The organism is Flavobacterium sp. N502536, from assembly GCF_025947345.1.
Lineage (GTDB): Bacteria > Bacteroidota > Bacteroidia > Flavobacteriales > Flavobacteriaceae > Flavobacterium.
Window position 1 is genome coordinate 1,038,085 of record NZ_CP110011.1, and the last position, 230,686, is coordinate 1,268,770.

Below are 230,686 nucleotides of genomic sequence, written 5' to 3' on the forward strand. Positions count from 1 at the left end.
AACGCATTAGAGCCGGCAATTTTTTTCTTAAAATCAGAATAGGCAAATCCAGCATTCTCTTAGATGCATTCTGATTGTTTTTATCTACAAAACCTACAATTTTAAATCGCGAAGGAGTTTCAAACTTCAGTGCATTAGCAACCGAAATTGCATTGGCATCTGTTCCATAAATTACTGTGCGAATTAACTTTGTGGTTGTTTTTTCAGAGAAATAAAGTTCGAATGTTTGCTTAACAATCACCCTATATAAAAACAACCCACAAAACGACAATACTAAATTGATAAAAAGAGCCGTATTTAAAAATGCTTTATGCCCTGTATATAATTCAAAAACTAAATTGAAAAATAAGAAAAACACTAAAACTGACATTTGCGAAAACAGCAATTTTATAGCATCAATATAAGAGGAGTGTCTAATAATACCCGAATAAGTTCTAAACAACCAAAAGAAAAATATATTGGTAACAATTAAACTCGAAACAAAGAAAAACTGATGAGAAGTAACGATATAACCCAGTGCTGTACCTTCAAACAGCATATAGGTAAAAGTAAACGAGAAAATCAGTACCATTATATCTATGGCAACAATAATCCATCTCGGCAAGTAACTAAGGTTATTAATACTCGCTCGTAAATTCCTAGGTGAGAATAAATTAAGCAATAAAGAAGCTATTTTGGTTTGTTTATCTGTATCCAATTTGGTTTCGTTTAATTTTATAAACTTTATATAGCTTACAAAAATACAAATTAAAGGTTTTAAAAAATTATTTTCAGTAGTAATTTAGACTTTAACACCTCTTTTCTTTTGTTTTAATAATTCTATCAAATAAGACCCGTATCCAGATTTGACCAGAGGCTTTGCAAGTTCCTCCAATTCGGCATCATTTAAGAATCCTTGTCGCCATGCAACCTCTTCTATACAGCCAACCTTAAGCCCCTGTCTGTCCTCCAAAACCTGAACAAATTGTCCTGCCTGCATTAAACTATTAAAAGTTCCTGTATCCAACCAGGCTGTTCCTCTACTTAAGATACCTACTTTTAAAGAGTCCCTGTCCAAATAAACCTTATTTACATCCGTAATTTCATACTCTCCACGAGCACTTGGAGCAATATTCTTAGCAATTTCTACAACTGAATTATCATAAAAATACAAACCAGGAACTGCGTAATTTGATTTAGGCTCTATTGGTTTTTCTTCAATAGAAATTGCATTTAAGTCATTATCAAATTCAACAACACCATAACGTTCCGGATCAGAAACATGATAAGCAAATACAACACCTCCTTTAGGTTTTGTATTCGACTTCAAAAGATCTTGCATATTAGAGCCGAAAAAGATATTATCTCCTAGTATTAAGGCAACATCATCTTTACCTATAAATTCTTCTCCAATAACAAAAGCCTGCGCTAATCCATTTGGGATCGCTTGTTCAGCATAGCTAAACTTACAACCTAAACTTGATCCATCACCTAATAATTTTTTAAAATTAGGCAAATCATGCGGTGTCGATATAATTAAGATTTCATTGATTCCTGACATCATCAGGGTAGATAATGGATAATAAATCATTGGTTTGTCATAAACAGGCATCATCTGCTTACTCATTGCCAATGTTAATGGATGTAATCTTGTGCCGGAGCCTCCTGCTAAAATAATTCCTTTCATAAATCTTGATTTTAGATTTTAGATTTTAGATTTTAGATTTCATTTAGCTGAAATACTATATATCAAATCTTTAAACCAAATTTATATAAATATCTTTTTTAAACTTTGTTTATAATTAGGAATTTCTAAATTGTAAAGAGTTTTTATTTTTTTCTTATCTAATAATGAAAATTTCGGGCGTTTTGCAGGAGTTAGATAGGAAGAGGATGAAATCCCACCAACATTACAATTATACCCCCCTAATTCTTTTATACTCAACGCAAATTCATACCAACTTACTTCGTCTTCATTTGAATAATTGTAAATTCCAGGAATCCAATCAGACGATTCTAAAATAACCATCATTGCTTGGGCTAAATCAGCAGCATATGTTGGTGAACCAATTTGATCATTTACAACATTTATTGTATCTCTTTCTTGCATCAATCTTTGCATCGTTTTGACAAAATTATTCCCAAACTTACTATACACCCAAGAGGTTCGTATAATAATTGAATCTGGATTCTCTCTTAAGCACGCAATTTCTCCGGCTAATTTGCTCTCTCCATAAACATTTATAGGATTTGTTTTTGCCTCTTCATTTAAAGCAGAAGAAGAAGACCCATCAAATACATAATCTGTTGAAATATGGATTAGTTTTACATTATTCTCGAACGTATATTTTGCAATTAATTCTACAGCTAGATTATTTATCGTAAAAGCCAGTTCTCTTTCAGTTTCTGCTTTATCAACTGCTGTATAAGCGCCGCAATTAAAAATAATATTAGGCTTAATTTCATTTAGCTGATCATTAAGCAACTCCAAATTATCTAATGTGATTTTTGTCCGATCTGCAAAAATCCATTCAAATTCCGGATAAGATACTGACAGAACTGAAAGTTCAGATCCTAGTTGTCCATTTGCTCCTGTAACAAGTATTTTTCTCATTAAAATAGGCTATTACAATTCTCTATAAAAGGAAGAATCTGGTCTTTCTCAGAAACAATAGCTTCTTTTAGATTTATTCCCCAATCAATATTTAAAGAAGGATCATCAAATCTAATTCCGCCTTCAGAGACTTTATCATAAAACTGATCACATTTATACATTACGGAAGCCGTTTCGCTAATAACCGAAAAACCATGTGCAAAACCTTGCGGCACTAATAATTGCTTCTTATTTTCGGCCGACAGTAAAACACTAAATGATTTTCCATATGTGGGAGAATCTCTTCTTAAATCTACTGCTACATCAACAATTTCTCCTTCTAAAACGCGAACTAATTTGGTTTGCGAAAAAGGAGGGTTCTGGTAATGCAAGCCACGTAATGTTCCTTTTTTTGAAAATGATTGATTATCCTGAACGAAATCGATATTTATTCCTAAGTCTGCAAATTTTGCTTTACTGTAAGATTCAAAAAAGTAACCTCTTTCATCTCCAAAAACAGTTGGCTCAATAATTAATAAATCCTCTATAAAAGTTTTTTCTGATTTCATCTAATAAACAATAATACTTTAAACTTTATTTAAAAAACACATCTAAAACATTCTTAATTCTTAATCTATCGTCGTCACTCAAATTAGATCCCGAAGGTAAACATAATCCTTTTTCAAATAAATTCTCTGCAATATTATTTCCATAATACGGATATTTCAAAAATATGGGTTGCAAATGCATCGGTTTCCATAAAGCGCGGGATTCAATACCTGCATTTTTAAAAGCCAATCTTAAAGCCTCATTGCCTTTCTCCTTATCGTCAGTTTCGATTAGGATTGTAGTTAACCAATAATTAGAAAAATAATCTTTGTTTGGTTCTTGAAAAACGGTTACCTCATCTATCTCTTGAAATATATCTTTATAAAAATTGTGTACTTTTCTGCGTAAAACGATATTTTCTTCTAGAACTTCCATTTGCCCGCAACCAATACCGGCACATATATTACTCATTCTGTAATTATATCCTATTTCACTGTGTTGGTAATGTGATGTGTCATCCCTGGATTGAGTAGCATAAAAAATAGCCCGTTGTTTTAATTTCTCAGAAACGGTCACGAGTACGCCACCGCCAGAAGTCGTAATTATTTTATTACCATTAAAAGAAAAAATTCCAAAATCGCCAAATGTTCCACATTTTTTTCCTTTATAACTGCTCCCTAAGGCTTCTGCACTATCTTCAATTATCGGAATTCCGTAATTTCTAGCAATTGCATGAATCTCATCTATTTTATAAGGCATTCCATATAAATGGACTGTAATAATGGCTTTAGGCTTTTTACCCTTTAAAATTCTGTCTTTAATTGCGATTTCAAGAGAATCCGGACAAATATTCCATGTGTCTAATTCACTATCCACAAAGACGGGATTGCTCCTTGATACAATATTGGATTTGCGGAGGCAGAAAATGTCATACTTTGACAAATTACTTCGTCACCAGTTTTTACTCCCAACAAAATCAATGCTAAATGAATAGCTGCAGTACCCGAATTTAAAGCGCTTATAAAAACACTATTACCCAAATAATTTTCTAACTTATTCTCAAATTCATCGACATTAGGCCCTCCAGAAGTAATCCAGGAGTCTTTGAGTGCTTTTTGAATATAATTTTCTTCAAATCCGCTTTGCTTTGGTAATGATAAAAAAATTTTTTTTTTATTCATTTATCTTCCAATAGTCTGAATCATACCGAACATCATCATCACATACCTTTGTCAGTGGCAAAGTCGAAAATGAAATCAATTTAGCATCTTTTTCCAATGATTCTATTGCATTCGCATATCCCGCCGGTATATGAACAATTTTGCTATCCGTATCTGAAACCAATACGGTTTCAACAAGTAAATCTTTTGAAGGAAATTCCCAATTATCAATTTTTACAAAATGAATTTTAAATGATCCTCTAATACAATAAAAGTTTTTAGCGTCTAATTTATGTCCCTGCCAGGCACGAATAGGATTTTCTTCTGAATTACTAATAATGTAAAACCGTTCAATACCATCAAAATCAAAATCATTTACATAAGAAATAGTACCTCTTTTATCTGAAAAGATATTACCTTGAATTGTTTTGGGTGTCATAAATTTTATCTTATTTTATTATGTAACAGGTAAAATTTACCTGAATAAATGAGCAGTAGGGGAATAATAACAATACCAAATAATGTAATATCCTGAACTTTCTGATATAAAAAAATAACTACGATTGAGACACTCATCTGAACTATAGCATAATATAATGAAACTAATCTATGGGGAATTTTGTACTCATTACTTAACACTTGATACAAATGTAAACGGTGAGCTTCAAAAATATTTTGCTTTAAATACAAACGATGTATAATTGTACAAATGCTATCAACTCCATAAACAGCCAAAAATAATAGCCAAATGAGCGAGTTTGTTCTTAATATAAGTTGTAAAACCAAATAAATTATCCAAAAAGCTATAGCTATACTTCCTACATCTCCAGCAAAACATTTTGCTTTTTTTCTATAATTAAAAAATAAGAAAACCAAGCTGGCAATTATAGGATACTTTATAAAATCATTATTACTAAACAATTGAATGTTATTATTCACATAAAGCAAAGATCCCATTACCACAAAAGTGTATAAACCTGTTATGCCATTAATACCATCCATAAAATTATAGGCATTAATTAATCCTATTGCAAGAATATAAGTAATCATGATACCCCATAAAGGGAATAAAGAAAATAACCCTAGATTAAAGAATATCAATGTAATGGCAATAAAATGCACAGCAATTCTAATCTTGTTAGATAAGTTTTGTATATCATCCCAAAAACTAACTAAACTAACCAAAGTTATTCCTGCGAAGAAAAAATAATTCGTTTGTGAATTCTGAACAAAATACAAAAATGCTGAGAACCAAAAAATAATACCACCACCTCTCAAGGTAATTTCTGTATGGGAGCTTCTTTCGTTGGGTTTATCAATAATGTTAAATCGGTTAGCTACTTTAAAATAAAGCAGCATTATAATCATTAAAAGGATTCCTACTATTGTATAATTCATATAATTTGTTGTTATCAAAATCGACCGAAAATGCGTAATCATTTTCGTACATATTCAATCTTTATTATCGTAGTTGATATTAATTAGTTTCAAGAACTACGAAAAATAATATCTTTCCGTTCGTTTAATTTTAATTTGAACTAATAACTTATTAAAATCGTGCTCATAAAAAAATTAATAATAAATAATCATAAAAGGTTAACTGAATTTAATTTAATTAGACTGCATTTAATTTATATTCTTTGCATTATTGCAATTTTCATTTAGGAATGACCATAAAATATTTTTATAAGGTATAAATTTGGGCATATTAATATTCTGTCGGTCAAAATCTTTTTTTAATCCAACTAAAAAAGCACTAAAATAAAGAGCATAGAAAAATAAAAAAATAATACTTCTTTTACGCCCGCTTTCAAGAAAAATTAACTTTGTCAAAACTATGATCTCAAAGATTCTGAAGTATGTAGCAATCCTGGTTGAGTCAGAGTTTTTAGAGCATAGATTGACAAAAACAATAGAAAAGCAATATATGATCAATAAGTGTTTATCATAAAACCTTTTTTCTTTAACATATTGAAAATAAAATAAAATAAAAATCCCCTCCAGATTTATAATAATTAATTTTATTAATTCAACTTGTTGCTCTTTATTTGAAAAATAATAGAGATATCTGTTATTTTCAAATAGTATTCTAAAAATCTGAATAAAATCAAATCTGGATAAAATAAAGGAACCTATGATTAATCCAAGTAAATGTGTTGTTTTGAATTTGTCATAAAACTTAAAAACAAAAAGAAAAACAAAAAAAGGAATTAGACAACTTCGATGAATAGATACACCTAAGAACATTAATAAAAAATAAAATAAATATCTTTTATTAATTAAATAATAGAATGCATAAAAGCTAACTGCTACAGCAAAAGATTGTCTAACTAAACTAAATGACGTAAGATACAAACTTGGAATCAGGACATAAAATAATAATGCGATACTAGAATTTGCTGTATAATTCTTTATTCCTAAAATAACAAAGTAACAAGTAAAAAAAGAAAAAAAGAAAAAAAGATGAGAAGGACTGAGACCAAGCCATCTAAACAAGTTCATAATAGCAACAAATCCGAATTCAAAATCAGAATCGCGAGTTTTCTGAAAATACCAAGAAACATAACTATTATAGTCAACGCCTATTTTTTCTCTAAATCCCGCTACTAAAATAAGTACTGTGAACGTCAAATATTCAAATATTTTTATCTTCCATTGATAAAAATATTGTATCAACAATAGGAATGTAATAAGTAAGAGAAATGCAATATAAAAAATCACAATTTAAAGCTTAAAAATTATATTTGAAATGAATACTAAAATCAGTTTCAGTTTTTAACCTTCTCATTTATCTCTTCTTAATACTCTTCTATAAGGTATGAAAATTTACTAAAAAAGCTTTTCTCTCTTAAGATAATCCAAAACTGGTTCGGGATCCCAATTTAATAATGCTCTTGCTTTTGAATCATTAAAAGTTAAGTCTGATATTATTTTTTCTACCTTCAACGAAGTAATTGGAGATCTATCTCCTAAAAAATCTCCTATTTTCCAATAAACTTGGCTAAACTCAATGGCAAGTTAAAAGATTTTTTTCCCAATATCGCTAAACTTAATTGATTAAAACTAGGATTAGCTCCATCTGTAAGATTATAAATTCCGCCTACAGCAGCAACAGTTGGTATAAATTTAGCCACATCACGAGCTAAAACCATACTTTTTTTTGCTTTCCCTCCATTTATGTTAAAATAATACCCTAACTCGATTGCTTTTATCATAGCCCCTAAATTACCTGGCGGGTTCTTTCCTACTAATAATGGCAATCTCAAAATAGTGCATTTAACATCATTATCCAGGCACCATTTCTCAACTAATTTCTCGGCTTTAATTTTACTAATGCCGTAAGGATCTTTGGCTAGTAGTGAGTGTCCCTCAAGAATATCACTCCCTGTTTCTTGTCCATATACAGAAACTGAACTTATAAAAACAAATTGTTTAGGCAACTCTGATACTTCTAAACTTTTAAGTAAGTTTTCTGTCCCTGTAACATTTACTTCATGAAAAGCCCTTATTTCTCTTTCAGTTTTAGGCAAAGAATGAGCTTTGCCTGCTGAATGAATTACCAAATCAAAAGATTCCGTAAATTTAATTATTCCCTCCTCTAATACAGCCTTATAATTTCCTGATTTACGAGATAGCTCAATAATTTGATGCTCATTTTTAATTGTTTCAAGAATAATCTTACCCAGAAACCCAGTAGATCCAGTTAGTAATACTTTCATTTTTAAGTTTTATTTTAATCCGGAAATTTTATTCAAATCATTTAACATACTTAAAAAAAGATTTACTCAGTGCAATTATTAAATAATACAAAGTTTGTAATACTGAAAGATTTTCATTCTTACGATAAATTGCATAATACCATTTAATAACTTTAAATTTATTCGAGGAAACTGAGGATTTTCTAACGCGGTATTTAGCGAGAACATGCCCCACATTTTTGGCTATATATCCTTTTTTTAGTATACTTAACCAAAAAGCATAATCTTCATGTCCTTGCTTTGTAAAATAGATCTTGCTTAGTTTTTCGCTATCAAAAACCACTGTTAAACAAGCTATTACATTTCCCTTTAATAACTCTTTATAACTAACCTGATTTGGTGCAATTATGAATCTTTCATCAGACTGTCCTTCTTCATTTATTTTTTCATAATCGGAAAAAACAATACCTACTTTTTGATCATTAAATAATGGAATCTGCAATTGGAGTTTATTAGAATTCCATAAATCATCACTATCCAAGAAAGCTATAAATCTACCGGAAGCCATTTCTATACCAATATTTCTGGGAATAGTGGGTGACCCTGATGGCGAGCTTGTCTTAAAATATTTTATTCTATCATCATGCTTAGCAAAATCTTCAATTATAGATTTGGAATTATCTGTTGAACAATCATCAACAATTAACATTTCCCAGTTATTATATGTTTGAGCTAATACTGATTGGATTGTTTCCGCGATAAAACTTTCGGAATTATATAAAGGAGTTATAATTGATACTTTATGGCTCTGCATAAGAAAAGATATGAAAATATGCTAAAAAAATAATAATGTATTAAGAGGCTAAAAAACTTTCGAACTTATTATATCCAAATTCAGCTGAAAAATTACTTAAATAATAATTACGAGATCTCAAATTAAATTTTCACTGTCTAAATTCTCTATACAGCTAATGAATTCTTCTGATTGGTTACAAACATAACCCGCCCAAATTTCTCGATGTTTTCTATACCTGCAAATGCTTCCTGTGTCCCTACAATGGTCTTTCCGTACATTAAGGCTTCAATAGTTTTAGTTTTCATCCCTGATCCTAATCTTACAGGTTTATAACAAAACTAGCCCCTTCATAATAGGGTCCCAAATCATCTACAAAACCATGAATTTCTAAATTTGAATTTCCTGCATGCTGTTCAAGTAACACCTCCATTCCAGTACCTATTACTACTAATTTTGACTTAACAAAAGGTAATAATCTTTAATGTACCAATTTACAGCATCAATATTGCAAAAAATGAGCTCCCTACAAATAAGTGATAACCATCTTTGATTTCTAGCTGACTAAAGCTTTTAATTTATCTGCAATTGTTATTGGAATAGTAAGATCTGCATTTCTTCCATAAATTGATTTTAACAAATTACTATCAATATCGGTAAGACAAATAATTTTATTTGCATACTTTATTATCTTTTCTTCATTCCTTTTGGCATAACCAACCATCAGGTTATTTAAAAAACCATCTACTAAAACCTTATCTTTATAATACTTAACCTCAACATTATGAAAAAAGGCAATTATTTCAACATTAAAACTTTTTAAAAGACTTGCAAAGCCACCAAGTAATGAGTGATCAATAAATATATAAGAAACATCATTTGATAGTATTGCTTCCTTAATACTATTATAAACCTTATGAGAGTACCCCCAAGATTGCCAAGCAGAATATTAAAAAATTTGTGAAAAATTTTTTATCTGACAAATAAAATTCAATAATTTTTCCGTCGCTCATTTTCTTCATATTTCAATATTTCGCCCATCTTGAAACAACTGCTCCGCCATCTACCGAATTTAATGTTCTTCCGATATAAATAATATTTTTTTTTCAATTTATTCTGCAACATATTTAAAATCCTATTTAAAAAAATATTGAAATCCGGCTCAAGCAAGTTTATTTTTGAAGTAATTCTCATTACTGTTATTATTCAAATTATCAATAATTTGAATTAACTCTTCTATGTTTGAAAAAAAAGGATCATAATTAAAAAACTCAGTAAACGATTCTAACATGTCAATTCGAGAAACTGCACAGGGTTATTATTAGCAATACACTCTAATAAGACTCCACTAACTCTGTATCTAAAACTTTCAGGATAAGCTAAGAGTATAATATTAGACTTCAGAAATAAATAATCATAAGCTTTCTGACTTAAATAACCATTAATTGCAATAATATTTGGCTTGTTTTTTAGCACATCATTTTTATAAACAAATAATATGCTCTCATCTTCAAGATATTTGATAAAATTACTAGATTCTATTAGTTCATTTATAAAAGCTTTATCAGAACTACTCTCAGAAGGAGAGAATATTATTTTTTATATTTTTTAAATTCTTCTATTATATAAAAATGTGAATCTTCTTTTATTTCATCATTAAATAATTTTGAGCCAGGGAGACCGTGCGGCAACATATGTATGTCATAATTCCCCTTTGCGGATAAATATTTTTTGTTTTTTCATCAAGAACAATTAACGAATTGGCTCTTAAAACCCGATTTAAAAAGAAAAATTTAGCTTTGCTTTCATACGAGTTACTTACGTTTATATGATTAATTAAATAGCTTTTAGTTATACCAGAAAATGCAAAAGATATCTCTTCAAAGCTTGAAAAAATTACAAAATCATACTTTTTAAAGTTAACAAACATTTTTATGAGGAACAATCCATATAAATAAGCAATCCTATTAATTAATTTACCATAATCTTTTTTAAATAAAGCTTTAGGGATTGAATATATAACTTTCGATTTATCAATATCTAATTTATCCTCATAGTCTTTAACAAAAATGAATTCCAAATCATATCCGGCTTTCGCTAAGCTTTTAATATATATATTATTAAAATTAACATGACCATTTTGCAATAAAGGATCAATGTATAAAACTCTATTGTGCTTGTTCATTTTTGGGTTTTAAATAAAATTCTGAACTAAAAAGAAGTAACATCGCAATAATACCAAATTGAACATTATAATAAAATGTAAATGCTAACCATGGTATCGCCGCATATGCCATGAAGTTATGTTTGATCATTTTTGCATATTTAATAGTCAGCCTAAAAATCAAAAAAAGTCCGACTAAGCCATTTGCCAATGGTATACTTGAAAATGAATCATGAACACCACCATATTTATTGTTACTTATCTCTACTGCTTTGTAAGCATTTACCAAATCTAAACCAGACAGTAATTTGAAATCATCTGAAAAATAGGAGCCATATCCTTTACCAAAGAGTAAATAAACTGGATTACTAAAAAGTTCATTAAAAATACTCATGACCTCAATGATTCGTACTCGTGGTGATTCAGGAATTAAATAAATCCCATCAAATCCCTGGAAAACATTTATTAATAATGTAACATTCTCTAATTTATATAAAAATAAATTATACTCCGAATCTTCAATGTATGAAGCAAACTTAATAACTACAAATATTAAAATTGGAATCATTGCAAAACGAAGTGCACGTTTTCGCTTAGCGATATTTATACCGGTTGTATGTTTATTAAAAGCTGTCAATAAAAACATTATTAAAACAACCCCCATAAATATGATCCCTTTTCCTCCCATTCCTCCATCCATTAGAAAAAAACCGGTTAATAAGAACGAAAATAAAGGCAAAAAATAATTTTTTAAATGATAGTATGCAAATATTAAAGCCATACTAAAATAAACCGCTTCTATAATTATTGACACATCGTCTGTTCCGTATTGAGATGAAAATCCTAGTATGTAAACAATTAATGCGGCTATTGGTGCCGCGATCATCACCTCTAACAACATCTTATATAATTTACCAACAAATGAATAAAAAGGCATTCTAATTAAAACAAATGCAGTAAAAAATAACGTTAAAATATAAGAAGTATATAATACAAAATACTCAATATAATATCCTAAAAATATTAAGCCAAACATTCCAAGCAGAATTCCGGATACTCCAATAAATATTATAGTTTTATAAAGCGAATAGAAAACAGAATTGATTGGAACCTGAACCTTTAATCGTAATGTTCGTATAAAAAAACTAAACATGATTAGATGATAAATGCCAATGGGCCCAATAAGTTTTAATTTGGAATAATTGAAAAGTCCATAATGACTATCTTCAGGATTAGTTATCTGTGAAAATGGTATAGCGAGACATGTTATTGTAAAAACGATATGAAAAAAAAATGCTTTCTCCGTATTCCCTCTAGAAATAAAATAAACTACAGCTATTATTTCAGGAAAAGATACTAAAATACCTGTTATTTTTTCATGCGTCAATGAATTCCCAATAATTAATAGTATATACAAAAATACATTTCTATACGAAAATTCACTCATGAGTTAATTTTAAAATTCTTTTCTAGAACTGTTAACACTTCATCGTGCTTCACATTCTGAAAAACTTTTACAGGTAGCATTTTAAATTTATACTTGATTTTTTGCACAATAAACCCTGCTATTTTTTTGCAAAGCTCTATTCCAAAGACCAAATAATTTAAAGGATTATATCTACAATATTTCAAAATGTAATTTAAAATTTTAGGCTCTAAGAATGGTTCGTACACCAACATTGCAGCATACAATGCAATTAAATTTAATTTCTTATTAATGCCATAGGCTTTTAAAACTTCACTTGTTGTTTGAGGATAAATTGTCTTTTCAGACCATATTCTTGGAATAAGTGGATTCCAATTATTCTTAATTTCTGGTCTAAGAAATGGCAACTTATCTACATCTCCAAAATGTTTTTTTAATGCTGTCCAACCTCCGCCACTATTTTTTGAAGCACCAAAAATACTTACTGGATAATTTAAATGATAATATTCTTCAATATTTATAGCTAAAGATACTGCAAAATCAATATCTGGGCAAGATCCCACTATATATCTACCTATTCTAGATTGTAATTTATCAAGTTCAGATCTTAATACTATTCCATGATAAAATCGAGGTAGCATGTCATAGGCCATAGCCCCTTTTGATAGGGTTTTATTTAGCTCAAACATTGGGTCAAGCTTCGTAAACTCAAGCTTTTCGTATGCATCTGGCAGCCAGAGATTACACGATTTATGATAGTAATTTTCCTTTGAAATATTACAGACTCCCACCAGTACGAGCCGGGATTATATATTAAACATTTTATAGATCTATTATCTACTATATCAACAATTTCAAGTATATCCGGGCAGATAAAATCATCATCTCCAATAAAAACTAGATATTTACCTACTGAATTAATTATAGCTAATTCTGTATTATCAGCAATAGGAATAGATTCTTTATTATAAAAATATTTTATTTGTTGATTATTTTTTTTAGAAAGATATTGTAAACAAAGTTCGTTATTATCGGAGTTATCTTGTACAATTACTTCGTAAGTATATTCTTTACTTAAATTATCTACAATTGAATCTAAAACAGGTAAAAGGGTTGAATACCTATTTTAGTAGGTATAATTATAGAAAGTAAAATTTTATGCTTCTCCATTATTTATTAATTGTCTTGTATTTATCTTATATTCTGGATTCATTTTATTGAAGACCATTAGGTTCACGGCTAAAGAAATAAGCCCAATAATTGTAGAATACAAAAACACAAAATATCCTTTTTGCAAATTGATTGTTAAAATATAACCTATAGTACCAACTAAGACTGTTACTAATAAGGGAATTACTGTACCATTTATTAACCATCTCCTAAACTCATTTTTAAAAATTTGGAAATTATAAAATACCCCAAATAAAAGTAAGCAAACACATTCATTATAAGCCATGTATAAGTAGCGCCGATTAACCCGTATTGCTTAACAAAAAAGATTAGGGCCGGAATTATACAAATTACTGCCACGATACCTAACGTCACATTTGTCCTTGTATGACCATTTGCGATTGCAAGATAATATGGCATATACTGAAAAGATAAGAATACCGAACCAACTAAAAGTACTTTTGCAACATTTTCAATTTTACTAGCAATGATAATATCATGGGTCCAAATAAAAAGAAAATCTTTAGTAAAAAGAAACAATAACATCCCTCCTGTAGTTGCTAAAGTTGATAATATAAAAGTATTTACATGAAATAGCTTTGTAATTTTATCTTTTTCAATATTTTCAGTATATTTCACCATTCTTGGTAATATAGCCACTGCAATAGGGGTAATTATTAATTCCGGTATTTGTGAAAGAATACCAGCAAGAGCATAATAACCAAATTCTTTTAATGATAATAATTTACTTATCACTAATTTATCAATTTGAGTGTTAAGAGAAGATATTATAGCCATTAACATCATTCCTCCGGCAAAACGTCCAACAGTTTTTAAAACATTCTTGTCAAACTTATACCTTAAATTAGTCTTAATATATTTCCATAAGTTAAATCTTGCAATAAAAAAAAAGATAATATTTATTGAAACCTGCCATATAAAAAAAGTCAATAAGGTAGGGTAAAAATAAAGAGGTATAAGGACAACTCCTGAACGGAAGAAACTACTCGCAACTTGAATTCCATTAGATAAAACTTGTTTCTCTAATCCAAGTAAACCACTAATTTGTAAAGTGGTAAATAGCTGAAAAGCAATACTCACTCCCATTAAACTTACGTATGTAGATAAATCGCTACTAGAAAGAATTTGGGAATTCAACCAATTCTCTGCAATAAGATTTGAAAAGCAAAAAACAAAAAGTATTATAAATAAACAAATGGCCATATACACCTTTTCAATTGTAAAAAGCATATTCCCAATATATTGTTTATCCTCATTTCTCGCAATTTCTCTATTAAGGGTCGCTGATAGTCCCCCATCTGCAAAATACATGATTGTTAAAATTACTGTATAGAAATTAATTACAGCATAAGACTCAATCCCTAATAATTTTATATAAAATGGAATAAAAACAAAGACAGATATAATTCCCCAAACTTTACCAACATAATTGGCTATTATGTTTTTAAACATATTTTAATATATAAACTTCTTTAATAATTAATAGCTTTCAATACAAAAACTACTGAATTGAATATCCACCATCAATTACGAAACTTTGCCCTGTAATCCACCTTGAATTTTTAGATATGAGAAATAAAATAGTAGGTACTACATCTTCAACTTCACCAAAACCTAATGGATGCATATTTTCAATTTCCTTAATTTGATCGTCATTTATTTGACTGAACAGCTTTTTAGTCATCGGAGTATTAATAATTCCAGGTAAAACTGCATTAATTCTTATTTTTCTCTTTGCAAATTCTAAAGCTCCTGATTTAACAACTCCTAATACCGCTGCCTTCGTTGCACAATACCCAATTTTCCCAGGTTGTCCTAATATCCCCATTACTGATGACAAAAAAACAATACCCGCACCATCATTACAGTATTTCTTTTTTGTGAAATGTCTTAATAATTCAATTCCCGAAAAAACATTTACATCAAATATATTTCTAACCTTACTTGTAGAATATAAAGACAAAGGAAGTGTTTCTTCAACTCCGGCACAGTGTACTAATGCATCAAATTTTTGATTTTCTAAATTAAATTTTGAAAACAACTCATCAATTTGGTCTACTTGATTAAAGTCAAAGTTAAAGTTGAAAATCTGCGACTTATAATTTTGTATAAAAAAATCTATTTTTGAAAAATCTCTTCCAATAGCATATACTGTATGTCCATCTGCAATCAACTGCTTTAATGTTTCGAAACCGATACCAGAAGTTGCTCCTGTTAGTAGTATAATCATTTTTTCAAACCCTATTTCTAGTTAAATTTATCTAAGCCAATTCTTTCCATTAAAGAATTTACTGTTGTTATACTTTCTATATCATCTGAATTCAAAGTCACAGAAAATTCTTCATTTACTAAACCAATTAAAACCATTGCCGTCATAGAATCCCAGTCATCTAAGTCTTTAATATTGGTTTCACCATTTATTTCTGTTTCAAGTTCTAAATCTTCTTCTAATCTTAAAAAAAAATGCTTTTTATTCATCGTATATATTGTTACAAATTACTATCTATTGTTATTAAACCTCCTGCCCAAGATAATCCTACACCAAAGCCAACAATTGCTATATTTTGATTTTTGAATTCCGAATCCTCTGAATACTTTTTGAGTGCAATTGGTATTGTACAGGAAACTGTATTTCCTCCATCCTCCAAATTTACATAAAATCTTTCACTGTCAATTTTGAGTCTTTTACGCATAAAATTTAACATAAATGAATTTGCTTGATGAAAAACAAATTGATTTACATCATTGATTTCTTTTTTATTTTTTGCCAAAACTTCTTTAGTGAAACCAGGAATAACTTCACTTGTAAAGTTAAAAACTTCGGGGCCGTTCATATACAAATGATTGTCCGTGTAAATATTATTTGAACCATAGTTAATTTCTTTTGCTTCATTATTAAATGGAGCATTACTACATCCATTTTTCACAATTAACTTGTCATATCCCGAACCATCTGTTCCAAATAAGAATTCTCCAATATGTTCTACATCTGAAAAAGAAATCAATGTTGCAGTAGCTGCATCTCCAAAAATAGCTCTGTTTGAACGATCATCTGGATGCAGATATTTAGAATATGTTTCAGCTGTAACCAGTAAAATATTCTTTGCTTGACCTGAATTTATTAATCCTTTTGCCATACTAACTCCATAAACATACCCAGAACAACCTAAATTAAAATCAAGGGCACCAATATCTTTTCTTAAACCTAAATGATTTTGTAAAACACAGGCTGTGGTTGGCAAAAAATATTCCGGACTTTGAGTACAGTATAAAATATAATCAATTTCATTCTTATCTATTTTTTCAAACAATTTTTCACAAGCATTTTTTGCCAGATCAAATGCAGTTTCATTTTCAGCAACCCAATACCTATTTATTATCCCAACTTTATCCTCAAATTTTCCAAAATCATAATCTGGAAATTGATTACTTAAATCAGTATTAGTGATCTTTTGTTTAGGAAAAACATATTCTATATTCTTTATTACTGCCCCCATTTTTTTAGTTAAGTTCTTACTATAAGTAGATATTTATTATGACAAAAAGTAAAAAATTTATTTAGAATTAGGGATGAATCTTGCTTTGTTATTGTACAAAAACTTATAAATTGCTCTCTCGGATATCGAATTAGTTTTATTAAATGTTTTATCAAATAAATAAAAAATACTCTGAGATAAATCAAGTGACTTAGTTTCTGATTTTGTAAAAATTACATTTTGATCTTCTTTCAAATTAAAAAGAATCAATTCACTTTTGTCTACTTCTAATGTAAAAATTTCCTCATTTAGCTCAACAAACTCATACAACCATAATTTTAGCATCTCAAACTTTTCATCTATCGTCTTTGGAAGGTAAAATTTAACATGCTCCATAATCTTTGCCGGACTCCCCGAATATGCTTTATCTGGCAATGTATCTTTTGTAATTACAGAATTAATTAAAGCTGTACTTCTTTTTCCAAGAACAATTCCTGAACCAACAACACAACTGCCTACCAACCAAACATCATCATTTATGATTGTTTTTCTCTTAGCATAAAGTATACATCCTTCAATTTGTTCACCACTTGCAACGTGTGTCCAAATTTGAGAATACATACCCACTCTTACGCCATTTCCAATTTCCAGTCCTCCCGCACCATCTAAAATTGTATTTTGTCCAAACCAGCAATTATGTCCAATTCTCATTGAATCTTCTGGCATAATTAGCATATCATTATGAAAAACATTCCAATCTCCAACGATAAATTCACCATGAATAAAAATTCTTGTGTTATCATTTATAATATTATTGTCTCCAATAATTGCAACTGTATCAGGATTATTTCCCAAAATTTCGATTACAACGTTTTTACCAATTCTATTATGTTCTCCAAAAACAACATTTGGATGTATTTTTGCCGTGCTATCTATTTGATTTGTACCCATTTATAATAATTTATTTTCAAACCACCAACCAGAAGGTATTGCTAAAAAGCGATTCATAAATTCATTTACTCCTTTTAAACTGTCTTTATTATTAAAAACCGAATATACATTATTATTAATATGAACTCCAGTAGCATAGAACCCATTATCCTTAAAATAATTAATGGCTACTTCTTTATTCTCACATAAAATACCATATACCCAGTAATTTGGTATGGCATTTTCAACCAACTTTAGAGAATAAAAATTCTCCATATTCATAATTTTTTGATCCCAAACAAGTGCATTCTTTTTCTGCCGTGCTAACAAATCTTCAATATCATCCATCTGTTTGGCACCCAAAAATGAATTTAATTCACTCATTAACCCGCCATAACCTTCTAAGCTAATGTCACATTTAGGATTAATTTCTCCATTATCAGTTCTAAAAATTGCTCTGTCAATTCCGTAGTCTCTAATCAATAAAGCTTTTTCATAAAGCTCTTTATCTTTAAAAACAATTGCACCACCGTCTATAGTGTTAGGTAATCTAACCGTTTGAAAAGAAAATACAGTTATATCTGTTCCCAGATTTCCTATTTTTTTTCCTTTATACTCAGATCCAAATGCTTCAATACCATCATCAATTACAGGGATACCAAAAGAATTTCCAATCGCATTTATTTCATCTATATTTCCTAAATAACCGCAGAAATGATTATGAAAAATAGCCTTAGTTTTATTTGTAATCTTAGCTTTCAAATCATCCGGACACATACTTCCCGTTTCTGGGTTAATATCAACCCAAACAACTTTCAAGCCTTTAACTGCAAATGGCTGATTAGATGCTAAGCAACTTACAGGACTAGCAATAACTTCATCACCTTTATTTAACCCTAATGTTGAAAGTACAATTAACATTGCTATATTGTATGAACTTACAGAAAGTATGTACTCAGATCCTATAAATTTTCTTAATTCCGATTCAAATTGTTTTCCATACTTTCCATATCCTAGTTGTCCAGAATAAAGTATACTACTAACTTCTGAATCAATTTTATCTGGCATGTATGGTTTATAAATTGGGATCATTACCAACCTTGTTTTATTAAACTAATCATCTTATCTAAATCTTCCTTAGTAACCCACCAACCACATGGTATATGAACCATCTTGCTATAAAACAAATTCAAATTTGGTAACTCTACCGGTAGTCATTTAAAAAATCATGCAAATCATTTCGTTTATGAAGTTCAGATGCCATTATTCCGTTTTCAGACATCATTTTTACAAATCTATCACGATTTTCTACCTTTAAAGTATACAACCAATACGAAGGCTCTGTGTCTTCATAATAGTTTATCAGTTCAACTCCATTTATATCTTTTAGCTTCTCATCTAGATACTTCCCATTATCAATATACTTTTGGACTAAATTTTCTATGTTTTGCAATTGAACCAGTCCAACAGTTGCATTTACATTATTCATATGATATTTATATCCTTGAAAAGTAATATTATTATCCAAACGGGTCAATTTTTTATCCAAACCAAACCATCTGATAATTTTACCTTTTCATATAAGCTATTATCTAATATTTGTAAGGCTCCACCATCAATAGTCGTCAAATGTTTGATTGCCTGAAAAGAATATACTGTAAACGGGAAGTGGTTTCCAGTTTTCTTTCCATTAAATTTAGCGCCTAATGCATGAGCTGCATCTTCGATAACAGGTATATTGTGTTTTTCTGACAATTCCTGAATTCTTTTTACATCAACAGGAATTCCAGCATAATCAACGACAATGATTGCTTTTGTTTTTGGATTTATTACTTTCTCAATTGAATCTGCGGAAATATTGCCTGTGTTATAATCAACATCTGCCCATCTTACCTTTGCACCAACCATTTTGATTGCCACATTGGTTGGTTCTGCAGTTAAAGCTGTACTTATAACTTCATCGCCTTCTTGCACCCCAGCTAAAATCAACGCTATATGTAGGGCTGCTGTTCCAGAATTTAAAGATAGACAATGGCCTCCTCCAATATATTCTTCAAATTTTCTTTCAAACTCCTCTACTGCTTCTCCTTGAGCAACATAACCACTATATAAAACTTCTTCAAGTTTTGGCATTAATACATCACGAGGAGGAATACTTGTTTTTACTAATGGTAACATAAATAAATTATTGATTGTAAGATGCTAATTCTTCTTGAACATAGTCTAAAGTTAATAGCAATTTTTTTAACTCTTCAACATTTAATCTTTGTGTATTATCAGAATTATACTCCGTATCTACAAGCTTTGGTCCGTCTTCCTGAACATATTTAGTGTAATTTAAATCTCTAAAATCTGCGGGAATTCTATAAAACTCTCCTAGATCATCTGCCTTTGCCATTTCTTCTTTTGCACAGAGCGTTTCATACATTTTTTCAGAATGGCGTTCCCCAATGATTTTGATCTCATTATCAGCATTAAACAATTCTTTTAATGCTTGTGCCAAATCTTCTATTGTAGCTGCTGGAGATTTCTGAACGAAGATATCACCTGGATTTCCATTTGTAAAAGCAAACATAACCAACTCTACAGAATCATCCAACGACATCATAAATCTTGTCATCTTTGGGTTTGTAATAGTCAACGCTTTACCTTCTTTTATTTGTTTAACAAACAAAGGAATTATAGATCCTCGAGAACACATAACATTTCCATATCGAGTTGCGGTATAAATCGCATCCACATTCTTAACCCTAGAATCTCTAGCCTTCGAGACAGCTAATTTCTCCATAAATGCCTTAGAGATTCCCATTGCATTTATTGGATAAACAGCTTTATCTGTGCTAAGTACAACTACTCGCTCAACATTATTTCTTGCTGCAGCTTCTAATACATTTTCCGCTCCTAATATATTAGTCTGAACAGCTTGCATAGGATAAAATTCACAAGAAGGTACTTGTTTTAACGCTGCTGCATGAAAAACGAAATTCACACCATTCATAGCAGCATTTATACTATCGAAATCACGAATGTCACCAATAACAAAATTTAATTTATCATTTTTATATTCGATACGCATATCTTCTTGCTTTTTCTCATCACGTGAAAATATTCTAATTTCTTTTAAATCTGAATTTAAAAAACCTCTTAACATTGCATTTCCAAAAGAACCAGTGCCTCCTGTTATTAATAAAATTTTATCTTTAAACATTTACTTTATATTTTAAATTTTAAAAACTTATAGTATTCTTAAATATAGTTATTGTACAATCTTTTTACAATCAAAAAAAGCAATATAAAGAAGGTACCTAGAAAGGCTCCAAAAAAAATACCTTTTACTTTTCCGAACTTTTCTACACTTAAAGGTAAAATTGGTCCATCAATTATCTGAATTAATGGTGTTTCTTTTCGTAATGTTACTTTAGCTAGTTCGGATTGTTTTACCAATTCAGTTAATATAGCTGTATTTGCCTGAACATCGACTTGCCTACGGGCTGAAGGAGCACGTCTAACATTAAGAGCCGGATTCAAATTAAAAGTATTATCATTGGCGACAGCTACACCCGTTATAGCACCATTTAACTCTCTGCGAATCGAATCCGTCTGTCTTTCTAAAATTTCCATGTTTGTACGAGCTTTTTTGCTTTTAGTATCAACATAAAACTTACCGACTTCTTTTGCAAGTGCATTACAAAAGTATAAAGAGAACATTTCATTTATTGAAGCTACTTCCATAGTTATAATAGCTACTTTCTTATCTTTTTGTGCTACTGTTAAGGAGTTTTTAGATAAGTTCTGGTAAATTACACCTAAAATACTGTCCTGTGTTCTAACAAAAGATTTACGATCTGAATTTGGCAAGAATCGAATTGCTGACAGTTTTGGATTTTTTTTCCATTTTTCTCTCCATTCGTTATTCTCAATATACATCTCAGCTAATGAAATAGTTTTACCATTTACAGTAACAGGAGACAGCAGCGTTTTTTCGACCATTGATCTAGATTTAAACAACTCTGTTAAATTTGAACCTGTAAACATACTTCCTCCTGTACTTCCCAAATCCAATCCAAGGGAACTTGCCAGTCCAAGTGCACTTCCTAAGCCTCCTCCAGATTTTTCATCTTCTATAGCAAATGACAATGTAGCAGTATAAACAGGCTTTTTTATGAAGGAATAAGTTAACCCTCCGATTATTCCAATAGTTACTCCCAATACAATCATTTTCCATTGCTTAAGGAGATAAGAATACCACTCCTTTAGCTTTTCAATTAATTCTTTAAACGACACTTCATCGTTCTCCATAGGTAAATTATCCATTTAATCTTTATTTAAAAGCAGTAACAATTAACAACGCTAAACTAGAAATCACACTTCCAATTCCAACCCATTCTCCTGCGGTCATTTTTTTAGTTTGCGGTTTTTCAGGAACTACTATTTGCGAATCAGGTTCAACTCTAGGATATGATCTAAAAAACAAAAACGATCCGGTAACTGAAGCTTTACCATTTGGATAAATTATATAAGCTTTTTTCTTCCATCCTTTACTATCCACTCCTCCAACAGAATTAATGTAATATTTAAATCCTTTCCCTTTTCTATATGGAATCTCTGATGTCAGTAGTACATTTCCAGTCACTTTCACTCCTTCATTATACACCGCAACTTCAATTTCATCACCAGGAAACAAAGTAACGTTCGAATAATGATTTTTGTCTTTTACAATCTTTTCCCAGTTTACAGGAATCGTAGCAAATTTTAATTCGTCTCTAAGTTTTTTAGATAATTTAGAATTAAGAGTATCTTTCTTTTTTAAATCAAACTCCCCTTGTTTGGATTTCACTGCTTCTTCTTCTGTTGTTAATTTTTTATCCAGATTTAGGTTTACACTTTCCAATTGCTCTATTTGTGCCTCTTTTATTGGTCTTTTTATTTTCATCCCATCCAAGTTAGCAATTGAAGTCAACCCACCAGCTCTCATAACTACATTATAAACAGTTTCTTTTTTATTTGCCAAAACATATTTACCCGGATAAGTAACAGCTCCGCTTACCTTCACCATTTCTGGCTTTTCATAAACCGCCATTTTTCGGATATTAACAACATCAAAAGGTTTTAATACAAAGTTCTTAATCTGCTCGTTATTATCCGCAGTTATTTCAAGTTCAACCAATTCTATTCTCTTCGGATCAGCGTCATCAATTACATCAGACTTTACCATTCTGGCAATTTCAACTCTTTTTGATGCCGATCCAGTTAAACCACCAACTTGAACCACTAAATCATTTAAGGTTAGATTTTCAAAATACTCATACTCCCCCGGATTTTTAACTTCCCCATCAATTGTTACTTTATATTCTTCTCTAAATTCCAAAATAGAATATACCGTAACGATATCTTCTCTTTTAAGCCCTATATCTGCATTCAAATCACCAGATAAAGCAGCACTTAAATCTACATTAACAATCTCTGTTGTTAGATCTGTTTTTAATCGAATAATCCTTGCTCTTTTGGTATAAGCATCTTCTTTAAGACCTTCAGCCCTAGTAATAAGATCTGAAACTCTCATTCCCTCACTAAAAGAATAATAATCTGGTCTAAAAACTGCACCTTCAATTTTAATTCGATTTTCAAATCGATTTAAAATTTTTGTTACTTTAAACACATCTCCCGACTGTGGAGCATAGGATCCATACTCGCTTTCATTGATATCATGAACCTTAAACTCTTTACCAGTTTTTTGCAGTACATTCACTGAAGCGGTATAAGCAAACTCATTAAACCCCGATGCAAAATTTAAAAGATCAGAAAACTTCTCGCCTTTTTTCATTTCGAAAATCCCGGGTCTTTTGACTTCTCCCTCGACTATTACTCTTTGTGTGTAAGCAGGAATTCTAATAACATCATTATCTCTTAAACTAACATTATCAGATTGATCTCCTTTTACTAAAAACTTATAAATATCAACGTTTTTATAAACCTTGTTGTTTCGAATCAATTCTATATTTCTGTAACTGCCATTCTTACCAGGTCCACCGGCTAAATGTAATGCGTTATAAACAGAGGCTAAAGATGATATAGAATAATTACCTGGCTGTTTTCCGCCTACAATGGTTACTTTAATTGTTCTAATATCGCTTAAGCTGACACTAACCTGAGATTGTCCCGACCTAACTGTAGTATAAACTCTTGCAATTGCAGCTTTTATTTTTTGTGAAGCAGCTTCAATTGACATTCCTGCAACGCTAATTTGACCAACATTCTGAATGGTAATTTTACCTTCGAAATTTACCGGAACTGTATCATCGAATTGCTGAATACCATATATACTAATTTCTAATTTATCACCTGGCCCCAAAACGTAATTTACGGGAGTTGCCATTTTCAAATCCGGTTCAAAATTCAAAGTCGGATTGTCAAACAACTCAGATCCGAAAATCAAAGCGTTTAACGAATCTTTTATTTTTTCATTTTTGATCTTCTCTTGTTTTCTTCCAAACTCAGAGTCTTTATCAACTTCATTTAATTTATCGTCTTTCTTTTTATCCTTATCATTTTTTTTCTTGTCTGCATCTTTACCGTTTTTTTTCTCGTACTCCGTAATTCGAGTTCTTAATTTATCAAATTCTGCCTGGCTCATACCTTTCGACAAAGCCATTGATTGAACATCATTAATTGTCGCATTATTACTTTTTAATTGAGAAACTATTTTACCTATTTCGTCATCTGATAGGTAGTCAACTTTTACGGTACTCAAGTCTTTAGACTTTATAATATCCTGTGCATTTGCATTAAAAGACGTTAATAGAATAAAAAACAAGGTCAGAACATAGATTATTTTTTTCATATTGAATTATAGTTTAACCAAAATTTGGTTTAAAAAATACTTATTTTATTTACGAATATTGTTTTTGATAATAAGCTTTGTACGAACCAGAAGTTACATTCTGCAACCATTCTTCATTATCTAAATACCAATTAATTGTTTTTTCCAACCCTTCTTCAAAGGTAACAGATGGTTTCCATCCTAATTCTTTATTAATTTTTGAAGCATCAATGGCATAACGCAAATCATGTCCGGGTCTGTCTTTCACGTAAGTAATCAATTCTTGCGAAGTTCCTTCATTTCTACCCAATTTCTGATCCATAATTTGACATAGTAGCTTAACCAAATCTATGTTCTTCCATTCGTTAAAACCTCCAATGTTGTAGGTTTCATGATTTTTACCTTTATGAAAAACTAAATCTATTGCGATGGCATGGTCTTCAACAAAAAGCCAATCACGTGTATAATTACCATCTCCATAAACAGGTAGTGGCTTATTATTTATGATGTTATTTATAAAAAGAGGAATTAATTTTTCAGGAAAATGATACGATCCGTAATTATTAGAACAATTCGTTAAAACGTAAGGCAAGCCATAAGTTTCTCCATAAGCTCTTACGAAATGATCAGAACTCGCTTTAGAAGCTGAATAGGGAGAATTAGGATCGTATGCTGTTGTTTCTGTAAAAAGCCCCTCTGCTCCAAGTGAGCCATAAACTTCATCAGTACTGATATGATAAAACCGCTTACCTTCAAAATTATTCTTCCACTGATTCTTTGCGGCGTTTAGTAAATTCATTGTTCCAATCACATTTGTTTTCACAAAGGCTAATGGATCTTCAATAGAGCGATCAACATGTGACTCAGCTGCCAAATGTAAAACGCCATCAAAATTATGAACTGAAAACAGTTCATTTATAAAAGTTTCATCTACGATATCACCTTTTACAAATGTATAATTAGATTGATTTTCGATATCCTTTATATTTTCTAAATTCCCTGCATAAGTCAAAGCATCCAAATTGAATATTTGATATTCAGGATATTTATTAACAAAGTGTCTAACGACATGTGATCCTATAAAACCAGCTCCGCCTGTTATCAGAATTTTTTTCATTACATTTAATTTAATAAATCTGAATTTTGTCTTTCTAATTCACTATATATATCTTTAACATCTTGAGAATTCTCTTTTTGCAAAATTAGATTTGCGTTATCTGTATGTACAAAGATCGTATTTTTTAATCCTAAAAATGTTGTATAACTATCACATCCTATGACCATATTACCATTTGTATCTACTGGATGTCCGTTTGAAACCAAATATTCATAAACAGATTCAAAAGAACCCAAATCTGACCATGAAAAAGCGGCAGGAACCACTTTAATTTTTTTGCTTCGCTCCATTACAGCATAATCAATACTAATTGATGGAATCTCTAATGACAAATCTAAATCTAAAAAACCATCTTTACTTGCTTCCCAAACTTCTTTTGCTTTTTCGTAAACATCTGGTTGAAATTGTTTCAGTTCATCTAGAAGAACACTAGCTTTAAAACAAAACATTCCACTGTTCCATAAAAAATTTCCTTTGGCAATAAACTCTTTTGCTGTAGTTTCATTTGGTTTTTCTCTAAATGAGATTACTTTATCCCCTTTCGATTCTATATACCCATATCCTGTTTCAGGTTTTGTTGGGATAATCCCGAATGTCACAATAAAACCATCTTTAGCCTTTAAAACTGCTTCTTGAATGGCATTATTATAATCCTCCATCTTATCAATAATATGATCCGAGGGAGTCACAATAAGTATATCATCAGGATTTGATGCAAATGCAGCAAAAGCAATTGCAGCAGCAGTATTTCGGGGTGTAGCTTCAACTATATTAATATACGATGTTTGGGTTTTGTCCATAACTTTACCACTTAAATGGTAGTTATCAACATTTCCCACAACCATTACTCTATTTGCTAAATGACTATTACGTTCAACTGTCATTTCAAATAAAGATTTATTTTCAAATATCTCTAAATATTGTTTTGGCTGGCTTTTTCTCGACAATGGCCATAATCTACTACCAATACCACCGGTCAAAATAACATGTACAATTGAATTGTTTGTTTGCATATTTTTAAAATAAAAAAAAATTAATCGCTTATAGTCTATTATCAGCTAACGTACCTAAGACTCCTTTTACATCGTATAATAAACTATTTTCTTTTTGCAATTCTGAAAATTCCAATTTCAAAAATTCTTTATGTGCTACTCCAAGTACAATAGCATCAAATTTTTCTTTTGGAACAGAATTAATAGTTTCTAATTTATATTCTTTTCTAACTTCTTCTATATTAGCTAACGGATCGTATAATGTAACAGCGATTCCGTATTCTTTTAACGCTTTGATTACATCAACAATTTTTGTATTTCTAACGTCCGGGCAGTTTTCTTTAAATGTAATTCCAAGCATCAGAAGATTTGCTCCATTAACTGAAATTCCTTTTTTAATCATCAATTTTACTACCTGAGAAGCGACATACTCCCCCATGCTGTCATTCAAACGTCGTCCTGCCAAAATTATTTCAGGATGATACCCAAATTCCTGAGCCCTTTGTGCTAAATAATATGGATCTACACCAATACAGTGGCCTCCAACCAATCCTGGTTTGAAAGGTAAAAAGTTCCATTTTGTAGCAGCAGCATCTAATACTTCCTGCGTATCGATATTCATTAAATTGAATATCTTAGCTAGTTCATTTACAAAAGCTATATTAATATCCCGTTGAGAATTCTCTATAACTTTTGCAGCCTCAGCTACTTTTATTGAAGGTGCCAAATGTGTTCCGGCAGTAATTACAGATTTATAAAGTGTATCCACTTTTATTCCAATCTCTGGAGTTGATCCTGAAGTTACTTTTAAGATCTTCTCAACAGTATGCTCTTTATCTCCCGGGTTTATTCTTTCAGGAGAATATCCTGCAAAAAAGTCCTTATTGAATGTCAATCCTGAAAATTTTTCTAGAACTGGTACACACTGCTCTTCAGTAACCCCTGGATATACTGTAGATTCATAAATTACAACATCTCCCTTTTTTAATATCTTACCAACTGACTCACTCGATTTGTATAAAGGAGTTAAATCTGGGCGATTATTTTTATCGACCGGAGTTGGAACAGTTATCACAAAGTAGTTGCAATCTGCTATATCATTAAGTGAAGTAGTGCAATATAAGCCTATCTGAGAATTAGAATTATCCACCAAAACTTTCTGTAAAGTCTCGTCATCTACTTCTAGTGTAGTATCTGTACCCGATTTTAGAGAAGAAACTCGCTCTTCATTTATATCAAAACCAACAACTGCATATTTAGTAGCAAATAATCTGGCTAAAGGTAAACCAACATAACCTAGGCCGATAACAGCTATTTTTATGTTTCCATCCAACATGTATTCTTTTTTATCCACTTCAGTCATTTCAATTCACGGCTTCGCCCTTCTGAGTCACAAAATTTTTGACACAGATACCCTAAAATCATTTTCGGCAAATATAGTATATTAACTCAATTTAATCAATACGGCTTCCCGTAATACTTAAAAATATAGACTATTAAAAAAAAACAGCTCAATAACCCACTCTCAATCAGTATGCAAAAAATCACATTATAAAAAAAACAGAGAAATAAAATCTTAAACTAAAGAATTTCACCCTCTGTTTTAACTGAAATCGCTAAACTATAACTAAATTATTTGTATTTTATTTTAAGAACACAGCCCAAAGATTCTAAAACCAATATATAATGTGTATTTGAAACCTCCTGAACAATCGCTTCCTGATTACTAAAAACTCCTGCTTCTATTTTTATCCGATCTCCGGCCTGAATTGAAGTTACTGATATATCACTTATATTTGGAGCCTTAAGACTTGCTTTTATGCTATTAATTTCTTCATCACGAACAATTGCAGGTTTACCCAGCCAAAACAAATAGCGCACTACTCCTGCTATCTGAAAAACAGAATTACGATCAATATCTTTCAATTGAACAAATACGTATGAATTGAAAAGAGGAACTTCAATTTTCTTCTTTCTGTCTGACCATTCTTTCACCTGAGTGATTAGTGGACAATAACATTCAATACCTATTTGACTCAGTCTATCCGCAACTTTCTTCTCCCATTTAGGCTTTGTATAAACAACATACCAATTCATAATTTCCTTTTACAATGAATAAAATTTCCAACACCGTCTTTCTTCTTTTATATCAAATTTTACTTCAATACCAATCCCAATTAGGAACCTATCCCATTATAAATAAAACCAATTGACTCCAGTTCTTTCGCGTTTAAGATATTTCTTCCATCAAAAAGGAAAGCCGGCTTATGCATTGAATCATATATTCTTTGCCAGTCGTAAGTGGTAAACTCATCCCATTCTGTCAAAATAGCTATTGCGTGAGCATCTTTACAAGCTTCATAAGCATTATCAAACGTTACAACTCTGGCTTTATTCTCTTCGATTGACCTTGTTTCCAAATAATTTAAATCGTTCTGTATTTTGTTTCCGGAAACTTTAGGATCATAAACTGCGATACTTGCCTGTTCATTAATCAAATCATCAGCCACATAAATTGCTGCAGATTCTCTGGTATCATTTGTATCTTTTTTGAATGCCCAGCCCAGAAAGGTAATCTTTTTATCTGCAACCGTATTGTATAGCGTCTGAACAATTTTATTCGAAAATCTTTTCTTCTGATGATCATTCATTATAATCACCTGCTCCCAATAATCGGCAACCTCGTTCAAACCATACGATTTTGCTATATATACCAAATTGAGAATATCTTTTTGAAAACAAGAACCTCCAAAACCAACTGATGCCTTCAAGAATTTAGGTCCTATTCTGCTATCCATTCCAATAGCACGAGCAACCTCATTAACATCAGCACCTGTTTTTTCACACAATTCAGACATTGCATTTATGGACGAAATACGTTGTGCTAAAAAAGCATTCGCTGTTAATTTAGACAATTCTGACGACCAAACATTGGTGGTTAAGATTTTATCCTTGCTTACCCAGTTTGCATAAACATCAACTAAAGCATTTATCGCCACTTCGCCTTCCGGTGTTGTATCACCTCCGATCAGGATTCGGTCAGGATTTAATAAATCCGTAACAGCGGTTCCTTCGGCCAGAAATTCCGGATTTGATAAAATCTGAAACTGCACTCCATTTCCGGTATTATCCAAAATACTTTTTATTGCTTCGGCAGTACGCACTGGCAAAGTCGATTTCTCAACAACAATTTTATTCTGTTTCGCTACTTTTGCGATTTGTCTGGCACACAATTCAATATACTTTAAATCGGCAGCCATACCTTTCCCTTTTCCGTAGGTTTTAGTTGGGGTATTTACAGAAATAAAGATTACCTGAGCCTCGTCAATCGCCTTTTCTACTTCTGTTGAAAAGAAAAGATTCCTCCCTCTGGCCTCTGCTACTATTTCCGAAAGTCCCGGTTCGTAAATCGGAATATTATTCGTATCAGGATCATTCCAGTCTTTAATTCTTTGCTCGTTCAAATCGACAACAGTCACTTGAATATGTGGACATTTTTGAGCAATTACTGCCATTGTTGGACCTCCAACATAACCTGCACCAATGCAACAAATCTTTGTAATTTTCATTTACTTTACTATTATCTTGATCCTTGTTTTTATTTTAAATTATTCCAATACCAGCTTACAGCCTCTTTTAAACCTTCTTGTAAGGAGTATTTTGGATCATACCCCAATACAGTCCTCGCTTTATCGATACTTGCTAATGAATGCGGAATATCTCCTGCCCGATTAGGTCCGTAAACAATTTCTACCTCTCCAATTTTTGAATCGAACTCACTCAAATATTCTTTTAAATATCCAATCAAATCATTTAAAGAATTTCGATCACCAAAGGCTGTATTGTAAACCGTATTAATTGCAGCAGGATCCTGGCTTGTCATTGCCAATTCGTTCATCTGAATTACATTATCGATATAAGTAAAATCACGAGAATAATTTCCATCACCATTAATCACTGGACTTTCATATTTCATGAGTTGCATCACAAACTTCGGAATTACCGCTGCATAGGCTCCATTAGGATCTTGCTTTCTTCCGAAAACATTAAAATACCGCAATCCGATAGTTTCCAATCCATAGGTTCTACTAAAAATCTCAGCATATAATTCATTTACATACTTTGTGATGGCATACGGAGACAGGGGGTTCCCTATAACTTCTTCTACCTTTGGTAATCCTTGAGAATCTCCATAGGTTGATGAACTTGCTGCATATATAAATCTTTTAACTTTTGCATCACGAGCAGCAACCAACATATTTAAAAAGCCGGAGACATTTACATCATTTGTTGTAACAGGATCATTGATTGATCTCGGAACAGAACCTAAAGCAGCCTGATGCAAAACATAATCGACTCCTTCAACTGCCAAAACACAATCAGCACTATTTCGAATATCACCTTCAATTAATTTAAAATTAGAGTTCGAAATAAAATTCTTTAAATTATGGTGATGCCCCGTTGAAAAATTATCCAGACAAATTACTTTATGACCAAGTCCTAAAAAATACTCAGACAAATTCGATCCAATAAATCCTGCGCCGCCAGTAATCAAAATTGTATATTGTTTTGATGTATCCATTTATTTCGAATTATTTTTTATTGAATTTCTTCAAAATACTGCTCCACAAACTTACTTTCACTTCCTCATCATGGTAACCATTTGCATAAGCACCATAACCATATCCATAAGCGGCACCGTATTTTGCCTTATTCTCATAGCCATTTAAAACGATGCTGGCATTATTCAACTCACCTCTTTTAACCCTGGTATTCAGCAAGGTAATCATGTCCTTTTTGGTATAATTCTGTCTTACTATATACAGCGTTACATCTGCAAATTGTGCCAATTCTAATGCATCCGAAACTAACCCAACCGGAGGCGTATCCAAAATAATATAATCATACTTTTGCTTCAGTTCCAGAATTAATTCCCTCATCGCATCACTCAGAATAAGCTCTGAAGGATTTGGCGGAATTGGCCCTGAAAGTATAACGTCAAGATTGGGAATCTGCGTCTGGTTTGTAATTTCACTTAAACTATTTTGTTTAATGAGGTAATTCACAACACCTATTTGATTCTTCAAATTAAACTCATCTGCCAATCTGGGTTTTCTCAAATCCAAACCAAGAATTACGGTTTTCTTTTCACTTAAAGCAAATACTGTCGCGATATTGATCGAACAAAAAGTCTTCCCTTCACCACTTATAGACGAGGTAATCATTAACGTTTTTGAACCGCTTACCTGTTGCTTTTTATACAAAAATTGCAAAGAAGAACGAATCGCTCTAAATGCTTCAGATAATGCCGATTTTGGCTTGTCAAATACAGCCAGATTCAATGAGTCTTTGTTTACACCAATGATTCCAATTAATGGTATTTGCGTCAATTTACTAACGTCTTCGGTATTTTGAATCGAGTTATTCACAAAGAAAATTCCAAAAACGAATAACAACGGAAGTAGTGTACCCAGAAACAAGGCCAATACATAATTCACAGAAGTTTTAGGACCGATTAATCCGCCTCCAATATCTTTCGCAGGATCAATAAAATGAATGTCTGACAAATTGGATGCTTTTACAATCTCAGCTTCATTTCTTTTTTTCAGAAACTCCGTATAAATATTGTCGCTTAGGTCATATTTTCGTTGAATCTTCAACAATTCCTGTTGTTCTTCCGGAAGTTTTTTTACAGTACTTTCTGCCTGACCTATTTTCGCATTTACCATAGCTAAATCGGTCAGTAATGATCCTTTTGCAGAAGCTATATTTTCTAATAAAACACTTTTTATAGCCTGCATTTGACTGTCAAAATCCTTGAAAATCTTATCGCTTTTTACCGCATAAGCCATTTCTGATCTTTGTGTAGAAAGCGCAATAAGTTTCGACACATTCACAACAACATTTGGATCTTCAATCCCTGCTACTGTAGGAGCTGGCAATCTTGAATAATCGTTGCTATTATTTAAATACGATTTTAAAGAATTATAATAAGCAATTTTTCTTGTGACCTGATCTTTTTCAACATCAAAATCCATTATTTTATCCGAAACCTTAGCACCTCCACCTTCAATTTCGTAAATATTTTTATCTTTTCTGAACGATTTCAGCTCATTACCTGTTTGCTTCAATTGCGTTTCCATAGCAATAAGAGTACTATCGATAAATCGAATGGTATTTGTCGCAAACTGATTTTTCCCATCAAGCTGAATTTTGATTAACATCTTTACTGTCGAATTCAAATACTCAACCATTCTGGCTTTGTTCGTCCCCTGCATTCCAAGGGTCAGGATCGAACCTCCTTTCTCGTCAGAGTCAACACTTACTCCTCTATAGCGCGATACTGTTCCGTCAAAATCATTAAATCGGACAAAATACTCGTTTCCGGTATATAAACCCGGGTTGTCATTTATCTGTAAATTCCAATTTAAAAAAGGAAGCACAACCGGTTCCCCCGTTTTACATCTTCTTACATATTCTTTGGGCTGAATCGCAGTATTGCTATACGTTTTAGTGGAGTAATTAATTAAGGATGCCGAGTTAGTTTCAAACGGAATTCGGATCTCATACACATTTGGGCTTAAAAACTTAATTCCAATTAAGGTATTAGCGAGCTGTGCTTTTGTTTTGTCAATTTTTATATAAAAAGGAACCGCACCGTAAGCATCAACTAAATTGTATTTTCCCTGAACAAGATAATCAATATAAAACTGTAATTTATCCACAACCAACTCGTTGTGTGATCTCGATTGTATCACAGTTGTGATTCCGTTTACCTGATCTGAAACACCACCCCAATTAAAAACTAAACTTGTATTGGAGGTAAAAAAAGGATTTCGTTCTTCCTTAATCGAAACCATAGTCTGCATTCCGTAAATTTTTTCTTTACGAATGTTTACCTGATAGGCGATAGCAAAAGCTATTATCAGACTGACTAAAAACAATTTCCAATAACTGGCTATTTTCAGCAAGAATCCCTTAAAATCAAAATTTGAATGATTTTCAAAAATGGAAAAATCTTTTATATCTAACATCTTTTGAATTTAATTTTAGTTTTTAAGCAACAAATATACCGTTGTCGCCAAAGACAAAACCGTAATAATTGTAGTAATCGATTCTATCCCTGTTTTTCCTGTTCCCCAAGATTTTTGCTTAACCGGTTTCACATAAATATAATCGTTAGGCTGTAAATAAAAATAAGGTGATTTCATTACATTTATATCCGTCAGATCTATATCCTGCATCTGAACACCTGTTGGCGTTTGACGAATTACAGTTACTGCTTTTCTATTACCTGTAATGGAGATATCTCCAGCATTTGCAATAGCTTCCATAATATTTACATGTTCCTGAAACAGCGTTTTAGTCCCGGTACTGCCTACTTCTCCATTTATCGTATATCTAAAACCGGCCAATTTCACCGTAACAAAAATATTGGCTTCACTTTTAAAATATTCTTCGAGTAGTTTTTTTTCAATTCGAACACGAATCTCTTCAAGGGTATACCCAATAACATTAATTTCTCCTAAAACCGGCATTCTGATATTACCATGATCGTCAACCGTAAATCCATTAAAATACAACCCTGATTCCGATTTTCCTGCTCCCGAAGTAGCACTATCCGTAGTATTAAAAATCGAAACTAACTTAGGATCTATTGCTTTTATATCAATACTCAAAACATCGTTTACCTGTAACCTGTAAGGCTTAGACTCCACAGCAGCAATATTATTCTGTTCTCCGGAGTTATTTTTATCCTGTAAATAAACCATATCTTTAACCGGAATACAAGATGTAAATAGTATGCTAATCAATAGCAGGATATAAAAGCCGTTTTTTGTCATTAGTGAAATTTTATCGCAAATATAGCTTTTCCTTTAATCTTCAGAAAATCTAAGCGTTATTTGGGTTTATTTAATTGTTTTTGAAAGTTTTTTCGAATGGAACCCGATGTAAAATACTTCGGCCAAGGGTAATTTCATCAGCATATTCCAATTCATCTCCCACCGAAATCCCTCTTGCAATTGTAGAAATTATGATTTCTGATTCCGCAATTTGTTTATAAATATAGAAATTAGTCGTATCGCCTTCCATTGTTGAGCTCAGCGCAAAGATGATCTCTACAACTTTTCCGGCTTTGACTTTTTCAACCAGACTTGAAATGTTCAACTGACTGGGACCAACTCCTTCAATTGGAGAAATTTTACCTCCCAGCACATGATAAATTCCTTTGTACTGACCTGTATTTTCAATCGCCATAACGTCACGAATATCCTCGACCACACAGATCGTTTGGTGATTACGTGATAAATTGGCACAAATTTCACAGACTTTTGTATCTGAAATATTATGACAATTTTCGCAAAATTTAATATTCTCACGCATATTCAATAGCGCCTGAGATAAAAAACCGGTCTGTTCTTTGGGCTGTTTTAACAAATGCAGCACTAATCGCAATGCCGTACGTTTGCCAATTCCAGGCAACTGAGACATTTCGCTAACTGCTTTTTCTATTAATTTTGATGAAAATTCCATGACGACAAAAGTAATACATTAATATTTCTTTTCAGATCCGATTGAAATTGAGTTTCCCTATTTTTTCGAGCTCAAAAACAAACGAATTAGTACTGATTTGTAGCCAATAAAACCAAAGTACAGGCTACTTCTGCCTTAATATTATTCAGTTCTAACAATTGATAAAATTCAGGATTTTCTGAACCTGGATTAAAAACAACTCTTTTAGGCTGTGCTTCTATAATGTAATTGTAATAATCACGCTGACGAGCAGGATTCAAATACAAAGTTACAGTGTCTATATTTTTCACAGGGATTGTTTTCGTATGTATCTTCACACCGGCAACTTCACCGGTATTCTGACCAATTGCCAAAACAGTATGTCCTTTTTCAACTAACATATTTATAGCTCTAAAAGCGTAACGTTCCGGTTTTGTAGTAGCACCAAGAACAAGGGTTTTCTTATTTTTCATTATTTTTAAATATACTGCAAAAGTAATCAAAAAGAATGAGCTTATTTCTAGCTTATCGATTTAGAATTAACTGCAATAAAAAACAATATCCGTGTACGATTTTATCCTGAAGTTTCAAAAAATGTCTATTTTTACGGCACTAACCCAAACACTATGGATTTATTCATTTATTTATTTGCCGCTCTCTTTTCCGTTTTAAACCCAATCGGAACAGTCCCCATTTTTGTGGGCTTAACACAACATGATTCTCAAAAAGAACGTTCCCGAATTTCTCTTTGGACCGCGATAAATGTTGGAATCATTTTATTGGTTTCTTATTTTATCGGTCAGTATGTTTTGACTTTTTTCGGAATTAGCATTGATGCTTTAAGAATTGCCGGCGGAATTGTAATTGTAAATTCTGGTTTTTCTTTACTTTCAGGAAAATTCAATAAAAAACGAGGAATCAATAAAAAAATTGAAACTGATGCACAACAAAGAAACGACATCGCTTTAACACCTTTGGCAATACCAATGCTTGCCGGCCCGGGATCGATGTCTTTGTTAATTGCTTTTTACCAGGAACATCACGGAATAAACGAAATTATAATTTCATGCTCAGCTATCCTGGCAATTGCATTTACTATTTTTGCCATTTTAAAAAGTGCACATTATTTAGCAAGAATACTTGGTGCTTCCGGAATTGTAGCCATATCCCGAATTGTTGGCTTTATCGTAATTTCAATTGGAATTCAATACATCGTTAGCTCTATCATCAATATCGTTAAAGGAAACCTGATGTAAGATCTCTTTATAGTAACAAACAAAAAGGGGATAAAACATACGTTTTATCCCCTTTTTCTATACTTAAGAATGTTATTTAACTTCTTGGCAAAAACACTTCAGCCATCATACATCTGGCACTTCCACCCCCGCAAGCCTCAATAGTATCTAAACTTGAACTTAAAATTTCAGCATGATTTTCTAATTGTGCAATTTGTTTTGGCGTCAGACTCTGATGTGCAGATGCACTCATTACGATATACCTCTTATCATTTGTCCCACGAACTTCAAGCATGTTACCGGCAAAATTATTGACCTGTGCTTCTGTAATCAAAATAACTTCTTTTTTATCTGCTTTCAGATTTTCCAGAACCATTTTACGTTCTTTTTTATCATCGATACAATCGGCACAAATAACAGCAAAAGTTTCACCCAAACACATCATTACATTCGTATGGTAAATCAGTTTACGTTCTCCGTCAACAGTTTGAAAAGCCTCAAAAATAACAGGAGCATAATCAAAATCTTCACAGAATTCAATAAACAGCTCTTCATCAGCACGTGGAGACAAAGCACAATATGCTTTTCCATTTGCACGATCTAACAGTAAACTTCCAGTTCCCTCTAAGAAAAAACCATCTTCTTCTGCCGATGTATAATCGACTATGTTAGCAATTTCAAAACCTTTCTCTTCAAGTGTATCCAGAATATCTTCACGACGTTCCTGACGACGGTTTTCTGCAAACATTGGATACAAAGCTACATCTCCATTTTCATGAAATGAAATCCAGTTATTTGGAAAAATACTGTCCGGCGTATCTGTTTCCAGCGTATCCTCAACAACAGTAACATCTACTCCAACTGCTCTAAGCTTCTCAACAAAGGCATCAAATTCCTGTTGTGCTTTTGCATTTACCGTACTTGGTAAAAGTCCGTCCAATACCTTTTGGTAATAATTATTCACTGCCGTTTGCTCATTCATTCTGAAAGCAACTGGCCGAATCATTACAATTGCATTTGTGGTTTGTTTCATTTTATATGTTTTTTTGGTTTCAAGTTTCAGGTTTCATGTTAATGGAACGTGAAACCTGAAACCTGAAACTTTTTTAGTCTCTTATTAATGGTAAAGTGGAACATCTCAACAATCCCTCCTGCTTTGCAATTTCTGCATATGGAATTTCTTCAACGATAAAACCATTAGCGCGCAGCCAATTGTTCAAACGGGTGAAGTTTTTCTCAGAAACCACTACATTTTCGTCAATCGAAAATACATTTGAGAACATATTATACATCTCATTTCTTTCGATATGAAATAAATTTTCTATTCCAAAAAGGTTTACCAAATACAAATAATCGGCTTCTTCACGGAAACCTCTTTTATAAATAATCCCTTTATCTTTTCCAACAGGTTGAAAACAACAGTCGAGGTGTAAAGCATTGTCACGAGCTTCCAATTTAGACTTCACCAAATCAAATTCTTTGACAATTTTATTCGGAAACGTTTTTTTTATAAAATCTACACCCTGCATATTTGTTCTTGCTGTAATGTAATCTTTATAATCACTTCCCTTATAAGTTCCAATAAAAACATGATCGTTCCACAGCATAACATCTCCTCCTTCAATATGAACTTCCTCTGGCGGACGAACTACTTTTAAAGGATCCATCTGATCGATTACGTATTGAATGGCATCCAACTCACGTTCTCTGTCCGGCAGAATATTTGACTTCACAAAAGTATCATCTATCACAAAACCTATATCTCTCGCAAAAATCTGATTGTAATTTTCAATCATTTCAGGACGATATACTTTTACATCATATTTTTGAAAAATAGCATTAAAAGCATCCATTTCGGCAACCATATCTTTTTCGATAGGATAAGTACCCGCTTTAATATGTTCCAACGATTTAGGATCATAAGCTTCCTCTAAAGTTGGAGTTGGCCCATTATGAACTGCAGAACCCAAAACTACTGCCCGCAGCCTTGACGTTTCGTTCTTTATATTTAATTGCAACATAACTATATTGTATTTTGAGCAAAGATAAAAAAAGCTTCACAGTTAAGTGAAGCTTTAATTTTTTTTATTTGTTTGACTTAAACTCTCTCAACGGGTGTCCAGTGTAAATTTGTCTTGGTCGGCCAATTGGCTCCTTGTTCTCACGCATTTCTTTCCATTGCGCGATCCATCCTGGTAATCTTCCGATAGCAAACATTACAGTAAACATATCTGTTGGGATTCCTAATGCTCTGTAAATAATTCCAGAGTAGAAGTCAACATTTGGATATAAATTTCTTGATTTGAAGTACTCATCTTCAAGAGCTGCTGCCTCTAATTTTTTAGCAATTTCCAAAATCGGATCTTCAACACCTAAAGTATCCATTACTTCTTTAGCGGCTTTTTTGATGATTTTTGCTCTTGGATCGAAGCTTTTGTAAACTCTATGACCAAATCCCATTAAACGGAAAGGATCGTTTTTATCTTTTGCTTTTGCTAAGAATTTTTCAGTATCTCCACCGTCTTTGTTGATTTCTTCCAACATTTCAAGCACTGCCTGATTTGCACCTCCGTGTAGAGGTCCCCAAAGTGCAGAAACTCCAGCAGAAATAGAAGCAAATAAACCAGCATGAGATGAACCAACCATTCTTACTGTTGAAGTAGAACAGTTTTGCTCGTGATCTGCATGAAGAATAAATAATTTATCTAATGCATCAATTACAATTGGATTTGCTGAGTAAGGTCCTGTAGGCAATTTAAACATTAATTGCATGAAGTTTTCAACGTAACCGGTTGTATTGTCATAATAATTCAACGGATACCCCATAGATTTTCTGTAGGTCCATGTTGCAATTACAAGAAATTTACCCATTGTTTTACAAATGGCTTCGTACATTTCTTTTTCATTTTCAACATTTACTGCCTTTGGATTAAATGCCGTTAAAGCACTCGTCAAAGCAGATAAAACACCCATTGGATGAGCTGTTTTTGGGAAACCATCAATGATATTTTTCATTTCTTCGTTTACCAAAGTATGTTTTTTAATACCATTTTCAAACTGCTCCAATTCCTGAGCTGTTGGTAATTCTCCAAAAATTAACAGATAAGACACCTCTAAGAAGCTTGCTTTTTCAGCAACATCTTCAATTGAATATCCTCTGTAACGTAAAATACCTAATTCTCCGTCTAAGAATGTGATTTCACTCTTACAAGAACCTGAGTTTTTATATCCAGGGTCTAAAGTAATAATACCAGTTAAATCACGTAATTTGTTAATATCGATAGCTGATTCATTTTCACTCCCCGTGATTACCGGAAGTTCAATTTTTTGACCATCTACTTCTAATGTAGCTATTTTTGACATAATATATCGGAAATAAATCTTTAAAATAATAATTTATCAAATCTAAGGAATTTAAGACTAATTAAAAAAAGAATCCTGCTATGAATTTGTTAAAACTCCAAAAAAAAACCATCCGTCGAGGCGGATGGTTTAAATTTCATATATAACTCTTACAATTACTTAATCTTAAAAGCATTTAGACCAGGAAAATAAGCTGTACTTCCTAACTCTTCTTCGATTCTTAGCAATTGATTGTATTTTGCCATACGGTCAGAACGAGAAGCAGAACCTGTTTTAATTTGCCCACAGTTTAAAGCAACCGCTAAGTCAGCAATCGTATTATCTTCTGTTTCTCCTGAACGGTGTGACATTACTGAAGTGTACCCTGCATTTTTAGCCATATTTACAGCTGCAATTGTTTCAGTTAAAGTACCAATTTGATTTACTTTTACTAAAATTGAATTAGCAATACCTTTTTCAATTCCTGTAGACAAACGAGCTACATTCGTTACAAATAAATCATCACCTACTAACTGAACTTTATTTCCAATTTTTTCAGTCAAATATTTCCATCCATCCCAGTCATCTTCATACATACCATCTTCGATAGAGATAATTGGATATTTAGCAGCCAATTCCGCTAAATAATCAGCCTGCTCTTCAGAAGTTCTGATTTTTCCGGTTTCACCTTCAAATTTAGTGTAATCGTATTTTCCGTTTACATAAAATTCAGAAGCAGCACAGTCAAGAGCAATCATAATTTCATCACCGAAAGTGTATCCAGCTTTTTCAACCGCTAATTTGATCGTATCTAAAGCATCTTCAGTACCTCCGGCTAAGTTTGGCGCAAAACCACCTTCGTCACCTACAGCTGTACTTAAACCTCTATCGTGTAATACTTTTTTCAAGCTGTGGAAGATTTCAGTTCCCATTTGCATAGCGTGTGTAAAAGACGTTGCTTTTACAGGGAAAATCATAAATTCCTGAAATGCGATAGGCGCATCTGAGTGTGAACCACCATTGATGATGTTCATCATTGGTACTGGTAACGTATTGGCAGAAACACCACCAACGTATCTGTATAATGGCAAACCTAATTCGTTAGCAGCAGCTTTAGCAGCAGCCAAAGAAACTCCTAAAATAGCGTTAGCTCCTAATTTAGATTTGTTAGGAGTACCATCTAAATCAATCATTAACTGGTCGATTGTATTTTGTTCGAAAACAGAAGTACCCACTAGCTCTTCAGCAATAACAGTATTTACATTGTTCACTGCATTCAAAACTCCTTTTCCAAGATAAGCTTTACCTCCGTCACGTAATTCAACAGCTTCATGCTCTCCGGTTGACGCTCCAGATGGAACGGCAGCTCTACCTAAAACACCATTTTCAGTTACTACATCAACTTCAATAGTAGGATTACCTCTTGAATCAAGAATTTGCCTTGCGTGAACTTTAATTATAATACTCATTATTTTTATTTTTTTATTAATAAATTATATTTTTTTTTCGAAATTATAAAAATATTTAATAGTAAAAACGTATTCTAACTAATAAACCTCTTTATTTATTAACTACATCGTTTTAGCAGTAACTTCTTTTATATTCTCGACAAACTGATCGAACAAATACGACGAATCGTGTGGTCCAGGACTTGCTTCCGGATGGTATTGTACTGAAAAACAATTCTTATTCTTCATGCGCATACCTGCAACTGTTTGATCGTTTAAATGCAAATGTGTAATTTCTAACTCCGGTGATTGTCTAACTGCTCTTTATTTACAGCAAAACCATGGTTTTGTGAAGTTATTTCACCTTTACCTGTAATTAAGTTTTTCACCGGGTGATTGATTCCACGGTGACCGTTAAACATCTTATAGGTCTGAACTCCATTTGCCAAAGCAATTACCTGATGTCCTAAACAGATTCCGAACAAAGGTTTATCATTGGCCAGGATTTCTTTTGCTACTTCTATTGCACCAAAAAGCGGATCCGGATCTCCGGGACCGTTGGATAAGAAGTAACCATCCGGATTAAACTCGGATAGATCTTTATACGTTGAATTGTATGGAAACACTTTAATGTAACAATCTCTCTTCGCCAGATTTCTCAAGATATTTTTCTTGATCCCAAGATCTAAGGCAGATATTTTATAAGTCGCATTTTCATCTCCAAAAAAATAAGGCTCAGTAGTTGAAACTTTTGATGCCAACTCTAAACCTTCCATGTCTGGCACATTGGCCAATTCTTTCTTCAGGTCTTCAATCGAAGTCCCGTCTGTACAGATAACAGCATTCATTGCCCCATTGTCACGAATATAACTTACAAGTGCTCTGGTATCAACATCAGAAATACAAATTAAGTTTTGCTTCTTAAAGTAATCTTCCAGGCTTCCTGAAGCATCTTCTCTGGAATAATTAAAGCTAAAATTTTTACAAACCAAACCGGCTATTTTGATGCTGTCTGATTCAATTTCAGAATCATTAACACCGTAATTTCCAATATGAGTATTCGTCGCAACCATTATTTGGCCAAAATAAGAAGGATCTGTAAAAATCTCCTGATACCCGGTCATTCCCGTATTAAAACAAACTTCACCAAAAGTCTTACCGCTAATTCCGATAGATTTTCCGTGAAAAATAGTCCCATCACTAAGTAATAAAATGGCGCTTTGTCGTGTCGTGTATTTCATTCTTTAATTTGTATTGTTTTTTTTAACTGTTTCATGAAACTCCTTTGCGGATTTCCATGTGTAATTAGATATTTTGCAAATTTACTTCTTTAAAAGAGTGCTTCCAAGATTTTTTAAAAATTTCATCTCTAAAAATAAAACCGAGATACTGAAATAAGTTAAATTTTGATTTCACTCAAAAAAAATCAAAAAAAAAGGATAAACTAAAAATTAGTTTATCCTTGATTTCTATAGAATCATTACTTTCATAATTATTCAGAAGCTTCAGTAGTCGTTTCTGATTCAGCAGCAGGAGCTTCAGGAGTACCTTCCGCTTTTTTAGCTTTACCACCACGACGGCTTTTTGCTTTTTTAACTTCTTTTTTACCTCCATTGTAAAGTTCATTGAAATCTACAAGTTCGATCATTGCCATATCAGCATTATCTCCCAAACGATTTCCAACTTTAATGATACGAGTGTATCCACCTGGACGGTCTCCAACTTTAGCAGCTACGTCTCTGAACAAGTCAGTTACCGCATATTTACTACGTAAGTAAGCAAAAACAATACGACGGTTGTGAGTCGTATCTTCTTTTGATTTTGTGATTAAAGGCTCAACGAATTGTTTAAGCGCTTTAGCTTTAGCAACAGTAGTGTTAATACGTTTGTGCTCGATAAGAGAACAAGCCATATTAGCCAACATAGCTTTTCTATGTCCAGTCTGTCTGCTTAAGTGATTGAATTTTTTTCCGTGTCTCATTGCTATTTTAAATTTAATCCCGCAAGCGGGATTGAATTATTCTTTATCTAATTTGTATTTAGCTAAATCCATTCCGAAAGTTAAATTCTTCACTGCAACAAGTTCGTCAAGTTCAGTTAAAGATTTTTTACCAAAATTACGGAATTTCATTAGATCATTTTTATTGAACGATACTAAATCACCAAGTGTATCAACTTCAGCCGCTTTCAAGCAATTTAATGCTCTCACAGATAAATCCATATCAACAAGCTTAGTTTTAAGCAATTGTCTCATATGCAATGACTCTTCATCATACGATTCTGTTTGTGCAATTTCGTCAGCCTCGAGTGTAATTCTTTCGTCAGAAAATAACATGAAGTGGTGAATTAAAACTTTAGCAGCTTCAGTAAGGGCATCTTTTGGATTAATAGATCCATCAGTTTTAATTTCAAAAACTAATTTTTCGTAATCTGTTTTTTGCTCTACACGGAAGTTTTCAATCGCATATTTTACATTTTTTACCGGGGTAAAAATAGAGTCTGTAAAAATAGTACCAATTGCAGCGTTCTGTTTTTTGTTCTCCTCAGCAGGAACATATCCTCTACCTTTTTCGATTGTTAAATCGAAGTTCAATTTGATTTTAGAATCTAAGTTACAGATAACAAGGTCTGGATTCAAAACTTGAAAACCTGAAATAAATTTTTGAAAATCACCTGCTGTTAATTGATCTTTACCAGAAACAGAAATTGTAACTGCTTCATTATCGATATCTTCGATTTGACGTTTGAAACGTACTTGTTTTAGATTAAGGATAATTTCGGTAACATCTTCAACAACACCTGAAATAGTAGAAAACTCATGATCTACACCTTCGATACGAACAGATGTAATTGCATAACCTTCTAATGCTGAAAGCAAAACTCTTCTAAGTGCATTACCAACTGTCAATCCATAACCAGGTTCTAAAGGTCTAAATTCGAATTTACCTTCAAAATCGGTTGAATCGATCATGATAACTTTATCGGGCTTTTGAAAATTAAATATTGCCATAAATTTCGACTAAGTCAATTATTATTTGTTGTACAACTCTACGATTAATTGTTCTTTAATGTTTTCTGGAATTTGAAGTCTCGCAGGTACAGAAACGAAAGTTCCTTCTTTAAGATCATTGTTCCAAGTAATCCATTCATAAACATGACTTGAATTTGATAAAGAACGTTCGATAGCTTCTAAAGATTTAGATTTTTCACGAACTGCAACTTTATCACCAGGTTTAAGGTGGTAAGAAGCGATATTTACAACTTCACCATTTACAGTAACGTGTCTGTGAGAAACTAATTGTCTAGCACCTCTTCTAGAAGGAGCAATACCCATTCTAAAAACAACGTTATCTAATCTTGCTTCGCATAATTGTAAAAGAACTTCACCAGTAACACCTTTAGTAGCTGATGCTTTTTTGAATAAATTTCTGAATTGTTTTTCTAAAATTCCGTAAGAATATTTAGCTTTTTGCTTTTCCATTAACTGAACAGCGTACTCAGATTTTTTACCTCTTTTTTTAGCCATCCCGTGTTGTCCAGGTGGGTAATTTCTTTTTTCGAAAGATTTATCATCTCCGAAGATTGCCTCGCCAAATTTACGAGCAATTCTAGTTTTTGGACCAGTATATCTTGCCATTTCTAAAAAATTAATTTAAGGTAGAGATTATGAATTCAGGTCAAATCCTTCGATAATCTATGCTCTACCTTGTTTATACTATTGAATAAATAAAATTAAACTCTACGTCTTTTTGGAGGACGACATCCGTTGTGAGGCATTGGAGTAACATCGATAATCTCTGTAACTTCAATTCCACCGTTATGAATAGAACGGATAGCAGACTCACGTCCGTTTCCTGGTCCTTTTACATAAACTTTTACTTTTTTAAGTCCTGCCTCAAGAGCTACTTTACTACAATCTTCTGCTGCCATTTGAGCTGCATACGGAGTGTTCTTTTTAGAACCTCTGAAACCCATTTTACCAGCTGAAGACCAAGAAATAACTTCACCTTTCTTGTTAGTCAAAGAAATGATAATGTTGTTGAAAGTGGCAGAAATATGAGCTTCACCCGTTGATTCAACGATAACTTTACGTTTTTTTGCAGTTGCTTTAGCCATATTACTTATTATTTAGTTGCTTTTTTCTTGTTAGCAACAGTTTTTCTTTTACCTTTTCTTGTTCTAGAGTTGTTTTTAGTTCTTTGCCCTCTTAACGGAAGACCAGATCTATGACGGATACCTCTGTAACAACCAATATCCATTAAACGTTTGATGTTCAAAGAAACTTCAGAACGTAATTCTCCTTCAATTTTGAATGCTCCAACAGCCTCACGAATTGCTCCGATCTCGTCGTCATTCCAATCTTGAACTTTTTTGTCTTGGCTAACTTGAGCTTTTTCTAAAATCTCAATAGCTCTACTTCTCCCTAATCCGAAGATGTAGGTTAGTGCTATAACACCTCTTTTATTTTTTGGGATATCTACCCCTGCTATTCTTGCCATAATTATCCTTGTCTTTGTTTAAATCTAGGATTCTTTTTGTTTATTACGTACAATCTCCCTTTTCTACGCACGATAATGCACTCGGCACTTCTCTTTTTTACTGATGCTCTAACTTTCATAGTGAATATCCTTTAATATCGATAAGTAATTCTTGCTTTTGACAAATCATAAGGACTCATTTCCAGTTTCACTTTATCACCAGGTAATAACTTGATGTAATGCATACGCATTTTACCAGAAATATGAGCAATTACGATATGTCCATTTTCTAACTCTACACGGAACATCGCATTTGATAATGCTTCGATGATTGATCCGTCTTGTTCTATTGCTGATTGTTTTGCCATAAATATATTAAGCTACCGCTTTTCTATTTTTACCAGTCTTCATTAAACCATCATAATGCTTGTTTAACAAGTATGAATTGATTTGTTGAATAGTATCTATTGCAACTCCAACCATAATTATTAATGAGGTACCTCCAAAAAACATTGCCCAAGATTGTTGTACATCCATAATACTTACAACAATAGCTGGGAACACAGCAATCAAAGCAAGGAATAAAGATCCTGGGAAAGTTATTAAAGACATCACTTTGTCAAGGAAGTCTGAAGTTTCAGCTCCTGGACGAACTCCAGGAATAAAACCACCACTTCTTTTTAAATCATCGGCCATTTTGTTAGTAGGAACAGTGATTGCAGTATAAAAGAATGTAAATACAATAATTAAAGTTGCAAATACAAAGTTGTACCAAAATCCGAACATATTACTAAACGCACCAACAATAGATTGTGATGTGTCTGATTTAGACAATCCAGCTACAGCTGCAGGAATAAACATAATTGCCTGAGCAAAGATGATTGGCATAACCCCAGAAGCATTAAGCTTAAGAGGAATCCATTGTCTATTACCACCAGCTAAATCCTGCTCGTAATCTCCAGTTGTTGTACGACGAGCGTACTGAACCGGGATTCTGCGTACTGCCATTGTAAGCAATACACAAGAAATGATTACTAATAACCACACAATAATCTCAATAACTAACAACATTGGACCTCCATTGTTATTGGTAACTCTGGTTGTAAATTCTTGTATAAAAGCTTGCGGTAAGCGCGCTAAGATACCAACCATAATCAATAATGAAATTCCATTTCCAATACCTTTATCTGTAATTTTTTCTCCAAGCCACATAGCAAAAATTGTACCTGTAACTAAGATAATAACTGATGAGAACAAAAATTCAGGTGAATTAAAGCCCAGTAAGAATGCACTACCAGGCAATGTTCTATACAAATTATAGATATAAGTTGGACCTTGAACCAGTGTAATAGCTATAGTCAACCAACGAGTGATTTGATTAATCTTTTTTCTACCACTCTCTCCATCGTTCTGAAGTTTTTGTAAATAAGGAATCGCAATTCCCATCAACTGAACAACAATAGATGCAGAAATATAAGGCATAATACCTAAAGCAAAAACTGAAGCTTTAGAGAAAGCACCTCCTGTAAACATGTCCAGGATAGATCCCAGACCATTTTTAGTTTGTCCCGCTAAACCTGTTAACTGAGTTGCGTCAATTCCAGGAAGCGTAACATGTGCACCAAAACGATATACTAAAAGCAATCCTAAAGTAATTAAGATTCTATTTTTCAGTTCTTCGATTTTCCAAACATTACTTATTGATTCAATAAATTTCTTCATCTTAATAGATAAGTTATATAGTTACAGCTTCTCCACCAGCAGCTTCGATAGCAGCTTTTGCAGTAGCGGTAAATTTGTGGGCAGTTACTTTTAATTTTGCTTTCAATTCTCCTCTACCTAAAATCTTAACGATTTCATTTTTGGTAGCCAGACGATTTGCTACGAAATCTGTCATAGAAACAGAATCAGTAATCACACCATTGTCTACTAATAATTGAAGCGTATCTAAATTAACACCTTCGTATTCTTTACGATTGATGTTTGTGAAACCAAACTTAGGCACACGTCTTTGAAGTGGCATTTGCCCTCCTTCAAAACCAATCTTTTTAGAATATCCAGAACGAGATTTTGCTCCTTTGTGACCTCTTGCAGAAGTACCACCTTTTCCAGAACCTTCTCCTCTACCTAATCTTTTATTTTGATTGTGTGTTGACCCTTCAGCTGGTTGTAAGTTACTTAAATTCATAACAGTATTTGTTATTTAGCTTCTTCGACAGAAACTAAGTGTTTAACTTTGTTTATCATCCCAAGGATTGCAGGATTTGAATCATGCTCTACAACTTGTCCCATTTTACGTAGACCTAAAGCTTCCAAACCTCTTTTTTGAGAAAGAGGGCAGTTGATTTTGCTTCTTACTTGTTTTACTAATAATTTAGCCATAATTTCCTTGAATTAACCTTTAAAAACTTTTTCTAAAGAAACACCTCTTTGTTTTGCAACAGTATGAGCGCTTCTCATTTGTAATAAAGCATCAAAAGTTGCTTTTACCACGTTATGAGGATTTGATGATCCTTGAGATTTAGATAATACATCGTGAATACCTACTGATTCAAGAACTGAACGAACAGCTCCACCAGCAATAACTCCTGTACCATGAGAAGCAGGAATTAAGAATACACGTGCACCACCAAATTTACCTTTTTGTTCGTGAGGAACAGATTGTCCGTTCAAAGGAATTTTTACTAAATTTTTCTTAGCATCTTCTACTGCTTTCGCAATTGCTTCAGAAACGTCTTTAGATTTTCCTAATCCATGACCAACTACTCCGTTTTCATCACCTACAACTACAATAGCAGAAAAACCGAAAGCTCTACCACCTTTTGTAACCTTAGTAACACGATTAACACTTACCAGACGATCTTTAAGTTCAAGACCACTTGGTTTTACCAATTCTACATTTTTGTATTTAGACATAATATATTAGAATTTAAGTCCAGCCGCTCTTGCGCCTTCTGCTAATGATTTAATACGACCGTGGTATAAATATCCACCTCTGTCAAAAGTGATGGTATCAATCCCGGCTTTTAACGCTTTCTCTGCAACTAGTTTTCCAACAGCAGCAGCTACTTCAACGTTAGTACCTTTTCCTATTTCTTTTTCTCTTGAAGATGCAGCTAATAAAGTAACTCCGTTTACGTCATCAATAAGTTGAGCGTAAATTTCTTTGTTGCTTCTAAATACAGATAGTCTTGGGTTAGTAGCAGTACCACTAATCGATTTTCTAATTCTGAATCTAATTCTCTGTCTTCTATCAGATTTTGTTAATGACATAATCTTATTTTTTAAGCTGATTTACCTGCTTTTCTTCTTAATACTTCACCCACAAATTTAACACCTTTTCCTTTGTATGGCTCAGGCTTACGGAAACCTCTGATTTTCGCAGCTACCTGACCTAAAAGTTGTTTATCAAACGATGTTAATTTTACGATAGGGTTCTTTCCTTTTTCAGATATTGTTTCTAGAGCTACTTCTGGAGCAATTTCTAAAACAATATTGTGAGAATATCCAAGAGCTAAATCTAACTTTTGACCTTGGTTTGAAGCTCTATAACCAACTCCAACTAATTCAAGTTCTTTTGTAAAACCTTCAGCCACACCAATAATCATGTTGTTGATTAATGATCTGTACAATCCGTGTTTTGCTCTTTGGTCTTTATGATCAGACGATCTTTCAACTTGTACTTGATCGCCTTCAACTGTTACAGTTACGTCCGAAAACTCCTGAGTTAGTTGACCTTTTTTTCCTTTTACTGTAATAATACCGTCTTTAACTTCAACAGTTACACCAGCAGGGATTACAATTGGGCTTTTACCTATTCTTGACATCTTATCTAGTGTTTAAAATTAGTATACGTAACAAATTACTTCACCACCTACATTTAATTGTTTCGCTTGTTTTCCAGTCATAAGACCTTTTGAAGTTGAAACAATTGCAATTCCTAATCCGTTAAGGATTCTTGGTAATTTGGCAGCACCTGCGTACTTACGTAAACCAGGTTTACTAATTCTTTGGATATCTTTAATTACAGGCTCTTTAGTATCTTTATCATACTTCAAAGCAATTTTGATTGAACCCTGAACAGAGTTGTCTTCAAATTTGTAACTTAAGATATAACCTTGATCAAATAAGATCTTAGTTATTTCTTTTTTTAGATTAGAAGCTGGAATTTCGACAACTTTGTGGTTTGCAGCCACAGCGTTACGAACTCTAGTCAAATAATCTGCAATAGGATCTGTATACATATGTATTTGATTGCGATTATGGTTTTCGGGAGACACCCGTCTCCCGAACCTTTAATCAATTAAAATTATTTTTCGGTTTGCAAAAGTAATAACTTATTGCGAGATTACCAAGAAGCCTTTTTTACTCCAGGGATTAATCCATTATTTGCCATCTCACGGAAAGTTACACGTGAAATACCAAATTGACGAATATAACCTCTTGGTCTACCTGTTAATTTACAACGGTTGTGTAAACGAACTGGTGAAGCATTTTTAGGTAATCTTTGTAAGCCTTCATAATCTCCAGCTTCTAATAAAGCTTTTCTTTTTTCAGCGTACTTAGCTACCGTTTTCTCTCTTTTCACCTCACGGGCTTTCATTGATTCTTTAGCCATGTCTTAATTCTTTTTAAAAGGTAAACCTAATTCAGCCAATAACGACTTTGCTTCTTTGTCTGTTTTTGCAGTAGTAACAAAAGTAATATCCATTCCTGAAATTTTGTTTACTTTGTCAATATCAATTTCAGGGAAAATGATTTGCTCTAAAACTCCAAGATTGTAATTACCTCTTCCGTCGAAACCAGTAGCTTTGATACCACTAAAATCTCTAACGCGTGGTAAAGCAGAAGTAATAAGTCTGTCTAAAAACTCATACATTCTCTCTCCACGTAAAGTAACTTTTGCTCCAATAGGCATCCCTTTTCTCAATTTGAAAGACGCAACGTCTTTCTTTGAAATTGTAGATACTGCTTTTTGTCCAGTGATCTTTGTTAACTCATCAACTGCATAGTCAATAAGTTTTTTATCAGATACAGCTGCACCAACTCCACGGCTCAAAACGATTTTTTCAAGTTTAGGAACTTGCATTACGTTTGTATATCCGAATTCTTCTTTAAGAGCAGAGATTACTCTACTCTTATATTCTTCTTTTAGTCTAGGTGTATATGCCATTACTATAGTACTTGATTAGATTTTTTTGAAAATCTTACTTTCTTATCTCCTTCTACTCTAATACCAACTCTAGTTGTTTCCTTAGTTTTAGGATCAATTAGTGAAATGTTAGATATTTGTATAGAAGCTTCTTTCTTAACGATACCACCTTGAGGGTTTTTAGCACTTGGTTTTGTATGTTTTGAAACCATGTTTACACCTTCAACTATCGCTTTATTTTTCTCACGGTAAACACGTAAAACTTTACCTTCAGCACCTTTATGGTCTCCAGCAATAACTCTTACGATATCTCCTGATTTTATTTTTAGCTTTATCATCTTAAAACGAATTAAAGCACTTCTGGTGCTAATGATACAATTTTCATGAATTGTTTTTCACGAAGTTCTCTTGCTACCGGACCAAAAACACGTGTTCCTCTCATTTCCCCTGCAGCGTTCAAAAGAACACATGCATTATCATCGAAACGGATATAAGAACCATCAGCTCTTCTCACTTCTTTTTTGGTACGTACAACAACTGCAGTTGAAACAGCTCCTTTTTTAACGTTACCGTTAGGAGTTGCATCTTTAATAGATACTACAATCTTGTCACCAACAGAGGCATACCTTCTTTTGGTACCTCCTAAAACACGGATAGTTAAAACTTCTTTTGCTCCCGTGTTATCTGCTACTTTTAGTCTTGATTCCTGTTGTACCATAATTATTTAGCTCTTTCTAAGATTTCAACTAATCTCCAACATTTTGTTTTACTTAAAGGACGCGTTTCGCTAATTCTTACAGTATCTCCAATGTTACAGTCGTTTGTTTCGTCGTGTGCAACGTATTTCTTTGTTTTCAACACGAACTTACCGTATAATGGGTGTTTTACTTTTCTTACTTCAGCAATAACAATAGACTTATCCATTTTATTTGAAGTAACAACACCTATTCTTTCTTTTCTTAAATTTCTTTTTTCTTCCATCTTTCAGCAGAATACAATTATTGTAACTCTCTTTTAGTTAACTCTGTAGCCAATCTTGCAACTGTTCTTCTTACACTTCTAATTTGAAGTGGGTTCTCAATTGGAGAAATAGCGTGAGCCATTTTTAGGTCAGCATATATTTTCTTAGTTTGACTAAGTTTTTCTTGCAACTCCGCTGCAGAAAGATCTTTTATTTCTGATTGTTTCATAATATAAATTTAATTATGCTTCGAAATCTCTAGCAACGACGAATTTAGTTTTTACTGGAAGCTTTTGAGCTGCAAGACGTAACGCCTCTTTTGCAACTGATAAAGGAACTCCTCCAACTTCAAACATAATTCTTCCGGGTTTAACAACGGCAGCCCAATATTCAACGGCACCTTTACCTTTACCCATACGTACCTCAAGAGGCTTCTTAGTAATTGGTTTGTCTGGAAATATTTTGATCCATAATTGTCCTTCTCTCTTCATGAAACGAGTTGCAGCGATACGCGCAGCTTCGATTTGACGAGAGGTTAAGAACATTCCATCTTCATGTACAGATTTAATACCAAACATTCCATTAGAAAGTTCATGCCCTCTTTGAGAGTTACCTTTCATTTTACCTTTTTGTACCTTACGGTATTTTGTTCTTTTAGGCTGTAACATTTTTCTTTAGTTTAAAAATTTACTTTCTTTTACGAGCGTCTGGTTTTCCACCTTTATTAAAGTTAGATTTACCTCTAGGGGCATCTCCACCTTTACCACCACCAGTTCCAGATTGTTTTTTATCCATTCCTGCAAGCGGAGAAAGATCTCTCTTTCCATAAACTTCACCTTTCATGATCCATACTTTGATACCCATTCTACCGTAAGTAGTGTGAGCTTCAGCCAAAGCATAATCAATATCAGCTCTGAAAGTTGATAGAGGAATTCTACCTTCTTTGAAACCTTCTGAACGCGCCATCTCAGCACCATTCAAACGACCAGAAATCAAAACTTTGATACCTTCAGCGTTCATACGCATAGAAGCAGCAATAGCCATTTTGATTGCACGTCTGTAAGAAATACGGCTTTCGATTTGACGAGCGATGCTTGTCGCCACAAGATAAGCATCTAACTCAGGTCTTTTAATTTCAAAGATGTTGATTTGAACCTCTTTGTCAGTAACTTTCTTAAGTTCTTCTTTCAACTTGTCTACCTCTTGTCCACCTTTTCCGATAATGATACCAGGTCTAGCAGTAGTGATAGTAACGGTTACAAGTTTCAAAGTTCTCTCGATGATTACTTTAGATACACTAGCTTTTGATAAACGAGCGTGGATATACTTTCTGATTTTGTGATCTTCGGCTAATTTATCACCGTAATCATTTCCACCATACCAGTTTGAGTCCCACCCTCTGATGATACCAAGTCTATTTCCAATTGGATTTGTCTTTTGTCCCATGCTGCTTAAGAATTGCTTTGTGTGTTATTGATAGCTCCAAGCACGATTGTTACGTGATTAGAACGTTTTCTTATTCTGTGTGCACGACCTTGTGGAGCTGGACGAAGTCTTTTCAACATCATTCCACCATCTACTCTGATCTCTTTAACAAATAATCCAGCCTCTTCTAAATTACCTTCACTATTTTTTTGCTCCCAGTTGTTGATTGCAGATAATAATAGTTTTTCTAGTTTTCTTGAAGCTTCTTTAGAACTGAATCTTAAGATGTTAAGTGCTCTTTCTACCTTCTGACCTCTTACCAAGTCCGCTACTAAGCGCATTTTTCTAGGTGAAGTAGGGCAGTTATTCAATTTTGCGAAAGCAATAGACTTATTAGCCTCTTTTCTCGCATCTGCTGTTTCTCTTTTACGAACTCCCATTGCTTCTTATTTTTTACCTTTATTTTTTGCTCCAGCATGACCTCTAAAAGATCTAGTTGGTGAAAACTCTCCTAATTTGTGACCTACCATGTTTTCTGTTACGTAAACTGGTACAAATTGACGACCGTTATGAACTGCGATTGTTTGTCCAACAAAGTCTGGAGTAATCATGGAAGCTCTAGACCAAGTCTTTACTACTCCATTTTTTCCGCTTTCAATGTTTTCTTGAACTTTCTTGTCTAACTTATAATGAACGAAAGGTCCTTTTTTTAATGAACGTGCCATATCTTATTATTTCTTTCTACGTTCTACGATATACTTGTTACTCGGGTTTTTCTTAGAACGAGTTCTATAACCTTTTGCTGGTATTCCATTTCTTGAACGTGGATGTCCACCAGAAGAACGTCCTTCTCCACCACCCATTGGGTGATCAACAGGGTTCATTGCAACAGGTCTTGTTCTAGGTCTTCTTCCTAACCATCTTGTTCTACCAGCTTTTCCTGACACAACTAATTGGTGGTCTGAATTAGAAACAGCTCCAATTGTAGCCGAACAAGTTAACAAGATCAATCTTGTTTCACCAGAAGGCATTTTAATTGTAGCATATTTTCCATCTCTTGCCATTAACTGAGCAAATGTTCCAGCTGAACGAGCGATTACCGCACCTTGACCTGGACGTAACTCAATACAAGAGATTACAGTTCCCAAAGGAATTCTGCTTAAAGGCAATGTATTACCAATTTCAGGTTGAGATTCTGGACCAGAAACTAATTTCTGACCAACTTTCAATCCGTTTTGAGCAATAATATAAGTTTTCTCACCATCAGCATAAGCTAATAAAGCGATAAATGCAGTACGATTTGGATCGTATTCGATTGATTTCACAGTAGCCGGAATTCCGTCTTTAGTTCTTTTGAAATCAATAATACGATATCTCTGCTTGTGACCACCACCCGTATAACGCATGGTCATCTTTCCTTGACTATTTCTACCTCCAGAGTTTTTTATCGGCGCTATCAAAGAGCGTTCCGGCTTATCAGTTGTAATGGCGTCATAACCATTCACAACTCTAAATCGCTGACCTGGGGTAATAGGTTTTAATTTTCTTACTGACATTTTTCTATCTTAGATATTGTTGTAAAAATCAATTGTTTCTCCTTCTTGTACTTGTACAATTGCTTTTTTAATTGCATTTGTCTTTCCACTGATTAAACCACTTTTAGTGTATTTTGTAGTTCTATCCGGTCTTACGTTCATCGTGTTAACTGAAACGATAGTTACTCCATAAGCAGCTTCAACAGCTTTCTTAATTTGAACTTTGTTTGCTTTTTTGTCAACAACGAATCCGAAGCGGTTTAAAACTTCACTTTCTTTGGTTACTTTTTCCGTTACTATAGGTCTAATTATGATACTCATATTCCTATTATTTACTTAAATTTTCTTCAATTAACTCCAAAGAACCTTCTAAAAGCACTAAATTGTTAGTGTTCAAAATAGCGTAAGTGCTTAATTCTGAGCTAGTTACGACATTAGAAGCCTTTAAATTGCGTGACGACAAATATACATTTTTATTCGACTCACCCAACACAAATAAGGATTTTTTATTCTCTAACCCTAAAGCTTTCAAAACGTTAATGAAATTTTTAGTGTTTGGCGCTTCAAAATTAAAGTCTTCAAGAACGATGATATTCGACTCTTTTGCTTTGATTGAGAAAGCTGATTTTCTTGCCAATCTTTTCAAGCTTTTATTCAATTTGAATGAATAACTTCTTGGTCTTGGTCCGAAAATTGTTCCACCACCTTTAAACAATGGATTTTTGATACTTCCCGCACGAGCTGTACCAGTTCCTTTTTGTTTTTTAATCTTACGTGTACTTCCTGTCACTTCAGCTCTTTCTTTAGCTTTGTGAGTACCTTGTCTTTGATTAGCAAGATATTGCTTAACATCAAGGTATACAGCGTGATTGTTTGGTTCAATTGCGAATACTGAATCAGAAAGTTGAACTTTTCTTCCAGTATCTTTTCCGTTGAAATCTAATACTTTTACTTCCATTACTTCTGAATGATTACATAAGAGTTTTTATGTCCAGGAACACATCCTTTAATAACAAGTAGGTTCTTTTCAGCCACTACTTTTAAAACTCTAAGGTTTTGAACTTTTACATTGTCTCCTCCCATTCTTCCAGCCATACGCATTCCTTTGAATACTCTAGATGGATAAGAAGATGCTCCTACAGAACCTGGCGCTCTTAAACGGTTGTGTTGACCGTGAGTTGCTTGTCCAACACCACCAAAACCGTGACGTTTAACAACCCCTTGAAAACCTTTACCTTTAGATACACCTTGTACATCTACAAATTCTCCTTCAGCAAAAATAGAAACATCAATAAGATCCCCTAATTTTTGTTCAGTTGCAAAATCTTGAAATTCAACGACTTTTTTCTTAGCAACAGTTCCAGCTTTTTTAAAGTGACCTAAAGCCGCTTTAGTGGAATGTTTCTCGTTTTTGTCATCGAAACCAAGTTGCAACGCTTCGTACCCGTCAACACCTTTGGTTCTGACTTGGGTAACAACACACGGCCCAGCCTCGATTACTGTACAAGGAATGTTTTTCCCGTTTTCGTCGAAAATACTAGTCATGCCGATTTTTTTACCAATTAACCCAGACATAAATATTAATTATTAATTACTAAAATTCCCTTCAATTTGAAAATAACAGAAATTTCCAAACAGGGAGTGCAAAAGTAGATATTAAAATTGAATATACCAAACAGTTAGAAAAATTAAATCGCTCATAATCAAAATCCAAGCTTCAAAATAACAGCCGGCACAACTTTTCCGATCTCAAAATTTGAAGCATTTTTTTTAATCTTTACACAATTTACACTTAACAATTACATAATAAAACAGAAATAAAAAACTTTCGCACCCCCTTAAAACAAAGGACTTTACACCAACTTACCAGTCCCTTAAAATCATCGAATATTAAAAAAATACCCGACTCAAAATCTCCTTCCAAAAACAAAAAAAAGCGAGACATTTCTGTCTCGCTTTTCATATAAAAAAATATAAAAAAATTATACTTTTATCTCTACTTCAACTCCACTTGGCAATTCAAGTTTCATTAATGCATCAATAGTTTTAGATGAAGATGAATAAATATCAATCAATCTCTTGTATGACATTACTTCAAATTGCTCTCTCGCTTTTTTGTTAACGTGCGGAGAACGCAATACAGTGAAAAGTTTTTTGTGAGTTGGTAACGGAATTGGACCTGTTACAACTGCTCCAGTAGTTTTTACTGTTTTTACGATCTTTTCAGCAGATTTATCTACCAACATGTGATCGTAAGATTTTAGTTTTATTCTGATTTTTTGACTCATTTTCTTAAGAATTAAGCGTTACCTTTTGCTTTTTTAATTACAGCTTCTGAAATATTAGAAGGTGTTTCTGCATAGTGAGAAAACTCCATTGTTGAAGTTGCTCTACCAGATGATAATGTTCTTAATGTTGTTACATAACCAAACATTTCTGATAAAGGCACATCAGCTTTAATAGTTTTAGCACCGTTTCTGTCACCCATGTCATTCACCTGACCTCTACGACGGTTGATATCACCAACGATATCTCCCATGTTTTCTTCAGGAGTAATAACTTCCATTTTCATGATTGGCTCCAAAATAATAGCACCAGCAGCTTTAGCTACTTCTCTATAACCCATTCTAGCAGCTAACTCAAAAGAAAGCGCATCAGAATCGACAGGGTGGAAAGATCCGTCCGTCAAAGTTACTTTTAAACTATCTACTTGATAACCAGCCAATGGACCAGTTTTCATAGCTTCACGGAAACCTTTTTCTACAGAAGGGATATATTCCTTAGGAACGTTACCACCTTTTACTGCATTAATAAACTGTAATCCTACAGGAACTTTACCATCCACTTCTTCAGCTGGCTCAAGTGTAAATACGATATCACCGAATTTACCACGACCTCCTGATTGTTTCTTGTAAGTCTCTCTGTGTGTTGCAGTTCTTGTAAACGCTTCTTTGTATTCAACTTGAGGCTCACCTTGGTTCACTTCAACTTTAAATTCACGTTTCATACGATCTACTAAGATATCTAAGTGAAGCTCACCCATACCTGAGATAATAGTTTGCCCTGAAGCCTCATCTGTTCTAACTGTAAATGTTGGATCCTCTTCAGCTAATTTAGCCAAAGCCATACCCATCTTATCAACGTCAGCTTTAGTTTTAGGTTCAATTGCAATACCAATTACCGGTGCAGGGAATTTCATAGACTCAAGAATGATTGGGTGTTTTTCATCACACAATGTATCTCCAGTTTTAATATCTTTAAATCCAACAGCAGCTCCAATATCTCCAGCCTCAATATATTCGATTGGATTTTGTTTGTTAGCGTGCATTTGGTAGATACGAGAGATTCTTTCTTTACTTCCTGAACGAGTGTTCAAAACATAAGAACCAGCATCTAAACGTCCAGAATAAGCACGGAAGAAAGCTAAACGACCTACGAATGGGTCAGTAGCAATTTTAAATGCCAAAGCAGCGAACGGCTCTTTTACGTCTGGACGACGTAAGATTTTAGTTTGATCTTCTTCTAATAATTCAGCATCATCAGGGTGAATTCCTTCGATACCTTCCTTATCCATTGGAGAAGGTAAATATTTACAAACTGCATCTAACATGAATTGAACTCCTTTGTTTTTGAAAGAAGAACCAGCGATCATCGGGATGATAGCCATATCCATAGTAGCAGCTCTTAAAGCGTTGTTGATTTCTTCCTCAGTAATAGAGTTCTCATCTTCCATGAATTTCTCTAAAAGGTTTTCATCGTAATCAGCAACCGCTTCAATAAGAATAGATCTGTATTCTTTAACCTCTGCAACCATATCAGCAGGAATTTCAACAATATCAAAAGTCGCCCCTTGAGTTGCATCATGCCAAATGATAGCTTGGTTTTTTACTAAATCTACAACACCTTTGAAATCATTTTCTTCACCAATTGGCAAAGTGATCGCAACAGCATTTGATTTCAACATATCACGAACCTGTTGACAAACTCCTAAGAAGTTAGATCCTTGACGGTCCATTTTGTTAACAAATCCCATACGTGGAACTCTGTACTGATCAGCAAGTCTCCAGTTAGTTTCTGACTGAGGCTCAACACCATCAACAGCACTAAATAAGAAAACTAATCCATCAAGTACACGTAAAGAACGGTTTACCTCTACAGTAAAGTCAACGTGTCCAGGAGTATCAATAATATTAAAGTGGTATGGCAATGATTCAGGCAAAAGTTTTCCTTGCTCAGTTGGAAAATTCCACTCACAAGTTGTTGCAGCTGAAGTAATTGTAATACCTCTTTCTTGCTCTTGAGCCATCCAGTCCATTGTTGCAGCACCATCGTGTACTTCACCAATTTTATGTGACTTTCCAGTATAAAAAAGGATACGCTCAGTTGTTGTTGTTTTACCAGCATCAATGTGAGCAGCAATTCCGATATTTCTTGTATATTTTAAATCTCTAGCCATTTCTTACGAATTAAAATCTAAAGTGAGAGAAAGCTTTATTAGCTTCTGCCATCTTGTGAGTATCCATTCTTTTCTTAACCGCAGCACCTTCTTCTTTAGCAGCAGCTAAACATTCTGACGCTAAACGTTGTGCCATAGATTTTTCATTTCTTCTTCTAGAATAAAGTATTAACCACTTCATTGCCATAGAAATTTTTCTGTCTGGTCTAATTTGCATTGGAATTTGAAATGTAGCTCCACCAACTCTACGACTACGTACTTCTACGTGAGGCATAACGTTTGTTAACGCATCTTTCCAAATTTCTAATGAAGATTTTTCTGAATCTTGCTTTTTAGACTCAATGATGTCAATTGCATCATAAAATACTTTGAAAGCTGTAGATTTCTTACCGTCCCACATTAAGTTGTTCACAAAACGTGTTACCAATTGGTCATTAAACCTCGGGTCTGGTAAAAGTGGTCTTTTCTTTGCCGCTCTTTTTCTCATGTCTTTTTCTTAAAAGTTTTTAAATTACTTTTTTGCTTCTTTTGGGCGTTTAGCACCGTACTTAGATCTTCTTTGCGTTCTTCCTGCAACTCCTGACGTGTCAAGCGCTCCACGAACGATATGATATCTAACACCTGGTAAATCTTTTACCCTTCCACCTCTAACTAATACTATCGAGTGCTCTTGTAAATTGTGTCCTTCTCCAGGGATGTAAGCATTCACCTCATTACCATTTGTCAAACGTACACGCGCAACTTTACGCATTGCAGAGTTTGGTTTTTTTGGTGTAGTAGTGTAAACACGCGTACAAACCCCTCTTCTTTGAGGACAAGAATCTAAAGCAACCGATTTACTCTTCTTAGTTATCTGAGTTCTTCCTGTTCTTACTAATTGTTGAATTGTTGGCATAATTAATACTAAAAATTTATTATGTATATTAAATTCCCGCTTTTTACGGGGTTGCAAATGTATAAAATATTTTTCACTATACAAACGTTAATCCATTAATTTTCAATAAGATTATTTAAGCTTATGATTTTACAAACAAACAATAGATATTTGCAATACTTTTAATAAATGAAACAATTGCTTTTGAAACCGCTTTTATCCCTCCTATTTTTCATTGTCAGCATTTCTTTCTATGCTCAAGATCTTCATTTACAAATTAAAGGATCCAATCCAGCCGAAACACAAATTATTGATTCACTAAGTTACTCCGGAAATCACGCTAACCTAAAATCACTATTTGACGAAGTTAAAAATATTTCTGAGAAGCTATCCAAAAAAGGTTATCTGGACCATCAAATAATGGAGACAAAAAAAATAAACGACAGCACTTTCACCTCCACAATCAACTTAAAAAACAAAATAAAAGAGGTACATATATATATAGGAGCAAATCGCAGTTTTTTTGACGACGCAAAAATCAAAAACGACACCTTAATTATTCCGTATAGAGAATTAGAAAATTATCTAAATCAAAAAACATTAGAGGCAGAAAAAGCAGGTTTTGCGCTCAACAAAATAAAACTTGAAGACCTACAGAAAAAGAATTCCATAATTTACGCAAGCTTAAATTTTAAATCCGAAAAAAAACGCACTGTAAATTCCATTATTCTAACCCAAACCGACAACTCCAAACGAGATTATTTCCCAAAAGGACACCTCAAACAACTCAACAAAAAATACCTAAACAAAACTTTCAATCAGGAAACTATAAAACAATTATACAACGACATCAATGCATTTGAATTTATAACTCAAACGAAATACCCCGAAATTCTATTCACAAACGATGCTACAAAAGTATATGCTTATATCGAAAAAAGAAGAGCAAACACTTTTGACGGCTACATTGGCTTCTCTAATGACGAAAACAAAAAAACAACCCTAAACGGATACCTGGATCTGTCGTTATTAAACACGCTTCATGCAGGCGAACAATTCTCGCTATATTGGAAAAGCGACAGAAACCAACAAAAAACCTTTAATACAAAAATTGAAATTCCGTACATATTCCAATCCCCACTAGGCATCAAAGCCCAACTCAATATCTTCAAACAGGACAGTACTTTTCAGAACACCAAAACCGCAATTGACCTAGGCTATTTCTTAAACTACAATTCACGACTCTACCTGGGTTATCAGTCTACGGAATCAAGCGACATTCAAAACACAAACAACAGCACCATTAGCGACTACAAAAACTCGTACGTCACTTCTACTCTCGAGTATAAAAAAACAGATTATCTCAATACCTTATTCCCTAAAAAAGCCGCTCTAAACTTCATCGTCGGATACGGGAAAAGAAACACCAACAACAGCCCACAAACCGTAACATCCAGCAAACAATTCTACACCAACCTTAATCTGTCGTACAATTTTGAACTCAACAAAAAGAACTTCATTTTTCTGAATCCTCAGGTTTTTTATTTAAAAAGCCAAAATTACATCACCAACGAATTGTTTCGGTTTGGAGGAACAAACTCTATAAGAGGTTTCGCCGAGAACAGCCTTCAGGCCAATTTCGCCTCTATGTTACTCACCGAGTACCGATACAAAGTATCCAACAACCTGTACATCAATTCGATTATAGACTTTGCAATCTATCAAGATTTAACAAACAATCAAAATCTTAATAAATTACAAAAATTATCAGGAGTCGGAATCGGCACAACCATCCAGACAACGAGTGGACTGTTGCGAATTAATCTCAGCAATGGCGGGGAAAGTCTTCAGGAAATTAAATTTTTTAACACAATTGTCAGCATAAACTATAATGTTAAATTTTAACACTGTGAGAAAATTCACCAAAACAGCGATCTCACTATTAACAAATCATTAAGAACTTAGAATTTCCGTAAAATCCCAAACAATAAGCGGAATTACACGAAATAACCGCAGTAATAACTGACCAAAAACCCAGCAAATTCAATTATTTAACACAATGCTTAATATATGTTACAATGTTAAATTTTAACCTTGTGAGAAAATTCATTAACCCAACACTAGGATTATTAACAAATTATTAAGAATATTGTAAGACTAATTCAAAATAATTGAAAAAATGAAACCAAAGTTCAATGGATTTTTAGTACTACTATTAGTGCTATTCGCGCAACTAACCTTTGCGCAGGAAAGAGCCGTTTCGGGGACCGTTACCGATGATGCAGGTATGCCATTACCAGGCGTAAGTGTACTAATCAAGGGAACAAAAACCGGCACACAAACTGATTTTGACGGTAAGTACTCCATCAAAGCAACCACAAGTCAAATTTTAGTATTTAGCTACATCGGCATGAAGACTCAAGAAATTGCCGCGAGCTCATCACAAGTAAACACTAAGTTATCTGGAGATGCCCAACAGCTGGAAGGCGTTGTGGTAACTACAGCGATGGGTATTAAAAGAGAAAAGAAATCTCTTGGATATGCCTCTCAACAAATTTCAGGAAAAGACGTTAATGGCGGAGCCGGAAACGCTAACGTTGCCAACCTCCTATCTGGTAAAGCTGCGGGGGTAGAAGTTCAAAGAAACAACAACTTTGGAGGCTCTACAAACGTTGTAATCAGGGGAAATAAATCACTTACCGGAAACAATCAGGCCCTTTGGGTTATTGATGGGGTGCCAATTGACAACTCTAACACAAACGTTTCTTCACAACAAGTTGGTGGCGGTGGTTACGATTACGGTAACAATGCTTCGGATATCAACCAGGAAGACATCGAAAGCATCAACATTCTTAAAGGAGCTGCTGCAACGGCATTATACGGATCAAGAGCCGCAAATGGTGTTGTAATGGTAACTACCAAAAAAGGAAAATCAAATGACAACAAAATAGGATTTTCTTTCTCAAGCGGATTCACCAATGGAAGTGTTGACAAATCAACTTTTCCTAAATATCAAAACAGATACGGATCCGGATATGGTTTTGGATCGTCATTCTTAGGAACTGGTACACCAGACACCGTTGACACCTCTAATGATGCTTCTGACGGGGACGCGTTCAACAATCAACCCGTGTATCAATGGGATGCTTTCACACCATTTTCTCCAAACTACGGAAAAGCAACACCATGGGCAGCTGCAAAAAATGGCCCTGTAACTTTCTTTAATGATGCTCATACTTTTGTTAATAGTATTGCACTTGAAAAATCAACTGAAAGATCAAGCTTATCTTTAAGCTATGTTAACACTAATCAAACTGGTATTCTTCCAAACAGTGAATTGAAGAAAAATCAAATCAGTGCCAGATTCAGCCAAAAAGTTACTGACAAACTTACTGCCAATGCTTATGCAGCAGTTACACTACAAAGTACTGTAGGTAGAAACTCGACAGGTTACAATGACAATATCATGAGTAACTTCAGACAATGGTGGCAAACTAATACCGATGTTCAGGCTTTAAAAGATGTTTACTTTGCATCAGGCGGACAAAACGTAACCTGGAACTGGGCCGACCCAACAGATCCTTCAGGTTTAGTACCGGCATACTGGGACAACCCATACTTTACCCGCTATCAAAATTATTCTTCTGATGACAGAACACGTTTGTTTAGCTACGCTTCCCTTAACTACGAAATCACTCCATGGTTAAGCGCATTAGGAAGAGTTTCGCTTGATACGTACAAACAACTACAAGAAGAAAGAAGAGCTATTGGATCTATCGCTTCAGGATTTGGTCTTTCACCAGTTGACGAATCATCAGGATACCAAAGAAACAACATCGACTTCCAAGAGATCAATTATGACTTTATGTTAAACTTCAATAAAAAAATTGGAGACAACATTAGCTTAAATGGAGTAATCGGAACAAACATCAGACGTAATAAAAGAGACAATGTACTTTCTTCAACCGTTGGAGGATTAGTAGTTCCTGGAATTTATGCCTTATCAAATTCACGTTTAGACCTTCCATTCCCAAGAGAAGCAAAAATATCTTCAGGTGTTAATGGTATCTATGCTCAGGCATCTGTTGGTTATTTAGACACTTACTTTGTAGATGCTTCTATCAGAAGAGACGTTTCATCTACATTACCAGACAACAACAACGATTATGTTTACCCTGCAATTTCAGGATCATTCCTTTTCTCAAACGTAGTAAAAGCAGACTGGTTAAATCTGGGGAAATTCAGAATCAACTATGCTGAAGTTGGAAATGATGCAGACGCATTACAATTAAACAATACTTATACAAGAGTATCCAACTTCCAAGGAACACCTCTTTACACAAATGCATTATTACTTCCATTCCGTAGTATCAACAAAAATCCAAACCTAAAACCTGAAAGAACAAAATCATTCGAAGTTGGTTTAGAAACAAGTTTATTGGACAGACGTTTAGGATTTGATGTTACTTACTACAAAACAAACTCCGTTGATCAAATTGTTGCAGCTGCTGTTTCTTCAGGATCTGGTTTCACAAACGGACTTGTAAATGGTGGAAACATCGAAAACAGAGGATTTGAGATTCAGTTAAACGGAACTCCAATCAGAACTAAAGATTTCACTTGGGAAATTATCGTAAACTGGTCTAACAACAGAAGTAAAGTAATCACTTTACCAAACGGACTAGACAATCTGCAATTAGGAGCTTTCCAAGGTGGTGTAACGGTTAATGCTGCACCGGAGAAGCTTACGGCGCACTTAAAGGAACTGACTTTGTTTACACAAACGGTCAGCCAACAATAGACCAAGCCACAGGAAAATACATGATCACTACTTCTTCAGACAATACAATCGGAAACATAACTCCGGACTGGATTGGTGGTGTTAGAAACAAATTTACCTACAAAAACTTAACTTTCGGATTCTTAATTGACACTCAAAAAGGTGGAGACATTTTCTCTTTAGATATGTATTATGGTCTTGCATCTGGATTATACAAAGAAACAGCTGTAGGAGACATCAGAGAAAATGGTACTTTAAATCCTGGAGTAGCTCCTAACGGAACTCCAAATACCGTAAAAACAAAAGGTGGAACAATTGCAACCAGCATGGGATATCAGGCAGCTCCAAACAAAGCCTTTATCTATGACGCTTCTTTTGTTAAATTAAGAGAAGTATCTATTACTTACAACTTCCCAAAAAGCATGTTCGAAAACACATTCATAAACGCAGCATCTGCAAGTTTAGTTGGTTCGAACCTATGGATAATCAGTAAAAATCTACCATACGCAGATCCAGAAAGTGGACTGTCTTCAGGAAATAGCTCAAGAGGTTATTCAGTTGGATCTCTTCCAACAACCAGAGATATTGGTTTTAACTTAACATTCAAATTTTAATACAGAACAAAATGAAAAAATTAATATATGCTTTAGGAATCATGCTTCTCACAGTTTCATGTGACGATAGCAGCCTAACAGACTTAAATGTAGATGTAAAAAACCCTTCTGTAGTACCCCCAAGCACTTTATTTACAAATGCTGAGAAAAACCTAACAGAACAACTTGTCAATACCAACGTAAACAGAAACATTTTTAGATTAGTAAATCAACAATGGACTGAAACTACGTACCTGGACGAATCTATTTACAATTGGGTAACCCGTAAAATTTCAGACAATCACTGGGACAGACTTTATGCAGGCGCACTTGCTGATTTATCTCAGGCAAAAGGATTTTTGGAAAAAGATGTAATCTCACCTACTGATCCTGAATTTGCTCAAAAAACAATCATCAAGAAAAATCAATTAATTTTGATTGACATACTAATGGTATATACGTATCAAATTCTAGTAGATACTTTTGGTGATGTTCCTTACTCAGAATCCTTACAAGGTTCTGCTGATTATTTGCCTAAATACGACAAAGCAATAGACATCTACAAAGATTTAATTGCACGTCTAAATAAAGACATCGCCGGTTTAGACACTTCACACCCAGGTTTTGGAGCTGCAGAAGTTATCTATAAAGACGATCTGAATGCCTGGATTAAATTTGCAAATAGTATGAAGCTAAAATTAGGTGTTAACCTAAAAGCGTCAGGACTTGAATCAGCACTTGCCGATGCTACCATTATATCTGGTGCTGCAGGAGGATTTACATCAAATGCCGACAACGCAAAATTACCTTATATGTTAAACCTTCCGAATACCAACCCACTATATGTAGATATGGTATTCTCAGGAAGAAATGACTTTGTTGTTGCAAAACCATTCGTTGATGCTTTAGTGACATTAAACGATCCGAGAAAAACTCCTTATTTCAGACCAACTTACAAAGACACCAATGCTGATGGAGATTTGATCACTGTAACAGGTTACAGAGGTGGAATCGTTGGAATAAAAAACTCTCAGTCTAAATATACTCACGCCAGTGACAAAATCAAAGCACCAGATTTCAGTGGTACTTTATTAGATTATGCAGAAGTAGAATTTTTATTAGCAGAGGCTTCAGGAAGAGGTGTTGCTGTTGGAGGTACTATTGCTTCTCATTATAATGCAGCAATTTTAGCTTCTATGGAAGACTGGGGTGTTTCATCAACTGATGCCAACGCTTACCTTGCTCAACCAGCAGTTGCTTATGCTACAGCGACGGGAACATGGCAACAAAAAGTAGGAGAACAAGCATGGTATGCTTTATTCAACAGAGGTTTTGAAGGCTGGACATCTACCAGAAGATTAAACTTCCCTGTTCTAACAGCACCGGCAACTGCAGACCCGGCAGCAGCAGGACAAGTTCCATCGAGAATGGCTTACCCTATCAGAGAACAAACGCTAAACGCGACAAACTACAATGCTGCAGCAACTTCTATTGGAGGTGACAAACTAACAACGAAGATTTTTTGGGATAAATAAGAAATACCAGAAAATAACATAATTTAACACAAAACCATCCGATCTTCGGGTGGTTTTTTTGTTGAAAACGTATAAAAAACCGGAAATTACCATCCATCCCATAAAATTTAACATTTAATTCAGCAGGCATAAACTGTGCTATTCATCGGATTTTAAGTAAAAAAATATCAATCATGTAATTTTGAATGCATTTTAACGATAAAAAAACAACTCCTGTCAGTAAAACTGCTGTTTTGCTGAAAAAAAAACTTTTTTGATTAGGTATATTAACTAATTATTAAGATTTTTGTCGGACTAATTCAAAATATTTAAAAATGAAACTAAAGTTCAATGGATTCCTAGTACTTTTACTAGTACTAGTTGCGCAACTTACGTTCGCGCAAGAAAGAGCTGTTTCTGGAACAGTTTCTGACAATGCAGGAATACCTTTACCGGGTGTTAGTGTATTAGTTAAAGGGACGAAGACAGCAACGCAAACAGATTTTGATGGAAAATACTCTATCAAAGCAGCACCAAATCAAGTATTAGTTTTTAGCTACATTGGGATGAAAGCCCAAGAAGTTACAGCTAGCGCTACTACTGTTAATGCAAAACTAAAAGACGATTCAGTAGAACTGGAAAGTGTAGTAGTTACTGCATTAGGTGTTAAGAAAAGTGCTCGTGCACTTGGATATGCTACACAAGAAGTGAAAGCAGCCGACATTACAAGAGCAAACAACAACAGTCTTGCCGGAGCTTTACAAGGAAAATTAGCGGGTGTATCTATTACTCCTTCTAGTGGTGCTCCTGGAGCTTCTTCTCAGATCATAATTCGTGGTGCCCGTTCTTTCACAGGAAACAACACTCCTTTGTACGTTATTGACGGTATGCCAGTAGCATCACAAGCAGATTACAGCACAGGAAATGGTGTTAGTGGAGCTGATGTTGCTAACAGAGCAGTGGATATTGATCCAAACGAAATTGAATCTATCAACGTTTTAAAAGGTCAGGCTGCATCAGCTTTATACGGACTTAGAGCTTCTAATGGTGTAATTTTAATCACTACAAAAAGCGGTAAGAACCTAGCACAAAGCGGTAAGCCTACTATTACTTTCAACACTTCAACAAGTTTTGAAACGATTTCAAAAAAACCAAGTACTCAAAATGAATACGCTCAAGGTATTGACGGAACATTTGATCCTTACTCATCAATGAACTGGGGGCCAAAAATATCAGAATTACCTAATGACCCTGCATTCGGAGGAAACGTTGTTAATGCAAATAACGGAGGAGTTCTAAGACCTGGTAAATACTATGTGCCTCAAAGAGCGAAAGCTGGTTTAGATCCATGGGTTACACCACAAGCTTACGACAACATCAATGACTTCTTCAATACTGGAGTAACAATAAATAACACTTTAAATGTTTCTCAGTCGACAGAAAAAACAAACTATTCATTTGGTGTAGGAACTTCCAAACAAGACGGTATCATCCCTGAAACAGGTATGAACAGATATACTGCAAAAGCAGTTGTAGATACTAAACTAAGTAATGAATGGAAAACTGGTTTCTCATTTAACTACGTACAAACCAAAATCAACAAAAGTACATCTGCAAATGATGGTGCAATTGTTGGTGTATTTGCAGCTCCAAGAAGTTACGATTTAAAAGGGAATGGCTACGCCTCACCAACAAATCAATACGATCAAATTTATTTTAGACCAACTAATTTCAACAATCCATACTGGGCTGCCAAAAACAATGAATTTAGTGAAAAAACAAATCGTGTTTATGGAAATGCTTACATTCAGTATTCTCCTGTGATCAGTGAAGACGGAAGCCAAAAGCTAACCGTTAAATACCAAGCTGGTGTTGATTCATGGACAACAAATTACAGAGACATTTTTGAATTTGGAAACAAACTTGATTTATCAGGAAAAACTAGTAGTGTAGAACTTAATGGTACAACAAATGATGTACTTAACTCTCTATTTACCTTAAACTACAACTTAAACATTACTAATGACTTTAACTTAAATGTTTTAGTTGGAAACGAGTACAACCACAGAAACTCTAAAGAGTATGAGGATCTTGGAACCAATTTGAACTTTGGTGGCTGGCCAACAATTGCCAATGCAAGAATTGTAACAGCTGCAGAATACCGTAGACAAATTCGTACTGTAGGTTTCTTCAGTAATGCTGAGTTCTCTTACAAAAACATGATTTTCTTGAGCGGAACTATCCGTAAAGACATCACTTCAAATATGCCAAGAGGTAACAGAGATTTTGTTTACCCATCAGCATCTTTGGGTCTTGTACTAACAGAATTAGAAGGATTAAAAGGCAGTTCAGTTCTTTCATATGCTAAACTTAGAGGATCTATTGCTGAAGTAGGACAATCAGGAGATTACATTGGAAACTCTTACTCAACACCTAACTATGCTGGTGGATTCTGGAGTGTAAACCCAATACAATATCCATTAGACAATATTAGCTCTTTTATCCCTAACACTACGCTATACGACCCAAACTTAAAACCACAAAACACAAAATCGTATGAACTTGGGGCTGATGTAAAACTTTTCAACAACAGAGTTGGAATTGACTATACTTACTCTGAGCAAAATTCAACAAACCAAATTTTCCCTGTTCCATTAACTGGATCAACAGGAGCAAGTTCTTTTGTAACAAATGGAGGAAAAATGCTTACTAAAGTACATGAACTTAGTTTAATGGTTAACCCAATACGTACTGCTGATTTTAACTGGACATTCAATTTGAATTACTCACAAATCGACAGTAAAGTAATGGCTCTAAAAGACGGTGTAGACAATATTTTCCTAGGTGGATTCACAACTCCACAACTTAGAGCTAGCGTTGGAGATCGTTTCCCGGTAATCTACGGTACAGGATATGCCAGAGATGCAAACAATAACATTATTGTAAACGCTCAGGGTCTTCCTATGGCAGATGGAAAATTAAAAGTATTAGGAGAAGTTGCCCCTAAATTTACTTTAGGAGGTTCTACGCAATTTACTTACAAAAGAGTTTCTTTAGGAGCAGTTGTTGATTGGAAAAATGGAGGAAAAATGTACAGTGGATCTAACAACTTAATGAATTTTTATGGTGTAGATGCAAGAACTGCAGACAGAACTTCTCAGTTTGTCTATCCAGGTGTTAAACAAGACGGAACTCCAAATGACATTGTTAGAGGAGGAGCTTCTGATCCACTAGGAGCACAAAAATTACAAGCAGCTTTAAATAATATTGCAGAATCTGCAGTTTTTGACGCGAGTTTTGTAAAATTAAGAGAAGTTACTTTAGGATACCAATTCCCTAAATTATTAGACAATACTGTAGATATTAAAGCTTCTGTTTTCGCAAGAAATATCTTATTATGGTCTAAAATGCCAAATCTAGATCCGGAAGCAACACAAGGAAACAACAACTTCTCAGGTGGATTCGAACAATGGACAATGCCACAAACTAAGAGCATTGGTTTTGGATTGAACTTTACATTTTAATTAAAAAAAATCAAATGAAAAATATAAAAATAACAATAACAGCTTTAATGGCTTTATTCTTATTCCAATCTTGTTCTGAGGACAAAATGGACGAAATAAATAAGAATGTGAACAATCCGGCAGATATGGCTACCCGCTTAATCATCACGGATGTCATGGTCAATTCTGCCTTCACAGTAACAGGTGCTGATGCCTCATTTTATGCTGGTGTATATTCTGAATTAAGCGCAGGAAATCACAACCAAATGTATAATGCTCAGGTTAGAAGAGCAGATCCACAATTATCTTCAACTTACAATAATGGCTGGAACAACAGTTACAGACAACTAAGAGAACTAAATATCATTATTGATAAATGTACGGTTGGAGAAGAAAAAGGAAACTTCCAGACATTAGGTATTGCTCAAGTACTAAAAGCTTATAACTTAGCTATTCTTACAGATCTTTTTGGAGATGTTCCTTACACAGAATCTGGAAAACCGGGAGAAATCTTTCAACCAAAAGTTGACAAACAAGAGGCAATTTATTTAGACATCTTTAAAAACCTAAATGAAGGTATTGCTAATCTGAAGAAAACATCAACATATGCAAATTTACTTCTTCAGGATCCTATTTATGGTGGAGATTCAGCTAGATGGATAAAAGCAGCTAATGGATTACTAGCAAGATACACTATGAGGTTATCGCTTAGAAAAGCAGATTATCAAGGTGTAATAAACTACGCAAATGCTTCTTTCACCACTGCTGATGACGAACTTAAACTTGTAAGCAAAGGTGTTCCAAATCCATTCGCCCGATTCGAATTAAACAGAGGAGCTTTGTCTGTAGCTAAAAGTTTTTACGACATTATGGCTGCTAACGGGCCAGCAGATGCTCGTACAGCTTCATTCTTTACAAAAAAGGCTGGTGTATTCCGTCCATTTGACAATTCAAAAGAAGATGTCGAAGCTCAAGGTAGATATTCTATCTCAGCTCTTATGAGTGAAGCAAACGCGACATACTTATTAAGCTATCATGAATTATTATTCCTGAAAGCTGAAGCTCAAGCAAGATTAGGTTTACCTGAAGCACAAACTACAATGAATGCAGCTATTAAAGCAGCTTATGCTAAAAAAACAGCTGTAGCGTTTACACCAGCTCAGGCAGATACTTACACTGCTTCTATTGGAGCATTAACAGGTAATGCATTGTTGAAAAAAATCATGGTAGAAAAACATATTTCTTTCTACGAAAATGAAGGTATTGAATCTTACAACGATATTAGACGTTTACAAGCAATGGGCAATGGAGACTTTATTCCTTTGGTAAATCCAAAACCTGAATTGTTCCCACAAAGATTTGCTTACGGTCAATCTGATGTAGCTTCGAATTCAAACATTAAGGATCTATACGGAGACGGTTCTTATGTATACAAAGAAAAAGTTTGGTGGGCTGGAGGTACTAGATAATAGTATTCTCTGACTTCAGAACAACTCCTAAAAAGGGCATTCATCATCATGATGAGTGCCCTTTTTTCTGCTTACAACTTTCCCAAAAAATTAAAAATTTAACAAAACAGAAAGAGGCTTTCTCCGAAAAAAAAGAGACTGCCTCTTTTTTTTATTTCAAAAAACTACACAGAAAAAAACACTCCACAACACGTTTTTTTTAAACGCAACACCTTCCGGAACCCCAATAAAATCAAGCATTATCACATCTTAAACGAAAAACAAACATTAACATATTAACAAGTGTATTTTAACACTAAAAAAACACATCTCGTAATAAAAGCATAATATGGGTAAAAAAAAAGCTTTTTATATTAGGTAGATTAACAAATAATTAAGATTTTTACCGAACTAATTCAAAACACATAAAAATGAAACTAAAGTTCAATGGATGCTTAGTACTACTATTAGTACTAGTTGCGCAACTTACTTTTGCGCAAGAAAGAGCTGTTTCTGGAACAGTTTCTGACAATACAGGAATGCCTTTACCGGTGTAAGTGTATTGGTTAAAGGAACCAAAACAGGAACGCAAACTGACTTTGATGGTAAATACTCTATCAAAGCTTCTTCAAACCAGGTTTTAGTATTTAGCTACATTGGGATGAAAACCCAAGAAGTAGCTGCTACTTCTTCTGCAATTAATGTAAAATTATTAGATGGTGCAGCACAACAATTAGAGAGTGTTGTGGTAACGGCTTTCGGGATTAAACGTAATCCGAAAAAACTGGGGTATTCTGTAAGTGAAGTAAAAGCGGAACAAATTACCCAAAACTCAGAACCAGATTTATCAAGAGCTCTTGCCGGAAAAGTGGCTGGGGTTAACGTTAATACATCCACTGGGGTTGCCGGAGCTGCAAACCAAATCACGATTAGAGGGGTTAACTCATTAACGGGTAATACAGATCCTTTAATTATCGTTGACGGTATTGCCTACAGCAATGTATCGGTAACTTCTACGAGCCAGATCACTGGAGGTGGTGGATACGAATCAGCTTTGTCTTCATTAGATCCAAATGATATCGAAAGCATCAACGTACTTAAAAGTACAGCAGCAGCTGCACTTTATGGTTCAAGAGCAATGAACGGTGTAATCGTTGTAACCACAAAATCTGGTGCATCTAAACCAAACAAAAATCAAAAATTAAATGTAAATGTTGGAATGGGTACCTACTTTGAAACTATTGCCAACTTACCAGATTATCAAAACACTTATGGTTCAGGAGCCAACTTCCAATATTCAAATGCAAATGGTTCTTGGGGACCTCGCTTTGATTCATTAGCTACAATTCCTACATGGCCAACGCTTTTAGCTGCTTATCCTGATCAATTTGGTCCAACAGTTCCTTATGTTGCAAAACCAAATAACGTAAAAGACTTATTCAGAACAGGAACAGTATTAGACAAAACAATTGGTTTTAACTACGCTGGACAAGACGGAACTTTTAATGCAACTATTTCAGATTTACGTCAGGATGGTTACATCCCTTACAACTCTTACGACAGAACATCAATGTCTGCAGGTGGAAATTTCAAATTAAGCAAAAAATTCACTGTTGGAGCAAACTTAGCTTACTCAAAAACAAAACAAGTAGGAGGTTTCTTTGGAGAAAACCAATTTGCAGGATCATCTTCTTCATTTGCCAGAACTTTGTTCTTAGCGAGAAACTGGGATTTAAATCTTCCTTATGTTGACCCGTAACTGGTGGATCTGTGACTCCAAACGGAACTCAATTCGACCACCCACTTTGGTCTTGGCAACACGATCAAATCGTTACTAATACGGATAGAATTGTTGCAGGTATTAACTTAAACTACGTTCTTAACGACAACATTTCAGCATCTTACAGAGCGGGTATCAACAAATATTCATTAAACAGAATACAAGTTCGTGATTTAGCTTCAAGAGCAAACAACGGATTAGGTAACTTACTTAGCGATAACTATGTAAATCAAGATATTGAATCTACATTCTTATTGAACTTTAATTACGAATTAAATGAAAGCTTTAAATTAGCTACCATTGTTGGTAATAACGTTCTACAAAATGAATACACAAGAGTTGCAAATGAAGGAAGAGAATTCATTGTACCAAACATCTTTACTTTCAAAAACGTTAAAAGTATCGCCAGTTTAACTGATGAGCGCGCTATGAAAAGAAATGTAGGTGTATTTGCCGATGTAACTTTATCTTATAAAGATTATTTATTCTTAAATGCTACAGCGAGAAATGACTGGAGTTCTTCATTACCAAAAAACAGAAACTCTTATTTCTACCCATCTGTTAGTGCCTCTGCAGTTTTAACTGATGCATTGAACATCCAAAGCGAAGTTTTAACTTTTGCTAAATTAAGAGCCAGTTTCGCGAAAGTTGGTAGAGATGTACCAGCAGAATTCTTAAAAATATCTTACGATCAAGGACAAGCTTACAACGGTCTTCCTAGAATCGGAAACAATACTTTCTTAGGAGATCAGGACGTAAGACCTGAATTTTCAGAAGAATTTGAAATCGGTACAGATTTAGAATTTTTCAGAAAAAGAATTGCAGTAGACTTAAGTTTATACTCTAAAACAACAAAAGATCTAATTACTCCGGTAACTGTAGCATCTTCAACTGGATTTACAGAGTTAAACACTAATGCAGGTTCTATCAGAAACAGAGGTATTGAGCTTGGATTAACATTAGTACCTATTAAATCTAAAGACTTTACATGGTCGTTATTAACAAACTTCACTAAAAACGAAAATGAGGTATTAACCTTAAAAGAAGGTTTAGACAGAATTCAGCTTAATGCAAATCAAATTGCTTATGCAATTCCAGGACAACCATTTGGTGTATTCTACGGAACAAGATTTGCTCGTGATGCTAATGGAAATTATTTAATCAACAGATCTGGAGGAGCAGTTATTCAAGATCCTTCACTTGGAGTTATTGGAGATCCAAATGCTAAATTCAGAGTAAGTTTTGCGAATACCTTTATTTACAAAGCATGGAGTTTAAGAACTCAGTTTGACTGGAAACAAGGAGGAGATATCTCTTCTTCTACTATCGAACAATTATTAGGAAGAGGTGTAACCAGAGATACTGAAGACAGAGAAAAAACATATATCATTCCAGGTTACTATGGAAATAATGACGGAACTCCAATCTTAGATGCTAACGGAAACCAAATTCCAAATACAACACAATTAAGCATGAATGAGCTTTACTTCTCACCTGCAGGAGGAAGTACTTTCGGAATCAATTCTGTTGATGAAGCAACAATCTATGACGGAACCGTATTTAGATTAAGAGAAATAAACTTGACTTATGATGTACCAAGTAAAATTTTGGAAAAAACTCCATTTGGAAGAATTAGTTTAAGTTTTATCGCAAACAACCTTTGGTATTTTGCTCCAAACGTTCCTAAGTACACCAATTTTGATCCTGAAACGACAAGCTACGGTAATTCAACATTACAAGGTATAGAAACTTCAGCTGCTCCGACTGCAAAAAGATGGGGTTTCAAAATTAATTTAACATTTTAATACAAAACGACATGAAATTATATAATTCTATAAAAAATAATAAAACTGCTCTGGTTTTATTATCTCTCACTACTTTTTTCAGTAGCTGCAGTAATTATTTAGATGTTGATAAAGATACTGATGACCCAACGGTTGCTCCATTGAATTATTTACTAACTCAAATCCAAAGCGATATTGCTGAAATAGGTGAATTCAATTTAAACACAGGTGATATCCTTGCGGTTTACACGCACCAGATGACAGCCAGAGAGGAAGAAGATCAGTACGGAGTAAAAGTCGATAATATTCCTATGAATAATGACTGGAACGCAGTTTACCTGAGTCTGACTAATCTTGAAACCCTAATAGAACAATCTACTAAATCTGGAGATTTAGTATACTTGGGTATTGCTCAAATGCAAAAAGCGTATATCATGGCATATGCCGTAGACATGTGGGGAGATGTTCCGTACAGCGAAGCGACTAAATTAACTACTGGTAACCTTGCGCCTAAATTTGACAATCAAAAAGAAATCTATGCAAGTATTTTTAAATTAATCGATCTTGCAAAAGTGAACTTAAAAAGTAATGCCGGTTTAAAAAAACCAGGTGGTGATGATATATTCTATGGTGGAAGTAACACTAAATGGATAAAATTTGCCAATACTTTTAAACTAAAATTATACAATCAAACACGATTAACTTCTGATTTTGATCAGGCAGGATTTAACGCTTTAATAGCTGAAGACAACTTCTTCTCTTCTAATGCTGATGATTTCCAATTTGCACGTTTCAATATAATTTCGCCAACAAACGAAAGAAACAGGTTGTTTATCGAATCTTATGAAAGTACACAATTTGGATCTTACCAAAGTCCATGGATGTATGAAATCCTGAAGGGAGTAAACCCTAATATTCATAACGGGAACCCAGATCCTAGAATGAAATATTACTACTACAACCAATTAAAACCAAACCAATTCCCACCTGACCAAGGAAACACTACAACAGGAAATCCTGGTGCAGATTATTGGGATAAATCAACTGGTTTTGTTAGTATCCGATTTGGGAGTACAGGTCCTGACAGAGATAAAAGTGCAGAGAACACTTTTACCTATCCTGGTATCTTCCCTTCTGGTGGTAGATATGATGACGGACAAGGTGGTTCAGTTTCAACTTTAGCTGCAAAATCAGGAACAGGTATAGCACCACACAGAATATTAACTTATGATGAATTTTTATACATTCAGGCAGAGTTAATACAAACAGGAAAACTAGCTGGAAATGCTGCTACAAAACTTCAACAAGCTGTTACAGCAAGTTTTGCTAAAGTTGACCAGGTAGTAGCTAAAAGCCAATCGCCTCAGCTTGCAACAATTCCTGTTCTTACAGGTTCTACTGCAGTGAATAACTTCATTACAAAAGTAATAGCTGAATTTAATGCAGGCGATGCTGCAAAAAAATTAGAGATTATTATGACTCAGAAATGGGTAGGTACTTTTGGAGATCCTGCTGATCAATACATTGATTACAGAAGAACTGGTTTCCCTGTATTAGCAAACCCGCTAAGTACTACAAAAGAATATCAGCTGAACAACAATGATGCTTTTCCTCTAAATGATTCACAAACTGTATTAAATAACCCTTTCCAAGTATCATGGTACTGGCCACAATCAGAATTAAATTCTAATGCAAGTGCTCCGGCTCAGAAAAACCCAGGTACTTACAAAATCTTTTGGGATCTTTAATCATTAAAAAACGAATAAAATGAAAAATATAAAACTAATATTCACATCAATGCTGTTTTTGCTAATAGCGTTCTCATGTGATGACGATGGAGGAACATCAAACATTGGCGCCGTTGAAGGAGCCACTCCAAACATCAATAAAATCGCTACTTCAGATCAGGGTATAAACATTTTAGCACTGCAAGGTGCGGGAGATCTAAACCTGGGATTAACTTTAGGAGTTTCTACCGGTGAGGTTAGCTCTATGGATGTAGTGGGTTATTTTACTAAAAGCGGTGTTGTTTCAAAAGCAACATTACAAGCTAATGTGACCACTTTCCCGGCAACATTAAAGTATACTAAAGCAGACCTTATTAAGGCATTCCCAACATTTGCAAGTTTTGGTCTTCTTGATAAATTAGTGATCACTGCTGATTTAAAATTGAAAGACGGAAGTGTTTTGAAAATGTTTACCGATAACGGTCAGCCAGCATACGGAGCTGACGTAGCCAATTCAACATTATGGAAAGTGCAACAAACTTACACGGCACTTTGTCCTTTAAATGATGCTTCTCAGTTCAATGGAAACTATAAAGTTACCGCTGATACATGGCAGGATTATGGAATTGGAGATATTGTTCCTGTAGTTTACAATGCAGCAAATGGTAAATATGTATTCCGAATTTTGAATACAGCTAACCCATATTTGATTAACGGAAGTACTTCTTATATTATTGGTACTATCAACCCGGCTACAAATGCGGTTACCGTTACAAGTAATGAGCAATGGAATTACGGACCTGGACAGGTTTACACTGTTACAGGAACTGGTAACGTTAGTTCATGTACCGGAGACATTAACTTAAAAATTAGTTTTAGCGGATCGTCTGACTATACATTCAATTTAGTTAAAGCTCCTTAATCAAAATAAATTTTATATTGAAACCACTCTGTTCACTCAGAGTGGTTTTTTTTTATACCAACAATATACCTATATTTGTCCCATGGAAAAAGAACATCAAATATTTGGAATTAGAGCCATTATAGAAGCCATTCAGGCAGGAAAAGAAGTTGATAAAGTATTTATTCAAAAAGAAATTTCCGGAGAATTAATGAAAGATTTAATGAAGGTGATGAAACGCGCTAACATTAATTTCTCGTATGTTCCTGTAGAAAAACTCAATCGCTTAACGCCAAACAATCATCAGGGAGCGGTAGCAACCATCTCCCCTATTGGTTTTATAGAATTAGAACATTTGGTTGAATCAACAATCGAATCGGGATCAAAACCTTTATTTTTAATACTAGATCAGATTTCAGACGCAAGAAATTTTGGTGCAATTATCAGAACTGCTGAATGTACCGGCGTAAACGGAATCATTGTACAAAAAGCAGGTTCGGCCCCGTAAACGGAGACACTGTTAAAACTTCGGCAGGAGCGGTATTTAATGTTCCGATTTGTAAAGTCGAACATATCAAAGATGCGATTTTTTATCTTCAGGGATCGGGAATCAAAACCGTGGCGGCAACTGAAAAAACAGATCAGAATATATACGACATTACACTAAACGAACCTGTAGCCATCATCATGGGATCTGAAGACAGAGGTATAAATCCTTCTGTACTTAAAATTGTAGATGAAAAAGCAAAATTACCGATGTTTGGATCAATTGGATCTTTAAATGTTTCTGTAGCTTGTGGTGCTTTTCTATATGAGGCTGTTCGCCAAAGAAGCTAAATAATACAAAGAATTGGGAATTACAAGACAAATTAATGTCTTCAAAAAATACTCATAACTTATTCTTTCTAAAAACCTGTAGCTTAATTGCAGTACTGTTAACTACAACCTTAAGCTACGGGTAAAATAAACATACTAAGCCAAAGATTACCTATCCTCCTTTGTCTCAGAATTAGTCAAAATATAATTAACCGGAACATCTGAATTAAAATAAGTCATTAATTCCTCCGGTTCTTCTTCTACGATCTCTGTATTTACGAAATTTCCATTTTCATCAAAATGTTTCATAAAGGGATCTTCTTCAGGATTAAAACCCGGTTTCTGCCATTCATACACAATAGGTTTTGCGTACTCCGGAGTTTTATAAATTAAAGACATAGCAAATCCTGTAATAAAACCTGCCAAATGTCCTTCCCAGGAAATGGTTTTATCTACCTCCGGAAACACGTACCAAATCATTCCGCCATAAAGCAAAATAACAGATAACGAAAGCGCGACCAATCGATAATACCCTGTTTGAATTCCTTTAAAGAAAATAAAACTGACCAAAACATAAATCAATCCGCTCGCCCCAATATGAAAATTTTCACGGCCGATAATCCACGTTATCAATCCCGAAAATAAAATACCATAGGCAACAACTGCAAAGGATTGTTTGGGATAAAAAAACTGTAATGCTGCTAATAATACCAGCAGCGGAATAGAGTTGTTGTATAAATGACTTAAATTTTCATGAATAAAAGGACTGAACAAGACACCTTGCAGACCTAAAAAATCCCTGGGATAAACACCATATTGATAAAAATCAAAGTCAAAGCGGATCTGCACCCAGTACACAATCCACAAAAAAAGAACAAAAAAAACCGGAAGTCCTATAACTGAAGTCGTAAATTTAAAGTGGTTGTCGTTCATAATTTTTCAGGTAATTTTAAATAATGACATCAAAAAACTATCCAATTACAATTTACTGATAATTTGTCAGCTAACAAGAACTTTCTTAAATGTCATTTTAGCCCTGATGGGAGCGGCATCCTTTTGTGTCTGCCGTGGCGGACGCAAAAGATACAGCGGACAGCAGGAATAGCTTCTAAAAACTATAAAATTAAAACTGAAAATAGTAATTTTACAAAATGGAAGCACCTTTAGCCGAGCGTATTCGCCCACAACATTTAGAAGATTACATCAGTCAGAGTCATTTGGTTGGACCAAATGGATCCTTAACACAGCAAATTTCGAAAGGAATTATTCCGTCATTGATCTTCTGGGGCCTCCGGGCACTGGTAAAACTACTTTGGCGCAAATCATTGCACAGGAATCCAAACGTCCTTTTTATATACTGAGTGCCATCAATTCGGGTGTAAAAGACATTCGTGATGTGATCGAAAAAGCCAAACAAAGCGGCGGATTGTTTACGGCTAAAAACCCTATTTTGTTTATTGACGAGATCCATCGTTTCAGTAAGTCACAGCAAGATTCACTTTTAGCTGCTGTTGAAAAAGGCTGGATTACATTGGTTGGTGCGACGACAGAGAACCCAAGTTTTGAAGTCATTCCTGCATTATTGTCACGTTGCCAGGTCTACATACTCAATGCTTTCACAAAAGCCGATTTAGAAGCCCTGCTGCACCGCGCCATGAAAACGGATACTTACTTGGCTTCTAAAAACATTACCTTAAAAGAAACCGAGGCGCTGCTAAGGCTTTCGGGAGGAGACGGACGAAAATTGCTGAATATTTTTGAGCTGGTCATTAATGCTTCAGCTGGTGATGAAATTATTATTACCAACGATCGGGTTTTCGAATTAGTGCAACAAAATACGGTATTGTATGACAAAAGCGGAGAACAGCATTACGATATTGTTTCGGCCTTTATAAAATCGATTCGCGGCAGTGATCCCAATGGCGCTGTTTATTGGCTCGCCAGAATGATTGAAGGTGGCGAAGATGTGAAATTTATTGCCCGAAGAATGTTGATTCTCTCCAGCGAAGATATTGGCAATGCAAATCCGACTGCCTTTATTATGGCCAACAATACTTTTCAGGCGGTCACTACAATTGGATATCCGGAAAGCAGAATCATACTGAGCCAATGTGCCATTTATCTGGCTACTTCTCCTAAAAGTAATGCCTCGTACATGGCCATCGGCAACGCACAGCAATTGGTAAAACAAACCGGTGATTTGCCCGTTCCTATTCATTTAAGGAATGCGCCAACCAAACTTATGAAAGAACTTGGTTATGGCGATGATTATAAATATTCGCACGACTATGCCAATAATTTTGCCGAGCAGGAATTTTTACCCGATGCCATAAAAGAAACGGTTCTTTACAATCCGGGGCACAATTCAAGAGAGAACAGCAACCGCGAATTTTTAAAGAACCGTTGGAAAGATAAATACGGCTATTAAAACCGTTTCTTATTTTAGAATTTTACTGAAACTTTTTCAGAAACTAACTGATCGTTTCTATAGTATTCAAAAAACCATTGATTGTCTTTTGCATTCAAAGATCCCTGGATACCATCCTTAATAGCAATAAAAGAATCAGGGCGTGATGTTTTTAACAACTTCATCACCACTTTTGGCGTTTTATCAATTAACTGATAACCATTTTCTGTTGGCTGAGCATATAATAAATTAGGATCTTTAATATCGGCTACCGGAGTTGCTTCGGCAACTTTCGCCGCAACAGTTGATGCTGTTAACGGAGTAGCTGCAACTGAGGTTTTTACCGTATTGGCGCTTTTACCGTTGTATTTGTAACGCAAAGCAGTAACCGAAACAAAAGCAAGATCCAGACATTCTCTATAAGCCACTTCATACTCCTTTTCTTTACTTTTTCCTATTGCTGATGTGAAAATTACTTTACCATAACAATCTTTAAATTCCACATAAAGCTTAGTGATTAAAAAACCACTTTCTTTCTTAACATCAGCATACAAAAGATCACAACGATCACCAAAACCTTCCGGAAGTATCTCGTTGGCATAAAAAGCCTGAAAACCCGCTTTGTTTAAATTAGCTTTTGTCATTGTTGACGTTCTGTATTGGTTTTCTGTTTTAAGAAAATCATATTTTAACGGTACAATAACAGCTTTGTAATCATTAACCGATTGCGAAAACCCGATAATTGATGTAAGGAATGCGAGCAACAAAAATTTTATTCTCATAATTATAAATATTTTTTAAGTTCTAATAAATGGTTTACTTGTTTGATATTTTGCGGAGCTTCAATTCTTTTTTCATTAAAAAAAATAGCGTCCAGACCAGCATTTAATGCTCCATTGACATCGGCATCCAGACAATCACCGATCATAACGCTACTTTCTTTCGAAGCTTTTGCAATGTTTATCGCATAATCAAAGATAATACTATTTGGTTTTTTAACACCTGCCAGTTCAGAATTTGTTATGGTTTCAAAATAACCCGAAAGTGCCGCATTATTAATTTTCTTATCCTGAACATTTGCAAAACCGTTGGTGATAATGTGCAGTCTGTATTTTGGTTTCAGATACTCTAAAACTTCAATCGCTCCTTCGAAAAGGTGATTGTTATCGGTTAAAAACTCAATATAATCATTGGCAATTTCATTGATGCTTTCATCTGAAATGACATAATTTAAAGCATCAAAAGAAAACTTCAATCTATTGTAACGCAGCTCCAGATGTGTTATTTTATCGTTTTGATACAATTTCCAGCATTGCTGATTGATCGGAGCATACTTTTCAATAAAATCCTGTGTTTGAATTTCGGGATATTTACTTTTAAAAATTCGATCAAAAGCCATTTCTGAGTTCTTGTCAAAATCCCAAAGTGTGTGGTCTAAGTCAAAAAAGACATCGGTAATAGTGGTATTCATAATTTATAAAATTCCTTGATCTACAAAACTATAATATTTTGTTTCAGTTATAATCAAATGATCCAAAACTTTAACATCTAAGCTGTCACCGGCTAACTTTATTTTTTTTGTAAGCATTTTGTCTGCCTCACTGGGCTGCAAACTTCCCGATGGATGATTGTGACACAAAATCAAACCGGTAGCCCCGATTTCAAGCGCTAATTTAAAAACAATACGCACATCGACAGTGGCCCCGGTAATTCCACCTTTACTTAACTGGGATTTAGAAATTACTTTATTCGAATTATTCAGAAAAAGCACCCAAAATTCTTCGTGTGGCAATTCTCCGATTAGGGGCTGCATAATATCAAAAACCGTTTTGCTGGAAGTGATTTTAGCAAACTCAGCTACATCCTCCGATCTTCGACGGCGCCCTAACTCCAGAGCAGCAATAATTGCAATAGCCTTAGCCTCTCCTATTCCTTTGTATTTTAACAACTGCGTAATTGATAGTTTGCCTAAAGCATTGAGATTATCAACACTCAATAGAATCTTTCGACTCAGATGTACTGCCGATTCATTTCGACTACCTGAGCGAATTAACAGTGCAATTAATTCGGCATCACTCAAGGCTTCTTTACCTTTAAGGATCAACTTCTCGCGAGGACGATCTTCTTCAGACCAATCTCTTATAGAAAAATAAGTTGCCAAAAAATCCGGGGTTTCACTTGTTGTTTTTACAACTTTTAAACTTGCTCTCATTTTACAATACTCTTAGAAGTTAATATCTAAAAATAAGAAAAATCTTTCAATAAAAACAATATTAATCTCAAATTAATTATTTCAACTATATAATAGCCCATCAAAATGTCTTACCTTAACTACATGAAAATAATAAGTGCTTTTCCCCTCTTCTTTCTTCTACTCTCCTGTAATCAAAAAGAGGGTAAAACTGCTGTTGCAGAAAGCTTACCATTAGGTACTGCAAAAACTTTCCCCGAAAAATTATCTAATGCGGCATTACTAATTATTGATCCCTCCATAGATTACGACCCTGCTTACTTTTCAATAACTTATCCTAATGGGGATATCCCTTCAAACAAAGGAGTCTGCACTGATGTTGTAATTCGATCTTATCGAAAATTAAATATTGACTTACAGAAAGAAGTGCATGAAGATATGGCTGCCAATTTCTCTGTTTATCCGTCTTTACAAAAATGGGGACTGACTTCTACCGACACTAATATAGACCATCGCAGAGTTCCTAATTTGTCCGTCTTCTTTGAAAGAAAAGGAAAAAAACTTCCTGTAACTCAAAATGCAAATGATTATAAAACAGGCGAAATTGTTACCTGGCTAATTAATAACAAACTGGACCATATTGGAATTGTCACATCCAAAAAATCAGCAGACGGCAAACGAAACTTAATTGTACATAACATTGGCAGCGGACAAGTTCTTGAGGACTGTCTGTTTCAGTATAAAATTACCGGACATTATACCTATTGGAAATAAACATACGTAAAAGTTCTAAAAAAAAATGCCAACTGCAAAACTGCAATTGGCACATTATCTAATTTTCAAATTGACTAATTAATCAACTCTTTTACATCATCAAAATTCAACCCTCCGTAGTTTCCGGAACTCATCAGTAATAATGCCGAATTTTCAAGATTCAAATTGAACAGGTATTCTTTGAACTCAGCAGGATTTGTGTAAATAATTAAATCTTCGCGATTAAAAGAACTTGCAATTTGCTCATAAGTTACTTCTTCCAATTGTTTAATTTTTACGGCATCCGGCGAATAGAATACCACTGCGACATCTGCATACTCAAGGGCTCCTTCGTATTCTTTTAGAAAGGCTGCATTTAAACTGCTATAGGTATGCAATTCCAGACAAGCTATTAAAGTTCTGTTCGGATATTGCTCTTTTACGGCTTTTGTCGTTGCAGCTACTTTACTTGGAGAGTGTGCAAAATCTTTATACGCTACTTTCCCTTTTCCTTCCGCAATTTTTTCCAATCGTTTTGAAGCTCCTTTAAAACTGGCAATTGCTTCATAGAAGTCTGCTTCATCAACGCCCATATTCTGGCAAATCCATTTGGCTCCGGCCAGATTGTTTAGATTATGCGCCCCAAAAACTTCAATTGGCATATCGCCTTCAGGAGTTTCTAATAAAGTTACTCCATCACTTACGGTATACTTGGGAGTGGAATAGGCTAATTTTCGAATTGGGTTTGTAGCGGCTTCTGCAACACGTTTTACTTCCGGATCATTTTCGTTGTACACCAAAATACCTCCATTAGTAATTTTCCCGATAAAAATTTCGAATTGCTCAACATAGTTCTCATATGTTGGAAACACATTGATATGATCCCAGGCAATTCCGGAAATCAAAGCAATATTGGGTTGGTACAAATGAAATTTAGGACGTCTGTCTATTGGAGAAGACAGATACTCATCCCCTTCCAAAACCATAAAATCATTCTCTTCGGTAAGATGCACCATCGTATCAAAACCTTCTAACTGCGCTCCAACCATATAATCTACTTCGATATTATGATAATGCATTACGTGCAAAATCATCGAAGTTATTGTAGTTTTTCCATGAGAACCTCCTATTACCACACGGGTTTTATTCTTAGACTGCTCGTACAAAAATTCCGGATAAGAATAAATTTTCAAACCTAATTCCTGCGCTTTTAGCAACTCCGGATTATCTGCTTTTGCATGCATTCCGAGGATTATGGCATCAATATCGGCAGTGATTTTTTCAGGAAACCAACCCAGTTCAGCCGGTAAGATTCCCTTTTTTTCCAATCTTGATTTTGAAGGTTCAAAAATAGCATCATCACTTCCTGTAACCTGATATCCTTTATTGTGCAATGCAAGTGCTAAATTGTGCATGGCGCTTCCGCCTATGGCGATGAAATGTGTTTTCATTGAATACGTTAAATCGTTTGTTTGTTGAACCGTTTATTCGATAAAACGAAAATAGAATTCAACGCTTAAATCGGTTAATTATTTTTCAAAAATAAGGAATTATAAAATGTCTCATTTGCTTTTAGGGATAAATTAGTAATTTGTACAAAATTTATTTGAGTACTCTCCCAACCTTTAGTGAAAAATAACACTCTCTATATTAAAACTAACTTATGAAAAATATACTATTTGTTTTCTTACTGTTATCCACAGCACTATTTGCGCAAAGAACAGATAAAAAATGGGATGAAGTTGTTGCATACGAAAATGATGGAAAAGTTAAATCAGCTAATGAAATTGTAAGCAAAATTTACAAAAAAGCACTCGCAAGAAAAGATGAAGTTCAAATGCTAAAATGCTTCTTCTATCAGTCAAAATACTTACAGATTATTGATGAAAATGCACAAACTAAAATACTAAACAATCTTAAAACAGATATCGATCGCGTTTCGATTCCTTCAAAAGCAATTTTGAATTTGATTTATGCGAAGTGTTTAAATGATTATTACAATCAAAATAAATATTCTATCCAAAGAAGAACTAATACCACAGTACCGGATACTAATTTCTTAACCTGGACTACACTCCATTTTACTGATCAGATAAACCTTTCTTTAAAACAATCTCTCGAGAACGAAACTGTTTTAAAGAATACTTTATTGGCAAAATATGACCTTATTTTTGATTACCCTACTTTGGGAAATTTTAAAAATCAAAGCTTGTACGATTATATAATTAATGAAAATATCATAATATACAATTCCAAAATCAACAACTGGGAAATTCAAAAAAGTGATTTTGAATCTTATGAAAAAGTTCTTTTCGGAAATTCCGTAGACTTCATAAAACTGAATCTGGATTTTATCACCAATGAAAATCTACGGCAATCATTATCGCTGTATCAAAGACGAGAAAGTACAAATCCAACAAAAGAAAATGAATGGGATCGCATACAATTTTGCAAAACAAAATTATCATTACCAAACGATAGCTATTTTAACTATTTAGTTCAATTTCAAAAAGACATCAAAGACGAGCTTCTAATCCAGAAAATTCAATTAGAAAAAGCTTTCATTTTAAGTAGTCAGGCATCAAAAGACATTCATCCTGATTACAATATAAAAGCCATTATGACTCTAGATAGTATCCTAAAGATCAGCAATAGATCTAATGCATATAAATTAGCCCACCAGAAGAAAGAAAACATTATTTCCAAATCATTAAATGTACAACTTCAAAAATACACCTATACTGACGAAAATACCAGAGCTTTTATTCGATACAAAAATGTAGATCATTTAACAATTTCCTTCTTTAAAATCAATCAAAAACAACTTACTGAATTTAGAACCCTGTATTCTAAAAAAGATAGTTTAACCAAGGCTATAATTAAAAAAGCACAGCCTATTCTAAGAAAAAACTATCCGCTCACAAATAAAAAAGACTTTTTCGAGTATACGACCGAGGTTCTACTACCAAATTTAAAAACGGGATCTTATTTAGTTTACTTTGAAAGTGATTCAGATGAAAAGAATAAGAAAGCCTTTGCATATGAAACCATCACTACCACAAATATAATGGCTTTAGCTTCTCAGGGTGATGCTAAAGAAACTTATCAGGTTCTGGATCGAAAAACGGGAAAACCGATACCCAACGCAATTCTTAAGTCGACTTACCTTAACCTTGTAACAAATAAAAAGGGAATTGCAGTTTATAAGGAAAAAAAATATACTTATAACAATGAAGCAATTCAAATTTCCACCGCAAACGATACTGTCTCCGTTTATAAAAACTACATTTTTTATAGCAGTGAATATGATCCTACTGACACTACTGACAACAATGACTTTAAAGGGAAAGTCGAATTTTATTTAGACCGCGCAATTTATCGCCCTGGGCAAACTGTTTATTACAAAGGAATTGCAATCCAGAAAAAACAAAACATTACTAGTATTGTGCCTCACACCTCTTTTAGCATCAGTATTGAAGATCCTGATTATAATGAGATCAAAGAGTTTGAAGTAGTAACAAATGAGTTTGGCTCTTTTTCGGGCGAATTTGTCTTGCCTAAAACCGGATTAACAGGCAATTTTACGATGAAAGCTGATGACGTAAATGATTATGAAAAAGACATTATCTATGACAAAGAAAATGGGGACCATCCTTTCTGGGATCATGTTAACTTTGAAAATTCTCAAACTGATTTTAGAGTAGAAGAATACAAACGTCCAAAATTTGAAGTCACTTTTGAACCCAAAAAAGAGACCTTTCAAATCAATCAGTCTATTCAAGTAAAAGGTAGTGCAAAAGCATTTGCCGGGAGTATGATTTCTGACGCGAAAGTTACGTATTCGGTAACTCGTTATGTCGATTATTACAGAAATCATTACAGTAACGAACTAACTGAAACTATTTCAACTGGGGAGACAAAAACCGATGCCTCGGGTAAATTTATTATTGATTTTGTCGCAATTCCTTCTAAAAACAGCAACAAAGAGCAATTGCCTGTTTTTAATTATCGCATTAAAGCTTCTGTTACTGATATAAATGGAGAGACACATGAAGTTGAAACTACCGTAAAAGTTGGCTATCACGATTTGGTTCTACAGACCTTTATTGCCCCTGAAATTAGAACCAAAGACAAAAATGAAGTTAAACTGGAAAGTACTAATTTAAATGGAGAATTCTTAGCTGCTAAAGGTGAAGTTAAAATCTACTTTATTAGTCCGTTTTCAAGCAAATTCAAACAAAGTGTATGGAGTAAGCCTGAAATTGAAACCATCAGTAATGAAGAATTTGAAAAGTTATTTCCATACGAACAAAACAAAAGTGACATAACAAATGAAAAAACTGAAGTTCTGGTTTATTCAAAAAAAGTTGATACTGAAAAGGACAAAAAAATAGTTCTGGATTTTATTACAAATTACAAATCCGGAAAATACAAAATTGTATTCTCTGCCAAAGACCGTTATAACAATACTATTGAAAGCATCGCCCCTTTTGACATTAAGCAAAGCAAAGACAGGTTCAATCCAAGTAAACTATTTACTTTCGAACAGGTCAATCGCGACGCTAAAAAAGACGGTTTTGCATTAATCAAGTTAACTTCTGTTATACCGGAACTTTACATCATTGCAACCGGGAGTTATAACAGTAAAATCTTTTTTGAAGAAACCTATCATCTTCAAAACAACGAGACTATAATTAAAATTCCTTTAAAAAATGAATTTGAAAAAACTATAAAGATTGGATTTCAAAGTGTTTTTGAAAATGAAACTTTTAGCAACCAGATAGATGTAACATTAAAAGAACCGATCTCAAAATTGGAATTTAATGTTGAAACCTTTAGAAATAAAATACAGCCTGGAAACAGTGAAAATTGGTCTTTTAAGCTAAAATCCATTAACGCAAAAAAAGAAGCTGAAATTTTAGCTTCGATGTATGACAGTTCCCTGGATCAGTTTACCCAAAAAGATTGGTCTAATCTGGGTATTTATGATTACAACTATAATCAAAACAATACCAAAACAGCTCTAGGTTTTGAAAAGACTTCAACATCGATTATTAATCTTAATCCACCTCTAAATCGTGTAGAACTCTATAATGAAACCACCAAACTAATATGGTTTGGATTTGATTTTGCGAACCAAAACAACAATTTGCAGCTGCAAAGAGAGTATCAGAGACAACTTTCTAAAAAGACAAAAAAGCCTCTGAATGCAAAAATGATTTCAGGCGTGATTACCGAGATTTCAGGACTTCCTTTGCCCGGAGTATCTATTATGATTAATGGAACAAAAAGAATAGCACAGAGTGATTTTGATGGATATTATGAAATTGAAGCCGCCGAAAATGAAGAAATTGTATTCAGCTATCTTGGTTTCCAAAACAAAACTGTATTTGTTGAAAATAAAAAGAATATAGATATTATTTTAATTGAGGATTCAAGTGCCTTAAGCGAAGTTGTTGTAACTGCTTATGGAATACAAAAAAAACAAAAATCACTTTCTTACGCCGTTAGAAAAGTAAGCGCTGAGTCTATATCAGAAGGCGCTGCTGTAAATGGCGCACCGGCTACAATGCTTTCAGGAATAGTAAGCGGCCTGGAGATTACCAAAACCGATTCAGATACAATAGTGATTCGTGGTACAGCTTCTAATACCGCAACACAACCAATAATTATAGTGGATGGAGAAATTTCTAATGAAGAAGCTTTAAAAAATCTGAGCCCATCGGAAATAATTTCAATTGACACATTAAAAGCCGACAAAGCCTCAGCACTTTACGGAAGTAAAGGTGCAAACGGAGCCATAATCATTACAACCAAAAAAGCCTTAGAAGCCTTAACACAAGTAAAAGCCAGAAAAAATTTATCTGAAACTGCTTTTTTCCTACCTAATTTAAGAACAGATGCTAACGGAAAAGTGAGTTTTAACTTTAGCTCTCCCGAAGCTTTAACGACTTGGAAACTTCGTTTATTGGCACATAACAAAGATGCTGTTTCTGGTTATCTGGAGAAAAGTGTTGTGACTCAAAAAGAATTAATGCTTTTACCAAATTTCCCACGTTTCTTTAGAGAAAAAGACACGGTTGTAATCCATGCCAAGATCTCGAATATTACCAACGAAGCTAAAACCGGAATTGCCGTTTTACAGTTCTTTGATGCTGCAACCCTGCAGCCCATCGACGCTAAAATGCTCAATGCAAAAAACATCAGAAACTTTACTGTTGGTGCTTTCGGAAACACAACCGTAACCTGGACCGTTTCAATACCGGAAGGTTTGCAGGGTTTACAATATAAGATTCTGGCTAAATCAGGCAATTTTTCCGATGGAGAGGAAAACATACTTCCGGTTTTGACAAACAATATGCTTGTTACAGAAAGTATTCCTATCTGGGTTCGTGAAAACTCAACCAAAGAGTACACCTTTAATAATCTAAAAAGCAACAATTCAACAACTTTAAAGAATCACCAATTTACATTCGAATATACTTCGAATCCATCCTGGATAGCCATTCAGTCTTTGCCTTATTTAATGGAGTACGAGCATGAATGTGCGGAACAAACTTTTGCCCGTTTTTATGCCAATGCTTTAGCTTCGGAGATTATTTCAAATAATCCGAAGATTGCAACTGTTTTTGAAAATTGGAGAAAAAATGGAAAACTAACGTCTAAACTAGAAGAAAATGAAGAGTTAAAATCGATTATTCTTGCGGAAACTCCGTGGCTGAATGATGCGCAAAGCGAAGACGAAAAGAAAAAGAATCTGGCACTTTTGTTTGATCTGGAGAAAATGAAAACTTCACAGGAAACTACTTTCGAAAAATTAAAACAAAAGCAAAAATCATCAGGAGGATTTTCATGGTTTGAAGGAGGGAACGAAAATGAATACATTACCCGACATATTCTGGCTGGGTTGGGTCATTTATCAAAATTAACTAAAAGCAGTGATAACAATAAAATAGACCAAATTGCAAAAACCGGTATTCCGTTTTTAGACACTAAATTTTTAGAATACTATAAAAACAAAACCAAAGGTTTAAAAGCTGCAGAGAAACTAATTTGGATCAATCCGTATTCTGATCTACATTATCTATACACCAGAAGTTTTTATTTAGAGAAATATCCGCTTTCAGATACTTTAAAAAAAGCCACCAAACTTTATTTAGAAACGGCTAAAAAGGATTGGTTAAACTATTCTCTCTACGAAAAAGGATTAGCTGCCTTAACTTTGAATCGTTTTGGCGAAAAAGAAACCGCTAAAAAAATCATAGAAAGCTTAAAAGAAACGTCATCAAACAACGAAGATTTAGGAATGTACTGGATCGCCAATAAATCGGGTTGGTATTGGTATCAGGCACCAATAGAAACTCAGGCTTTATTAATTGAGGCTTTCGACGAAGTGAATAACGATACCAAATCTGTTGATGCAATGAAAGTATGGTTATTAAAAAACAAACAAACCAAAAATTGGCCAACGACTAAATCTACTACCGAAGCTATTTATGCTTTATTGATGCAAGGAAATGACTGGTTAAGTGTGAAAGACAATACCGTTATTAAAATTGGAGATGAAAAAATTCTAACTAAAAAACTGACTGAAAATGAAAAAGAAGCTGAAACCGGCTATATTAAACTAAGCTGGAAGGCCGATGAAATTAAAAAAGAAATGGCTTCGATCAGTATTCAAAACAAATCTAAAGTTCCTGGTTTTGGAGGTGTTTATTGGCAGTATTTTGAAGATTTGGATAAAATTCAAACCAATTCAGGATCAGTCCTGTCAGTCTCTAAAGAATTATATCTAAAGAAAAGCACATTAAAAGGAGAACAATTAGAAAAGATCAGTTCTAAAAACTCTTTAAAAACCGGAGATTTAGTTACAGTACGATTGATCATTACTGCAAAAGAAGACACAGAATATATTCATTTAAAAGACATGAGGGCTTCTTGTTTTGAACCTGTAAATGTGCTTTCTCAGTATCAATATAAAGATTATTTGGGGTACTATATGAGTACGAAAGATGCAGCAACTCATTTCTTCTTTGATGCAATCAATAAAGGAACTTATGTAATAGAATACGATATTCGCGTAAACAACAGTGGAGAATTCTCTAACGGAATTACAACAATTGAAAGTATGTATGCACCAGAATTTACAAGTCATACCGACGGAATTAGAGTAAAAGTGAATTAACAACTTGTATAAATTGCAAAAAATAAAATTCCAAATTCTAAAAGAATACTGCAAAGAATTTCCGCCACTAATTCACGAATTAATTAAATAAAAATTCGTGAATTAGTGGCGAAAAAAAACAACAAACCCGACAAGTTTTAAAAACCTGTCGGGTTTACTATTTATTAAGAAACCAGAATTATTTAATAATCGTCATTTCGTCGATAATGTTTTTAGCTCCGGCGTATTTGTCAATAATCCAAAGTACATAACGAATGTCAACGTTAATGGTTCTTTGTAATTTAGAATCAAAAATAACGTCTCCGGCCATAGCCTCGATGTTTCCGTCAAAAGCAACTCCAATCAATTCTCCTTTTCCATTTAATACCGGAGAACCTGAATTTCCACCTGTAATATCGTTATCTGTTAAGAAGTTTACCGGCATATAACCTGCTTTATCTGCATACTGTCCAAAGTCTTTTGCTTTGTTTAGTTCTAATAAACGTTTTGGCAAATCAAATTCCTGATCTCCTGCTTTATACTTTTTCACCATACTTTCCATGGTAGTATAATTGTTTATTTTAGCATCGTTACGTGGATCAGCAGGCAAAGCTCTTACTTTTCCGTAAGTTAATCTCAAGGTAGAGTTAGCATCCGGATATTGAATTGCATTCAATTTAGATTCTCTTAAACCTTCTACCAATTTGCGGTAAGCACTTGCAAAACCATCATCGGCTTTCACCTGATCATCAGTTTTAGAACGGAATTTTGTCATTAAGTCGTTAGAGATAATATACAAAGGATCGTGTACAATCGCTAGTGGTTTAGGATTAGCCATAAATGCCAATACCGTTTCTTTAGAAGTAAAATAACTGATTTCAGTTGCTTTTGCTACATCAGCAGTAAAATCACCATTGTTCTCTGATTTCATTTTAGCAATTTGTGTTGCTAAACCATATTCAGCAGCTTTAGAAGCATATAAATTCAACTGTGCCGTTAAGACATCTTTTTCAAGAGGTGCATAAAATTCACCATAAATGTTTTCGATCAATGCGTTGATCTTTGGCAACATTTCTGCTTTTTTAGCATCGTTTTCGTTGTAATAAGCGATTAGTGCATTTCCTAAATTAGCAGGCCCGCCAGCATAATTTGAGGTACGCAAAAGCTGTGTTAAGTAATTATCGTGGATTGCTTTTAGATTTGTAGCTCTGTAATAATCATTAATCGTTGGAATTACATTCTCATACTTTTCTTTGTTAGCCGGCTTAGTAGCCCACTCATAGAATTTATCTTCTTGTGCCGCTTTAATCTCTGCTGTACCCGCTTTTGTTAAAGCATCGATCATACCCTGACGGTTTTTCCAGTAATTTGCTGTAGAAGCATATTTAGACGCGTATTGCAAACGAACTGTTGCATCTTTGTCCATATACTTTTTCATTTGATCCATTCCGGTTTTAGCACCTTCAACCCATGCAGGATAAGCAAACTTAACATTTTGCTCAATTCCTCCAGCCGGCATCCAACGGTTTGTTCTTCCAGGATATCCTAAAATCATTGCAAAATCATTCTCTTTAACCCCTTTGATACTTACCGGTAAGTAATGTTTCGGTTTCAAAGGCACATTGTCTTTAGAGTAAGCTGCCGGATTTCCGTCTTTATCTGCGTAAACTCTGAACATAGAGAAATCTCCTGTTTGACGAGGCCATTCCCAGTTGTCCGTATCTCCACCAAATTTACCAACACTTTCAGGTGGTGTTCCTACTAAACGAACGTCTGTATAATCCTGGTAAACGAAATAGTAATATTCATTTCCCTGAAAGAAAGGACGAACTGAAACGGTATATTTTCCACCTTCGTTGTTTTCCTTTTCGATCAAAGCAATTTCTTGCTGAATCGCTTTGTTTCTTTCAGTCTCGGTCATTTTATCATTTACTTTTGATAAAATTCTTTTAGAAACATCGTCCATACGTACAAAGAAACGCACGTATAATGATTTCGGTTTCATTTCGGCACTTCTTTGTTTTGCCCAAAAACCGTCTTTCAAATAATTTTGTTCTGCTGAAGAAAGTTCTGCAATTGCATTGTAACCACAGTGGTGATTGGTTAAAACCAATCCCTCTTTAGAAACGATTTCTGCAGTACAACCTCCGTTAAATTGTACAATAGCATCTTTTAAACTATGATTGTTGATACTGTAAATTTCTTCGGCTGTCAATTGCAAGCCCATTTTTTCCATATCTCTATGGTTCAATCTTTCGATAAACATCAAAAACCACATTCCTTCGTCAGCCCTTACAGGAAAAGCCATCAGACACATGGTCAAGAATAAAACTATTTTTTTCATGTTATTTTGTTTAAGTGATGCGAATATAACTCATTTTCGCATTTATATTATTGCAATCCATCCTGAAATTAAATATCTCAGTATATTTTTAGCATTTCATTACGAATTTAACATTATATAAAACAAAAAAGGCGCTCTGTTTCCAGAACACCTTTTGTACAAATTGTATTTTTTTTAGTCGTTAAGCATCTTCCAAAGCTTATCCTTTAAATCGGTCAGACCTTGTTGGGCCACAGATGAGATAAACATGTAAGGAACATCTTTGAAAGCGACATCTAATTCGGTTTTCAATTCGGCTTTCAGCTCGTCGTCCAGCATATCACATTTCGAGATTACTAAAAGACGTTCTTTGTCTAACATTTCAGGATTGTACTTGGTCAATTCGTTCACCAAAATATCGTACTCTGCTTTAATATCCGGTGTATCTACCGGAACTAAAAACAACAAAGTTGAGTTACGCTCGATATGACGCAAGAAGTAATGGCCTAATCCTTTTCCTTCAGCGGCACCTTCGATAATTCCCGGAATGTCAGCAATTACAAACGATTGATAATCTCTGTAAGCTACAATTCCTAAGTTTGGCTTTAAGGTTGTAAAAGGATAATCGGCGATTTTTGGTTTCGCTGAAGTCAAAACAGACAGCAAAGTTGATTTTCCGGCATTTGGAAAACCTACTAAACCAACATCAGCCAATACTTTAAGCTCCAAAATCACATCCATCTCTACACCCGGTAAACCTGGCTGAGCATAACGTGGTGTCTGATTGGTAGAACTTCTAAAGTGCCAGTTTCCTAAACCACCTTTACCTCCTTTTGAAAGGATTCTTTTTTCACCGTCTTCGGTGATTTCGAATAAAGTTTCTCCGGTTTCTTTGTCTTTTACAACAGTTCCTAAAGGCACTTCGATAAATTTATCATCTCCGTCAGCACCTGTACTACGGTCTCCTCCACCGTCTCCACCGTGTCCTGCTTTAATATGTCGTGCAAACTTTAGATGAAACAACGTCCAAAGTCCTTTATTTCCTACCAAATACACATGTCCTCCACGACCACCATCTCCTCCGTCAGGGCCTCCTTTTTCAATAAATTTCTCTCTATGTAAATGCGTAGATCCTTTTCCTCCCTTACCGGAAGAAACATAAATCTTAACATAATCTACAAAATTTCCTTCTGTCATTTTTCTGAATTTCAGATTTTAGATTTTAGATTTTAGATTTCTCTAGCTTCTATTTCTAAATTCTATTTTATTTATCTTTCAGTTGCAATCGCATTTTTCAGTACTAAAATGTGACTGAAAACTGTGACTGAAAACTATTTTATTTATTCTTTAAGCGCTTTTACCAACACTTTATCAATCTTTACGCCATCCATATCGATTACTTCCAGCACAAATTTTTGCCAAATTAATTTTTCGCCTTCTTTTGGAATATGTGAAAGCTCGGTCATAATCATTCCGCTTACCGTGTTTACTTCGTAATCGTTTGTCAATTCGTCTAACTCAAAATAAGTTAAGAAATCGTGTAACGAATAATGCCCGTCAACCAGCCAGGAACCGTCTTCTCTTTCAATTAACTGGAATTCATCTTTATAAAAATCAGATGCATCTCCTACTAAAGCTTCCAGAATGTCATTTAGGGTAATAATTCCCTGAAAAACACCATATTCATCCGAAACTAAAGCATAATGAATCCCTGTTTTTTTGAAGTTCTCCAACGCTTTGTATGCCGTTGTCTGCTCCATTAAATAAGGCGCATCGATCATGATTCCAGCCAAATCAAAATGTTCGCTTTCAATGTTGGCAAATATATTTTTTAGGGTTACAACCCCCACAATATCATCATAATTGTCTCTGTAGACCGGATAAACGGTGTGCAAATCCTGCAAAACCAATTCCTTAATCTTCGCTTTATCAGCATTGAAAGGCAGCATATCAACTGACTTTCGGTGTGTCATCAGTGAGTTTACTTTTCGATCGCCAATATGAAAAACACGTTCTACAATGTCCTGCTCAATTTCCTGCACTTCTCCACCCTCTGTTCCTTCTTTGATAATCGCTTTAATCTCTTCTTCAGTTACCTTACCGTCAGCGGTTGGCTTAATTTGAAAAACATTCAATAAAAAATCCGTCGAAGAAGTAAGCAGCCAAATAAATGGTGCCGTGATTATCGAGATGGTCTTCATCGGAAGGGCTACCATTTTTGCAATCGACTCCGGATAATTTAAACCAATTCGTTTTGGTAATAATTCTCCTAAAACCAAAGAGAAAAATGTCAGGACCACGACAACAATTCCCACTGCAACTGAATGAGCATAAGGCTTTAAAAATTCAAATCCGCTAACAAAAACCTCCACATCCATTGTTATTTTATCACCACTATAAATACCGGTCAAAATACCGATTAAAGTGATCCCGATTTGCACGGTTGACAAAAATTTATTTGGAGAATTGGCCAGATCAAGCGCGATTTTAGCACTGTTATTTCCTTTTTTTGCGGCAGTTTCAAGTCTGTTTTTCCGAGCCGAAATCAATGCAATTTCTGACATGGAAAAAACTCCATTCAATAGTATTAGAAAAAATATTATTAGTATTTCCAATTTTTGGTTTATTCGTTATATAATCGTCCTTATCAATCTGTAATCTTAAATATTTCGTACTCCAGACCACTCAAAAGAGCCATGTCTTTAAAAAAACTAATTTTTCTTGCCAGAAAACAGCAACCAGGGGAAGCATATTTTATGATAAGAAAAATAGTTCTTTTGGAGTCCCGATAGCAATCGGGATGAAACGACAGCTGGAAAAAGCTTCTACAAATTATCTATAACTGACGTTAATCGCTCTGTAATTTCTTCGATAGTTCCGATACCGTTTACGGCGTGAAACTTATTTTGTTCTTTATAATATCCAATTAGTGGAGCTGTTTTTTCATTGTACTCCTGGTATCTTACACGAATTTTTTCTTCGTCCTGATCATCAGCTCTTCCGCTTGTTTTTCCTCTTTCTAATAAACGAGCAACCAAAATTTCATCATCAGCTTCCAATGCAATAGTCGCTGTAACACTTGATCCAATCGTTGGTAAAAATTTATCCAACGCTTCTGCCTGATCTAAAGTTCGAGGATAACCATCAAACAAAAATCCAGCTGTATCAGGATGTTTTTTTACTTCATCAATTAACATTGCAGTGGTAACTTCGCAAGGAACTAGTTCTCCATTATCCATAAAAACCCTCGCTTTTTTACCTAAATCTGTGTCATTTTTTAAATTAAAACGAAAAATATCTCCTGTTGAAAGGTGCGTTAATTTGTATTTTTCTTTTAAAAATTCTGCCTGAGTTCCTTTTCCTGCTCCTGGCTTTCCAAATAAAACAATGTTAATCATAATATGAGTGAGTGTTGTGACTTCTATTTTTATAAGAAGTTTTAAATGAATATATAGTTGTGTGTGTGTTTAAATTTATTCTGCCAATTTATAAACTTCGGGCAAATTTCTTCCTAAACCATCGTAGTCCAATCCGTAACCTACAATGAATTTATTTGGAATTCTGATTCCGATATAATCTATTTTGATGTCTTTTTTATAAGCCTCCGGTTTAAAAAACAAAGTCGCAATTTTAAAATGCTTTACATTTTGCTGCTTGAACAAGTGTTTTAATTCTTCGACAGTATTTCCTGTATCAATAATGTCTTCAATAAGAATAACGGTTCTACCCGACAAATCCTGATTGATTCCAATTAATTCTTTTACTTTATTGGTACTTTCAATTCCTTCATAAGATGCCATTTTAATAAATGAAACCTCGCAAAGGCTTTTATATTTTTTCAGAAAATCGGCAACCACCATAAAGGCCCCATTTAAAACACCAATAAAAATTGGGGTATCGTCTCCAAAATCATCTTCTACCTGCGCCACTATTTTTGTTAAAGCAAAATCAATTTCTTTTGCCGAAATAAACGGAACAAATTGTTTATCGTGAAGTTGTATCATTATTTTTACATTTAAAATAATGGGCAAAGATACAGAATTACAACCAAAATGTAAGTATCAAAATATACTGCGCACATATTTTTTTAAGAATGTTAAATATCCCTCACTATTTAGAATTCTTTTCTTAAAAACAAGCCTGATTTCATTAAATCAGCAGATTTTAGAACCATAACCTTAAATTACTTATTTTAGACCCTGTATTAAACCCAACTAAATGTCTTCTGAATTACAAACAAAACTAGATTACGTAAAAGCTTATAGAGAAAACCGTCTTAAGGTTGCAAATGAGGTTTTAGAAAACCACTCTTTATTTAAAGAACTTATCACGATTTGTTTTTCGCCATCAGACAAAAACAATCATAAAGCATGTTGGATTCTGGAATTTGTTTCTTACGAAGAATTGATCTGGCTGCAGCCTCATCTTGATTTTTTCTGTTCCAATCTTAAGATTTTAAAAGACGAAAGTGCTATACGTCCCGTTGCAAAAGTGATTCAGTTGCTCGTAAAGGACCATTATAAAAAAGCCAAAAACGGCATTTCGCTTTCTGAAGAAAATCTCCAGGATTGCATAGAAGCGTCATTTGACTGGCTTATCAACGATGTAAAAGTGGCGACAAAAGCGTATTCGATCCGGACTTTGTATGTTTTGGGCAATCATTACGACTGGATACACCCTGAACTGCAAATTATTCTGAATAAAGATTATGGCGACCATTCCGCAGCTTACAAAGCCGTAGCCAAAGAAGTTTTGAAGAAAATAGAGAAATAACTTTGAATTTCAGTTGCAACTTTAAGAATCCTGATAGTTATTGGAATTGTATGCTTTGCGTTTATTTTTTTTAGCCACAGATTAAAAAAGATTTTTTTTCACATGCCACGAATTTCCACAAATTCTTAAGCACTGCTTTTGAAAACTTTTAATTCGGGAAAATTCGGGGAATTCGTGGCAAAAAAAATATTCCCATTCCCTATCTCATGAAATTCATAAAATTCGTGGCAAAAAAAAGATTAAAAAGTATCTTTGCAAAAACACAACTACAATGAATTATTTTTCTTCTGATTTTAAATTAGGAATATTAGGCGGCGGACAATTAGGTAAAATGCTTTTGTTCGACACCAGAAAATTTGACATCCAGACTTATGTTCTCGATCCAAGCGATGAAGCTCCAAGTAAAATTGCCTGCAATAAATTCTTTCAGGGTGATTTAATGGATTATGAAACGGTTTATAATTTTGGGAAACAAGTTGATGTTCTGACTTTTGAAATCGAATTAGTCAATCTTGAAGCACTGACACAATTAGAGAATGAAGGTTTAAAAATCTATCCTTCTCCAAAAACCTTAAAAGGAATTCAAAACAAAGGAATTCAGAAACAATTCTACGCAGATCACAATATCCCGACAGCACCATTTGAGCGATTTGAGAATTTAGAAAGTCTAAAAGCTAAAATCCAGGAGTTGAAATTACCATTTGTATGGAAATGTACGGAGTTTGGTTACGACGGAAATGGTGTAAAAGTAATCCGTCACGCTGCTGACTTAGACCAACTTCCAAATGTAGAATGTATTGCCGAAACAATGATTCCGTTCAAAAACGAACTGGCAGTTATTGTATGTCAAAATCCATCAGGAGAAATAAAAACATATCCGGTTGTTGAAATGGAGTTTCATCCGGAAGCCAATCAGGTAGAATATGTCATCTGTCCTGCCAGAATTGACGAGAAAGTAGCCGAAAAAGCAAGAGCTATTGCTTTAAATGTTTCGGAAAAATTCAATCATGTGGGTCTTTTGGCGGTCGAAATGTTCCAAACGAACGACGATGAAATTTTAGTAAATGAAGTTGCCCCGCGTCCACACAATTCAGGACATTACTCTATTGAAGCCAGCTACACCTCACAATTTGAAAATCACCTGCGTGCGATTCTGGATCTTCCGTTAGGAAATACCGATAGCAAAGTTGCCGGAATTATGGTTAATTTAGTGGGCGCAGAAGGATTTTCAGGAGATGTTGTTTACGAAAACATTGAAACTATACTGGGTTGGAATGGTGTTACCCCGCATATTTACGGTAAAAAACAAACACGCCCTTTCCGAAAAATGGGTCATGTAACCATTGTCAATGAAGACATGTCTGAAGCCAGAAGAATAGCTGAAGAGGTTAAGAATACGATTAGAGTGATTAGTGTTTAGTCGCAGTCAACAGTCTGAAACCTGAAACAAAAAAAACCTGAAACAAAAATAAAATGAGCAAAGTAGCCATCATAATGGGAAGTATCTCCGACATGCCAGTCATGCAGGATGCGATCGACATCTTAAAACAATTTAATATTGAAGTTGAAGTAGATATCGTTTCGGCACACAGAACGCCTGAAAAATTATTCGATTTCAGTAAAAATGCACACACTCGTGGTATTTCGGTAATTATAGCCGGAGCCGGAGGAGCTGCACATTTACCGGGAATGGTTGCTTCCATGTCGCCACTTCCTGTAATTGGAGTTCCGGTGAAGTCCAGTAATTCTATTGACGGTTGGGATTCGGTTTTATCGATTCTTCAAATGCCTGGCGGAGTTCCTGTTGCGACAGTAGCTTTAAACGGAGCCAAAAATGCCGGAATTTTAGCGGCACAAATCATTGGAAGCCACGATAAAAAAGTACTTGACACTATTATTTCCTACAAAGAAGAATTAAAAGCTGCGGTTAATAAAGCGGCTGAAAGTCTTAAATAGTTCGCAGTCTCAGTCTCAGTTTTCAGTCTCAGTCACAGTAAGCACTGAAAACTGAGAACTGCGACTGAAAACTGAGCTGCAACTGAATACTCAAATAAATAAACTCTTTAGTCTTAGTTTGCATTGAAAACTGAGACGGAGACTGAAAACTAAAAAAATGAGCGTCTTAACACAACATTTCAATACCAGACACAATACAGCCCCTTTTTCGCAAATTAAAATCGAAGATTACGTTCCTGCTTTCAACGAAGGAATTGCTTTGGCTAAAGCCGAAATTGATGCAATCGTAAACAATCCGGAAGCACCAACTTTTGAAAACACGGTGGTAGCGATGGACTTTACGGGTGATGTTCTGGATCGTCTTTCCAGTATTTTCTTCAATCTGAATTCGGCAGAAACAAATGATGAGATGCAAAAAATTGCACAGGAAGTTTCTCCTTTACTTTCAGAATTTGGAAATGACATTACCTTAAATGCGGCATTATTTGCTAAAATTAAAACCGTTTACGACCAAAAAGAAAAACTGAATTTAAATCCGGAGCAAACTACGCTTTTGGATAAAAAGTACAAAAGCTTTTCAAGAAACGGAGCCAATTTGCCAGAGGACAAAAAAGAAAGTTTACGTGAAATCGACAAAGAATTGTCAAGACTAAGTTTGCAGTTTGGCGAAAATGTTCTGGCCGAAACCAATGCTTTCGAATTGCATTTAACCGCTGAAAAAGATTTGGCAGGTTTACCGGAAGGAACTATCGAAGCAGCAAGATTGTTAGCCAAAAGTCAGGAGAAAGAAGGCTGGATTTTCACCTTAGATCATCCTAGTTATATTCCGTTTTTGACGTATGCCGACAATCGTGAATTGCGTAAAAAAATGGCAATTGCCTTTGGAGCAAAAGCTTTCCAAAATAACGAATTTGACAATCAGGAAAATGTCCTGAAAATTGCCAAACTTCGTTTTGAAAGAGCCAATTTGTTAGGGTATAAAACCCATGCCCATTTTGTTTTAGAAGAAAGAATGGCCGAGAGCCCTGAAAAAGTTTTCTCTTTCCTTAACGATTTACTGGCAAAAGCAAAACCGGCAGCTCAAAAAGAATTTGCTGAATTAACGGCTTTCGCCAAACAACTGGACGGAATCGAACAGTTAGAAAAATGGGATGGTGCTTATTATTCAGAAAAATTAAAACAACAGCTTTTTAACTTAGACGATGAAAAACTGAAGCCCTATTTTCAATTAGAAAAAGTGTTAAACGGAGCTTTTATCGTTGCTAAAAAATTATACGGACTAACGTTTACCGAAGTTTTTGATATCGACAAATATCATGAAGAGGTAACCACTTACGAGGTAACCGATGCGGAAAATAATTTAGTATCCATTTTCTACGCCGATTTCTTCCCAAGAAAAGGAAAACGTAACGGAGCCTGGATGACCTCTTTCAAATCACAATCAATAAAAGAGGGTGTAAACGAAAGACCTCATATTTCGAATGTTTGCAACTTTACAAAACCTACAGAAACCAAACCTTCGTTATTGACTTTTAATGAAGTAACTACTTTATTCCACGAATTTGGTCATGGTTTACACGGAATGTTAGCCAACACTACTTATCCAAGTTTATCCGGTACTTCGGTGTTTTGGGATTTTGTTGAATTACCAAGTCAGATTATGGAAAACTGGTGTTACGAACCGGAAGCTTTGGCTTTGTTTGCGAATCATTATGAAACAGGGGAAATTATCCCGATTGAATATGTTCAGAAGATTAAAGAAAGTGCCAGTTTTCAGGAAGGTCTCGCGACTTTGCGCCAGCTAAGTTTTGGATTACTGGATATGGCATGGCACGGACAAGACCCAACAGACATTACCGATTTAAAAGCTTTCGAAACGGAACAATTTGCCAATACACAATTGTATCCTGATGTAAAAGAAAATGCAATGAGTACTGCTTTTTCGCATATTTTTCAAGGTGGGTATTCTTCAGGCTATTACAGCTACAAATGGGCAGAAGTTCTGGATGCTGATGCTTTTGAATACTTTCAGGAAAGCGGCATCTTCAATCATGAAGTTGCTACAAAATTCAAAGACAATGTACTCTCAAAAGGAGGGACAGAACACCCTATGACTTTGTACAAACGTTTTAGAGGTCAGGAACCAAAACCGGAAGCTTTATTGAAAAGAGCAGGATTGGTTTAAGATTTTTAGACTTCTTAGCTTATTAGATATATTTAAAACCGAGGTAGAAATACTTCGGTTTTTTTGATTTCATTCGAATACAAATACTAAAGATAAATTTATTTATCTTCACACTTCTTTTAATCGTAATCTAAATGCATGTAATAACGTGATGTTGTTTGACAATTTTAACAAATCATCTGTACTCGCTTTAGAAAAGGAAATGAATGAAAAAGCTATAATTATTGGTGAAAATTTATTTGATAAAATAAATAATTTACAACATGACTAAAGATAAGATCAAAGAGCTACAAAATAAAATTATTGAGGGTCTTAAAGTTTCTTCCAAAAGAATGATAGAAAACAAAAAGAAAATCAATGGAAAAATTGTTGTTTATGCGGATGGAAAAATTCAGACGATAAATGCCGTTGATATTAAAGACTAATACTGGAAATTCAAATTGAAAAAAAATCTCAAAAACCTACTTTACCTTGCTATCCTTGGGTTTGTAATAATCGTTTCTGTAAATCTATATGTAAAATCATCGACCAGCGATTTGATTTATCCTACTGCAAACAATCTTCCAAAAAATCAGGTAGGAATTATTTTTGGGGCCGGAATCAACGGCGATCAGCCCAGCAAATATTTAAAAGACCGACTGGATGCCGGAATTTTATTGTACCAAACACACAAAATAGACAAGATTCTGCTTTCGGGTGATAATGGCCGTGACGAACACGATGAACTAACGGTGATGAAAAATTACTGTTACCAACACGGTGTTGACACTACCAAAATCTACGTTGATTATGCAGGGTTTGATACGTACTCGACTATGTTTCGGGCGAAATCTATTTTCAATGTAAAAAGTGCCACTCTGGTTTCGCAGGAATACCATTTGAACCGGGCTGTTTATATTGGTCAGAAACTTGGTGTACAATCAGTTGGTTTTTCTGCTAACGAAGGAGAGTATCTGGGTTATAAATACGTTACTTTTAGAGAATACGGCTCTATTTTCAAAGCTTTTTTTGATGTTTTAAGAAATCGGGAGCCTCGCTTTTTAGGAAATCCAATTGACATAAACGGAGTTTCTAATTATTCTAAAGACGACAAAAGATAAGAGTACTAACACTTTCTTTTAAGTTACTACTTATTGTTAAATCGATCCTACATTTTCACCATAAGGTGGCCCTCATTTTCAGATCAAACGGACCACCTTTTTTTATTTAAGCTCATAATTGCTTTTGATTCATAACTAGTAAAAACACTTTTTCTTTTTAGGTGGCTAAATCCTGAATCGGTATAAAAACTACAGCTTATCTTTTTAAAGAGAAATGACTTCTAATTTGTTTTTTAATCCCCGGATTATTCATTTCTTCATAAGTTAAAACAAACCAGTAATCTGAAGCCAAGACAGGATTGTTTTTATAAGTACCATCCCATCCCGGACTGTTTTCTGTCAAATGGGTGATAAACTTCCCATATCGATCAAAAATATCAATCTCTACATAATTGACATTCTCCAAATTTATAACATGCCAGGTATCATTATAGCCATCGCCATTAGGTGTAAAAAACTTAGGATAATCCAATCCCGGTTTTTCTAACTCACAATCTTCATTGCTTAAAAAAATCACTTTTGCTACAGCCGAAAGTAAATGACATTCTTTACTGGTACTAACACTAACCGTGTAATTTCCTTCCTGAGTGGCTACATAGGTATTCGTATCGGCTCCAAAAATATCATTGCCATTGACCTTCCATTGATAAGAGACAATTTCCTGATTTGAACGAATATTTACCGTTAAATTAGCACTCTCTCCTTTGCAAATCCTTAAATTCCCTTCGATTGTAACCTCATCAGAAACGGTGTTCTCATCGATAACAAGAAAATCATCCATTAAAAGATTACAACTTCGCGTTGAAATTTTCGTCAATCGATACGTTCCGGTTTTAGCCGGAGTCTCTACTAATGTATGCAAACCAGAGCCATTGATCGTTACCGGAGATTGCGCTATTCCATTTAACGTATAATCTATTGTAAATGGACCCGGATCGATACTTGTAATTTCTACCTGTACCCCTGAATTCTCTCCTAAACAAAAATTCTGTCCATATTTAAATAATTTAGAAGTTGCGGTAAATGGTTCTTCCTTATTAATCACAAGAGTATCATCTAATGAAAAATTGCATCCCCCGGTTGACATCTTTATAATTCGATAGGTTCCTGCCTTAGCCGGAGCCGCTATTAGAGTATGTAAACCTGCGTTATTGATCGTTACAGGAGATTGAACAATTCCATTGAACTCATACTCGATTGTAAATGGTCCTGGAACTGAACTTGTAATTTCTATCTGCGCCCCTGAGTTTTCTCCCAAACAGGAATTTCCTCCATATTTGATTAATCTGGCACTGGCTTTAGGAGGCACTCCCTCCTTAATAACTAAAGTGTCATCAAGTGAAAAATCACAAGCTCCAACCGTAATTTTAGTCAATCGATAAGTTCCTGTCTTAGCCGGAGCAACTATTAAAGTATGCAAACCTGCATTATTGACCGTTACAGGAGATTGAGCGATTCCATCTAACTCATACGCTATGGTAAATGGTCCTGAATTTGAACTCGTAATTTGAACTTGTACGCCTGAAGCTGTACCCGAACAAAGGTTATCGCCATATTGGGCTAATTTAGCACTTGCGGTAAAGGGTTCATCATCGGTAATCACGAGCGTATGATCTAATGAAAAATCACATCCTCCGGTTGAAATTTTTACAATTCTATAGCTTCCAGCCACAGATGGTGCCGCTATTAAAGTATATAAACCTGCATTATTTATGGTTACAGGAGATTGAAGCACTCCATTAATTTCGTACTCAATTTTAAAAGGCCCCGGATCCGGACTTGTAATTTCTACCTGTACTCCCGGATTTTCTCCCAAACAGGAATTCTCTCCATATTTGATGAGTCTCGCACTGGCTTTAGGAGGCACTCCTCCGTAAATAACCAAAGTTTCGTCAAGCGAAAAATTACAAGCTCCGACTGAAATTTTTGTTAATCGATACGTTCCTTCTTTTGCCGGAGCTGTTACAAAAGTATGTAAACCTGTACTGCTTATGGTTACAGGAGACTGAGCTATTCCGTTCATTTCATATTCTATTATAAATGGTCCTGATTTCGTACTTGTCACGTTTACTTGTATCCCTGAACCTAAGCCTGAGCAAGAAACTCCCCCATACTTAATTAGTTTAGCACTGGCTGACGTTGGAGTTCCTTTATCAATAACCATTGTATCGTCAAGTGTCGAAGCACATCCTGCTGTCGAAATTTTAGTCAGTCGGTAAGTTCCTTCTTTTGCCGGAGCTGTTACTAAGGTGTGTAAACCTGTACTATTTAGGGTTACGGGAGATTGAAGTATTCCGTCAATTTAATATTCTATTGTAAAGGGTCCTGAAGCTGAACTTGTAATTTGAACCTGTATGCCTGCACCTGCACCCGAACAAAGAGTATCACCATATTTCACTAAGCTGGCAGTAGCCATCGCACTGTTAGACTTTATTTCTACAGGCGTACAAACTACCTCTCCTGCACTTGTATTATCTCTCACCGAAACAAGCGAATATACTCCGTCAGGCACCGGTTTTATTATATAAGGATTCACTGAGGTTGTAATCTCCGGGTACACAACTTCAGGAGATACATCTGTTCTTTTATAAGAAAAAGAATAGGGTGCTTCTCCGGAAAAATAAACTTTTAGCTTTGCTTCGTCTAAACAAGTGCCATTTTCCCCTTCCATTCTGGCAGCAGGAGCAAAACAACCATTTCCCCCCACAGCACCGTAAATTTCCCCTAATCCTTTTTTGGGATCAAAAACGGGTAAATAAAGTACTATTGCATCTATAACCTCCCCCATTTGATATCTGAAAGAGATTGATTTTCCTCCATTAATCTTATCAAAAACAGGTTTAATTTCAGCCAGAAAATTATTTTCATCCACTCCAAAAGCTTTGTAAAAAGGCGCTATTTTTTTGATGTAATCTTCTACATCAGACCAATTGTACTGCGCATCATAAAAATCCCTAAAACTGTGATCTCCTTTATCAGTCACCCCAAAAACAGCAGCATCATTCCAGTTAATTTCCGAAGCTTTATTATCCAGTACTTTTGTTATTCTATTGATTTGTTCGGCATAAAGACGATCCAGACCACTAGGTGAAGCCGGAGAAATGTAATCCATCAAATTTGTTGCAGCAACGGCAGCCGTACGGTTTTTAACAAAAACAGGTTCAAAAGCACCACTGTTCATCCCCTGATTGTAAGCCAAAGCAATTATTTTGACCGCAGCATAAGGATCTTTTGAGTTTTTAAAAAAATCGATGGGATTCCAACACTTCACGTACTGCCAGTACGCCACATTTCGGTAATCGTGATAAGCCTTAACAATCGATTGAAATTCAAAGCTGGAACCTACACTGGGAGTTGATGTAAATTGATCTTTTTTTACAAAAGGAATAAAACAGGGATAATTGGCATCTAATTCTGTCCAGCTCCCTCCCATTTCCTGCTGAAAATATCCTACTGCAACTCCTCCGCTAAGATCATAACAAAAAATCGGGGCTTTTGTGTCAAGACTCGGATATTTAGTAGTTACCCAACTGGGGGCTATCAATTTACTTCCTTCACAACCTGCATTAGATTCCTGAATAGCAGTTGCAAAATATTCATTAATGCTCATGGCATCAAAGCCCATTAAATTGGTAAATAAGGAATGTGAAACCGCCATTCCGATTGCCCAGCCTTTTCTGTTCTCAGGGATGTATACCTGCATCGGAACACCCCAGGCAAAAACACTTCCTTCCCCAATTTTTATTTCGTGTCCCCGCTACTGACAGACTTTAGCATACACCCGTCTGTTAATTTCTTCATACACTTAAAATTCTCGTAAGCCGGAGGTGTATAACAGGTGATACCTTTAATCGGAGAACCATTCAAAGTACCTGCATCAGGAGGGAACATTCCCGGTTCATACGTCATATTAATACTGAACGTAGTTGTTCCAACCGGAAGGTCACCGCCCCAGGTGTTTTTTTTAAGTTCGACAATCCCCTTATCCCCATTCTGAATCACGTCCATTCCGGACCACATTACAGCATTAGAAATTCCCGGCCAATTGAAAACAAAAGTATAATCCGGTATTGCTTTTGTGGTATTGTTATGCACTTTAAAATCCAAAACAATTGTTTTTCCATACTTACCAGTCATGCAAAACTCGTAAGTTACCTGAGAATAAACATGGCCAACAAATAAAAAACATATAATGAAGAAAACTTGTATTTTGTAATAATTCATAATCGTTTATTTGTGTTGAAAAAAAGCCAAATAATCGATTTCTTCTTCCTAATCGATTTTTGCTTTAGCTAATTTTCTTGTACCAAAAACTACTTCATAATTCCTTTTTTCTAAAAAAAGAAAAAAGGAATTTTAAAATCTAAATTGTATTACGTTTAATGATTAATTAACTTAAATGATTTTCGGTGTCCCTGATTATCAGTCACAACTACAATAAACAATTGCTTTGCAGAGAAACTTCTATCCTCCAGCAATAACTCTCTGTTGTTTTGAACATTCTTATACTTTAGTACAGCTTGCCCAAGAGCATTGTATACCTCAACATGGTCAATGTCTATTGCTTCAGTATGTATCGCTATTGCCAATGCGTTATTTTTAAAATAAGCAGTTATATTGTTAGCAGCTGTTTTATCGAATGCATCAACTGAAAGCGATTTATTAAAGTAGTTATGGTACTTATTAGAAAACTCGTATCCACTGCCACAACTGGCATCCCAATTGATAGACCAGGTCATGACACCTCTTATTCCGGGCTGCAAAGCAGATTTCATGGTATAGTTTCTTCCGGAAAATGTAGTTCCAAATCGTATATAGTCAAAAGCATTAATGCCTTTTTCGGGTGTTAGATATCCTCCGGCCGGCGCAGCATCAGGGCAGCTCGGAATTGCAATAACTATTTTAGAAGCTGGTAGTGGTGGAAAATAAAATCCTGTAGCCGCTACATTAAATCCTTTCATCATCATGTCAGACATCGCCACCAAAAAATCGGGAGTAGCCTGAGAATATGCTTTATTGTCTAAAGCATTTACAGATCCGGTATTGTACAATTGTACCATTAAAAGATCTAATTCATCACGCAGATTATGAATTACAGGTAAGAAAGAACCGGCTCCGTCTCCATAAACCGAATATCCAACCTGTACATAATAGGTTTCCGGAGCAGCAGTTAAAATAAAACCTGTTCCATAATAGGCCTTTAATTCCTTGAAAGCATCAATTACGTTTTTAAGTTTTGGGTAGGCCGAAATGGCAGCATAAGAAAAATCCTTTAGTGCTCCTGCTCCAAAATTCATAGAGCCGCCTTCAAAATCGATATCCACTCCATCAAAATTATATTGATCGATAATCGCTTTTATACCATTTACAAATATATTTTTCTGAGCAACGGTTTTTAGTTCAACATGACCATTTTGTCCGCCAATTGAAACGATTACCGGAATACCTTTATCTCTCAGGGTTTTGATATCATTTTTTAACAATTGCGGATCAAATACTCCGTTTGTATAATATCGAGGTTCATTTACGACGAAAAGTGGAGTATATCCATCTCTGTTAACCGTTTCTATAAAGGAATAAACGACAACATTATACTTCTTGTCTACCATTTGTCTAAAATACAGAAATGGTGCACTTGTATTTTCCCACTCCTGCGCATAACCTAAAATAACTTTAGATGGCAGCGGATTAAATTTTGAATTCACAATAGTAATAGACTGATTCAATAATTTTTCGTCGCCTTTATTGTCAACTGCTTTTATAATTATTGGATATTCTTTATAGCTGTTAGGAGTAAAAGTATAGCTGTAAGTATCTCCGGAACCTTTTATCATAGGAAAATAAGTTCCGTTTACATTTACGGCAACACTTGAAATTGTTCCATCTCTATCGGTAACATTTACACTTATTAAAACGGGCTGAAAACCGGAAGCCTGATTGATGGTATTAGATGCAGGTGTGACCCAGGTAATTTCCGGCAATACATTTGGACATACTGTACCTGAACATTGCAAATAAAACGGAAAACTATTTTCAGCTGTCGTACTATTAGAGGCTGTAGCTGTAGCTTTTAGAGTGTAATTTTTATTAAAATCAGCTGTTGCCGGTGTCCACGTTGCCGCATACTCTGTACCTGTTGTTGGCGTTCCTGTAATATTTATACCATTTACATTAAATACAACCGTTGACAATGTAGTCTTTCCATCCTCAAAAGTCATACTGGCATTTGCTTTAAGCTGTACAGCTGCTCCCGGAACTATTGCAAGGTTTGCAGCAGTAGGGCTCGTAATGGCCACTTGTGGAGCAACACCACTTGAATTGAAATTGTATTCTTTTGACGAAGCCGGAATTGGCAAATTAGCCAGATCTGTAGGGTAATAAACAACAGAGTTGTTATCCCAGGCATTCATTTTTAAACTTACAATGGTTGTATAACCCGAAAATATGGCATTGTCAAAACTATATTTCCCAGTGCTATCTGTTACAGCAACAAAAGTAGCATAAGGATGTGTACTATCTGTCCAGGGAAGACTTAGTTCAATTTTTGCGCCGGCAACCGGCACGGAACCATTTTTAACCGTTCCGCTTATTTTATTAGTTGGAGTGGCGTTTTGCGTAAAGTTTAAAACTTTATTTTCACTTAACACACTGTATACAGTAGAAGCCGGTGAAAATGTCATTCCGGTTTTGACAGCCGTAATGGTATAATCTGCTCCTGCTGTTAAACTGTTTATACTATAAGCTCCTTTTGAATCTGAAACCGCAGTGACATTAGCTGTTGTCGAAGCTGCAGTAACGGTTACTCCGGAAACTGCCGTAGTACCATTTAGTACCGTTCCGGTAATGGTATAAAGAGGTTGTGTACCTTGTACTACAATACCTGTCTGGTTTGCAATAACATTTGTTAGTTTTACCGGCGTAAAAGTATAGGAAACTTTTAAAGCGGTAACCGAATAATTGGCTCCCGAAACTACTTTGTTAAAAGTAAAATTTCCATCGGAAGATTTAACGGTTTGAATCACGGCATCATTATCATCTTTTAGCTGAACGGTGACATCCGCAACCAAATTTGCACCCATTTTTACAGCTCCACTAAACGTCAGAGTTCCTTCAACCGCAACATTAAACGAATTATTTATCTGACTCAGTAATGCATTAGGAACAGCTCCTCTGGTATCCTGAGACAATTCCCAAACCATACCTCCAGCTAAATTTTTAGACGCTATATATTTAGCTTTCAAATCGATCGACTGCTTGTCTTCATAAGAGATAAACTGTTTTAGTTTTGAGTTGTATAAATAAGGAACTTTGGTGGTATTATCAAAATATCGCACCCAGCCCGCAGCTGCTGCCGTAGGTGTAACCATCATGGTATTAGGATCAAGATAAGGATGCGGAGTGGTTACGGCATTCCCTACCAAATCGCAGATTTCAATACTTCCTGAATTTTCACATGGTGCACCTGTATCCCAGGTTCCAAGGGGAGGCTGTGCATTTTTACAGGCGGAAAGTACATCTCTTGGTGCGTCAACGAATAATCCGGGTAAATTAGGATTGGCTCCGTCATTGGCTACATGATCAAATTTTTTTCCGTAAAAAGGTATTCCCATGATTAATTTATTGGCAGGAATACCAACTACGTTCAAATATTGCGTGGTTAATTCATCTAATGATTCTGACTGTGTTGCACCATAAAGCGGATCGTTTGTGTTGCCACTGGCATACAATGGCGCATTGTAACAGGTTTTATCAAACCAGTTTCCTCCAAAATCATAGCCAAAAAAAGTGATGTAATCGCAATAGGTCGAAATATCTTCTGTCATTCCGTATTGCGCTCTGTTATTTGGTCCAAGATATTGTTTAGATACATTTCGAACGTTGTTCCCGGCCGCGATTGTAATTAATTTATTGGGCATCGCCTGACGCATTGCCTTTAATAAATAAACTAAATTTTTGTTGTCATCAGGATGGTATTTTTGAGGAGGAACCGTGGCACCATTCAAAATCTCGGTACCATCTGTACCACCGGAAAGGGGATATTCCCAGTCAATATCAAATCCATCAATAAACGGATAAGTGGTCATAAATTTTACCATATCGGCAGCCAAAGCAGCTCTTGCCACAGGACTTGCAGCAATTGGAGAAAGATCCTGACCTTTGGTCCATCCTCCCACAGAGATCAAAATTTTCAAATGAGGATACTTTTCTTTTAACTTCTTCAAGTCATAAAAGTTCCCTTTTACCGGGGCATCCCACGGAATTCCACCTTCCATATGCTCAAAATCAGCATAGGTATCCAAACATTGCAATTTGGTATTCTCCGGGTGGGCAGGATCATAACTTGTACCATAAAAAGAATAGTTTAAATGGGTCAACTTACTCGCGTCTATCTTAGAGACATTGAAATCTCTGCCATAAATAGCCCATTGTGCATAATAGCCCACTATTTTTTTGTTATGATTGGGCTGGGAAAATAATAAGATTGGAAATAGGACCGCAAAAAGCAGCAAATCGTAGTGTCGTTTCATACTTTTTTTTGACAAAATTACAATCAACTGACACAATCATCTTTTAAAATGTAATAAATGGTCGTTTCATGTAACGAAAAATACACATACCGTAATACTCACTGTCTAAAAAGGAGATTTTTTCTGCCACAAAAAAGTAAGGCCGCTTTGCAGAAACACTTTTGAATTATTTTTTACACCACTAACACCAAACAATCCCTATGAAAAATAAAACATTCCTTTTCGTATGGTTCAGGCACTGTTTATTATTTTATTTCTTAAAAGCAAAAAGAGGAAATTTCACAATGGTGAAACCTCCTCTCTTTTTTACTATAAAATCAGCTATTACTTCGTAGCTTTAATAAATTCTTCAAGCTGATCCATTTTTGCTGCATCGATCTCCTGAATACGTCTCTCACGTGAGATACCCAGAACATTTGCATTCTTAGCAGTACCTGTAGGTTTTGTAATTTCTAAATAATCTAGAAACAAATGACTTAAAAACAAAGGTGATTTGCCCGGTCGTATTTTGGTAATGACAGCCTGATGACAATAAAAACAGCTTATTAAATTACTGTTATTAATCTTATGTATGTCATCCTGAAAAGTCTGCGTATACGTTTCCATCGTAATGTTGGCCAGATTTACAGAACCTCTGGCTAATGCACCCGGAGTTGCGGTTGAAATGTTTTTTGTTACAAGTATTTTTACCTGATCTTCAGGAGAAACTCCATCAAAATCAAGCCATATAGAACCATTGTAAAAATAATTTCTAAAAACATCTTTCAATTTAGAGTCCACACATTTATTGATATTCTCGATATTATTAAAATTAGCAGGCTCCTTTTGACTTGTTGCCATAAAGTCGCCTGTGTTTAAATCCTTAGGCACTCCATATTCATAAAGAATAAATGCTTTGTTAGGAAGAACCGGCGAAGTGGCCCCTCGTAACCATCGGATGCCGTTGATATCTTTTTCTGTACCTTTTTCATAAAATAACTTTTCAGTTGCTGAGGTTACCGAATTGTTTTTCTTATCGTAAACAGGAGCCATATCCTTATGTTCGAAAGTGGCCCAAATAAATTCAGGATGATTTTTTACAATACCAACCACATGCATCCCTAACAAGGCCATCGTTTTTTTAACGTATTGTCCTTTGCTGTTTTTAACGGCGGCAGTAGTTGTAAAATAATCTTTTTGCTGTTCTTTTACAATGGCATCGATACTGATCCAGGAAACTTTTAGTTCTAAAGCCCCAACCGGAAAGGTCTCTGAATTTGAAACTGGCAATTTTCCATTGTTGATTAAAGAGGCTGCCGAAATTATTTTGTCTTTAAGCAGTTTATTCACGTGAATCGAATAATATACCGTATCAGCAACTTTATTAAATTTAGGATTGGAAAGCAGTACCCCTTTGAAACCTGCCTGATTAATGGAACTCAAGGTTAGTTTTATTCCCAGCTCTGGTGCAACATCCTCCATAAACGGACTTACAATATCCAATGAATCTATGAAAAAAGGATTCCCGCTTGGCAACGGCTTGGTTAGCCACAAAAATTTCTGCCAGGACCATTGGTGAAAATCACAATTGGTAGTATTGTCTGAATCAAATGGACTGCCGTCACCTTCTTTTGGCGCAGGTGTTTGCTCGTGAGGAAACCAGCTGGTCTCACACTCACAAGAATCAGGCGCTGCATTAGTAGAATAAACTCCATCCATCGCTTTGTCGTTGTTCTTGTAGTAGAAAAACAACCCAAGACTGGCTGCGATTGCAACAAGCAGCAGGGCAATAATAATCTGTTTTTTTTTCATTGTTTTGTTTTGTTTTTGATTTGTATGGTTATTCAAAAAAGCAGCTCTTTTGAAGGAATAAAAAAGATCGCCTAAGGCAGGCGATCTCTTATATCTAGTTAGGACAGGAATTTTTTTTGCAGATTTTCAATATTCCTGTATAGAATTGTTTGGGGAAAATTTTATTCCTAAGCCAATTCCTCTTTCAGATTCTTTGCTGCTTTTACCGGAGCTTTTGTAACAGTGTGCTCGTAGTAAGAGAATCCACCTGTTCCGTTCCATGCATTATCGATAGCTAAATGAGCATCAAAATCAGCTAAAAAAGCTCCAATTGCCGGAGGAGGGAAAGACTGAACATATTGTCCTTGTAAACTCACTACCTGAGTCACTTCACCAAATCCTGTTGGGTAAATTTTACCTTTTACCTGAACCACGATATGGCTGTCAGGACCGGCTACCGCCTGAGTAATTACTACTGTACCTGTAACTGAATGTTGTGACGGTACAACAACTAAACTAAATGATGCAACTGGAGCACCTGGTGTTCCAACATTTCCGATTGTGCCTTTTGCTAAATAAGCACCTGCTAATAAATTTGACATAACTTTTTGATTTAGATTTTTCTTACTCTTATGGCTTTTCAGAGACCGCCTCGTTTTTTTTAGTGGGTTCTGCTCCACTTTTATTCAACTTTATTTTTGTTCCCGGAGCTTCAACGCTTATTTTCACATTTACCTCTCCTTTATTGTCTGTCAGACCAGCGCCATACACTCCTTTTAAATCATCGTTGATGCACAATTCCAATGTTCCAACAACTCCGGGTGGCGTGCTTGCTCCGAGTCCGATTAAGAAAACGGTGTCTCCTACTTTACCTACAAGTGCACCTTCGTTTTTACCTGGAAGTGCATATCCGGGTTTGGCCTCAATAAAAGTTGGGTTTCCGGCTGAATTGTATAACTGACCGTTGTTGATATTTGGATTTGCCGTCCACAGACCATCCACATACCTGATGGTTGCCACTCTCTTCTCATTCAGTCGAACACCTGTGTTAAGCCATGGATAGGAATCTGTACCCGGAACAGGTTTTGCTTTTACTGTAAAATCGACTGGAGGCACTGCAAAATTGCAAGGCGGAATTGGCGTTTTGAATTCTTCATAATCAAAGTAATCTGCCAGAGCAAGACTGGTTCCTAAACCTACACCTGATTGTGATTGCATAAAGGTTATCGGACGGCTGCTGTTTCCGGTTGAATCTAAGGGGCTGTACCAGGTCCACAGATAGGTAGAATCCGGGTAGTTATTTCCTGAAGGCGGAAATAATACTCCTACAACTGTCACTCTATTATTTGGACAAAGTACAGGATTACTAGTAATAGTCGCCTGAATGCTGCCTTTTACTGCCGGAATCTGAACCCAGTTTGGCGGCTGTTGCGGAAATGGAAATCTTGCAAAACCAATAGCTTCTGTTATTTTGTTTCCAACATAATTAATCAAAAAACCGTTACCACTGTTTGGAGGTGGTGTTATTCCAGCTGGGGTAGGTCCTGTAAGAAGGGCTTGCTGAGCCGTAAATGGGTTGGTAGTATTGTACGTATATTTCATCAGCGTACTCTGACTTCTGTCGGATGAAACCTTATATTGTGCCGCATCTCTCCAATTGTATAAAACTCTTGTAGGCAGCGGATTGAATGCTGAGTTGACTGGTGTCATAAAAACGGACATCCCAAAATTGGTATTCCAGGTAAACAGGTTGTATCGGTTCGGATTACCAAAAGCAAAACCTTCTACCGCCGGAAGTACCAAAGGGTTGTTTAACGGATTGCTTGGTAAGCGGTCAAAATTGGAAAAGTAGGTGAATGAAAACATTTGAAAAAGTGCCAGCTGATTAACATCTCCCAGACCAGGCCTTGCAACAGGTCCTTGTCCGAACATAAGACGTACCGGTAAATTGGTGCCATGATCAAACCACATCCAGGTAGCAGGTGACGGATTGCTATTGCCCACCGGAATTTTCCACCAGTCTACTTTCTGTGCTTTCATCCAGTTCAGGTAGCTGGTTCCTGAACATTTAGCTTTATCGGTTGCATTTCCAAACCAATCTGTAGTTGGAATTCTCCAGCCCAGATTTATAGGAGTATAACGAATTCCGTCTGTAGATACTTCCGTTTGAGTTGGCGTAACTCTGTACCACCATCTTCTTCCGGAACTGCCTACCAGCAAAGCATTTAATCCAAGGCCTTCTGCGTAATAAACAGTGGCCGTACAAATTTCAAAAAATGGACTCGCTTGGTCCGCAGGGGTGCTGTTACTTTGTATGGGGCTAAAAGGGTGAAGTACACAGGTACATTTCCAAAATTGTGGAAGTCGGGGTTTCTGGCCTGAAAAAGGTTCCAAAACCGGGTATCTCGAATCTGGGATCGGGTCCACGCAGGTTGACGTGGAAGAGGATAAATCTTTCATGGTAATTAGTTTTTGGGGTTGCTATTTTTTATTCTTTGCTTTAGTCCGATTTTTCAAAAGCGATTATATCTTACTGATTGTGTTGCAAATAGCTCTTTAAAATCATCCTTTTTTATTTTGCCGAATAAAATTACAATGCTTATCAAGTCTTAAATAAAAAAATGTCATGAGACTGGTTTTTTTATCCATAAAGCACGTAATCAATGGAATAGAACTGTTTTTTTAGAAGTCAACGAAAGACATTGATTGTCAAAGAATTATCTCAAATCTAAGAGTACAGGTGTTTTAGTTGTATTGGGATCGATATACAAATCTGCTGCGGTAACCAATAGAACCTCAACTTCCATATAAGATTCCTCATAATTGAGTAGTTTTTTTAATGCGGCACATTTTTCGCTGACAAAATTCTGTCTGTTATATTCCGAGACATTTTGCACGATTAACATCCGAACTACTTCTTTAAAAGAGGCATTCGTAGACAGTTGAATCTGAAAAGCATCCGTCTCCGTTGTCAACAAAAGAAATTGGTCTAGATCGTAATGCTGCTCACAAACTATAAATGATTTGGCTTCTCTGGATTTCAGTTCGAGAAAAGATTTTCCCTCCAGCTCTACCCATCGGCCTAAGTCGCCAATTGCATATCGGAAAACCGGAAATCTTTTGCGGAAGGTATTGGTAATCGCAAGTGTACCGTATCCGTTTTCATCGGGATTTATAATTTCAACTATAATACCTTTAATAACCGAAAATAGAGAGGGTGTTTTGGTACAATGCGACCAGGCCCAAATTCCGGTTTCGGCAGAGCCATACATCGAATAAACTTGTTGAAATCCGAGTTGCTCCTGTAAAAACTTTTGTGTGTTAGGTCTTAAAAACTCCCCCGCATAAAATAAGTTTTCGATCTCTATTTTTCTGTCGTTCTCCTGTAAAAACTGAGCAAAACACAATAGTTTTGAAGGGGTTCCAAATATAAAATTGGGTTTAAAATGATGCGCCGCCTGTTCCATGTCTTCATAACTGGCGTGTGCACTTAAGGCTAAAGTGGTCGCCTGGCATTTCTCTAAAATATCGTCCATAATAGCGGCGGTGCGGTACATGTCGGAATAACCAAAAATGTTCAGGGCAATGGTTTCAGCCGTAAAAAAGTTGTTTTTGGTAAGTGCTGCTGCCAATGCAAGACGCTGATTGTGATTTTCCTGTATATCCACCGGAAAAACCAAAGGCTTTTGAGTGCTTCCGCCTGAACGAACAAGATATACACCTGTTTTTTCATCCTGCAGTTTAAATTTGGTATTCAAAATCGGCATTAACTCTTTTTTACTTAACAGGGGGGCTCCCGCTGCAAAGTCGTTTCCTTTGTAGAATTCAATATATAAAGGATTCTGTTTGGCCAATTCAAAATAATTTTGAAATACAGCATGGTCAATTTGGGCAGGAATACAAACTGGAGACATCATGAGGCGTTTTTATTTAGTTCGTTTTTTTAAATAATAGCTGTTCTTTATCAGAAGTCTGCCGTGATGAAAGAGAAACAAGCCTTTTTCCTTCCAGGAGGGTAATCGTTTCATAGCATGTGACAACCAGCGCTGTGATAACATTCCCATTAATTGCTGATCGTATCGATTGGTACTTTCCCGATACCGTTGTATTGAAACGGGAATCTCTAATTCTTTCCAGGTCAAATAACTTATCCGGGACAAACTGCCGTCAACCTCTCGTACTTCGATACAGGTTTTGTTCAATAAACCCACCCGGGAAGCTGCAGGCGTATTTTTTAAAACGCGATACCAAAAATCGATTCCTTCATTTAAAGAAACATCAACCTCGTAACGGATGTTCGTCAGCCGGTTTTTTCGAACTACCACATTGCTGCCCACACCCATAATAAAATCAGGAGAACTAACGGTATGCAAGGGATCAGGCATTACAAACAAATCATTCGAAAGGGAAATCAATTCTTTTTCAAAGGATTTAATGTTTGGCATATAATAATTAGAAGGAACTAGTAAAATTCCAAGAACCAAAACATCTATATGCTCCTTCTCCATAATCGCACTGACATCGCTTAAACAGGAAGAAACATAACAATCATCGGCATCCAAAAAACTAATCAGGTCTCCTGTTGCCAGTTCGATTCCCATATTTCTTGCGTTTCCGGGACCTTTGTTCTCTTTTAATTCAATAATCTGAACCTTTGTTTGCAGAAATTGTGGTGCAAAAAAGGAGAGTGCTTCTTTGAGATTAACAAGACTCTGGTCGGTACTAAAATCATCGACTATGATAACCTGCGCTGCTTTTTTATCCTGAAAAGCCAGAGAGCGAATCGTATCATAGACATACGCCTCTTTATTGTAAAGCGGTATAACAACTGTATGTTTCATGCTTTTACTACTGAGCGATTGGATAAATTAAGGCTCTCCCCTGATGTACATTTACAACCGATTCATCAGATCCTCTAAAAATGCCGGACCCGTAAGTTTTGTCGTCTTTACACAACAACATCCCTACTAAATAGATCTGGCGATTGTTTTCGGCATCGTTAAATTCTTTCTGATTTACAAAATGCTGAATCAGGTATTTGCCCCAATTTTCCCGAACAATTGTATTCCAGTTTTCGTTTGTACAGTCGCTTTTCACATAAGCTCCAATTCCTCTTCCTCCGCTGTTTAATTTTAAAATGAGGTTTTGCTCTGTATCCGTAAAAGCATCACAGCCGGCGGGATCCGTAATGACAAAACTCGGGATGAGGTAATTTCTCAAAAAGCTGTAGTCTTCCTCACTCAAATAATCCTGCATGATCTGGGCATCGTACATTACGGCCAGAACTCTTTTGTCATGAATTAAAATTAAAGTTCGAATGTCATTGAAGTAACTATTTTCTTCGACTAATTTATCCAGTACATCGGGACTGATTTTTTTTAGTTCTTCCCGATCCATTTCCAGTATAAATTGTGAAACTGCTACTCCGTTTACCGTTATTGAATTGTTTGAAATGATGAGGTCCTGAGGTTTTGCAGAAATTAGTTCAATATCCAATTTCGCTAATTCTCTTTGGGCATTAAAAATATCGCTGCCTTTTTCATCATCGTGAATGAGCGCTACTTTTCGATGGGGAGCAAACTGCTGGGAAAGATCGTCGATAAGATTTTCTAAATCAGTACCGCTGGTATGTGCTTTTTCATGATGCGAATTGGTACGATTGTGTATCAATTGTGAATAATAACTAATCATCCAGCCGTTTAGCGGATATCTTGCCCCTATTTCACAAATCTTAGGCTGATCGTTTGTATCATATAAAAAATCAGGGCGATAAAAGCCCTGATTATAGGTCTGGCTATTACTTTTTTTCAATATCCCTTCAAGGTCATTATCCAGTTGATAATAGTTCCGAATTCGGTTGTCTTCAAAATAATTTAAAACAATTGCTTTAGAGGCTTTGCTTAAAACAGCGCACAAACGATCCATTTCTCCATTGTATTCCGGATGAAGGACTACCGAGGAATTAGCAAATGAATCTCTGTGTAAGATGTTACCCTTTTGAAAATATTCAAAAAACAACTGATTCCATTTTTCCTGTTTATCAGCCTGATTTTGTTGCAGCTTAATTTTTGACATACGGCGTTGAAGTTTATTTTTTTTGTAATAATGTAGTATTGGGACGTGGATTTTTAAAAACTCAATTCTTCAACTTCCATCAGATCTTCCATCACTGCCGACTTTTTAGCTAAATAGTCGTTAACAATTGTTTCGAGATCATACGATTCCAGATTAATGTTCATTGCTTTGGCGTAGTAAAAAATAGAACTAACCGCAAAAAAGAAATGATTTTTCTCCGTTGGTCCGCAATGTACACTTATCCATGCCAGTGTTTTATCGCATTCTTCTTCGGTGTACCCATAATCATTAATCAGCCAGGATTGGAATTTTGGCAAGATCAATTCTACTTCTCCGTGTGTATAAATTTCATGGATCAAAGTGGTCAACAAAGCAATCATGATGTCTTTGTTTCGCAAGGAATTTTGATCTTTCCATTTTTTAAAATCACTGGCACTTTCATTTAAATAACGGCGTGAAAGCCAGTCATCATCGGTACAAATTGTAGTGGCCATGGTGTAAAACATTTGCGAATGCAAAATTCTGCCCACGACGGCCAGGTCTTCATCAACAATTCGGTTTAAACTCGTGATTGACTGCAAGAGTGCTTTTTCGTCTCCAATAGGTTGATTTTTATGAACCAGCATGGTCATACGGTTACTGATTCCGGCAACGGTCATTGCGCTGTTATTGGTTTGGCTCCAGCTGTGAAAAAAACGCTGCAAACGATCTTTATCCTGAACTTTTGAAGTCAGCTGATTAAAACTTTTTTCAATTTTTGAAAATGATTCCTCCTGATTTGGCAGAAATTTTAATAATTGATCTTTTAAATGTGATTCCTCCATCCCTTCAAGAACCGGAAGAATAATTGAACTTAAACTAGCCATAACACTTTTGATTTAAATTAGTAATTGATTTGATTTCTATTATAGTTTGGTGGGTTTTAATAAGCAGGTTTAGAGCGGTAATATTTAATTTTTCTGATGACATCAATATCTTTAAGGTGATATTGTTCCAGCCAATCGGCTTCGTCAAAAGAACTACAATGGGATTCTGCAATTACGACAATGTCTTTCTTCAAAGAAATCTGATAGAGTTTGTCTAATAATTCGGCGTATTGAAAATCATGGAGAGGATTGTACAGATAAAAAACATTCCCATCAGAAATATCAGCCTTTAAGAGATCGCCGGAAATGGCTGTGACATTAGTGATTCCTTCTTTTTTGATTAAATCAACACAAACTTTATTTCGCTCTTCAAGAATTTCTATTCCTTTAAACTGAACATTTGGATATTGTATCGCACCGTATAAAATAATATTCCCGTAACCAGAGCCTAAATCATAAAATATGGTTTTGTCTGTGATAGAGATGGGATCAAAAAGGTCGTCTAAAAAACTGGAAGATCCGTACCGGTACGAATTAAAACCGTACTTAATGGTAATTTCCGACAGACTTAAGCCTTCTTCAATAGGATGCGAGTACTGCTCGATTTCGGATTGAATATTTTTTAACTGCTCCATCTTATTTCATCATTAGGAATTCCAGTTTTTCCAGTGAGCGTTTTGCGGCTTCCATTTTTGCGGCATATTCCTCGTTTACTTTTTTCACGTCGCTATTGCAAAAACTGCAAACCTCTTCCTCTTCATAAACATAATTATCACATCCATTGCATAATTTCAGTGCTTTTGGAATTCGTGGTACTCTGGCAATAGGGCCAGTAACCTGAATTGGAGCTTCACTTGTTGGGGATTGTATTTCTACGATTACTCCGTTTTCGTCTTCCACTATAATTTCAAAAAGTCCCATATCGAAAGATTCGCCTGGTGCTTCCTGTATTTTTCTTATTCGTTCCTTAAGGCCTTTCTTCTTTAATTCTAAAGCCCGATGATGGCAAAAAGGATTGTTCCCTCTCTTACCAAACAGTACATGACTTGTCCAGGTACAGCCTGCCAGACAGGAAGATTCATAATAGCAGCCTTTACAGCCACCCCATAATTCTTCTTTATTTCTATATCTGGAGAAAACCATTTCTTCGCTATACTTCCAGATGTCTTCCAGCGCCATATCTTTTACATTTCCTCCCGTATAGGCACTTGTTGGTAATGATGGGCAGCCTTTTATTTTACCGTCTGCCTCAATCCCTATTCCTGTATGTCCAGCCGAACATCCTGTATAATATTTTTCATTGCCCTGTCTCCAGATGTGTTCATACGGTCCAAAATAACCAATGTTATTTCCGGCCTGTATTAAAATATTATGCGCTAATGCTTTTCTGTAGATGACGATGAGGTCGTCGTAAAAATCAATTAATTCATAAGGCTGAACAATCAATTCTTCCGAGTGATCTACAGCATTTCCCATAGCAACAGCAAGTTGGATCTGCCAGTTTTTTACATTATTTTCAATCAAAACATCCAAAAGCTCATTCATCTCATTTTTGCTTCTTTTTGTAATTACGGTATTGACACTCGAAGTGATATTGTGTTTTTTAAGGAGTGCCAGGCAATTAACGGCATGTTCAAAAGAATCTCTTCTTCCTCTTATTTTATTATGAGTATCCGGCATTCCATCAATAGAAACACCTATATTATTTATTCCTGCTTTTTTAGCACTAATGATTCGTTCTTCGTTTAGGTTATAGGCGCCCGACTGCATCGAACATTCGATTCCGCTTTGATGGATTCTTTCGATGATCTCAATCCAGTCTTTTCTTAAAAAAGCTTCCCCGCCTATGATGGAAATTTCTCTTGTACCAAGACGTTTAAGACTATCAATAACACCAAAACATTGTTCCGTAGTTAATTCGCCCGGTCTTACTTTTCCAGCTCTTGATCCGCAATGCGAGCATTTCAAATTACATGCTAAAGTAATTTCCCATACTACATGAACCGGAGTTGCTGTTTCATAATCATCTCTTACTCTGTATCGTGTTGAAGTCTTAATCGTATCCATCTTATATCAATTTTACTTATATTTTTAGTTCAATGCTTTCTGATATAATGCCGATGTAATATGAAAATAGTACAATGCAATTGGACTATATTGAATATACAATCGGTATTAGTTTTATTTACAGTTTAACAATTATTTAAAAAGACGGTTTAAGAAGTAAAACTTGATAAACCGTCTTTTTTAGATTACCTTTTCTTTTTCAGAGCATCAATTGCATCAAGCAATTCTACCAATGCTACGTGTAAATCTTTTTGGTCTCTTATGGTTTTCTTAGCTTGTTCAGCTACCGCAACCATTTTTTCCAAATCATTCGAAGCAATCGCTTCTCTGATTCCTACTCCGTAAAGTACTGTTGCCATAATATTTTGTTTTATAGTTGTTCCTACTCTTTAGGTTTTTCAGCTCCACCCTTGTTTTTCTGTACAAGTCAGGTTATTTCTTCTTCTTTAAAGAATCTATTGCGTCTAACAAGTCCAGTAAAGCAACAGTCAGATCACCCTGATCTTTTATTGTTTGCTTCGCTTGTTTGGCAATAGCTTCCATCTTGGCCAGATCATTAGAGACTAAAGCTTCTCTAATGGCGACACCGTAAGGCATGATTACTCCCATAGCTGTTGTTTTTTAGTTGTTATTTGTTTCGTTTGAGGATTATTTTTTTTAATGCTCACTAGGTCCAAATTGTTGTAAAAAAAGAGCCGGTTCATTTGGATCCAAACAAGTCAGATGTCCAATAGTCACGGTTTGACCGTCTTTGTTTTTTCCGGTAATCATGATGTTTTTCAATCCCGCTCTTAGTCTTCCTAAACGGTTACCTTCGATTACATCAACTCCCATTTCATGAGGAGTACCAGTTCTCGTAGCAATAATATTACCTGAACCATTTTCAATTAGTATTCTCTCTCCAATTGCTGGCGCAGGAAGTATCTGAGTTACTGTAATATTTGTAAGTGGTCCTAATACAATATAAGGAGGTATACTTCCAACATTAATAGCTTCAGATTCTCTTACCCCTATTGTTATTGTTCTTCCGAACTCGATGTCACCAGTTGTGCTTGTGCTATACATCCATGGAGTTGTAAATGGAGTACCATCTTCAGTCTCTCCAGTTGCTAAATATCTCTGATGTATACCAATACTAGATTTTTCAGGGGCTAAATCAAGATTGTAGAATACAGATCTTCCAAGTGTTCCAACCGCGTAAGTTCCGCTGGCTCCTTCGATAACAGGAAGAATAACAGGTCCAATCCCTCCACCATTCCAATCAATGTAAGGGTAGACTTTCACATTTTTTACTTTTACAGGTATTGCTTGCATAATAATAGTTTTTGTCCTACTCATAAGGCTTTTCAGATCCGCCTTCGCGTTTTAACTGTGCGAAACAGTTCGTTTTTTAAGTGGGTTCTGCTCCACCGTTACAAATTCAATTCATCAGCTGATAATGAATGACTTAGAAAATATTTTTTCATTAATTTTCTATATCAAATCTATTTTAGATATGAAGATGGGAGCGAAAAAATGTTATAAAATGAGAATTCTCTGTCATAAAACACCAAAAAATCAGACATAAGATTATTCTTAAAAAAACCTCTTCAAACAAACTTTCATTTATTTTTGAAAGTTTAAAAACTTTTACTTACATTTGTTTCATGGAATTCAAAGAAGCAAAAAATAAGTTTGTACAAACCTGGGGAGCATTAGGTTCTCAATGGGGAATTAATAAAACCATGGCACAAATCCATGCTTTATTAATGGTTTCGAACGAAGCTGTTTCTATGGAAGACATCATGGACGAATTGCAAATTTCACGAGGAAATGCAAGCATGAACCTAAGAGCTTTAATGGATTGGGGAATTGTTTACAAAGAATACAAAGCCGGAGAAAGAAGAGAATTTTTTACTGCTGAAAAAGATCTGGACGAATTAGCCGTTAAAATTTCGAGAGAAAGAAGCAAAAGAGAAATCAAACCTGCTCTTAAAATTTTAAAAGAAGTTTCGACAATCGATGCAAATGAGTCTGCAGAAGAAAAACACTTTGTAGATCAAACGACTAAGCTGTATGATTTTGTTTTAAAAGCAGATAATATGTTAGACAAAATGACGGAATTCAATGAAAACTGGTTGGGACGTCTGGTCCTGAAAATCATGAAGTAACCTTCAAACTAAAAAAATTTAATTCGAACTTTCATTTTTTTCTGAAAGTTTAAAACAAACTATAATTATGAAAACGCTGGAAAACCAAACACTGCTTTACGACGAAGATTGTCCGCTTTGCAGCTTGTATACTACCGGCTTTGTAAAAAGCGGTATGTTAGATCAAAACGGAAGAAAATCATATTGTCAATTATCGGATGAAGAACAAAATTTTGTAGATCTCAAACGTGCACCAAATGAAATTGCGTTAATCGATAATACAACCAAAACCGTACTTTACGGGGTCGACAGTTTACTGAAAGTTATAGGATATTCATTTCCGTGGATTGAAAAAATAGGAAAGACAAAACCTGTTCATTTCGTACTAAGAAAACTCTATTCTTTTGTTTCCTATAACAGAAAAGTAATAATTCCCAGAGAAATAAAGGAAGAAAACAAATTACAATGCACCCCCGATTACAATTACAAGTATCGTTTTCTCTTTATCGGATTTGCCTTAACCGTAACAACAATCGTATTGTTTAGTTATTCCAATTTGATTTCAGTTCTGCCTCAAACCACTATCTGGAGAGAAGCCGTTTTAGCCTTTGGACAAATTGTATTTCAAAGTATCTTTATGCTAAAATCAGATCAAAAGACGATGCTCAATTATGCAGGCAATTTAATGACCGTTTCTTTAATGGGGTGCCTCATTTTGTTACCCATTTTAATTGCAACTCAGTTTATAAAGGTTCCTGAGCTTATCGTACTGGCCTGGTTTGGCATAACCGTTTTTATCATGTTTAAAGAGCATTTCAGAAGAATCAAAATTTTAAAACTTCCAAAATATCTCTGCCTCACCTGGATACTGTATCGAATAATTGCTTTATTATTAATTTTGAACTAATCTGTAAGTTTCCTGAATTTTTGCGAATTGCTTTTTAACTGATTCTTTACGCAAAGAACAATTCGCGTAGTTCTCCACTAAAAAAACAAAACCATGAATAAACTCATAATTGCAGCCGGAACAGGATTCCTGGGTCAGGTTTTAGTCCGTCATTTCAAAAACAAATTTGAAGAAATCGTTATCCTAACCCGCGGAAAATCTAAAATCATCGATGGAATCAAATATGTAAACTGGGATGCCAAAACTTTTTCGGGCTGGGAAAATGAACTGGAACAGGCAACGGTATTAATCAATCTTGCCGGAAAATCTGTTGATTGTCGTTATACTCAAAAAAATAAAAAAGAGATTCTACTGTCCCGAATCGAAAGCACCAGAATTTTAAACGAGGCTGTTTTAAAATGCAAAAAACCTCCAAAACACTGGTTGAACTCCTCTACTGCGACCATTTACCGATTTTCTCTGGACAAACAAATGGACGAAGAAGAGGGCGAAATAGGAAATAATTTTTCGATAAATATCGCTCTTTCCTGGGAGAAAGCCTTTTTTAAAACCGAAACTCCAAATACGATAAAAACGGCTTTACGAACGTCAATCGTTCTGGGCAAAAAAGGCGGAGCTTTTATTCCGTTAAAAGCTTTGGCGAAAATTGGTTTTGGAGGAAAACAAGGAAAAGGAAACCAATTTGTAAGCTGGATTCACGAAGATGATTTTGCGAATGCTATTGATTTTATAATTGAAAAAGAAATAGCCGGCGTCATAAATATTGTATCGCCAAGTCCCGTACCCAACATTGATTTTATGAAGAAGCTACAAAAAGCAGTTGGTTTTCCTTTTGGAATTCCACTCAATACCTTCTTTCTCGAAATCGGATCTTTTTTCATTCGAACAGAAACCGAATTGGTTTTAAAAAGCAGAAATGTAGTCCCGAAACGACTTTTAGAAAAAGGTTTTAAGTTTAAGTATGAAAATATTGATCCCGCTTTTCAAAATCTTTTATCGTAAAAAATCAAATGCCGAAACCGGGAAAAGCTATGATAAACACTATATGCGAAATCAGGTGTAGTCCCTACGGGACATTCTCGTGAGATGGAGCAACTTTTTTACCAAGATGTTGCTCCTAACGGAGCAACTTAAGCGGGACATTAGGTATAGTCCCTACGGGACACTCCTACGAGGTAGACATATAGTTACCAATATGTAATCTCTCCGAGATTAATTAGCTCATACAAATACATTCTAAAAAAAAGGGAAACTAATCGTCAAACTTAAATCCATGAAGCCGCTTTTTTAGGAGCAACATAAAAGCAACACAGTATACCAACTTAAAAAAAGTCTCGCAGAGACTTTACTAATCAATTAATCCCGGAGAGATAACATATAGTAACTTACCATATCCAACCTAAAAAAGTCTCGCAGAGACTTTACAAAACAACTAATCTCGGAGAGATTACATATCAGTAACGCCAATATATCCAACCTAAAAAAGTCTCGCAGAGACTTTACAAAACAACTAATCTCGGAGAGATTACATATCGGTAACGCCAATATATCCGACCTAAAAAATGTCTTGCAGAGACTTTACAAAACAACTAATCTCGGAGAGATTACATATCAGTAACGCCAATATATCCAACCTGAAAAAAGTCTCGCAGAGACTTTACAAAACAATTAATCTCGGAGAGATTACATATCGGTAACTTACCATATCCGACCTAAAAAATGTCCCGTAGGGATTAAACAATTGATACAACAAATGACAATCCTAAACCTTACAACCCGAATAAAAGCACCACAAAAAACAGTTTTTGATGCTGCACGAAATATCGATATCCATCAACAGTCGGCAAGTCCATCAAAGGAAAAAGCAATTGCCGGCGTTACCACCGGATTAATCAATTTAAACGAAACGGTTACTTGGCGTGGCAAACATTTTGGTTTTTACCTTACCCATAAAAGCCGAATAACTGCCATGCATTTTTACGATTACTTTGTTGATGAAATGGAGGAAGGAAAATTTAAATCATTTAAACATGAACATCTTTTTGAAAAAGAAAATGACCTCACCATTATGACAGATAAACTACAATATGAAACTCCTTTTGGACTGTTCGGAAAACTGTTTGATTATTTCTTTTTGAAAAAACATCTTACCAATTTCCTATTGGAAAGAAATAAAACGCTGAAAATAGTTTCTGAAAAACAACTTTAAATTTCTTACTTTTATAATCTAACACGATTTTCTAAAATCCGTAAACAATCTAAAACTAAACGTATGACTTTAAAAACGAAAATACTATCCGTCGCTTTTTTTGCTATTTCCTTCATTGGATTTGCACAAAGTAATTGTACAACATTAAAAGGCTGTGAGCGAAAACTATGTGAATTAAACACAAAATTAGTTGCTGCCAAAAAGGCCGGCAATCAAAATCAAATAAAGGGAATTGAAGATGCCATCTCTAAAACCAAAAAAAACTGCACGGTAAAAACAGTCAACAATGACCTTGACAAAAAAGTCAAAGAAAAACAACAAAAGGTCAAAGAAAAAACTGACGACCTCAACAAAGCCATAAAAGAGCAGGAAAGCAAAGAAAAAATTGAGAAAAAAAGAAAGAAACTAGCCGAAGCTAAAGCCGACTTAAATAAGGCCCTCGCAGAACAAAAAACGAAGTAAGATTTTATTTCACTCCTAAAGAAACTGATGTTTACGCATCGGTTTTTTTATTTTAGGAGAAACTGTTTTTAAAGCAACAGTATCATCAGCCACCAAAAAACCGGAACGCTTTCGACCCAAAAAGAAGTATAATATTTAGAGCGTTTAGGATTTGCAAACGCAATAAACAACATGAGCATGAGTACCATGATCAGATTGATTAAAACATCATGATAATTAAAAGTAGAAACAAAAACTTCCAGAACCCAAAACGGAATCAGCAACAAAAGCCCTAAAACTTTGGTTCGCTTTACTCCGATCGTTTGCGGAACAGTCTGTAAATGTGGATCATCATTGGCTAAATCAATAATTTCAAAAACCAGTACCAGAACAAAAACCAAAACAAACCGCTGAATGCATTTTATAAAAAAATCACTGGAAAAAGGAATCCCGGCATTTATTAAAGGTAAAACCAATGTGGTTCCTACCCAACAAATTGCGACTATATAAATTTTAACACCCGCCCAGTTGCGCGCATTTCTTCGATTTGGAAAAAACGGAAGCGTATAAAGTGCCGTTATTAAAAAAATCACCACCGAAACAATTTGAGTAATTCGCTTCAGCTGAAAAAAATAATAGCCCACCAAAAAGAGTGAAATAAAACTCAAAACGGCAATAATTTTCAGCTGATTCCCGATCAATTTTCTTTTAACACGAACCAATGCGTCGTATTTAACAAAATTATATCCCACAATTGTTCCAAAAAAAGCAAACATGGCCATCGCGTTATCGTACTGAATATGAAACACATGAAACGTGATTTGTACCAGCGCATAACACGACAAAGCCACATGAATACTGCTGTTCAGGTAGAAATCTAATATGAGTTTCAAAAATTTCATACTTCAAATCTAATCATTTATTAACAAATCAACTCTTTGGTTGAAAATTTCATAAAAAATGAAGTTAAAAATGTGCAATAAATTATTATTAATACTTAATTTTGCGCGACTAAAAAACAACACTTTTACTACTATATGAAAACAGATGCTTTTGCTTTAAGACACATTGGTCCAAGAGAAACAGATCTTCAACACATGTTACAGACTATTGGAGTTGAATCGATCGAACAACTTGTTTATGAAACCCTTCCGGATGACATTCGTCTAAAAGCACCCTTAAACTTAGATCCTGCGATGACGGAGTACGAATTCGCAAACCATATTCAGCAATTAGGAAAGAAAAATAAGGTATTCAAATCTTATATCGGTTTGGGTTATCACCCAACTATCGTTCCGGCTCCAATTCAAAGAAATATTTTTGAGAATCCAGGATGGTACACTGCTTATACTCCTTATCAGGCTGAGATTGCTCAGGGCCGTTTAGAAGCCATTTTAAATTTCCAGACTACCGTTATTGAATTGACCGGAATGGAAATCGCAAATGCTTCTTTATTAGACGAAGGAACTGCTGCCGCAGAAGCTATGGCGTTATTATTTGACGTTCGTACACGCGACCAGAAGAAAAACAATACAAACAAATTCTTCGTTTCTGAAGAAATCTTACCACAAACTTTATCTATCCTGCAAACGCGTTCAACTCCTATCGGAATTGAATTAGTAGTTGGAAACCACGAAACATTTGATTTCTCAAATGAATTTTTCGGAGCTATTTTACAATACCCTGGAAAATATGGTCAGGTAAACGACTATAGTGCTTTTGTTGCTAAAGCAAAAGAAAACGAAATCAAAGTGGCCTTTGCTGCCGATATTTTATCATTAGCAGCCCTTACTTCTCCTGGAGAAATGGGTGCAGCTGTAGTAGTTGGAACTTCACAACGTTTTGGTGTACCAATGGGTTATGGTGGTCCTCACGCTGCTTTCTTCGCAACTAAAGAAGAATACAAACGATCTATGCCGGGTCGTATCATCGGAGTATCTATCGATGTAAACGGAAACCGTGCTTTACGTATGGCTTTAGGAACTCGTGAGCAACACATTAAACGTGAAAAAGCGACTTCTAATATTTGTACCGCTCAGGTTTTACTAGCGGTTATGGCCGGAATGTACGCGGTTTACCACGGACCAAAAGGATTACAATACATTGCAAACAAAGTTCACGCATCGGCGGTTACTACTGCTGAAGCTTTAAATAAATTAGGAGTTTTCCAAACCAACACTGCTTACTTTGATACCATTTCGGTAAAAGCCGACGCTCAAAAAGTAAAAGCTGTAGCAGAGAAAAACGAAGTAAACTTCTTCTATGTTGATGCCGACACGATTTCTATTTCGTTAAACGAAACAACTTCAATTGCTGACATCAACCAAATTATTGCCATTTTTGCTGAAGCTTTAGGAAAAGAAACTTTTACTGTTTCTGAATTAACTGAAGCAAGTCAATTACCGGCTTCATTAGAAAGAACATCACCTTTCTTAACGCATGATGTATTCAACAATCATCATTCAGAAAGTCAGTTGATGCGTTACATCAAGAAGTTAGAACGTAAAGATTTATCCTTAAATCATTCTATGATTTCATTAGGTTCTTGTACCATGAAATTAAACGCTGCTTCAGAAATGTTACCGTTGTCAATGCCAAACTGGAACAGCATTCACCCTTTTGCACCAGTAGAACAAGCTGAAGGTTATATCACAATGCTTAAAAAATTAGAGCAGCAATTAAATGTAATTACCGGATTTGCCGGAACAACATTGCAGCCTAATTCAGGAGCTCAGGGAGAATATGCCGGTTTAATGGCTATCCGTGCTTACCATTTATCAAGAGGTGATAGTCACCGTAATGTATGTTTAATTCCTTCATCAGCTCACGGAACCAATCCTGCTTCTGCAGCTATGGCCGGAATGAAAATCATTGTGACTAAAACTACTCCGGAAGGAAACATTGATGTAGAAGATTTAAGAGAAAAAGCGATTGAACACAAAGATGATTTATCTTGTTTAATGGTAACCTATCCTTCTACTCACGGGGTTTTCGAATCTTCAATCATTGAAATTACTAAATTAATCCACGACAATGGCGGATTAGTATATATGGATGGTGCTAATATGAATGCTCAGGTAGGTTTAACCAACCCGGCTACAATTGGTGCTGACGTTTGTCACTTAAACTTACACAAAACATTCGCTATTCCTCACGGTGGTGGTGGACCTGGAGTTGGACCAATCTGTGTGAACGAAAAACTGGTTCCATTTTTACCAACAAACCCAATCCTTAAAGTAGGTGGTGAACAAGCTATTACAGCTATTTCATCTGCACCTTACGGATCAGCTTTAGTATGTTTAATTTCTTACGGTTACATCACTATGATGGGGGCTGAAGGATTAAAAAGCGCAACAGAGCATGCTATTCTGAACGCGAACTACATGAAAACACGTTTCGAAGGACACTATCCAATTCTTTATACAGGAGAATGTGGAAGAGCGGCTCACGAAATGATCTTAGATTGCCGTTCGTTTAAAGAAAACGGAATTGAAGTAGGTGATATCGCGAAGCGTTTAATGGATTATGGTTTCCACGCTCCTACCGTTTCTTTCCCGGTTGCCGGAACTTTAATGATTGAGCCTACAGAATCTGAAGATTTAGCAGAGTTAGATCGTTTTTGTGATGCACTTATCTCAATCAGAAAAGAGATCGAAGCTTCAACAGCAGAGGACAAAAACAATGTATTAAAAAATGCACCTCATACATTAGCAATGTTAACTAATGACGCTTGGGACTTCCCTTATTCAAGAGAAAAAGCAGCTTACCCATTAGAGTATATCGCTGACAATAAATTCTGGCCATCAGTTCGTCGTGTAGACGATGCATACGGTGACAGAAACTTAGTGTGTAGCTGTGCTCCTATTGAAGCATACATGGAAAACTAAAAATTAAGTTTTCTTTTAAATATTCAAGCCCGACAGGTTTTAAGAACCTGTCGGGTTTTATTTTGGTTTCATATTTAAAGTCTTACATCCCAACAAAAACTTGAAACCTGAAACTAAAAAAACTTTTTCCCTGCTTTTATTTCAATCGTTTGAAATCTCGGAAAAATTAAATAATCATTAGAAAATAAACAATATATGTCACAAAAAATTATTATTCCACAATTATATGCGTGCATAGTATTTTTTATGATAGTTATCATGATTTTATTTATACTTTAGCAATAAATTTACCGGACAATAAAGGAATAATGAAAATAAAAATAATAGGTATAGGAAGTTACATTCCTAATAAAGAAGTAAGCAATACTGACTTTGGCGATCATGTTTTTTTAAATGAAGACGGAACTCCTTTTGGTTACCCTAACGAAGTTGTAATAAAAAAATTTAAAGGCATTACCGGAATCGAAAACCGCCGTTATGCCGAAGACCATCATACCTCATCAGATCTTGCTTTTTTTGCTGCCGAAAGAGCGCTTGAAAATGCTAAGATCGATCGTGAAACTTTAGATTACATTATTTTTGCGCATAACTTTGGTGATGTAAAATCTGGAACACACCAAACGGATATTTTACCGAGTTTAGCGACACGTGTCAAAAACAAATTAGGCATTAAAAACCCGAAATGTGTAGCCTACGATATTCTTTTTGGATGTCCGGGATGGATTGAAGGTGTGCTACAGGCAAACGCTTTTATAAAATCGGGTATGGCAAAAAGAGTTTTAGTTATTGGTGCCGAAACCCTTTCAAGAGTGGTTGACGATCACGATCGCGACTCGATGATTTACTCTGATGGTGCAGGTGCTTCAATTTTAGAAGCTTCTGAGGATGAAGCCGGATTACTATCGTACGAGAGCGCTACTTTTGCTAATGACGAAGCCAACTATCTGTACTTTGGAAAATCATACAACCCCGATTTAGATCCGGACATTAAATACATCAAAATGTACGGGCGCAAGATTTACGAATTTGCTTTAAGTCAGGTGCCATGTGCTATGAAAAGCTGCTTAGACAAAAGCGGAATCGCTATTGACGAAGTGAAAAAAATTCTGATTCACCAGGCCAATGAAAAAATGGACGAGGCCATTATTGCCCGATTCTATAAACTATACGACAAAACACCTCCTGAAAATGTTATGCCAATGTGCATTCACGATTTAGGAAACTCCAGTGTTGCTACAGTACCCACTCTTTACGACTTATTGATTCAGGGTAAACTGGAAAACCATGAAATAAACAAAGGAGATGTTGTTATTTTTGCCTCTGTCGGAGCAGGAATGAACATCAATGCATTTGTTTACAGATATTAGATATTAGTCTCAGTCTTCAGTCGCAGTTCGCAGTCAACTGAATACTGAAACCGAATACTGAGACTGAGACTGAGACTGAGACTGAGACTGAGACTGAGACTGAGACTGCATACTAAAAAAGTCCGCATTATAAGATGCGGACTTTTTTAGTATATTTGTGCCCTAATTATAAATCAAGAACGAGAGATTGTTTCGTTCCTCGCAGCGACTATGTACGAAAAAACGTTTCCGAATAAAAGATTCAAACTTACTTTAGAGTTTTTACAAAAACACGTTAAAACATCAGAAACCATTTTTGATTTTGGTGTATCAAATCCATTCTCTAAAATAATGGAAGAAAATGGTTATACTGTAAAAAATACAAAAGGCGAAGATTTAGACAACGATCAAACGGCTTTGCAAACGGAAGAATATACTGTTTTTACCGCATTTGAAATCTTCGAACACTTACTAAATCCTTACACCATTTTACAAAACGTAAAATGTGACAAGTTGTTAATATCAATTCCATTGCGTTTATGGTTTTCATCGGCGTATCGTTCTAAGACCGATATGTGGGACAGACATTATCATGAATTTGAAGACTGGCAACTGGACTGGCTTTTAGAAAAAACAGGCTGGAAAATAACCGACCGTCAAAAATTTACACATCCGGTAAAAAAGTTTGGATTCAGACCTTTACTAAGATATTTTACGCCAAGATATTATATTGTTGTAGCGGAAAAAATAAAAGCCTAAAGTCAAATTCCAATAAAAAAATTCCAAATTCCAATTAAGCAGTTTTAATTGGAATTTGGAATTTAAATTGAAAATTATGAAGTATTATATCGTCATTCCGGCTCACAACGAACAAGATTTAATTGGCCTGACCTTACAGTCTTTGGTTTCACAAACTGTTTTACCTTCAAAAATTGTAGTGGTAAATGACAATTCAACGGATAGGACAGAAGAAGTTGTATTGGGTTTTGCAAAAGATCATCCTTTTATTTCTATTGTCAATAAAACGTCAGACTCGATTCATATGCCCGGAAGCAAAGTGATTCAGGCTTTTCAAAAAGGTTTTGAAACTTTGGATTCAGCATATGATATTATCGTAAAAATAGATGGTGATCTCATTTTTCCTGTCAATTACTTCGAAACAATTATCGCCCATTTTCAATCGGATTCGAAAATTGGAATGGCAGGAGGTTTTTGTTACATTGAAAAAAATGGTGACTGGGTTCTCGAAAATCTTACCGACAAAGATCATATTCGTGGCGCATTAAAGGCATATCGCAAAGCTGCTTTTCAGCAAATTGGAGGTTTAAAACCTGCTATGGGCTGGGACACTGTAGACGAATTACTTTGTAAATATTACGGATGGAAGATCGTTACCGACGCTTCTTTACATGTAAAACATCTTAAACCAACCGGAGCAAATTACAACAAAACTGCCCGATACAAACAAGGTGAAGCTTTTTTTACTTTAGGATACGGCTTTTGGATTACGGCAATTGCATCGGCTAAACTGGCCATGATGAAGAAAAAACCGTTCCTCTTTTTTGATTATATCCGAGGATTCTGGAAAGCAAAAAGAGCCAAAACGCCACTACTGGTTACCCCTGAACAAGCTAAATTTATTAGAAATTATCGCTTTCAAAAAATGAAAGAAAAGTTAATTTGATCCGGAAAACAACCGAAAAGACTTAACTCATACCCCAAAACTCATAACTTCTTTTTACCTTAGCCAATATTTGTAAAACTATGATGCTAATTCGTTACTTATCCCAAATTGGGAGATATTTTTTAATGCTGAAAGAGATTTTCAATAAACAGACCAAATGGCCTGTTATGCGACAATTAATTTTTAAAGAAATTGATGATTTAATTATTGACTCTTTAGGTATCGTTTGCTTTATCTCTTTCTTTGTTGGAGGTGTTGTCGCGATTCAAACCGCTTTAAACTTAACTAATCCGTTAATCCCAAAATATTTAATTGGTTTTGCTACACGTCAATCTGTAATTCTGGAGTTTGCTCCTACTTTTATTTCGGTAATTATGGCCGGAAAAATGGGATCGTTTATTACCTCAAGTATCGGTACTATGCGTGTTACAGAACAAATCGATGCATTGGAAGTTATGGGTGTAAACTCTCTTAACTATCTGGTTTTCCCTAAAATTATTGCTTTACTATTGTATCCTTTTGTAATTGGAATCAGTATGTTTTTAGGAATTTTTGGAGGATGGCTTGCAGGTGTTTACGGAGGTTTTACTACCAGTAATGACTTTATCATTGGTGCGCAAATGGAATTCATTCCTTTTCACATCACTTATGCTTTTATTAAAACTTTAATATTTGCCATGCTGTTGGCTACCATACCTTCTTTTCACGGTTATTACATGAAAGGTGGGGCTCTTGAAGTAGGTAAAGCCAGTACAGTATCGTTTGTTTGGACTTCGGTTTCAATCATTCTTTTTAATTATATACTAACACAATTGTTACTAGGATCATGATAGAAGTAAAAAATTTAGAAAAATCATTTGGCGACAGCAAGGTTCTGAAAGGTGTTTCGACAGTTTTTGAAACTGGAAAAACCAACCTGATTATTGGGCAAAGTGGATCCGGAAAGACCGTTTTATTAAAAAGTCTGTTAGGAATTCACACTCCCGATAAAGGAACTATTTCCTTTGATGGCCGTGTGTATTCAGAACTGGATCCGGATGAAAAAAGAGAGTTAAGAACGGAAATCGGAATGGTTTTTCAGGGAAGTGCTTTGTTTGATTCGATGACCGTTGAAGAGAATGTTGCGTTCCCGTTAAAAATGTTTACCAACGACAATAAGGCTAAAATCAAAGAACGTGTTGATTTTGTACTGGAAAGAGTAAACTTAATTGACGCCCATAAAAAATTACCTTCTGAAATTTCAGGAGGAATGCAAAAGCGTGTGGCGATTGCCCGTGCGATTGTAAACAATCCAAAGTATTTATTTTGCGACGAACCCAATTCAGGTTTAGATCCAAATACCTCTACTCTGATTGATAATCTGATTAAAGAAATTACCGAAGAATACAACATTACTACGGTGATCAACACCCACGATATGAACTCGGTAATGGAAATTGGTGAAAATATCGTATTCCTAAAAAAGGGTCTAAAAGCCTGGCAAGGAACCAAAGAAGAAATCTTTAGAACCGATAACGAAGCGATTGTAAAATTTGTTTACTCTTCAAATCTGTTTAAAAAAGTAAGAGAAGCTTATTTGAAAGGATAAGGCTTTTAAATTCCAAATCCCAAACTCCAAATTCCAATTTCTGGTGGGAAACTCAATAAAAAAATTCCAAATTCCAACTGCATAAGTATTGGAATTTGGAATTTATTTTTTATTGGAATTTTCTTTTAATGCATTAACTCCACTTCCGCATTTGGATTAAACAGATAGGTTTTTCCCGAGCTAATTTCAATACATTCAAAACGCTTGGTTCTAACGGCCAATTTCTTGAATACTTTACCGTTTTTAATCCTGAATACACTTCCGTAGGGAATCTCAAAGATATAGCTCTTATCGTTGGCTGCATCGTATTGTTTTAGAGCCAAAGACAAAGTGGTATCGGTATCACTACTTGCCGAAGGATTTTTAAAATGTCTTGCCAACAAAGGCAATAATGAACCCGGGAAAATTTCGGGACGAATAAAAGGAACCATCATCCTTTGAAAAGTAAACTTCCATTCATTCCCATGCGGTTTTATATTTCTTCCAAATTTCTCAAAGGCAACCAAATGTGAAATCTCATGAATGAGCGTAATCAAAAAGCGATATTTATTCAAACTCGCATTCACCGTAATTTCATGCTTACCGCTTGGCCCTCTTCTGTAATCCCCATGACGCGTCTGTCGCTCATTGACGATTTTCAGATGAACCTGATTGGCAACAATCAAATCAAAAACAGGCTTTACGGCATGCTCCGGTATATATTTAGCTAAAGTTTCTCTCACTTTAAGTTAAATGTTATTTGTAAAAAGTTAGAAGTTTTCTTCAATTTGGAATTTAAAATTACGGATTCGTTGAGGAAACTTCCAGCACCTTTCCGTTGAAATATTTATTTCCGTTGAGTGTAAAATCATTGATGTAGGTTGCCATTCCTTCGGCAGAAATTGGCGCCTGATAACCCGGGAAGGCTTCGTTTAACATTTCGGTCTGAACCGATCCCAGTGCCAGCACATTAAATGAAATTCCTCTTTCTTTGTATTCTTCCGCCAATAATTCAGTTAAAGTAATTACAGCTCCTTTACTGGAACTATAAGCTGCCAGACCTGCAAATTTCAGACTTCCTCTTACCCCTCCAATAGAACTAATGGTTACCACATGACTACCGTTTTGAAGATAAGGAAGACAAATACGCGTTAAGTTAGCAACAGCAAAAACATTTACTTTGTAAATACTTTCAAAATCAGCCTGAGTAGTTTCAGCAAACGGTTTTAACAACAACGCACCGGCGTTATGTACCACTGCATCCACCCTTTTCCAGGAAGAAGAAAGAAACTGATCTACTTCCGCCAGCGCCGTTTCATCTGCCAGATCAACAGACAGACAGCTAATATTTTGATGTTCTAAAAGTGTAGTAGGTATTTTTCTGGAAATCGCCAGAACCTGATGACCTGCATTGGCAAACTGCAATGCTAATTCGTAACCAATTCCACGACTGGTTCCGGTAACAATAATATTTTTCATAAAGCAAAAATAAGCAAATCGAATAAAACGACAGATTAATTATTCATTGTAATTTCTTCCGTTGGTGTAATCGTAATTTTAGTTACTGCCGGTAAAAATTCCTGAATAAAAGAAGTCATATGCGGAATATCCATTACCTTAAATTCATCTGAAACATGGTGATAAAAGTCAAAATTTTCAAAATCAAAAGTACTTATGGACTGACATGGTTTTTTAAATGCCTCATAAAAAGAAAAGTTATCCGATCTGTAAAACAATTTATATTCGGCTTCTTTAGGCAGGAACCCGATTGTTTTTTTACCAGTGTATTCGTTTATTTTTTGGGCCATATTACTTTTATCAAAACCGGTAACATAGGCTAGATAATCCCGTTTCATTGGCACACCAATCATTTCGATATTCAATTGGGTGTACAAATTAAAATTTTGCTTTTTAAGTTTTTGCACCAAACTTTTAGACCCTAACAATCCTTTTTCTTCTCCTGCAAAAAACACAAAAAGAATACTGCGTTTGTTCGATTTTGTTTCGCTAAAATACTTTGCCAACTCTGCAACTGCTGTTACTCCTGAAGCATCATCATTAGCACCATTAAAAACAACATCCGGCTGTTGTTTTTTCTCCAGTCCGATATGATCGTAATGCGCACTTAAAACCACGAATTCTTTTTTCAGCACCGGGTCAGTTCCTTCTATAACTCCAACAATATTATAGGCCGGTGTTTTAAAATTGGTGAGGGTATCTCTGTAAGAAACAAAATAAGGTTTCACTTTGTTTTGTTTGAAGAAGTCTTCTAAAAAAACGGCTGCTTTCTCGATTCCTTTTGTTCCGGTTTCACGGCCTTCCATTTCATCTGAAGACAGCTTTTTCAGGAAATCAGACACCTCAGATTCCTTGACTTTATAAGTAACTTCAATAGGTTTTGAATCAGTTGCCGGAGTAGTAGTAGCTACGGAAGGATTCGATTTACAGGCTAAAAAAACAAACGGAAGCAGCAGAAAGTAACGTTTTTTCATAAAGGATGATTTAAATGTGCTTTAGCGGTTAAACTTCTAAAACAGTTGATTTAAAATATTTTTTATACACCTTAAACACCTGAACACTTCCCAACACTATGAAAAAAACCGGAATAAATACAGGCATTACATACTTTGACAATGGATTGTTTTTTGCAAAAAAAGCCTGTAAAATTACAATCAGACTTAACATCCCGAAAAAAATACCAATCAAAGTTCCTGCAATATAATAATATTTTAACTTTCTTTCTATTGTAATATACTCCGCGTTAAGCAAATATAGATTCCAACTCGTCCAGAAAGGCAGCTGTAAAAAATTAAAACAATTTAAAACAACACCAATCACAAATGGCGAATACATTAAATACTCCTGTAAAGCATCATTTGATTTTGCGGTCTGATTATGAAAACCGGAATAGAAAAGAAAAGCGAGAACAAACATAAATCCAACCGCAAAAAAATCAATCATCTTCATCAATTTTTTATTGCGAATGAGTTGTCTGGCAAAAATGAGGGTGAAATAAATGACAAAAATTTCGACAAAAATGACTCCGAACAAAAAAAGAACCAGGTTATTGAGCCCCGATTTGGAGTAAATCTCCAAACCTACTACATTCAAATACCCCAATGGAATTGATCCGATGAAACTCACCAAAAATCCTATTGCGATATTTTTTACTCTTTTCATTTTTAAAAATTTACGATCTTACTGTTTTGTGCCAAATGCAGTCTGTATTCGCGAATGCCTACTTTATAATCGAGATACGGAACTCCTTTTTTATGGTTCTCGGCACTGATTTCGTACATGTATGTAATGTGTCTCGCCAGTTCTTTCCAGGCAAACCAAACCGAGTGTTTCGGATCGTAAATGTGTGTGGGCTCACTTGCCGCTCCGTTTAGTTCTACGACCTGAAATTGCTCTCCGCGCTCTAGTTCTTCAAAAGTATTGTACATGATATCAAAACGTCCGAAGTAAAACTCGGGAACCTTTTTAGCAATTTTATCAATCGTCGCTGTCAGTTGTGGTGTAATCCAATCGCTTCCGTCCAGGAATTTTGCTCCTCGGGCGTGATTTCCAAAAGGCACTAAATTTATGCTTTCACCCTGTGGTAAAATCTTCTGCAATTGTTTGCCATATTCCTCCTTTAAAACTTCAAGCTGCAATTGAAATCTTGGTGTTTTACAAATTAAATCTTCGATAGTCGAAACGCCGTCACCGGTAACAATTAAAAATTCTTTCGAAACGATTCCTGTAATTCTCCCCTCTTTTTGATGCGGATGACGTACATAAAAAATACCGACTTCGTTTTTAAACGGAATGAGATCCTGCAATAAAAAATCAAAATTTGCTTTTCGGGCATATTCACTCAACTCAAAAACATTCTTGATTTTTTTCACACCAGAGCCACGCAAGCCAATATCGGGTTTAGCGATTAAAGGGAAATACATTTTTCCTTCTATTATCGCATCGACAATCTTTTCTAAAGCTGTGCTCTCCCGGATCAAAATAGTATTGGGATAACATTCTTTAGGAAGCAGATCATAAATTTGTTTTTTGCTTTCCATTATAAATCCACCGTTTTTTATCTTCGGATTGGACGCATTAAAGAAAAATACCGATCTGGCTTTGACAGCATAGTAGGCCCAAAGAAAATAAATAGGAACGTAAAGCACCTTAAAAGGCCAATACTCCCAATTGCTTATTCTATGAAAAAATAATTTCATCTTTACTGGTTTAAATACTTATAAAAGAAGTCGAAAAGTCTTCTGCTCTAATTAAATCATAATACCTCATAGCACCTTTGTTCTGCTTAATTACAACCTGAGTTACACTCAACGTTTTCAGAACATTTTCTCTGTTAATGACCAAACCGTTTTCAGAATCATCATTTTGAGTGTTTCGATGAAAATCTAACATATCCGCAGCAGAGATTTCCTCTTTGTCTTTCAAAAAATCAAAAAACCAGTTGGAACGTCTCTTTCTAATTTCTTCAGGATACAAGGTAACCGATGACCAGATATGGTTTTTAGAAGATTCTAATGTCGTCTTTATTTTGACAAGACCATCCCAAATCAATTCATACAATGCCCCACCCTGATACAGAACCAACGTAAAGGGCTCGATATCTTCCAGATTAATTTCATTCCAAAAGTCCTTAGGCGATGCACTTGAAATAATATCGAGAGCAACCAACCCTCTGCTTTTACGATAGGGAAATAAAACGCGATGTTTCTCGGTTCCGCCATTCAAAAGAACCAGTATACTTCCGTTTTTATCCACCGCAAACCAGGTCCCTCCTGCTTTTGGGTCTTTTGGATACAGTATGGTTTTCCCATTCTGACAATAATTTTTTGGCACGATGGCTTCGGGACGAATTACTTTTTCATCCCGATTCGAAGTAATAATTACAACCCCGTTAGTATTGACAAAACTTACTGTACACATTGTTTTCTGTATTCAATAGTGGAACGCGCTACCCCAAAATTCTCATCGATCAAAATATTTTTAAACGGCAAAACAGCCACTTTAATCAAAGCCTGATGGTGAATACAATGCTCCAGATTATAAAGCAACTCTCTGTAATAATTACTCTGAATTCTAAGCGAAAGTCCATCAATGACCTGTTCGAGATAGATAACTTTGTTCTCGCTTTTCAATTCTGTTTTGATCTCCGTTATCAGTTCTTGTGCATACTGGGTTTCGGTTTGAATTCGGATATTTCGTTCGCGGTTATCGTAATTGATAATCCCTGAATCGTAACCCTTTTCCAGACCTTTAAACATCTCCAATATATGTCGTATGTGCTCGCCAATTGTTGAATTGTTTAAAGCAGGACAAGGTTTTGCATAATCGGTATCCGATAATTGACTCAATAAATCATTGAGTTCATCTAAACTGTGTCGTATTGATTTTAGTAACATGGCTATTTTAAATTTAGAAGATTAAACAATTTGTTTTTATTGAAATAAAGCAATCCTAAACAACATAATAATGTAATAATCGCCAGCAAAAAGAGAAAACCTCCATCATTCTGAACTACAATTCCTAAAACAAATAAATGAGAAAAAACAGCTCCGGCCATCACTCCGCATCCGCCCAAAGCTCCAATCCATGTTGTTTTTGGAATTAAAATTAAAATGGCAACAACCAATTCGGCTATTCCTGAACCAATTCTTCCATAAGGTTCTATTCCTAAAGTCGAAAAAATATAAATACTTTCCTTTGCTCCGCTGAATTTAAAAAACAAGGTTTGCAGTAAAATTCCGGCTGCCACAATTCTTAAAATCCAGGCTATTCTTTCTGATTTTGTCATCACTCTACTTATTTATTTTTTTCCAGTTATCATCTGCCTGCGCCTTCAGATTGGTCTGATTTTTATTCCAGCTTTTCAGGGTGTTGTTAAAAAAAGCATTGTAAAACAAATAGAGTTTTCCATCAATAATTTTAAACGTTTCAGGGTTTATTTCAACCTTTTCTCCCGAACTTCCTAAAGCATAGGCACACCAGCCTCCGTACTGCGGTTCATACTTTGATGGATTTTTTAAAAATTCCTGCTTGTTCTCGTTGGAAGAAAATTTATAAATTACTCCCTGATAAGAAGCTGATAATTCCTTCTTCCCCTTAATTGCTTTTCCCTGATTAAAATATCCCACAGGATCGTAACCCTGAATGGCTACTTTGTTTTCTAAATTGTACTGACTAATTCTTTTCGCATCATTCTGAGCAAATGAAAGAACTGAAAACAAAATCAATACAAAAAATAGTAATTTTTTCATCTTGTATTATTTTAAGTTTTTTAATACTGAAACAAGTAACTCAGTCGAGATTCGATGCTTAAAATCAGGAGCAATATATTCGAACAAAATCTCACTATCCGGATTTACAATAAAAACAGACGGAACGGGTAAGAAACTCGTATTGATCCCTTTAGAATGTACGTTAATTACTGATTTATAGTTTTCAGGAGCTGCATAAGCAATTCCGACTGCTTTGGTAAATTCTCCTGCAGCATCTGAAAGTAAAGTATATTTTACTTTGTCCTTTTCTTCCGTAATTTTTAAATTCTCAGGGGCATCAGGGCTTATAGCAATAATTTGGTATCCAAGATCGAGAATTTGTTTCTCGGCCTCCGCCAATGCCTGTAAATGCATATTGCAATAAGGACACCAGCCACCACGATAGAAAACCAAAACTGTCTTTTTCTTTCCAAGTAAATCAGAAATTTTTACCGTTGCATCTTCTGAGGATTTTAAGGTAGTATTTGGAATTTTCTCTCCTATTAATAAAGGAGCAATATCGGTCGCCATTTTAGGAAGCGAACTTTGCGCAGTAGCAACCGTACTTAAGGCTACTAAAACAACAAAAAATAGTTTTTTCATAATTTTTAATTTTACATCTTAATTCAATAATGTAAAATTACGGTAGTATGAAAAAGGCAAATGTCGGCTAATTTACACTTAGCCTAAAATAATTAGATTTTGGTAATATCCAGAATAACAATCTCTTTTCTATTGTATTGCAACAGCTTATTGGTTTCCATTTCGTTTAACAACTGCGTTGCGGTTTGTCTTGAAGTACAAATGATTTGGGCAATATCATTTTGTGTTAAATAGTTTTCGATCGTTACGGAATTTCCCTGTGCAGTTCCTTCCTTTTCGGCCCAGTCCTTAAGAAACTGGTACAATCTGGTTTTTGCGTCTTTAGAGATTAAATTGGCGTAACTGTTTTTAATGCGCTTCATTTTCAGCCCCACAAATTTGGTATACGAAAGCGCCAGTGTTGGATTTCGTAACAATAAATCTTCAAAATCCGACATTAGAAAACTACAAATAGCAACATCATCTGAAAGCACTTTGGCATATTCTTCATTTTTAGCATCTGTTTCCAAAGTCAGTTCTCCAAACAAATCTCCTTTCTGAATGATATCTTTTATGGTTTCGTTACCCTCTTCATCGATAGACACAATTTTAATATTTCCTTTCTTAAGTAAAAAGATACGCGGCAAATCGGAAGTAGAAAAATAAATGATTTCTCCTTTGGATGCTTTTTTAAAACCGGTGATAATACACAATTGTTTAATTTGCGAATAACTCAACGTTCTAAACAATTTATGATCGCGTAAATACCAATATTTTAAATCTTCGTACATAAAAAGGTTTCTTTCTGTAAAGATAACGAAATTAAAATCCAAACAAAAAAACCTTCCAGACATTGGACAGTCTGAAAGGTTTTTTTAATATCTATACTTCTAAGAGATTTATCCTGCAATAACAGCTCTCGAAATTACAATTTTCTGAATTTCTGAAGTTCCTTCGTAAATCTGGGTAATTTTTGCATCACGCATCAAACGCTCTACATGGTACTCTTTTACGTAACCATTACCTCCATGAATCTGAACCGCCTCAACAGCTGTATCCATCGCCACTTGTGAAGCAAACAATTTTGCCATTGCACCACTAATGTCATAATTTTTATGTTGGTCTTTATCCCAGGCCGCTTTCATACACAAATGACGAGCTGCTTCGATATTAACAGCCATATCTGCCAATTTAAAAGCAATTGCCTGATGGTTGCAAATTTCAGTTCCAAAAGCTTTACGCTCTTTAGAATATTTCAAAGCAAGTTCATAAGCTCCTGAAGCAATTCCTAAAGCCTGAGAAGCAATTCCGATACGACCTCCTGCAAGAGTTTTCATTGCAAATTTAAATCCGAAACCATCTTCACCAATTCTGTTTTCTTTAGGAACTTTTACATCACTAAACATCAAAGAGTGTGTATCAGAACCACGGATTCCCATTTTTTGTTCTTTTGGTCCAATAGAGAAGCCCGGCATATCTTTGGTCATGATCAAAGCATTGATTCCTTTGTGTCTTTTCTCCGGATCAGTTTGTGCAATCACCAAATAAACAGAAGCTGTATTACCGTTTGTGATCCAGTTTTTTGTTCCGTTTACCAAATAATGGTCTCCCATATCGATCGCAGTTGTTTTTTGCGAAGTGGCATCACTACCCGCTTCAGGCTCACTTAAGCAAAATGCTCCGTGAATCTCTCCTGAGGCTAAACCTGGTAAATATTTTTGTTTTTGTTCTTCAGTTCCAAATTCTTGTAGTCCCCAACAAACCAGTGAGTTGTTTACAGACATAACTACAGAAGCCGATGCATCGATTTTTGAAATCTCTTCCATAGCAAGTACATAAGAAACTGCATCCAATCCGCTTCCGCCATATTTAGGATCAACCATCATTCCCATGAATCCTAATTGCCCCATTTTTTTAATTTGCTCTGTCGGAAAAATTTGTTTTTCGTCACGTTCGATAACACCTGGCAGCAATTCGTTTTGAGCAAAATCTCTTGCAGCTTGTTGAATCATTAAGTGTTCTTCGGTAAGATTAAAATCCATAGTTATTCTGTTTTATTTTTCTCGTCTTAAGTCAATGCAAAATATCAAATTAAGACAATGGTTATTTTTTTGTTTTGTTTTTTTGAATTCCTTTTTTCTGTAAAAAGGCTTCCAAAGATAATTTTTAAATACGAGTTTAACAATGCATGCATATAAATTTAATAGATCGACAACAATTACGATAACGTTTTCGTTATAATCTTAAAAATTTAGCGCAACACGCATCAACTTTGCAATGATTTCTTTAAAAATCAAGAATAAAAGTCGTCATTCAAAAAGCATTTTCCTAAAATTTTAGTAAAACTTTAGCTCTAAAAAGATTAAACAATCCTTAAAATTTGTTAAATCGCGTAAAATAACTCTTACTAATTTGATTACTAATCCCATACGGACGAAAAAAACCAAATAACAACGAAAAAAACATATTTAATAACGCCCAATAATTGATAAATTAACATTATTTTTGCCTAAAAATTATAATATCGATAGAACATGAAAAAGATTTTACTTTTACTTACATTCCTTTTTAGTATACAATTCTCGACAGTTTCTGCCCAGACTCAGCTTGATGTGAATGGCGTTACAGTTCCAAGAAAAATTGAATTTCAAGGCAAAACTTTACAACTTAACGGTGCTGGAGGCAGATCAAAAATGTGGTTGGAAGTTTATGTTCAGGCCTTATATTTATCGCAGCTAAGTCAGGATCCTCAATTTATTATTGACAGCGATACTGAAATGGCGATCCGAATTGAAATTACCTCTTCAATGGTTTCTTCAGGTAAACTGACCAAGGCGATGAATGCCGGATTCGAAAAATCGGCAGGAAGTAATCTTGCTGAATTGCGACCTCGAATTGAACAATTCAAAACGTACTTAAGTGATATGATCACCGAAAAGGATGTATTTGTTTTGGCTTACAATCCGCTTGATCAAACCATCAATGTCTACAAAAATGAAAATCTGAAAGGAAAAATCTCCGGATTTGATTTCAAAAAAGCTTTATTCGGAATCTGGCTTTCAGACAAACCTGTTGACGAAACACTGAAAAAACACTTGTTAGGAATATAATTTGTGAAATTTATAAAATTCGAAGGCCGAAAACGCATTGTTTTCGGCCTTCTTTTTTTTGTTTGATAAAATTTGACGCGAGATACATTATTCGCATTATTCTATTTTATACTTTTACGCAAACTAAACATATCTCAACAAAATGAAAGATTTATTACAGCAATTTGAAAATAAAGCACCTGAAATTGTTTTTAACTGGAAAGATTCCGAAACAGAAGCCGAAGGATGGACTGTTATCAATTCGCTACGCGGTGGAGCTGCGGGTGGAGGAACAAGAATGAGAAAAGGCTTAGATATGAATGAAGTTTTATCCCTGGCTAAAACCATGGAGGTTAAATTTTCAGTTTCGGGACCTGCCATTGGAGGTGCCAAATCCGGAATAAATTTTGACCCGAACGATCCACGCAAAAAAGGCGTTTTACAACGTTGGTACAAAGCCGTTTCTCCTTTATTAAAAAGTTACTACGGAACTGGTGGAGATTTAAATGTAGACGAAATTCACGAAGTAATTCCAATGACCGAAGAGTGTGGTGTATGGCACCCGCAAGAAGGTGTTTTCAACGGACACTTCAAACCAACCGAAGCAGATAAAATTAACAGAATCGGGCAATTGCGCCAGGGTGTAATTAAAGTAATCGAAAACCCTAAGTTTTCTCCTGATGTAACCCGCAAGTATACCGTAGCTGACATGATCACTGGTTATGGTGTTGCCGAAGCAGCTCGTCATTTTTATGCTATTTATGGTGGAGACATCAAAGGTAAAAAAGCCATTGTACAGGGATTTGGAAATGTAGGTTCGGCTGCCGCTTTCTATTTGGCCGAAATGGGCGCAAAAGTAATCGGAATTATTGACCGCGACGGAGGATTAATAAAAGAAGAAGGTTTTTCATTTGAAGAAATCAGAACTTTGTTTTTAAACAAAGACGGAAACAAACTGGTTGCCGACAACATGATTCCATTTGAAGAAATCAACACCAAAATCTGGACTATCGGTGCCGAAATTTTCACACCTTGTGCCGCTTCAAGACTGGTAACACAAGCTCAAATTGACAGCCTGATCGCAAACGGATTAGAAGTTATTTCGTGTGGAGCAAACGTTCCTTTTGCCGACAAAGAAATTTTCTTCGGATCTATTATGGAAGAAGTGGATCGCAAAGTAAGTTTGATTCCTGATTTCATTTCAAACTGTGGAATGGCAAGAGTTTTTGCTTATTTCATGGAGAAAAAAGTTCAAATGACAGATGAGAATATCTTTAACGATACTTCAGAAATTATAAAAAATGCGATTGTTAAAGCTCACACTTTAAATTCATCCAAAACAAACATCAGTGCAACCGCTTTTGAAATTGCATTGAAACAATTAGTATAATTTTCTTTATACTTTTATTCTAAACGAGCTAAATTATTTGGCTCGTTTTTTTTTGTTCAACCACTAAGTTTTTACACAAAGTCGCAGAGTCGCAAAGTTTTGCTTTTTAAATTTTTTCTTTGTGACTCTGCGACTTTGCGAGATTAAAAAACAGCTTTTCGAACTTTGTAAACCTTTCGGTTAAATTCTATACCACGCTTTCATTGTAAACAATTTTTAGTACTTTTAAACGTTTTTATTTAATACAATTACAAAACCCGGAATCAAAATGAATTTTACGAGTTCTTCAGATAAAAAGAAATCGCTACTAATATCTACAGCTATTTATGCTGTTTTACTTTTGCTTTTATTTTTCATACGTTTCTGGCCTCCTTACAATCCCGAAAATAACGTAGCACTTGCCAGTGGCGGAGGCGGAGGTGGCGTTACAGTAAACTTTGGAGACAGTGATTTAGGTTCGGGAGCCAATTATAAAAGTGAAGTTTTACATGTAAAAAACGAAGCCCGACAAACTCCGGCAAAAGCAACACCTGACGAAGCAATTCTGACTCAGGAAAACGCAACGACCGATGAGAGTGTTGTAATTCCAACCAAAGAAAAATCTAAAAAACCAACCCCTGTTGTAAAACCTGAAGCAAAACCAATTCCTGAAAAACCAAAAGTTTCCAATTCGACAAACGATGCTTTGTCCAGTATTTTAAAAGGATCGAACAAAGGTGGTGACGGTGATGATAAAGCAGCAGGAAACAAAGGAAAAGCAAACGGTAGTTTAAGTTCTAATGGCTATTATGGTACAGGTGGTTCCGGAGGAGGAACTGGCGGCGGCAACGGAACCGGACATGGAATTGGCACCGGAAGCGGTTATGGTCCGGGAAGCGGCGGTGGCTCTGGTGGCGGATCAGGTTACTCTTTAGGAAACCGTAAAGCATTATCGAAACCTGCACCAAAATACACCTGCGATGAAGCCGGAAAAGTAGTCGTTGAAGTTACAGTGGATCAAAATGGAAGAACCATTAGCGCAACTCCGGGAATAAAGGGAACAACCAATACTGCAAGATGTTTACTAGATCAGGCCAAGATTGCAGCAATGAATACAAAGTGGGATGCCGACAGCAATGCTCCTGCAAAACAGGTTGGAAAGATAATCTATAATTTTAGTTTAGATTAAAACACGAATTGCACGGATTTACACGAATTAAAAAAGGCTTTCTGAATAATCAGAAAGCCTTTTTTAATACTCTATTGCGGCTAGTTTGTCATTTCGACCGAAGGGAGAAATCACACGAGTAACTCCGCAAAGAATTTAGTTGTGAAATGTAAGATGTGAAATGGATAATTTAAAATATGAAATGTGATCTTAGCTTTAGCTAAAAGTGATTATCCGCTTGAGCGAAGTCGAAGAGTTTGCCAATTGGAGTGGAGCTTCGACTTCGCTCAGCCTGACAACGGTTTACCACAAAGTTGTCATTTCGACGCAAGGAGAAATCCTCACGAGTAACTCCGCAAACAAAACCCAATCTTTATCGATCAACTAGTGTGATTTCTCCCTTCGGTCGAAATGACAAAGACGCCCCTTTTCGTTTGTTAATGCAATGGTTTCGTATCCCGAAATGACAAAATTATATTATTCCTTTTTTTGCGTGAGGGATAGCAGCAAGCTACCGAAGTAGCGCGGATAGCCCGACCGCAATAAAAAAATGGGCAAATCAACGTTATGCTGAATAGCCCATTTTTTTATTGTGGTCACGCCCTAATCGATACTCTTACTTTGGGCTCGTAGCAATTACAAATTTCAAATTGTTCTTCACTCCAATCTGCAGTACATCGACTAAATCCTGAACCTGAAGATTAAACGGTATTCGAACTACAACAGTTTGCTGTTTGTCTGTTCCCATTTTTGACATTAAAGTCGTTTCCAAAGCATCAAATTCAACCGGAACTTTATCGATGTAAAATTTTTTATCTTCGGTAACAGACAAACTGATGAGCTGTTTGTTTGTTTTTTCATTGGCTTTCGCTTTCGGCAACGTCATTTTAATAACATTCGGATTTGCAAGCGTTGAAATGATAAGAAAAAACAACAACAGGAAAAACATAATATCACTTAATGATGAAGTAGCCACCTCGGCATGAAATCTTCTTTTTCGCTTAATAGACATAGCTTATGCTCTTTGAATTATATTGACAAATTCTAATATTTGTTTCTGAATTTTTAAAGCAAAATCATCAATTTTCCCATTCAGCAAATGGTAAGCACTATACGCGATAATCCCCACAATTAATCCCGAACCCGAACTGATCATTTTCTCATATAAACCTCCTGAAATATTTCCGATACTAATGTTTTCGGTAACAGAAATACTATAGAAAATTTTAATTACTCCCGAAATAGTTCCAATAAAACCAAGCGTTGGGGCGATCCCGGCAATAAGTCCCAGGTGTCCTAAACGTCTTTCCATTTCACCAATTTCAATATCGGCCGCACGGTCCATATTAGATTCGATTTCAGCAATTGGTCTTCCAATCACCAAAACTCCTTCTTTCAAAATATTTCCGGCTGCAGTATCACTTCTTTCCACAATGGTTCTGGCCAATTCGATATTACCTGCGTTTAGTTTATCCCCAACATCCTGTATTAATCGGCTATCGATTCTGGAAGCTTTGCTAATGTATAAGTAACGTTCTATTATGATATAAAAAGTATAAAACAATAAGATGGCAATTGGAATTAGAAAAAAACCTCCTTTTAAGATAAATCCTAAAACAGAGATTTCGGTATTGGGTGCGATTTTTTCGATAACTACGTTAGATGCGTTTGCAATGGTATCTGTTTGTAATTGAATGAAACTAAACATATATTAATTCTTGTTTTTAATAATTAATTCTAAAAAATATTTGAAATTTGCAATAAAGATAATTTTCGCTCTCTTATAAAACTAAAAAAAACGAAAATTATTTCAATTCACAACTATTTTATCTCAATTCAATGAACTATCAGGAAACCACAAACTGGATGTTTAATCAACTCCCAATGTATCAGCTTCAGGGCGCTTCGGCATACAAAGAAGATCTGACCAATATTAAGTTGCTGGCAGCACATCTTGACAATCCCCAAGATCAGTTAAAATGCATTCACGTTGCCGGAACCAATGGTAAAGGATCAACCTCGCACATGCTGGCTTCAGTTTTACAGGAGGCAGGATACAAAGTAGGACTATACACTTCTCCACATCTCAAAGATTTTAGAGAACGAATTAAGATTAACGGTGAGGAAATTTCCGAAGATTTTGTTTGCGAATTCGTGGCAAAACACAAAAGCTTTTTTGAAGCCAATGATATGAGTTTCTTTGAAATGTCTGTTGGATTGGCCTTCGATTATTTTGCCTCAGAAAAAACAGATATTGCTATTATCGAAGTTGGCCTTGGCGGAAGGCTTGATGCGACCAACATCATTACCCCCCTGTTATCGGTTATTACAAACATCGATTTAGATCATACTCAGTTTTTAGGAAATACGCCTGCTGCAATTGCCGGCGAAAAAGCAGGTATCATAAAACCTCATGTACCGGTTGTCATTGGAGAATACACCTCCGAAACTCAGCCTGTATTTGTGAGTAAAGCCAAAGAAAATGACGCTCCAATTTATTTTGCTTCCGATTTAGTTACAGAAGTCTTTCCTTCTGATCTAATTGGCGATTATCAGTTTCACAATAAAAAAACAGTGCAGCAGACCATTGCCATTTTAAATACTCAAAACGAATTTAAAGTCTCGGATGAAACCTTAAAAAAGGGCTTATTACAAGTGGTAAAAAATACCGGTTTACAGGGAAGATGGCAGCAATTGGGAGAAAACCCAAAAATCATCTGCGATACAGCGCACAACAAACATGGGTTAGCGGTTGTAATGAAACAGATTCAGAAAGAAACTTTTGAAAATTTGCATATTGTTTTGGGAGTTGTAAACGACAAAGACCTCGATTCGATCCTCCCTCTTTTTCCTAAAAACGCACACTATTATTTCTGCAGCCCAAATTCCTCCAGAGGTCTGAGCAATGAAATTTTAAATGACGCTGCTAAAAAGCACGATTTATTGGGAGAAAATTATGAGTCCGTAGCACATGCTTTTGCCGTAGCGAAGAAAAATGCCTCAAAAAATGACTTTATCTATGTTGGCGGAAGTACTTTTGTTGTTGCCGAATTGCCTTTAGGATAAGCAAAGCCTGATGGAATAAAAAAACTTTAAAAAAATCAATTTAATAACAAATTCATAAACAGCCAGATATAATTTATTTTAAAAAAAGTTCTATTTTTTATTCCATTTTCTTTGCAGAACTCAAAAACTAGCGTATATTTGCACTCGCAATCACAAACGATAGCAACCTAGTAAAATAGGGCGATTAGCTCAGCTGGTTCAGAGCACCTCGTTTACACCGAGGGGGTCGGGGGTTCGAACCCCTCATCGCCCACAAAAAACTCCTTAAGCAATTAAGGAGTTTTTTTTTATGCTTACTTTTTCTTCGCAAATCACCGCTGTTGATCAATACAAAAAATCACATTTACACGATTTCCTGAACAGCTTCAATAAACAAATCGATTTCCTCGAAAGTATTGTAATAATGTGGAGATGCCCTGATAGCCCACTCTACTCCCTTTTCATCAAAATCAATAACAGCAAAATTTCGAAAACTTGGCACAACGTTGATTTTTCGCTTCAGCAACTCCTCAACGATAAATCCCGGTTGTGAATCTTTAACGGTAAAAGTAATCAATGCGCCCAACTCAGGTCCTTTATCCAAAACTCTAACTTTAGGATTTTTTGACAATTCATTTCTCATATGTTTTGACAACAGTTGTATTTGCTGCCAAATTTTATCCTCCCCTATATTCAAACAATACTCAATAGCCACTTTACTTCCCAAAACAAGTGCGTAGGCAAACTCCCAATCTTCAAAACGTCTGGCACCGGATTGTGGTTTGTACTCATCTTTTTCAATCCAGTCGGCACCTCTCATATCAATAAATAATGGCTCAAGCCTGGATTTTAAAGCTCTATCCGAAATATAAAGAAAACCGGTACCACGAGGACCTCTTAAAAACTTCCTGATGGTTATACTCAAAAAATCACATGCTAATTCTTCAACATCCAGCTTCATCTGACCTGCAGACTGGCAAGCATCAAGAATATACCAGGTTTTATCGCTATGCTCTTTTGAATAACGTTTGTATATATCGCCTATGCTTTTAACAGATTGAACCAAGCCCGAATTCGTAGGAATATGTGTTATCGCTAATAGTTTTGGTTTAAGAGTAAATAATTTTTCTTCTAAATCATGCAGATCTACACCGCCGATTTCTGCATTTTTTATTCTTATGATTTTTATTCCAAATCTTTTCTGGCATGAAATAAACTGGATTTGATTTGAAATAAAATCATCATTATCCGTCAATATGATATCACCAGGAGAAAACGGGATAGAAGACAATGCGCGAGTATAAGAATCTGTAGCACTTGCCGTAAAAGCAATATTTGATGGATTACAATTAACCAACTTCCCGGCTTGTACGTAAAATTGCTGAATTTCATTTGCTTTTAAAGCAGCTGCTTCGTAGCCCCCGATTTCAGATTCTAACTTTATATGTTCCAAAATAACCTGCGTTACCACATCCGGCATAAGACTTGCCCCTGCATTGTTTAAATGATTTACATTTTTACAACCTATAGTTTCATTTCTAAATCTTTCGATTTCACTTCGTGAAAAAGCACTTTGCATATTTTCCATTAGTTTCATTTATTTATTATTCAACATTATTTTTAAACTCTGCTATACATTCTATTTCAACCAAAGCATCATAAGGCAGCCCTTTAACAGCAACAGTACTTCTGGCCGGAAGGTGTTCGCCAAAACACAAAGCATAAACTTCATTCATTCCGGAGAAATTCTCCATATCCGTCAAAAACACATTTACTTTTATAACATGGTTAAGCGCAAGTCCGGCCTCTTGCAAAACAGTCTGAAGATTTTTAATAGCCCTATGCGTCTGTCCTTTTACATCGGTAACCTCAATTTTCATACTCTCAGGCTTAATAGGTGTCTGCCCGGAGCAGTATAACAAATTACCGCTTTGTATAGCATGCGAATAAGGTCCAATTGGTTTTGGAGCATCCTTTGAAAAATGTACTTTCATCTCTTTTTATATTAAATATTACCTCACAAAACTACTCAGGATTCTCTGCTTTATTTCTGCAAATGAACACGATAAATGACTGATTTGATTTAATTTTACAAGAAAAACAGGCAAAAAATGCAAGCACTAGACGAATACGACAAAAAGCTTTTACAATTCATGCAGGAGAATAATAAAATGACCGCGCAAGAACTTGGAGACTTAGTAAATTTAAGCAGTTCCGCAGTACAAAGAAGATTAACAAGATTAAGAGAAAACAAAATAATAGAGGCGGATGTCTCCATTATAGCACCAAGTATACTAGGACTCACCGTTACCTGCATAGTCGATATTATTCTGGCAGATGGAAATTCGAAAGCCTTAGAAAAATTCAAGGCCTCAATGCGAAAATGCACTGAAGTCATGCAGTGTTACTTTGTAACCGGCACCTACGATTTTGTCATTATTGTAAATGCAGAAAACATGCAGCACTACGAATCATTCGCTAAAAAATGGCTCATGGACAACCCAAATGTCAAACACTTTTATACTCATGTCATAATGGATAAAGTAAAAGTTGGCTACAATCTTGCTATTTAAACTGATATCGTTTTATCAAAAACCAGATCAACACAAAAGCAGCCAAAAAAACCAAAAACACAATCCTGCAAAATAGACGATTTCAGGCACTTTTTTCAGTCCAGACAACCAAAGATCATTATACCGCACAAAACTAAAATTAAACCAATAAAACAATTAAAAATAGCTATGGCGTTCCCCTCCGGGTCGGGCTGTCCGCTAAATCTTTTGCGATAAAAGTTTTCGGGGATTACTAGAAGATTAAAGGTATCGCAAAAGGATACCGCTGCCATCCCTAACGCAGCTTACGGTAAAAAAAAATCCGCTTTAATCCGCGTTTTCGCGCAGCGAATCAGTACCATCCGCGATCTATTTTAAAACAGAAGATCAGCCAAGTATTAAAATAAAGAACAAACAGAAAAAAATCCGTTCCTATCCGCGTTTTCGCGCAGCGAATCAGCACAATCCGCGATCTGTTTTTTAACCGCAAAGTACGCAAAGTATTACGCAAAGCACGCAAAGCACGCAAAGGTCTTTACCACTCAAAACCGCTATAAAACAAAAAACCCTGTTTCGATTAGAAACAGGGTTTTTAAAAAGAAAGGCGACGACATACTCTCCCACATAACTGCAGTACCATCTGCGCAGGCGGGCTTAACTACTCTGTTCGGGATGGGAAGAGGTGAGCCCCGCCGCAATAACCACCTTAAGAAGTTATAATTGCTTTGGGCAATTTTTTTTAATTAATAATTGATAATTCACAATTGATAATTAAAATAATATTTTAACATACTGAGATAAAGAAACATAAATTGTTTAGAAAGTTTCTTCCTCCGGGTTGCCCCGGAGGAAAAGGGTGTACATAAGCTTACGGATTATTAGTACTACTCGACTATGACATTACTGCCTTTACATCTATAGCCTATCAACGTGGTCATCTTCCACGATCCTTAAAAGAAATCTCATCTTGTGGTGGGTTTCGCGCTTATATGCTTTCAGCGCTTATCCCTTCCAAACGTAGCTACTCTGCGGTGCCCCTGGCGGGACAACAGATACACTAGAGGTTTGTCCAATTCGGTCCTCTCGTACTAGAATCAGATCCACTCAAATTTCTAACGCCCACAGTAGATAGAGACCGAACTGTCTCACGACGTTCTGAACCCAGCTCGCGTGCCACTTTAATGGGCGAACAGCCCAACCCTTGGGACCTTCTCCAGCCCCAGGATGTGACGAGCCGACATCGAGGTGCCAAACCCCCCCGTCGATATGAGCTCTTGGGGGAGATCAGCCTGTTATCCCCGGCGTACCTTTTATCCTTTGAGCGATGGCCCTTCCATGCGGAACCACCGGATCACTATGCTCTACTTTCGTACCTGATCGACCTGTATGTCTCTCAGTCAAGCTCCCTTATGCCATTGCACTCTACGCACGGTTACCAAGCGTACTGAGGGAACCTTTAGAAGCCTCCGTTACTCTTTTGGAGGCGACCACCCCAGTCAAACTACCCACCAAGCAATGTCCCCCGCAATACGGGGTTAGGCCTCAGATAAACAAAGGGTTGTATTTCAACAATGACTCCACAACGCCTGGCGACGCCACTTCACAGTCTCCAACCTATCCTACACATCATTTATCCAAGGTCAATACTAAGCTATAGTAAAGGTGCACAGGGTCTTTTCGTCCCACTGCGGGTAAACGGCATCTTCACCGTTACTACAATTTCACCGAGCTCATGGCTGAGACAGTGTCCAGATCGTTACACCATTCGTGCAGGTCGGAACTTACCCGACAAGGAATTTCGCTACCTTAGGACCGTTATAGTTACGGCCGCCGTTTACTGGGGCTTCAATTCAATGCTTCTCCGAAGATAACATCTCCTCTTAACCTTCCAGCACCGGGCAGGTGTCAGGCCCTATACTTCATCTTACGATTTTGCAGAGCCCTGTGTTTTTGATAAACAGTCGCCTGGACCTCTTCACTGCGGCCCCGATTGCTCGGGGCGACCTTTCTCCCGAAGTTACAGGTCTATTTTGCCTAATTCCTTAGCCATGAATCTCTCGAGCACCTTAGGATTCTCTCCTCAACTACCTGTGTCGGTTTACGGTACTGGTACTAATTACCTGAAGTTTAGAGGTTTTTCTTGGAAGCCCTTAGGCGCACTATCTCTTTGTCCGAAGACTCCGAGTACTATCGTATTTCCCCAAGACGCGTGGATTTGCCTGCGCATCTTATAGGTAGGTACTTCAACGAACTATTCCGTCAGTTCGCGGCGCTTTCATCACTCCGTCACCCCATCACAGTAATTAGTAGTACGGGAATATTAACCCGTTAGCCATCGACTGTCCCTTTCGGGTTCGCCTTAGGACCAGACTAACCCACAGCTGATTAGCATAGCTGTGGAAACCTTAGTTTTTCGGTGTGCGGGTTTCTCGCCCGCATTATCGTTACTTATGCCTACATTTTCTTTTCTAACCAGTCCAGCATACCTGACGATACACCTTCAACCCTGTTAGAATGCTCCCCTACCACTTACAATTGCTTGTAAATCCATAGCTTCGGTAATACGCTTATGCCCGATTATTATCCATGCTCGTCCGCTCGACTAGTGAGCTGTTACGCACTCTTTAAATGAATGGCTGCTTCCAAGCCAACATCCTAGCTGTCTGGGCAGACAAACCTCGTTCTTTCAACTTAGCGTATATTTGGGGACCTTAGCTGATGGTCTGGGTTCTTTCCCTCTCGGACTTGGACCTTAGCACCCAAGCCCTCACTGCTGAGAAACATTATATAGCATTCGGAGTTTGTCAGGAATTGGTAGGCGGTGAAGCCCCCGCATCCAATCAGTAGCTCTACCTCTATATAACTTTACGCTCAGCGCTGCACCTAAATGCATTTCGGGGAGTACGAGCTATTTCCGAGTTTGATTGGCCTTTCACCCCTACCCACAGGTCATCCGAAGACTTTTCAACGTCAACCGGTTCGGTCCTCCACTGTGTGTTACCACAGCTTCAACCTGCCCATGGGTAGATCACACGGTTTCGCGTCTAACACTACTGACTAAAGCGCCCTATTCAGACTCGCTTTCGCTACGGATCCGTGACTTAATCACTTAACCTTGCCAGCAACGTTAACTCGTAGGCTCATTATGCAAAAGGCACGCCGTCACCCCACGAAAGGGCTCCGACCGCTTGTAAGCGTATGGTTTCAGGATCTATTTCACTCCGTTATTCACGGTTCTTTTCACCTTTCCCTCACGGTACTGGTTCACTATCGGTCTCTCAGGAGTATTTAGCCTTAGCGGATGGTCCCGCCAAATTCAGACAGGGTTTCACGTGCCCCGCCCTACTCAGGATACCACTATCTATTATACTCGTTACCCATACGGGGCTATCACCCTCTATGGCGTCACTTTCCAGTAACTTCCGGTTCCTTGTACATAAAATGTCGTGGTCCTACAACCCCAACAATGCCGTAACATCATTGGTTTGGGCTAATCCGCGTTCGCTCGCCACTACTTACGGAATCACTTTTGTTTTCTTCTCCTCCGCCTACTTAGATGTTTCAGTTCAGCGGGTTTGCCCACCTATCGGTGTACTATGTCTTCAACATAGTGGGTTGCCCCATTCAGGTATCTACGGATCAATCGGTGTGTGCCCGTCCCCGTAGCTTTTCGCAGCTTATCACGCCTTTCATCGCCTCTGAGAGCCTAGGCATCCCCCATACGCCCTTATTTTGCTTATTGTACCAATCATAAATTTAATTATGACCGTTTTTTTTTGTCTTTTGTTATTAAATAACAAAAAACGCTTTCTACTTTTTATTATTTTCTTATCTCAATATGTCAATGAACTTTTATCCTTTCGGATCTGTGGAGAATAACGGAGTCGAACCGTTGACCTCCTGCGTGCAAGGCAGGCGCTCTAGCCAGCTGAGCTAATCCCCCATTTTTCAATCTTAGATTGTAGAATTCAGATTTTAGATTTCTAATTCTTCTCTAATTTCCTTTGGTGAATTCCAACTTCTAGAATTTCCTTATTTAAGTATTTCAGTCTTTTTTAGTTTGTTGTTATTGTTGTTGTTTTTTATTAATAATTAATAATTAACAATCAACAATTCTAAAAAAGTAGTCCCGGGCAGACTCGAACTGCCGACCCCTACATTATCAGTGTAGTACTCTAACCAGCTGAGCTACGAGACTCTGTTTTACTTAATTTTCATTTTTTTTTAAATTAACAGCAAGAGTAATTGAATTTAGCGATTCAGATCCTTTAAATAAACATCTTTTTTCCTTAACGTGCATTACTGCTAACATTTAAGGCTCTAGAAAGGAGGTGTTCCAGCCGCACCTTCCGGTACGGCTACCTTGTTACGACTTAGCCCTAGTTACCAGTTTTACCCTAGGCAGCTCCTTGCGGTCACCGACTTCAGGCACCCCCAGCTTCCATGGCTTGACGGGCGGTGTGTACAAGGCCCGGGAACGTATTCACCGGATCATGGCTGATATCCGATTACTAGCGATTCCAGCTTCACGGAGTCGAGTTGCAGACTCCGATCCGAACTGTGACCGGTTTTATAGATTCGCTCCTGGTCGCCCAGTGGCTGCTCTCTGTACCGGCCATTGTAGCACGTGTGTAGCCCAAGGCGTAAGGGCCGTGATGATTTGACGTCATCCCCACCTTCCTCACAGTTTGCACTGGCAGTCTTGTTAGAGTTCCCGACATGACTCGCTGGCAACTAACAACAGGGGTTGCGCTCGTTATAGGACTTAACCTGACACCTCACGGCACGAGCTGACGACAACCATGCAGCACCTTGTAAATTGTCTTGCGAAAGATCTGTTTCCAAACCGGTCAATCTACATTTAAGCCTTGGTAAGGTTCCTCGCGTATCATCGAATTAAACCACATGCTCCACCGCTTGTGCGGGCCCCCGTCAATTCCTTTGAGTTTCATTCTTGCGAACGTACTCCCCAGGTGGGATACTTATCACTTTCGCTTAGCCACTGAGATTGCTCCCAACAGCTAGTATCCATCGTTTACGGCGTGGACTACCAGGGTATCTAATCCTGTTCGCTACCCACGCTTTCGTCCATCAGCGTCAATCCATTAGTAGTAACCTGCCTTCGCAATTGGTATTCCATGTAATCTCTAAGCATTTCACCGCTACACTACATATTCTAGTTACTTCCTAATAATTCAAGTTTAGCAGTATCAATGGCCGTTCCACCGTTGAGCGATGGGCTTTCACCACTGACTTACTAAACCGCCTACGGACCCTTTAAACCCAATGATTCCGGATAACGCTTGGATCCTCCGTATTACCGCGGCTGCTGGCACGGAGTTAGCCGATCCTTATTCTTACGATACCGTCAAGCTCCAACACGTTGGAGTGTTTCTTCTCGTATAAAAGCAGTTTACAATCCATAGGACCGTCATCCTGCACGCGGCATGGCTGGATCAGGCTTGCGCCCATTGTCCAATATTCCTCACTGCTGCCTCCCGTAGGAGTCTGGTCCGTGTCTCAGTACCAGTGTGGGGGATCTCCCTCTCAGGACCCCTACCCATCGTAGCCTTGGTAAGCCGTTACCTTACCAACTAGCTAATGGGACGCATGCTCATCTTTTACCGTTGTGACTTTAATAGTGATCTCATGCGAGACTGCTATGCTATGAGGTATTAATCCAAATTTCTCTGGGCTATCCCTCTGTAAAAGGTAGATTGCATACGCGTTACGCACCCGTGCGCCGGTCTCTAGTTCCGAAGAACTATACCCCTCGACTTGCATGTGTTAAGCCTGCCGCTAGCGTTCATCCTGAGCCAGGATCAAACTCTTCATCGTATATTTTTTATATTATATTGCGATGTCGTCTCTATCGGTTCTTTACGAATCTCTCGATTCCATTACTCTTATTCTTTTGTTTTAACATCTCTGTTAAAACGGCTGTCAATTCAATATGTCTACGAACGTGTCTTCTTGTGTTTGGCTTGTATTTCAAAGCGGGTGCAAAAGTAGAAAACTTATTTCTAAATGGCAAGAGTTTTTTGAAGTTTTTTTTAGAAAATTTACTTTCCTTTTTTCTTCTTTCTCCTTCCAATCTTTCAATGAGCTTCGCATATTTTGCGGGGTGCAAATGTAATATCCGTTTTCCATTCTCGCAAGCTTTTTTGAATTTTTATTTGAAATTTTATTTTCGTTTTGATTCTCTTTCTTGCCAGTATTTCGGTGAACGTCTGTCGCTGTTGCGGGTGCAAAAGTAGTCACTTTATTCGCTTTCACAAGCTTTTTAGGGAAGTATTTTTGATGTTTTTGAAAACTTTTTGTTAACACTCTGATAACACCACTTTTACAATTTAATCTATTTTTAGTTTTGAGAGATTTTTCTTTAGTGAATCTCTTTCAGGGTAATTCCATCTTTCCAAACGCCCCGATTTTACTGACTTCAAAACTTTCCTTACTATCGCTTCCAAACCAACTGAACCTACCAGCATAGTAATTTTCACTTGTCTTTTATTCTTTTTATCAACTAACCCATCTATATTCCCAAGATCAAAACATATCATTATGGATAAAATCAAATACAAATACAAAAGCAATAACACTCTCGAATAAAAGCACACTTAAAAAACCATCAATAACCAGGAGACAACACTTCTTCTATAAAACAAATCTAAACAAACCCAGAACCACACAGAATGCATCAACTTATTACCTAAATTATATCCTGACACAAACAAAAACTTAAATACTTCCCAACGAATTCATTCAATACCAAAATAAAAAACATCAAGATCAAAATTCAGAACTGTTTGAAATATAAAATCCTCCTCATTCAGATTATCTACCATCCATACTTAATTTCTACCCCTCCAAAAGTTTCCGCAACACACCACTATCACAACCCCGCAGCTAAAACCGTAAGCTATAATTCAAACAGAATAGAATTTCAGGGTTTTAATTCATATTTAGCCCCTCTTTTACGAAGCCTGGGACAATATTTGGCGTAAATAGAATATTGCAGACATTACCCGCGATTTTAGACATCGAGAATGCAATATATCATCAAAGTTATTTTATGATAATAATTTTCCCCTGGGCATTCCCCTCCGGGTCGGGCTGTCCGCTAAATCTTTTGCGATAAAAGGTATCGGAGATTACTAGAAGGTCAAAGATATCGCAAAAGGATACCGCTGCCATCCCTAACGCAGTTTACGGTAAAAAGAAGATTACTCGAAGGATATAACCTAAAATAAATAAATAAATAAAAAAACCGTTGCAATCTGCGTTTTCGCATAGCGAATCAGTACCATCCGCAATCTGTTTTTTAACCGCAAAGTGCGCAAAGGTTTACGCAAAGCATGCAAAGGCATTTACCACTCAAAGAACAAACACAAAAAAATCCGCTTTAATCCGCGTTTTCGCCTAGCGAATCAGTACAATCCACGATCTGTTTTTTAACCGCAAAGTGCGCAAAGTTTTACGCAAAGCACGCAAAGGTCTTTACCACTCAAAACCGATATAAAACAAAAAACCCTATCCGATTTGGATAGGGTTTTTAAAAAGAAAGGCGACGACATACTCTCCCACATAACTGCAGTACCATCTGCGCAGGCGGGCTTAACTACTCTGTTCGGGATGGGAAGAGGTGAGCCCCGCCGCAATAACCACCTTAAGAAGTTATAATTGCTTTGGGCAATTTTTTTTAATTAATAATTGATAATTCACAATTGATAATTAAAATAATATTTTAACATACTGAGATAAAGAAACATAAATTGTTTAGAAAGTTTCTTCCTCCGGGTTGCCCCGGAGGAAAAGGGTGTACATAAGCTTACGGATTATTAGTACTACTCGACTATGACATTACTGCCTTTACATCTATAGCCTATCAACGTGGTCATCTTCCACGATCCTTAAAAGAAATCTCATCTTGTGGTGGGTTTCGCGCTTATATGCTTTCAGCGCTTATCCCTTCCAAACGTAGCTACTCTGCGGTGCCCCTGGCGGGACAACAGATACACTAGAGGTTTGTCCAATTCGGTCCTCTCGTACTAGAATCAGATCCACTCAAATTTCTAACGCCCACAGTAGATAGAGACCGAACTGTCTCACGACGTTCTGAACCCAGCTCGCGTGCCACTTTAATGGGCGAACAGCCCAACCCTTGGGACCTTCTCCAGCCCCAGGATGTGACGAGCCGACATCGAGGTGCCAAACCCCCCCGTCGATATGAGCTCTTGGGGGAGATCAGCCTGTTATCCCCGGCGTACCTTTTATCCTTTGAGCGATGGCCCTTCCATGCGGAACCACCGGATCACTATGCTCTACTTTCGTACCTGATCGACCTGTATGTCTCTCAGTCAAGCTCCCTTATGCCATTGCACTCTACGCACGGTTACCAAGCGTACTGAGGGAACCTTTAGAAGCCTCCGTTACTCTTTTGGAGGCGACCACCCCAGTCAAACTACCCACCAAGCAATGTCCCCCACATTATGGGGTTAGGCCTCAGATAAACAAAGGGTTGTATTTCAACAATGACTCCACAACGCCTGGCGACGCCACTTCACAGTCTCCAACCTATCCTACACATCATTTATCCAAGGTCAATACTAAGCTATAGTAAAGGTGCACAGGGTCTTTTCGTCCCACTGCGGGTAAACGGCATCTTCACCGTTACTACAATTTCACCGAGCTCATGGCTGAGACAGTGTCCAGATCGTTACACCATTCGTGCAGGTCGGAACTTACCCGACAAGGAATTTCGCTACCTTAGGACCGTTATAGTTACGGCCGCCGTTTACTGGGGCTTCAATTCAATGCTTCTCCGAAGATAACATCTCCTCTTAACCTTCCAGCACCGGGCAGGTGTCAGGCCCTATACTTCATCTTACGATTTTGCAGAGCCCTGTGTTTTTGATAAACAGTCGCCTGGACCTCTTCACTGCGGCCCCGATTGCTCGGGGCGACCTTTCTCCCGAAGTTACAGGTCTATTTTGCCTAATTCCTTAGCCATGAATCTCTCGAGCACCTTAGGATTCTCTCCTCAACTACCTGTGTCGGTTTACGGTACTGGTACTAATTACCTGAAGTTTAGAGGTTTTTCTTGGAAGCCCTTAGGCGCACTATCTCTTTGTCCGAAGACTCCGAGTACTATCGTATTTCCCCAAGACGCGTGGATTTGCCTGCGCATCTTATAGGTAGGTACTTCAACGAACTATTCCGTCAGTTCGCGGCGCTTTCATCACTCCGTCACCCCATCACAGTAATTAGTAGTACGGGAATATTAACCCGTTAGCCATCGACTGTCCCTTTCGGGTTCGCCTTAGGACCAGACTAACCCACAGCTGATTAGCATAGCTGTGGAAACCTTAGTTTTTCGGTGTGCGGGTTTCTCGCCCGCATTATCGTTACTTATGCCTACATTTTCTTTTCTAACCAGTCCAGCATACCTGACGATACACCTTCAACCCTGTTAGAATGCTCCCCTACCACTTACAATTGCTTGTAAATCCATAGCTTCGGTAATACGCTTATGCCCGATTATTATCCATGCTCGTCCGCTCGACTAGTGAGCTGTTACGCACTCTTTAAATGAATGGCTGCTTCCAAGCCAACATCCTAGCTGTCTGGGCAGACAAACCTCGTTCTTTCAACTTAGCGTATATTTGGGGACCTTAGCTGATGGTCTGGGTTCTTTCCCTCTCGGACTTGGACCTTAGCACCCAAGCCCTCACTGCTGAGAAACATTATATAGCATTCGGAGTTTGTCAGGAATTGGTAGGCGGTGAAGCCCCCGCATCCAATCAGTAGCTCTACCTCTATATAACTTTACGCTCAGCGCTGCACCTAAATGCATTTCGGGGAGTACGAGCTATTTCCGAGTTTGATTGGCCTTTCACCCCTACCCACAGGTCATCCGAAGACTTTTCAACGTCAACCGGTTCGGTCCTCCACTGTGTGTTACCACAGCTTCAACCTGCCCATGGGTAGATCACACGGTTTCGCGTCTAACACTACTGACTAAAGCGCCCTATTCAGACTCGCTTTCGCTACGGATCCGTGACTTAATCACTTAACCTTGCCAGCAACGTTAACTCGTAGGCTCATTATGCAAAAGGCACGCCGTCACCCCACGAAAGGGCTCCGACCGCTTGTAAGCGTATGGTTTCAGGATCTATTTCACTCCGTTATTCACGGTTCTTTTCACCTTTCCCTCACGGTACTGGTTCACTATCGGTCTCTCAGGAGTATTTAGCCTTAGCGGATGGTCCCGCCAAATTCAGACAGGGTTTCACGTGCCCCGCCCTACTCAGGATACCACTATCTATTATACTCGTTACCCATACGGGGCTATCACCCTCTATGGCGTCACTTTCCAGTAACTTCCGGTTCCTTGTACATAAAATGTCGTGGTCCTACAACCCCAACAATGCCGTAACATCATTGGTTTGGGCTAATCCGCGTTCGCTCGCCACTACTTACGGAATCACTTTTGTTTTCTTCTCCTCCGCCTACTTAGATGTTTCAGTTCAGCGGGTTTGCCCACCTATCGGTGTACTATGTCTTCAACATAGTGGGTTGCCCCATTCAGGTATCTACGGATCAATCGGTGTGTGCCCGTCCCCGTAGCTTTTCGCAGCTTATCACGCCTTTCATCGCCTCTGAGAGCCTAGGCATCCCCCATACGCCCTTATTTTGCTTATTGTACCAATCATAAATTTAATTATGACCGTTTTTTTTTGTCTTTTGTTATTAAATAACAAAAAACGCTTTCTACTTTTTATTATTTTCTTATCTCAATATGTCAATGAACTTTTATCCTTTCGGATCTGTGGAGAATAACGGAGTCGAACCGTTGACCTCCTGCGTGCAAGGCAGGCGCTCTAGCCAGCTGAGCTAATCCCCCATTTTTCAATCTTAGATTGTAGAATTCAGATTTTAGATTTCTAATTCTTCTCTAATTTCCTTTGGTGAATTCCAACTTCTAGAATTTCCTTATTTAAGTATTTCAGTCTTTTTTAGTTTGTTGTTATTGTTGTTGTTTTTTATTAATAATTAATAATTAACAATCAACAATTCTAAAAAAGTAGTCCCGGGCAGACTCGAACTGCCGACCCCTACATTATCAGTGTAGTACTCTAACCAGCTGAGCTACGAGACTCTGTTTTACTTAATTTTCATTTTTTTTTAAATTAACAGCAAGAGTAATTGAATTTAGCGATTCAGATCCTTTAAATAAACATCTTTTTTCCTTAACGTGCATTACTGCTAACATTTAAGGCTCTAGAAAGGAGGTGTTCCAGCCGCACCTTCCGGTACGGCTACCTTGTTACGACTTAGCCCTAGTTACCAGTTTTACCCTAGGCAGCTCCTTGCGGTCACCGACTTCAGGCACCCCCAGCTTCCATGGCTTGACGGGCGGTGTGTACAAGGCCCGGGAACGTATTCACCGGATCATGGCTGATATCCGATTACTAGCGATTCCAGCTTCACGGAGTCGAGTTGCAGACTCCGATCCGAACTGTGACCGGTTTTATAGATTCGCTCCTGGTCGCCCAGTGGCTGCTCTCTGTACCGGCCATTGTAGCACGTGTGTAGCCCAAGGCGTAAGGGCCGTGATGATTTGACGTCATCCCCACCTTCCTCACAGTTTGCACTGGCAGTCTTGTTAGAGTTCCCGACATGACTCGCTGGCAACTAACAACAGGGGTTGCGCTCGTTATAGGACTTAACCTGACACCTCACGGCACGAGCTGACGACAACCATGCAGCACCTTGTAAATTGTCTTGCGAAAGATCTGTTTCCAAACCGGTCAATCTACATTTAAGCCTTGGTAAGGTTCCTCGCGTATCATCGAATTAAACCACATGCTCCACCGCTTGTGCGGGCCCCCGTCAATTCCTTTGAGTTTCATTCTTGCGAACGTACTCCCCAGGTGGGATACTTATCACTTTCGCTTAGCCACTGAGATTGCTCCCAACAGCTAGTATCCATCGTTTACGGCGTGGACTACCAGGGTATCTAATCCTGTTCGCTACCCACGCTTTCGTCCATCAGCGTCAATCCATTAGTAGTAACCTGCCTTCGCAATTGGTATTCCATGTAATCTCTAAGCATTTCACCGCTACACTACATATTCTAGTTACTTCCTAATAATTCAAGTTTAGCAGTATCAATGGCCGTTCCACCGTTGAGCGATGGGCTTTCACCACTGACTTACTAAACCGCCTACGGACCCTTTAAACCCAATGATTCCGGATAACGCTTGGATCCTCCGTATTACCGCGGCTGCTGGCACGGAGTTAGCCGATCCTTATTCTTACGATACCGTCAAGCTCCAACACGTTGGAGTGTTTCTTCTCGTATAAAAGCAGTTTACAATCCATAGGACCGTCATCCTGCACGCGGCATGGCTGGATCAGGCTTGCGCCCATTGTCCAATATTCCTCACTGCTGCCTCCCGTAGGAGTCTGGTCCGTGTCTCAGTACCAGTGTGGGGGATCTCCCTCTCAGGACCCCTACCCATCGTAGCCTTGGTAAGCCGTTACCTTACCAACTAGCTAATGGGACGCATGCTCATCTTTTACCGTTGTGACTTTAATAGTGATCTCATGCGAGACTGCTATGCTATGAGGTATTAATCCAAATTTCTCTGGGCTATCCCTCTGTAAAAGGTAGATTGCATACGCGTTACGCACCCGTGCGCCGGTCTCTAGTTCCGAAGAACTATACCCCTCGACTTGCATGTGTTAAGCCTGCCGCTAGCGTTCATCCTGAGCCAGGATCAAACTCTTCATCGTATATTTTTTATATTATATTGCGATGTCGTCTCTATCGGTTCTTTACGAATCTCTCGATTCCATTACTCTTATTCTTTTGTTTTAACATCTCTGTTAAAACGGCTGTCAATTCAATATGTCTACGAACGTGTCTTCTTGTGTTTGGCTTGTATTTCAAAGCGGGTGCAAAAGTAGAAAACTTATTTCTAAATGGCAAGAGTTTTTTGAAGTTTTTTTTAGAAAATTTACTTTCCTTTTTTCTTCTTTCTCCTTCCAATCTTTCAATGAGCTTCGCATATTTTGCGGGGTGCAAATGTAATATCCGTTTTCCATTCTCGCAAGCTTTTTTGAATTTTTATTTGAAATTTTATTTTCGTTTTGATTCCTTTTCTTGCCAGTATTTCGGTGAACGTCTGTCGCTGTTGCGGGTGCAAAAGTAGTCACTTTATTCACTTCTACAAGCTTTTTAGGGAAGTATTTTTGATGTTTTTTTCAAGTGGCTGATATAAGCACTTTTACAGGGATAAGTTTTTTAGTTCTGTTGCGGTTTTATGTAGTTTAGACAACAAACCCGACAGGTTTTGAAAACCTGTCGGGTTTAAAAGAACGCTGCGTTTTTGTTTTTTGGGTTGTTTTCTTTTGAAAACCTCCTCCCTAGCCCCGATAGAAGTGGAAATCCTTTTGCTTTTTTCTTTAAAAAGCAAAAGATTGTAGCGGATAGCGGGAGATGGCTTCTAATTAACTTCAAATTTCAAATTCTAAATTCCAAATTCCAAATTCCAAATTCCAAACTTGATGGCTTCGACTTCGCTCAGCCAGACAAAAGCACTCTTATTATATTTTTGCTCAGCCGGACAAAAAGCACTCTTATATACAGGTAAGCAAAAACAAACCCGACAGGTTTTGGAAACCTGTCGGGTTGTAGATATAATAGAACAATAAAATTAGTCGAAACGGATGGCTTTAACAGGAGAGATCTTTGTGATTATATAGGAAGGAATCAACAATACTATAAAACATACTCCAACAGTAAGCAAATTCAACAAAACAATGTACCCCCAATTAAAATAGACCGGCGCCTGATTTACATAGTAGTTTTCCGGATTCAAACTAACTACTCCAAACTGCTGCTGAATCAACAACAAAGCAATACCAATTAGATTACCCCAAAACAAACCCCGAACAATCAGATAGAACGCATTATACAAAAACACTTTTCGCACCGTCCAGTTATTTGCCCCCAATGCTTTTAGAATTCCAATCATTTGTGTCCGCTCAAGAATCAAGACCAATAGGGCCACAACCATATTAATAGTAGCAACCAATATCATTACCCCTAATATGACAATAATATTAAAATCAAAAAGCTGCAACCAATCGAATATATAACTGTACTTTTCGATTATTGTTTTGGTATCTAAATTAGACAACGTTTGATAGTAAATTTTCTCTCCCGTTGTTTTAATAGCATCAAAGTCATTAATAAATACTTCAAAGGCACCAATCTGATCAGCACTCCATTTATTTATCCTCTGAATATGCCTGATATCGCCAAATATATAGGTTGCGTCAAAATCCTGAAATCCTGAACTAAAAATTCCAGCGATTTTAAATCTACGACTATTAGGCATTTTACCCTTCTCCTCTTTTATAAAAAAGGTATTAAAACTATCACCAACTTTAAGATGAAGCCGGTTTGCAAGAAATCTGGAAATCAAAACATCCTCGTTTAAAGCTTTAGTATAGTCCGGCAATTTCCCTTCCACAAGATACTCTTCTATGTTCTTCCAGTCGTAATCTGCCCCAACCCCTTTAAAAACGATACCTTCAAAAGAATTTTCTGTTCTGATAATCCCGGCTTTCGTGGCGATTGCCTGAATATGACTGACTTCAGGAACCGATTTGAAATTGGGATAAAACTCTTGTTTTTTCGAAATTGGAACCAGTGTAACCTCTGAATTGTTATTATCGAAATTTGAGATTACAATCTGCCCATTAAAAGCAGAAACTTTATCCCGTATTTTTTTCTGCAAACCTATCCCGGTCGCAACAGAAACGATCATCATTATCATACCAATAGCAATAGCCGAAATGGCAATTTTAATGATAGGAGCCGAGATACTGCTTTTAAAGTCCCTGGCCGTAATAAGCCTTTTCGCTATGAAATATTCTAAATTCAAATTTTAAGTTGTCTTGAAATTATTAATTATTATCTATCCCTGATTGATTCAAACCAAAAATACATTTTAAAAAGTAAAAAAGAATTGCTTCTAAAAACAATTACCAATTATTTAAGGTCTTACAAAGGAAGTTTCTTTTTCATTTCTTCTACTATATTATATGCAGCAGGGCAAATCGCGACATTTTTTAAGGTTAAGTCGGCGATCTGATGAAACTTTTTGCGATCGGTATGCGGAAACTCTCTGCATGCTTTTGGACGAACATCGTAAATCATACAATAATTTTCACTGTCCAAAAAAGTACAGGGAACACTTTTTAACACATAATCCTTATCCTCATCAATTCGGAGATACTGCTCAATGAATTGCTGTGGTTTTTGCCTGAATGATTTTGAAATTCTTTCGATATCAGCCAAAGTAAATAAAGGCCCGGTTGTTTTACAGCAATTGGCACATTGCAAACAATCTGTTTTCCTAAATTCAGCATCATGCAAATCCTGCATCACGTAATCCAAATTCTTTGGTTGTTTCTTTTTAAGCTTATCAAAATACTTTTTGTTTTCGATATGCTTATCTTTGGCTAACTTATTTAAGTTATTTAAAATTTGCTTCAAGTTTAAAATTTAAAGTTGATGTGCAAAATTAAACAACTTTAAACTTGAAACCTTAAACTTTGAACTAAAATACGATGAAAGATCTTTTCGGGAAAGCTATGTATGATTTCCAAACCAATAATTCACCAGAGGATATTATTACTGAAACTTCAATTTCTGAAGAAGATGAGATGAGTGTGGATTATTTATTTCGTTCGTATAACGAAATGCCTAAACTCGAACAAAAAGCATTACAATTGGCATTCGGAAAAACTTTAGATGTAGGCTGCGGAGCGGGAAGTCACAGTTTGTCTTTACAAAAGGATCGCAATCTGGACGTTACAGCAATTGACATTTCACCAAAAGCAATTGAAACCTGCAAGCTGCGCGGGGTACAAAACGCCAAGGTTCAAAATATTCTAGATTTTGACGAAGGAAAGTTCGATACTATCATTTTATTAATGAATGGCGTTGGAATTTTTGGCAAATTAAACAACTGCAACCAATATTTATCCAAACTTAAGTCATTATTGAACCCCGGAGGACAAATATTACTTGACAGCTCAGACATTATTTACATGTTTGACGAAGATGAAGATGGAGGAAAATGGATTCCATCAAGTAATGATTATTATGGGGAGCTTGTTTTCAACATTTCATACAAAGGAGACAAAGAAGAACCTTTCGACTGGTTGTACCTGGACTACAACACCCTTCAAAATGCTGCTAATGCCAACGGATTAAAATGCGAATTGATCCTTGAAGGCGATCATTATGATTATCTGGCTAAACTTTCTTTATAAAATGTGTGAATTATGAACGAAACAGATTTAGAAAAACTAAAATATCCCATTGGAAAATTTCAAGCTCCAAAAGATTACAATGCTGAATATATTTCCACTAATATCGCCATCATCGAATCGTTTCCACATAAATTAAAAAAAGAAACTATTGATTTGACCGAAGAACAGCTCGACACTCCCTATCGTCCTGACGGATGGACCATTCGACAGGTAATTCATCATTGTGCCGAAAGTCATATGAACTGTTTTATCCGATTAAAATGGGCTTTAACAGAAAACAATCCGGTAATAAAGGCTTATGATGAAAAATTATGGTCGGAGCTTCCGGATAATCTGACCATGCCGATCGAACCAACCTTACAGTTATTGGAAGGATTACACTTCAGAATAGCCTATATCCTAAAAAATCTAAGCGAGGCAGATTTGGACAGATCGTTTATTCATCCTGAAAATAATTCCGAATATTTATTAAAACAAATTATTGGAATGTATGCCTGGCACAGCAACCACCATCTGGCCCATATCACCTCTTTAAAAAAGAGCAGAAACTGGGATTAGAACAGAATGTTTATTTGTTTTTACATCGCACTGCTCTATAAAAGAAAAAATCTCTTCAATTGAAGAGATTTTTTTTATACCTATTTAAGGAATATTTAAATATTTATGCGTTTGAAGCGAAACTCTCCATTTTGGATTGTTCATTACATAATCAACAATCAGAGGCGTCATTTCTTCTTTTTTACTCCATTCCGGCTGAAGAAACAATATGGCATTATCATTTACCAACTCGGCCTGCTCTTCTGCAAAAATAAAATCGTGTTTGTTGTAAATAATCACTTTTAACTCATGTGCATTATCATATACGGTTTGAGTAGGCAGTTTATTCTTTTTAGGCGAAAGACAAATCCAATCCCAAGTACCCGATAACGGATAAGCTCCTGAAGTCTCGATATGAACTTTCATATTTTTATCCTTCAACTTCTGAGTCAACAAACTCATATCCCACGTTAACGGCTCACCACCAGTAATCACAACAGTGTCGGCCTGACTTGATGCATTATTTACAATTAAATCAATACTTGTTGGCGGATGTAACTCAGCATTCCAACTTTCCTTCACATCACACCAGTGACAACCAACATCACAGCCTCCAATTCGTATAAAGTAAGCTGCTGTTCCGGTATGAAAACCTTCTCCCTGAATGGTATAAAATTCTTCCATCAAAGGCAACATGGCTCCTTTATTAACTTCTAATTGTATTTCTTTTGATAACATTATTTTATTTTAAAGTGCAAAGATAGTCAATTAAATACGGAACAAAAAAAACCGATAGTTCAAAGAAACTATCGGTTTTCTATTTAATTTAAAAACTTATATTATTTTAAAGCTTTTACAGATTGTGATGCATAAGCATTAGCAGGATCTAAAGCTAAAGTTTTATTGAAATATTCAACTGCTTTTACTTTATCAGTATTCGCATAACTAGCACCAATACTATTGTAAGCTTCCACTAATTTTTTCACTGTAGCAGGCTTAGCTAATTCTTCAGCACCTTTAGCAGTGATACTTGCAATGTATTCTTCGTAGTTTTTAATGATCAAATCATCTTTCTCCAACAAGTTGTTGATTCTTCCTTTGTACAAGTAAGCTTCACTGTAAGATGGAGAAGCTTCTAAGATTCTGTCAAAAGCAGCTTCAGCTTTTCCTAAAGCAACAGCATCTGCAGCACCATTCGTTTTATTTGCGTTAGCATAATAAAGGGCAATACCGTAATAAATATTATCATCTAAGTAGTTTTTAGACTCTTTGTTTGTTGTTCCAAACTCTAAAATAGCAGCTGCCTGAGCAAATTGTTTTTTTCCAAACAAAGCTTTTCCTAAATCACCAAGTTCTTCAACTACTAAAGGCTCTAATTCGATTGCTTTTTTGATATCTGCAACACCAGCATCAAAAGAAGACTGATCTACAGCTCCCTCTGCAGTAGTTCCTTTTTTAATTTTAGACAAACCTAAATACAAATAATCTCTACCAATTACTTTGTTTGAAGGTACTTTGATGTAATCTTCAATCGATTTGATCGCAACATCTACATTTCCATTTTCGTAAGCAGCATAACCTAAGTATCTGAAAATTCTTGGATTTACTTTATCTTCTGCAATCATTTTGTTTGCAACAGTCTCTAAGCTCTTATAATCTTTAACCAGGATTAAGAAATCAGCGTGACGCATTTTAGAATCTAAAGAGTAATCAGTTAGACTTAAGTATTTCTCGTAGTTCGTAATTGCATTTTGCATGTTTACTTTAGAAGTAGATGGTTTATTTCTTCCCCATTTGTAATAAGTCTCCGCCAATTCTCTGTAAACAGGACCATAATTAGCATTTAAAGCAATTACTTCGTTAAAAGATTTGATAGCCTCATCGTAAGATTTAGCTCCTTTTAACAAAACTCCTAATTGCATTTTAGCTCTTAAAAGTGTTGGATCTGCAGCAAACGCATCACGGTATGCTTTGTAAGCATCGTTTTGATTGTTTGCTCCATAGTATGCATCACCAATAGCCAAAAGTGCTGTTGCATTTTGAGGATCAATTGCCAAAGCACGTTTTAAATTTGCAACTGCATTAACATAGTCTGGTGAAGTAGAATTCATATAGGCTCTACCGATGTAGATAAACTCCTCTACATCTTTACGTTTCATATCTTTTATCGCCAAACCAAAATTTGCCTGAGCAGCAGTAGCATTTTTAGCATCAAGATCCAATTGACCTAATCCAATATAACTTAAGTTTTTCTTATCTGATGCCTGTAAACCATTTGCAAAATAAATTTTAGCAGAATCAATAATTGCCTGATTTAAATATACATTACCTAAAACAAAATTAGCTTCTCCATCAGATGGTTTTGCTTTGATGATTGATTTTAGCAATGATTTTGCTTTTTGAAATTGCTCAGCGTCGATTGCCTTTTTAGCTTCTTTGATATCTTGCGCTTTTACTACAGTAGCTGAAGCAACTAAGGCAAGACTAAAAATTTTAAATTTATTCATCTTTATTTGTAATTAATTTATTCTTTATCTTTTAATATTTGATTCCTTATTTTAAGTTTTCTTCCAGGTGTTCTAATCGGTAACAAACCCGATTTCAGAACAATCCTTTGTCCAATATCACCGGCAATAAAGGATGCAAACCCCATTCCCAAACCAGAATAACCCTGGCAATTAATGATAAACAAATCACGTGCCAAAGGGTATTTTACTTCAGCAAGGTCATTTTGAGTTGGGCTGTAATATTGATTACTATTTAATCCTTTTACGCTCAACACATTGATTTTCTTCACTACATCTGCCATGTTTGCTGAAGGCTGAGAAAGCCAATTCACCCCTACAACCCCAATCATGCCGTCGTTTTCAGATACAAACTTGATAACCTCGTCGTTTGTTTTAAAGGAAAACACTCCTTTTGCCGGAATGTCTTTAACTTTGGCCAGTTCCTTCATATAACGCACGGTACTTGAATTTGGATTATCAAACACCAGTCCTTTAATTCTTGGATCAGGCTTACCCTGCATAAAATCGATTACCGTTTTCAACGCAATTAATGTATCATTATTGCCTTTGTTTGAAATAAAAGCAATTGCATCACTTGCAAAAGGCGTAACTCGAGGGTTTATTTTACTTTTTTCAAATTTAGCCAATTCTTCCTTAGTCAAATCTCTCGTTGTAACAACCACCTTTGCTTTCTGATTCAATAAATCATTTATAAGCTCAGCTTCCGATTTAGGCTTAACCGCTATTTTAGCACCGTAATAGGTTCCTTCAAAAACAGCTACCTGATCATCAACGATAGGCTTTATAGTTTCATCGACAGTAATATCCATCGATCCTTTTAAAATTGTTTCTTTATCGCTTTCATTTTTGCTTTTTTGGTTACACATGGCAAACAAAAAAACAAAAACAACTAAGCCTGCAATTTTACTATACTTTAACATAATTACTCTGCATTTGAATTAATTAATCTCAAAAAACGAATTGCCGAATATACGATCAGTAATCCACCAAAAGCATATCTGTATTTTGGTTCCATATCCAGCGGAAGTTTCTCCCAAAACATAATCATTAAACCGAGTACAAGATATATTAAAAAAAACAGTATTCCTAAAACAAGAAGAAATCGCTCTTTGAGCGATTTCTTCTGAATATTATTAAGCATATCTTTTAACATTATTCTGCAGATTGAATAGTAATAGGCAGAGAGTAAAGTACCCTAACTTTTTTACCATTTTGCTCGCCAGGAGTCCATTTTGGACATTTTTTAAGAACACGAATTGCTTCTGCTCCTGTACCGTAACCGATATCCCTTAAAACTTTAATGTCGGTTAATGAACCGTCTTTTTCAACTACAAAAGTAACATAAACTTTACCTTTTAAACCTTCTTCTTCCGGAGTCTTGTAATTGTTTCCTACGAATTTGTAGAATTTCTCAATTCCTCCAGGGAAATCTGGTTTTACTTCGATACCTGCAGTATTATAAACATTGTTATCTTCCTGAATGATCTCTGTAACTGGTCCTTTACCAACTGGCTCATCAACAGTTAAAACTGCGTCCGGATCTCCTTTGATGGTTTCGTTACCTACTTTTTTATCTTTAAGTTCCTCAATTTTCGGAGGATCTTCAGTAACTTCATTTGCCTTAGCAACAACCGGCTTCACAAACTTCACCTGATCCACTTTTGGTGGTGGCGGTGGTGGTGGTGGTTGATTTGGCTTTACTTCCTCTTTTTTAGGAGGTAATTTTACTGTAGCAATTTTGATATCATTATTCACATCTTCTTCACTAGAATCTGGTAAAAAGCTTGCAATAAGAGGAGCTGCAACAGCAAAGCTAAAAATAACCGATCCAATAATAAGCGACTTTACAGTCGTCTTACCGTTCGATTTTCTTAACTCATATGCACCATATATCTTATTACGCCCTTCGAATACGATATCAAGCCATTGATTTTTGATTATATCTAATTTCATTTTTTTAGATTTTAGTGTATTAAAACAAAATTACTTTTGCTCAGGCTTATCTATCAATTTTGTTTCCTCTGGACTAAACTCAGGAACGATAGCATAAGTCTCAACTCCCGAAATAGCCATTTCATCCAAAATATCTACTAAATTTCTGTAAGTAGATTTTTTTGTTGGTTTAATAATGACAATAATTCCATTCTTAGGTTTCCCTAAAGCTGTAGAATATTCTAAAACCGATTTCTTTCTTTTTAGAACTTCTCTACGAATTCCGTCTTTACCATATGCAATGTCTTTAGGTCCGGCAATAGGAGTCGCTAACAACCCCATATAATAAACTATTTTATTATCTGCACCTAACATTACAGTCATAGTACGATTCTCATCTACTTTAGTCGGTTTCTCTAGTTTCTCATCATCCTCCTTATTTGGCAACGACAGATCCATCGATTGAGGTTTTGACAACGATGTGGTTAACATAAAGAATGTGATCAATAAGAATGCCAAATCTACCATCGCCGTTAAATCGACTTTCGAGTTTTGCTTTTTACTTCTTACTTTACCACCTTTTCCGCCACCACCGTCGCCGGTATTTAATTCAGCCATTTTAGTGTATCTTTTTTAATTAAAAGTCTTTTCCTCTCATACCCGTAACTAAGTTAAAGGAATTGATTTTTTGATCTTGTAAAATATCCATAATCTTTTTGATTTGTGGATACTGCTCTTTAGCGTCACCTTTGATCGCAATCTGCAATTCTTTATCATCAAGGTCAATTGCGGCTCTTCTTGAAACTAAAAGCCATTCTTTTAATTGATTGTCTAAAGAATCAATTGGAATTCCAGGTTGATCAGCTTTTACTCTATCCGCCGCTTTCATAGCGATGATTTGCTTCAAATTTGCTACTGGTACACCGAAGTCATCCATTAAGGCAAATTTTGTTTTATCATCTTCTGAGAAAGTAACACCGAATTTAGCTCCCATTCCTTCAAGAGTTCTTTTACGAATCTCTCTTCCTTTGATATCAAAAAACACTTTGCTTTTTCCGTCTGCTCCTTTACCGATCGTAATAATTGCCAAATCAGAATCTGGTAATTTACTTTGAACAGTAGAAGAAGGCATATCTACAGGAAGTGCTTCTGGCACCTTAGCAGTAGCGGTCAAAATAAAGAACGTAAGCAAAAGGAACGCAACATCACACATGGCAGTCATATCTGTCGATGTTGACTTTTTTTTCATTTTTATTTTAGCCATTCTCTTTTATTTTATTTTGATAATAATTAATTATATAGTATCAAAAATTAATTATTGTTTCAAACTTCCTCTGAATCTTCTGTAAGTATTCACGATTGTAGTACCAGCCTCATCGATAGAGTAAGTTAAATCATCAATTTTAGCAGTAAAGAAGTTGTAAGAAACGATCGCTAAGATTGAAGTAGAGATACCTGTTGCAGTGTTGATAAGTGCCTCAGAAATACCTGTTGCAAGAGCAGCTTGGTCTGGAGTTCCAGCAGAAGCTAACGCACCAAACGCTTTAATCATACCAGATACAGTTCCTAATAATCCTCCTAAAGTTCCTAATGATACTAAAGTAGAGATAATAGTCATATTTTTTTCTAACATTGGCATTTCTAATGAAGTAGCCTCTTCAATTTCTTTGTGGATTACTTCTGAAGCTTCTTCACTGTTGAAACCTTCTTTTTTAACATCTTGATATTTAATCAAAGCAGATTTAATTGCGTTTGCAACTGAACCTTGTTGTTTGTCACATGAAGCGATAGCAGCCTCGATGTTTCCTTCTTTAATACTTCCTTGTACATTTTTCATAAATGTATCTAAGTTAGCTTTACCAGCAGCTTTACCGATAACAATGAATCTTTCAATAGAAAAAACAACAACCATTAAAAACATACCTAATAATACTGGTACGATAAAACCTCCTTTATAAACCTGTCCTAATGTATTTATAGGGTGACCAGTTTCTGGGTTACCACCTTCGAAGTTAGCTGCATCTCCCATGATTACTTTCCAAATAAACACCCCAACTAAAATACACGCTACAATAATGATTCCAGTAATCATTCCTCCTCCGTTTGAAGTGCTTTCTTTTTTAACTTTAACGTTTGCCATTTTTTTTAATTTTAATAGTTTTAAATAATTTTATTTTTTAGTTATATTTAACTTGTAGAGGAGCAAATTTATACGTTTAGTTTAAATAAAAAAACTTTTTTTAATTTAATTGAAGGAAATTTAACGTCAATTTAAAAAATATCTCATTAAATTGCTGACTGTGTTTTCTAGATAAAACAAAAAAAAGGACTAATAATGGGAAAATTACAACGTTTTAGTAAATATTCAAACAATCCTTTGATATCTTCTTAAAAAGTTGCGAAATTATTTTTTATATAATTTTCAACCAAAAAAGGCTTTTTCTTACTAAAAATAAAGAACCAAAAATGTTAAAAAATCGAGCAATACTCTTATAATCATCTAAATTACAAATAAAAACATGAATAAAAAAGATAATTTCATTCAGGATATAAATAATGGCTATGTTTCTAAGGGCGACAGCATCATTCTTGGCAGTGCCATTCTGGACGGAGAACCTCTTGGGGAGGCTCATGTGAAGATTCCCCTGAAAACATTAAACCGCCACGGATTAATAGCCGGCGCGACCGGAACAGGAAAAACCAAAACCATTCAGGTTTTCTCTGAACAACTTTCGAATGCGGGGATTCCTGTTTTGATGATGGATATTAAAGGTGACTTTAGCGGAATTGCCGAAGAAGGTAAAGAAGAGGGGTTTATAACCGAGCGTCATGCCAAAATAAATATACCTTATAATGTAGCTTCTTTTCCTGTTGAGTTAATGTCGCTTTCCAAACAAAACGGGGTTCGTTTAAGAGCAACAGTTTCGGAGTTTGGTCCGGTTCTTTTCTCCAGGATTTTAGATCTGAATGACACACAGGCGGGTGTGGTGGCTGTTATTTTTAAATATTGCGACGACAATAAAATGCCACTGTTGGATTTAAAAGACATCAAAAAGGTTCTCAATTATATTACCGAAGAAGGCAAAGATGAAATAGCCTCCAATTATGGCAAAATCTCTACCGCAACTACCGGCACGATTTTAAGAAAAATAATCGAACTGGAACAACAAGGCGGTGATTTGTTTTTTGGAGAGCTTTCGTTTGAAATTGATGATCTGATGCGAATTGACGAAAATGGAAAAGGATATGTAAACATTATCCGATTGACAGATATTCAGGACAAACCTAAATTGTTCTCGACTTTTATGTTGAGCTTACTGGCTGAAATTTACCAGCAAATGCCAGAGAAGGGAGACGTTGTACAACCGGAACTCGTGATTTTTATTGATGAAGCGCATTTGATCTTTAACGAAGCTAGCAAGGCATTACTGGAACAAATTGAAACGATTGTAAAACTAATTCGTTCTAAAGGTGTCGGAATTTATTTTGTAACCCAAAATCCGATGGATGTCCCGAGTGGTGTATTGGCACAATTGGGTTTAAAAATCCAACATGCGTTAAGAGCTTTTACGGCCAATGACCGTCAGGCGATTAAAAAAACAGCAGACAATTATCCTACTTCACCTTATTATAAAACCGATGAGCTGCTAACGAGTTTAGGAATTGGAGAAGCTTTGGTAACAGCCCTGAATGAAAAAGGTATCCCTACTCCTCTTGTTGCCACGATGATGCGTGCTCCAATGAGCCGAATGGATGTTTTAACTCCGGACGAAATTGAAACCATCAACAGCAAATCAAAACTGGTGAAAAAGTATGTTGAGGAAATAGATCGCGAAAGTGCCTACGAAATTCTAAACAAAAAAATTGAAGAAGCCACGCAGGCTGCGGCACAGCAAGAAGAAGAAACACCAGCAAGATCATCTAAGTCCGAGCCAAGCACCGCAAGCGTTGTTGGAAAATCGGTTTTAAAAGTGGTTACTAGTGCTACTTTTATTAGAGGTGTATTTGGAGTTCTGTCCAAAATCTTTAAGAAGTAACAATTATCAATGGCAATATCAAAAATCAATGGCAATTAAAACGTCCGCTTTAAATTGATTTTTGATATTGCTATTGATTTATTTTTGTAGTAATTCGAGAATTTTATGCTCTACTTCGGGCGTATCCCAGATATTTTCGATATTGTCGATTCGCAATATTTGTTCCATAATTACATTTTGAAAATCTCCAATCGCCAGTGCTTCGCTGTAAGGGCGATCGCTAAAAGTTACCCGGCTGTAAAGCGGAATCCATTTATCGGGATGTTTGTCTGAGAAGGCTTTTTCAATTTTCTTTTGCAATAAGAATTTCTCATCGGCCGTTTTGGTACTCATTTCCATAAAATTGCGATAAGACAATTCGGCAATTGCATCGGCATTTGGTTTACGTGAGATCTGATATTCGTCGAAGATTTTCTTCCAGTCGTCTCCGTATTTTTCGATCATTTCGTTCAAAACCGTAATATCTTCAAAACCTGCATTCATCCCTTGTCCGTAAAACGGAACAATAGCATGACAGGCATCTCCTATCAAAGCAATTTTATCTTCGTAAGTCCACGGAAAACATTTCATGGTCACCAAAGTACTGGTTGGATTTTTAAAGAAGTCATTTGCCAATTCAGGAATCACTTCGATCGAATCGGGGAAGTTTTTCGTAAAGAAATCTTCTACCATTTTACGATCTGTAAGTGACGCAAATGAGTTTTCCCCCTCAAAAGGCATAAACAAAGTACAGGTAAAACTTCCATCCAGATTCGGAAGTGCAATTAACATGTATTCGCCACGTGGCCAAATATGGAAAGAGTTTTTATCTAATTTATGTGAAGCATCAGCATTTGCCGGAATATTCAGTTCTTTGTATCCCATATTCAAAAATTCCTGCGAATAATTGAACATGCTCTGACGCTGCATTCGGTGTCGGATTCTCGAAAAAGCACCATCGGCACCAAAAACCATATCGTATTTTTTCTCTTCCCATTCTCCTCTTTCGGTTTCCCCTATATGCAAAGTAGCATCACTTAGGGTTACATCCCAGATTTTTTGTTCAAAAAGAAATTCTGCTCCGGCTTCTTCCGCAAGGTCAATCATTTTCCGATTGAGTGTTCCTCTGGAAATGGAATAGATCGATTCACCTTCCTGCCCGTAATTCTGAAAATTGAGTTTATCGACCAAATGAATGGCTCGTTTGTCCATCGGAATAGCGATTTCCCGCACGGCATCTCCTACACCTACGCCATCGAGTGCTTTCCAGCCCCGGTTAGACATTGCCAGATTAATAGAACGACCCGAAAAATTAATTTTGCGAATATCAGGACTACGATCATAAACATGAACGGTGTGACCTGCTTTTTTAAGATAAATTGCCAATAGCGATCCTACTAATCCGGAACCGACAACAGCAATTTTTAGTGAAGTTTGCATCAAGAAAAATCTAAATATAAGATCGTAAAAATAAGTAATAATTACACATAAGCTTTAAAATAAACAAATTATTTACTGTAACGGCTCACAACGGTTTTGATTTTTGTTAGGATTCAGAGTTAATTTAAAAATATAACAAATTGTTATTTTATTCGGTTTATCTAAAAAAATTAAGCCCTTACTTTCGTATTCGGTTTTACCTTAATATATATCAAAATCATGGACAGCAAAATTTTACAATCAGAAATCATTCTGGAAAACGAAAAAGTAGTATTAATTCCGTTTGAAAACGAAAGAAACAATGAGCTTAAAGAAATCATTTTTGACGATGCTATCTGGAAATATATGGGTATGTATGTTCGCAATGAAAAAGACTTTGAAAGCTACATTCAAAATACCTTAGAGCAAAAAGCCGCCGGAATTTGTTATCCTTTTTTAATTGTTGATAAAGCGACCAACAAGATTGCCGGAAGTACAAGATACGGCTACCTTAATCCTACCAGTCAAAAATGTGAAATTGGCTGGACCTGGTACGGGAAACAATTTCAGGGAACAGGTTTAAACAAAGCCTGTAAGTTTGAGTTGCTAAATTTTGGTTTTGAAAACATCCAATTCCGAAGAATCCAGCTCAGTGCCGATCTCGAAAACAAAAAATCGCAACGCGCCATTGAAAAATTAGGTGCCACGAAAGAAGGTGTTTTCAGGAACAATTATATCGATTCGGAAGGAAAGAGCAAAGATGACGTGTATTACAGCATTATTTCCGAAGACTGGGAGGCTATTAAAACGGAATATTTCCCTGAATTTATATAGGAAAACCGCCTCAACTATTGTGATAGAAAATTGGTATTTTAGCTTATTCTAAAATACCTCTTCTATGACGGAACTGCAGACCATATACCAAAGAACCATAAAATTTGCCGCAAAAAAACATGCCGACCAAAATCAGGTAATTCCCGGAACTAACTTACCCTATGTTGTTCATTTAAGCAATGTAACAATGGAAATCCTGTTGGCTACGCAAAACACAGCGTCATTTAATACTGCATTTGCAATTCAAATTGCATTACTACACGATATACTTGAAGATACCCAAACTATATTTGAAGAGCTTGTAACCGAATTTGATGAAGAAATTGCTCAGGCTGTTCTGGCCTTAACAAAGGATTCTAAAATTCCTAAAGAAGAAAGAATGGCTGATAGTCTGGCCCGAATTAAAGAATTATCAAAAGAGGTATGGGCTGTGAAATTAGCTGACCGAATAACTAATTTACAGGTTCCGCCAGAAAACTGGAGTGTGGAAAAGATAAAAGAATATCAGCAACAAGCTGTACAAATTCTAAACACGCTAAAAGGCGGCAACGCTTATTTAGAGAAAAGACTCTCCGAACGAATTGAAAATTATTTAACGTATTGTACCGTTGAAGAATTATAGGCAACAACTCATCAAAACATAATCTCAAAATGAATCTATATTCAGAACATTATGTAAGCGAAAAAAGCGAGCGGTTTGTTAATAAAATTTGGTGTCTGGACAATGGCAATGGCGAAACGACAATTGAAAACAAACTCGTTTTACCCAACGGCTGTTTTAATCTTGCTATTGTGAGTGGAACCTCGATAGAAGTTCACACGAGTAAGCAAAAATACGAGATGAACGAAGGATTCTACTTTTGTTCGCAAATGACAAATAAGGTTTTGGTTAATATCAGGCCTAAAACCAAAGTTACCATCATTCAGTTACAACCCTGGACGCTTTCGATGTTTCCTCAATATGATTTGAGCAATTTTAGCGATTCTATTCTCAAAATCAATCCGAACGAACTGCCTTTTGCTGCTAAAACAGCTTATAATTTAAGCAATGACATTTCGGTATTGCTGACGATACTAAATGCTTATTTCGAGGAATTAAGTTTTACAAACCCTGACAAGAATACCATCGAAAGAATCTGTGAGATCATTAAACTTCGCAATGAGGAAATTTCGGTTTCGGAAATTGGGGAAGATTTAAAAGTCTCTCAGCGTTTATTACAGATTAAGTTTAAAGCAGCAACCGGACTTACCATTAAAAAATACATCCAGATTCTGAAATTCAGAAAATCGGTGGATCAAATGGTGCATTCCAATTTAGAGAAACTCAGTCTGACTGAAGTTGCGCTTTATAACAAGTATTTTGATCAGTCGCATTTTATAAAACAATTTAAAGGGGTTATGAAAACGACTCCCAAAACGTTCAACTCTAGTTTATATTTTCTTTCTCAAAAAAGATAGGATTTCGCATTTGTACAATTTTTAGATTTTAGATTGCAGTACTATTGCACCATCATCAATCAACCAAACCAATATAAAATGAAAACCAATCCCTCTATTTTTCAATTAAAAGTTTTTTTAATTGCAATGTTCCTTTTCCAGTTCCAAACCGGATTCTCTCAGGAAAAAAAAGGCTCCGAATTGTACCAAACGATTATGTCAAGAGACAGTCTTCTTTTTAATGTCGGTTTTAATACCTGCGACATCAGTCAGTTTGAAAATCTTTATACTGACGACTTTGAATTTTATCATGATAGAGATGGTCCTTCTGACAAGGCCACTTTTTTAGTCAACCTTAAAAAGGTTTGTGCCGTTCTGTTGAAACGTACAAAGCAAGAAGGTATCTTGTTCCGGGCAGCACCGAAGTTTATCCGCTTTATAATAAAGGCGTATTGTATGGTGCGGTCCAAATGGGAATTCACCAATTTTATGAAAAATCAATAGGGAAAAACGAATCTTTTGCAGATGCCAAAGAAAAATTTGGCAGCACGGCGCGATTTACACACGTCTGGCTTTTAGCAAATGGCGTTTGGAAACTCAAAAGATCATTTAGTTACGATCACCAATATGTCAGTACTGCGGGTACCAAATCGGATATTTTTGACAACGATGCCGAAATTAAAAAATGGCTGGTACAAAACAATATTCCTGCACTGGGAATTGGTCTGATCAACGATGGAAAATTACAGGAAGTAAAAGTGTTTGGCGAACTCAAAAAAGGAGTTGCAGCACCTTATAATTCGATTTGGAATGTGGCTTCTTTAACCAAGCCTGTTACTGCAATGGTTACTTTAAAATTAGTGAGTGCCGGAAAATGGGATCTCGACGAGCCCCTTTACAAATACTGGACAGATCCGGATATTGCAAATGATCCTAATACTAAATTGCTAACGACCCGAATTGTCTTAAGTCATCAAACCGGTTTTCCAAACTGGAGATTTATGAACAAATCAGGCAAACTGGATTTTAAGTTTAAACCCGGAACAAAATACCAATATTCGGGAGAAGGTTTAGAGTATTTGAGAAGGGCCTTAGAGAAGAAATTTCATAAAACGCTGGATCAGTTAGCCAGTGAATTGGTTTTTAAACCTTTAAAAATGAACGACACTCAGTTGGTCTGGAACGATAAAATTGATTTGTCAAGATATGCCATTGGTTACGACAATAAAGGGAATGCTTATGAACCTACTAAAAACAAAACCGCAAATGCTGCCGATGATTTACTAACGACTATTGAAGATTATGGAACATTTTTATGCAGCGTTATGAACAGCGACGGACTAAGCAAAAAAGTTTTTGAAGACATGACTTCTCATCAGGTTCAAACCAAAAAAAATAAATATTTCGGACTGGGTTTTGAAATTTATGATTTAGGAGATAACGATTATGCCTTATCGCATGGCGGAGCGGATCAGGGCGTTCAAACCATTTTCTTATTGCTTCCAAAAACCAAACAGGGTCTGCTTATTTTCACCAATGTTGATGATGGTTATAAGGTTTATGAAAAGATTGTAACACATTATTTTGGTGAAAAGGGTCAAAAAATAATTGATATAGAAACGAAATAAATCCTTATTCGGAAATCCATGCTAAAGTTATTTATCCTTATTGTGCAATTTTTAGGTGAAGTGCTTTTCGCCTAAACCAACTCAGCCATTTTAGAGATACATTTTGAAGAGGTGGAATTTATCCTCATGCCCGAACAAGAAATAAAGATTGAAAGGTAAAGAAAATTGTTAGTTATGAGCATAGACCTTTAAAATAGTAGCATTGCGTCTATGCTCTCCCGCTAGTGTGTTAAAAAAAGATAAAAAAAGGATTGATTCTGAAACTTAATTAAAAATGAGTCGTCTAACAAAAGACGACAACATAATCCTGCACAGATTACGGAGTTTCAATCATCAAATCAAAAATCAATCACTGGTTTACTAACCTTAATCATCAATCAATATGAAGCAACCAATCAAACTAGTTGTTCTTAGCGTTCTTTTCCTTTTTTTCGCTATAAACATCTCTTCCGCACAGGACAAAGCAAAACAAATTGACCAACTTTTAAGTACGTACAATCAATACGGACAATTTAATGGTTCGGCACTGGTTACCGAAAATGGAAAAGTCATTTTTAAGAAAGGATACGGTTCTGCCAATATGGAATGGAATATTCCGAATCAGCCCAATACCAAATTCAGATTGGGCTCGATCACCAAACAATTTACAGCCTTTTTAATAGTCAAATTAGTTGAAGATGGAAAACTAAAACTAGATGTTCCTATCACTACGTACTTACCAGATTACCCTAAAGAAACCGGCGATAAAATAACGCTTCATCACTTACTTACACATACTTCGGGAATTCCAAATTACACTTCTTTACCTGATTTTTTCAAAGATAAAAGCCGAAATCCTTATACCCCTGAAGAGTTTGTTAAAACATTCTCTAATTTACCGCTTGATTTTACTCCGGGTGAAAGATTCAGCTATAGTAATTCCGGATATTTCCTTTTGGGATATATTATCGAAAAAGTTACCGGAAAAACATACGAGCACTATTTGCAAGAGACCATCTTTACGCCATTGAAGATGGTGAATTCCGGCTATGATCACCCCGAAGTCCTCTTGGAAAACAGAGCTGCCGGTTATGAGAAAAACGCCAAAAAAATTAGTAATGCTTCCTATATCGATATGAGTATACCTTACGCAGCAGGTTCTTTATATTCTACGGTGGAGGATTTGTACCTATGGGATCAGGCGCTTTATGCCAATAAAATACTTTCTGCGGCATCAACAGAATTATTGTTCAAACCTTACATCAGCACAAGAAAAAATGAGTCTTACGGCTACGGATGGGTTGTCAGCGACAACAATAAAGGAAAAGATGCCGCCCAATTAAAAATTGTTGAACATGGTGGTGGAATCAATGGTTTTAACACCAATATCGTTCGTATTGTGACGGATAAAAATCTAATTGTTTTACTCAACAACACCGGCGGAACTGTTTTGGATGAAATGAGCAATGCGATCAGAGCCATTTTGTACAAACAATCCTTCAACCAGCCGAAAAAATCTTTGGCGTTTGAGCTTTTGGATGTTTTTACAGAACAAGGAGTTACAAGCGGAACGGCTGCCTATGCCAAATTAAAAAACGATCCTACTTACGCTATCAAGGAAAACGACATGAATGACGTGGGCTATCAACTTTTACAAAAAAGAAAAATTAAAGAGGCGATCGAGATTTTTAAAATAAATGTCGAGACTTTTCCAAAATCCGGAAACGCGTATGATAGTTTAGGAGAAGCCTATTTGGCTGATGGGGATAAAAAACTTGCGTTTGTAAATTATTCCAAATCAGTTGAACTGGATCCCAAAAATGAAAACGGCAAAAAAGTATTAGAAGAAATTTCGAAAAACAATACAAAATAACACTCACTAAACTTCTTTAAAAACTCCGATAAAACTGATTCTGAATCTGTTTTATCGGAGTTATTTTTTGTTACAATTTCTAACAATCAGATTCGATAATTAAATATTTAAAATAGTATTTTAGCACCGCCCAAAAAAACGATAATAAATCCCAAATCAACCTGATTTACAACAAGAACTGTTGTAAACTGTTTTACTTAACCTATGAAAAAATTAAAGAAACAGACTCTTTTAGTGTTCGTACTATGCATGTTTATTCCGCTCATCGGTAATTCTCAAACCTCTGGAAAAACAGTCCCAATGCCTTCTCAGCAAAACAAGATTATAATTGATAAAATTGTGGAAGCTGCAAATTACAAAACCTATGTGACCGATTTTTGCCTGGCAACCATCAACGAGGCTGCGCTTAAAGAAAAATGGAACGATCAAAAAACAGTCGAAATAACCGGAAGTATCAACTATAAAAACTTCCGTGACGCTGTTTACAATATGTTTGCTTTTTATAACGAAATAGAATTAGAAGCATTACTAAAAACGTACCAAAAAGATACTGTATACCAAACTACAAATGTCATGGTTACCAACGATGCACTAGGCTATAACCTTGAAATATTTGCGAATGATATTGTTCGTGGCAGGTATAAGTAAATTGTTAATGGTTAATTATTAATGGTTAATTGTGGAACGTGAAACTTGAAACCTGAAACTTGAAACCTGAAACTTGGAACCTGAAACTTGAAACTTGAAACCAAAAACACTATTTCGCTTTTGGTTTTAAAACTAATTTGGTTGATGTTTTAACAATCTCCTCTTTATTCAATTTCATTTTTCTGAATTTTCCGGCGTTGTACATTTCGGCCTGGTCGTCATAGTGTTTGCTAAACGGGTTACCGGACTGTCCTGTTGGCAAAATACTCCAGCTGTTTTCGATATCTGAAAAATCAATAACCCTTCTGGTTGAAGGTCCGCCTTTTACATGATACTCTCCTTCTTTATTGAATCCAAAAAACTGGTTGTTTATCACCTCATTTGATCCGGGAGCAGCAAAAGGTCCTACGTTAAAAAGTCGGCGTAAAGCAGCAATTTTCCCCAGAGGATGTTGGTGTTCTACGGTATGTGCTTTCCCCCAGTGCCAATCTGCTACGGTATTACCCAATTGCTCCTGAAGTCCTGCTACCGCTTCATGAAATGATTTTGAAACAATATCACTTCTGGTTTCTTTTTTATTTTTGGTTTTGATATCGTCCCACCAAACGGAGTTTTCCTTTTCAATTTGTCTCGCTATAATTTGTTTCCCCAGAGAAGTATCCAGGTATAAACTAAAATTATCAGCCCCATCTCGTCTTCAAAAGTATTTTTTAAATACAGATAAACCCATTTATTATAAATCGTTGGTCCAACATCCTCCAGATTATTGGTTCCTTTCCATGCCTGTAAAACGCTTATCACTTCTTTTTCTTCTGCTGAAAGCGAACTGCCGGCTACAGCTGCAATCAGTTGCTGCACTACTCCCGGTGAAACGGGTGAAGTGTTGTCAAAAATCATCTTGCTGATCGCTTCTTTATCCCAATCTGATTTTGCATCCATTATAGCTGAAATTCTTTTTGCACGATCTTCCGGTAAATAATAACCCGGATATAGAAAACCATCAATAGCTTCAGGCTGATTATTTGCGGAATACACATACCCCCATTTTGGATTCTCAGCAGAAGGATTTTTCGAAAAATCTAAATACTCTTTAATATCATCTTTGCCACTTGCACCATCCAAAATAAGAAAAGTGTTTACGCCTTTATCGTGCTTATAAAGTTTTCCGGTTGCCCACCATGCGACATTTCCTTTGGCATCACCATACATTACATTCAAGCCCGGTGCCGCAACCAGCGAAACTGCTTTTCTAAAATCGTCTTTGTTTTTAGCATGTGAAAGTCCGTAAACCGCATCTAAAATCTGAATGGGCTGTTGTGTATACACCCACGACATGGCAATAGGATTCTTTTTATCTAAATGATCCAATACATCATTCATAATTGGCCCGTGACGACTTGATTTAACCGTCAAAACCACATCTGAGGTATCTTTTACTTTTATCGTTTTTTTCAGGGTCGTATAGGCCGCAAAACCTGTTGGGGTCTGATACTGGTTTGAATCACCACTTTTGTTTTTTTCCTGATAAAAATCGATATCATCATTCTCAAACATCGTCAGTCCGTAAGCATAATTGCGGTTGTGCGCCAATAGCGGATAAGGTGTTCCGGCCAGATAACAGCCGTACAATTCAAAATCAGGTGTTATCAAATGGGCTTCGTACCAGGTCGCAGGCTGCGAAAAACTGATATGCGGATCGTTTGCAAAAATCACTTTTCCGCTTTTCGTTTTAGTTGGTCCCGCCACCCAGCTGTTACTTCCCACAAAAGGAGGTATCAGTGAGTTGTCCAGCAATGCCGCCACCGACTTTGAAATGGCAGTATATTCCTCGATGTTTTCTTTTGAATTTTTGATTCTTGTGGTGTTGAACTCCCCTTCAATTCCTAAGTCTTTCAAATATTCGACACCATATTTATCGCGGACGAAGGTTAATAATGGATCAGTTTTTTGAGCCATGGCAAAACTAAAAGACATGTATCCAAAAATATTGTACACGTCTTTGATCGTGAATTTTTCTTTTTTCACCCCTACCAGCGTAAACTCAACCGGAGTTGGTCCTTCTTCCAAATATTGATTTATTCCGTCCAGATAAGCCATTGTCATTTTATAACTCTGACTGTTCGGATCTAATTTCGCAATGGCTTTTGCCGAAGCTTCTTCGATACCGATTCCGGAGAAAAATTTATCATTTTTTAGTGCAACCGATCCAAAGATTTCCGACAATTTTCCGGGTGCGATTCTTCGAAGTAATTCCATTTGCCATAATCGTTCCTGTGCATGAACGTAACCCAGGGCGGTCATGGCATCTTTTTCAGAATCAGCATAAATATGGGGTACTCCAAAATCATCAAAATATACCGTCGTTTCTTTCTGGAGATTTTTCAATTCTACTTCGCCTTCGTATTTAGGCTTCAGATGAAAAATGTAAGCGCATAAACCGATTCCAAGAATAACGATCAATACCAATAGTACCAGCAGAATTTTTTTAATTTTTCTCATATTTATGAAACGTATAAGGATAAATGATTTTGAAATGATATAACTTAAATTTAAAATCGTGTAAGAAACATCGCTTTTAAAAGTCTAAATTTATGTATTTAAAATCAATCCTATAAATGTCAATCTATAAAAAAATAGCGATCGGTCTCATTTCAGTCTTCTTTTTTGTGATTTTACTCCATATTGGTCTTAATTATTGGATAAAAAAACAATTACCTATAATCGTACACGAGAAAAACACCACGGCTTATGCCATTCACTATGAAAAAATAGAGGTGTCACTCTGGTCCCGAAGCATTCATGCACAAACCTTATTGATTCATCCCAAAAACCAACTTCAAAACAGCAAGGCTAAAAACGGAATCTTTGCTAAAATTGAATCAATTTCGATTCAGCATTTTAACATTTGGGATCTGACATTCCGGGATGTTATTCGGGCCGAAAGTATCATCATCAACAAACCCCGGGTTATTTTGTACAAAAAAGGGGAAAAGCTTTTAAACAACAGTAAAAATATTAAGACGGCGATCATAGAACCCTTTCAAAAAATAGTTGCGGTTTCGAATATCTATCTGAATGAAGGAAGTGTTGACGTCGTTTCGCTCACCACTGACAAACCTATTTTCCGCATCAAAAAAATTGTTCTGAAACTGGAAGGGATTTTGGTCACCGCCGCTACTTTGAAAGAAAAAATCCCCATGCATTTTAAAAAATACGTTCTGGTATGTGATAGTTTATACTACAAACCCAATGCCTTTTACCGCCTAAATATTGGTCAGATTACCACCGAAAATCAATTTTTAAGAATGAAAAACTTTTCGTTTTTACCTGAATATGGCCGAAAAGAGTTTGTTCAGAAACTAGAAAAGGAAAAGGACATTTATACGATAAAACTGGATTCGGCCGACATTGAAAAAATGGACTGGGGTTTTAAAAAAGAGCTGTTTTTCTTTAAAGCCAATTCGCTGGTTGCTCATCATGTGCAGGCCAATATATACCGCAGCAAAATTCCAAAAGATGATCTCAGTAAAAAATACCTGTACAATGCTTTGCTGCGAAAAATTAAGTTTCCGTTACAGATTGACACGGTCCAGGTTTTACAGTCAAAACTGGTTTACGAGGAAGAAATTGATTTTTCAAAAGGTCCCGGAATCTTAAATTTTGATCGTTTCAATTTGCAGGCTACAAACATCGGAAGTGGATTTGCTTTACAGAAAACGGCTGATGTAAAAATCAAAATCAATTGTTTGTTTATGAAAACATCCCCCTTGAATGTCGACTGGAGTTTCAATGTTCTCGATCGAAAAGACAGTTTTCATATTCAGGGAACCATTTCTCATTTTGATGTTGCTGCGATGGAGGCGTTTACCAAACCTTACATCAACACTGCTTTTACGGGTAAATTCAACAAATACCAATTTAACTTTTATGGAAACGATGAGAATGCCAGAGGAAATGGCTTCCTTGAATATGAGAATTTAAAAGTAAAGCTGTTTAAAAAGAAACATCCGGAAAAAGAAGCTAAACTAAAGACTGCCGTTGCCAATTTATTGCTCAAAGATGACTCGGGAGAAAAATCCAAAACAGCCGATGTTGAATTAGACCGAATTCAGGAGAAATCATTCTATAATTTTTTATGGCGAAGCATCGCTGAGTCATTCAAGAAGATTTTGATTTGAGGTGAGGTGTTTTTCACTACGAATTAATTGATCAACTATTGGTAATGATCTTGTCATTTAGAGGATTGATGAATTCTGTAAAATAACAAACTGCAAACCTGACAATTATCAGGTATTTTGCCCATTTATTTTCTAACCTTTGCTTATTATTTTAATTTAAAAGCAAATGGAAAAACCATCTTTACACACTTTTCATATCCCTGTAATGGGTCTCGCATATACGATTGACAGCCCGATTCGGGTGGCACAATTTGGTATTTCATCTGTTATTTCTATTGCTGATGATGATTTAATTGAAAAGATGCGTAATTTTTACAGTGCTAAGTTTAATTTCCCATACGAAGAAATAAGTCAAAAATTTCAGGATTACCGGGCACAGCGCATTACTTCTTATCTCAATTTGGTCGATAAGATTGTGAAAGAAAAATTCGAAAATTTTAAAACGGAATTAATCGAAAGCAAAACCGCATTGGAAAACTATATGGCGATGCTGCCAAATACTTCCGACATCAAAAAAGGGTTTCAGAATTTACTGGAGGACGGGATTTCTTTTAAAGAAAATATCCAAAACTATATCGAATCTCATCTTTCACCCGGTTCTATTGATGTCAATATCATGACCAAACTCGATAAAGATAATTTCGAGAAAAACGAACAGCTTCCTATCGAATTTAATGATGCTCATGCTGCTTTAAGGGGGTTTGCCAATAGTAATCTGGAATCTTCAGTTGTACTTTCGGCAGGAATGAATCCGAGATTGTACAGCTATTTTGAAAATTTCTCCGATTTTTTTCCCAATAGTAAAAACGAACTTAAAAAAAGAATTATTCTAAAAGTAAGCGATTTTAGATCGGCGATGATTCAGGGAAATTTCCTTGCTAAAAAAGGCCTTTGGGTTTCTGAATACCGAATCGAATCAGGATTAAACTGCGGCGGACATGCTTTTGCAACTGACGGTCTTTTATTGGGTCCGATTTTAGAAGAGTTCAAACAAAAAAAGAATCAGCTTATTCAGTCGGCACACGAACTGATGACAAAAGTATTACAGCAAAAACAAGTTCATGCGCCCGAAAATCCATTGCCTTTAAAAATTACGGTACAAGGCGGCGTGGGAACTGCCGAAGAACACGCATTTTTGCTGCAAAATTATGAGGTCGATTCAGTGGGATGGGGGTCACCTTTTTTATTGGTTCCCGAAGCCACATCGGTGGATCAGGCCACCCGCAATTTATTAATGGAAGCGAAAGAGAAAGATTTGTATTTGAGTCATATTTCTCCGTTGGGTATTCCGTTTAATACTTTGAAAGGCACGACAAATGAAATTCTAAAACAAAAAAGAATCGATCAAAACAAAGCCGGAAGCGCCTGTCCCAAAAAATTTCTGGCACTAAGCAAAGAATACGACCCGCATGGGATTTGCACAGCCTCTAAAAAATTTCAGGATATTAAATTAGAAGAACTAGCCTCAAAAAAAGAATCTCTTTCCACTGAAGCCTACGAAAGAGCAAAGTTTGCCATCACCGAAAAATCCTGTTTGTGTGTTGGGTTGGCCAATGCCTCTTATTTAGAAAATGATATTAAAATTAAAGGTCAGCCACAGGGTGTTGTCATCTGTCCGGGGCCCAATATGGCCTATTTTGACCACGAAGTTTCCCTGTCTGATATGTTGGCACATATTTATGGAAACAAATCAATTTTGAGAACCTATAACAGGCCTAATTTATTTGTGAAGGAACTGAAAATGTATATTGAATATCTGAGAAATGAGATCCATACTATTTCGGGAGAAATCACGAATGCCCAATTAAAAAAATGGAATACTTTTAAAGCGAACCTCCTGGAGGGAATTGCTTATTACGAAGATTTATTTGGATCTGCTTTGTATTTTCAAAATGATACCGAAAAGATTAAATACCAATTCGATTTTTACAAACTGGAACTGGCTACAATTAAAGTCCCGGTCGCTGAGTTGGTATAAAGAAACTGCCGATTTAAATTTTAAATCGGCAGTTTTATTTTAAAAGCTATCTTATCCTTTATTCTTTTTTCTTCTTGCTCCCATCAATGATTGCTCCGGTTCCGGCACCAACACCTGCTCCGGCCAAACCGCCTATTATGGCTCCCTGACCTTTTTTCTTACTCACAATAGCTCCGGTCACTGCTCCTACTCCGGCACCAATTACGGCACCTTTGGCAGCTGAACTCCAACCTTTCTTTTTAGCTGTGGTTTGCGGTGCTGCTACGGGTCTGTCGGCTTGCTGATGTACCACTACAACTTTTTGAGATTCCACCTTTTGCTCTTCTTTGATCTTTGCCATTTCTGTTTTCATTGAATCAATAACTCTTTGTTTATTAATTTCAACTTTCATCGAATCAATACTAGCTTGTTTCGCTTTATTAATATCCTCTTTTCCCTGATTCTGGCAAGAAATAATAGATAATGCAGCTATTAAAATACATAAGGCTTTCATGATTTTGTAGTTTAAAAATTATTACACTACAAAGTAAAGGAGATCTATATCGTTGAAGTTACAAGATTTAACGCAAAGCTTATACAATTTGAAGATTTTAAGTGGTTTCCGATTTTGTGGAGACCAATTATTTTTATAGCCCTTTTAAAAAAAATCGCCAAAACATTAAGTCCTGGCGAAATTATATTTTAAATTATTTCCCTAAAATTCCTTTTTTCAGAATTTGTCCAAAATCGTACATGTCTTCATACGAACAATACAATGGAACAGGTGCCAGACGAATTACATTGGGTTCACGCCAGTCGGTTATTACACCATTTTTCATCAGATAATCAAACAAGCTTCTTCCTTCTCCATGTAAAAAGACGGAAAGCTGGGAAGCTCTTTCGTCAGGATTTGAAGGCGTTATGATCTCAAAATTGCCTTTTACTTCCTTATCGATTTCATGTAAAATAAATTCTAAATAGGCGGTAATTTTATCTCTTTTTACGATCAAAGTATCCATTCCAACCTCAGCAAACATTTCAACCGAAGCCAAATAAGGCGCTAAAGAAAGTACGGGTAGATTACTAATTTGCCAACCGTCTGCTCCATGAACAGGATCAAAAACAGGTTCCATTTTAAAACGGCGTTCCTTATTGTGTCCCCACCATCCGGCAAATCTTGGCAAGTCAGGATTGTTATGGTGTTTTTCATGTACAAAACAGCCTGAAGCATTTCCCGGTCCTGAATTCATGTATTTATAACTGCACCAGGCGGCGAAATCTACATTCCAGTTGTGAAGCTCCAGTTTGATATTTCCGGCAGCATGTGCCAAATCCCAACCTACTTTTGCTCCGGCTTTTTGTCCCGCAGCTGTAATTGTTTTCATGTCGAAAACCTGCCCGGTATAATAATTTACTCCTCCAATTAACACCAAGGCCAGTTCGTCTCCAACTTCTTCAATTTTAGCCAGTATATCTTCAAGACGAATATTGTGTTCTCCGTCACGGCGTTTGATTTCTACAATCGCATCTTCTGCTTTATAACCATGAAAATGTACCTGACTCTGAAACATATACTGATCTGAAGGAAATGCTTTTTCCTCGCAGATAATTTTATAACGGGTGGCTGTTGGCTGATAAAAAGAAACCATCAACAAATGAAGGTTTACGGTCAGCGTATTCATCACGGTAACTTCAGAAGGTAAAGCCCCAACAATTTTACTCAAAGGTGCTGCAAATCTTTCCTGATAATCCCACCACGGTTTTTCTGCATAAAAATGACCTTCTACGGCAAGATCTGCCCAGTCGTTCATTACCTCATCAATATAAGCTTTGGTACGTTTTGGCTGTAAGCCTAATGAATTTCCGGTAAAGTAAATTACTCTTTTGTCATTAACTTTTGGGAATATAAATTGGTCCTGATAGTGATTTAAAGTATCCTCTGAATCGAGTTGTTTCGCGAATTCGCGTGTATTTTGAAAAGTCATTGCGTTTGTTTTGAATCGTAAAAATAACAAAAATTGTTTATTTTGTTTCAAGTTTCAGGTTTCAAGTTACCAACAGAACCTGAAACTTGAAACTTGAAACCATTATAAAATAGAAAACCCGACAAGTTTAAAAACTTGTCGGGTCTGTTTATAAGATAAATTCTAATTAAAGAATTAACATCGCATCTCCGTAAGAATAGAATTTGTATTCTTCTTTGATTGCTTCTTCGTAAGCTCTTTTCATCAAATCGTGACCACAGAAAGCAGAAATCATCATTAATAATGTTGATTTTGGTGTGTGGAAGTTTGTAATCATACAGTTTGCAATACTAAAATCGTGAGGAGGAAAAATAAATTTATTCGTCCAGCCTTCGTAAGGATTTAAAGTATTTTGAGAAGAAACCGAACTTTCGATGGCACGCATTGAAGTTGTTCCAACAGCACAAATACGTTTTCTTCCTGCTTTTGCAGCATTTACGATATCGCAAGCTTCTTGTCTGATGATTAATTCCTCAGAATCCATTTTGTGTTTTGACAAATCTTCAACCTCAACCGGGTTAAAAGTTCCTAAACCTACGTGAAGTGTCACTTCAGCAAAGTTTACTCCTTTAATTTCTAATTTTTTCAAAAGGTGTTTTGAGAAGTGTAAACCAGCAGTTGGTGCCGCTACAGCTCCTTCTTCTTTTGCATAAATTGTTTGGTATCTTTCAGCATCTTCAGCAGTTACTTCTCTGTTGATGTATTTCGGAATTGGAGTTTCTCCAAGTTCTGTCAATTTATTTCTGAATTCTTCATAAGACCCATCGTATAAGAAACGTAAAGTTCTACCACGAGAAGTAGTATTGTCGATTACCTCAGCCACTAACGAATCGTCGTCACCAAAATAAAGTTTGTTACCAATTCTGATTTTACGTGCCGGATCAACCAAAACGTCCCAAAGACGTTGCTCTGAATTTAATTCTCTTAATAAGAAAACTTCAATTCTTGCTCCTGTTTTTTCTTTGTTTCCGTACAAACGAGCAGGGAAAACTTTAGTATTGTTAAGGATCAAAACGTCTCCGTCATCAAAATAATTGATAACATCTTTGAACATTTTGTGCTCTATAGTTTGTTTTTGACGATCGATTACCATTAAACGAGACTCATCTCTGTTTTCTGCTGGAAATTCCGCTAAAAGTTCTTTTGGTAAATTAAATTGAAAATGTGATAATTTCATATTGACATTGCTGATTTTAGAGTGTAGATTTTAGATTTTTTATCTAAAATTATAAATCGTGTGCAAATATACGATTGTGAGATAGGCGTTGTCAAGTGTTTTGCTGTTTATTTTCAAAAGTCGTTGGTTTACGGATACTTTGAGTTGCTTAAAAATGAAAGTTTTATCTTTTTTTTAACTATAGTGCAAATCAAAGTGACTTTAATCCCCGTTCCTGAAAAATCGGCACCAATTTTAATGGTCAAAACCAAAAAAATAATTGCACAAAAAAACCTCCGGTTTGAGCCGGAGGTTTTTCTATTTTGTTCAACTCTTAAAAGAACTTTTATTTTTTATAGTGTCTCAATTTCAAAGGCTAATGCTTTCAAATCATTCCAGAAATCAGGATACGATTTTGAAACTACTTCGGCATCCTCAATAATTATGGGCACTTTTAAAGCCAATGGTGCAAATGCCATCGCCATACGGTGATCGTTGTAAGTCGCAATTTTCACATTGTGTTTAATGTTTTCTGATGCCGTCAAAGTCAAACTGTCATTCGTTACTGAGATCTCAGCTCCTAATTTGGTAAGTTCCACTCGCAATGCTTCCAATCGGTCTGTTTCTTTTATTTTCAAAGTATGAAGACCTGTTAAATGACAGCCGATTCCTAATCCTAAACAAGTTACTACGATGGTCTGTGCGATATCTGGCGTATTGTTCAATTCAAAATTTACAGTTTCAAATTTAAAATTCTCCTGTTTTACCAGCGTCATTTTATTGTCCTGAAAAGTAGTTTTGACACCCAATTTTTCATAAAGTGATACTAATTCAGAATCCCCCTGTAAACTATTTTCTTTATAACTGCTTAAAGTTATCGAAGCGGTGTCAGCCAAGGCTACTAAACTAAAGAAGTACGAAGCCGAACTCCAGTCCGATTCCACTACCATTTCTTTAGAAGCTACTTGAGCTTTTGGATATACTTTAATCACATTTCCTTCAAAACTCGTTTGAATATCTAAATCGTTTAGCAAAGCCAAAGTCATTTTGATATAAGGAATGGAAGTAATCTCCCCTTCTAAAGTCAATTCAAGACCATTCTCCAATTTTGACGCCACTAATAAAAGTGCCGAAATATACTGACTGCTTACATTGGCGGCCAAAGTTACTTTTGAAGCGGTTACTTTTTTTCCTTTGATACGAATTGGAGGATACCCTGCTGCTTTTTCATAAGAGATTTCAACACCCAATTGTTCCAAAGCTTCTACCAAGATCTTTATCGGACGCTCCTGCATTCTGCTGGAACCTGTCATCACTACTTCTCTGCCTTCATTTACTGCAAAATAGGCCGTTAAAAAACGCATTGCCGTTCCTGCATGGTGAATGTCTATAATTTCATCATGACCAATCAGTGCTTTTTGCATGACCTCGCTGTCATCAGAGTTGGAAGTATTGGCCAAAGTAATATTTGGAAACAATGCTTTTAACAACAATAACCGGTTGGTTTCGCTTTTTGATCCTGTTACTGCAATTTGTCCTTGTAAATTATGTTGAGTTGTATGGAGTAGTAAATTCATTATAGGTAATTAAATGATGCGTTTTTGCAAATTTATTTTAAATAAAGGACACACCAAAACTTTGCTGTGACTTATCACATTATTTTAATTTATCGTTGTTTTTATGACGATCCTTATCGCGAACTGACTTTAAATCCATTTTTTTATCAAAAGCAGCTTGTAAATCTATTCCGGTTTGATTGGCCAGACAGAGCACTACAAAAACAACATCGGCCAATTCTTCGCCCAGGTCTTTATTTTTGTCGCTTTCTTTTTCTGATTGTTCTCCGTACCTGCGTGCAATAATACGAGCGACTTCACCTACTTCTTCTGTAAGCTGTGCCATATTAGTTAATTCATTAAAATAACGAACACCATGCTCTTTAATCCAGGTATCGACATCAAGTTGTGCATTTTTCAAATCCATAGTTATATTTTTTTAAGAACAATTTTTTCGTTTTGACTTAAGATCATTTTACTAAAAAAGTCTTTTAATCCGTTATAATGATCTACTGCAAAAATAGTATTGTTAATTTCTTTTGAACTACTTATTTGAACTTTGTTTCCGTCGTTAACAATATTTAAAGAATAAACAATCTCTTTATCTTCAGATGAAATTCTAACCGGCGTTGGCAATGATTCTACAACATAACCTTCTGGAATTTCTATACTTAAATTGAATTTTTCATGAGTTGGATACCCAAAACAAACCGGCATTTGACGCACTTCCTGATTAAACGGATTTTTTGTTCTGGTAAAAAATAACAAGGGATTTATAAAAATCTTACCTCCAATAATTTCAATTCTATTATCTGAAACTAAGGAAAAAGTTTCTATAACCGGCTCCGAAAAATTAGCTCTGCTGTTCTCAATTTTATAATCTGATATGCTCAAATCTCCTAATTGACTTTCCAATTTTTCAAGATAACTCTCTTCAGTTTTATTAGCATTTTCAATTCTAAATCGATAGGCTTCATAATCTGATCTTTGAATTCTGATTTTACCTTCGATTTTACCCTGATTGTCAATTTTAACCAAAATATTCGAAAAATATCTTGAAGCATTGGTTGGCACTAAATTTATTTCTTGTGAAGTTCCATCATCCTTAATCAATCTTCCTCGCCAGTTTAAAACATTTAAAGGCAAAATTCCCGGATAAGTAAATTTGTTGGTTGCATCTAAAAGGATTTGTTTCCCATCGATTTCAGCAGCGGCAATAACATAATTAAAACCTGTTCTTGTAGGATAAACCGGCACACCGTTTTCGGTTGTACTTATCAAAACAGGATTTACATCTATCCCTGCCAATTTCAACATATTAATTAAAATAAAATTGATCTCGGCTACATTTCCGGTTTGATCTGCATATGCTTTAACAATCCCTTTATCTGTATAATAATCATTTTTTTCATTCCAGTTCATTTTACTCTGAACAAATTTAAAAATGATATTCAGTCTTTCATTTGGCGACTCGACATTGGTTAGTAATCGTTTAACATCTTCTAATAAAAAGTTCTTTTCATTTAGTTCTTTCCCGAAGCTTTTATCTTTAAAAATTGTAGTCGTGACACCTTCCCATGTTAATGCATAATCTTTTACAGGTTGATCCGGATAACGTACTCTTTCTAACTCATGTTGAATGGAACCTCTATAATTATCAATATTATCTACATAAGGTTCATCTGTTAAAGCCGGAATATCCTTACCCACATAAAAAGCACTAATTTGATTGTACGAAAGCACGGCTGATCTATTATAATCATCATTAAAATTCTGACTTTCGTTTATAAATTTTGCCCCTCTTTCGACTTTATGATTTCCGATCAAAATAGGTTTATAAATATAATATTCCGGAATATCTGTTTTATACTCAAAATAAGATACCGGAATTTCATATTGAAAATCAAAATCGGGCAATCTGACAATATTTTCAGATTTGAGAATATATTTATATTCAATAATAGAACCCACTTTTACTTTGGGTAATGTTATCGTTTTTTCATTCCAAAATTGATTTACTTTTTTCTTGAAACTTCCTTGATTGTCTAGTTTTGTTTTTACAATCGATCCGTTTTCCAGATTATATGTTATAGCATTAGAAAACTCTAATTTATCATCGCCTAAACTTTCATAACCAATATAAAACCGAACCTTCTGATCAGCCCACTTTAATCCTTCTCTTTTGTAAATTTTAATTTTAAATTCATACACATGATTTGCTGTAAACCCTTTGTCTTTATTGTAGGTAAAAAAAGTTCGCGCTTTTTTAAACAAAATTGTCGCTGCTGCTGCTGTATCCTTTGGATTTGTTTTTTCTTTTAATTCAGCAATAGTTACTTTTCCAAGCTCATAATTTTGAGCTTTAACTTTTAAAACTCCAAAAAACAAAAGAAAAACTATTACTAATTTTTCAAACTTCATTTTTATATTCTTTTTAAAACAATTTTCTCCGTTTCTTTCGCAATCATTCCTTTGTAATATTCTTTTAACATTTCATATTGCTCCGTCGTAACGATTGCGGCATTGATTTGATGCTGAATGGTGATTTGTAAAAGATTATCGTTTGCAGCAATATTAAATTTAAAGCTGCCTAAATTATCTTCCATATTAAAAACTACAGGGGCAGGTACTGTTTCTGCTGTAAAACCTTCCGGAATTTGAAGTGTAATATTGTATTTATCCATAAATGGGAAACCAAAATCTACCGGATATTCTCTCACTTCCTGTTTAAATGGATTTTTGTCATTCGCAAAAAACAACATTGGACTTACATATATCTTTCCACCTATTACTTCACACAAATTACTTCCTGTGAAAGAATACGTTTCGATAATAGGTAATAAAATATCTTTTTCATTTGTTTTTGAATACTCACTGATTTCAATTTTGTTGTTTGAATTCTCCAGTTTTTCTAAGTATTCCTCTTCTTTCAGACCCGAGATATTAGCTCTGGTAATCATCGCATTGTAATCGGTACATTGTCTTCTGGTTTTTCCGGTGACCTTGCCTTCGGGATCAACACTAAAGTTCATAAAAACAATATCATTTGATGTTTTCTTCGGCATTAAATCTACCTCTTCAGACGTTCCGTCTTTACGAATCAGTCGACCGTACCAGTTTAAGGCCCTTAGCGGTAAAACACCCGGAGTCGAGAACTTATCAGAAGCATCTAATAAAATATTCCCTTCCGGAGTCTCCACTGCTGCGATTACATAATTAAAAGCAGTTCTGTTTGGAAAAAGTGAAATCCCGTTTGAACGCGTACTCACCAAAACAGGATTTGCGGTTAATCCCGCGTAGCGCAACATAGCGGTTAACATCAAATTAATGTCAGCAGTATTTCCCGTCTTTTCTTTGTAGGCCTTTTTAACTCCGTTTTCGGCGTAATACCCCACATAATCGTTCCATTTTACACTTCCTTTAACGTGATCCAAAACAGCTACGATTTTTTCGTCGGTTGTATTTTTTCCTTCCAGTTTCTTTTTCAAATCTTCTTCAAAATACCCTGTCTTATTTAATTCGGCACCAAAATCCTTGTAATCGTAAATCGTTTTCACAACTGCATTCCAATCCACCGAATACATTTTATACTCGGAACGCGGAAATTTAGTCATCGATAATTCATGCTGAATACTCGATGTATAATTATCAATATTGTTTACAAAAGCTTCCTCTTTCATAGCCGGAAAATCTTTCGCTACATAAATTGTTTTTACTTCGGTATAATCCAGTTTATCCGTAGAAAATGATGTCGAACTGTTCATCCATCCATTTCTTTCTTTACTCGTAAAAGTGATCGTCTTTAAATTTTTCTCTACGGTTACTTTAGGAAAAATATATCCTTTTTGTCTTGGATTAAACACATAATACTCCGGAATGTAGGTTGTAAACTCTGAATAATTTACAGGAACACTGGATTGAAAATCCCACTCCCTGATAATTCGATCGCTTGGACATCTTAAAACATAACGAAATTCAATAACAGTACCTTCTTTAACATTAGGCATTGTGATCTTTTTTTGCGCTCTGTATTTGTCGACTACTTCATCAAACACTCCATCGCTCTTTAGCTTTGTTTTTTCGATTTTCCCGCCAACTAAATTGTAGGTAACGGCATCACTAAATGCCACCTTTTCTCTAAAGTCATTCTCATTACGGTACCATACTTTTTGATTGGCCCAGTCGTATCCTTCTTTTTTATAAATTTTAATTCGGGTTTCGACCTCTGTTACCACAACAAAACCTTCCGTCTCGTCGTATTCAATTCGCGCTGTACCTTTTCGGTACAATATCGCTGCTGTGGCTGACGAATCTTTAGGATGTACTTTTTCTTCTAATTCGGCAACAGACACTTTTCCTAGTTTAAATTCTTGTGCTGTTACTTCCGAAACAAACAACAATGCAATAAACAAACTAAAAAATTTAATAAATTTCATTTGATTAATTCTTGGTTAATATAATTTTGGCGTTATCGTTTTTTGACACCTGCTCCATAAAAAGACGGTAGTCATCGTATTCTTTATTGGAATATTTCCCTTTATTCAAAAACAGCGAACGCTTGTACAGCAGTTTATTGTTTTCTTTTTTAATGATTTCGGTTTTATACGCTCCGAACTTTCCTTTTAATTCGAAATTTGAGGGTAAAAATTCAATCGTATAACCCGCAGGCAAATTAATTTCAATCTCATCAGCATCTAAATACCCACGTTGAATTTGAAATGGATTTTTTCTGTTTCGGATTCTTTTTACATTCGCAGAAGTCTGATTAAAGGCGTCTACAGCAAACATCATTTTGTTTCCCGTAATCGCAGCATAATTTGACGCGCTTAGCTGAACATCCTCGGTAAAACGTATCGTTTCTTTGTTATTGTTCAGCGTAATTTTACCCAATTTCAGATTGCTGATATTGTCCCAGTATTCTTTGTAGTGGGCTTCTTTTTCGGTTGGTGACAAATGCTCTGTCCTGACTCTTGAAGCATATTGAGAACCCTCTGAGTGTATGACAATAGCACCCGAAAAATGTCCATTTTCATCGATGGTATAACTTCCTTTTTCATTTTGGGTATTGCCTTCGTCTGCATATACTTTTGTTCGCACAATTTCTGCTCCTTCAGGTTTAATAACCAATACATCTCTATCATCTGTAAAAGTTCCCTGATACCCGAAAGGATCGTCCTGACTTGTACATTCTAACCAGGTATAATGATTTCCATTCGGAATCGATAAGATCATATGATTCCCCTGCATCGAAACAAAATCAGACTCAATGTTTGTTTTATAAGTATCTCCGTATAAAACGGTATTGTAAGACGGAACATCTACAGCTTGTAACAGTGCTTTGGTATAGTTGGTTAAAGCCTTACAGTCGCCATAACCTAAGCGGTCAACATCGGTAGCTAACATGGGTTTCCAACCACCAATCCCAACCTGAATACTCACGTATCTTGATTTTTTCTGTACAAAATCGTAAACCAGTTTTGCTTTTTTTATCGGATCTTTTTCATCCCCAACGATAGCTTTTATTTTAGCTTTGGTTTCCTCAGGTAAATCAGTGGTTCCGGAGAGTATCTTTTCAGAATACCATTTGCCAAATTCTGTCCAGTTTGTAGCCGTACCATCAACACCTTCCAAATGAAAATATTCTAATCCCATCATTGCTTTAGGGAAAAGATCTTTATAAGCCGGACTATAATCTTCTTGTTTTTGTGCTAAAATAGTACTTGCTGTATAAGAAAGCTGAGTACTACTGTCTGTTATTTTCTTTATATTGAATCCTGAAAATTGAAGTTCTTTCTTTTTAAATCCTAAATCAGCAGGATAGACAACATTGAGAACTGCTTTTTCAGTACTGGTATAAAATCCTTTTAAAGGCATCCAGCTTGGAATAAAAGCAGTTGAAGAAGTCTGAACCTCGCTATTAAATTCAACCGTAAAAGGATATGAAATCGGGGTATAATCTAAATATACAACCCGGCTGTCAGAAAACAGAGTACTTCCTCCAACAACACTCTGATCTTTAAAATCTTTTCTTTTAATTCTTTTGATTTCTTTACCAAGAGCGTCATAAATTGTTGCTTCAATACTTTTAACCGAAGTTGATTTATCGTAATATTCGTAAGCCTGTATTGCGCTGGCCCCTTTTTCGTTTAAAACGGTTACAACCCGATGATTTTTAGTAGTCATACTTCGTTGCGAAAGTATCGCTATATCGATCTGATCGAAACGAACTACCGCATTGGCATTTTCTTTAAGGCTATCGGCTATTGCAGCCACAGCATATTCGCTTTTTTGAGCGGAAGAAATAAGGGTAAACAGGCAAAAAAATAAGGTAAGAACCAGGCTTTTCATTTAGTCAGTAATTTCGTCAAATATATATTTTTTTTAGAAATTCTTAACATTCGTCTAATATTTTTTTAATCTCTGTTTTTACTGTCGATCAAAATGGTTACTGGCCCATCATTAAGGAGATTAACTTTCATATCGGCACCAAAAATTCCGGCCTGTACTTTTTTGTTGAATTCCTTTTCCAGAGATTGTAAAAAACGCTCATACATCGGGATGGCAAAGTCTGGTTTTGCAGCTTTTATATACGAAGGGCGGTTTCCTTTTTTGGTAGAAGCATGAAGCGTAAATTGGCTCACGACAATAATATCTCCATCGATATCCTGAACCGAGCAATTCATGACATCATTTTCGTCTGCAAAAATTCTCATCTTAATGATTTTCCCCACCAGCCAATCAATATCCTCCTGATTGTCGGCGTCTTCAATTCCGAGCAGAATTAATAAGCCTCTTTGAATATCGGCTACTTTTTGATGATCGACTGTTACTGATGCTTCCGAAACTCTTTGCAGAACTATTCTCATTTGAATTATGAATTATAAATTGTGTTGACAATATAACATTCTCATACATAATTAACAATTTATAATTAACAATTATTTCCTCAACTCATCACTTGCTTTTCGATCTTCGTCATAAGAATCGGTACGATAGTTTTCATCATCTCCTTCGAGTATTTTCAAATAACTATTGTAACGTGACCAGGCAATCTCATCACGCTCTAAAGCCGCTTTGATCGCGCAATGCGGTTCTTCTTTATGCAAACAGTTGTTAAATTTACATTGATCTTTTAGTCTGAAAAACTCGGGAAAATAACCGCTTATTTCAGAAGGTTCCATATCAACAATTCCGAACCCTTTAATTCCAGGTGTATCGATAATTTTTGCATTAAAAGACAAATCATACATTTCGGCAAAAGTGGTGGTATGCTGCCCTTGTTTGCTGGCCTCCGAAATGGTTTTGGTTTTAAGATGCAAAGAAGGTTCCATTGCATTTACCAAAGTCGATTTTCCCACACCCGAATGTCCGGAAAACATACTGACTTTGCCTATCATCATTTCTTTTAGCTCTTCAACACCTTTCATTTCTGTGGAAGAAACACGAAGGCATTGGTAACCTATTTGCTGATACACATATTGCATGTACAATTGATCTTCAAGTGTGGCTTCATCAAAAGTATCTATTTTATTAAAAACCAAAATGGTTTCGATATTATAGGCTTCGGCAGTAACCAAAAAACGATCAATAAAATTAAAGGTAGTGGGTGGATTATTGATCGTAATCAATAAAAAGACACGATCGATATTAGACGCGATAATATGCATTTGATGCGACAAATTAACCGATTTACGAACGATATAATTTTTTCTTTCGTGAATATTAAAAATCGTTCCGGTTACAGCATCTGAGGTTTCTTCCAGTTCATAATCGACAATATCACCTACAGCTATAGGATTAGTACTTTTAATACCTTTCATCCTAAACTTCCCTTTCATACGGCATTCTATAAAATCGCCATTTTCTGATTTTACAGTGTACCAACTTCCTGTAGATTTATATACGAGTCCTGTCATTCTTTAATTTTAGATTGCTGATTTTAGTTTTTAGATTACACTTTGAACTAAAAAATAAAAGGCAAAATTACGTTTTTAGAATTGAACAACGCAACTTCGCCTTTTAAAATTAAAGACTTACCCTTAATTTGAAAGATTTACCAGCTAATTTCGGCCAAAATCTCATTCTCTTTAACTTTTCCCAACTGAATCGTTTTTAAAGTTCGGGATGTTTTTCCAGCCTTAGTGGTATAAATTTCAACCATAATTGTGGCCGGACCATCCTCTGTTAGTTTCGTTTCTCCAAAATAATTGGTTTTAATCTGATACTTTCCTTTCACCGCATTTCGAATTAAATATTGTTCCGGACCATAACCTTGCGTGAAATCTTTAGAAAATCTTCCTCCAATTTGTGTTGAAGTGTGACTGTAATAACATTCCTCATTCGTTGGCTCGATAATATGAAGATCTAAATCGACATCCATTAAATTCCAGTTCATGATAATTCGGATATCCACCGGCATTTTCGCGAGGTATTTCTTGTCTAACTTGCCTGTTTTTATTCCTTTATGTTCTGTTGTCAAACGGTTAACATCCATTAAAATAATATCTTCCACACCTTCATACTGCCCGCTCATTTCCCCATAATAATTTACTTCCAGAGCTTTAATTAACTGATCAAAAGCTTCCTGATATTTTCCGGCATCTTCCAGTGCCAAAGCATAATCTCTCAAACTTTGTGGTTCATGAACACGCCATTTTGCCACCTGTTTTGCGGTAAACACAGCATCATCATAGTCCTTCCATTGGCGTAAGGTATAGGTAAGTGTTTTATAAAGCTGATGATTCTCTAAACCTAAATCGGCAATATTGCTAAGCACCAACAATGCTTTTTTAACGTCCCCCTGATTGTAAAAGAAATGGGCCACATCAAAATAAAAACTCGGGTTTCTTTCCTGTGCTTTTCTTAGTTCCAAATACAAATCGTACTGTTTTTCTTTTGGAGCTTTGGCTAAAGCTTTCAAATACAATCGGTCCGGATTCCAGATTTTGTCATCCTTTTTTAAATCACCTTCATAACCATTTGAAAAATTCAAACTTAAAGTATCGGTTACTGAATGATTAAGTCTTACTCCTCCTGTATTGGGTGCTTGCTGAATCGGAACTCCTTCTACTTTTCCTGCAAGTGTCTGTACCAAATTATTTGTAACTCCCGGCACAACTGATTCTCTTATTAAAACATCTTCAGAAATTACTTCACGCCCAACTTTTTTATCTTTGATTTCTTCTATTACTCTTTCAGACGCTCCTGCCACCACAGGCGTAACAAGTTTCATCTGATCTACTTTTGGCGCAGCTGGCGGAGAAGCAGAACTATATACAATGTTATCTTCCACAATTTCCACTGCCCGTCCTGCTCCAACGGGTTCGTCTACCGCTAAAACAGCATCAGGATCACCTTTAATTCTTTGATTTGCATTCTTCTTTTTGTATTTAGCAAAAGCCTGTAAACTCGTTTTAACATCTTTTTTCCACCAGCTATTTAGTCCGTCAAAATAACTTTCAATACTCTCCCAGTTACTTTTTTGTTGCGCCAAAGTACTATCGTGCTCCTGTTTTTTAATTCGGTCAAACTCGGCACGCAATTCAGCCGGTGGTATAATATCATAGGAAATGTAATCGCGGATATCTTCCAGAACAATCAGTGAAGTATTTTTCGTTATAATTCCGTATTTCTTACCCAGAAGTTCTATTTCGTCAACATTTTTTTCATATTCAAAATCAAGATTGGCTATTTTTTTCTGCGCCCAGAGCTTTTCAATATTTACATCATTGGTGTTCTGAATGGCAGCATCTAAAGTGATTTTTCGCTCTAATACCGCTTCATTATTATACCCAAATAACAAGGTAATTTCATTTTTTGGATTTAACGAAATCCCCGAAAAACTAAAATTTCCCGAAACCGAAGTTCCTTCTATCGGAAATAAATCGGTTACCGTTAAATTCTCTTTTATCCCCAAAAATTTCAAATTCGTATGCAGCAGTTTATCTAAGGCTTTATCAACATTAATCTGGTTTAAATTGATAAAATCACCAGCGGTCTGCATTGCCGAATAATTTAAAAAAGTAAAATCAGCCGAAACCGAAGAGGTAATGGTATAAATTGATTTTTTAGTTTTCGGCAGGACATTTTCACTCAAAGAAGATAATCCGTCTGTAAAAAACAAATATTCATCCTCACCGGCAAAACTGAGTTTCGAAAAACGGGTTCCTCCATCGTATTTTGTTTTTTCTAAAACGGCTTTCAAAGCCTCCCAATTTCCGTTGGAGACGATATACTCCTGTTGTTTTTCGAAAGTATAATTCAAAAAGTAAAGGGTAACTTTTGTGTTTTTTATTTTCTGGAAATAAGCATTTAACAAATCCAGTTCCTTTTTTAAATCTCTATTCTGACAGCTCAGTGAGTTATCCCAAATTAAACCAATCGAAGCCGGTGCTTTTTTCACTGTTCTATTGCCTTGTACAAAAGTGTTTCCATAAAAATAATGCTGCCCGCCAACATCTTGCATCAAAACATTTGGGATGCTTTGCTGTAAAGGGATTTTAAGAACTATTTTTTCTGCGGGCTGATAGTTTTCTTTTTTGATGGAAGCCTGAAAAGACTGCTCCCATTTTGAAAAAGTAATTTCATTTCCTGAATTCTCCGCAACAGTTGGGGCCGTTGCAGCTCCTAAAACCGCTACCTTAATTTCAAACTGATCTATTTTTTTCGGGAAACGGCTCATCAATTGATACGCCAGATTGTCTTTATCAAAAGCCGAAAGTTCTTCTTCGTAACCAATAATCACGGTACGTTCTCCATTTGGCAGCAACGGATAAATTCTGGTTCTAAAATTATTTCCTTCCACTTTCTCTAACAATCCCGGATCAACACGACGGTGTTCGATGGCTTCAAAAACCTGTTTGCCTTTATTTTTATTTACCGGAACTGCCTCACGCATTTTTCCGTTGATATCAATCGCATATCGGGAAACCGAAACATTTTCCGGCAACGGAAAAATAAGCTCCGCTTCCATCTGACGGGTTCCTGAATTAAAAAAGTGCATCTCGGCCGTGGTATAGGCAATGTTTCCGACCACTTTTACATTGACGAAAAGTTTATTCATTCTCACTTTTTCGGCATCCTCTCCTTTAACGGTTAGTTCCGGACTTTGTGCTAAAGCTTTTGTTCCAATAAACAGGAAGAAAAAAAACAACACATTCAGATTCATTCGAAAAAAGCCCGACGCAGACGAAAACAATTTTGACTTCATGACACAAAAATTTAGGTTTATAATAGTATAGAGCACAAAAAACTTCAAAAGGTTGGGAAGGTACTATATATTTCAAAAAAAAATCTCCAAAGCCCGAAAGCAAAGGAGATTTAATGTAAAAAAAACAATCTATTTTTAAAATGATGACCTAATAAAGTACAGAGTAGTCTTTAAAAAACTCCAATAACTTATATCACTTATATGTTTTAGAAAAAATTAAGCATTGAATACTTTTTCCTGGTGACCAATACTTTCCTGGTGAATTGCTTTGAACATTCTCAAAACAAACTCTTCAGTAAGTCCTTTTTTCTCTCCTTCTAAAATCATTTTCCCAAGGATTTCATTCCAACGGTTGTTTTGAAGAATTGCAACGTTTGCATCTTTTTTCACCTGCCCGATTTCATCCGCTACTTTCATACGTTTTCCTAGTAACTCTAATAAGTTAGCATCCAAAACGTCAATATTCGCTCTTAATTTTTTCATTTTTTGGTTGTACTCGTCTGTAGTATCATCCGTTTTTCTGATCGTCAAATCTTTAATGATCTGCTTCAAAGCATCCGGAGTCACTTGTTGAGCAGCATCAGACCAGGCGTTGTCCGGATCGTAATGCGTTTCGATAATCATACCGTCGTAATTCAAATCCAGAGCCTCTTGTGTTACTTCAAAAATCATGTTGCGATTTCCTGTAATATGTGACGGGTCGATGATTAATGGTAAACTAGGGAATTTATTTTGCAATTCGATCGCAATTTGCCATTCCGGAATGTTTCTGTATTTTGTTTTTTCGTAAGTCGAAAATCCTCTGTGAATTACTCCTAATTTCTCGATTCCAGCCATATGTAAACGTTCTACACCACCTAACCATAATGCTAAATCTGGGTTTACCGGGTTTTTAACCAAAACGATTTTATCAGTACCTTTCAAAGTATCAGCAATTTCCTGAACCGCAAAAGGGTTTGCAGTAGTACGGGCACCCACCCATAATACGTCGATATCATGCTCTAAAGCCAATTTACAGTGTGCTGCAGTTGCTACCTCAGTCCCCATCAATAAACCAGTTTCTTTTTTTGCTTTTTGCAACCATTTCAAACCAATTTCTCCAACACCTTCAAATCCTCCCGGACGCGTTCTTGGTTTCCAGATTCCCGCTCTGAATACGCTCACTTTTGAATCTTTCAATTCGTGTGCGATCTTCAATACCTGATCTTCTGTTTCTGCACTACATGGTCCTGCAATCACAAGTGGGTGATTTAAATTGAAATCTTCTAACCACTTTCTCATTTCTTTTTTATTTTCCATCTTTTCTTTAGTTTATTTTTTAATTGTTAATCCGTTTAGTATCTCTTTAATTTTATTGGTGCTTTCCATTTCTTCAAAAATGGCACTGTAATCTTCTTCTTTTAACAAATCCCTAAACCGACTGAGATTTGAAATGTATGCTTCTAACGTTTCCAAAACATACTCCTTATTCTGCTCAAAAATTGGCGTCCACATTGCCGGTGAACTCTTGGCCAAACGAACGGTACTCTCAAATCCGCTTCCCGCCATATCAAAAATATCCTGTTCGTCTTTTTCCTTATTCATTACCGTTTTCCCAAGCATAAACGAACTAATGTGCGACAAATGCGAAACGTAAGCAATATGTTTGTCGTGTGAAACCGGATCCATATAACGTATCCTCATTCCTATTTCAGCGAAAAGCTTTAGAGCCTTCTCCTGCAGTTTAAAAGTGGTTTTTTCCACTTCGCAGATAATGTTTGTTTTTCCTTTAAACAAACCTCTAATCGCTGCCGAAGGTCCTGAAAACTCTGTCCCGGCGATTGGATGTGTGGCAATAAAATTCCGTCTCTTTGGGTGGCTTGCCACTGCATCACAGATTGGTTTTTTGGTCGATCCCACTTCAAAAACGATTGTTTTGTCGCCCACCAAATCCAGTACTTTAGGCAAAACCGCAAGTGCCACATCTACAGGAACCGAAACAATTACAAAATCAGCTCCCGCCAAATCTTCAAAATGTCCTTCCTGATCAATAACACCCAAATCAATTGCTTCCTGCAAGTGTTTTTCGTTACTGTCAATTCCAAAAATAAGAGCATTCGGATGTCGCTCCTTGATATCCAATACCATTGAACCTCCTATTAACCCTATTCCTATTACGTATACTTTCATATTTCTTTTTTATTAGAAGCTGTTTCCAGTTATTCACTTCTTATTATAAGACAAGCAGTATTCACCACCGAAAATTGTCCAGAAACCTCAGACCTCAATTTTACCCCCAATTTTACTTCTTTTTGAGGTAGTTCATTTAAAATTTCATTTGATTGTAAATTTTGCATGGCGCTCGGTAAATTATTGCTTCTAATTAAACTATTTGCTATTGCTTTACCATCTGTAATATTATAAAGTTCTACTAATGCATAATTATTAGAATTACCAACATAAGGACTCGCCTCAAAAACAACTGACTTTACATCTTTGAAATCCCTAATATTAAATCTGATCCCTTCCGAAACTGGATTAACGTATGCTGAATTTAAAGTATTCAAACTCACGCGAACTTCCACAAATACAATTCCTCCATTTCCATTACACACATATTTTGTAACTTGAACTTCTGAATTATCTAATATTTTATTATTATTTAAATCAATGCCCGATTCTATTTTTACTCCACCATTCCCACAAGTACCACCCTTAGCTTCATCTGTAATATTAACAAGACTGAGATTTCCATTTAAACCATTACATACGTATGTTTTGTATTTAACTTCGTTATCATCTAAGACCCCATCTTTATTTAAATCTAATCCATACTCAACTTTTAATCCTCCATTTCCACAATTACCACCTGAATTTTCATTAGTAGTTCTTGTTAAATTCGTATTTCCATCTGTTCCATTACAAACATATGCGGTAGAGGTTATTTCATTTTCTTCTAAAACGCCATTTTTGTTAATATCCAACCCAGAATTTATTTTTATCCCCCCATTTTCACAACTTACCCCTTTAGGCTCTTTGATCACGGTAGTTAAGCTGTTTTTTCCATTTATACCATTACAAACATATTTTGTATTTTGAACTTCATTACCATCCAATATCCCATTAAAATTATTATCTAATCCTGTTTCAATTTTTAATCCTCCATTTTCACAATTGATTCCTGGATTTTCAACTGACATATTTACTAAAGTGTTTACTCCGTTTGATCCTTGTGATCCCTCATCACCTTCACAGGCAATAAAAGAAATTGATATAATTAAATAAAGTAGGTGTATTCTTTTCATTTTTAGTTATTTTCTTTCTTAGTATTTATTTTATTAATTTAAAAAAAGCTTCGACTCCGCTCAGCCTGACAATCTGGATAAAAATCTTGATTCTTGATTCTAAAATCTTAATACTTAAAATCGATCTATCGCTTCTTGTACTTTTTCTTCTTTTACACACAACGAGAATCTGATATATCCTTCGCCATTACTTCCGAAGATGGTTCCCGGTGTGATAAAAATGTGTTTCTCGTACAATATTTCATCAATGAATTTCTCTGCTGATGCTATTCCGTCCGGCAATTTTGCCCAAACAAAAAGCCCAACTCCTGCTGCATAAACTTTGCAGCCTAATTTTTCTGCCAGTTTTTCTGTTAATTCTCTACGACGTCTGTAAATTTTGTTTTGATCTTCGAACCATGATTTATCGCAATTCAACGCAGCAACCGCACCTTTCTGAATTCCGTAGAACATTCCGCTGTCCATGTTGCTTTTTACCTTTAGAACCGCATCGATAATTTCAGGATTTCCTAAAACCATTCCAACTCTCCAGCCGGCCATGTTGAATGTTTTACTAAGCGAATTCAATTCTAAAGCCACTTCTTTTGCTCCTGCAACCTGCAGCAAACTCATTGGGTTATCATTCAAAACAAAACTATAAGGATTGTCGTTGACCAATAATATCTTGTGTTTTTTAGCAAAAGCAACCAGTTTTTCAAATAACGCTAAACTTCCTCTGGCTCCTGTTGGCATGTGAGGATATCCCAGCCACATAATTTTTACCTTCGAAAGATCCAATTTTTCTAAAGCTTCAAAATCCGGTTCCCAGGCATTTGCTTCTTTCAGATCATAATAAACCGGAACAGCTCCAACCAAATTAGTTACCGAAGTATAGGTTGGATAACCCGGATTCGGAATTAAAACGTGATCACCTTCATTTAAAAATGCCAATGAAATATGCATTATTCCTTCTTTCGATCCCATCAAAGGCAAGATCTCATTATTCGGATTCAGCGTAACACCAAACTGATTCTGATAAAAATCAGCCATTCCTTTTCTCAATTCCGGCAATCCCTGATAGCTCTGATAGCCATGTCCGTTTTCATCCAGAATCGCTGCGGCTACCGCTTCAATTACTGCTTTTGACGGACTCAAATCTGGGCTTCCGATTCCCATATTGATAATAGGTTTTCCTTCAGATTGTAGCTGACGCACTTCTCTTAATTTTGAGGAGAAGTAGTATTCTTCAACTGTATCTAATCGTTTTGCTGTTGTTATCATTTTTAATTTGCTTTAGGCTCTTTTAACTTTCTAATTTAATTGGAATTGGGAATTTCAAAAATTGGAATTTCCTTTTTTATGGTTTTGTATTTTTATATTCTCCTAACACTTTAAAATATTCTGCCATAATGTTTAATAACGATTTGGCTTTTGCAAAATCTTCGTATTTCTCAAATGTTACATCTACGAAAAACGAATATTTCCAGGGTGTTTCAATTTTTGGAAGCGATTGAATTTTTGTCAAATTCAGTTTGCAGTCACTCATTACATTTAAAACGGCTGCCAGACTTCCTCTTTTGTGATCCAATTCAAATTTGATAGAGGCTCTGTTTATTTCATTTTCCGGCAGAAATGAATTCTGTTTTTTAATAATCACAAAGCGGGTCATATTGTTTTTAATGGTTTGGATTTCTGGAGCGATAATCTCTAAATCGTACATTTCAGAAGCCGTTCTACTGGCGATCGCTGCTATTCCTTTCAATTGATTTTCCTGAATTCTTCGGGCAGTTTCGGCGGTATCTTTGTCCTCAACCAACTTAATATTTGGATACTGTTTCAGGAAATCCATACATTGCAACAAGGCCATCGGATGGGAATGAACCTCTTTTATATCCTCAATTTTCTGACCTCTTAAAGTCATTAAGTTTTGATGAATATTCAAATAATGCTCTCCAATAATGTGAATATTATTCTTGTCAATCAAAGCATAATTCGGGATAATTGGCCCCGCAATCGAGTTTTCAATTGCCATTACTGCCTGATCTGATTTTCCTGAAAGCAGACTATCAATTAATTCTTCAAAAGACAAACATTCATCAATATCCACGTTTTCAGAGAAATACTCTTTCACTACCTGATGATGAAAAGATCCTTTAATACCTTGTATTGCAATTTTCGTTGTCATATATTCAAAAAAAAATCCTGATTTGCATCAGGATTGTATATTAGTTTTATTTGTTTTAAAATTTTTCTCAAATAACCATAGCACAATCCTCACTTCTACTAAAGAAGAAATAAAAAGAGTTGCTAAAATAAAAACGGTTATTAGTCATTTTGTTTGTGTTTTTCAATAAATACTCTGCGAATGTATAAATTATTTTTACCTCACCAAAAAAAATAATACATTTTATGAAACAAAAAAGGATTTCTTAACAAATTTATGATGTTTTGTACGATAATACAAAAATATCTGCTTAAAATGAGATATTTACAATTGCGTTTTTGAAAATTCTAAGTTTTATTTGTCACGAATTCACCAATTTTATTTAAAAGCCAAGATGATTTGATATAATTCGTGAATTCGTGGCTATTTCACCAGCCACCTCAAAACAATCCATAAAAGAGCCCTGTTCTTTGTTCTTCATACCAAAGAACAATATCTTCAACGTCAAATAATGCCTCTTTTATAAAATGAAGCCTGTACATTTATCTTATAGATTTCAAATGAGCTTTAACTTCTTCCCATGAGTACAGTTCTGTTTTCCCCTCTTCTAAGTTTTGTATACGAATGTCTAATTCCTTTTCAACCTCTTCAGAAATTTCCAGATCTTTTTTAGAAACACTATCCCATAATTGTTCTGCCAAAACTATCTTTTCAGCATTACTATATTTAGATAAATTTTTGATTTCCATATTTTTACTATTATTGGTTTTACAAATTTAATTAAAAAAACAGCATAAATCATTCTTAATCTGAATACCGTTTTGTCGCCACGAATTCACCAATTTTATTTAAAAGCCAGGATGATTTGAAACAATTCGTGAATTCGTGGCAACCTCGCAATCTTTAAAACAACCCTGAAACCGGTTTGTTCACAATCCCAATTTTAGTAGAATCGAAGTTCATTTTTTGCTGTAATAAGGAAGCATAAACACTTCTGAAATCAATTTCATATTTTAAATCTCCGTTATCCAGATTAGACAAATCAGGATTGTTACCTAAAATTGTTCCTTTATTACTTCCTCCAATTATAAACATTGGCGCTGCAGTTCCATGATCTGTACCGTTTCCGTTATCTTTTACACGCCTGCCAAATTCAGAAAACACTACAACGGTTACATTCTGAAGCAACTTCGACTGTTTCATATCCTGATAAAAACTATACAGAGCGTCATTCAAATCCATTAATTTCTTTTCGTGTATGGCCAGCTGATTGTCGTGAGTATCAAATCCGCCTAACGAAGTATAGTACACTTTTGAATTTAAGTTGCCTTTAATCAGTCTGCCAATCCATTCCAGATTCTTCGATAATTCTGTCTTTGGATAACTGATTTCCGATTTGGATTTCGCCAACGCTTTCTGAATTTCATCAGATCCTTCAGTAACCGAATTGGCTATTTTTCGAACAAAATCCAATTGTGGATTATCCGACAAGGTTACATTTTCTTCTCTATCCGATTTTACTTTAAACCGGTTTGGATCTTTTACCGTGATAAAATTAGGTTCATTTCCTTTCAAGGCCAGATTGTCTATCGAATCCAGATTTATTCCTGCCGTTGCCTGATGCCCGTTGCACTGTAAATCCAGATAACGTCCTAACCAGCCTTCGTTGTTATATTTATTAGAATCTGTAGCCGTTTGCCAAATTTCCTGGCTTCTAAAATGCGACCGGATGGGTTCGGGATATCCAACATTCTGAATTACGGTAAGATCGCCATTTTGCTGCATTTGAGCAAAATCTTTCAAAGCCGGATGAAACGCCATTCCTTTATTTTTTCCGACAACCGCATCTTTGTTCAACGCTATTTTAGTGCGTAAATCATAATACAGCGGATTGTCGTACGGAACAAAGGTATTCAAACCGTCATTTCCTCCATTTAACTGAACAAACACCACACATTGCTCGCCAACTATCAAATTAGGCTGCGAACCAAATGCATGTAAAAAATCAGGAAGCACCAGCAATCCGCCGGTAAGTGTTCCTGTAAGCGTTAGAAAATTTCTTCTGTTCATAATTACAGCTTTCTAAATTAATTGATATTCGGGCAGTTTGCTGATGTAATTAAAGAGTCGGATTACAGCAAAATTGGCATGTTCCTCCTTTGGATCAAAATCGTATTTAAGTAAATTCTCCATGTCTTTCTGCACCGAATCATTTACTTTAAATAATAACCTGTTGGACAGATCAGTGATGATCGTTTTGTTATTTCCGTTCGTATCAAAGTCAATTTTTACTTCCACTTTTTCAAATTCTGATTTTGGTTTTTCAGCTTCGGCAGTCATCGTATTCAAAACTTTTCGGGTAATACTTCTCCCGCTGCAAAGCAAATCGGCTGTATTGTTGCGCTGCAGGTAAATTTGAGAAGTGAGCCAGGAGTTGCCGCCGTCCCAACCTTTTACATTAACCTGGTTGTACAAATCCATTCCTTGCTGCTTCAGAAAGAACAAAATCATCCCATCGTCAAGATCATCGATATGCAATTCATCCAGTAGCTGCAAAATATAAACTAACGGATCTTTGATTTTCGTTCCTGAATTTTCTTTTTTATATTCTTCGGTAAAAATCTTAGTCAATAAAGGCTGAATTTCAAACTTCACCTTTCTAAAGTAATCCCCATAATAGGTCACCAAATTTTCGGGTGGATTGTCGTAAACAAACCATTCAAGGATTTTTCGGGTAATCAGATAGGGAATGTTTTTCTGTTCAAAAATAATATCGACCAGATCATCTGCTTTCCAGTTTCCGGTTTTACCAAAATAGATTTTATCGGTATCATCTTCGGCAAACTTCCTGTAGGCAGCTCTGTTGTCTCCATAATTCAGCCCTGCCAAAGCTCTTGCTCCGTTTTTAATATCACTTTCGGTGTAGTTTCCAATTCCGATGGTGAACAGTTCCAATAATTCGCGACTAAGGTTTTCGTTGTATTTCCCTTTTTTGTTGTCGACATTATCAAGGTACTTCACCATAGCATTCGACTTTAGGATTTGCTTGGTGAGTTCTTTAAAGTTTCCAAAAGCATGTTCCCGAAGAATCATATTGTGCTGGTAAATCCAGTAGTTGACTTTTACTTTCTGTGTGGTGGATACAAAATGATTGTGCCAGAAGCAAACCATGTTTTCACGTAACGGAAATTCGTCATTACGCATTTTGCCAATCCACCATTTTTTTAGTTCTACTGCCGAATAGATTTCTTTCTTGAGGACTTTCTTTTTTTCTTCTGAATCTGCAGTTTTAATCGATTCTCGAAGTTCTTTGAGTTCTAATAGTGTCTTGGGATCATCCTCTAAAAAAGCGGGGAGTTGTGTGTCAAATTTGGATTCATAGGAATGTTTTAGAAATTTTTCTAATCCCAATTTTTCAATTGCATCGGATTCTTTTCCGGAAAAACCCAATCGTAACGACCAAAGATTGCTTTTTTTCATAATTCAGAAATTATTACAATAAGACTTGACTTTCTATTAAAGGTTTAATGGAAGGTTCTGAGGTGTTTAGAATACTAAGTCCCTAAGACACTAAGGTGCTAAGGTGCTAAGGCTTTAAATCTTTGGTAATAATTTAAACGGGGAATTTTGGGGGATATTGTCGTCTTTAAAATTATGATTTTCTTTAATCTATTCCAGAATTTTACAATTTACACCGAGCCTATCAGCTTCAACTAAAAATTCTTGCGCAATAATTTGGTCTTCTATCTCAAGAATAATGCTATGATCATCCAACAGCATATCTACATTTCTTTTGCAAACTACCAAAGACATCCCTAACTTTTCATTCTGCAATTTACTGAGAGCTACTTTTTGAAGTCCTTCCCTCCAACTTTCTAAAATCACCTTTACCATAATTCCTAATTGAAGATTAAAAGCTCATCTACAAACTCCTTTTTTTCATCAACATATAAAATGTATCTACAATTACTAAATTCCTGTTCTTGCTGATAAAGACCTAATCGAATTTCGATACATGGAGTCGGAATGAAATCATGATCTAATAAAATCGAAATAGATTTTGGAGAAATCGTATTAAACTTAACATTCTCATATTCTTCGGCATCTATATTTTGAAAATATTTCAGAGCAAGCTTATACAACTCCTCTTTATCTTCAAGTGTTTTTTCTAATAAACTCATTTTTTTTCAATTTTAAGTTAACCCAGCTAGGATCTAAGCGGAAATCTTCTTGATTTTTTCTTTAAAAATAAACAATAAAAAAAAGCAGCTATCCTTACGATAACTGCTTTTATATTCTAGAAATCTGAAATCTCAGATCTACGATCTAAAATCATTAAGATCCACACATTTCACAATCTTCAGGATCTGCTGCTTGTGCTTTTAAAAGCATTGCTTTATAATCCTCAACGCTGATTGCTTCTGTTTCTGCAACTAATGTTGGAGCTGTTTCTTCTTTTTTATCATTGTTCAGTGTGAACTTAATCGCATCAACCGCCGATTTTGTTCTTAGGTAATACATTCCTGTTTTTAAACCTGACTGCCAAGCGTAGAAATGCATTGACGTTAGTTTAGAATAGTTAGCATCCTGCATGAACAAGTTCAACGATTGTGATTGGTCAATGAAGTAACCTCTTTGACGTGACATATCGATAATGTCTTTCATCGACATTTCCCAAACTGTTTTGTAAAGATCTTTCAGGTCTTGCGGAATAATATCAATATTTTGAACTGATCCGTTATGACGCATAATTTCCTGTTTCAAATCTTCGTTCCATAAACCAAGTTTTACCAGATCTTCCAGTAAGTGTTTGTTTACTACGATGAATTCTCCAGACAATACACGACGTGTATAAATATTTGAGGTGTACGGCTCAAAAGCTTCGTTGTTTCCAAGAATCTGTGAAGTCGAAGCAGTTGGCATTGGCGCAACCAATAATGAGTTACGAACTCCGTGCTCCATTACTTCTTTTCTTAAAGATGCCCAGTCCCAACGGCCTGATAATTCTTCATCTTTCAATCCCCACATATTGTATTGAAATTCTCCCTGAGACATTGGAGAACCCGCAAAAGTTGAATAAGGTCCTTCTTCTTTCGCCATTTCCATAGAAGCGGTTACGGCTGCGAAGTATAATGTTTCGAAAATTTCCTGATTTAATGCTTTTGCCTCATCACTTGTAAATGGCATACGCAACATGATAAAAGCATCTGCTAAACCTTGCACTCCTAATCCTACCGGACGGTGACGCAAGTTAGAATTTTCTGCTTCTTTAACCGGGTAGTAATTTCTGTCGATTACTTTGTTCAGGTTACGCGTTACACGTTTGGTAACATTGTAAAGTGCTTCGTGATCGAATTTACCGTTATCAATAAACATTGGCAACGAAATAGACGCCAGGTTACAAACTGCAATTTCATCTTTAGAAGTGTACTCCATAATTTCAGTACACAAGTTAGACGAACGAATGGTTCCTAAGTTCTTGTGGTTTGATTTACGGTTTGCCGCATCTTTGTACAGCATATAAGGCGTTCCGGTTTCGATTTGTGATTCCAGGATTTTCTCCCATAATTCACGTGCACGAATCGTTTTTCTACCTTTTCCTCTAAATTCATAATCCAGATACAATGCTTCAAACTCTTCTCCATAAACATCATACAGACCAGGACATTCGTTAGGACACATTAACGTCCAAGTAGTATCTTCCTGTACACGTTTCATGAACAAATCTGAAGTCCACATTGCGAAGAATAAATCTCTCGCACGCATCTCTTCTTTTCCTGTATTTTTCTTTAAATCTAAGAAATCGAAAATATCAGCATGCCAGGTTTCGATGTAAATCGCAAAACTTCCTTTACGTTTTCCACCACCCTGATCTACATAACGAGCGGTATCGTTGAAAACTCTCAACATCGGAACAATTCCGTTTGAAGTTCCGTTTGTACCACGAATGTACGATCCGGTCGCACGAACGTTATGAATAGAAAGACCAATTCCTCCCGCTGATTGCGAGATTTTAGCCGTTTGTTTTAAAGTATCATAAATACCATCAATACTATCATCCTGCATGGCCAAAAGGAAACAGGAAGACATTTGAGGTTTTGGAGTTCCCGCATTGAACAACGTTGGTGTTGCATGCGTAAAGAACTTTTTAGACATTAAGTCGTACGTCTCAATTACCGATTTTAAATCGTCAAGGTGAATACCAACCGAAACACGCATCAACATATGTTGTGGTCTTTCGACGATTTTACCATTAATTTTTAGCAAATAAGAACGTTCTAAGGTTTTGAAACCAAAATAATCGTAATTAAAATCTCTTGTATAAATGATATGAGAATCAAGGAAAGCAGAGTTTTCCTGAATTACTTTAAATACTTCATCCGAAAGCAACGGAGCGTCTTGTCCGTTTCTTGGATTTACGTAATTGTACATATCCTTCATCGTTTCTGAGAACGATTTCTTAGTATTTGAATGTAGATTTGAAATTGCCACACGTGCTGCTAATTGTGCATAATCAGGATGCGCAATAGTCATAGAAGCCGCCGTTTCTGCCGCAAGATTATCTAATTCAGAAGTAGAAACCCCATCATACAATCCTTCGATAACTCTCATCGCTACCTTAACAGGATCTACAAGTTCATTTAAACCATAACACAATTTTTTGATTCTTTCTGTAATCTTATCAAACATTACCGGCTCTTTATGGCCATCTCTTTTTACTACATACATAAGCTTACTATTTTAGTTATTGAAAAAATGAAAGACTCTGGAATAACGATTCCCAAAGCTTAAACATTGTGTGTTTTTAAATTATTTTTTGAGAATTGTAGGATTCTCAATAGTTATCTGATTCCAATCCGAAAAACAGATTGAAAGGCATTAAAAATTGTTCTTGAATCAACTATTGGGGATGAAGATTCAATCTTAAAAATGATTTATTCTTTTTTAGCGTTAGTGGCCACTAAAATGATTCCTGTTGTCTAAAAATCTGCATCAAATGAAATTTTCTGAGCATCACTGTCGGTGTTCATCACACCCGATTTTTGATACTCTGCAACACGTTTTTCAAAGAAATTAGTTTTTCCCTGAAGAGAGATCATGTCCATGAAGTCAAACGGATTCGCTGACCCATATACACGCTCACAACCTAATTCTACTAATAATCTATCCGCAACAAACTCTAAATATTGCGTCATTAAAGTAGCATTCATTCCTATTAAACTTACCGGAAGAGATTCTGTTACAAACTCTCTTTCGATATTTAAAGCATCAACAATGATTTCTTTAATTCTGTCTTTTGGTACTTTATTTACTAAGTGGTGATTGTGCAAGTGTACTGCAAAATCACAGTGCACGCCTTCGTCACGTGAAATTAGCTCGTTAGAAAAAGTCAAACCTGGCATTAAACCACGTTTTTTCAACCAATAAATAGAACAGAAAGCACCTGAGAAAAAGATTCCTTCTACTGCTGCAAAAGCAATTAGTCTTTCAGCAAATGAATCGGATTCGATCCATTTTAAAGCCCATTCTGCTTTCTTGCCAATTGCAGGAAAAACTTCTAAAGCATTAAATAATTCTGCTTTCTCTGCTTCGTCTTTTACGTAAGTATCAATTAATAAAGAATACGTCTCACTATGAATATTTTCCATCATGATCTGGAATCCATAGAAAAATTTAGCTTCGGCATATTGAACTTCATTTACAAAGTTCTCTGCCAGATTTTCATTTACAATTCCGTCAGAAGCTGCAAAGAATGCTAAAATGTGTTTGATGAAATATCTTTCGTCGTCACTTAACTTATTATTCCAGTCTGTCAAATCCTGGTGCAAATCGATTTCTTCCGCAGTCCAGAAACTAGCCTCCATCTTTTTGTACCATTCCCAAATATCATGATGTTTAATAGGAAAAATAACGAAACGATTTTTATTTTCTTGTAATATTGGCTCGACTTGTGACATGAAATTTTACTTTAATTTTTATACTAAATTTTTGCTAATTCAGTAGACTACAAAGATTGTCATTTGTTGCCAAAAATAAAAGCCAAACTTATTCACAATCGGGCGTAGTTTTTAACAACAGCGAAAAATTGAGATATTTTTCATACAACAATTAAGACACTGTAAATGAGTAAATTAATCCTTACATTTACTGCTCATTTTGCTGTAGAATATAGACTTTTTAGAATAAAAAGCAAGAATTTTTTAAATGTTTTTAAAAGTTTTTTCCCTGCCTCTTCTCTCTTTTTCTGATCAATTTTTGAGTACTTCCCAGCAACGGTAATGGCTACCGATTTTTTAAGATTTCTTAAGTTCTTCGGCAACTTTTTCAAGCTCCAAATACCAGTCCTGTCCAAAGCGGCGAATTAGGGCTTCTTTGACAAATTTATATACCGGAACTTCCAACTCTTTACCTAACGAACAGGCATCGTCGCAAATATCCCACTTATCATAGTTCACCGCAGCAAACTCTGTAAAGTCTTTCACTCGTATCGGGTACAAATGACAGGAAACCGGCTTTTTCCAATCTACGATTCCCTGATTGTATGCCTGCTCGATTCCGCAAAGCGCAGTCTTGCCGTCAAAAATAACGTAGGCACAGTCCTTATTATCAATCAGAGGCGTTTCAAGATCACCATCCGTTCCTTTCACCCAGGTTCCCTGAGCTTCGATCGCAGCAATTCCTTCTTTTCGCAGGAAGGGCTTTACTTTAGGATAAATTTCTTCCAGAATTTTAGTTTCTGCTTCACTCAACGGCGCACCGGCATCTCCGTCAACACAGCAGGCTCCTTTACAAGCTGACAAGTTGCACACAAATTCTTTTTCAAGAATATCTTCTGAAATAATGGTTTTTCCTAATTGAAACATGATACTTAAATACTGTAATTTATAAAGTGCAAAGATACGCAAAGAAAGCAGATATTCCTTTTATTCTTTCCTCACACTTGTCTGACATTTTTTTACGCAAAGGCCGCATCGGAATCTTTTGCACAAAACAGCCTCAATACTTTACCCCAAACGCCTTGCAAATATGCAAAACAACTTACTTGTTGTTACAAAAATCATTTTTTTAGACCGTAATACGTGTTTTTATAACAAAAATACCCGTCGTTTCATATATCCTAAAAAAGCATTAACTTTATTATCTACTTTTGCACATCTCTTAACTCTAAATAAAAAAATTATGTTAGAAATTGATTTTAAGGAAATTATCACTGTTGGAATGGTACTTTTTGCCGTAATCGATATTGTAGGGTCAATTCCGATTATTATCAATTTAAGAGCAAAGGTGGGACATATCGAATCGGAGAAGGCTTCAATCGTTGCCGGTTTGATTATGATCATTTTTCTTTTTATCGGAGAAGGCTTTTTGCAGCTTATTGGAATAGATGTACACTCCTTTGCTGTGGCAGGATCTTTTGTATTGTTCTTTTTGGCGCTGGAAATGATTTTAGGTATTCGAATCTATCGTGACGAAGAACCGGGGTCGGCCTCTATTGTCCCTTTGGCTTTTCCGTTAATTGCAGGTGCCGGTACGATGACTACTTTGTTATCGCTTCGCTCTCAATTTCACACGATTAACATTGTCATTGCGATTTTACTGAACATTTTTCTGGTATACTTTGTTTTGAAATCTTCTAAAAAAATAGAAACTTTATTAGGAGAAAACGGACTTGGTGTAGTTCGCAAGACATTTGGAGTCATCCTTTTAGCAATTGCTGTTAAATTATTTGCTGCTAATGTTAAAGGTTTGTTTGTCTAACATTTATTTTTATAAATTTACCCCATAAAATTTCTAAAATATAACTTTAAGATATTTTTCACATCGCGAAGTTCTACTTTATTATTTTAGACAAACAAACAACCATTATGAAAATCTTTACTTCTATCTTAGTGCTTCTGGCATTAGCTTTAATCGTTTTTAATATTACGTTGCTAGACTTCAAAAATCCTTTTCAGGGAGACAGTGTAGTAGCTTTTATTGGGATCGCTGCTTCATTTTGCGCCGTTTTAATTCTTTTGATTTTTAGAATCTCAAAAAGAATTGAAGAAAAAACAAACGGACGATAACACTATGTTTGACGTTTTAATTATTGGCGGAGGCGTTTCAGGCATGTCCTGTGCCCTCGTTCTGGGATCAGCTAAAAACAAAGTTTTTGCAACCGATAAGAAAATCGGGATTTTTACACATCAAAAAAACTCTTCACTGCAAGAGGCTATTTTTTACAATGCTTATGGCATTACACCAGGCAAACTAGGATCTGATTTGCTTCTGGAAAGCACAAAAGATTTGGCCAGCAGTTACCCACACATTACGCAGATCGAAAATGAAAAAGTAGTTAAAGTCGAAGGTGCTTACCCTGACTTTACAGTAACTACCAACAAAAACACTTATAAAACCAAAAGTATTGTCGTAGGAATTGGCTCTGCGAATACTTTTGATATCGAAGGTTTGATGCACTATATCGAACCTCATAAAAAAGCACTTCCCGAAAAACAACGTATCCAGCTTAAAAACGACGACCACAAAGTTGCCGATGGTATTTATGTTATTGGGACTTTGGCAGGCTGGAGAAGCCAATTGGCCATTGCAGCCGGAAGTGGCGCAGCTGTTGCCACAGATATCCTGACTTTATGGAATAACGGCGTGCAAACGCATGCCCACGACAGCATTCGATAAAACAAACACAGCTGTTAAATAAAACGAAACCATTAAGAAATTAAGGTAACCAGCTTTAAAGCAGGATAAACTTAATTTCTTAATGGTTTGAAATTTTTATGTTTTATTTTACCGAAACGATTTGGGTTACTTTAATATGATTTTCGTCTTCCGATTTCCAGATTTCTCCTTTCACCGAGACAATATCTCCTATTTTTAATACTTTGTAATTTTGAGGCCCGCCAACATTCACTATACTGATTGTTGCAAAATACACCTCTTTAGCGTCTGTTGAGATTTTTGCCGTATATCCGTCTTTTCCCGACTCGATTGCATCTACTTTACCCGCAATCGTATTACTATTACTTTTGGTAACCGTACAGGAAACAACAAGAACCATTACAACCAATAGCAAGGTTATTCTTTTTAGATTTTTCATAATAGTAGCTTCATTAAAACAGGCCCATTTAGAGCATTAAGTACTGCTCTTATTGCAATTGCGTACAACTACCGGCAATCACTTTTAAATTCTCCTCAAATTGTTTCCAAACCCTGATGTATCGAAAAGTTCCGCTCACGGGATTGTGATTAAAATTTCCTTTCAGTAAAATTGTTACTGCAACTACAGCCGAATCATTGATTACAGTTATAATCTGATCCGAAGCTTCTAATACCTCGATTTGTATTTTACCTGAACGATACGTATTCAAGTCAAATTCTTTGGTAATCGTTTGTCCATCCGGTAAATTAAAAAGCAAATCATCGTGCAGTACGTTTTCCAGCGTTGGAAGATCCGCATTTTTCATGGCCGTTAACAGTTCAATCTCAGCATTTACAACAGTTTCTATTTTCATCTGATAAAGAATTAAAGATTACTTTTTTGGACTTAAAACTGCCTTGATCATGGCATCGTCCTTTAAAATGACGTCGTAGTAATACAATTCACCGTATAATTGTCTGGCAAATTCAGCGGTGATATAACGGTTTACCAAAGCTTTGGTTTTGTCAAATTTCAGATCTAAACCAGTCAGCAAAACATAAGCTTTGAACTTTTTAAAATACAAATCAGAGCTTTTCATCTTTGCTAAAAACTCATTAAAATGAAGTCCAGCAAAAGCTCCTCTGTTTTTATCCAATTCTTCAAAAACAAAGTGTCCCACAATTCCGGTCTGCAACAGATAGGCTACATTTTCGTTCCCGTGTTCTGCCTCTATTGGCACAAAAACATCGGGTACAATTCCACCGCCACCGTATACAATTTTTCCTTTTGGTGTTTTAAACTTTAAAGAATCGGCCACTTTTATGCTGTCTTTCGCATAAAGTTCTCCCGATTTTATTCGGGCTTCAGATTCTTTAAAATACTCATCATTTCCTTTTTTATAAGGCTTTTGAATCGATCTTCCCGTTGGCGTATAATATCGCGCCACCGTTAATCGCACTGCCGATCCATCGTTGAAATCCATTTCACGCTGTACCAGGCCTTTTCCAAAAGAACGTCGGCCAACAATGGTACCACGATCATTATCCTGTAATGCCCCGGCAAGAATCTCACTGGCCGATGCACTGTTTTCATTAACCAAAACATATACTTTTCCGGTCTCAAAACTACCGGCTTTTGTGGCATAGGTCTTTTCAGTAGTCCCGTTTTTATTTTTGGTAAAAACAATCAGCTGTTTGTCCTTCAGAAATTCATCTGCAATAGCAATGGCTTCTTCCATATAACCTCCGCCATTATCACGAAGATCGATAACGAGCGACTCAATTCCTTTTTGTTTCAATCTGGTCAAACCGCTTTTAAACTCATTAAAAGTAGTTTCGGCAAAACGATTGATTTTGATGTATCCGGTATTATTTCCAAGCAATAAAGAAGCATCGACGCTTTTGATCGGAATGACATCTCTTTTTACTTTAAATTTAAGTTTCTTCTGTTCTGATTTTCTAAAAACCGTTAATTCGATCTCAGACCCTTTTAATCCTTTTAACTTCGAGAACAAACTGTCAGAAGGCAATCTACGTCCGAACAATTTGGTTTTTCCGGCAAATAAAATCCGATCCCCTGACTTTATTCCGGCTTTCGCCGAAGGTCCGTTCTCAATTGGTTTTATAATCGCAACAGAGTCTTTGTACATATAAAAATTAATTCCGATCCCCACAAAGTCACCTCTCATGCTCTCGGCTACTTCGGCTTGTTCTGTTGGAGGAATATAAACGGAATGCGGATCTAATTTTGATAAAATATTATCGACTGTAAGGTTTACAATTGAATCTGTATTGATGCTGTCAACATATTCATTATTGATGAAGTCGATCAGCTTATTCAATTTGGTTTTGGAGTAATTTTTAGCCAAAAGCTGCTCGTCAGCGGGAGCATTCATCAGGCTTCCGAGAACTATACCCAGAGCTAAGGTGGCTCCGATAACGATTGGTAAATATTTTGAATTAAATTTCATTTACTCTTCTAAAACAGGAATATGTTCGACTTCGACACCTGCTTTTATTAAAAACTGAATTCCGGAATCGTCACGATATCCGTCATGATACACCACTCTTTTGATACCCGACTGATGTATTAATTTGCTGCATTCTTTACAAGGTGAAAGTGTAATATACAGGGTCGCTCCTTCACAGGATTGTGTTGACCTGGCCACTTTCAGAATTGCATTTGCTTCGGCATGAAGAACGTCCCAACGGGTTAGTCCTTCCTCATCTTCACAGCAATTTTCGAAACCAGATGGCGTTCCATTGTATCCATCCGAAATAATCATCCGGTCTTTTACGATGAT

General features: G+C 35.8%; 202 protein-coding genes, 5 tRNA genes, 6 rRNA genes and 7 pseudogenes (2 of these 220 running past the window's edge). 55 read left to right on the forward strand and 165 right to left on the reverse strand.

Annotated elements, in window-relative coordinates; genetic code table 11:
- The 35 genes and pseudogenes from OLM61_RS04645 to OLM61_RS04815 form a co-directional block, all read right to left on the reverse strand.
- Positions 1 to 697, reverse strand: the 5' end (the start) of a protein-coding gene (locus tag OLM61_RS04645; protein WP_264525309.1) for a polysaccharide biosynthesis protein. It extends 1,274 nt beyond the left edge of the window; only the first 697 of its 1,971 coding nucleotides appear in the window; its start codon is at positions 695 to 697; the stop codon falls past the left edge of the window.
- A gap of 84 nt (positions 698 to 781) precedes the next feature.
- Complete coding sequence (rfbA, locus tag OLM61_RS04650) at positions 782 to 1,666, reverse strand: glucose-1-phosphate thymidylyltransferase RfbA (protein WP_264525310.1); 885 nt, start codon at positions 1,664 to 1,666, stop codon at positions 782 to 784.
- Positions 1,667 to 1,747: 81 nt separating this feature from the next.
- Positions 1,748 to 2,593, reverse strand: a complete 846-nt coding sequence (gene rfbD / locus OLM61_RS04655; protein WP_264525311.1) for a dTDP-4-dehydrorhamnose reductase — start codon at positions 2,591 to 2,593, stop codon at positions 1,748 to 1,750.
- Positions 2,593 to 3,141 carry a dTDP-4-dehydrorhamnose 3,5-epimerase gene (gene rfbC / locus OLM61_RS04660; RefSeq protein ID WP_264525312.1) on the reverse strand — a complete coding sequence of 183 codons (549 nt, stop codon included), beginning with the start codon at positions 3,139 to 3,141 and terminating at the stop codon, positions 2,593 to 2,595. The genes rfbD and rfbC overlap by 1 nt, the downstream gene beginning before the upstream one ends.
- Positions 3,142 to 3,166: 25 nt before the next feature.
- Positions 3,167 to 4,302: pseudogene (locus OLM61_RS04665) on the reverse strand (DegT/DnrJ/EryC1/StrS family aminotransferase).
- The gene (locus OLM61_RS04670) at positions 4,295 to 4,720 is read right to left on the reverse strand and encodes a WxcM-like domain-containing protein (RefSeq protein ID WP_264525313.1); all 426 of its coding nucleotides are present in this window, start codon (positions 4,718 to 4,720) and stop codon (positions 4,295 to 4,297) included. Before OLM61_RS04670 ends, OLM61_RS04665 begins: the two are co-directional and overlap by 8 nt.
- A gap of 5 nt (positions 4,721 to 4,725) precedes the next feature.
- Complete coding sequence (locus OLM61_RS04675) at positions 4,726 to 5,679, reverse strand: MraY family glycosyltransferase (protein WP_264525314.1); 954 nt, start codon at positions 5,677 to 5,679, stop codon at positions 4,726 to 4,728.
- Positions 5,680 to 5,907: 228 nt separating this feature from the next.
- Complete coding sequence (locus OLM61_RS04680) at positions 5,908 to 6,912, reverse strand: EpsG family protein (RefSeq protein WP_264525315.1); 1,005 nt, start codon at positions 6,910 to 6,912, stop codon at positions 5,908 to 5,910.
- A gap of 350 nt (positions 6,913 to 7,262) precedes the next feature.
- Positions 7,263 to 8,000: an NAD-dependent epimerase/dehydratase family protein gene (locus OLM61_RS04685; protein WP_264525316.1), complete on the reverse strand. Its 738-nt coding sequence runs from the start codon at positions 7,998 to 8,000 to the stop codon at positions 7,263 to 7,265.
- Between the two features lie 37 nt (positions 8,001 to 8,037).
- Positions 8,038 to 8,793: a glycosyltransferase family 2 protein gene (locus OLM61_RS04690; protein ID WP_264525317.1), complete on the reverse strand. Its 756-nt coding sequence runs from the start codon at positions 8,791 to 8,793 to the stop codon at positions 8,038 to 8,040.
- A 146-nt stretch (positions 8,794 to 8,939) separates the two neighbouring features.
- Entirely contained in the window at positions 8,940 to 9,080 is a 141-nt protein-coding gene (locus tag OLM61_RS04695) for a hypothetical protein (protein ID WP_264525318.1), read from the reverse strand.
- 1,337 nt (positions 9,081 to 10,417) lie between these two features.
- Positions 10,418 to 10,957, reverse strand: coding sequence for a hypothetical protein (locus tag OLM61_RS04700; protein WP_264525319.1), 540 nt, complete (start codon positions 10,955 to 10,957; stop codon positions 10,418 to 10,420).
- Entirely contained in the window at positions 10,941 to 12,383 is a 1,443-nt protein-coding gene (locus OLM61_RS04705; RefSeq protein ID WP_264525320.1) for a hypothetical protein, read from the reverse strand. Before OLM61_RS04705 ends, OLM61_RS04700 begins: the two co-directional genes overlap by 17 nt.
- Positions 12,380 to 13,051, reverse strand: a complete 672-nt coding sequence (locus OLM61_RS04710; RefSeq protein WP_264525321.1) for a hypothetical protein — start codon at positions 13,049 to 13,051, stop codon at positions 12,380 to 12,382. The genes OLM61_RS04705 and OLM61_RS04710 overlap by 4 nt, the downstream gene beginning before the upstream one ends.
- A pseudogene (locus OLM61_RS20950) lies at positions 13,039 to 13,476 on the reverse strand (glycosyltransferase family 2 protein); the annotation flags it as partial. The pseudogene OLM61_RS20950 and the gene OLM61_RS04710, both read right to left, overlap by 13 nt.
- 254 nt (positions 13,477 to 13,730) lie before the next feature.
- Entirely contained in the window at positions 13,731 to 15,005 is a 1,275-nt protein-coding gene (locus tag OLM61_RS04715) for an oligosaccharide flippase family protein (protein ID WP_264525322.1), read from the reverse strand.
- Positions 15,006 to 15,054: 49 nt separating this feature from the next.
- A complete protein-coding gene (locus OLM61_RS04720) occupies positions 15,055 to 15,783 on the reverse strand; it encodes an SDR family NAD(P)-dependent oxidoreductase (protein WP_264525323.1) in 729 nt (242 codons plus the stop codon).
- A 17-nt stretch (positions 15,784 to 15,800) separates the two neighbouring features.
- Positions 15,801 to 16,031: an acyl carrier protein gene (locus OLM61_RS04725; RefSeq protein WP_264525324.1), complete on the reverse strand. Its 231-nt coding sequence runs from the start codon at positions 16,029 to 16,031 to the stop codon at positions 15,801 to 15,803.
- Positions 16,032 to 16,042: 11 nt separating this feature from the next.
- Positions 16,043 to 17,050, reverse strand: a complete 1,008-nt coding sequence (locus tag OLM61_RS04730; protein ID WP_264525325.1) for a 3-oxoacyl-ACP synthase III family protein — start codon at positions 17,048 to 17,050, stop codon at positions 16,043 to 16,045.
- A 57-nt stretch (positions 17,051 to 17,107) separates the two neighbouring features.
- Positions 17,108 to 17,980: a hypothetical protein gene (locus tag OLM61_RS04735; protein WP_264525326.1), complete on the reverse strand. Its 873-nt coding sequence runs from the start codon at positions 17,978 to 17,980 to the stop codon at positions 17,108 to 17,110.
- A complete protein-coding gene (locus tag OLM61_RS04740; protein WP_264525327.1) occupies positions 17,981 to 19,051 on the reverse strand; it encodes a DegT/DnrJ/EryC1/StrS family aminotransferase in 1,071 nt (356 codons plus the stop codon).
- Positions 19,052 to 19,163: 112 nt separating this feature from the next.
- Positions 19,164 to 20,137: pseudogene (locus OLM61_RS04750) on the reverse strand (DegT/DnrJ/EryC1/StrS family aminotransferase).
- Between the two features lie 7 nt (positions 20,138 to 20,144).
- On the reverse strand, positions 20,145 to 21,167 hold the full coding sequence (locus OLM61_RS04755) for a polysaccharide biosynthesis protein (protein WP_264525330.1): 1,023 nt from the start codon (positions 21,165 to 21,167) through the stop codon (positions 20,145 to 20,147).
- A 38-nt stretch (positions 21,168 to 21,205) separates the two neighbouring features.
- Positions 21,206 to 22,273: a Wzz/FepE/Etk N-terminal domain-containing protein gene (locus OLM61_RS04760; RefSeq protein ID WP_264525331.1), complete on the reverse strand. Its 1,068-nt coding sequence runs from the start codon at positions 22,271 to 22,273 to the stop codon at positions 21,206 to 21,208.
- A gap of 7 nt (positions 22,274 to 22,280) precedes the next feature.
- On the reverse strand, positions 22,281 to 24,800 hold the full coding sequence (locus tag OLM61_RS04765; protein WP_264525332.1) for an SLBB domain-containing protein: 2,520 nt from the start codon (positions 24,798 to 24,800) through the stop codon (positions 22,281 to 22,283).
- Positions 24,801 to 24,849: 49 nt separating this feature from the next.
- Positions 24,850 to 25,896 (reverse strand): dTDP-glucose 4,6-dehydratase, encoded by a 1,047-nt coding sequence (rfbB, locus tag OLM61_RS04770; protein WP_264525333.1) that lies wholly within the window; start codon positions 25,894 to 25,896, stop codon positions 24,850 to 24,852.
- A 5-nt stretch (positions 25,897 to 25,901) separates the two neighbouring features.
- Entirely contained in the window at positions 25,902 to 26,909 is a 1,008-nt protein-coding gene (locus tag OLM61_RS04775) for a mannose-1-phosphate guanylyltransferase (protein ID WP_264525334.1), read from the reverse strand.
- Between the two features lie 28 nt (positions 26,910 to 26,937).
- Positions 26,938 to 28,251, reverse strand: coding sequence for a nucleotide sugar dehydrogenase (locus tag OLM61_RS04780; RefSeq protein WP_264525335.1), 1,314 nt, complete (start codon positions 28,249 to 28,251; stop codon positions 26,938 to 26,940).
- 269 nt (positions 28,252 to 28,520) lie between these two features.
- Entirely contained in the window at positions 28,521 to 28,985 is a 465-nt protein-coding gene (locus OLM61_RS04785) for a UpxY family transcription antiterminator (RefSeq protein ID WP_264525336.1), read from the reverse strand.
- Between the two features lie 80 nt (positions 28,986 to 29,065).
- Positions 29,066 to 30,457, reverse strand: a complete 1,392-nt coding sequence (locus tag OLM61_RS04790) for a UDP-glucose 6-dehydrogenase (protein ID WP_264525337.1) — start codon at positions 30,455 to 30,457, stop codon at positions 29,066 to 29,068.
- 29 nt (positions 30,458 to 30,486) lie between these two features.
- The gene (locus OLM61_RS04795) at positions 30,487 to 31,470 is read right to left on the reverse strand and encodes an SDR family oxidoreductase (RefSeq protein ID WP_264525338.1); all 984 of its coding nucleotides are present in this window, start codon (positions 31,468 to 31,470) and stop codon (positions 30,487 to 30,489) included.
- Between the two features lie 10 nt (positions 31,471 to 31,480).
- Positions 31,481 to 33,922 carry a polysaccharide biosynthesis tyrosine autokinase gene (locus OLM61_RS04800; RefSeq protein WP_264525339.1) on the reverse strand — a complete coding sequence of 814 codons (2,442 nt, stop codon included), beginning with the start codon at positions 33,920 to 33,922 and terminating at the stop codon, positions 31,481 to 31,483.
- A 15-nt stretch (positions 33,923 to 33,937) separates the two neighbouring features.
- Entirely contained in the window at positions 33,938 to 34,732 is a 795-nt protein-coding gene (locus tag OLM61_RS04805; RefSeq protein ID WP_264525340.1) for a polysaccharide biosynthesis/export family protein, read from the reverse strand.
- 70 nt (positions 34,733 to 34,802) lie between these two features.
- Positions 34,803 to 35,423 carry a recombination mediator RecR gene (recR, locus tag OLM61_RS04810; RefSeq protein WP_264525341.1) on the reverse strand — a complete coding sequence of 207 codons (621 nt, stop codon included), beginning with the start codon at positions 35,421 to 35,423 and terminating at the stop codon, positions 34,803 to 34,805.
- Between the two features lie 86 nt (positions 35,424 to 35,509).
- On the reverse strand, positions 35,510 to 35,875 hold the full coding sequence (locus OLM61_RS04815; protein ID WP_173967248.1) for a CoA-binding protein: 366 nt from the start codon (positions 35,873 to 35,875) through the stop codon (positions 35,510 to 35,512).
- A 153-nt stretch (positions 35,876 to 36,028) separates the two neighbouring features.
- Between OLM61_RS04815 and OLM61_RS04820 the strand changes: the two genes are divergently transcribed.
- Positions 36,029 to 36,658, forward strand: coding sequence for a MarC family protein (locus OLM61_RS04820; RefSeq protein ID WP_173967247.1), 630 nt, complete (start codon positions 36,029 to 36,031; stop codon positions 36,656 to 36,658).
- Positions 36,659 to 36,734: 76 nt separating this feature from the next.
- Here the strand turns inward: OLM61_RS04820 and ctlX are convergent, their stop codons facing one another.
- The 37 genes and pseudogenes from ctlX to rpsL form a co-directional block, all read right to left on the reverse strand.
- Positions 36,735 to 37,670 (reverse strand): citrulline utilization hydrolase CtlX, encoded by a 936-nt coding sequence (gene ctlX / locus OLM61_RS04825; RefSeq protein ID WP_264525342.1) that lies wholly within the window; start codon positions 37,668 to 37,670, stop codon positions 36,735 to 36,737.
- A 73-nt stretch (positions 37,671 to 37,743) separates the two neighbouring features.
- Positions 37,744 to 38,658, reverse strand: a complete 915-nt coding sequence (locus tag OLM61_RS04830; RefSeq protein WP_264525343.1) for a dimethylarginine dimethylaminohydrolase family protein — start codon at positions 38,656 to 38,658, stop codon at positions 37,744 to 37,746.
- A 64-nt stretch (positions 38,659 to 38,722) separates the two neighbouring features.
- Entirely contained in the window at positions 38,723 to 40,000 is a 1,278-nt protein-coding gene (locus tag OLM61_RS04835; protein ID WP_264525344.1) for a citrate synthase, read from the reverse strand.
- A 155-nt stretch (positions 40,001 to 40,155) separates the two neighbouring features.
- Positions 40,156 to 41,448 carry a phosphopyruvate hydratase gene (eno, locus tag OLM61_RS04840; RefSeq protein ID WP_053470835.1) on the reverse strand — a complete coding sequence of 431 codons (1,293 nt, stop codon included), beginning with the start codon at positions 41,446 to 41,448 and terminating at the stop codon, positions 40,156 to 40,158.
- Between the two features lie 102 nt (positions 41,449 to 41,550).
- Positions 41,551 to 42,668 (reverse strand): annotated as a pseudogene (gene carA / locus OLM61_RS04845) (glutamine-hydrolyzing carbamoyl-phosphate synthase small subunit).
- Positions 42,669 to 42,919: 251 nt separating this feature from the next.
- Positions 42,920 to 43,408 carry a 50S ribosomal protein L17 gene (gene rplQ, locus OLM61_RS04850; RefSeq protein WP_017495007.1) on the reverse strand — a complete coding sequence of 163 codons (489 nt, stop codon included), beginning with the start codon at positions 43,406 to 43,408 and terminating at the stop codon, positions 42,920 to 42,922.
- Between the two features lie 36 nt (positions 43,409 to 43,444).
- Complete coding sequence (locus tag OLM61_RS04855; RefSeq protein ID WP_026109818.1) at positions 43,445 to 44,437, reverse strand: DNA-directed RNA polymerase subunit alpha; 993 nt, start codon at positions 44,435 to 44,437, stop codon at positions 43,445 to 43,447.
- Between the two features lie 21 nt (positions 44,438 to 44,458).
- On the reverse strand, positions 44,459 to 45,064 hold the full coding sequence (rpsD, locus tag OLM61_RS04860; RefSeq protein WP_026982953.1) for a 30S ribosomal protein S4: 606 nt from the start codon (positions 45,062 to 45,064) through the stop codon (positions 44,459 to 44,461).
- A 95-nt stretch (positions 45,065 to 45,159) separates the two neighbouring features.
- Positions 45,160 to 45,543, reverse strand: a complete 384-nt coding sequence (gene rpsK / locus OLM61_RS04865; RefSeq protein ID WP_007803677.1) for a 30S ribosomal protein S11 — start codon at positions 45,541 to 45,543, stop codon at positions 45,160 to 45,162.
- An 8-nt stretch (positions 45,544 to 45,551) separates the two neighbouring features.
- The gene (rpsM, locus tag OLM61_RS04870) at positions 45,552 to 45,926 is read right to left on the reverse strand and encodes a 30S ribosomal protein S13 (protein ID WP_056245953.1); all 375 of its coding nucleotides are present in this window, start codon (positions 45,924 to 45,926) and stop codon (positions 45,552 to 45,554) included.
- A 2-nt stretch (positions 45,927 to 45,928) separates the two neighbouring features.
- Complete coding sequence (gene ykgO, locus OLM61_RS04875) at positions 45,929 to 46,045, reverse strand: type B 50S ribosomal protein L36 (RefSeq protein ID WP_002987490.1); 117 nt, start codon at positions 46,043 to 46,045, stop codon at positions 45,929 to 45,931.
- A gap of 12 nt (positions 46,046 to 46,057) precedes the next feature.
- A complete protein-coding gene (gene infA, locus OLM61_RS04880; protein WP_007136545.1) occupies positions 46,058 to 46,273 on the reverse strand; it encodes a translation initiation factor IF-1 in 216 nt (71 codons plus the stop codon).
- 7 nt (positions 46,274 to 46,280) lie between these two features.
- Positions 46,281 to 47,627: a preprotein translocase subunit SecY gene (secY, locus tag OLM61_RS04885; RefSeq protein ID WP_017495008.1), complete on the reverse strand. Its 1,347-nt coding sequence runs from the start codon at positions 47,625 to 47,627 to the stop codon at positions 46,281 to 46,283.
- 13 nt (positions 47,628 to 47,640) lie between these two features.
- Positions 47,641 to 48,093: a 50S ribosomal protein L15 gene (gene rplO / locus OLM61_RS04890; RefSeq protein WP_017495009.1), complete on the reverse strand. Its 453-nt coding sequence runs from the start codon at positions 48,091 to 48,093 to the stop codon at positions 47,641 to 47,643.
- A gap of 11 nt (positions 48,094 to 48,104) precedes the next feature.
- The gene (gene rpmD, locus OLM61_RS04895) at positions 48,105 to 48,287 is read right to left on the reverse strand and encodes a 50S ribosomal protein L30 (RefSeq protein WP_017495010.1); all 183 of its coding nucleotides are present in this window, start codon (positions 48,285 to 48,287) and stop codon (positions 48,105 to 48,107) included.
- Positions 48,288 to 48,299: 12 nt separating this feature from the next.
- A complete protein-coding gene (rpsE, locus tag OLM61_RS04900) occupies positions 48,300 to 48,824 on the reverse strand; it encodes a 30S ribosomal protein S5 (RefSeq protein ID WP_085950926.1) in 525 nt (174 codons plus the stop codon).
- Positions 48,825 to 48,827: 3 nt separating this feature from the next.
- Entirely contained in the window at positions 48,828 to 49,178 is a 351-nt protein-coding gene (gene rplR / locus OLM61_RS04905) for a 50S ribosomal protein L18 (protein WP_072960630.1), read from the reverse strand.
- A gap of 11 nt (positions 49,179 to 49,189) precedes the next feature.
- Positions 49,190 to 49,732 carry a 50S ribosomal protein L6 gene (gene rplF, locus OLM61_RS04910; protein ID WP_264525345.1) on the reverse strand — a complete coding sequence of 181 codons (543 nt, stop codon included), beginning with the start codon at positions 49,730 to 49,732 and terminating at the stop codon, positions 49,190 to 49,192.
- A gap of 18 nt (positions 49,733 to 49,750) precedes the next feature.
- Positions 49,751 to 50,149, reverse strand: coding sequence for a 30S ribosomal protein S8 (rpsH, locus tag OLM61_RS04915; protein ID WP_017495014.1), 399 nt, complete (start codon positions 50,147 to 50,149; stop codon positions 49,751 to 49,753).
- A gap of 104 nt (positions 50,150 to 50,253) precedes the next feature.
- A complete protein-coding gene (gene rpsN / locus OLM61_RS04920; protein ID WP_008464305.1) occupies positions 50,254 to 50,523 on the reverse strand; it encodes a 30S ribosomal protein S14 in 270 nt (89 codons plus the stop codon).
- A gap of 3 nt (positions 50,524 to 50,526) precedes the next feature.
- Positions 50,527 to 51,078 (reverse strand): 50S ribosomal protein L5, encoded by a 552-nt coding sequence (gene rplE / locus OLM61_RS04925; protein WP_017495015.1) that lies wholly within the window; start codon positions 51,076 to 51,078, stop codon positions 50,527 to 50,529.
- Between the two features lie 2 nt (positions 51,079 to 51,080).
- Complete coding sequence (gene rplX / locus OLM61_RS04930) at positions 51,081 to 51,395, reverse strand: 50S ribosomal protein L24 (protein ID WP_007803650.1); 315 nt, start codon at positions 51,393 to 51,395, stop codon at positions 51,081 to 51,083.
- An 11-nt stretch (positions 51,396 to 51,406) separates the two neighbouring features.
- Positions 51,407 to 51,775 carry a 50S ribosomal protein L14 gene (gene rplN / locus OLM61_RS04935; RefSeq protein WP_007803649.1) on the reverse strand — a complete coding sequence of 123 codons (369 nt, stop codon included), beginning with the start codon at positions 51,773 to 51,775 and terminating at the stop codon, positions 51,407 to 51,409.
- A gap of 2 nt (positions 51,776 to 51,777) precedes the next feature.
- On the reverse strand, positions 51,778 to 52,038 hold the full coding sequence (gene rpsQ / locus OLM61_RS04940; RefSeq protein WP_007803646.1) for a 30S ribosomal protein S17: 261 nt from the start codon (positions 52,036 to 52,038) through the stop codon (positions 51,778 to 51,780).
- A 17-nt stretch (positions 52,039 to 52,055) separates the two neighbouring features.
- Positions 52,056 to 52,247 carry a 50S ribosomal protein L29 gene (rpmC, locus tag OLM61_RS04945; protein WP_007803639.1) on the reverse strand — a complete coding sequence of 64 codons (192 nt, stop codon included), beginning with the start codon at positions 52,245 to 52,247 and terminating at the stop codon, positions 52,056 to 52,058.
- Positions 52,248 to 52,260: 13 nt separating this feature from the next.
- Positions 52,261 to 52,686, reverse strand: a complete 426-nt coding sequence (gene rplP, locus OLM61_RS04950) for a 50S ribosomal protein L16 (RefSeq protein WP_007803637.1) — start codon at positions 52,684 to 52,686, stop codon at positions 52,261 to 52,263.
- 19 nt (positions 52,687 to 52,705) lie between these two features.
- On the reverse strand, positions 52,706 to 53,464 hold the full coding sequence (gene rpsC, locus OLM61_RS04955) for a 30S ribosomal protein S3 (protein WP_012022487.1): 759 nt from the start codon (positions 53,462 to 53,464) through the stop codon (positions 52,706 to 52,708).
- 5 nt (positions 53,465 to 53,469) lie between these two features.
- Positions 53,470 to 53,883 carry a 50S ribosomal protein L22 gene (rplV, locus tag OLM61_RS04960; protein WP_007803631.1) on the reverse strand — a complete coding sequence of 138 codons (414 nt, stop codon included), beginning with the start codon at positions 53,881 to 53,883 and terminating at the stop codon, positions 53,470 to 53,472.
- A gap of 6 nt (positions 53,884 to 53,889) precedes the next feature.
- Positions 53,890 to 54,168: a 30S ribosomal protein S19 gene (gene rpsS, locus OLM61_RS04965; RefSeq protein WP_031456039.1), complete on the reverse strand. Its 279-nt coding sequence runs from the start codon at positions 54,166 to 54,168 to the stop codon at positions 53,890 to 53,892.
- A gap of 6 nt (positions 54,169 to 54,174) precedes the next feature.
- The gene (rplB, locus tag OLM61_RS04970; RefSeq protein ID WP_173967238.1) at positions 54,175 to 54,999 is read right to left on the reverse strand and encodes a 50S ribosomal protein L2; all 825 of its coding nucleotides are present in this window, start codon (positions 54,997 to 54,999) and stop codon (positions 54,175 to 54,177) included.
- A gap of 9 nt (positions 55,000 to 55,008) precedes the next feature.
- Positions 55,009 to 55,299, reverse strand: coding sequence for a 50S ribosomal protein L23 (rplW, locus tag OLM61_RS04975; protein ID WP_017495018.1), 291 nt, complete (start codon positions 55,297 to 55,299; stop codon positions 55,009 to 55,011).
- Positions 55,300 to 55,306: 7 nt separating this feature from the next.
- Positions 55,307 to 55,936, reverse strand: coding sequence for a 50S ribosomal protein L4 (gene rplD / locus OLM61_RS04980; protein WP_065450855.1), 630 nt, complete (start codon positions 55,934 to 55,936; stop codon positions 55,307 to 55,309).
- On the reverse strand, positions 55,936 to 56,553 hold the full coding sequence (rplC, locus tag OLM61_RS04985) for a 50S ribosomal protein L3 (RefSeq protein ID WP_007803612.1): 618 nt from the start codon (positions 56,551 to 56,553) through the stop codon (positions 55,936 to 55,938). The genes rplD and rplC overlap by 1 nt, the downstream gene beginning before the upstream one ends.
- Before the next feature lie 407 nt (positions 56,554 to 56,960).
- A complete protein-coding gene (gene rpsJ, locus OLM61_RS04990; protein WP_007803605.1) occupies positions 56,961 to 57,266 on the reverse strand; it encodes a 30S ribosomal protein S10 in 306 nt (101 codons plus the stop codon).
- Positions 57,267 to 57,277: 11 nt separating this feature from the next.
- On the reverse strand, positions 57,278 to 59,434 hold the full coding sequence (fusA, locus tag OLM61_RS04995; RefSeq protein WP_173967235.1) for an elongation factor G: 2,157 nt from the start codon (positions 59,432 to 59,434) through the stop codon (positions 57,278 to 57,280).
- A gap of 10 nt (positions 59,435 to 59,444) precedes the next feature.
- Positions 59,445 to 59,921 carry a 30S ribosomal protein S7 gene (rpsG, locus tag OLM61_RS05000; protein WP_007803600.1) on the reverse strand — a complete coding sequence of 159 codons (477 nt, stop codon included), beginning with the start codon at positions 59,919 to 59,921 and terminating at the stop codon, positions 59,445 to 59,447.
- A 24-nt stretch (positions 59,922 to 59,945) separates the two neighbouring features.
- Positions 59,946 to 60,329, reverse strand: coding sequence for a 30S ribosomal protein S12 (gene rpsL / locus OLM61_RS05005; RefSeq protein WP_007136570.1), 384 nt, complete (start codon positions 60,327 to 60,329; stop codon positions 59,946 to 59,948).
- A 168-nt stretch (positions 60,330 to 60,497) separates the two neighbouring features.
- Here rpsL and OLM61_RS05010 point away from each other — a divergent pair, with 168 nt between their 5' ends.
- The 12 genes and pseudogenes from OLM61_RS05010 (at position 60,498) to rlmB (ending at position 79,175) form a co-directional block, all read left to right on the forward strand.
- Positions 60,498 to 62,213 carry a hypothetical protein gene (locus OLM61_RS05010; RefSeq protein ID WP_264525346.1) on the forward strand — a complete coding sequence of 572 codons (1,716 nt, stop codon included), beginning with the start codon at positions 60,498 to 60,500 and terminating at the stop codon, positions 62,211 to 62,213.
- A gap of 274 nt (positions 62,214 to 62,487) precedes the next feature.
- Positions 62,488 to 65,109, forward strand: a complete 2,622-nt coding sequence (locus OLM61_RS05015; protein WP_319800540.1) for a SusC/RagA family TonB-linked outer membrane protein — start codon at positions 62,488 to 62,490, stop codon at positions 65,107 to 65,109.
- A 20-nt stretch (positions 65,110 to 65,129) separates the two neighbouring features.
- Positions 65,130 to 65,702, forward strand: a complete 573-nt coding sequence (locus OLM61_RS20885; RefSeq protein ID WP_319800541.1) for a hypothetical protein — start codon at positions 65,130 to 65,132, stop codon at positions 65,700 to 65,702.
- 11 nt (positions 65,703 to 65,713) lie between these two features.
- Positions 65,714 to 67,216, forward strand: a complete 1,503-nt coding sequence (locus OLM61_RS05020) for a SusD/RagB family nutrient-binding outer membrane lipoprotein (RefSeq protein WP_264525347.1) — start codon at positions 65,714 to 65,716, stop codon at positions 67,214 to 67,216.
- Between the two features lie 314 nt (positions 67,217 to 67,530).
- A complete protein-coding gene (locus tag OLM61_RS05025) occupies positions 67,531 to 70,719 on the forward strand; it encodes a SusC/RagA family TonB-linked outer membrane protein (protein ID WP_264525348.1) in 3,189 nt (1,062 codons plus the stop codon).
- Positions 70,720 to 70,733: 14 nt separating this feature from the next.
- The gene (locus OLM61_RS05030) at positions 70,734 to 72,167 is read left to right on the forward strand and encodes a SusD/RagB family nutrient-binding outer membrane lipoprotein (RefSeq protein ID WP_264525349.1); all 1,434 of its coding nucleotides are present in this window, start codon (positions 70,734 to 70,736) and stop codon (positions 72,165 to 72,167) included.
- Positions 72,168 to 72,577: 410 nt separating this feature from the next.
- Positions 72,578 to 72,703, forward strand: coding sequence for a hypothetical protein (locus OLM61_RS05035; RefSeq protein WP_264525350.1), 126 nt, complete (start codon positions 72,578 to 72,580; stop codon positions 72,701 to 72,703).
- Positions 72,704 to 72,708: 5 nt separating this feature from the next.
- Entirely contained in the window at positions 72,709 to 73,905 is a 1,197-nt protein-coding gene (locus OLM61_RS05040) for a TonB-dependent receptor plug domain-containing protein (RefSeq protein ID WP_264525351.1), read from the forward strand.
- Positions 73,906 to 73,916: 11 nt separating this feature from the next.
- A complete protein-coding gene (locus tag OLM61_RS05045) occupies positions 73,917 to 75,731 on the forward strand; it encodes a TonB-dependent receptor (protein ID WP_264525352.1) in 1,815 nt (604 codons plus the stop codon).
- Between the two features lie 11 nt (positions 75,732 to 75,742).
- Complete coding sequence (locus OLM61_RS05050) at positions 75,743 to 77,458, forward strand: SusD/RagB family nutrient-binding outer membrane lipoprotein (protein WP_264525353.1); 1,716 nt, start codon at positions 75,743 to 75,745, stop codon at positions 77,456 to 77,458.
- Between the two features lie 19 nt (positions 77,459 to 77,477).
- Positions 77,478 to 78,359 (forward strand): hypothetical protein, encoded by an 882-nt coding sequence (locus tag OLM61_RS05055; RefSeq protein WP_264525354.1) that lies wholly within the window; start codon positions 77,478 to 77,480, stop codon positions 78,357 to 78,359.
- An 82-nt stretch (positions 78,360 to 78,441) separates the two neighbouring features.
- A pseudogene (gene rlmB, locus OLM61_RS05060) lies at positions 78,442 to 79,175 on the forward strand (23S rRNA (guanosine(2251)-2'-O)-methyltransferase RlmB).
- Between the two features lie 147 nt (positions 79,176 to 79,322).
- Here rlmB and OLM61_RS05065 read toward each other — a convergent pair.
- Complete coding sequence (locus OLM61_RS05065) at positions 79,323 to 80,087, reverse strand: rhomboid family intramembrane serine protease (RefSeq protein ID WP_264525355.1); 765 nt, start codon at positions 80,085 to 80,087, stop codon at positions 79,323 to 79,325.
- 218 nt (positions 80,088 to 80,305) lie between these two features.
- On the opposite strand from OLM61_RS05065, the pseudogene OLM61_RS05070 reads away from it, so the two are divergent.
- A pseudogene (locus OLM61_RS05070) lies at positions 80,306 to 81,582 on the forward strand (replication-associated recombination protein A).
- A gap of 14 nt (positions 81,583 to 81,596) precedes the next feature.
- On the opposite strand, the gene OLM61_RS05075 reads toward OLM61_RS05070, so the two are convergent.
- From OLM61_RS05075 to radC, 3 genes are read right to left on the reverse strand one after another with little or no spacing between them, the layout of a single operon-like run.
- Positions 81,597 to 82,343, reverse strand: a complete 747-nt coding sequence (locus tag OLM61_RS05075) for a hypothetical protein (RefSeq protein ID WP_264525356.1) — start codon at positions 82,341 to 82,343, stop codon at positions 81,597 to 81,599.
- Positions 82,344 to 82,345: 2 nt separating this feature from the next.
- Positions 82,346 to 83,032 (reverse strand): YjjG family noncanonical pyrimidine nucleotidase, encoded by a 687-nt coding sequence (locus tag OLM61_RS05080; protein ID WP_264525357.1) that lies wholly within the window; start codon positions 83,030 to 83,032, stop codon positions 82,346 to 82,348.
- Between the two features lie 3 nt (positions 83,033 to 83,035).
- Entirely contained in the window at positions 83,036 to 83,773 is a 738-nt protein-coding gene (gene radC, locus OLM61_RS05085; RefSeq protein ID WP_264525358.1) for a RadC family protein, read from the reverse strand.
- Positions 83,774 to 83,896: 123 nt separating this feature from the next.
- Between radC and OLM61_RS05090 the strand changes: the two genes are divergently transcribed.
- The gene (locus tag OLM61_RS05090) at positions 83,897 to 84,526 is read left to right on the forward strand and encodes a DUF1287 domain-containing protein (protein WP_264525359.1); all 630 of its coding nucleotides are present in this window, start codon (positions 83,897 to 83,899) and stop codon (positions 84,524 to 84,526) included.
- Positions 84,527 to 84,600: 74 nt separating this feature from the next.
- On the opposite strand, the gene OLM61_RS05095 is transcribed toward OLM61_RS05090, so the two are convergent.
- Positions 84,601 to 85,956 (reverse strand): UDP-N-acetylmuramate--L-alanine ligase, encoded by a 1,356-nt coding sequence (locus OLM61_RS05095; protein WP_264525360.1) that lies wholly within the window; start codon positions 85,954 to 85,956, stop codon positions 84,601 to 84,603.
- A gap of 212 nt (positions 85,957 to 86,168) precedes the next feature.
- Here OLM61_RS05095 and OLM61_RS05100 point away from each other — a divergent pair, with 212 nt between their 5' ends.
- The gene (locus OLM61_RS05100; protein WP_264525361.1) at positions 86,169 to 92,690 is read left to right on the forward strand and encodes an MG2 domain-containing protein; all 6,522 of its coding nucleotides are present in this window, start codon (positions 86,169 to 86,171) and stop codon (positions 92,688 to 92,690) included.
- A 178-nt stretch (positions 92,691 to 92,868) separates the two neighbouring features.
- Here the strand turns inward: OLM61_RS05100 and OLM61_RS05105 are convergent, their stop codons facing one another.
- The 5 genes from OLM61_RS05105 to OLM61_RS05125 form a co-directional block, all read right to left on the reverse strand.
- Positions 92,869 to 95,013 (reverse strand): S46 family peptidase, encoded by a 2,145-nt coding sequence (locus OLM61_RS05105; RefSeq protein ID WP_264525362.1) that lies wholly within the window; start codon positions 95,011 to 95,013, stop codon positions 92,869 to 92,871.
- Between the two features lie 174 nt (positions 95,014 to 95,187).
- Positions 95,188 to 96,189, reverse strand: a complete 1,002-nt coding sequence (obgE, locus tag OLM61_RS05110; RefSeq protein WP_264525363.1) for a GTPase ObgE — start codon at positions 96,187 to 96,189, stop codon at positions 95,188 to 95,190.
- A 143-nt stretch (positions 96,190 to 96,332) separates the two neighbouring features.
- Complete coding sequence (locus OLM61_RS05115) at positions 96,333 to 97,607, reverse strand: hemolysin family protein (RefSeq protein WP_264525364.1); 1,275 nt, start codon at positions 97,605 to 97,607, stop codon at positions 96,333 to 96,335.
- Positions 97,608 to 97,817: 210 nt separating this feature from the next.
- Positions 97,818 to 98,390: an adenylate kinase gene (locus OLM61_RS05120; protein ID WP_264525365.1), complete on the reverse strand. Its 573-nt coding sequence runs from the start codon at positions 98,388 to 98,390 to the stop codon at positions 97,818 to 97,820.
- A 75-nt stretch (positions 98,391 to 98,465) separates the two neighbouring features.
- Complete coding sequence (locus OLM61_RS05125; RefSeq protein WP_264525366.1) at positions 98,466 to 98,996, reverse strand: phosphoribosyltransferase; 531 nt, start codon at positions 98,994 to 98,996, stop codon at positions 98,466 to 98,468.
- A gap of 214 nt (positions 98,997 to 99,210) precedes the next feature.
- Between OLM61_RS05125 and OLM61_RS05130 the strand changes: the two genes are divergently transcribed.
- From OLM61_RS05130 to OLM61_RS05155, 6 genes are all read left to right on the forward strand, one after another.
- On the forward strand, positions 99,211 to 99,765 hold the full coding sequence (locus OLM61_RS05130; protein ID WP_264525367.1) for a hypothetical protein: 555 nt from the start codon (positions 99,211 to 99,213) through the stop codon (positions 99,763 to 99,765).
- Between the two features lie 271 nt (positions 99,766 to 100,036).
- Entirely contained in the window at positions 100,037 to 101,185 is a 1,149-nt protein-coding gene (locus OLM61_RS05135) for a 5-(carboxyamino)imidazole ribonucleotide synthase (RefSeq protein ID WP_264525368.1), read from the forward strand.
- A 53-nt stretch (positions 101,186 to 101,238) separates the two neighbouring features.
- A complete protein-coding gene (purE, locus tag OLM61_RS05140) occupies positions 101,239 to 101,721 on the forward strand; it encodes a 5-(carboxyamino)imidazole ribonucleotide mutase (protein ID WP_173967210.1) in 483 nt (160 codons plus the stop codon).
- Between the two features lie 157 nt (positions 101,722 to 101,878).
- On the forward strand, positions 101,879 to 103,906 hold the full coding sequence (locus OLM61_RS05145; protein ID WP_264525369.1) for a M3 family metallopeptidase: 2,028 nt from the start codon (positions 101,879 to 101,881) through the stop codon (positions 103,904 to 103,906).
- Positions 103,907 to 104,169: 263 nt separating this feature from the next.
- Positions 104,170 to 104,331, forward strand: a complete 162-nt coding sequence (locus tag OLM61_RS05150; protein ID WP_264525370.1) for a hypothetical protein — start codon at positions 104,170 to 104,172, stop codon at positions 104,329 to 104,331.
- Between the two features lie 15 nt (positions 104,332 to 104,346).
- A complete protein-coding gene (locus OLM61_RS05155; protein WP_264525371.1) occupies positions 104,347 to 105,006 on the forward strand; it encodes a vancomycin high temperature exclusion protein in 660 nt (219 codons plus the stop codon).
- Positions 105,007 to 105,202: 196 nt separating this feature from the next.
- Here OLM61_RS05155 and OLM61_RS05160 read toward each other — a convergent pair whose 3' ends face one another.
- From OLM61_RS05160 to OLM61_RS05235, 16 genes are all read right to left on the reverse strand, one after another.
- Positions 105,203 to 107,170, reverse strand: a complete 1,968-nt coding sequence (locus tag OLM61_RS05160) for a T9SS type B sorting domain-containing protein (RefSeq protein ID WP_264525372.1) — start codon at positions 107,168 to 107,170, stop codon at positions 105,203 to 105,205.
- Positions 107,171 to 107,308: 138 nt separating this feature from the next.
- A complete protein-coding gene (locus tag OLM61_RS05165; protein ID WP_264525373.1) occupies positions 107,309 to 108,709 on the reverse strand; it encodes a hypothetical protein in 1,401 nt (466 codons plus the stop codon).
- A 38-nt stretch (positions 108,710 to 108,747) separates the two neighbouring features.
- Complete coding sequence (locus OLM61_RS05170; RefSeq protein WP_264525374.1) at positions 108,748 to 109,230, reverse strand: hypothetical protein; 483 nt, start codon at positions 109,228 to 109,230, stop codon at positions 108,748 to 108,750.
- A 155-nt stretch (positions 109,231 to 109,385) separates the two neighbouring features.
- Entirely contained in the window at positions 109,386 to 113,534 is a 4,149-nt protein-coding gene (locus OLM61_RS05175; RefSeq protein WP_264525375.1) for a glycosyl hydrolase family 18 protein, read from the reverse strand.
- A 324-nt stretch (positions 113,535 to 113,858) separates the two neighbouring features.
- Entirely contained in the window at positions 113,859 to 115,325 is a 1,467-nt protein-coding gene (locus OLM61_RS05180; protein WP_264525376.1) for a hypothetical protein, read from the reverse strand.
- A 167-nt stretch (positions 115,326 to 115,492) separates the two neighbouring features.
- On the reverse strand, positions 115,493 to 115,906 hold the full coding sequence (locus OLM61_RS05185) for a DUF1842 domain-containing protein (RefSeq protein ID WP_263361983.1): 414 nt from the start codon (positions 115,904 to 115,906) through the stop codon (positions 115,493 to 115,495).
- Between the two features lie 28 nt (positions 115,907 to 115,934).
- Positions 115,935 to 117,764, reverse strand: coding sequence for a hypothetical protein (locus OLM61_RS05190; RefSeq protein ID WP_264525377.1), 1,830 nt, complete (start codon positions 117,762 to 117,764; stop codon positions 115,935 to 115,937).
- A 257-nt stretch (positions 117,765 to 118,021) separates the two neighbouring features.
- Complete coding sequence (locus OLM61_RS05195) at positions 118,022 to 119,221, reverse strand: hypothetical protein (protein WP_264525378.1); 1,200 nt, start codon at positions 119,219 to 119,221, stop codon at positions 118,022 to 118,024.
- A 9-nt stretch (positions 119,222 to 119,230) separates the two neighbouring features.
- Positions 119,231 to 120,145, reverse strand: coding sequence for a glycosyltransferase family 2 protein (locus OLM61_RS05200; RefSeq protein WP_264525379.1), 915 nt, complete (start codon positions 120,143 to 120,145; stop codon positions 119,231 to 119,233).
- 7 nt (positions 120,146 to 120,152) lie between these two features.
- The gene (locus tag OLM61_RS05205; RefSeq protein ID WP_264525380.1) at positions 120,153 to 121,379 is read right to left on the reverse strand and encodes a hypothetical protein; all 1,227 of its coding nucleotides are present in this window, start codon (positions 121,377 to 121,379) and stop codon (positions 120,153 to 120,155) included.
- Positions 121,380 to 121,432: 53 nt separating this feature from the next.
- Positions 121,433 to 122,245 carry a hypothetical protein gene (locus tag OLM61_RS05210; protein WP_264525381.1) on the reverse strand — a complete coding sequence of 271 codons (813 nt, stop codon included), beginning with the start codon at positions 122,243 to 122,245 and terminating at the stop codon, positions 121,433 to 121,435.
- Between the two features lie 56 nt (positions 122,246 to 122,301).
- On the reverse strand, positions 122,302 to 122,880 hold the full coding sequence (locus OLM61_RS05215) for a hypothetical protein (protein ID WP_264525382.1): 579 nt from the start codon (positions 122,878 to 122,880) through the stop codon (positions 122,302 to 122,304).
- Position 122,881: 1 nt separating this feature from the next.
- A complete protein-coding gene (locus OLM61_RS05220; protein ID WP_264525383.1) occupies positions 122,882 to 124,312 on the reverse strand; it encodes a radical SAM/SPASM domain-containing protein in 1,431 nt (476 codons plus the stop codon).
- 185 nt (positions 124,313 to 124,497) lie between these two features.
- Positions 124,498 to 124,671 carry a DUF1843 domain-containing protein gene (locus tag OLM61_RS05225; protein ID WP_264525384.1) on the reverse strand — a complete coding sequence of 58 codons (174 nt, stop codon included), beginning with the start codon at positions 124,669 to 124,671 and terminating at the stop codon, positions 124,498 to 124,500.
- A gap of 73 nt (positions 124,672 to 124,744) precedes the next feature.
- Positions 124,745 to 124,921, reverse strand: a complete 177-nt coding sequence (locus OLM61_RS05230; RefSeq protein ID WP_173967198.1) for a DUF1843 domain-containing protein — start codon at positions 124,919 to 124,921, stop codon at positions 124,745 to 124,747.
- A 48-nt stretch (positions 124,922 to 124,969) separates the two neighbouring features.
- A complete protein-coding gene (locus tag OLM61_RS05235) occupies positions 124,970 to 125,626 on the reverse strand; it encodes a hypothetical protein (protein ID WP_264525385.1) in 657 nt (218 codons plus the stop codon).
- A 332-nt stretch (positions 125,627 to 125,958) separates the two neighbouring features.
- Here OLM61_RS05235 and OLM61_RS05240 point away from each other — a divergent pair, with 332 nt between their 5' ends.
- The 5 genes from OLM61_RS05240 (at position 125,959) to OLM61_RS05260 (ending at position 130,019) form a co-directional block, all read left to right on the forward strand.
- The gene (locus OLM61_RS05240; protein ID WP_264525386.1) at positions 125,959 to 126,462 is read left to right on the forward strand and encodes a GbsR/MarR family transcriptional regulator; all 504 of its coding nucleotides are present in this window, start codon (positions 125,959 to 125,961) and stop codon (positions 126,460 to 126,462) included.
- A 67-nt stretch (positions 126,463 to 126,529) separates the two neighbouring features.
- Positions 126,530 to 127,348, forward strand: a complete 819-nt coding sequence (locus OLM61_RS05245; RefSeq protein ID WP_264525387.1) for a hypothetical protein — start codon at positions 126,530 to 126,532, stop codon at positions 127,346 to 127,348.
- Positions 127,349 to 127,441: 93 nt separating this feature from the next.
- On the forward strand, positions 127,442 to 128,350 hold the full coding sequence (locus OLM61_RS05250) for a TIGR01777 family oxidoreductase (protein ID WP_264525388.1): 909 nt from the start codon (positions 127,442 to 127,444) through the stop codon (positions 128,348 to 128,350).
- Positions 128,351 to 129,101: 751 nt separating this feature from the next.
- Positions 129,102 to 129,557 (forward strand): SRPBCC family protein, encoded by a 456-nt coding sequence (locus tag OLM61_RS05255; protein WP_264525389.1) that lies wholly within the window; start codon positions 129,102 to 129,104, stop codon positions 129,555 to 129,557.
- A 63-nt stretch (positions 129,558 to 129,620) separates the two neighbouring features.
- The gene (locus tag OLM61_RS05260; protein ID WP_264525390.1) at positions 129,621 to 130,019 is read left to right on the forward strand and encodes a DUF1090 domain-containing protein; all 399 of its coding nucleotides are present in this window, start codon (positions 129,621 to 129,623) and stop codon (positions 130,017 to 130,019) included.
- 68 nt (positions 130,020 to 130,087) lie between these two features.
- Here the strand turns inward: OLM61_RS05260 and OLM61_RS05265 are convergent, their stop codons facing one another.
- Positions 130,088 to 130,900, reverse strand: coding sequence for a hypothetical protein (locus tag OLM61_RS05265; protein WP_264525391.1), 813 nt, complete (start codon positions 130,898 to 130,900; stop codon positions 130,088 to 130,090).
- A gap of 135 nt (positions 130,901 to 131,035) precedes the next feature.
- On the opposite strand from OLM61_RS05265, the gene gcvP reads away from it, so the two are divergent.
- The 6 genes from gcvP (at position 131,036) to OLM61_RS05295 (ending at position 138,503) form a co-directional block, all read left to right on the forward strand.
- Positions 131,036 to 133,885, forward strand: coding sequence for an aminomethyl-transferring glycine dehydrogenase (gene gcvP, locus OLM61_RS05270; RefSeq protein WP_264525392.1), 2,850 nt, complete (start codon positions 131,036 to 131,038; stop codon positions 133,883 to 133,885).
- A 308-nt stretch (positions 133,886 to 134,193) separates the two neighbouring features.
- Complete coding sequence (locus OLM61_RS05275) at positions 134,194 to 135,252, forward strand: 3-oxoacyl-ACP synthase III family protein (RefSeq protein WP_264525393.1); 1,059 nt, start codon at positions 134,194 to 134,196, stop codon at positions 135,250 to 135,252.
- Positions 135,253 to 135,462: 210 nt separating this feature from the next.
- Positions 135,463 to 135,990, forward strand: coding sequence for a methyltransferase (locus OLM61_RS05280; protein ID WP_173967187.1), 528 nt, complete (start codon positions 135,463 to 135,465; stop codon positions 135,988 to 135,990).
- A 76-nt stretch (positions 135,991 to 136,066) separates the two neighbouring features.
- Positions 136,067 to 136,915 carry a glycosyltransferase gene (locus OLM61_RS05285; RefSeq protein ID WP_264525394.1) on the forward strand — a complete coding sequence of 283 codons (849 nt, stop codon included), beginning with the start codon at positions 136,067 to 136,069 and terminating at the stop codon, positions 136,913 to 136,915.
- Positions 136,916 to 136,995: 80 nt separating this feature from the next.
- Positions 136,996 to 137,745 (forward strand): MlaE family ABC transporter permease, encoded by a 750-nt coding sequence (locus tag OLM61_RS05290; RefSeq protein WP_173967185.1) that lies wholly within the window; start codon positions 136,996 to 136,998, stop codon positions 137,743 to 137,745.
- Positions 137,742 to 138,503, forward strand: a complete 762-nt coding sequence (locus OLM61_RS05295) for an ABC transporter ATP-binding protein (protein WP_264525395.1) — start codon at positions 137,742 to 137,744, stop codon at positions 138,501 to 138,503. Before OLM61_RS05290 ends, OLM61_RS05295 begins: the two co-directional genes overlap by 4 nt.
- Before the next feature lie 125 nt (positions 138,504 to 138,628).
- Here OLM61_RS05295 and OLM61_RS05300 read toward each other — a convergent pair whose 3' ends face one another.
- The 12 genes from OLM61_RS05300 to OLM61_RS05355 form a co-directional block, all read right to left on the reverse strand.
- Positions 138,629 to 139,225 carry a SprT-like domain-containing protein gene (locus OLM61_RS05300; RefSeq protein ID WP_264525396.1) on the reverse strand — a complete coding sequence of 199 codons (597 nt, stop codon included), beginning with the start codon at positions 139,223 to 139,225 and terminating at the stop codon, positions 138,629 to 138,631.
- Positions 139,226 to 139,283: 58 nt separating this feature from the next.
- Complete coding sequence (locus OLM61_RS05305) at positions 139,284 to 139,961, reverse strand: SDR family NAD(P)-dependent oxidoreductase (protein ID WP_264525397.1); 678 nt, start codon at positions 139,959 to 139,961, stop codon at positions 139,284 to 139,286.
- Positions 139,962 to 139,996: 35 nt separating this feature from the next.
- Entirely contained in the window at positions 139,997 to 140,974 is a 978-nt protein-coding gene (locus OLM61_RS05310) for a M20/M25/M40 family metallo-hydrolase (RefSeq protein ID WP_264525398.1), read from the reverse strand.
- 28 nt (positions 140,975 to 141,002) lie between these two features.
- Positions 141,003 to 141,662 (reverse strand): hypothetical protein, encoded by a 660-nt coding sequence (locus tag OLM61_RS05315; RefSeq protein ID WP_264525399.1) that lies wholly within the window; start codon positions 141,660 to 141,662, stop codon positions 141,003 to 141,005.
- A 2-nt stretch (positions 141,663 to 141,664) separates the two neighbouring features.
- Positions 141,665 to 142,699, reverse strand: a complete 1,035-nt coding sequence (locus OLM61_RS05320) for a D-alanine--D-alanine ligase (protein WP_264525400.1) — start codon at positions 142,697 to 142,699, stop codon at positions 141,665 to 141,667.
- Positions 142,700 to 142,709: 10 nt separating this feature from the next.
- A complete protein-coding gene (locus tag OLM61_RS05325; protein WP_264525401.1) occupies positions 142,710 to 143,420 on the reverse strand; it encodes an NRDE family protein in 711 nt (236 codons plus the stop codon).
- Positions 143,408 to 143,896 carry a DinB family protein gene (locus tag OLM61_RS05330; RefSeq protein ID WP_264525402.1) on the reverse strand — a complete coding sequence of 163 codons (489 nt, stop codon included), beginning with the start codon at positions 143,894 to 143,896 and terminating at the stop codon, positions 143,408 to 143,410. The genes OLM61_RS05325 and OLM61_RS05330 overlap by 13 nt, the downstream gene beginning before the upstream one ends.
- 2 nt (positions 143,897 to 143,898) lie before the next feature.
- Positions 143,899 to 144,288: a DoxX family membrane protein gene (locus OLM61_RS05335; RefSeq protein WP_264525403.1), complete on the reverse strand. Its 390-nt coding sequence runs from the start codon at positions 144,286 to 144,288 to the stop codon at positions 143,899 to 143,901.
- 4 nt (positions 144,289 to 144,292) lie between these two features.
- Positions 144,293 to 144,751, reverse strand: coding sequence for a YHS domain-containing (seleno)protein (locus tag OLM61_RS05340; protein ID WP_264525404.1), 459 nt, complete (start codon positions 144,749 to 144,751; stop codon positions 144,293 to 144,295).
- Between the two features lie 6 nt (positions 144,752 to 144,757).
- Positions 144,758 to 145,354: a peroxiredoxin-like family protein gene (locus OLM61_RS05345; protein WP_264525405.1), complete on the reverse strand. Its 597-nt coding sequence runs from the start codon at positions 145,352 to 145,354 to the stop codon at positions 144,758 to 144,760.
- A 92-nt stretch (positions 145,355 to 145,446) separates the two neighbouring features.
- Positions 145,447 to 146,124: a Crp/Fnr family transcriptional regulator gene (locus tag OLM61_RS05350; protein WP_264525406.1), complete on the reverse strand. Its 678-nt coding sequence runs from the start codon at positions 146,122 to 146,124 to the stop codon at positions 145,447 to 145,449.
- Between the two features lie 108 nt (positions 146,125 to 146,232).
- Positions 146,233 to 147,375, reverse strand: a complete 1,143-nt coding sequence (locus OLM61_RS05355) for an acyl-CoA dehydrogenase (protein WP_264525407.1) — start codon at positions 147,373 to 147,375, stop codon at positions 146,233 to 146,235.
- 492 nt (positions 147,376 to 147,867) lie between these two features.
- Between OLM61_RS05355 and OLM61_RS05360 the strand changes: the two genes are divergently transcribed.
- The 4 genes from OLM61_RS05360 (at position 147,868) to OLM61_RS05375 (ending at position 151,347) form a co-directional block, all read left to right on the forward strand.
- Positions 147,868 to 148,443, forward strand: a complete 576-nt coding sequence (locus OLM61_RS05360; protein ID WP_264525408.1) for a chalcone isomerase family protein — start codon at positions 147,868 to 147,870, stop codon at positions 148,441 to 148,443.
- Between the two features lie 142 nt (positions 148,444 to 148,585).
- On the forward strand, positions 148,586 to 149,812 hold the full coding sequence (locus tag OLM61_RS05365; RefSeq protein WP_264525409.1) for a Glu/Leu/Phe/Val dehydrogenase dimerization domain-containing protein: 1,227 nt from the start codon (positions 148,586 to 148,588) through the stop codon (positions 149,810 to 149,812).
- Positions 149,813 to 150,080: 268 nt separating this feature from the next.
- Positions 150,081 to 150,980, forward strand: a complete 900-nt coding sequence (locus tag OLM61_RS05370) for an energy transducer TonB (protein ID WP_264525410.1) — start codon at positions 150,081 to 150,083, stop codon at positions 150,978 to 150,980.
- Positions 150,981 to 151,197: 217 nt separating this feature from the next.
- Positions 151,198 to 151,347, forward strand: coding sequence for a hypothetical protein (locus OLM61_RS05375; RefSeq protein ID WP_264525411.1), 150 nt, complete (start codon positions 151,198 to 151,200; stop codon positions 151,345 to 151,347).
- Positions 151,348 to 151,575: 228 nt separating this feature from the next.
- Here the strand turns inward: OLM61_RS05375 and OLM61_RS05380 are convergent, their stop codons facing one another.
- Together OLM61_RS05380 and OLM61_RS05385 are read right to left on the reverse strand one after the other, a co-directional pair.
- Positions 151,576 to 151,971 (reverse strand): ExbD/TolR family protein, encoded by a 396-nt coding sequence (locus OLM61_RS05380; RefSeq protein ID WP_264525412.1) that lies wholly within the window; start codon positions 151,969 to 151,971, stop codon positions 151,576 to 151,578.
- A 3-nt stretch (positions 151,972 to 151,974) separates the two neighbouring features.
- Positions 151,975 to 152,667, reverse strand: a complete 693-nt coding sequence (locus OLM61_RS05385; protein WP_264525413.1) for a MotA/TolQ/ExbB proton channel family protein — start codon at positions 152,665 to 152,667, stop codon at positions 151,975 to 151,977.
- 131 nt (positions 152,668 to 152,798) lie between these two features.
- Between OLM61_RS05385 and OLM61_RS05390 the strand changes: the two genes are divergently transcribed.
- Together OLM61_RS05390 and OLM61_RS05395 are read left to right on the forward strand one after the other, a co-directional pair.
- A complete protein-coding gene (locus tag OLM61_RS05390; RefSeq protein ID WP_264525414.1) occupies positions 152,799 to 154,025 on the forward strand; it encodes a bifunctional folylpolyglutamate synthase/dihydrofolate synthase in 1,227 nt (408 codons plus the stop codon).
- A 178-nt stretch (positions 154,026 to 154,203) separates the two neighbouring features.
- Positions 154,204 to 154,278: transfer RNA gene (locus tag OLM61_RS05395), tRNA-Val, on the forward strand.
- Positions 154,279 to 154,368: 90 nt separating this feature from the next.
- On the opposite strand, the gene OLM61_RS05400 is transcribed toward OLM61_RS05395, so the two are convergent.
- Both OLM61_RS05400 and OLM61_RS05405 read right to left on the reverse strand, forming a co-directional pair.
- Entirely contained in the window at positions 154,369 to 155,601 is a 1,233-nt protein-coding gene (locus tag OLM61_RS05400; RefSeq protein WP_264525415.1) for an aminotransferase class V-fold PLP-dependent enzyme, read from the reverse strand.
- 7 nt (positions 155,602 to 155,608) lie between these two features.
- Complete coding sequence (locus OLM61_RS05405; RefSeq protein WP_264525416.1) at positions 155,609 to 155,998, reverse strand: RidA family protein; 390 nt, start codon at positions 155,996 to 155,998, stop codon at positions 155,609 to 155,611.
- 117 nt (positions 155,999 to 156,115) lie between these two features.
- Between OLM61_RS05405 and OLM61_RS05410 the strand changes: the two genes are divergently transcribed.
- Positions 156,116 to 156,577: an Lrp/AsnC family transcriptional regulator gene (locus tag OLM61_RS05410; RefSeq protein WP_264525417.1), complete on the forward strand. Its 462-nt coding sequence runs from the start codon at positions 156,116 to 156,118 to the stop codon at positions 156,575 to 156,577.
- Between the two features lie 578 nt (positions 156,578 to 157,155).
- On the opposite strand, the gene rrf (OLM61_RS05415) is transcribed toward OLM61_RS05410, so the two are convergent.
- The 12 genes from rrf (OLM61_RS05415) to OLM61_RS05470 form a co-directional block, all read right to left on the reverse strand.
- A 5S ribosomal RNA gene (gene rrf / locus OLM61_RS05415) occupies positions 157,156 to 157,265 on the reverse strand.
- 149 nt (positions 157,266 to 157,414) lie between these two features.
- Positions 157,415 to 160,298 (reverse strand): 23S ribosomal RNA (locus OLM61_RS05420).
- A gap of 127 nt (positions 160,299 to 160,425) precedes the next feature.
- Positions 160,426 to 160,499, reverse strand: a tRNA-Ala gene (locus tag OLM61_RS05425).
- Positions 160,500 to 160,680: 181 nt separating this feature from the next.
- Positions 160,681 to 160,754, reverse strand: a tRNA-Ile gene (locus OLM61_RS05430).
- Between the two features lie 126 nt (positions 160,755 to 160,880).
- Positions 160,881 to 162,394: ribosomal RNA gene (locus OLM61_RS05435) — 16S ribosomal RNA — on the reverse strand.
- Between the two features lie 1,721 nt (positions 162,395 to 164,115).
- Positions 164,116 to 164,225: ribosomal RNA gene (gene rrf / locus OLM61_RS05440) — 5S ribosomal RNA — on the reverse strand.
- 149 nt (positions 164,226 to 164,374) lie between these two features.
- A 23S ribosomal RNA gene (locus OLM61_RS05445) occupies positions 164,375 to 167,258 on the reverse strand.
- Positions 167,259 to 167,385: 127 nt separating this feature from the next.
- Positions 167,386 to 167,459 (reverse strand) — tRNA-Ala (locus OLM61_RS05450).
- A gap of 181 nt (positions 167,460 to 167,640) precedes the next feature.
- A tRNA-Ile gene (locus OLM61_RS05455) sits at positions 167,641 to 167,714 on the reverse strand.
- Between the two features lie 126 nt (positions 167,715 to 167,840).
- Positions 167,841 to 169,354 (reverse strand): 16S ribosomal RNA (locus OLM61_RS05460).
- Together the 16S, 23S and 5S rRNA genes with 4 tRNA genes alongside form the textbook arrangement of a ribosomal RNA operon.
- 923 nt (positions 169,355 to 170,277) lie before the next feature.
- Positions 170,278 to 171,513 carry an ABC transporter permease gene (locus OLM61_RS05465; RefSeq protein ID WP_264525418.1) on the reverse strand — a complete coding sequence of 412 codons (1,236 nt, stop codon included), beginning with the start codon at positions 171,511 to 171,513 and terminating at the stop codon, positions 170,278 to 170,280.
- A gap of 119 nt (positions 171,514 to 171,632) precedes the next feature.
- Complete coding sequence (locus tag OLM61_RS05470) at positions 171,633 to 172,127, reverse strand: YkgJ family cysteine cluster protein (RefSeq protein WP_264525419.1); 495 nt, start codon at positions 172,125 to 172,127, stop codon at positions 171,633 to 171,635.
- A gap of 74 nt (positions 172,128 to 172,201) precedes the next feature.
- On the opposite strand from OLM61_RS05470, the gene OLM61_RS05475 reads away from it, so the two are divergent.
- The gene (locus OLM61_RS05475) at positions 172,202 to 172,909 is read left to right on the forward strand and encodes a class I SAM-dependent methyltransferase (protein WP_264525420.1); all 708 of its coding nucleotides are present in this window, start codon (positions 172,202 to 172,204) and stop codon (positions 172,907 to 172,909) included.
- Between the two features lie 12 nt (positions 172,910 to 172,921).
- Positions 172,922 to 173,467, forward strand: a complete 546-nt coding sequence (locus OLM61_RS05480) for a YfiT family bacillithiol transferase (protein ID WP_264525421.1) — start codon at positions 172,922 to 172,924, stop codon at positions 173,465 to 173,467.
- Between the two features lie 84 nt (positions 173,468 to 173,551).
- Here the strand turns inward: OLM61_RS05480 and OLM61_RS05485 are convergent, their stop codons facing one another.
- From OLM61_RS05485 to OLM61_RS05520, 8 genes are all read right to left on the reverse strand, one after another.
- The gene (locus OLM61_RS05485; RefSeq protein ID WP_264525422.1) at positions 173,552 to 174,184 is read right to left on the reverse strand and encodes a 7-carboxy-7-deazaguanine synthase QueE; all 633 of its coding nucleotides are present in this window, start codon (positions 174,182 to 174,184) and stop codon (positions 173,552 to 173,554) included.
- A 101-nt stretch (positions 174,185 to 174,285) separates the two neighbouring features.
- Positions 174,286 to 175,953 (reverse strand): tetratricopeptide repeat protein, encoded by a 1,668-nt coding sequence (locus OLM61_RS05490; protein WP_264525423.1) that lies wholly within the window; start codon positions 175,951 to 175,953, stop codon positions 174,286 to 174,288.
- Between the two features lie 17 nt (positions 175,954 to 175,970).
- Positions 175,971 to 176,894: a PstS family phosphate ABC transporter substrate-binding protein gene (locus OLM61_RS05495; RefSeq protein WP_264525424.1), complete on the reverse strand. Its 924-nt coding sequence runs from the start codon at positions 176,892 to 176,894 to the stop codon at positions 175,971 to 175,973.
- A 2-nt stretch (positions 176,895 to 176,896) separates the two neighbouring features.
- On the reverse strand, positions 176,897 to 177,127 hold the full coding sequence (locus OLM61_RS05500) for a hypothetical protein (protein WP_089054243.1): 231 nt from the start codon (positions 177,125 to 177,127) through the stop codon (positions 176,897 to 176,899).
- A complete protein-coding gene (locus OLM61_RS05505) occupies positions 177,127 to 177,927 on the reverse strand; it encodes an energy transducer TonB (RefSeq protein ID WP_017496145.1) in 801 nt (266 codons plus the stop codon). Before OLM61_RS05505 ends, OLM61_RS05500 begins: the two co-directional genes overlap by 1 nt.
- A 30-nt stretch (positions 177,928 to 177,957) precedes the next feature.
- Positions 177,958 to 178,524 carry an ExbD/TolR family protein gene (locus OLM61_RS05510; protein ID WP_264525425.1) on the reverse strand — a complete coding sequence of 189 codons (567 nt, stop codon included), beginning with the start codon at positions 178,522 to 178,524 and terminating at the stop codon, positions 177,958 to 177,960.
- A 19-nt stretch (positions 178,525 to 178,543) separates the two neighbouring features.
- Positions 178,544 to 179,170, reverse strand: coding sequence for an ExbD/TolR family protein (locus OLM61_RS05515; RefSeq protein WP_017496147.1), 627 nt, complete (start codon positions 179,168 to 179,170; stop codon positions 178,544 to 178,546).
- Positions 179,171 to 179,221: 51 nt separating this feature from the next.
- Complete coding sequence (locus OLM61_RS05520; protein WP_017496148.1) at positions 179,222 to 180,046, reverse strand: MotA/TolQ/ExbB proton channel family protein; 825 nt, start codon at positions 180,044 to 180,046, stop codon at positions 179,222 to 179,224.
- Between the two features lie 379 nt (positions 180,047 to 180,425).
- Here OLM61_RS05520 and OLM61_RS05525 point away from each other — a divergent pair, with 379 nt between their 5' ends.
- Complete coding sequence (locus OLM61_RS05525; protein WP_264525426.1) at positions 180,426 to 181,943, forward strand: DUF853 domain-containing protein; 1,518 nt, start codon at positions 180,426 to 180,428, stop codon at positions 181,941 to 181,943.
- 78 nt (positions 181,944 to 182,021) lie between these two features.
- Here the strand turns inward: OLM61_RS05525 and OLM61_RS05530 are convergent, their stop codons facing one another.
- Positions 182,022 to 183,362: an FAD-dependent oxidoreductase gene (locus tag OLM61_RS05530; RefSeq protein ID WP_264525427.1), complete on the reverse strand. Its 1,341-nt coding sequence runs from the start codon at positions 183,360 to 183,362 to the stop codon at positions 182,022 to 182,024.
- A gap of 219 nt (positions 183,363 to 183,581) precedes the next feature.
- Between OLM61_RS05530 and OLM61_RS05535 the strand changes: the two genes are divergently transcribed.
- The 7 genes from OLM61_RS05535 (at position 183,582) to OLM61_RS05560 (ending at position 189,740) form a co-directional block, all read left to right on the forward strand.
- Positions 183,582 to 184,175, forward strand: a complete 594-nt coding sequence (locus tag OLM61_RS05535; RefSeq protein WP_264525428.1) for a GNAT family N-acetyltransferase — start codon at positions 183,582 to 183,584, stop codon at positions 184,173 to 184,175.
- 64 nt (positions 184,176 to 184,239) lie between these two features.
- A complete protein-coding gene (locus tag OLM61_RS05540; protein WP_264525429.1) occupies positions 184,240 to 184,797 on the forward strand; it encodes an HD domain-containing protein in 558 nt (185 codons plus the stop codon).
- A gap of 29 nt (positions 184,798 to 184,826) precedes the next feature.
- Positions 184,827 to 185,633 carry a helix-turn-helix domain-containing protein gene (locus OLM61_RS05545; protein ID WP_264525430.1) on the forward strand — a complete coding sequence of 269 codons (807 nt, stop codon included), beginning with the start codon at positions 184,827 to 184,829 and terminating at the stop codon, positions 185,631 to 185,633.
- Positions 185,634 to 185,711: 78 nt separating this feature from the next.
- On the forward strand, positions 185,712 to 186,116 hold the full coding sequence (locus OLM61_RS20890) for a hypothetical protein (RefSeq protein WP_319800542.1): 405 nt from the start codon (positions 185,712 to 185,714) through the stop codon (positions 186,114 to 186,116).
- Entirely contained in the window at positions 186,083 to 187,240 is a 1,158-nt protein-coding gene (locus tag OLM61_RS05550) for a serine hydrolase domain-containing protein (protein ID WP_319800543.1), read from the forward strand. Before OLM61_RS20890 ends, OLM61_RS05550 begins: the two co-directional genes overlap by 34 nt.
- A gap of 382 nt (positions 187,241 to 187,622) precedes the next feature.
- Entirely contained in the window at positions 187,623 to 189,092 is a 1,470-nt protein-coding gene (locus OLM61_RS05555; protein WP_264525431.1) for a serine hydrolase, read from the forward strand.
- Positions 189,093 to 189,296: 204 nt separating this feature from the next.
- Positions 189,297 to 189,740, forward strand: coding sequence for a hypothetical protein (locus OLM61_RS05560; RefSeq protein WP_264525432.1), 444 nt, complete (start codon positions 189,297 to 189,299; stop codon positions 189,738 to 189,740).
- A 109-nt stretch (positions 189,741 to 189,849) separates the two neighbouring features.
- On the opposite strand, the pseudogene OLM61_RS05565 reads toward OLM61_RS05560, so the two are convergent.
- Positions 189,850 to 192,239 (reverse strand): annotated as a pseudogene (locus OLM61_RS05565) (penicillin acylase family protein).
- A 116-nt stretch (positions 192,240 to 192,355) separates the two neighbouring features.
- Here OLM61_RS05565 and OLM61_RS05570 point away from each other — a divergent pair.
- Positions 192,356 to 193,918 (forward strand): hypothetical protein, encoded by a 1,563-nt coding sequence (locus OLM61_RS05570; protein ID WP_264525433.1) that lies wholly within the window; start codon positions 192,356 to 192,358, stop codon positions 193,916 to 193,918.
- A gap of 166 nt (positions 193,919 to 194,084) precedes the next feature.
- Positions 194,085 to 195,896, forward strand: a complete 1,812-nt coding sequence (locus tag OLM61_RS05575) for a hypothetical protein (RefSeq protein ID WP_264525434.1) — start codon at positions 194,085 to 194,087, stop codon at positions 195,894 to 195,896.
- Between the two features lie 58 nt (positions 195,897 to 195,954).
- Here OLM61_RS05575 and OLM61_RS05580 read toward each other — a convergent pair whose 3' ends face one another.
- The 24 genes from OLM61_RS05580 to OLM61_RS05695 form a co-directional block, all read right to left on the reverse strand.
- Positions 195,955 to 196,389: a glycine zipper family protein gene (locus tag OLM61_RS05580; RefSeq protein ID WP_264525435.1), complete on the reverse strand. Its 435-nt coding sequence runs from the start codon at positions 196,387 to 196,389 to the stop codon at positions 195,955 to 195,957.
- A gap of 193 nt (positions 196,390 to 196,582) precedes the next feature.
- Positions 196,583 to 197,860 carry a kynureninase gene (gene kynU, locus OLM61_RS05585; RefSeq protein ID WP_264525436.1) on the reverse strand — a complete coding sequence of 426 codons (1,278 nt, stop codon included), beginning with the start codon at positions 197,858 to 197,860 and terminating at the stop codon, positions 196,583 to 196,585.
- 166 nt (positions 197,861 to 198,026) lie between these two features.
- Positions 198,027 to 199,076, reverse strand: coding sequence for a tRNA preQ1(34) S-adenosylmethionine ribosyltransferase-isomerase QueA (queA, locus tag OLM61_RS05590; protein WP_173965934.1), 1,050 nt, complete (start codon positions 199,074 to 199,076; stop codon positions 198,027 to 198,029).
- Positions 199,077 to 199,408: 332 nt separating this feature from the next.
- Positions 199,409 to 200,632 carry a 3-phosphoshikimate 1-carboxyvinyltransferase gene (gene aroA / locus OLM61_RS05595; RefSeq protein WP_264525437.1) on the reverse strand — a complete coding sequence of 408 codons (1,224 nt, stop codon included), beginning with the start codon at positions 200,630 to 200,632 and terminating at the stop codon, positions 199,409 to 199,411.
- Positions 200,633 to 200,711: 79 nt separating this feature from the next.
- On the reverse strand, positions 200,712 to 201,038 hold the full coding sequence (locus tag OLM61_RS05600; RefSeq protein ID WP_012022600.1) for a nucleotide pyrophosphohydrolase: 327 nt from the start codon (positions 201,036 to 201,038) through the stop codon (positions 200,712 to 200,714).
- 2 nt (positions 201,039 to 201,040) lie between these two features.
- Positions 201,041 to 203,032 (reverse strand): DUF3857 domain-containing protein, encoded by a 1,992-nt coding sequence (locus OLM61_RS05605; protein WP_264525438.1) that lies wholly within the window; start codon positions 203,030 to 203,032, stop codon positions 201,041 to 201,043.
- A gap of 2 nt (positions 203,033 to 203,034) precedes the next feature.
- On the reverse strand, positions 203,035 to 205,047 hold the full coding sequence (locus OLM61_RS05610; protein WP_264525439.1) for a DUF3857 domain-containing protein: 2,013 nt from the start codon (positions 205,045 to 205,047) through the stop codon (positions 203,035 to 203,037).
- Positions 205,048 to 205,051: 4 nt separating this feature from the next.
- Positions 205,052 to 206,959: a DUF3857 domain-containing protein gene (locus tag OLM61_RS05615; RefSeq protein WP_264525440.1), complete on the reverse strand. Its 1,908-nt coding sequence runs from the start codon at positions 206,957 to 206,959 to the stop codon at positions 205,052 to 205,054.
- Positions 206,960 to 207,024: 65 nt separating this feature from the next.
- Positions 207,025 to 207,477, reverse strand: a complete 453-nt coding sequence (gene dtd / locus OLM61_RS05620; RefSeq protein ID WP_264525441.1) for a D-aminoacyl-tRNA deacylase — start codon at positions 207,475 to 207,477, stop codon at positions 207,025 to 207,027.
- Positions 207,478 to 207,549: 72 nt separating this feature from the next.
- Entirely contained in the window at positions 207,550 to 208,527 is a 978-nt protein-coding gene (rsgA, locus tag OLM61_RS05625; protein ID WP_264525442.1) for a ribosome small subunit-dependent GTPase A, read from the reverse strand.
- A 137-nt stretch (positions 208,528 to 208,664) separates the two neighbouring features.
- Positions 208,665 to 211,820: a VIT domain-containing protein gene (locus OLM61_RS05630; RefSeq protein WP_264525443.1), complete on the reverse strand. Its 3,156-nt coding sequence runs from the start codon at positions 211,818 to 211,820 to the stop codon at positions 208,665 to 208,667.
- Between the two features lie 216 nt (positions 211,821 to 212,036).
- A complete protein-coding gene (locus OLM61_RS05635) occupies positions 212,037 to 213,119 on the reverse strand; it encodes a bifunctional 3-deoxy-7-phosphoheptulonate synthase/chorismate mutase type II (protein WP_264525444.1) in 1,083 nt (360 codons plus the stop codon).
- Between the two features lie 12 nt (positions 213,120 to 213,131).
- A complete protein-coding gene (locus OLM61_RS05640; protein WP_264525445.1) occupies positions 213,132 to 213,989 on the reverse strand; it encodes a prephenate dehydrogenase in 858 nt (285 codons plus the stop codon).
- A 29-nt stretch (positions 213,990 to 214,018) separates the two neighbouring features.
- Entirely contained in the window at positions 214,019 to 215,104 is a 1,086-nt protein-coding gene (locus OLM61_RS05645; protein WP_264525446.1) for a hypothetical protein, read from the reverse strand.
- A gap of 114 nt (positions 215,105 to 215,218) precedes the next feature.
- Positions 215,219 to 216,364: a pyridoxal phosphate-dependent aminotransferase gene (locus tag OLM61_RS05650; RefSeq protein ID WP_264525447.1), complete on the reverse strand. Its 1,146-nt coding sequence runs from the start codon at positions 216,362 to 216,364 to the stop codon at positions 215,219 to 215,221.
- A gap of 76 nt (positions 216,365 to 216,440) precedes the next feature.
- Complete coding sequence (locus tag OLM61_RS05655) at positions 216,441 to 217,268, reverse strand: prephenate dehydratase (RefSeq protein ID WP_264525448.1); 828 nt, start codon at positions 217,266 to 217,268, stop codon at positions 216,441 to 216,443.
- A gap of 521 nt (positions 217,269 to 217,789) precedes the next feature.
- Positions 217,790 to 217,996, reverse strand: coding sequence for an addiction module protein (locus OLM61_RS05660; RefSeq protein ID WP_264525449.1), 207 nt, complete (start codon positions 217,994 to 217,996; stop codon positions 217,790 to 217,792).
- Positions 217,997 to 218,150: 154 nt separating this feature from the next.
- The gene (locus OLM61_RS05665; RefSeq protein ID WP_264525450.1) at positions 218,151 to 219,317 is read right to left on the reverse strand and encodes a DUF1501 domain-containing protein; all 1,167 of its coding nucleotides are present in this window, start codon (positions 219,315 to 219,317) and stop codon (positions 218,151 to 218,153) included.
- A 12-nt stretch (positions 219,318 to 219,329) separates the two neighbouring features.
- Positions 219,330 to 220,727, reverse strand: coding sequence for a DUF1800 domain-containing protein (locus OLM61_RS05670; RefSeq protein WP_264525451.1), 1,398 nt, complete (start codon positions 220,725 to 220,727; stop codon positions 219,330 to 219,332).
- A 189-nt stretch (positions 220,728 to 220,916) separates the two neighbouring features.
- Positions 220,917 to 221,141, reverse strand: coding sequence for a hypothetical protein (locus OLM61_RS05675; RefSeq protein ID WP_264525452.1), 225 nt, complete (start codon positions 221,139 to 221,141; stop codon positions 220,917 to 220,919).
- A gap of 5 nt (positions 221,142 to 221,146) precedes the next feature.
- On the reverse strand, positions 221,147 to 221,428 hold the full coding sequence (locus OLM61_RS05680; protein WP_264525453.1) for a hypothetical protein: 282 nt from the start codon (positions 221,426 to 221,428) through the stop codon (positions 221,147 to 221,149).
- 154 nt (positions 221,429 to 221,582) lie between these two features.
- Complete coding sequence (locus OLM61_RS05685) at positions 221,583 to 223,976, reverse strand: ribonucleoside-diphosphate reductase subunit alpha (protein WP_264525454.1); 2,394 nt, start codon at positions 223,974 to 223,976, stop codon at positions 221,583 to 221,585.
- 251 nt (positions 223,977 to 224,227) lie between these two features.
- The gene (locus OLM61_RS05690; protein WP_089054274.1) at positions 224,228 to 225,205 is read right to left on the reverse strand and encodes a ribonucleotide-diphosphate reductase subunit beta; all 978 of its coding nucleotides are present in this window, start codon (positions 225,203 to 225,205) and stop codon (positions 224,228 to 224,230) included.
- 336 nt (positions 225,206 to 225,541) lie between these two features.
- Positions 225,542 to 226,111 (reverse strand): DUF3109 family protein, encoded by a 570-nt coding sequence (locus OLM61_RS05695; protein ID WP_264525455.1) that lies wholly within the window; start codon positions 226,109 to 226,111, stop codon positions 225,542 to 225,544.
- Between the two features lie 316 nt (positions 226,112 to 226,427).
- On the opposite strand from OLM61_RS05695, the gene OLM61_RS05700 reads away from it, so the two are divergent.
- The 3 genes from OLM61_RS05700 to OLM61_RS05710 all read left to right on the forward strand — a co-directional run bounded on the left by OLM61_RS05700 (position 226,428) and on the right by OLM61_RS05710 (position 227,924).
- Positions 226,428 to 227,006 carry a MarC family protein gene (locus OLM61_RS05700; RefSeq protein WP_264525456.1) on the forward strand — a complete coding sequence of 193 codons (579 nt, stop codon included), beginning with the start codon at positions 226,428 to 226,430 and terminating at the stop codon, positions 227,004 to 227,006.
- Between the two features lie 107 nt (positions 227,007 to 227,113).
- A complete protein-coding gene (locus tag OLM61_RS05705) occupies positions 227,114 to 227,314 on the forward strand; it encodes a hypothetical protein (RefSeq protein WP_017496183.1) in 201 nt (66 codons plus the stop codon).
- Positions 227,315 to 227,318: 4 nt separating this feature from the next.
- Positions 227,319 to 227,924, forward strand: coding sequence for an NAD(P)/FAD-dependent oxidoreductase (locus OLM61_RS05710; protein ID WP_264526361.1), 606 nt, complete (start codon positions 227,319 to 227,321; stop codon positions 227,922 to 227,924).
- Between the two features lie 103 nt (positions 227,925 to 228,027).
- Here the strand turns inward: OLM61_RS05710 and OLM61_RS05715 are convergent, their stop codons facing one another.
- The 4 genes in view from OLM61_RS05715 to OLM61_RS05730 are tightly spaced (at most 49 nt apart) and all read right to left on the reverse strand, a layout consistent with a single transcriptional unit that may run on beyond the window.
- On the reverse strand, positions 228,028 to 228,342 hold the full coding sequence (locus tag OLM61_RS05715) for a hypothetical protein (protein WP_264525457.1): 315 nt from the start codon (positions 228,340 to 228,342) through the stop codon (positions 228,028 to 228,030).
- A 49-nt stretch (positions 228,343 to 228,391) separates the two neighbouring features.
- Positions 228,392 to 228,757 carry a nuclear transport factor 2 family protein gene (locus OLM61_RS05720; RefSeq protein WP_264525458.1) on the reverse strand — a complete coding sequence of 122 codons (366 nt, stop codon included), beginning with the start codon at positions 228,755 to 228,757 and terminating at the stop codon, positions 228,392 to 228,394.
- An 18-nt stretch (positions 228,758 to 228,775) separates the two neighbouring features.
- Positions 228,776 to 230,353 (reverse strand): S41 family peptidase, encoded by a 1,578-nt coding sequence (locus OLM61_RS05725; RefSeq protein WP_264525459.1) that lies wholly within the window; start codon positions 230,351 to 230,353, stop codon positions 228,776 to 228,778.
- Positions 230,354 to 230,686, reverse strand: the 3' portion of a protein-coding gene (locus OLM61_RS05730; protein ID WP_264525460.1) for a deoxycytidylate deaminase. It continues 99 nt past the right edge of the window; only the last 333 of its 432 coding nucleotides appear in the window; its start codon lies off the right edge, out of view; its stop codon occupies positions 230,354 to 230,356.

What these genes read in the sequence shown, in the direction of transcription:
- OLM61_RS05635 (WP_264525444.1), bottom strand. Translation starts at nt 213,119, where the DNA reads ATGGAAAATAAAAAAGAAATGAGAAAGTGGTTAGAAGATTTCAATTTA.
- OLM61_RS05515 (WP_017496147.1), bottom strand. Translation starts at nt 179,170, where the DNA reads ATGGCTAAAATAAAAATGAAAAAAAAGTCAACATCGACAGATATGACT.
- OLM61_RS05100 (WP_264525361.1), top strand. Translation starts at nt 86,169, where the DNA reads ATGAAAAATATACTATTTGTTTTCTTACTGTTATCCACAGCACTATTT.
- OLM61_RS05385 (WP_264525413.1), bottom strand. Translation starts at nt 152,667, where the DNA reads ATGTTTAGTTTCATTCAATTACAAACAGATACCATTGCAAACGCATCT.
- dtd (WP_264525441.1), bottom strand. Translation starts at nt 207,477, where the DNA reads ATGAGAATAGTTCTGCAAAGAGTTTCGGAAGCATCAGTAACAGTCGAT.
- OLM61_RS04805 (WP_264525340.1), bottom strand. Translation starts at nt 34,732, where the DNA reads ATGACAAAAAACGGCTTTTATATCCTGCTATTGATTAGCATACTATTT.
- gcvP (WP_264525392.1), top strand. Translation starts at nt 131,036, where the DNA reads ATGAAAACAGATGCTTTTGCTTTAAGACACATTGGTCCAAGAGAAACA.
- OLM61_RS05185 (WP_263361983.1), bottom strand. Translation starts at nt 115,906, where the DNA reads ATGTCAAATTTATTAGCAGGTGCTTATTTAGCAAAAGGCACAATCGGA.
- OLM61_RS05725 (WP_264525459.1), bottom strand. Translation starts at nt 230,353, where the DNA reads ATGAAATTTAATTCAAAATATTTACCAATCGTTATCGGAGCCACCTTA.
- rpsH (WP_017495014.1), bottom strand. Translation starts at nt 50,149, where the DNA reads ATGTATACAGATCCTATTGCAGATTATTTGACTAGAGTTCGTAACGCT.
- OLM61_RS05010 (WP_264525346.1), top strand. Translation starts at nt 60,498, where the DNA reads ATGAAACAATTGCTTTTGAAACCGCTTTTATCCCTCCTATTTTTCATT.
- OLM61_RS05220 (WP_264525383.1), bottom strand. Translation starts at nt 124,312, where the DNA reads ATGGATACGATTAAGACTTCAACACGATACAGAGTAAGAGATGATTAT.
- OLM61_RS05630 (WP_264525443.1), bottom strand. Translation starts at nt 211,820, where the DNA reads ATGAAGTCAAAATTGTTTTCGTCTGCGTCGGGCTTTTTTCGAATGAAT.
- rplC (WP_007803612.1), bottom strand. Translation starts at nt 56,553, where the DNA reads ATGTCTGGGTTAATTGGTAAAAAAATCGGCATGACTAGTATTTTCGAC.
- OLM61_RS05355 (WP_264525407.1), bottom strand. Translation starts at nt 147,375, where the DNA reads ATGGATTTTAATCTTACCGAAGAACACTTAATGATTCAACAAGCTGCA.
- OLM61_RS05025 (WP_264525348.1), top strand. Translation starts at nt 67,531, where the DNA reads ATGAAACTAAAGTTCAATGGATTCCTAGTACTTTTACTAGTACTAGTT.
- rpsS (WP_031456039.1), bottom strand. Translation starts at nt 54,168, where the DNA reads ATGGCACGTTCATTAAAAAAAGGACCTTTCGTTCATTATAAGTTAGAC.
- OLM61_RS04695 (WP_264525318.1), bottom strand. Translation starts at nt 9,080, where the DNA reads ATGAAAACTAAAACTATTGAAGCCTTAATGTACGGAAAGACCATTGTA.
- OLM61_RS05175 (WP_264525375.1), bottom strand. Translation starts at nt 113,534, where the DNA reads ATGAAACGACACTACGATTTGCTGCTTTTTGCGGTCCTATTTCCAATC.
- rplN (WP_007803649.1), bottom strand. Translation starts at nt 51,775, where the DNA reads ATGGTACAACAGGAATCAAGACTAAAAGTAGCAGATAACACGGGAGCA.
- OLM61_RS05540 (WP_264525429.1), top strand. Translation starts at nt 184,240, where the DNA reads ATGACGGAACTGCAGACCATATACCAAAGAACCATAAAATTTGCCGCA.
- rplB (WP_173967238.1), bottom strand. Translation starts at nt 54,999, where the DNA reads ATGTCAGTAAGAAAATTAAAACCTATTACCCCAGGTCAGCGATTTAGA.
- OLM61_RS04785 (WP_264525336.1), bottom strand. Translation starts at nt 28,985, where the DNA reads ATGAATTGGTATGTTGTTTATACAAAGCCTAAATGGGAGAAGAAAGTT.
- OLM61_RS05225 (WP_264525384.1), bottom strand. Translation starts at nt 124,671, where the DNA reads ATGGCAACAGTACTTTACGGAGTAGGAATCAGAGAAGCGATTGCTTCG.
- OLM61_RS04790 (WP_264525337.1), bottom strand. Translation starts at nt 30,457, where the DNA reads ATGAAAATTACAAAGATTTGTTGCATTGGTGCAGGTTATGTTGGAGGT.
- OLM61_RS04815 (WP_173967248.1), bottom strand. Translation starts at nt 35,875, where the DNA reads ATGAAAAATAAGAAAACCCTTGTTCTTGGTGCTACTACAAAACCGGAA.
- OLM61_RS05605 (WP_264525438.1), bottom strand. Translation starts at nt 203,032, where the DNA reads ATGAAGTTTGAAAAATTAGTAATAGTTTTTCTTTTGTTTTTTGGAGTT.
- eno (WP_053470835.1), bottom strand. Translation starts at nt 41,448, where the DNA reads ATGAGTATTATAATTAAAGTTCACGCAAGGCAAATTCTTGATTCAAGA.
- OLM61_RS05370 (WP_264525410.1), top strand. Translation starts at nt 150,081, where the DNA reads ATGAATTTTACGAGTTCTTCAGATAAAAAGAAATCGCTACTAATATCT.
- rpsJ (WP_007803605.1), bottom strand. Translation starts at nt 57,266, where the DNA reads ATGAGTCAAAAAATCAGAATAAAACTAAAATCTTACGATCACATGTTG.
- OLM61_RS04675 (WP_264525314.1), bottom strand. Translation starts at nt 5,679, where the DNA reads ATGAATTATACAATAGTAGGAATCCTTTTAATGATTATAATGCTGCTT.
- OLM61_RS04755 (WP_264525330.1), bottom strand. Translation starts at nt 21,167, where the DNA reads ATGTTTAAAGATAAAATTTTATTAATAACAGGAGGCACTGGTTCTTTT.
- rplE (WP_017495015.1), bottom strand. Translation starts at nt 51,078, where the DNA reads ATGGCATATACACCTAGACTAAAAGAAGAATATAAGAGTAGAGTAATC.
- OLM61_RS04690 (WP_264525317.1), bottom strand. Translation starts at nt 8,793, where the DNA reads ATGCAGAGCCATAAAGTATCAATTATAACTCCTTTATATAATTCCGAA.
- OLM61_RS05125 (WP_264525366.1), bottom strand. Translation starts at nt 98,996, where the DNA reads ATGATACAACTTCACGATAAACAATTTGTTCCGTTTATTTCGGCAAAA.
- ctlX (WP_264525342.1), bottom strand. Translation starts at nt 37,670, where the DNA reads ATGAAACAAACCACAAATGCAATTGTAATGATTCGGCCAGTTGCTTTC.
- OLM61_RS05330 (WP_264525402.1), bottom strand. Translation starts at nt 143,896, where the DNA reads ATGTTACTAAAATCAATACGACACAGTTTAGATGAACTCAATGATTTA.
- OLM61_RS05210 (WP_264525381.1), bottom strand. Translation starts at nt 122,245, where the DNA reads ATGGCTAGTTTAAGTTCAATTATTCTTCCGGTTCTTGAAGGGATGGAG.
- OLM61_RS05055 (WP_264525354.1), top strand. Translation starts at nt 77,478, where the DNA reads ATGAAAAATATAAAACTAATATTCACATCAATGCTGTTTTTGCTAATA.
- OLM61_RS04800 (WP_264525339.1), bottom strand. Translation starts at nt 33,922, where the DNA reads ATGTTAGATATAAAAGATTTTTCCATTTTTGAAAATCATTCAAATTTT.
- OLM61_RS05180 (WP_264525376.1), bottom strand. Translation starts at nt 115,325, where the DNA reads ATGAAAAAAAAACAGATTATTATTGCCCTGCTGCTTGTTGCAATCGCA.
- OLM61_RS05545 (WP_264525430.1), top strand. Translation starts at nt 184,827, where the DNA reads ATGAATCTATATTCAGAACATTATGTAAGCGAAAAAAGCGAGCGGTTT.
- OLM61_RS05640 (WP_264525445.1), bottom strand. Translation starts at nt 213,989, where the DNA reads ATGAAAGTATACGTAATAGGAATAGGGTTAATAGGAGGTTCAATGGTA.
- OLM61_RS05310 (WP_264525398.1), bottom strand. Translation starts at nt 140,974, where the DNA reads ATGAAAAAACGTTACTTTCTGCTGCTTCCGTTTGTTTTTTTAGCCTGT.
- OLM61_RS05265 (WP_264525391.1), bottom strand. Translation starts at nt 130,900, where the DNA reads ATGAAATTTTTGAAACTCATATTAGATTTCTACCTGAACAGCAGTATT.
- OLM61_RS05380 (WP_264525412.1), bottom strand. Translation starts at nt 151,971, where the DNA reads ATGTCTATTAAGCGAAAAAGAAGATTTCATGCCGAGGTGGCTACTTCA.
- kynU (WP_264525436.1), bottom strand. Translation starts at nt 197,860, where the DNA reads ATGACTTTTCAAAATACACGCGAATTCGCGAAACAACTCGATTCAGAG.
- OLM61_RS05500 (WP_089054243.1), bottom strand. Translation starts at nt 177,127, where the DNA reads ATGTTAAAAGATATGCTTAATAATATTCAGAAGAAATCGCTCAAAGAG.
- OLM61_RS05275 (WP_264525393.1), top strand. Translation starts at nt 134,194, where the DNA reads ATGAAAATAAAAATAATAGGTATAGGAAGTTACATTCCTAATAAAGAA.
- OLM61_RS05190 (WP_264525377.1), bottom strand. Translation starts at nt 117,764, where the DNA reads ATGAAAGATTTATCCTCTTCCACGTCAACCTGCGTGGACCCGATCCCA.
- OLM61_RS05485 (WP_264525422.1), bottom strand. Translation starts at nt 174,184, where the DNA reads ATGTTATCAAAAGAAATACAATTAGAAGTTAATAAAGGAGCCATGTTG.
- OLM61_RS05170 (WP_264525374.1), bottom strand. Translation starts at nt 109,230, where the DNA reads ATGAATTATTACAAAATACAAGTTTTCTTCATTATATGTTTTTTATTT.
- OLM61_RS05690 (WP_089054274.1), bottom strand. Translation starts at nt 225,205, where the DNA reads ATGTCACAAGTCGAGCCAATATTACAAGAAAATAAAAATCGTTTCGTT.
- OLM61_RS05290 (WP_173967185.1), top strand. Translation starts at nt 136,996, where the DNA reads ATGATGCTAATTCGTTACTTATCCCAAATTGGGAGATATTTTTTAATG.
- purE (WP_173967210.1), top strand. Translation starts at nt 101,239, where the DNA reads ATGAGCAAAGTAGCCATCATAATGGGAAGTATCTCCGACATGCCAGTC.
- OLM61_RS05215 (WP_264525382.1), bottom strand. Translation starts at nt 122,880, where the DNA reads ATGGAGCAGTTAAAAAATATTCAATCCGAAATCGAGCAGTACTCGCAT.
- rplF (WP_264525345.1), bottom strand. Translation starts at nt 49,732, where the DNA reads ATGTCAAGAATAGGTAAAAGCCCAATTGTAATCCCTGCTGGTGTAACT.
- rsgA (WP_264525442.1), bottom strand. Translation starts at nt 208,527, where the DNA reads ATGACAGGACTCGTATATAAATCTACAGGAAGTTGGTACACTGTAAAA.
- OLM61_RS05510 (WP_264525425.1), bottom strand. Translation starts at nt 178,524, where the DNA reads ATGGCTGAATTAAATACCGGCGACGGTGGTGGCGGAAAAGGTGGTAAA.
- OLM61_RS05580 (WP_264525435.1), bottom strand. Translation starts at nt 196,389, where the DNA reads ATGAAAGCCTTATGTATTTTAATAGCTGCATTATCTATTATTTCTTGC.
- fusA (WP_173967235.1), bottom strand. Translation starts at nt 59,434, where the DNA reads ATGGCTAGAGATTTAAAATATACAAGAAATATCGGAATTGCTGCTCAC.
- OLM61_RS05315 (WP_264525399.1), bottom strand. Translation starts at nt 141,662, where the DNA reads ATGAAAAGAGTAAAAAATATCGCAATAGGATTTTTGGTGAGTTTCATC.
- obgE (WP_264525363.1), bottom strand. Translation starts at nt 96,189, where the DNA reads ATGACAGAAGGAAATTTTGTAGATTATGTTAAGATTTATGTTTCTTCC.
- OLM61_RS04715 (WP_264525322.1), bottom strand. Translation starts at nt 15,005, where the DNA reads ATGTTTAAAAACATAATAGCCAATTATGTTGGTAAAGTTTGGGGAATT.
- OLM61_RS05520 (WP_017496148.1), bottom strand. Translation starts at nt 180,046, where the DNA reads ATGGCAAACGTTAAAGTTAAAAAAGAAAGCACTTCAAACGGAGGAGGA.
- rfbA (WP_264525310.1), bottom strand. Translation starts at nt 1,666, where the DNA reads ATGAAAGGAATTATTTTAGCAGGAGGCTCCGGCACAAGATTACATCCA.
- OLM61_RS05705 (WP_017496183.1), top strand. Translation starts at nt 227,114, where the DNA reads ATGAAAATCTTTACTTCTATCTTAGTGCTTCTGGCATTAGCTTTAATC.
- OLM61_RS05030 (WP_264525349.1), top strand. Translation starts at nt 70,734, where the DNA reads ATGAAAAATATAAAAATAACAATAACAGCTTTAATGGCTTTATTCTTA.
- OLM61_RS04830 (WP_264525343.1), bottom strand. Translation starts at nt 38,658, where the DNA reads ATGTTGCAATTAAATATAAAGAACGAAACGTCAAGGCTGCGGGCAGTA.
- OLM61_RS05400 (WP_264525415.1), bottom strand. Translation starts at nt 155,601, where the DNA reads ATGAAACTAATGGAAAATATGCAAAGTGCTTTTTCACGAAGTGAAATC.
- OLM61_RS05280 (WP_173967187.1), top strand. Translation starts at nt 135,463, where the DNA reads ATGTACGAAAAAACGTTTCCGAATAAAAGATTCAAACTTACTTTAGAG.
- rfbC (WP_264525312.1), bottom strand. Translation starts at nt 3,141, where the DNA reads ATGAAATCAGAAAAAACTTTTATAGAGGATTTATTAATTATTGAGCCA.
- OLM61_RS04700 (WP_264525319.1), bottom strand. Translation starts at nt 10,957, where the DNA reads ATGAACAAGCACAATAGAGTTTTATACATTGATCCTTTATTGCAAAAT.
- OLM61_RS05495 (WP_264525424.1), bottom strand. Translation starts at nt 176,894, where the DNA reads ATGTTAAAGTATAGTAAAATTGCAGGCTTAGTTGTTTTTGTTTTTTTG.
- OLM61_RS05245 (WP_264525387.1), top strand. Translation starts at nt 126,530, where the DNA reads ATGAAAACGCTGGAAAACCAAACACTGCTTTACGACGAAGATTGTCCG.
- OLM61_RS05615 (WP_264525440.1), bottom strand. Translation starts at nt 206,959, where the DNA reads ATGAAAAGCCTGGTTCTTACCTTATTTTTTTGCCTGTTTACCCTTATT.
- OLM61_RS05325 (WP_264525401.1), bottom strand. Translation starts at nt 143,420, where the DNA reads ATGTGTACAGTAAGTTTTGTCAATACTAACGGGGTTGTAATTATTACT.
- OLM61_RS05250 (WP_264525388.1), top strand. Translation starts at nt 127,442, where the DNA reads ATGAATAAACTCATAATTGCAGCCGGAACAGGATTCCTGGGTCAGGTT.
- OLM61_RS05575 (WP_264525434.1), top strand. Translation starts at nt 194,085, where the DNA reads ATGGAAAAACCATCTTTACACACTTTTCATATCCCTGTAATGGGTCTC.
- rplQ (WP_017495007.1), bottom strand. Translation starts at nt 43,408, where the DNA reads ATGAGACACGGAAAAAAATTCAATCACTTAAGCAGACAGACTGGACAT.
- OLM61_RS05650 (WP_264525447.1), bottom strand. Translation starts at nt 216,364, where the DNA reads ATGATAACAACAGCAAAACGATTAGATACAGTTGAAGAATACTACTTC.
- OLM61_RS20890 (WP_319800542.1), top strand. Translation starts at nt 185,712, where the DNA reads ATGAAAACCAATCCCTCTATTTTTCAATTAAAAGTTTTTTTAATTGCA.
- OLM61_RS04760 (WP_264525331.1), bottom strand. Translation starts at nt 22,273, where the DNA reads ATGGATAATTTACCTATGGAGAACGATGAAGTGTCGTTTAAAGAATTA.
- OLM61_RS05340 (WP_264525404.1), bottom strand. Translation starts at nt 144,751, where the DNA reads ATGAAAAAATTACTATTTTTTGTATTGATTTTGTTTTCAGTTCTTTCA.
- OLM61_RS04775 (WP_264525334.1), bottom strand. Translation starts at nt 26,909, where the DNA reads ATGCAAACAAACAATTCAATTGTACATGTTATTTTGACCGGTGGTATT.
- OLM61_RS04720 (WP_264525323.1), bottom strand. Translation starts at nt 15,783, where the DNA reads ATGATTATACTACTAACAGGAGCAACTTCTGGTATCGGTTTCGAAACA.
- OLM61_RS04835 (WP_264525344.1), bottom strand. Translation starts at nt 40,000, where the DNA reads ATGTCAAAAATAGCTACATTAGAAGTAGATGGTCAAAAAATTGAACTT.
- OLM61_RS05480 (WP_264525421.1), top strand. Translation starts at nt 172,922, where the DNA reads ATGAACGAAACAGATTTAGAAAAACTAAAATATCCCATTGGAAAATTT.
- infA (WP_007136545.1), bottom strand. Translation starts at nt 46,273, where the DNA reads ATGGCAAAACAATCAGCAATAGAACAAGACGGATCAATCATCGAAGCA.
- rpsQ (WP_007803646.1), bottom strand. Translation starts at nt 52,038, where the DNA reads ATGGAAGAAAAAAGAAATTTAAGAAAAGAAAGAATAGGTGTTGTTACT.
- OLM61_RS05600 (WP_012022600.1), bottom strand. Translation starts at nt 201,038, where the DNA reads ATGGATTTGAAAAATGCACAACTTGATGTCGATACCTGGATTAAAGAG.
- queA (WP_173965934.1), bottom strand. Translation starts at nt 199,076, where the DNA reads ATGAAATTATCACATTTTCAATTTAATTTACCAAAAGAACTTTTAGCG.
- OLM61_RS05550 (WP_319800543.1), top strand. Translation starts at nt 186,083, where the DNA reads ATGGGAATTCACCAATTTTATGAAAAATCAATAGGGAAAAACGAATCT.
- OLM61_RS05670 (WP_264525451.1), bottom strand. Translation starts at nt 220,727, where the DNA reads ATGAAAAAAAGCAATCTTTGGTCGTTACGATTGGGTTTTTCCGGAAAA.
- OLM61_RS05555 (WP_264525431.1), top strand. Translation starts at nt 187,623, where the DNA reads ATGAAGCAACCAATCAAACTAGTTGTTCTTAGCGTTCTTTTCCTTTTT.
- OLM61_RS05015 (WP_319800540.1), top strand. Translation starts at nt 62,488, where the DNA reads ATGAAACCAAAGTTCAATGGATTTTTAGTACTACTATTAGTGCTATTC.
- radC (WP_264525358.1), bottom strand. Translation starts at nt 83,773, where the DNA reads ATGAGAGCAAGTTTAAAAGTTGTAAAAACAACAAGTGAAACCCCGGAT.
- OLM61_RS05530 (WP_264525427.1), bottom strand. Translation starts at nt 183,362, where the DNA reads ATGCAAACTTCACTAAAAATTGCTGTTGTCGGTTCCGGATTAGTAGGA.
- OLM61_RS05260 (WP_264525390.1), top strand. Translation starts at nt 129,621, where the DNA reads ATGACTTTAAAAACGAAAATACTATCCGTCGCTTTTTTTGCTATTTCC.
- rfbD (WP_264525311.1), bottom strand. Translation starts at nt 2,593, where the DNA reads ATGAGAAAAATACTTGTTACAGGAGCAAATGGACAACTAGGATCTGAA.
- OLM61_RS04735 (WP_264525326.1), bottom strand. Translation starts at nt 17,980, where the DNA reads ATGGGTACAAATCAAATAGATAGCACGGCAAAAATACATCCAAATGTT.
- OLM61_RS05150 (WP_264525370.1), top strand. Translation starts at nt 104,170, where the DNA reads ATGACTAAAGATAAGATCAAAGAGCTACAAAATAAAATTATTGAGGGT.
- OLM61_RS05090 (WP_264525359.1), top strand. Translation starts at nt 83,897, where the DNA reads ATGAAAATAATAAGTGCTTTTCCCCTCTTCTTTCTTCTACTCTCCTGT.
- OLM61_RS05160 (WP_264525372.1), bottom strand. Translation starts at nt 107,170, where the DNA reads ATGGTTATTGATAAAGGAACTCCAACGTCAGCCAGTGCTAAACTAATT.
- OLM61_RS04670 (WP_264525313.1), bottom strand. Translation starts at nt 4,720, where the DNA reads ATGACACCCAAAACAATTCAAGGTAATATCTTTTCAGATAAAAGAGGT.
- OLM61_RS05200 (WP_264525379.1), bottom strand. Translation starts at nt 120,145, where the DNA reads ATGAAACATACAGTTGTTATACCGCTTTACAATAAAGAGGCGTATGTC.
- rplD (WP_065450855.1), bottom strand. Translation starts at nt 55,936, where the DNA reads ATGGAAGTAAAAGTATTAGATTTCAACGGAAAAGATACTGGAAGAAAA.
- rplX (WP_007803650.1), bottom strand. Translation starts at nt 51,395, where the DNA reads ATGATAAAGCTAAAAATAAAATCAGGAGATATCGTAAGAGTTATTGCT.
- OLM61_RS04725 (WP_264525324.1), bottom strand. Translation starts at nt 16,031, where the DNA reads ATGAATAAAAAGCATTTTTTTTTAAGATTAGAAGAAGATTTAGAACTT.
- OLM61_RS04710 (WP_264525321.1), bottom strand. Translation starts at nt 13,051, where the DNA reads ATGTTTGAGCTAAATAAAACCCTATCAAAAGGGGCTATGGCCTATGAC.
- rplV (WP_007803631.1), bottom strand. Translation starts at nt 53,883, where the DNA reads ATGGGAGTTCGTAAAAGAGAAACAGCAGATGCGAGAAAAGAGGCTAAT.
- rplP (WP_007803637.1), bottom strand. Translation starts at nt 52,686, where the DNA reads ATGTTACAGCCTAAAAGAACAAAATACCGTAAGGTACAAAAAGGTAAA.
- OLM61_RS05360 (WP_264525408.1), top strand. Translation starts at nt 147,868, where the DNA reads ATGAAAAAGATTTTACTTTTACTTACATTCCTTTTTAGTATACAATTC.
- OLM61_RS05095 (WP_264525360.1), bottom strand. Translation starts at nt 85,956, where the DNA reads ATGAAAACACATTTCATCGCCATAGGCGGAAGCGCCATGCACAATTTA.
- OLM61_RS05240 (WP_264525386.1), top strand. Translation starts at nt 125,959, where the DNA reads ATGGAATTCAAAGAAGCAAAAAATAAGTTTGTACAAACCTGGGGAGCA.
- OLM61_RS05285 (WP_264525394.1), top strand. Translation starts at nt 136,067, where the DNA reads ATGAAGTATTATATCGTCATTCCGGCTCACAACGAACAAGATTTAATT.
- OLM61_RS20885 (WP_319800541.1), top strand. Translation starts at nt 65,130, where the DNA reads ATGATCACTACTTCTTCAGACAATACAATCGGAAACATAACTCCGGAC.
- OLM61_RS05105 (WP_264525362.1), bottom strand. Translation starts at nt 95,013, where the DNA reads ATGAAAAAAATAGTTTTATTCTTGACCATGTGTCTGATGGCTTTTCCT.
- rpmD (WP_017495010.1), bottom strand. Translation starts at nt 48,287, where the DNA reads ATGGCTAAATTATTAGTAAAACAAGTAAGAAGCAAAATCAACTGCCCT.
- OLM61_RS05120 (WP_264525365.1), bottom strand. Translation starts at nt 98,390, where the DNA reads ATGATTAACATTGTTTTATTTGGAAAGCCAGGAGCAGGAAAAGGAACT.
- OLM61_RS05610 (WP_264525439.1), bottom strand. Translation starts at nt 205,047, where the DNA reads ATGAAATTTATTAAATTTTTTAGTTTGTTTATTGCATTGTTGTTTGTT.
- OLM61_RS04795 (WP_264525338.1), bottom strand. Translation starts at nt 31,470, where the DNA reads ATGGATACATCAAAACAATATACAATTTTGATTACTGGCGGCGCAGGA.
- OLM61_RS05080 (WP_264525357.1), bottom strand. Translation starts at nt 83,032, where the DNA reads ATGAATACCACTATTACCGATGTCTTTTTTGACTTAGACCACACACTT.
- OLM61_RS05305 (WP_264525397.1), bottom strand. Translation starts at nt 139,961, where the DNA reads ATGAAAAATATTATTGTTACCGGAACCAGTCGTGGAATTGGTTACGAA.
- OLM61_RS05665 (WP_264525450.1), bottom strand. Translation starts at nt 219,317, where the DNA reads ATGAACAGAAGAAATTTTCTAACGCTTACAGGAACACTTACCGGCGGA.
- OLM61_RS05660 (WP_264525449.1), bottom strand. Translation starts at nt 217,996, where the DNA reads ATGGAAATCAAAAATTTATCTAAATATAGTAATGCTGAAAAGATAGTT.
- OLM61_RS05680 (WP_264525453.1), bottom strand. Translation starts at nt 221,428, where the DNA reads ATGAGTTTATTAGAAAAAACACTTGAAGATAAAGAGGAGTTGTATAAG.
- rpsM (WP_056245953.1), bottom strand. Translation starts at nt 45,926, where the DNA reads ATGGCAAGAATAGCAGGGGTAGATATCCCAAAAAATAAAAGAGGTGTT.
- OLM61_RS04705 (WP_264525320.1), bottom strand. Translation starts at nt 12,383, where the DNA reads ATGAGTGAATTTTCGTATAGAAATGTATTTTTGTATATACTATTAATT.
- OLM61_RS05065 (WP_264525355.1), bottom strand. Translation starts at nt 80,087, where the DNA reads ATGAACGACAACCACTTTAAATTTACGACTTCAGTTATAGGACTTCCG.
- OLM61_RS05570 (WP_264525433.1), top strand. Translation starts at nt 192,356, where the DNA reads ATGTCAATCTATAAAAAAATAGCGATCGGTCTCATTTCAGTCTTCTTT.
- rpsK (WP_007803677.1), bottom strand. Translation starts at nt 45,543, where the DNA reads ATGGCTAAAGCAACTGCAAAAAAACGTAAAGTTATCGTTGAATCAACG.
- rplR (WP_072960630.1), bottom strand. Translation starts at nt 49,178, where the DNA reads ATGTCATTAACAAAATCTGATAGAAGACAGAGAATTAGATTCAGAATT.
- OLM61_RS05230 (WP_173967198.1), bottom strand. Translation starts at nt 124,921, where the DNA reads ATGGGAGTAATCATGCCTTACGGTGTCGCCATTAGAGAAGCTTTAGTC.
- OLM61_RS05490 (WP_264525423.1), bottom strand. Translation starts at nt 175,953, where the DNA reads ATGAATAAATTTAAAATTTTTAGTCTTGCCTTAGTTGCTTCAGCTACT.
- rplW (WP_017495018.1), bottom strand. Translation starts at nt 55,299, where the DNA reads ATGAGTATCATAATTAGACCTATAGTAACGGAAAAAGTAACCAAAGAA.
- OLM61_RS05255 (WP_264525389.1), top strand. Translation starts at nt 129,102, where the DNA reads ATGACAATCCTAAACCTTACAACCCGAATAAAAGCACCACAAAAAACA.
- rfbB (WP_264525333.1), bottom strand. Translation starts at nt 25,896, where the DNA reads ATGAAAAAAATTCTGATAACAGGCGGAGCTGGTTTTATAGGATCACAT.
- secY (WP_017495008.1), bottom strand. Translation starts at nt 47,627, where the DNA reads ATGAAGAAATTTATTGAATCAATAAGTAATGTTTGGAAAATCGAAGAA.
- OLM61_RS05020 (WP_264525347.1), top strand. Translation starts at nt 65,714, where the DNA reads ATGAAAAAATTAATATATGCTTTAGGAATCATGCTTCTCACAGTTTCA.
- OLM61_RS05655 (WP_264525448.1), bottom strand. Translation starts at nt 217,268, where the DNA reads ATGACAACGAAAATTGCAATACAAGGTATTAAAGGATCTTTTCATCAT.
- OLM61_RS05130 (WP_264525367.1), top strand. Translation starts at nt 99,211, where the DNA reads ATGTCTTCTGAATTACAAACAAAACTAGATTACGTAAAAGCTTATAGA.
- OLM61_RS04740 (WP_264525327.1), bottom strand. Translation starts at nt 19,051, where the DNA reads ATGATCCCAATTTATAAACCATACATGCCAGATAAAATTGATTCAGAA.
- OLM61_RS05390 (WP_264525414.1), top strand. Translation starts at nt 152,799, where the DNA reads ATGAACTATCAGGAAACCACAAACTGGATGTTTAATCAACTCCCAATG.
- OLM61_RS05710 (WP_264526361.1), top strand. Translation starts at nt 227,319, where the DNA reads ATGTTTGACGTTTTAATTATTGGCGGAGGCGTTTCAGGCATGTCCTGT.
- OLM61_RS05695 (WP_264525455.1), bottom strand. Translation starts at nt 226,111, where the DNA reads ATGTTTCAATTAGGAAAAACCATTATTTCAGAAGATATTCTTGAAAAA.
- OLM61_RS05560 (WP_264525432.1), top strand. Translation starts at nt 189,297, where the DNA reads ATGAAAAAATTAAAGAAACAGACTCTTTTAGTGTTCGTACTATGCATG.
- ykgO (WP_002987490.1), bottom strand. Translation starts at nt 46,045, where the DNA reads ATGAAAGTTAGAGCATCAGTAAAAAAGAGAAGTGCCGAGTGCATTATC.
- OLM61_RS05700 (WP_264525456.1), top strand. Translation starts at nt 226,428, where the DNA reads ATGTTAGAAATTGATTTTAAGGAAATTATCACTGTTGGAATGGTACTT.
- OLM61_RS05675 (WP_264525452.1), bottom strand. Translation starts at nt 221,141, where the DNA reads ATGGTAAAGGTGATTTTAGAAAGTTGGAGGGAAGGACTTCAAAAAGTA.
- OLM61_RS04780 (WP_264525335.1), bottom strand. Translation starts at nt 28,251, where the DNA reads ATGACTGAAGTGGATAAAAAAGAATACATGTTGGATGGAAACATAAAA.
- aroA (WP_264525437.1), bottom strand. Translation starts at nt 200,632, where the DNA reads ATGAATTTACTACTCCATACAACTCAACATAATTTACAAGGACAAATT.
- OLM61_RS05295 (WP_264525395.1), top strand. Translation starts at nt 137,742, where the DNA reads ATGATAGAAGTAAAAAATTTAGAAAAATCATTTGGCGACAGCAAGGTT.
- rpsD (WP_026982953.1), bottom strand. Translation starts at nt 45,064, where the DNA reads ATGGCAAGATATACTGGTCCAAAAACTAGAATTGCTCGTAAATTTGGC.
- OLM61_RS05525 (WP_264525426.1), top strand. Translation starts at nt 180,426, where the DNA reads ATGAATAAAAAAGATAATTTCATTCAGGATATAAATAATGGCTATGTT.
- OLM61_RS04685 (WP_264525316.1), bottom strand. Translation starts at nt 8,000, where the DNA reads ATGAAAGTATTACTAACTGGATCTACTGGGTTTCTGGGTAAGATTATT.
- OLM61_RS05410 (WP_264525417.1), top strand. Translation starts at nt 156,116, where the DNA reads ATGCAAGCACTAGACGAATACGACAAAAAGCTTTTACAATTCATGCAG.
- OLM61_RS05350 (WP_264525406.1), bottom strand. Translation starts at nt 146,124, where the DNA reads ATGTACGAAGATTTAAAATATTGGTATTTACGCGATCATAAATTGTTT.
- recR (WP_264525341.1), bottom strand. Translation starts at nt 35,423, where the DNA reads ATGGAATTTTCATCAAAATTAATAGAAAAAGCAGTTAGCGAAATGTCT.
- OLM61_RS05475 (WP_264525420.1), top strand. Translation starts at nt 172,202, where the DNA reads ATGAAAGATCTTTTCGGGAAAGCTATGTATGATTTCCAAACCAATAAT.
- rplO (WP_017495009.1), bottom strand. Translation starts at nt 48,093, where the DNA reads ATGAATTTAAGTAACTTACAACCAGCTGAAGGGTCAACACACAATCAA.
- OLM61_RS05050 (WP_264525353.1), top strand. Translation starts at nt 75,743, where the DNA reads ATGAAATTATATAATTCTATAAAAAATAATAAAACTGCTCTGGTTTTA.
- OLM61_RS04730 (WP_264525325.1), bottom strand. Translation starts at nt 17,050, where the DNA reads ATGGGGGCAGTAATAAAGAATATAGAATATGTTTTTCCTAAACAAAAG.
- OLM61_RS05505 (WP_017496145.1), bottom strand. Translation starts at nt 177,927, where the DNA reads ATGAAATTAGATATAATCAAAAATCAATGGCTTGATATCGTATTCGAA.
- OLM61_RS05720 (WP_264525458.1), bottom strand. Translation starts at nt 228,757, where the DNA reads ATGAAAATAGAAACTGTTGTAAATGCTGAGATTGAACTGTTAACGGCC.
- OLM61_RS05335 (WP_264525403.1), bottom strand. Translation starts at nt 144,288, where the DNA reads ATGACAAAATCAGAAAGAATAGCCTGGATTTTAAGAATTGTGGCAGCC.
- OLM61_RS05075 (WP_264525356.1), bottom strand. Translation starts at nt 82,343, where the DNA reads ATGAGAATAAAATTTTTGTTGCTCGCATTCCTTACATCAATTATCGGG.
- OLM61_RS04765 (WP_264525332.1), bottom strand. Translation starts at nt 24,800, where the DNA reads ATGAAAAAAATAATCTATGTTCTGACCTTGTTTTTTATTCTATTAACG.
- OLM61_RS05320 (WP_264525400.1), bottom strand. Translation starts at nt 142,699, where the DNA reads ATGAAATTATTTTTTCATAGAATAAGCAATTGGGAGTATTGGCCTTTT.
- OLM61_RS05165 (WP_264525373.1), bottom strand. Translation starts at nt 108,709, where the DNA reads ATGCAGGTATACATCCCTGAGAACAGAAAAGGCTGGGCAATCGGAATG.
- rpsC (WP_012022487.1), bottom strand. Translation starts at nt 53,464, where the DNA reads ATGGGACAAAAGACAAATCCAATTGGAAATAGACTTGGTATCATCAGA.
- OLM61_RS05205 (WP_264525380.1), bottom strand. Translation starts at nt 121,379, where the DNA reads ATGTCAAAAATTAAGCTGCAACAAAATCAGGCTGATAAACAGGAAAAA.
- OLM61_RS05645 (WP_264525446.1), bottom strand. Translation starts at nt 215,104, where the DNA reads ATGAAAAGAATACACCTACTTTATTTAATTATATCAATTTCTTTTATT.
- OLM61_RS05345 (WP_264525405.1), bottom strand. Translation starts at nt 145,354, where the DNA reads ATGAAAAAACTATTTTTTGTTGTTTTAGTAGCCTTAAGTACGGTTGCT.
- OLM61_RS05365 (WP_264525409.1), top strand. Translation starts at nt 148,586, where the DNA reads ATGAAAGATTTATTACAGCAATTTGAAAATAAAGCACCTGAAATTGTT.
- OLM61_RS05715 (WP_264525457.1), bottom strand. Translation starts at nt 228,342, where the DNA reads ATGAAAAATCTAAAAAGAATAACCTTGCTATTGGTTGTAATGGTTCTT.
- OLM61_RS04855 (WP_026109818.1), bottom strand. Translation starts at nt 44,437, where the DNA reads ATGGCAATATTTAATTTTCAAAAGCCCGATAAAGTTATCATGATCGAT.
- OLM61_RS05195 (WP_264525378.1), bottom strand. Translation starts at nt 119,221, where the DNA reads ATGATGTCTCCAGTTTGTATTCCTGCCCAAATTGACCATGCTGTATTT.
- rpsN (WP_008464305.1), bottom strand. Translation starts at nt 50,523, where the DNA reads ATGGCTAAAGAATCAATGAAAGCCCGTGAGGTGAAAAGAGAGAAAACG.
- rpmC (WP_007803639.1), bottom strand. Translation starts at nt 52,247, where the DNA reads ATGAAACAATCAGAAATAAAAGATCTTTCTGCAGCGGAGTTGCAAGAA.
- OLM61_RS05405 (WP_264525416.1), bottom strand. Translation starts at nt 155,998, where the DNA reads ATGAAAGTACATTTTTCAAAGGATGCTCCAAAACCAATTGGACCTTAT.
- OLM61_RS04820 (WP_173967247.1), top strand. Translation starts at nt 36,029, where the DNA reads ATGGATTTATTCATTTATTTATTTGCCGCTCTCTTTTCCGTTTTAAAC.
- OLM61_RS05685 (WP_264525454.1), bottom strand. Translation starts at nt 223,976, where the DNA reads ATGTATGTAGTAAAAAGAGATGGCCATAAAGAGCCGGTAATGTTTGAT.
- OLM61_RS05135 (WP_264525368.1), top strand. Translation starts at nt 100,037, where the DNA reads ATGAATTATTTTTCTTCTGATTTTAAATTAGGAATATTAGGCGGCGGA.
- rpsL (WP_007136570.1), bottom strand. Translation starts at nt 60,329, where the DNA reads ATGCCAACAATTCAACAATTAGTAAGAACAGGAAGAACTCAGATAACT.
- OLM61_RS05145 (WP_264525369.1), top strand. Translation starts at nt 101,879, where the DNA reads ATGAGCGTCTTAACACAACATTTCAATACCAGACACAATACAGCCCCT.
- rpsG (WP_007803600.1), bottom strand. Translation starts at nt 59,921, where the DNA reads ATGAGAAAAAGAGCGGCAAAGAAAAGACCACTTTTACCAGACCCGAGG.
- OLM61_RS05035 (WP_264525350.1), top strand. Translation starts at nt 72,578, where the DNA reads ATGAAACTAAAGTTCAATGGATGCTTAGTACTACTATTAGTACTAGTT.
- OLM61_RS05235 (WP_264525385.1), bottom strand. Translation starts at nt 125,626, where the DNA reads ATGCAAGCAATACCTGTAAAAGTAAAAAATGTGAAAGTCTACCCTTAC.
- OLM61_RS05535 (WP_264525428.1), top strand. Translation starts at nt 183,582, where the DNA reads ATGGACAGCAAAATTTTACAATCAGAAATCATTCTGGAAAACGAAAAA.